The organism is Pseudoxanthomonas sp. SE1 (assembly GCF_029542205.1).
In the GTDB taxonomy this organism is placed as follows: Bacteria; Pseudomonadota; Gammaproteobacteria; order Xanthomonadales; family Xanthomonadaceae; genus Pseudoxanthomonas_A.
Genome location: NZ_CP113783.1, coordinates 1,676,558 through 1,903,664, shown reverse-complemented (window position 1 = coordinate 1,903,664; position 227,107 = coordinate 1,676,558). Strand labels below are relative to the sequence as shown.

216 protein-coding genes, 1 tRNA gene and 4 pseudogenes (2 of these 221 cut by a window edge) are annotated in these 227,107 nt (G+C 66.8%); 105 read left to right on the top strand and 116 right to left on the bottom strand.

Going from position 1 to position 227,107, the window contains the following annotated elements:
- The 4 genes from OY559_RS09035 to OY559_RS09020 all read right to left on the bottom strand — a co-directional run.
- Positions 1-494: the 5' portion of a Tle-like phospholipase domain-containing protein gene (locus OY559_RS09035; RefSeq protein ID WP_277729728.1), read on the bottom strand. 1,072 nt of this gene lie to the left of the window's left edge; only the first 494 of its 1,566 coding nucleotides appear in the window; the start codon lies at positions 492-494; the stop codon falls past the left edge of the window.
- The gene (locus OY559_RS09030; RefSeq protein WP_277729727.1) at positions 491-1,366 is read right to left on the bottom strand and encodes a hypothetical protein; all 876 of its coding nucleotides are present in this window, start codon (positions 1,364-1,366) and stop codon (positions 491-493) included. The genes OY559_RS09035 and OY559_RS09030 overlap by 4 nt, the downstream gene beginning before the upstream one ends.
- Positions 1,363-3,021, bottom strand: a complete 1,659-nt coding sequence (locus OY559_RS09025) for a type IV secretory system conjugative DNA transfer family protein (RefSeq protein ID WP_277729961.1) — start codon at positions 3,019-3,021, stop codon at positions 1,363-1,365. Before OY559_RS09025 ends, OY559_RS09030 begins: the two co-directional genes overlap by 4 nt.
- 360 nt (positions 3,022-3,381) lie before the next feature.
- A complete protein-coding gene (locus OY559_RS09020) occupies positions 3,382-3,765 on the bottom strand; it encodes a winged helix-turn-helix transcriptional regulator (RefSeq protein ID WP_277729726.1) in 384 nt (127 codons plus the stop codon).
- Between the two features lie 128 nt (positions 3,766-3,893).
- Between OY559_RS09020 and OY559_RS09015 the strand changes: the two genes are divergently transcribed.
- Positions 3,894-4,796 (top strand): SDR family oxidoreductase, encoded by a 903-nt coding sequence (locus tag OY559_RS09015; protein WP_277729725.1) that lies wholly within the window; start codon positions 3,894-3,896, stop codon positions 4,794-4,796.
- 61 nt (positions 4,797-4,857) lie between these two features.
- Here the strand turns inward: OY559_RS09015 and OY559_RS09010 are convergent, their stop codons facing one another.
- Both OY559_RS09010 and OY559_RS09005 read right to left on the bottom strand, forming a co-directional pair.
- A complete protein-coding gene (locus tag OY559_RS09010; protein ID WP_277729724.1) occupies positions 4,858-6,732 on the bottom strand; it encodes a DUF885 domain-containing protein in 1,875 nt (624 codons plus the stop codon).
- Positions 6,733-6,906: 174 nt separating this feature from the next.
- A complete protein-coding gene (locus OY559_RS09005; protein WP_277729723.1) occupies positions 6,907-8,055 on the bottom strand; it encodes an acyl-CoA dehydrogenase family protein in 1,149 nt (382 codons plus the stop codon).
- Between the two features lie 129 nt (positions 8,056-8,184).
- On the opposite strand from OY559_RS09005, the gene OY559_RS09000 reads away from it, so the two are divergent.
- From OY559_RS09000 to OY559_RS08985, 4 genes are all read left to right on the top strand, one after another.
- Positions 8,185-9,114 (top strand): metalloregulator ArsR/SmtB family transcription factor, encoded by a 930-nt coding sequence (locus tag OY559_RS09000; RefSeq protein WP_277729722.1) that lies wholly within the window; start codon positions 8,185-8,187, stop codon positions 9,112-9,114.
- Positions 9,111-10,196: a homocysteine S-methyltransferase family protein gene (locus tag OY559_RS08995; RefSeq protein ID WP_277729721.1), complete on the top strand. Its 1,086-nt coding sequence runs from the start codon at positions 9,111-9,113 to the stop codon at positions 10,194-10,196. The genes OY559_RS09000 and OY559_RS08995 overlap by 4 nt, the downstream gene beginning before the upstream one ends.
- A complete protein-coding gene (gene metH, locus OY559_RS08990) occupies positions 10,193-12,880 on the top strand; it encodes a methionine synthase (protein WP_277729720.1) in 2,688 nt (895 codons plus the stop codon). The genes OY559_RS08995 and metH overlap by 4 nt, the downstream gene beginning before the upstream one ends.
- 182 nt (positions 12,881-13,062) lie before the next feature.
- The gene (locus OY559_RS08985) at positions 13,063-14,247 is read left to right on the top strand and encodes an MFS transporter (RefSeq protein ID WP_277729719.1); all 1,185 of its coding nucleotides are present in this window, start codon (positions 13,063-13,065) and stop codon (positions 14,245-14,247) included.
- Positions 14,248-14,262: 15 nt separating this feature from the next.
- On the opposite strand, the gene OY559_RS08980 is transcribed toward OY559_RS08985, so the two are convergent.
- From OY559_RS08980 to OY559_RS08955, 6 genes are all read right to left on the bottom strand, one after another.
- Positions 14,263-14,997 (bottom strand): alpha/beta fold hydrolase, encoded by a 735-nt coding sequence (locus tag OY559_RS08980; RefSeq protein WP_277729718.1) that lies wholly within the window; start codon positions 14,995-14,997, stop codon positions 14,263-14,265.
- Complete coding sequence (locus tag OY559_RS08975) at positions 14,994-15,623, bottom strand: DUF2058 domain-containing protein (protein WP_277729717.1); 630 nt, start codon at positions 15,621-15,623, stop codon at positions 14,994-14,996. Before OY559_RS08975 ends, OY559_RS08980 begins: the two co-directional genes overlap by 4 nt.
- A 35-nt stretch (positions 15,624-15,658) precedes the next feature.
- Positions 15,659-15,895, bottom strand: a complete 237-nt coding sequence (locus OY559_RS08970; protein WP_277729716.1) for a SlyX family protein — start codon at positions 15,893-15,895, stop codon at positions 15,659-15,661.
- On the bottom strand, positions 15,885-17,237 hold the full coding sequence (locus tag OY559_RS08965) for a UDP-glucose dehydrogenase family protein (protein ID WP_277729715.1): 1,353 nt from the start codon (positions 17,235-17,237) through the stop codon (positions 15,885-15,887). The genes OY559_RS08970 and OY559_RS08965 overlap by 11 nt, the downstream gene beginning before the upstream one ends.
- Positions 17,238-17,280: 43 nt before the next feature.
- Complete coding sequence (locus tag OY559_RS08960) at positions 17,281-18,216, bottom strand: FKBP-type peptidyl-prolyl cis-trans isomerase (RefSeq protein ID WP_277729714.1); 936 nt, start codon at positions 18,214-18,216, stop codon at positions 17,281-17,283.
- A gap of 82 nt (positions 18,217-18,298) precedes the next feature.
- Entirely contained in the window at positions 18,299-18,829 is a 531-nt protein-coding gene (locus tag OY559_RS08955; RefSeq protein ID WP_277729960.1) for a glutathione peroxidase, read from the bottom strand.
- Between the two features lie 168 nt (positions 18,830-18,997).
- On the opposite strand from OY559_RS08955, the gene OY559_RS08950 reads away from it, so the two are divergent.
- The 9 genes from OY559_RS08950 to OY559_RS08910 all read left to right on the top strand — a co-directional run bounded on the left by OY559_RS08950 (position 18,998) and on the right by OY559_RS08910 (position 25,071).
- Complete coding sequence (locus OY559_RS08950; protein ID WP_277729713.1) at positions 18,998-19,258, top strand: hypothetical protein; 261 nt, start codon at positions 18,998-19,000, stop codon at positions 19,256-19,258.
- Positions 19,259-19,261: 3 nt separating this feature from the next.
- A complete protein-coding gene (locus OY559_RS08945; RefSeq protein ID WP_162108810.1) occupies positions 19,262-19,624 on the top strand; it encodes a GntR family transcriptional regulator in 363 nt (120 codons plus the stop codon).
- On the top strand, positions 19,624-20,499 hold the full coding sequence (locus OY559_RS08940) for an ABC transporter ATP-binding protein (RefSeq protein WP_277729712.1): 876 nt from the start codon (positions 19,624-19,626) through the stop codon (positions 20,497-20,499). Before OY559_RS08945 ends, OY559_RS08940 begins: the two co-directional genes overlap by 1 nt.
- Positions 20,496-21,494, top strand: coding sequence for an ABC transporter permease (locus tag OY559_RS08935; protein ID WP_277729711.1), 999 nt, complete (start codon positions 20,496-20,498; stop codon positions 21,492-21,494). Before OY559_RS08940 ends, OY559_RS08935 begins: the two co-directional genes overlap by 4 nt.
- 62 nt (positions 21,495-21,556) lie before the next feature.
- Positions 21,557-22,225, top strand: a complete 669-nt coding sequence (locus tag OY559_RS08930) for a YggN family protein (RefSeq protein WP_277729710.1) — start codon at positions 21,557-21,559, stop codon at positions 22,223-22,225.
- 92 nt (positions 22,226-22,317) lie between these two features.
- Positions 22,318-22,995, top strand: a complete 678-nt coding sequence (locus OY559_RS08925) for a hypothetical protein (protein ID WP_277729709.1) — start codon at positions 22,318-22,320, stop codon at positions 22,993-22,995.
- A gap of 74 nt (positions 22,996-23,069) precedes the next feature.
- Positions 23,070-23,906: a hypothetical protein gene (locus tag OY559_RS08920; RefSeq protein ID WP_277729708.1), complete on the top strand. Its 837-nt coding sequence runs from the start codon at positions 23,070-23,072 to the stop codon at positions 23,904-23,906.
- A 15-nt stretch (positions 23,907-23,921) separates the two neighbouring features.
- On the top strand, positions 23,922-24,578 hold the full coding sequence (locus OY559_RS08915) for a YggN family protein (protein WP_277729707.1): 657 nt from the start codon (positions 23,922-23,924) through the stop codon (positions 24,576-24,578).
- Positions 24,579-24,645: 67 nt separating this feature from the next.
- On the top strand, positions 24,646-25,071 hold the full coding sequence (locus tag OY559_RS08910) for a hypothetical protein (RefSeq protein ID WP_277729706.1): 426 nt from the start codon (positions 24,646-24,648) through the stop codon (positions 25,069-25,071).
- Between the two features lie 15 nt (positions 25,072-25,086).
- Here the strand turns inward: OY559_RS08910 and OY559_RS08905 are convergent, their stop codons facing one another.
- A complete protein-coding gene (locus OY559_RS08905) occupies positions 25,087-26,523 on the bottom strand; it encodes a class II fumarate hydratase (protein ID WP_277729705.1) in 1,437 nt (478 codons plus the stop codon).
- Positions 26,524-26,664: 141 nt separating this feature from the next.
- Here OY559_RS08905 and purB point away from each other — a divergent pair, with 141 nt between their 5' ends.
- The 13 genes and pseudogenes from purB to pilH all read left to right on the top strand — a co-directional run bounded on the left by purB (position 26,665) and on the right by pilH (position 41,431).
- On the top strand, positions 26,665-28,032 hold the full coding sequence (purB, locus tag OY559_RS08900) for an adenylosuccinate lyase (protein ID WP_277729704.1): 1,368 nt from the start codon (positions 26,665-26,667) through the stop codon (positions 28,030-28,032).
- Between the two features lie 22 nt (positions 28,033-28,054).
- Positions 28,055-28,453 carry a VOC family protein gene (locus OY559_RS08895; protein WP_277729703.1) on the top strand — a complete coding sequence of 133 codons (399 nt, stop codon included), beginning with the start codon at positions 28,055-28,057 and terminating at the stop codon, positions 28,451-28,453.
- A complete protein-coding gene (gene bla, locus OY559_RS08890; RefSeq protein ID WP_277729702.1) occupies positions 28,450-29,358 on the top strand; it encodes a subclass B3 metallo-beta-lactamase in 909 nt (302 codons plus the stop codon). Before OY559_RS08895 ends, bla begins: the two co-directional genes overlap by 4 nt.
- 85 nt (positions 29,359-29,443) lie before the next feature.
- Positions 29,444-30,688, top strand: a pseudogene (locus tag OY559_RS08885) (cupin domain-containing protein); the annotation flags it as partial.
- 2 nt (positions 30,689-30,690) lie between these two features.
- Positions 30,691-31,602 carry a GNAT family N-acetyltransferase gene (locus OY559_RS08880; RefSeq protein WP_277729701.1) on the top strand — a complete coding sequence of 304 codons (912 nt, stop codon included), beginning with the start codon at positions 30,691-30,693 and terminating at the stop codon, positions 31,600-31,602.
- Between the two features lie 187 nt (positions 31,603-31,789).
- Positions 31,790-34,618, top strand: coding sequence for a 2-oxoglutarate dehydrogenase E1 component (locus tag OY559_RS08875; protein WP_277729959.1), 2,829 nt, complete (start codon positions 31,790-31,792; stop codon positions 34,616-34,618).
- Between the two features lie 41 nt (positions 34,619-34,659).
- Complete coding sequence (sucB, locus tag OY559_RS08870) at positions 34,660-35,886, top strand: dihydrolipoyllysine-residue succinyltransferase (RefSeq protein WP_277729700.1); 1,227 nt, start codon at positions 34,660-34,662, stop codon at positions 35,884-35,886.
- 240 nt (positions 35,887-36,126) lie between these two features.
- A complete protein-coding gene (lpdA, locus tag OY559_RS08865; RefSeq protein ID WP_277729699.1) occupies positions 36,127-37,563 on the top strand; it encodes a dihydrolipoyl dehydrogenase in 1,437 nt (478 codons plus the stop codon).
- A gap of 74 nt (positions 37,564-37,637) precedes the next feature.
- The gene (locus OY559_RS08860) at positions 37,638-37,994 is read left to right on the top strand and encodes a hypothetical protein (protein WP_277729698.1); all 357 of its coding nucleotides are present in this window, start codon (positions 37,638-37,640) and stop codon (positions 37,992-37,994) included.
- A 3-nt stretch (positions 37,995-37,997) separates the two neighbouring features.
- A complete protein-coding gene (locus tag OY559_RS08855; protein WP_277729697.1) occupies positions 37,998-38,591 on the top strand; it encodes an LOG family protein in 594 nt (197 codons plus the stop codon).
- Between the two features lie 1,029 nt (positions 38,592-39,620).
- Positions 39,621-39,917, top strand: coding sequence for a GIY-YIG nuclease family protein (locus OY559_RS08850; RefSeq protein WP_277729696.1), 297 nt, complete (start codon positions 39,621-39,623; stop codon positions 39,915-39,917).
- A 21-nt stretch (positions 39,918-39,938) separates the two neighbouring features.
- Entirely contained in the window at positions 39,939-40,934 is a 996-nt protein-coding gene (locus OY559_RS08845; protein ID WP_277729694.1) for a YhdH/YhfP family quinone oxidoreductase, read from the top strand.
- A gap of 104 nt (positions 40,935-41,038) precedes the next feature.
- Positions 41,039-41,431, top strand: coding sequence for a twitching motility response regulator PilH (gene pilH, locus OY559_RS08840; RefSeq protein ID WP_093297747.1), 393 nt, complete (start codon positions 41,039-41,041; stop codon positions 41,429-41,431).
- Positions 41,432-41,493: 62 nt separating this feature from the next.
- On the opposite strand, the gene cfa is transcribed toward pilH, so the two are convergent.
- The 3 genes from cfa to OY559_RS08825 form a co-directional block, all read right to left on the bottom strand.
- Positions 41,494-42,612: a cyclopropane fatty acyl phospholipid synthase gene (cfa, locus tag OY559_RS08835; RefSeq protein ID WP_277729691.1), complete on the bottom strand. Its 1,119-nt coding sequence runs from the start codon at positions 42,610-42,612 to the stop codon at positions 41,494-41,496.
- Positions 42,613-42,619: 7 nt separating this feature from the next.
- The gene (locus OY559_RS08830) at positions 42,620-43,465 is read right to left on the bottom strand and encodes a DUF3298 and DUF4163 domain-containing protein (protein WP_277729689.1); all 846 of its coding nucleotides are present in this window, start codon (positions 43,463-43,465) and stop codon (positions 42,620-42,622) included.
- Between the two features lie 68 nt (positions 43,466-43,533).
- Positions 43,534-43,827 carry a GNAT family N-acetyltransferase gene (locus OY559_RS08825; protein WP_277729687.1) on the bottom strand — a complete coding sequence of 98 codons (294 nt, stop codon included), beginning with the start codon at positions 43,825-43,827 and terminating at the stop codon, positions 43,534-43,536.
- Positions 43,828-44,025: 198 nt separating this feature from the next.
- Here OY559_RS08825 and OY559_RS08820 point away from each other — a divergent pair, with 198 nt between their 5' ends.
- The gene (locus OY559_RS08820; RefSeq protein WP_277729685.1) at positions 44,026-44,229 is read left to right on the top strand and encodes a hypothetical protein; all 204 of its coding nucleotides are present in this window, start codon (positions 44,026-44,028) and stop codon (positions 44,227-44,229) included.
- A gap of 145 nt (positions 44,230-44,374) precedes the next feature.
- Here the strand turns inward: OY559_RS08820 and OY559_RS08815 are convergent, their stop codons facing one another.
- The 3 genes from OY559_RS08815 to OY559_RS08805 all read right to left on the bottom strand — a co-directional run bounded on the left by OY559_RS08815 (position 44,375) and on the right by OY559_RS08805 (position 47,424).
- Positions 44,375-45,133 carry a hypothetical protein gene (locus OY559_RS08815; RefSeq protein WP_277729683.1) on the bottom strand — a complete coding sequence of 253 codons (759 nt, stop codon included), beginning with the start codon at positions 45,131-45,133 and terminating at the stop codon, positions 44,375-44,377.
- 80 nt (positions 45,134-45,213) lie between these two features.
- Positions 45,214-45,831, bottom strand: coding sequence for a rhomboid family intramembrane serine protease (locus OY559_RS08810; protein ID WP_142125314.1), 618 nt, complete (start codon positions 45,829-45,831; stop codon positions 45,214-45,216).
- Between the two features lie 9 nt (positions 45,832-45,840).
- Entirely contained in the window at positions 45,841-47,424 is a 1,584-nt protein-coding gene (locus tag OY559_RS08805) for a POT-type proton-dependent oligopeptide transporter (protein WP_277729680.1), read from the bottom strand.
- A gap of 149 nt (positions 47,425-47,573) precedes the next feature.
- On the opposite strand from OY559_RS08805, the gene OY559_RS08800 reads away from it, so the two are divergent.
- The gene (locus OY559_RS08800; protein WP_277729677.1) at positions 47,574-49,334 is read left to right on the top strand and encodes a M14 family metallopeptidase; all 1,761 of its coding nucleotides are present in this window, start codon (positions 47,574-47,576) and stop codon (positions 49,332-49,334) included.
- 73 nt (positions 49,335-49,407) lie between these two features.
- Here the strand turns inward: OY559_RS08800 and OY559_RS08795 are convergent, their stop codons facing one another.
- The 3 genes from OY559_RS08795 to OY559_RS08785 all read right to left on the bottom strand — a co-directional run bounded on the left by OY559_RS08795 (position 49,408) and on the right by OY559_RS08785 (position 51,824).
- Entirely contained in the window at positions 49,408-50,160 is a 753-nt protein-coding gene (locus tag OY559_RS08795; protein WP_277729675.1) for a glutathione S-transferase family protein, read from the bottom strand.
- 50 nt (positions 50,161-50,210) lie between these two features.
- Positions 50,211-51,095 carry a ZIP family metal transporter gene (locus tag OY559_RS08790; RefSeq protein ID WP_277729673.1) on the bottom strand — a complete coding sequence of 295 codons (885 nt, stop codon included), beginning with the start codon at positions 51,093-51,095 and terminating at the stop codon, positions 50,211-50,213.
- Positions 51,096-51,239: 144 nt separating this feature from the next.
- Positions 51,240-51,824, bottom strand: coding sequence for a YdeI/OmpD-associated family protein (locus tag OY559_RS08785; RefSeq protein WP_343228778.1), 585 nt, complete (start codon positions 51,822-51,824; stop codon positions 51,240-51,242).
- A 170-nt stretch (positions 51,825-51,994) separates the two neighbouring features.
- Between OY559_RS08785 and OY559_RS08780 the strand changes: the two genes are divergently transcribed.
- The 4 genes from OY559_RS08780 to dbpA are packed head-to-tail and all read left to right on the top strand — an operon-like array spanning position 51,995 to position 55,185.
- The gene (locus OY559_RS08780; RefSeq protein ID WP_277729669.1) at positions 51,995-52,759 is read left to right on the top strand and encodes a YbaY family lipoprotein; all 765 of its coding nucleotides are present in this window, start codon (positions 51,995-51,997) and stop codon (positions 52,757-52,759) included.
- Positions 52,760-52,766: 7 nt separating this feature from the next.
- Entirely contained in the window at positions 52,767-53,336 is a 570-nt protein-coding gene (locus tag OY559_RS08775) for a guanyl-specific ribonuclease (protein WP_277729667.1), read from the top strand.
- Positions 53,333-53,767, top strand: a complete 435-nt coding sequence (locus OY559_RS08770; protein WP_277729665.1) for a barstar family protein — start codon at positions 53,333-53,335, stop codon at positions 53,765-53,767. Before OY559_RS08775 ends, OY559_RS08770 begins: the two co-directional genes overlap by 4 nt.
- A 41-nt stretch (positions 53,768-53,808) precedes the next feature.
- Positions 53,809-55,185, top strand: coding sequence for an ATP-dependent RNA helicase DbpA (dbpA, locus tag OY559_RS08765; RefSeq protein ID WP_277729663.1), 1,377 nt, complete (start codon positions 53,809-53,811; stop codon positions 55,183-55,185).
- Between the two features lie 363 nt (positions 55,186-55,548).
- On the opposite strand, the gene OY559_RS08760 is transcribed toward dbpA, so the two are convergent.
- The gene (locus OY559_RS08760; protein WP_055942770.1) at positions 55,549-55,758 is read right to left on the bottom strand and encodes a cold-shock protein; all 210 of its coding nucleotides are present in this window, start codon (positions 55,756-55,758) and stop codon (positions 55,549-55,551) included.
- A gap of 306 nt (positions 55,759-56,064) precedes the next feature.
- On the opposite strand from OY559_RS08760, the gene OY559_RS08755 reads away from it, so the two are divergent.
- The 3 genes from OY559_RS08755 (at position 56,065) to OY559_RS08745 (ending at position 59,497) form a co-directional block, all read left to right on the top strand.
- Positions 56,065-56,622 carry a YaeQ family protein gene (locus tag OY559_RS08755; RefSeq protein WP_277729660.1) on the top strand — a complete coding sequence of 186 codons (558 nt, stop codon included), beginning with the start codon at positions 56,065-56,067 and terminating at the stop codon, positions 56,620-56,622.
- Between the two features lie 4 nt (positions 56,623-56,626).
- Positions 56,627-57,808 carry a BaiN/RdsA family NAD(P)/FAD-dependent oxidoreductase gene (locus tag OY559_RS08750; RefSeq protein ID WP_277729659.1) on the top strand — a complete coding sequence of 394 codons (1,182 nt, stop codon included), beginning with the start codon at positions 56,627-56,629 and terminating at the stop codon, positions 57,806-57,808.
- 69 nt (positions 57,809-57,877) lie between these two features.
- Positions 57,878-59,497 (top strand): carboxylesterase/lipase family protein, encoded by a 1,620-nt coding sequence (locus OY559_RS08745; protein WP_277729657.1) that lies wholly within the window; start codon positions 57,878-57,880, stop codon positions 59,495-59,497.
- 106 nt (positions 59,498-59,603) lie between these two features.
- Here OY559_RS08745 and OY559_RS08740 read toward each other — a convergent pair whose 3' ends face one another.
- From OY559_RS08740 to OY559_RS08720, 5 genes are all read right to left on the bottom strand, one after another.
- Positions 59,604-60,587: an LLM class flavin-dependent oxidoreductase gene (locus OY559_RS08740; protein WP_277729656.1), complete on the bottom strand. Its 984-nt coding sequence runs from the start codon at positions 60,585-60,587 to the stop codon at positions 59,604-59,606.
- An 84-nt stretch (positions 60,588-60,671) separates the two neighbouring features.
- On the bottom strand, positions 60,672-61,343 hold the full coding sequence (locus tag OY559_RS08735) for a glutathione S-transferase (RefSeq protein WP_277729655.1): 672 nt from the start codon (positions 61,341-61,343) through the stop codon (positions 60,672-60,674).
- A gap of 192 nt (positions 61,344-61,535) precedes the next feature.
- Positions 61,536-63,095, bottom strand: coding sequence for a protein adenylyltransferase SelO (locus OY559_RS08730; RefSeq protein ID WP_277729654.1), 1,560 nt, complete (start codon positions 63,093-63,095; stop codon positions 61,536-61,538).
- A 5-nt stretch (positions 63,096-63,100) separates the two neighbouring features.
- The gene (locus OY559_RS08725) at positions 63,101-63,850 is read right to left on the bottom strand and encodes a sulfurtransferase (protein WP_277729653.1); all 750 of its coding nucleotides are present in this window, start codon (positions 63,848-63,850) and stop codon (positions 63,101-63,103) included.
- Between the two features lie 34 nt (positions 63,851-63,884).
- Positions 63,885-64,247, bottom strand: a complete 363-nt coding sequence (locus tag OY559_RS08720; protein WP_277729652.1) for a DUF6164 family protein — start codon at positions 64,245-64,247, stop codon at positions 63,885-63,887.
- Positions 64,248-64,334: 87 nt separating this feature from the next.
- On the opposite strand from OY559_RS08720, the gene OY559_RS08715 reads away from it, so the two are divergent.
- On the top strand, positions 64,335-64,769 hold the full coding sequence (locus tag OY559_RS08715; RefSeq protein WP_277729651.1) for an FKBP-type peptidyl-prolyl cis-trans isomerase: 435 nt from the start codon (positions 64,335-64,337) through the stop codon (positions 64,767-64,769).
- 145 nt (positions 64,770-64,914) lie between these two features.
- On the opposite strand, the gene OY559_RS08710 is transcribed toward OY559_RS08715, so the two are convergent.
- Entirely contained in the window at positions 64,915-66,513 is a 1,599-nt protein-coding gene (locus OY559_RS08710; RefSeq protein WP_277729649.1) for a serine hydrolase, read from the bottom strand.
- Between the two features lie 97 nt (positions 66,514-66,610).
- Between OY559_RS08710 and OY559_RS08705 the strand changes: the two genes are divergently transcribed.
- The gene (locus OY559_RS08705) at positions 66,611-67,873 is read left to right on the top strand and encodes a TIGR03862 family flavoprotein (protein WP_277729648.1); all 1,263 of its coding nucleotides are present in this window, start codon (positions 66,611-66,613) and stop codon (positions 67,871-67,873) included.
- 178 nt (positions 67,874-68,051) lie between these two features.
- On the opposite strand, the gene OY559_RS08700 is transcribed toward OY559_RS08705, so the two are convergent.
- The 3 genes from OY559_RS08700 to OY559_RS08690 are packed head-to-tail and all read right to left on the bottom strand — an operon-like array spanning position 68,052 to position 69,251.
- Positions 68,052-68,264 carry a hypothetical protein gene (locus OY559_RS08700; protein WP_277729647.1) on the bottom strand — a complete coding sequence of 71 codons (213 nt, stop codon included), beginning with the start codon at positions 68,262-68,264 and terminating at the stop codon, positions 68,052-68,054.
- Between the two features lie 3 nt (positions 68,265-68,267).
- A complete protein-coding gene (locus OY559_RS08695; RefSeq protein ID WP_142125294.1) occupies positions 68,268-68,612 on the bottom strand; it encodes a RidA family protein in 345 nt (114 codons plus the stop codon).
- A 48-nt stretch (positions 68,613-68,660) separates the two neighbouring features.
- Complete coding sequence (locus OY559_RS08690; protein ID WP_277729646.1) at positions 68,661-69,251, bottom strand: DUF998 domain-containing protein; 591 nt, start codon at positions 69,249-69,251, stop codon at positions 68,661-68,663.
- A gap of 232 nt (positions 69,252-69,483) precedes the next feature.
- Here OY559_RS08690 and OY559_RS08685 point away from each other — a divergent pair, with 232 nt between their 5' ends.
- Complete coding sequence (locus OY559_RS08685) at positions 69,484-70,572, top strand: diguanylate cyclase (RefSeq protein WP_277729645.1); 1,089 nt, start codon at positions 69,484-69,486, stop codon at positions 70,570-70,572.
- A 19-nt stretch (positions 70,573-70,591) separates the two neighbouring features.
- Here OY559_RS08685 and OY559_RS08680 read toward each other — a convergent pair whose 3' ends face one another.
- The 6 genes from OY559_RS08680 to OY559_RS08655 form a co-directional block, all read right to left on the bottom strand.
- Complete coding sequence (locus tag OY559_RS08680; protein ID WP_277729643.1) at positions 70,592-72,409, bottom strand: tetratricopeptide repeat-containing diguanylate cyclase; 1,818 nt, start codon at positions 72,407-72,409, stop codon at positions 70,592-70,594.
- 49 nt (positions 72,410-72,458) lie between these two features.
- Positions 72,459-72,734: a hypothetical protein gene (locus tag OY559_RS08675; RefSeq protein WP_277729641.1), complete on the bottom strand. Its 276-nt coding sequence runs from the start codon at positions 72,732-72,734 to the stop codon at positions 72,459-72,461.
- Between the two features lie 138 nt (positions 72,735-72,872).
- Entirely contained in the window at positions 72,873-73,655 is a 783-nt protein-coding gene (locus OY559_RS08670) for an SAM-dependent methyltransferase (RefSeq protein WP_277729638.1), read from the bottom strand.
- A gap of 26 nt (positions 73,656-73,681) precedes the next feature.
- On the bottom strand, positions 73,682-74,221 hold the full coding sequence (locus OY559_RS08665) for a GNAT family N-acetyltransferase (RefSeq protein WP_277729637.1): 540 nt from the start codon (positions 74,219-74,221) through the stop codon (positions 73,682-73,684).
- 81 nt (positions 74,222-74,302) lie between these two features.
- Positions 74,303-74,743: a thioredoxin TrxC gene (gene trxC, locus OY559_RS08660; RefSeq protein WP_277729636.1), complete on the bottom strand. Its 441-nt coding sequence runs from the start codon at positions 74,741-74,743 to the stop codon at positions 74,303-74,305.
- Between the two features lie 32 nt (positions 74,744-74,775).
- Positions 74,776-76,134 carry a M24 family metallopeptidase gene (locus OY559_RS08655; RefSeq protein WP_277729635.1) on the bottom strand — a complete coding sequence of 453 codons (1,359 nt, stop codon included), beginning with the start codon at positions 76,132-76,134 and terminating at the stop codon, positions 74,776-74,778.
- A 147-nt stretch (positions 76,135-76,281) separates the two neighbouring features.
- Here OY559_RS08655 and OY559_RS08650 point away from each other — a divergent pair, with 147 nt between their 5' ends.
- Entirely contained in the window at positions 76,282-77,355 is a 1,074-nt protein-coding gene (locus tag OY559_RS08650) for a tetratricopeptide repeat protein (protein WP_277729633.1), read from the top strand.
- A 55-nt stretch (positions 77,356-77,410) separates the two neighbouring features.
- On the opposite strand, the gene OY559_RS08645 is transcribed toward OY559_RS08650, so the two are convergent.
- The 7 genes from OY559_RS08645 to OY559_RS08615 form a co-directional block, all read right to left on the bottom strand.
- On the bottom strand, positions 77,411-77,848 hold the full coding sequence (locus OY559_RS08645; protein WP_277729631.1) for a hypothetical protein: 438 nt from the start codon (positions 77,846-77,848) through the stop codon (positions 77,411-77,413).
- Between the two features lie 179 nt (positions 77,849-78,027).
- On the bottom strand, positions 78,028-78,621 hold the full coding sequence (gene thpR / locus OY559_RS08640) for an RNA 2',3'-cyclic phosphodiesterase (protein WP_277729629.1): 594 nt from the start codon (positions 78,619-78,621) through the stop codon (positions 78,028-78,030).
- A gap of 120 nt (positions 78,622-78,741) precedes the next feature.
- Positions 78,742-80,865: a M13 family metallopeptidase gene (locus OY559_RS08635; RefSeq protein ID WP_277729626.1), complete on the bottom strand. Its 2,124-nt coding sequence runs from the start codon at positions 80,863-80,865 to the stop codon at positions 78,742-78,744.
- A gap of 201 nt (positions 80,866-81,066) precedes the next feature.
- Entirely contained in the window at positions 81,067-87,621 is a 6,555-nt protein-coding gene (locus tag OY559_RS08630) for a DUF4347 domain-containing protein (protein ID WP_277729624.1), read from the bottom strand.
- Entirely contained in the window at positions 87,618-88,475 is an 858-nt protein-coding gene (locus OY559_RS08625) for a sulfotransferase family protein (RefSeq protein WP_277729622.1), read from the bottom strand. Before OY559_RS08625 ends, OY559_RS08630 begins: the two co-directional genes overlap by 4 nt.
- A 560-nt stretch (positions 88,476-89,035) precedes the next feature.
- Complete coding sequence (locus OY559_RS08620) at positions 89,036-89,926, bottom strand: bifunctional helix-turn-helix transcriptional regulator/GNAT family N-acetyltransferase (protein WP_277729620.1); 891 nt, start codon at positions 89,924-89,926, stop codon at positions 89,036-89,038.
- 55 nt (positions 89,927-89,981) lie between these two features.
- Positions 89,982-90,530, bottom strand: coding sequence for a DUF6151 family protein (locus OY559_RS08615; RefSeq protein ID WP_277729958.1), 549 nt, complete (start codon positions 90,528-90,530; stop codon positions 89,982-89,984).
- A gap of 435 nt (positions 90,531-90,965) precedes the next feature.
- On the opposite strand from OY559_RS08615, the gene OY559_RS08610 reads away from it, so the two are divergent.
- Positions 90,966-91,259: a YkgJ family cysteine cluster protein gene (locus OY559_RS08610; RefSeq protein WP_277729618.1), complete on the top strand. Its 294-nt coding sequence runs from the start codon at positions 90,966-90,968 to the stop codon at positions 91,257-91,259.
- 24 nt (positions 91,260-91,283) lie between these two features.
- Here the strand turns inward: OY559_RS08610 and OY559_RS08605 are convergent, their stop codons facing one another.
- Complete coding sequence (locus tag OY559_RS08605) at positions 91,284-91,550, bottom strand: DksA/TraR family C4-type zinc finger protein (RefSeq protein WP_277729616.1); 267 nt, start codon at positions 91,548-91,550, stop codon at positions 91,284-91,286.
- A 95-nt stretch (positions 91,551-91,645) separates the two neighbouring features.
- The gene (locus OY559_RS08600) at positions 91,646-92,572 is read right to left on the bottom strand and encodes a M14 family metallopeptidase (protein ID WP_277729614.1); all 927 of its coding nucleotides are present in this window, start codon (positions 92,570-92,572) and stop codon (positions 91,646-91,648) included.
- 149 nt (positions 92,573-92,721) lie between these two features.
- Between OY559_RS08600 and OY559_RS08595 the strand changes: the two genes are divergently transcribed.
- Positions 92,722-93,564, top strand: coding sequence for a class I SAM-dependent methyltransferase (locus OY559_RS08595; RefSeq protein ID WP_277729613.1), 843 nt, complete (start codon positions 92,722-92,724; stop codon positions 93,562-93,564).
- Between the two features lie 81 nt (positions 93,565-93,645).
- On the top strand, positions 93,646-94,245 hold the full coding sequence (locus OY559_RS08590) for a DUF1579 domain-containing protein (protein ID WP_277729611.1): 600 nt from the start codon (positions 93,646-93,648) through the stop codon (positions 94,243-94,245).
- A gap of 15 nt (positions 94,246-94,260) precedes the next feature.
- On the opposite strand, the gene OY559_RS08585 is transcribed toward OY559_RS08590, so the two are convergent.
- A complete protein-coding gene (locus tag OY559_RS08585) occupies positions 94,261-95,238 on the bottom strand; it encodes an AraC family transcriptional regulator (protein ID WP_277729608.1) in 978 nt (325 codons plus the stop codon).
- Positions 95,239-95,240: 2 nt separating this feature from the next.
- Complete coding sequence (locus tag OY559_RS08580; RefSeq protein WP_277729607.1) at positions 95,241-95,786, bottom strand: OsmC family protein; 546 nt, start codon at positions 95,784-95,786, stop codon at positions 95,241-95,243.
- 229 nt (positions 95,787-96,015) lie between these two features.
- On the opposite strand from OY559_RS08580, the gene OY559_RS08575 reads away from it, so the two are divergent.
- The 3 genes from OY559_RS08575 (at position 96,016) to OY559_RS08565 (ending at position 99,638) form a co-directional block, all read left to right on the top strand.
- Positions 96,016-96,849: a class I SAM-dependent methyltransferase gene (locus tag OY559_RS08575; protein ID WP_277729606.1), complete on the top strand. Its 834-nt coding sequence runs from the start codon at positions 96,016-96,018 to the stop codon at positions 96,847-96,849.
- Positions 96,846-97,676, top strand: coding sequence for a class I SAM-dependent methyltransferase (locus tag OY559_RS08570; protein WP_277729604.1), 831 nt, complete (start codon positions 96,846-96,848; stop codon positions 97,674-97,676). Before OY559_RS08575 ends, OY559_RS08570 begins: the two co-directional genes overlap by 4 nt.
- Positions 97,677-97,808: 132 nt before the next feature.
- The gene (locus tag OY559_RS08565) at positions 97,809-99,638 is read left to right on the top strand and encodes an extracellular catalytic domain type 1 short-chain-length polyhydroxyalkanoate depolymerase (RefSeq protein WP_277729603.1); all 1,830 of its coding nucleotides are present in this window, start codon (positions 97,809-97,811) and stop codon (positions 99,636-99,638) included.
- A gap of 21 nt (positions 99,639-99,659) precedes the next feature.
- On the opposite strand, the gene OY559_RS08560 is transcribed toward OY559_RS08565, so the two are convergent.
- Positions 99,660-100,643, bottom strand: a complete 984-nt coding sequence (locus OY559_RS08560; protein WP_277729602.1) for an alpha/beta hydrolase — start codon at positions 100,641-100,643, stop codon at positions 99,660-99,662.
- Positions 100,644-101,126: 483 nt separating this feature from the next.
- Here OY559_RS08560 and OY559_RS08555 point away from each other — a divergent pair, with 483 nt between their 5' ends.
- The 3 genes and pseudogenes from OY559_RS08555 (at position 101,127) to OY559_RS08545 (ending at position 102,233) form a co-directional block, all read left to right on the top strand.
- Positions 101,127-101,438: a hypothetical protein gene (locus tag OY559_RS08555; RefSeq protein WP_277729601.1), complete on the top strand. Its 312-nt coding sequence runs from the start codon at positions 101,127-101,129 to the stop codon at positions 101,436-101,438.
- Positions 101,435-101,905: pseudogene (locus OY559_RS08550) on the top strand (YaiI/YqxD family protein). The gene OY559_RS08555 and the pseudogene OY559_RS08550 overlap by 4 nt, the downstream one beginning before the upstream one ends.
- Positions 101,906-101,921: 16 nt before the next feature.
- Positions 101,922-102,233 (top strand): DUF6122 family protein, encoded by a 312-nt coding sequence (locus OY559_RS08545; RefSeq protein WP_343228783.1) that lies wholly within the window; start codon positions 101,922-101,924, stop codon positions 102,231-102,233.
- A gap of 20 nt (positions 102,234-102,253) precedes the next feature.
- Here OY559_RS08545 and OY559_RS08540 read toward each other — a convergent pair whose 3' ends face one another.
- The 5 genes from OY559_RS08540 to OY559_RS08520 all read right to left on the bottom strand — a co-directional run bounded on the left by OY559_RS08540 (position 102,254) and on the right by OY559_RS08520 (position 105,912).
- Positions 102,254-102,676, bottom strand: a complete 423-nt coding sequence (locus tag OY559_RS08540) for a DUF1801 domain-containing protein (protein WP_277729599.1) — start codon at positions 102,674-102,676, stop codon at positions 102,254-102,256.
- A gap of 11 nt (positions 102,677-102,687) precedes the next feature.
- Positions 102,688-103,107, bottom strand: a complete 420-nt coding sequence (locus OY559_RS08535) for a DUF1801 domain-containing protein (RefSeq protein ID WP_277729598.1) — start codon at positions 103,105-103,107, stop codon at positions 102,688-102,690.
- A 118-nt stretch (positions 103,108-103,225) separates the two neighbouring features.
- Positions 103,226-104,224 (bottom strand): S66 peptidase family protein, encoded by a 999-nt coding sequence (locus tag OY559_RS08530; RefSeq protein ID WP_277729597.1) that lies wholly within the window; start codon positions 104,222-104,224, stop codon positions 103,226-103,228.
- Between the two features lie 159 nt (positions 104,225-104,383).
- Entirely contained in the window at positions 104,384-105,619 is a 1,236-nt protein-coding gene (locus tag OY559_RS08525) for a cation:proton antiporter (RefSeq protein WP_277729596.1), read from the bottom strand.
- Positions 105,620-105,729: 110 nt separating this feature from the next.
- Entirely contained in the window at positions 105,730-105,912 is a 183-nt protein-coding gene (locus tag OY559_RS08520) for a YgaP family membrane protein (RefSeq protein ID WP_277729595.1), read from the bottom strand.
- Between the two features lie 158 nt (positions 105,913-106,070).
- Between OY559_RS08520 and OY559_RS08515 the strand changes: the two genes are divergently transcribed.
- Together OY559_RS08515 and OY559_RS08510 are read left to right on the top strand one after the other, a co-directional pair.
- Positions 106,071-106,688: a dihydrofolate reductase family protein gene (locus OY559_RS08515; RefSeq protein ID WP_277729594.1), complete on the top strand. Its 618-nt coding sequence runs from the start codon at positions 106,071-106,073 to the stop codon at positions 106,686-106,688.
- Positions 106,689-106,776: 88 nt separating this feature from the next.
- Positions 106,777-107,256 carry a VOC family protein gene (locus OY559_RS08510; protein WP_277729593.1) on the top strand — a complete coding sequence of 160 codons (480 nt, stop codon included), beginning with the start codon at positions 106,777-106,779 and terminating at the stop codon, positions 107,254-107,256.
- Positions 107,257-107,259: 3 nt separating this feature from the next.
- Here OY559_RS08510 and OY559_RS08505 read toward each other — a convergent pair whose 3' ends face one another.
- The gene (locus OY559_RS08505; protein ID WP_277729592.1) at positions 107,260-107,790 is read right to left on the bottom strand and encodes a hypothetical protein; all 531 of its coding nucleotides are present in this window, start codon (positions 107,788-107,790) and stop codon (positions 107,260-107,262) included.
- 141 nt (positions 107,791-107,931) lie between these two features.
- On the opposite strand from OY559_RS08505, the gene OY559_RS08500 reads away from it, so the two are divergent.
- From OY559_RS08500 to OY559_RS08490, 3 genes are read left to right on the top strand one after another with little or no spacing between them, the layout of a single operon-like run.
- Positions 107,932-109,080, top strand: a complete 1,149-nt coding sequence (locus OY559_RS08500; protein ID WP_277729591.1) for an SPFH domain-containing protein — start codon at positions 107,932-107,934, stop codon at positions 109,078-109,080.
- Between the two features lie 18 nt (positions 109,081-109,098).
- Entirely contained in the window at positions 109,099-110,421 is a 1,323-nt protein-coding gene (locus OY559_RS08495) for a TFIIB-type zinc ribbon-containing protein (RefSeq protein ID WP_277729590.1), read from the top strand.
- Positions 110,418-110,678, top strand: a complete 261-nt coding sequence (locus tag OY559_RS08490; RefSeq protein ID WP_277729589.1) for a hypothetical protein — start codon at positions 110,418-110,420, stop codon at positions 110,676-110,678. The genes OY559_RS08495 and OY559_RS08490 overlap by 4 nt, the downstream gene beginning before the upstream one ends.
- A 224-nt stretch (positions 110,679-110,902) precedes the next feature.
- Here the strand turns inward: OY559_RS08490 and OY559_RS08485 are convergent, their stop codons facing one another.
- Together OY559_RS08485 and OY559_RS08480 are read right to left on the bottom strand one after the other, a co-directional pair.
- Complete coding sequence (locus OY559_RS08485; protein WP_277729957.1) at positions 110,903-113,185, bottom strand: putative bifunctional diguanylate cyclase/phosphodiesterase; 2,283 nt, start codon at positions 113,183-113,185, stop codon at positions 110,903-110,905.
- 277 nt (positions 113,186-113,462) lie between these two features.
- Positions 113,463-114,302: an amidohydrolase family protein gene (locus OY559_RS08480; RefSeq protein WP_277729588.1), complete on the bottom strand. Its 840-nt coding sequence runs from the start codon at positions 114,300-114,302 to the stop codon at positions 113,463-113,465.
- A gap of 180 nt (positions 114,303-114,482) precedes the next feature.
- Between OY559_RS08480 and OY559_RS08475 the strand changes: the two genes are divergently transcribed.
- Both OY559_RS08475 and OY559_RS08470 read left to right on the top strand, forming a co-directional pair.
- Positions 114,483-114,779 (top strand): autorepressor SdpR family transcription factor, encoded by a 297-nt coding sequence (locus tag OY559_RS08475; RefSeq protein WP_277729587.1) that lies wholly within the window; start codon positions 114,483-114,485, stop codon positions 114,777-114,779.
- Positions 114,776-115,156, top strand: a complete 381-nt coding sequence (locus OY559_RS08470) for a hypothetical protein (protein WP_277729586.1) — start codon at positions 114,776-114,778, stop codon at positions 115,154-115,156. The genes OY559_RS08475 and OY559_RS08470 overlap by 4 nt, the downstream gene beginning before the upstream one ends.
- Before the next feature lie 208 nt (positions 115,157-115,364).
- On the opposite strand, the gene OY559_RS08465 is transcribed toward OY559_RS08470, so the two are convergent.
- Together OY559_RS08465 and OY559_RS08460 are read right to left on the bottom strand one after the other, a co-directional pair.
- Positions 115,365-115,865: a hypothetical protein gene (locus OY559_RS08465; protein ID WP_277729585.1), complete on the bottom strand. Its 501-nt coding sequence runs from the start codon at positions 115,863-115,865 to the stop codon at positions 115,365-115,367.
- 103 nt (positions 115,866-115,968) lie between these two features.
- Positions 115,969-116,799 carry an NAD-dependent epimerase/dehydratase family protein gene (locus OY559_RS08460; protein WP_277729584.1) on the bottom strand — a complete coding sequence of 277 codons (831 nt, stop codon included), beginning with the start codon at positions 116,797-116,799 and terminating at the stop codon, positions 115,969-115,971.
- Positions 116,800-116,896: 97 nt separating this feature from the next.
- Between OY559_RS08460 and OY559_RS08455 the strand changes: the two genes are divergently transcribed.
- Positions 116,897-117,676, top strand: coding sequence for a helix-turn-helix domain-containing protein (locus OY559_RS08455; protein ID WP_277729583.1), 780 nt, complete (start codon positions 116,897-116,899; stop codon positions 117,674-117,676).
- A 119-nt stretch (positions 117,677-117,795) separates the two neighbouring features.
- Positions 117,796-118,989: a serine hydrolase domain-containing protein gene (locus tag OY559_RS08450; protein WP_277729582.1), complete on the top strand. Its 1,194-nt coding sequence runs from the start codon at positions 117,796-117,798 to the stop codon at positions 118,987-118,989.
- 479 nt (positions 118,990-119,468) lie between these two features.
- On the opposite strand, the gene OY559_RS08445 is transcribed toward OY559_RS08450, so the two are convergent.
- The 3 genes from OY559_RS08445 to OY559_RS08435 all read right to left on the bottom strand — a co-directional run bounded on the left by OY559_RS08445 (position 119,469) and on the right by OY559_RS08435 (position 123,824).
- The gene (locus OY559_RS08445) at positions 119,469-120,557 is read right to left on the bottom strand and encodes a carboxypeptidase-like regulatory domain-containing protein (RefSeq protein WP_277729581.1); all 1,089 of its coding nucleotides are present in this window, start codon (positions 120,555-120,557) and stop codon (positions 119,469-119,471) included.
- Between the two features lie 163 nt (positions 120,558-120,720).
- A complete protein-coding gene (locus OY559_RS08440) occupies positions 120,721-121,251 on the bottom strand; it encodes an REP-associated tyrosine transposase (RefSeq protein WP_277729580.1) in 531 nt (176 codons plus the stop codon).
- 323 nt (positions 121,252-121,574) lie between these two features.
- Positions 121,575-123,824 carry an NACHT domain-containing protein gene (locus OY559_RS08435; RefSeq protein WP_277729579.1) on the bottom strand — a complete coding sequence of 750 codons (2,250 nt, stop codon included), beginning with the start codon at positions 123,822-123,824 and terminating at the stop codon, positions 121,575-121,577.
- Between the two features lie 975 nt (positions 123,825-124,799).
- Between OY559_RS08435 and OY559_RS08430 the strand changes: the two genes are divergently transcribed.
- Both OY559_RS08430 and OY559_RS08425 read left to right on the top strand, forming a co-directional pair.
- Complete coding sequence (locus OY559_RS08430) at positions 124,800-125,156, top strand: cell envelope integrity TolA family protein (protein ID WP_277729578.1); 357 nt, start codon at positions 124,800-124,802, stop codon at positions 125,154-125,156.
- A gap of 236 nt (positions 125,157-125,392) precedes the next feature.
- Positions 125,393-125,680, top strand: coding sequence for a hypothetical protein (locus OY559_RS08425; protein WP_277729577.1), 288 nt, complete (start codon positions 125,393-125,395; stop codon positions 125,678-125,680).
- A gap of 190 nt (positions 125,681-125,870) precedes the next feature.
- Here the strand turns inward: OY559_RS08425 and OY559_RS08420 are convergent, their stop codons facing one another.
- The 7 genes from OY559_RS08420 to OY559_RS08390 all read right to left on the bottom strand — a co-directional run bounded on the left by OY559_RS08420 (position 125,871) and on the right by OY559_RS08390 (position 133,045).
- Entirely contained in the window at positions 125,871-126,230 is a 360-nt protein-coding gene (locus tag OY559_RS08420) for a helix-turn-helix domain-containing protein (RefSeq protein WP_277729576.1), read from the bottom strand.
- Positions 126,227-126,529 (bottom strand): type II toxin-antitoxin system HigB family toxin, encoded by a 303-nt coding sequence (locus tag OY559_RS08415; protein WP_277729575.1) that lies wholly within the window; start codon positions 126,527-126,529, stop codon positions 126,227-126,229. Before OY559_RS08415 ends, OY559_RS08420 begins: the two co-directional genes overlap by 4 nt.
- Positions 126,530-126,726: 197 nt before the next feature.
- Positions 126,727-127,017, bottom strand: coding sequence for a HigA family addiction module antitoxin (locus OY559_RS08410; RefSeq protein ID WP_093297534.1), 291 nt, complete (start codon positions 127,015-127,017; stop codon positions 126,727-126,729).
- Between the two features lie 23 nt (positions 127,018-127,040).
- Positions 127,041-127,322: a type II toxin-antitoxin system RelE/ParE family toxin gene (locus OY559_RS08405; protein ID WP_277729574.1), complete on the bottom strand. Its 282-nt coding sequence runs from the start codon at positions 127,320-127,322 to the stop codon at positions 127,041-127,043.
- A 384-nt stretch (positions 127,323-127,706) separates the two neighbouring features.
- Entirely contained in the window at positions 127,707-131,351 is a 3,645-nt protein-coding gene (locus OY559_RS08400) for a methylmalonyl-CoA mutase family protein (RefSeq protein ID WP_277729573.1), read from the bottom strand.
- 121 nt (positions 131,352-131,472) lie between these two features.
- Positions 131,473-132,351 carry an alpha/beta hydrolase gene (locus OY559_RS08395; protein ID WP_277729572.1) on the bottom strand — a complete coding sequence of 293 codons (879 nt, stop codon included), beginning with the start codon at positions 132,349-132,351 and terminating at the stop codon, positions 131,473-131,475.
- A gap of 70 nt (positions 132,352-132,421) precedes the next feature.
- Positions 132,422-133,045: a TetR/AcrR family transcriptional regulator gene (locus OY559_RS08390; RefSeq protein WP_277729571.1), complete on the bottom strand. Its 624-nt coding sequence runs from the start codon at positions 133,043-133,045 to the stop codon at positions 132,422-132,424.
- A gap of 219 nt (positions 133,046-133,264) precedes the next feature.
- Between OY559_RS08390 and OY559_RS08385 the strand changes: the two genes are divergently transcribed.
- Positions 133,265-134,365, top strand: coding sequence for a Glu/Leu/Phe/Val dehydrogenase dimerization domain-containing protein (locus OY559_RS08385; RefSeq protein ID WP_277729570.1), 1,101 nt, complete (start codon positions 133,265-133,267; stop codon positions 134,363-134,365).
- Positions 134,366-134,415: 50 nt separating this feature from the next.
- A complete protein-coding gene (locus tag OY559_RS08380; RefSeq protein ID WP_277729569.1) occupies positions 134,416-135,588 on the top strand; it encodes an isovaleryl-CoA dehydrogenase in 1,173 nt (390 codons plus the stop codon).
- 78 nt (positions 135,589-135,666) lie between these two features.
- Here the strand turns inward: OY559_RS08380 and OY559_RS08375 are convergent, their stop codons facing one another.
- The gene (locus tag OY559_RS08375; protein ID WP_277729568.1) at positions 135,667-136,455 is read right to left on the bottom strand and encodes a DUF2189 domain-containing protein; all 789 of its coding nucleotides are present in this window, start codon (positions 136,453-136,455) and stop codon (positions 135,667-135,669) included.
- Positions 136,456-136,583: 128 nt separating this feature from the next.
- Here OY559_RS08375 and OY559_RS08370 point away from each other — a divergent pair, with 128 nt between their 5' ends.
- The 8 genes from OY559_RS08370 (at position 136,584) to OY559_RS08335 (ending at position 144,812) form a co-directional block, all read left to right on the top strand.
- Complete coding sequence (locus OY559_RS08370; RefSeq protein WP_277729567.1) at positions 136,584-137,759, top strand: thiolase family protein; 1,176 nt, start codon at positions 136,584-136,586, stop codon at positions 137,757-137,759.
- Positions 137,760-137,927: 168 nt separating this feature from the next.
- Positions 137,928-138,272 carry a hypothetical protein gene (locus OY559_RS08365; protein WP_142125237.1) on the top strand — a complete coding sequence of 115 codons (345 nt, stop codon included), beginning with the start codon at positions 137,928-137,930 and terminating at the stop codon, positions 138,270-138,272.
- Positions 138,273-138,436: 164 nt separating this feature from the next.
- The gene (locus OY559_RS08360; protein ID WP_277729566.1) at positions 138,437-138,802 is read left to right on the top strand and encodes a hypothetical protein; all 366 of its coding nucleotides are present in this window, start codon (positions 138,437-138,439) and stop codon (positions 138,800-138,802) included.
- Positions 138,803-138,973: 171 nt separating this feature from the next.
- On the top strand, positions 138,974-140,581 hold the full coding sequence (locus tag OY559_RS08355; protein WP_277729565.1) for a carboxyl transferase domain-containing protein: 1,608 nt from the start codon (positions 138,974-138,976) through the stop codon (positions 140,579-140,581).
- A 189-nt stretch (positions 140,582-140,770) separates the two neighbouring features.
- Positions 140,771-141,313 carry a bactofilin family protein gene (locus OY559_RS08350; protein WP_277729564.1) on the top strand — a complete coding sequence of 181 codons (543 nt, stop codon included), beginning with the start codon at positions 140,771-140,773 and terminating at the stop codon, positions 141,311-141,313.
- Positions 141,310-141,675, top strand: a complete 366-nt coding sequence (locus tag OY559_RS08345) for a hypothetical protein (RefSeq protein ID WP_277729563.1) — start codon at positions 141,310-141,312, stop codon at positions 141,673-141,675. The genes OY559_RS08350 and OY559_RS08345 overlap by 4 nt, the downstream gene beginning before the upstream one ends.
- 66 nt (positions 141,676-141,741) lie before the next feature.
- Positions 141,742-143,436, top strand: a complete 1,695-nt coding sequence (locus OY559_RS08340) for a molecular chaperone HscC (RefSeq protein WP_277729562.1) — start codon at positions 141,742-141,744, stop codon at positions 143,434-143,436.
- Positions 143,433-144,812, top strand: a complete 1,380-nt coding sequence (locus tag OY559_RS08335; protein WP_277729561.1) for a hypothetical protein — start codon at positions 143,433-143,435, stop codon at positions 144,810-144,812. Before OY559_RS08340 ends, OY559_RS08335 begins: the two co-directional genes overlap by 4 nt.
- Positions 144,813-144,821: 9 nt before the next feature.
- Here OY559_RS08335 and OY559_RS08330 read toward each other — a convergent pair whose 3' ends face one another.
- From OY559_RS08330 to OY559_RS08320, 3 genes are read right to left on the bottom strand one after another with little or no spacing between them, the layout of a single operon-like run.
- Positions 144,822-145,070: a DUF6587 family protein gene (locus OY559_RS08330; protein WP_277729560.1), complete on the bottom strand. Its 249-nt coding sequence runs from the start codon at positions 145,068-145,070 to the stop codon at positions 144,822-144,824.
- A gap of 3 nt (positions 145,071-145,073) precedes the next feature.
- Positions 145,074-146,936, bottom strand: a complete 1,863-nt coding sequence (locus OY559_RS08325; protein ID WP_277729559.1) for a ferrous iron transporter B — start codon at positions 146,934-146,936, stop codon at positions 145,074-145,076.
- Entirely contained in the window at positions 146,933-147,178 is a 246-nt protein-coding gene (locus OY559_RS08320; protein WP_277729558.1) for a FeoA family protein, read from the bottom strand. Before OY559_RS08320 ends, OY559_RS08325 begins: the two co-directional genes overlap by 4 nt.
- Before the next feature lie 109 nt (positions 147,179-147,287).
- On the opposite strand from OY559_RS08320, the gene OY559_RS08315 reads away from it, so the two are divergent.
- The 8 genes from OY559_RS08315 to yeiP all read left to right on the top strand — a co-directional run bounded on the left by OY559_RS08315 (position 147,288) and on the right by yeiP (position 156,350).
- Entirely contained in the window at positions 147,288-148,091 is an 804-nt protein-coding gene (locus OY559_RS08315) for an enoyl-CoA hydratase-related protein (RefSeq protein ID WP_277729557.1), read from the top strand.
- A 60-nt stretch (positions 148,092-148,151) separates the two neighbouring features.
- Positions 148,152-148,721 carry an endonuclease domain-containing protein gene (locus OY559_RS08310; RefSeq protein WP_343228782.1) on the top strand — a complete coding sequence of 190 codons (570 nt, stop codon included), beginning with the start codon at positions 148,152-148,154 and terminating at the stop codon, positions 148,719-148,721.
- Entirely contained in the window at positions 148,603-150,576 is a 1,974-nt protein-coding gene (locus OY559_RS08305) for an acetyl/propionyl/methylcrotonyl-CoA carboxylase subunit alpha (RefSeq protein WP_277729956.1), read from the top strand. Before OY559_RS08310 ends, OY559_RS08305 begins: the two co-directional genes overlap by 119 nt.
- An 8-nt stretch (positions 150,577-150,584) precedes the next feature.
- Positions 150,585-151,199: a hypothetical protein gene (locus OY559_RS08300; RefSeq protein WP_277729555.1), complete on the top strand. Its 615-nt coding sequence runs from the start codon at positions 150,585-150,587 to the stop codon at positions 151,197-151,199.
- Positions 151,196-152,119 (top strand): hydroxymethylglutaryl-CoA lyase, encoded by a 924-nt coding sequence (locus tag OY559_RS08295; RefSeq protein WP_277729554.1) that lies wholly within the window; start codon positions 151,196-151,198, stop codon positions 152,117-152,119. The genes OY559_RS08300 and OY559_RS08295 overlap by 4 nt, the downstream gene beginning before the upstream one ends.
- Positions 152,116-154,674: a sensor domain-containing protein gene (locus OY559_RS08290; RefSeq protein ID WP_277729553.1), complete on the top strand. Its 2,559-nt coding sequence runs from the start codon at positions 152,116-152,118 to the stop codon at positions 154,672-154,674. Before OY559_RS08295 ends, OY559_RS08290 begins: the two co-directional genes overlap by 4 nt.
- 226 nt (positions 154,675-154,900) lie before the next feature.
- The gene (locus OY559_RS08285; RefSeq protein WP_277729552.1) at positions 154,901-155,671 is read left to right on the top strand and encodes an SDR family NAD(P)-dependent oxidoreductase; all 771 of its coding nucleotides are present in this window, start codon (positions 154,901-154,903) and stop codon (positions 155,669-155,671) included.
- 112 nt (positions 155,672-155,783) lie between these two features.
- Positions 155,784-156,350: an elongation factor P-like protein YeiP gene (gene yeiP / locus OY559_RS08280; RefSeq protein WP_142125222.1), complete on the top strand. Its 567-nt coding sequence runs from the start codon at positions 155,784-155,786 to the stop codon at positions 156,348-156,350.
- A gap of 9 nt (positions 156,351-156,359) precedes the next feature.
- On the opposite strand, the gene OY559_RS08275 is transcribed toward yeiP, so the two are convergent.
- From OY559_RS08275 to OY559_RS08265, 3 genes are all read right to left on the bottom strand, one after another.
- The gene (locus OY559_RS08275; RefSeq protein ID WP_277729551.1) at positions 156,360-158,183 is read right to left on the bottom strand and encodes a DUF7844 domain-containing protein; all 1,824 of its coding nucleotides are present in this window, start codon (positions 158,181-158,183) and stop codon (positions 156,360-156,362) included.
- On the bottom strand, positions 158,183-158,482 hold the full coding sequence (locus OY559_RS08270; RefSeq protein ID WP_277729550.1) for a DUF2388 domain-containing protein: 300 nt from the start codon (positions 158,480-158,482) through the stop codon (positions 158,183-158,185). Before OY559_RS08270 ends, OY559_RS08275 begins: the two co-directional genes overlap by 1 nt.
- Before the next feature lie 86 nt (positions 158,483-158,568).
- Positions 158,569-159,957 carry a D-2-hydroxyglutarate dehydrogenase gene (locus tag OY559_RS08265; protein WP_277729549.1) on the bottom strand — a complete coding sequence of 463 codons (1,389 nt, stop codon included), beginning with the start codon at positions 159,955-159,957 and terminating at the stop codon, positions 158,569-158,571.
- A gap of 192 nt (positions 159,958-160,149) precedes the next feature.
- Here OY559_RS08265 and serA point away from each other — a divergent pair, with 192 nt between their 5' ends.
- Positions 160,150-161,391 carry a phosphoglycerate dehydrogenase gene (serA, locus tag OY559_RS08260; RefSeq protein WP_277729548.1) on the top strand — a complete coding sequence of 414 codons (1,242 nt, stop codon included), beginning with the start codon at positions 160,150-160,152 and terminating at the stop codon, positions 161,389-161,391.
- Positions 161,392-161,421: 30 nt separating this feature from the next.
- On the opposite strand, the gene OY559_RS08255 is transcribed toward serA, so the two are convergent.
- On the bottom strand, positions 161,422-162,024 hold the full coding sequence (locus OY559_RS08255; protein WP_277729547.1) for an NUDIX hydrolase: 603 nt from the start codon (positions 162,022-162,024) through the stop codon (positions 161,422-161,424).
- Between the two features lie 133 nt (positions 162,025-162,157).
- On the opposite strand from OY559_RS08255, the gene OY559_RS08250 reads away from it, so the two are divergent.
- On the top strand, positions 162,158-163,648 hold the full coding sequence (locus OY559_RS08250) for an amino acid permease (protein WP_277729546.1): 1,491 nt from the start codon (positions 162,158-162,160) through the stop codon (positions 163,646-163,648).
- A 76-nt stretch (positions 163,649-163,724) separates the two neighbouring features.
- Positions 163,725-165,155: an amino acid permease gene (locus OY559_RS08245; protein ID WP_277729545.1), complete on the top strand. Its 1,431-nt coding sequence runs from the start codon at positions 163,725-163,727 to the stop codon at positions 165,153-165,155.
- A 77-nt stretch (positions 165,156-165,232) separates the two neighbouring features.
- Here the strand turns inward: OY559_RS08245 and OY559_RS08240 are convergent, their stop codons facing one another.
- Positions 165,233-165,604 (bottom strand): high-potential iron-sulfur protein, encoded by a 372-nt coding sequence (locus OY559_RS08240; protein ID WP_277729544.1) that lies wholly within the window; start codon positions 165,602-165,604, stop codon positions 165,233-165,235.
- A 74-nt stretch (positions 165,605-165,678) separates the two neighbouring features.
- Here OY559_RS08240 and OY559_RS08235 point away from each other — a divergent pair, with 74 nt between their 5' ends.
- From OY559_RS08235 to OY559_RS08220, 4 genes are all read left to right on the top strand, one after another.
- Positions 165,679-166,320 (top strand): methylthioribulose 1-phosphate dehydratase, encoded by a 642-nt coding sequence (locus tag OY559_RS08235; protein WP_277729543.1) that lies wholly within the window; start codon positions 165,679-165,681, stop codon positions 166,318-166,320.
- A gap of 98 nt (positions 166,321-166,418) precedes the next feature.
- Entirely contained in the window at positions 166,419-166,976 is a 558-nt protein-coding gene (locus OY559_RS08230) for a 1,2-dihydroxy-3-keto-5-methylthiopentene dioxygenase (protein ID WP_277729542.1), read from the top strand.
- A gap of 152 nt (positions 166,977-167,128) precedes the next feature.
- A complete protein-coding gene (gene mtnC / locus OY559_RS08225) occupies positions 167,129-167,833 on the top strand; it encodes an acireductone synthase (RefSeq protein WP_277729541.1) in 705 nt (234 codons plus the stop codon).
- The gene (locus OY559_RS08220) at positions 167,830-168,708 is read left to right on the top strand and encodes an aromatic amino acid exporter YddG (RefSeq protein ID WP_277729540.1); all 879 of its coding nucleotides are present in this window, start codon (positions 167,830-167,832) and stop codon (positions 168,706-168,708) included. The genes mtnC and OY559_RS08220 overlap by 4 nt, the downstream gene beginning before the upstream one ends.
- A 164-nt stretch (positions 168,709-168,872) precedes the next feature.
- Here the strand turns inward: OY559_RS08220 and OY559_RS08215 are convergent, their stop codons facing one another.
- The 11 genes and pseudogenes from OY559_RS08215 to OY559_RS08165 form a co-directional block, all read right to left on the bottom strand.
- The gene (locus OY559_RS08215) at positions 168,873-169,448 is read right to left on the bottom strand and encodes a YdeI/OmpD-associated family protein (protein WP_277729539.1); all 576 of its coding nucleotides are present in this window, start codon (positions 169,446-169,448) and stop codon (positions 168,873-168,875) included.
- Positions 169,449-169,450: 2 nt separating this feature from the next.
- Complete coding sequence (locus OY559_RS08210; protein ID WP_277729538.1) at positions 169,451-171,031, bottom strand: calcineurin-like phosphoesterase C-terminal domain-containing protein; 1,581 nt, start codon at positions 171,029-171,031, stop codon at positions 169,451-169,453.
- 141 nt (positions 171,032-171,172) lie between these two features.
- Positions 171,173-171,799, bottom strand: coding sequence for a bifunctional phosphoribosyl-AMP cyclohydrolase/phosphoribosyl-ATP diphosphatase HisIE (gene hisIE / locus OY559_RS08205; protein WP_277729537.1), 627 nt, complete (start codon positions 171,797-171,799; stop codon positions 171,173-171,175).
- Positions 171,789-172,565 carry an imidazole glycerol phosphate synthase subunit HisF gene (hisF, locus tag OY559_RS08200; RefSeq protein ID WP_277729536.1) on the bottom strand — a complete coding sequence of 259 codons (777 nt, stop codon included), beginning with the start codon at positions 172,563-172,565 and terminating at the stop codon, positions 171,789-171,791. The genes hisIE and hisF overlap by 11 nt, the downstream gene beginning before the upstream one ends.
- A complete protein-coding gene (gene hisA / locus OY559_RS08195; RefSeq protein WP_277729535.1) occupies positions 172,559-173,296 on the bottom strand; it encodes a 1-(5-phosphoribosyl)-5-[(5-phosphoribosylamino)methylideneamino]imidazole-4-carboxamide isomerase in 738 nt (245 codons plus the stop codon). Before hisA ends, hisF begins: the two co-directional genes overlap by 7 nt.
- Positions 173,293-173,895 carry an imidazole glycerol phosphate synthase subunit HisH gene (hisH, locus tag OY559_RS08190; protein WP_277729534.1) on the bottom strand — a complete coding sequence of 201 codons (603 nt, stop codon included), beginning with the start codon at positions 173,893-173,895 and terminating at the stop codon, positions 173,293-173,295. Before hisH ends, hisA begins: the two co-directional genes overlap by 4 nt.
- Positions 173,892-174,965, bottom strand: coding sequence for a bifunctional histidinol-phosphatase/imidazoleglycerol-phosphate dehydratase HisB (gene hisB, locus OY559_RS08185; RefSeq protein ID WP_277729533.1), 1,074 nt, complete (start codon positions 174,963-174,965; stop codon positions 173,892-173,894). Before hisB ends, hisH begins: the two co-directional genes overlap by 4 nt.
- 80 nt (positions 174,966-175,045) lie before the next feature.
- Positions 175,046-176,107, bottom strand: a pseudogene (gene hisC / locus OY559_RS08180) (histidinol-phosphate transaminase); the annotation flags it as partial.
- Entirely contained in the window at positions 176,104-177,417 is a 1,314-nt protein-coding gene (gene hisD / locus OY559_RS08175) for a histidinol dehydrogenase (RefSeq protein ID WP_277729531.1), read from the bottom strand. The gene hisD and the pseudogene hisC, both read right to left, overlap by 4 nt.
- Positions 177,414-178,328 (bottom strand): ATP phosphoribosyltransferase, encoded by a 915-nt coding sequence (gene hisG, locus OY559_RS08170; protein ID WP_277729530.1) that lies wholly within the window; start codon positions 178,326-178,328, stop codon positions 177,414-177,416. The genes hisD and hisG overlap by 4 nt, the downstream gene beginning before the upstream one ends.
- 8 nt (positions 178,329-178,336) lie before the next feature.
- Complete coding sequence (locus OY559_RS08165; RefSeq protein ID WP_277729529.1) at positions 178,337-178,663, bottom strand: YerC/YecD family TrpR-related protein; 327 nt, start codon at positions 178,661-178,663, stop codon at positions 178,337-178,339.
- Between the two features lie 239 nt (positions 178,664-178,902).
- Here OY559_RS08165 and OY559_RS08160 point away from each other — a divergent pair, with 239 nt between their 5' ends.
- Positions 178,903-180,726: a sensor domain-containing diguanylate cyclase gene (locus OY559_RS08160; RefSeq protein ID WP_277729528.1), complete on the top strand. Its 1,824-nt coding sequence runs from the start codon at positions 178,903-178,905 to the stop codon at positions 180,724-180,726.
- Positions 180,727-180,876: 150 nt separating this feature from the next.
- Here the strand turns inward: OY559_RS08160 and OY559_RS08155 are convergent, their stop codons facing one another.
- The gene (locus OY559_RS08155; RefSeq protein ID WP_277729527.1) at positions 180,877-182,766 is read right to left on the bottom strand and encodes an HAL/PAL/TAL family ammonia-lyase; all 1,890 of its coding nucleotides are present in this window, start codon (positions 182,764-182,766) and stop codon (positions 180,877-180,879) included.
- Between the two features lies 1 nt (position 182,767).
- Complete coding sequence (gene hisS, locus OY559_RS08150; RefSeq protein WP_277729526.1) at positions 182,768-184,150, bottom strand: histidine--tRNA ligase; 1,383 nt, start codon at positions 184,148-184,150, stop codon at positions 182,768-182,770.
- A gap of 117 nt (positions 184,151-184,267) precedes the next feature.
- Between hisS and OY559_RS08145 the strand changes: the two genes are divergently transcribed.
- From OY559_RS08145 to pgaD, 5 genes are all read left to right on the top strand, one after another.
- Positions 184,268-184,344: transfer RNA gene (locus OY559_RS08145), tRNA-Pro, on the top strand.
- 439 nt (positions 184,345-184,783) lie between these two features.
- Positions 184,784-186,862 carry a poly-beta-1,6 N-acetyl-D-glucosamine export porin PgaA gene (pgaA, locus tag OY559_RS08140; protein ID WP_277729525.1) on the top strand — a complete coding sequence of 693 codons (2,079 nt, stop codon included), beginning with the start codon at positions 184,784-184,786 and terminating at the stop codon, positions 186,860-186,862.
- A gap of 2 nt (positions 186,863-186,864) precedes the next feature.
- A complete protein-coding gene (gene pgaB / locus OY559_RS08135) occupies positions 186,865-188,769 on the top strand; it encodes a poly-beta-1,6-N-acetyl-D-glucosamine N-deacetylase PgaB (protein WP_277729524.1) in 1,905 nt (634 codons plus the stop codon).
- Positions 188,769-190,016 carry a poly-beta-1,6-N-acetyl-D-glucosamine synthase gene (pgaC, locus tag OY559_RS08130; protein WP_277729523.1) on the top strand — a complete coding sequence of 416 codons (1,248 nt, stop codon included), beginning with the start codon at positions 188,769-188,771 and terminating at the stop codon, positions 190,014-190,016. Before pgaB ends, pgaC begins: the two co-directional genes overlap by 1 nt.
- A complete protein-coding gene (pgaD, locus tag OY559_RS08125; RefSeq protein WP_142125195.1) occupies positions 190,013-190,468 on the top strand; it encodes a poly-beta-1,6-N-acetyl-D-glucosamine biosynthesis protein PgaD in 456 nt (151 codons plus the stop codon). The genes pgaC and pgaD overlap by 4 nt, the downstream gene beginning before the upstream one ends.
- A 9-nt stretch (positions 190,469-190,477) precedes the next feature.
- Here pgaD and OY559_RS08120 read toward each other — a convergent pair whose 3' ends face one another.
- From OY559_RS08120 to OY559_RS08070, 11 genes are all read right to left on the bottom strand, one after another.
- Positions 190,478-191,737 carry a glutamate-5-semialdehyde dehydrogenase gene (locus OY559_RS08120; RefSeq protein WP_277729522.1) on the bottom strand — a complete coding sequence of 420 codons (1,260 nt, stop codon included), beginning with the start codon at positions 191,735-191,737 and terminating at the stop codon, positions 190,478-190,480.
- A 147-nt stretch (positions 191,738-191,884) separates the two neighbouring features.
- Complete coding sequence (gene proB, locus OY559_RS08115) at positions 191,885-193,033, bottom strand: glutamate 5-kinase (protein ID WP_277729521.1); 1,149 nt, start codon at positions 193,031-193,033, stop codon at positions 191,885-191,887.
- Between the two features lie 9 nt (positions 193,034-193,042).
- A complete protein-coding gene (locus OY559_RS08110) occupies positions 193,043-193,300 on the bottom strand; it encodes a YciI family protein (RefSeq protein ID WP_277729520.1) in 258 nt (85 codons plus the stop codon).
- The gene (gene argH, locus OY559_RS08105) at positions 193,297-194,589 is read right to left on the bottom strand and encodes an argininosuccinate lyase (protein ID WP_277729519.1); all 1,293 of its coding nucleotides are present in this window, start codon (positions 194,587-194,589) and stop codon (positions 193,297-193,299) included. Before argH ends, OY559_RS08110 begins: the two co-directional genes overlap by 4 nt.
- A gap of 80 nt (positions 194,590-194,669) precedes the next feature.
- Positions 194,670-195,620: an N-acetyl-gamma-glutamyl-phosphate reductase gene (gene argC / locus OY559_RS08100; protein WP_277729518.1), complete on the bottom strand. Its 951-nt coding sequence runs from the start codon at positions 195,618-195,620 to the stop codon at positions 194,670-194,672.
- Positions 195,617-196,237, bottom strand: coding sequence for a GNAT family N-acetyltransferase (locus OY559_RS08095; RefSeq protein ID WP_277729517.1), 621 nt, complete (start codon positions 196,235-196,237; stop codon positions 195,617-195,619). Before OY559_RS08095 ends, argC begins: the two co-directional genes overlap by 4 nt.
- A gap of 1 nt (position 196,238) precedes the next feature.
- Positions 196,239-197,558, bottom strand: coding sequence for an acetylglutamate kinase (locus OY559_RS08090; protein WP_277729516.1), 1,320 nt, complete (start codon positions 197,556-197,558; stop codon positions 196,239-196,241).
- A gap of 76 nt (positions 197,559-197,634) precedes the next feature.
- The gene (locus OY559_RS08085) at positions 197,635-198,717 is read right to left on the bottom strand and encodes an acetylornithine deacetylase (protein WP_277729515.1); all 1,083 of its coding nucleotides are present in this window, start codon (positions 198,715-198,717) and stop codon (positions 197,635-197,637) included.
- Positions 198,718-198,866: 149 nt separating this feature from the next.
- Positions 198,867-200,069, bottom strand: a complete 1,203-nt coding sequence (locus tag OY559_RS08080; protein ID WP_277729514.1) for an argininosuccinate synthase — start codon at positions 200,067-200,069, stop codon at positions 198,867-198,869.
- Positions 200,070-200,214: 145 nt separating this feature from the next.
- The gene (locus tag OY559_RS08075) at positions 200,215-201,216 is read right to left on the bottom strand and encodes an N-acetylornithine carbamoyltransferase (protein WP_277729513.1); all 1,002 of its coding nucleotides are present in this window, start codon (positions 201,214-201,216) and stop codon (positions 200,215-200,217) included.
- Positions 201,217-201,489: 273 nt separating this feature from the next.
- Entirely contained in the window at positions 201,490-201,930 is a 441-nt protein-coding gene (locus OY559_RS08070; RefSeq protein WP_277729955.1) for a hypothetical protein, read from the bottom strand.
- 198 nt (positions 201,931-202,128) lie between these two features.
- Here OY559_RS08070 and cysS point away from each other — a divergent pair, with 198 nt between their 5' ends.
- The 3 genes from cysS to OY559_RS08055 all read left to right on the top strand — a co-directional run bounded on the left by cysS (position 202,129) and on the right by OY559_RS08055 (position 205,350).
- Positions 202,129-203,517: a cysteine--tRNA ligase gene (cysS, locus tag OY559_RS08065; RefSeq protein WP_277729512.1), complete on the top strand. Its 1,389-nt coding sequence runs from the start codon at positions 202,129-202,131 to the stop codon at positions 203,515-203,517.
- A 157-nt stretch (positions 203,518-203,674) separates the two neighbouring features.
- Entirely contained in the window at positions 203,675-204,112 is a 438-nt protein-coding gene (locus OY559_RS08060) for a SufE family protein (RefSeq protein ID WP_277729511.1), read from the top strand.
- Complete coding sequence (locus tag OY559_RS08055; RefSeq protein ID WP_277729510.1) at positions 204,109-205,350, top strand: MFS transporter; 1,242 nt, start codon at positions 204,109-204,111, stop codon at positions 205,348-205,350. The genes OY559_RS08060 and OY559_RS08055 overlap by 4 nt, the downstream gene beginning before the upstream one ends.
- A gap of 73 nt (positions 205,351-205,423) precedes the next feature.
- Here the strand turns inward: OY559_RS08055 and dksA are convergent.
- Positions 205,424-206,523, bottom strand: a pseudogene (gene dksA, locus OY559_RS08050) (RNA polymerase-binding protein DksA).
- Between the two features lie 95 nt (positions 206,524-206,618).
- On the opposite strand from dksA, the gene yidD reads away from it, so the two are divergent.
- Genes yidD through OY559_RS08035 form a run of 3 tightly spaced genes read left to right on the top strand, consistent with a single transcriptional unit; the run spans position 206,619 to position 209,073 of the window.
- Complete coding sequence (gene yidD / locus OY559_RS08045; RefSeq protein ID WP_277729509.1) at positions 206,619-206,876, top strand: membrane protein insertion efficiency factor YidD; 258 nt, start codon at positions 206,619-206,621, stop codon at positions 206,874-206,876.
- Complete coding sequence (locus tag OY559_RS08040; protein WP_277729508.1) at positions 206,876-208,222, top strand: dihydroorotase; 1,347 nt, start codon at positions 206,876-206,878, stop codon at positions 208,220-208,222. The genes yidD and OY559_RS08040 overlap by 1 nt, the downstream gene beginning before the upstream one ends.
- Before the next feature lie 44 nt (positions 208,223-208,266).
- Entirely contained in the window at positions 208,267-209,073 is an 807-nt protein-coding gene (locus tag OY559_RS08035) for a M23 family metallopeptidase (protein ID WP_277729954.1), read from the top strand.
- Positions 209,074-209,373: 300 nt separating this feature from the next.
- Here OY559_RS08035 and OY559_RS08030 read toward each other — a convergent pair whose 3' ends face one another.
- The 9 genes from OY559_RS08030 to efp all read right to left on the bottom strand — a co-directional run bounded on the left by OY559_RS08030 (position 209,374) and on the right by efp (position 217,610).
- Positions 209,374-210,288 (bottom strand): hypothetical protein, encoded by a 915-nt coding sequence (locus OY559_RS08030; protein WP_277729507.1) that lies wholly within the window; start codon positions 210,286-210,288, stop codon positions 209,374-209,376.
- Positions 210,289-211,959 (bottom strand): sensor domain-containing diguanylate cyclase, encoded by a 1,671-nt coding sequence (locus tag OY559_RS08025; RefSeq protein WP_277729506.1) that lies wholly within the window; start codon positions 211,957-211,959, stop codon positions 210,289-210,291.
- An 86-nt stretch (positions 211,960-212,045) separates the two neighbouring features.
- Positions 212,046-212,984, bottom strand: coding sequence for a GTP cyclohydrolase FolE2 (gene folE2, locus OY559_RS08020; protein ID WP_277729505.1), 939 nt, complete (start codon positions 212,982-212,984; stop codon positions 212,046-212,048).
- Between the two features lie 106 nt (positions 212,985-213,090).
- Entirely contained in the window at positions 213,091-213,798 is a 708-nt protein-coding gene (locus OY559_RS19745; RefSeq protein WP_343228775.1) for an isoprenoid biosynthesis enzyme family protein, read from the bottom strand.
- Between the two features lie 124 nt (positions 213,799-213,922).
- Positions 213,923-214,618 (bottom strand): phosphoglycolate phosphatase, encoded by a 696-nt coding sequence (locus OY559_RS08010; RefSeq protein ID WP_277729504.1) that lies wholly within the window; start codon positions 214,616-214,618, stop codon positions 213,923-213,925.
- A complete protein-coding gene (gene ubiG / locus OY559_RS08005; protein ID WP_277729503.1) occupies positions 214,615-215,334 on the bottom strand; it encodes a bifunctional 2-polyprenyl-6-hydroxyphenol methylase/3-demethylubiquinol 3-O-methyltransferase UbiG in 720 nt (239 codons plus the stop codon). Before ubiG ends, OY559_RS08010 begins: the two co-directional genes overlap by 4 nt.
- A gap of 149 nt (positions 215,335-215,483) precedes the next feature.
- Positions 215,484-216,824 carry a TRZ/ATZ family hydrolase gene (locus tag OY559_RS08000; RefSeq protein ID WP_277729502.1) on the bottom strand — a complete coding sequence of 447 codons (1,341 nt, stop codon included), beginning with the start codon at positions 216,822-216,824 and terminating at the stop codon, positions 215,484-215,486.
- Between the two features lie 10 nt (positions 216,825-216,834).
- On the bottom strand, positions 216,835-217,044 hold the full coding sequence (locus OY559_RS07995; protein WP_142125174.1) for a hypothetical protein: 210 nt from the start codon (positions 217,042-217,044) through the stop codon (positions 216,835-216,837).
- Entirely contained in the window at positions 217,044-217,610 is a 567-nt protein-coding gene (efp, locus tag OY559_RS07990) for an elongation factor P (protein WP_142125173.1), read from the bottom strand. Before efp ends, OY559_RS07995 begins: the two co-directional genes overlap by 1 nt.
- Positions 217,611-217,714: 104 nt before the next feature.
- Here efp and epmB point away from each other — a divergent pair, with 104 nt between their 5' ends.
- Together epmB and OY559_RS07980 are read left to right on the top strand one after the other, a co-directional pair.
- On the top strand, positions 217,715-218,734 hold the full coding sequence (gene epmB / locus OY559_RS07985) for an EF-P beta-lysylation protein EpmB (protein ID WP_277729501.1): 1,020 nt from the start codon (positions 217,715-217,717) through the stop codon (positions 218,732-218,734).
- 97 nt (positions 218,735-218,831) lie between these two features.
- Positions 218,832-220,907 (top strand): EAL domain-containing protein, encoded by a 2,076-nt coding sequence (locus OY559_RS07980; RefSeq protein ID WP_277729500.1) that lies wholly within the window; start codon positions 218,832-218,834, stop codon positions 220,905-220,907.
- Between the two features lie 154 nt (positions 220,908-221,061).
- On the opposite strand, the gene htpX is transcribed toward OY559_RS07980, so the two are convergent.
- Complete coding sequence (htpX, locus tag OY559_RS07975) at positions 221,062-221,943, bottom strand: protease HtpX (RefSeq protein WP_277729499.1); 882 nt, start codon at positions 221,941-221,943, stop codon at positions 221,062-221,064.
- 118 nt (positions 221,944-222,061) lie between these two features.
- Here htpX and gluQRS point away from each other — a divergent pair, with 118 nt between their 5' ends.
- From gluQRS to OY559_RS07945, 6 genes are all read left to right on the top strand, one after another.
- Positions 222,062-222,982, top strand: a complete 921-nt coding sequence (gluQRS, locus tag OY559_RS07970; RefSeq protein WP_277729498.1) for a tRNA glutamyl-Q(34) synthetase GluQRS — start codon at positions 222,062-222,064, stop codon at positions 222,980-222,982.
- 45 nt (positions 222,983-223,027) lie between these two features.
- A complete protein-coding gene (gene phbB / locus OY559_RS07965; protein WP_277729497.1) occupies positions 223,028-223,768 on the top strand; it encodes an acetoacetyl-CoA reductase in 741 nt (246 codons plus the stop codon).
- Positions 223,769-223,954: 186 nt separating this feature from the next.
- Positions 223,955-224,458, top strand: a complete 504-nt coding sequence (gene phaR, locus OY559_RS07960; RefSeq protein WP_142125167.1) for a polyhydroxyalkanoate synthesis repressor PhaR — start codon at positions 223,955-223,957, stop codon at positions 224,456-224,458.
- 75 nt (positions 224,459-224,533) lie between these two features.
- Entirely contained in the window at positions 224,534-225,274 is a 741-nt protein-coding gene (phbB, locus tag OY559_RS07955; protein WP_277729496.1) for an acetoacetyl-CoA reductase, read from the top strand.
- A gap of 68 nt (positions 225,275-225,342) precedes the next feature.
- Complete coding sequence (locus tag OY559_RS07950) at positions 225,343-225,513, top strand: hypothetical protein (RefSeq protein WP_277729495.1); 171 nt, start codon at positions 225,343-225,345, stop codon at positions 225,511-225,513.
- A 43-nt stretch (positions 225,514-225,556) separates the two neighbouring features.
- The gene (locus tag OY559_RS07945; RefSeq protein WP_277729494.1) at positions 225,557-225,772 is read left to right on the top strand and encodes a hypothetical protein; all 216 of its coding nucleotides are present in this window, start codon (positions 225,557-225,559) and stop codon (positions 225,770-225,772) included.
- A 3-nt stretch (positions 225,773-225,775) separates the two neighbouring features.
- On the opposite strand, the gene OY559_RS07940 is transcribed toward OY559_RS07945, so the two are convergent.
- Positions 225,776-226,219, bottom strand: a complete 444-nt coding sequence (locus tag OY559_RS07940) for a phage tail protein (protein WP_277729493.1) — start codon at positions 226,217-226,219, stop codon at positions 225,776-225,778.
- Between the two features lie 570 nt (positions 226,220-226,789).
- A protein-coding gene (locus OY559_RS07935; RefSeq protein ID WP_277729492.1) for a bleomycin resistance protein crosses the window boundary here: on the bottom strand, positions 226,790-227,107 show its 3' portion. Its footprint extends 42 nt past the window's final position; the window shows 318 of its 360 coding nt (coding positions 43-360); the start codon falls outside the window, past its right edge; the stop codon is at positions 226,790-226,792.

Below are 227,107 nucleotides of genomic sequence, written 5' to 3'. Positions count from 1 at the left end.
CCGCCCTTGTCGATGCGGTAGCCAAGACTCGCCGCGCCATAGGCGTTGAAGGTCTCGCCGCGCAGCCCGAAGTGGTGCGCGGTGATCTGAGCCAGCGTGCCGCCCAGCGAGTGGCCGGTGACGGTGACTTCGGGGGCATAGCCTGTCTCGCGACCGATGTCATTGTCTCTGTCGATTGCACGCTGGGTCAGCGCTAAGGCTTCCGCCACCTGTGGATTGACGCGCGAGAGCATCATGCTTCCATCTGTAAGCGCACCATCCTTGATGATCTCCTCCGTGCCCCGGTGGGCCACAATGATCTCGCCAGTATCCACGCGCTGGAAGATCATGCCTTGGTAGCCGTTCCTTGGGTTGCTTGCGTGTTCGAGGACGGCGTACTCGACTCCCTCATACTCGAACAGCGGCCGCTTGCCGGGTGGATACACGCCAACTTTATGCTCATTGCTATATGACTTGTCCGCCAAGCCGGCGTACTGCTGTGAAGTCATGCTCATGGCCGAACCTTTCGGGAGGTCAACTTGATGATAAACAGATCATCATCCGAAATACCTTGCGCGAACTTGGCTCTGTCCTCCTGCCCGAAAGAAGGAAAATTCTCCGTCTGACTACGTGGATAACGCCCTTTCCAGAAGTACCTCGTTTGTGACTCTTCCGCGTGTACTGCTTCGGCACGCAAGTATGGAAGAAATTCCGTTTCTTGCTTTCCTCCCGTAGCCTTGAGCGCCACCTGCGCCTGCATGAACTTCCAACGACAGACGCCTCGCCCGAAGTAGTCTTCGTCCAGGAGCAAATCAAAATATACCCGGCCCTCGTACTCGGTATCTGAAACCCTGGTCAGCGGGAATGATTCCATACTGGTCATGTCGGGATACACACCTGCGAACTTCAAGTAGCGACCACATTCCGGCGCATTCTCTACGTCGTACTGGGCGACACCCCTGACCACCGCAAACGGCCCCGGCGCCCCCTCGACCTTCATCGTGATGACGTAGGCCTGCTTCGGGTTCGGGTTCAACTTGCGCAGCGGCTTGTCCTCCCCCTCCTCGGCCGAGGTGGATGCGTCCTGTGCCGGCGCGCACGCCGCCAATGCCATGCTGGCCGCCACGGCCATGCACTTGAGATCCATCGTCTCGTTCTCCTGATGATCGGCACGCGCCGAAGGTGACACTGCCGAAATGGAACCTGGAAGGTTGGGCCTGCGCTTGGGAACGACCGGAAACCCTCCGGCCGGTAGCGGGCCCATTTCGGCCACAGTACGGGCATTGATGATGGCCAGATCGTGCAGCAGTTGCAGATCGTGGAGCTTGTCGCCCCTATTGGCGCATAGCTCCACACGCGAAACGGCGATACTGCCATCTCCATTCATGGTCCAACCTCGATCATACTTACGTCCACCTTCGGCAACAGCCGCCTGGTGAAATACTTGTCCTGGTAGTACCTGATCTTCTCGCACATCACCGGATACGGGATGCCCTCGTACAGGAAAACCTCCTTCTCCGGTCCCATCGCCTTCAGCTCCTGCGGCAACATCAGCGCGCGGCGCTCCAACGATTCCGTGAATGACACGCTCCCCTGCTGTCCGTGCGATTGCGAGCGGTTGCGACGGTGCACGGTGGTGTAGCCCAGCATTTCGGAATAGTCGTTGGCGTCCTGCTGTTCGCGGGGTGCGTAGATGATCTGCAGTGCGTGGTTGGTGATGATGGTCCGCGACACCTCCTTGCCGTACACCGCGTCCAGTTGCGACATGCTCTGGATGATCGGCAGCAGGCGCAGGTTGTAGCCCGCCATGTAGCTCACCGCACTGGCGATGATGTCCACCCTGCCGATGGCAGTGAACTCGTCCATCAGCAGCAGGCACTGATGCTTGAGCGCCGGGTTGGACTGCGGTAGTTCGCGGGTGTTCTCGTTGATCAACTGACTGAAGAACAGGTTCACCAGCACGCGGCTCTCGGCCAGCTTGTTGGGCTGGATGCCGATATAGATCGTCGTGCGCTTCTTCCGGACATCGGTGATCAGGAAGTCGTCACCACTGGTGGCCGCGTCGAGGACCGGATTGACGAACGCGTTCAACGGCTCTTTGAAGGTGCCCAGGATTGACGAGAACGTCTCATCGGCCTGCGAAAGCAGGTTGGCGAACGCAGTCCGGGCGTGCTCGCTAAGGAATGGCTTGGCCGAAAGCTCCTGCAGATATTGCTTCTGTTGCGAGCCATTCCCCGCCGAAAGGCGATGCACGCGCCCCAAGGTGGGAGCGGACAGCAATTCCGGAGGACACTTCCGACGGCGTTCTTCGTCGTGATTCTCGAACAGGTACAGCGTGAAAGCGAGGAAGGCGTTCCGCGCATGGCTGATCCAGAACTTGTCTTTTCCGTCTCCGTCCGGATACAGCATGGCGGCGATCGCCTGCAGGTCCGAGATGCGGAACGCAGGATCGGACGACACGTAGCTGAGCGGGTTCCAGCGATGCGTCCGCCGGTCTTCGGCGAAAGGGTTGAACAGATAGATCTCCTGACCCTGGCTAGCGCGCCAGCCGCTGGTCAGGTCGAAGTTCTCCTGCTTGATATCCAGGACCACCACCGATCCCTGATACTCCAGCAGATTGGGGATGACGACGCCAACGCCCTTTCCCGAGCGCGTCGGCGCGGCCAGGATGACGAACTGCTGGCCCGACAATCGGACCAGCTTTCCGCCCAGCCTGCCTACCACGATGCCTTCCGGTGCAGGTGCGAACATGCCCTGTCTGACGAGGTCGCCAGCGCGAGCGAAACGCGCGTCTCCGTGCAGCGCCGCTTTCGGCGACCTGATGAACAGCATCGCCATTGCCAGCCAGACGAGTATCGGTAGACCGAATCCCAACGCGCCGCCCGCCTTGATCTTCGTGGCGTAAGGCGCAACCTGGGGCTGGTCAAGCGCGCGCAGGTAGCCCAAGTAGGTGTCCCATCGAAGCGGGACGTCGAGGCCGAGCAACCACAAGGTCATATATCCGGCCAGATAGATGCCCCCGCCCAACGCCAGCAATCCCATTGCCGACAGAAAGATTCCTTTCTTCCGTCCCACGTTCCTTTCTCCTTGTCACATTCCATGCATCAGTACAGCTGTGTAAAGGCGTCTTCTGCACTCGACCGCCTGAGGATGAAACAAGCGGACTACCGCGTCCAGCCACGACGCGGCATTTTCTTACTAATGTCAGTTGATTTACTCCGATGACGCGGTGATGTCGCGATAGACAGGCACCTCCGGATCGAGCCGAAACGACGTTTGTTGAGCAGCATCTGTGATGCCTCGGGCGGCGCTCCAACCCCCGTGTTTTCTTCTCCGGCACGCTGCAGCGCCGGAATCGATAGTCCGACGCGGGCACGAGACCGTCCCTCTACTGCAACGGCGTCACTTGGGCGCGTTGGCGGCCGGCGCCACATACGCCCTGCGCGCCGCACGCACCTCATCGTGATGGTCCGAGGCCCACTGCGCCAGCATCTCCACCCGCTCGAAGAACGACAGCCCCAGCGACGTCAGTGCGTAATCCACGCGCGGCGGCACCGTCGGGAATACCTCGCGGCTGACCAACCCGTCCTGTTCCAGGTGCCGCAGCGTCTGGGCCAGCATGCGCGGCGAGATGTCGGCGATGCGCTTGCGAATCTCGGAAAAGCGCAGCGTCCCCGCCGACAGCTCGTGCAGGACCAGGACCGTCCAACGGTCGCCCAGCCGGTCCAGCACATCTCGGATAGGGCAATTCTCGACAAGGATCAGCGATTGGCGGTGCAGGGTCATGGTCGATGTCCGGTAGACGGTTACCGCGCGGTAACCCGGTTATTTCTGCCTCCCTGCTTGTGACCACGGGAGCCATTACTACCATAGCGTAACCAATATCCTTTCCGTTACCGCAACAGGAGCCTGCCATGAATGCCACCGCCCCCACCCTGCTGGTCACCGGCGCCTCCGGACAGCTCGGCGGCGCCGTCGTCCACCATCTGCTCGACACCCTGCAAGTTCCCGCCGAGCGCCTCATCGTGACCAGTCGCTCGCCCGAAGGACTGGCGGACTTTGCCGCACGTGGCGTCACCGTGCGTGCCGCCGATTTCGACCAGCCAGCCACGCTGTCCTCCGCCTTCGCCGGGGCCGACCGGCTGTTGCTGGTCAGTACGGACGCGCTGATGGAGCCGGGCAAGCGCCTCGCCCAACACCGCAACGCCGTGGAGGCGGCGATCGAAGCCGACGTAGGCCACGTCGTCTACACCTCGCTGCCGTCCGCTGAAACATCGCACGTGTCGTTCGCCCCCGACCACTGGGGCACCGAACAGGCGCTGGCTGCGTCGTCCCTCGCATGGACGGTTCTGCGCAATGCCTGGTACTTCGAGAACCTGGCCTATGCCTTGCCGGGTGCGCTGGCATCAGGCGAATGGGCGTCGGCGGCAGGCGAAGGTCGCATTGCCTATATCGCGCGCGACGATCTCGCGCGCGCAGCGGCCGTGGCATTGGCTTCCCCCGATAGGTCGAACCGAGTGCTCACGCTGACCGGCTCGCACGCGTATTCCGCGCGCGACATCGCCAGCCGTTTGTCTGCACTTGCCGACAAACCCTTGTCGGTCGTCGACATCACGCCGGAACAACGGCTCGAAGGCCTGAAAGCGCACGGCTTTCCGCCGGTGCTGGCCGAGGTGTTCGCATCCTTCGATGTCGCGACGGCCGCGGGCGACCTTGGTGCGGTCACCGATGACTACTTACAGCTGACCGGTCAGCCGCCGACGACACTGGACGCCTGGCTGTCGGCGAACATCGCACTGCTGACCCGGGCCCCCTGAGCCCACAACGAAGAACCCCGGCACAAGGCCGGGGTTCTTTGTCTCATCCCTTGTCCGGAGATCAGGCCTGCTTGGCTTTTTCCCTCGCGATCCACTGGTCGACGCGACGCTCCAGCAACGTCAGCGGAAGCGCACCACCGCCGAGCACAGTGTCGTGGAACCCCTTGATGTCGAACTTGTCGCCGAGTTCGGTTTCCGCCTTCCTGCGCAGGTCCTGGATCTTGATCATGCCGATCTTGTAGGCCGTGGCCTGCCCCGGCATGATCAGATAGCGCTTCACTTCCGATTCGATCGCCGCGCGCGGCACCGCACTGTTGGCGTCGAAATATTCCACCGCCTGCTGCTCGGTCCAGCCCTTGGCATGCAGGCCGGTGTCCACCACCAAGCGGATCGCGCGCCACATCTCTGAACTCAGGCGACCGAACTCGGAGTACGGGTCCTTGTAGGTGCCCGGCATCTCCTTCGCCAGCCATTCCGAATACAGGCCCCAGCCTTCGGCATACGCGGTGACGCCGTACTGCGTGCGGAACTTCGGCACGCCGGTCAGCTCCTGTGCGATGGCGATCTGCATGTGGTGGCCCGGCAGGCCCTCGTGGTACGCGATGACCTCGAGTTCCGGCTTCGGCATCGCGTTCATGTCGGACAGATGCGCGTAGTACACGCCCGGCCGCGAACCATCGGGCGTACCCGGGTAGTAGTGCTGCGCCGCGCCATCCTGCTCACGGAACGGCTCCACGCGCTTGACCACCAGGTCGGCCTTCGGCAGCAGGCCGAAGTATTCCGGCAACACCTTCTTGATGTTGTCGATGGCGGCGGTGGCGTCGTCGATGTAGGCCTGGCGGCCCGCATCGGTGTTGGGGTACTTGAACTGCGCATCGCTGTCGATGAAGGCGAAGAAGGCATCCAGGTCGCCCTTGAAGCCCACTTTGTCCTTCAGCGCCGACATCTCGCCCTTGATGCGCTCGACTTCCTTCAGGCCCAGCGCATGGATCTCCTCGGCCGTCATGCCGGTGGTGGTCATCTGCCGCAGCTGGTACTCGTAATACGCCTTGCCGTTCTTGTGCGTGCTGCCCACGCCGGTGGCATTGACCGCTGCCTTCGGCAGTTCTTCCTCGCTCCACGCGATCACGCCCTCGTACGCGGGCTTGAACTGCTCCAGCAGCGCCTTGCGCGCTTCATCCTTCAGCGCCGTGGCGCGGGCGGCGTCGATCTTGCCAGCCTTGACCAGCGCATCGGCCTTCGCCTGCGCGTCGGCCCAGATCGCGGAGTCCTTGCCGGCAGAGAATGGCGCACCGGTGATGACTTTCTTCGCCTGGTCGATCACGCCCTCGTAGGCGAACTTCGGCGGACGGATGTCCTGTCCGGCCGAGGCGCGCGCGCGATCGAGCAACTGTCCGAAGGCGCGCTGGGTCGCCTTCAGGCGGGCGATGTAGGCCGTGTAGTCCGCCTCTTCATCCACCTTGTGGAAACTGATCAGGAACGTCGGCCAGAAGCCCTGCGCACCGTTCATCTGGTCGAAGGCATAGCCGTCCTGCAGGAACGGCAGGCCATCGCGCGCGTTCTCGTACTGCAGCTTCCACAGGTCATACGAGAACTTGGTTTCGTCGTCGAGCTTGGCGTAGTCGAAGGTCTTCTCCATCTCCTCGACGCTGGCCTTGGCCCAGGCCACCTGGTCGCGCTGCGCCTGTTCGGACATGTCGTCCGCCTGATCGTACAGGTCCTTGCGGCCCTGGAAGGTCAGCTGGATAGGACTGAACTTCAACTGCTCCTCGTACTTGGTCTCGAACCAGGCATTCAGGCGCTGGCTCTCGGCGGCGATGTCGGCGGCGGACGCGGCGACGGCGGGAGTGCCGGCAGCGCCGGTATCCGGCGTGGCGGCACGGTCGCAGGCGGTCAGGGCAAGTGCGAGGGCACAGGCGATCAGGGTTTTGCGCATCGGGGTCTCCAGGAAGGATACGGAGGACAGACCCCCGCATTCGGACACTCTACCCAACCCGCCCCGCCCCGTCCCATGACCAAAGATGGGGGGCGCGATGTGGCCCCGCTCACGGATCTGCGGACAAAAAAACGCCGCCCTTGGGGCGGCGCTCGTTTTCCGGAGGCGCTGGATTCAGCGCAGGCCGGTCTCGTTGCGGGCGATGACCAGGCGCTGGATCTCGCTGGTGCCTTCGTAGATCTCGGTGATCTTGGCGTCGCGGAAGTAGCGCTCGATCGGCATTTCCTTGGAATAGCCCATGCCACCATGGATCTGCAGCGCCTGGTGGGTGATCCACATGGCGGCCTCGGACGCGGTCAGCTTGGCGATCGCCGCCTCGTTGCTGAAACGCTGGTCCTGGCCCTTGACCCATGCCGCACGCAGCGTCAGCAGCGTGGCCGCATCCAGCTTGCACTTCATGTCGGCGATCTTGGCCTGGGTCATCTGGAACGTGCCGATCGGCGCGCCGAAGGCCTTGCGTTCCTTCACGTAGGCGATGGTGGCCTCGTAGGCCGCACGGGCAATACCGATGGCCTGGGACGCGATGCCGATGCGACCGGCATCCAGCACGCCCATGGCGATCTTGAAGCCCTCGCCTTCCTTGCCCAGCACATCGTCCGCCGAAGCCACGTAGTCGGTGAACTCGATCTCGCAGGTGGCCGAAGCACGGATGCCGAGCTTGGGTTCGGTCTTGCCGCGATGGAAACCGGCCTTGGCGGTATCGATCAGGAAGGCGGTGATGCCGCGCGCGCCCTTGTCGGGTTCGCTCATCGCGAACAGCACGATGTACTTGGCCACGGGGCCGGAGGTGATCCAGCTCTTCTTGCCGTTGATCACGAAGCTGCCATCGGCCTGCTTCACGGCGCGGCAACGCATCGCGGTGGCGTCGGAGCCCGACTGCGGCTCGGTCAGTGCGAATGCGCCGATCTCGCGGCCTTCGGCGATGGCGCGTACGCAGGTCTGCTTCTGTTCTTCGGTACCGAACTTCAGGATGCCGTTGCAGAACAGCGAATTGTTGACCGACATGATGGTCGAATGGGCCGCATCACCGGCGGCGATCTCGATCATCGCCAGCACGTAGGCGATCGGGTCCATGCCCGCACCGCCGTATTCGGCCGGCACCTCGATGCCCATCAGGCCGTTCTCGCCCAGCAGGCGGATGTTGTCCAGCGGGAACTCGCCGGTCCTGTCGTGGTGCTCCGCGCTGGGCGCGATCTTTTCCTGGGCGATCCGGCGCGCGACGTCCTGGATCATCAACTGCTCTTCGGTGAATGCGAAATCCACGGGTGCCCCTCGGCATTACGTACTTGAATACCAATTGTAACCCGCGACCATCCGTGGGCGTATGCCGCGGGTTGACCTTGGCAACGCCCGGGGGGCAAAATATCTCTATATCGCGATAGGAAGATATTCATGGATCTGGAAGCCTGGTCGACCCGGCTGAAAGTCTTTGCCGACGCCACCCGTGTGCGCCTGCTGGCGCTGCTGTCGCGCGAGGAACTGACCGTCGCCGAGTTGTCGGCGATCACCCAACTGGCCCAGCCGCGCGTCTCCACCCACCTGGCAAAGCTGAAGGACGCCGGGCTGGTCCGCGACCGTCGCGCGGGCGTGTCGGCCTACTACCGCTTCGACGAAGACAACCTGGACACGGTGCAGTGCGAACTGTGGCGCAGCCTGCGCGACGGCAGCGACGATCCGCTGCTGCGCCAGGACGCCGAGCGCGTGGCCAGCGTGCTCGCCAACCGCGCTTCCGACCAGAACTGGGCCGACAGCGTGGCCGGCGACATGGAGCGCCATTACTCCCCCGGCCGTACCTGGGAGGCGCTTGCCCGCACCGCACTGCCCCTGCTGGAAACCGGCGACGTGCTCGACATCGCCTCGGGGGACGGCGTGCTGGCCGAACTGCTATCGCCGCATGCCAAGCGGTACGTCTGCATCGACACCAGCACGCGCGTGGTGGCTGCCGCCGGAGAACGCCTGCGTCGCTTCCCGAACGTGGAAGTGCGCGAGGGCGACATGCACGCACTGCCGTTCAAGGACGGCAGCTTCGACCTGGTCGTGCTGATGCACGCACTCACCTATTCCGCCAAGCCAGCCCAGGCGGTCGCCGAGGCGGCCCGCGTCCTGCGCCGCGGCGGTCGCCTGCTGCTGAGCAGCCTGGGCAAGCACGAACACAAGTCGGTCGTAGAGGCCTATGGCCACGTCAACCTGGGTTTCACCGAAAAGGAACTGCGCAGGTTCGCCGAGAAGGCGGGGCTGGACATCGCCAACGCCGAAACCGTCACCCGCGAGCGTCGCCCGCCCCATTTCGAAGTCCTGTCGCTGACCGCCGTGAAGTCATGAAGACCCTTCCCTGGTTGAACCCCACTCGCGCCGGCTTGCTGTCGAAGGCGCTGCAGGAACGCATCCTCATCATCGACGGCGCCATGGGCACCATGATCCAGCGCCATGGCCTGCAGGAAGCGGACTACCGCGGCGAGCGTTTCGCCGAGGGCTGCGACACGCAGCACGCGCATGAACATGGCGCCGGCTGCGGCCACGACCTCAAGGGCAACAACGACCTGCTGTTGCTGAGCAAACCCGATGTGATCGCCGGCGTGCACACGGCCTACCTCGAGGCAGGCGCCGACCTGATCGAAACCAACACCTTCAACGCCACCTCGATCAGCCAGGCCGACTACCACCTCGAACACCTGGTCTACGAACTGAACAAGGCGGGGGCGCACGTCGCCCGCCAATGCTGCGACGCCATCGAGGCGACCACGCCGGACAAACCCCGCTTCGTCATCGGCGTGCTGGGGCCGACCAGCCGCACCGCCTCGATCAGTCCCGACGTGAACGATCCCGGCTACCGCAACACCAGCTTCGATGAGCTGCGCGCAACCTACCGCGAAGCCATCGAAGGCCTGATCGATGGCGGCGCCGACACCCTGATGGTGGAAACCATCTTCGATACGCTCAATGCGAAAGCCGCCCTGTACGCCATCGAGGAAGTGTTCGACACGCGTGGCGGGCGCCTGCCGGTGATGATCTCGGGCACCATCACCGACGCCTCCGGCCGTACGCTGTCCGGACAGACTGCGGAAGCTTTCTACGCCTCGGTCGCGCATGGCCGTCCGCTCTCTGTCGGGCTCAACTGCGCACTGGGCGCGAAAGACCTGCGTGAACACGTCGAAACCCTGGCGACCGTCGCCGACGCGTATGTCAGCGCGCACCCCAACGCCGGCCTCCCCAATGCGTTCGGCGAGTACGACGAGACACCGGAGGAAATGGCGGCCACGTTGAAGGAGTTCGCACAGTCCGGCCTGCTCAATCTCGTCGGCGGCTGCTGTGGCACCACGCCGGCCCACATCCGGGCCATCGCCGACGCCGTCGCGGGCGTCGCGCCCCGTCGCCTGCCTGCCCAACTGGAGGCCGCCGCGTGAGCACCCTCGTCCGCCACACCCGCCTGTCCGGCCTTGAGCCGCTGGTCATCACCCCGGACCTGCTGTTCGTCAACGTGGGCGAGCGTACCAACGTCACCGGCAGCGCCCAGTTCCGCAAGCTCATCAAGGAAGAGCGCTACGAGGAAGCGGTCGAGGTCGCGCGCCAGCAGGTCGCCAGCGGCGCCCAGATCCTCGACGTCAACATGGACGAGGGCCTGATCGATTCCGAGAAGGCGATGGCACGCTTCCTCAACCTGATCATGTCCGAGCCGGACATCGCCCGCATTCCGGTGATGGTCGATTCGTCCAAGTGGAGCGTCATCGAAGCGGGCCTGAAGTGCCTCCAGGGCAAGAGCGTGGTCAATTCGATCTCGCTGAAGGAAGGCGAGGAAGCCTTTGTCGAGCATGCCCGCAAGGTGCTGCGCTACGGCGCCGCCGCCGTGGTGATGGCCTTCGACGAAACCGGCCAGGCCGACACCTGCGCGCGCAAGGTGGAAATCTGCACCCGCGCCTACCGGATCCTGACCGAAGAAGTCGGCTTCCCGCCTGAAGACATCATCTTCGACCCCAACATCTTCGCGGTCGCCACCGGCATCGAGGAACACGACAACTACGCCGTCGACTTCATCGAAGCCACCCGGATCATCAAGCAGACGCTGCCGCATTGCCATGTCTCGGGTGGCGTGTCGAACGTATCGTTCTCGTTCCGCGGCAACGAGCCCGTGCGTGCGGCGATCCACTCGGTGTTCCTGTACCACGCCATCCAGGCCGGCATGGACATGGGCATCGTCAATGCGGGCGGCCTGCCTGTGTACGACGACCTCGATGCCGAACTGCGCGAGCGCGTGGAGGACGTGATCCTCAACCGCCGCAAGGATTCGACCGAACGGCTGCTGGAGATCGCCGAGCGCTACAAAGGCAGGAAAGGCGAAGCGCCGGTCGAGAACCTGGCCTGGCGCGAGAAGCCGGTGCGGGAACGCCTGGCGCATGCGCTGGTGCACGGCATCGACGCCTTCGTCGACCAGGACACCGAGGAAGCGCGCGCGCAGGCGGCGCGCCCGCTGGACGTGATCGAAGGCCCGCTGATGGACGGCATGAACGTGGTCGGCGACCTGTTCGGCGCCGGCAAGATGTTCCTGCCGCAGGTGGTGAAGTCCGCCCGCGTGATGAAGAAGGCCGTCGCCTACCTGCTTCCGTACATTGAAGCCGAGAAGCTGCGCACGGGCGACGTGGGCAAGTCCAACGGCAAGATCGTCATGGCCACGGTGAAGGGCGACGTGCACGACATCGGCAAGAACATCGTCGGCGTGGTGCTGGCCTGCAACAACTTCGACGTGGTGGACCTGGGCGTGATGGTGCCCACGCAGAAGATACTGGACACCGCGAAGTCCGAGAACGCCGACCTGATCGGGTTGTCCGGCCTGATCACGCCGTCGCTGGAGGAAATGACCCACGTCGCGCGCGAGATGCAGCGGCAAGGCTTCTCCATGCCCCTGCTGATCGGGGGCGCGACCACCTCCCGCGCGCATACCGCGCTGAAGATCGATCCGCACTACGACGCGCCCACCGTGTGGGTGAAGGATGCTTCGCGTGCCGTAGGCGTGGCGCAATCGCTGATCTCGCGCGACATGCGCGCGGCGTTCGTGGCCGCCAACGATGCCGACTACGCGGAAATCCGCGAGCGCCACCGCAACCGTGGCGATGCGAAACGACTGGTCTCGCTGGAGAAGGCGCGAGGCCAGAAGTTCAACGGTGGTTGGGACGACTATTCACCGCCTGCGCCCAATCAGCCTGGCCTGCATGTCTTCGACGACTATCCGCTCACGGAACTGATCGAGTTCATCGACTGGACGCCTTTCTTCCAGGCGTGGGAGCTTGCCGGCAAGTATCCCGCGATCCTGACCGACGAGGTGGTTGGCGCGCAGGCGAGCGAGCTGTACAAGGATGCGCGGACAATGCTGGGGCGCATCGTTTCCGGGAAATGGTTGACGGCGAAAGCGGTATTCGGCCTGTGGCCGGCCAACAGCGTCGGCGATGACGTCGAACTCCAGCACGAAGGGCGCACCGAGCGCCTGTGTTTCCTGCGCCAGCAAGTGGACAAGCCTGTCGAGCGTCCGGACTTCTGCCTGGCGGACTTCATCGCTCCGAAGGATTCCGGCAGGCAGGACTGGATCGGCGCCTTTGCCGTCACCGCCGGCATCGGCATCGATGAACATGTCGCCCGCTTCGAGGCCGACCACGACGACTACAACGCCATCCTGCTGAAAGCCCTCGCCGACCGGCTTGCCGAAGCCCTCGCCGAGCGGCTGCACCAGCGCGTGCGCAAGGAGTTCTGGGGGTTCGCGTCCGACGAAGCACTGGGCAACGAGGCCTTGATCGCCGAGCAGTACCGCGGAATCCGTCCGGCACCGGGTTATCCCGCCTGCCCCGAACACAGCGAGAAAGCCACCCTGTTCCGCCTGCTGGACGCGCCTGGCAATGCCGGCATGTCCCTGACGGAGAGTTTCGCGATGCTGCCCACGGCGGCTGTGTCCGGGTACTACTTCAGCCACCCGCAGAGCCAGTACTTCGTGGTCGGACGCGTTTCCAAGGAGCAGGCGGCGGACTACGCGAAGCGCAAGGGCGTGGAACTGGCACAGGTGGAACGATGGCTGGCGTCCAACCTGGACTACGACCCGGAGTAAGCGCCATCGCGCGCAGCTGCAAGTTTGCAGCCGGTTGAGGGGCCAGGGCGAACGGAGCGCGATGCGCGCTCCGCTAGAATGTGCATCCCGCCCCTGCCTGCGTCCCTCATGCCACCCTCGCCCGCTGCCGAAGGCCGGACGTCACCCATCGCTGCTCAAGGTGCAGCGACATGAGGAATGCCATGCCGCAGACCGCGTATCCCGCGGTCCGCCTGTCGAGCTTCTACTTCTCGTACTACGCGGTACTGGGCGCATTCACGCCCTACTGGAGCCTGTACCTGGAATCGCGCGGCCTCAGCGTGGCCGCCATCAGTGTGCTGATGAGCCTGTGGTACGCCACACGCATCGTCTCCCCCAGCCTGTGGACCACGCTGGCCGCGCGCTCGTCGAATCCGATCCGCTGGCTCCACCTGGGCTGCGCGCTGGCATTGGGTTGCTTCGCCTTGTTCCTGCTGCCGCTGGAACACGCAGGCCTGTTCACGGTGATGCTGGGCTTCTGCTTCGCCTACAACGCCGTGATGCCGCAGTTCGAATCGATCACCATGTCGCATCTCGGCGCGCGCAGCGACCGCTATGGCCTGATCCGCGTCTGGGGCTCGATCGGTTTCATCCTGGTGGTGTCGCTGTTCGGCTGGCTGATCGATGCGCGCCGGCTGGGCGTGGGTGCATTGCCGTGGTTGATGTTGCCGGTGCTGGTGGCCGTCCTCACATCGGCCTTGTCGAACCGCTATGCGCGCGAGCCGGAGCACCACCCGGTCGATACGCAGGACGGCTTCCGCGCGCGATTGCGAAGGCCGGAGGTGATCGCCTTCTTCGCGGCAGCGTTCCTCACCCAGATCTCGTTCGGCCCGTTCTACACGTTCTTCTCGATCTACCTCTCCGAACACGGCTACACGACCGCGACACAAGGCGTGCTGTGGACGGTCGGCGTACTCGCCGAGATCGGCGTGTTCTTCCTGGCCAGCCGCATCTTCCGCCGCTGGGATGCCAGTCGCGTCCTCATGTTCGCGCTGCTCAGTGCATCGGTGCGTTGGCTGGTCACGGCCCTGTTCCCCGACAACACGCCGGTCATGGTGCTGGCGCAGCTGACGCATGCGCTCAACTTCGGCGCCTTCTTCGCAGCCGCCATGCAGTTGCTGGTGCGCTTCTTCCCGGGCCGCATGAATGGACACGGCCAGGGCGTGTTCTATGGCCTGTCGTCCGGCGTGGGCGGCGTGGTGGGCGCATTGCTGGCAGGCCAGCTGTGGCGCTTCGGGGGCGAGACCGCATTCCTTGCGTCGTCGGTGATCGCGTTGATCGCCGCATTCATCGTCTGGAACTGGCTGGTCCGGCCCGGAACGGCTCCATCGCAGTTGAGCGACGACTGATGGATCCACCTCGGCCTAAGAATCGTGGCGTGCACCCTCCAGGATGCTTGCCCTCTTCAGGAATCGCCCGATCTCGTCTGCCGCCGCCACCGGTGCCAACTGGAACAGGAACTGCGGTGCGTCGATGACGACCTGCTGCGCATTGCGTGCCAGACGAACGATCTCGTGACCCGCCCTTGCTGCTATCAGCCTGTCCCGGCCGGCCTGCAGATGGAGCAGCGGAAGATCCAGCGTGGCGAGTTGACCACGAACGTCCACGCGCAGCGCCGCCAGCGCCCGCTGGCGCAACACCTCGACCGGGATCGCCTCAAGCACGGCATCCAACTCCCTTCGCAATGCCGGTGGCAGGACTCCACCTGCCAGGACCCGCTCCAGCGCGAACATGGGCAATGACATGGCCGGCAATCGATGCAGCACTTCCGCGCAGGCACGGCTGAAAGGGAGCGGCGCACTGACGAAACTCGCCGCCAGCACCACGGCCCTGACATGGCGTGGATTGCGATGAGCGAGCATCACAGCCAGGGGACCAGCAAACGATTCGGCAATCAGCACCGTATCCGTGTGCCACCGCAACGCCGGCTCCAGTGCTTCGACCAGGGCCGCATAACCGCTGAAGCGCCCGCTGTCATAGGCGAGCACCTCGGTATCGTAAGCGCCACGGAATGCATCCAGCAAAGGCGTGTAGAGCCGACCGGTGCCGTCCAGCCCCGGAAGCAGGCAGAGACGGGGACGACGGTCAGCGGGCGTCACCACACCAGGTCGTCGGGTACCTGGTACTGCGGGTCGGCGTAAGGGTCCTGGTCGGCGGATGCGTCCGGATCGACTTTAAGCGCGACGGCGGGCGCGAAGATCGCTTCGGCTTCGGCGAGCACGGCGGCGGTAACTAGCAGGTAGCGGCCGTTCTGCTGCACCACCCCGAGTTCGCCCGCATTGAGCGCCTTCAGTTGCGCTGCGTTGACGTAGATGCGCTTGATCTTGCCGCCATACGGGAAGTGGCGCGCGATGTCGGCTTCCGCATCGTTGAGGCCCTTGTCCTGCAGGAACGCATCGAGCTTCGCCCTCGCCTCGCGGCGCAGGCGTGCTTCCTCCTGCTTCGCGCGCTCTGCTTCGATGCGCTCGTCCTTCTCGCGCTGGGCGCGGATGGCGTAGGCCTTGGCGAGGTCGATGTCTTCCTGGCTGCGCTTGGGCCTGGGCTTGCCTCCACCCTGCGGCGGACGCGGCTTGCCGCCGTGGCTCGGCTTCGGGTGGGCGGCACCCTTGCCGGCCGGCTTCTGTGCATCGCGTCGCTGATCGGGCCGGCGCTCGGGTTTGCGCTCGGGCTTCGGTGCGGGCTTGAAGCCCAGGCCCAGCAACTGGTCGCGGAGTGAATCGGTCATCGGTCTTTCGTGGGAACTGCTGTGTCCCAAGCGTATCAATAATGCGGCGGCGGTGGTTCGTTGGCAGGATCCTCGAACAGCGATGTACGCACCTTTCCGAGTTCCTCCACCATGTGTCGCAGCAGCAGCTCGGTGCGCTGGTTCTCCGCCCGCGCGTCCGCCAGTGCCTCGCTCAGTTCGTTGAGCGCATGCTCCTGGAACGCCAGGCGGGTCTCCATCTCCACCAGGCGGCGTTCAAGCGTGTCGCCCTGCAACGGCAGGTCAGTCTGCATGTAAGGACCTTCCACGTCCGATGCCGTAATACGCGATGCCCATGGCCTCCACCTCGCCCGGCTCGTACAGGTTGCGGCCGTCGAAAATCACCGCATCGCCCAGCGTATCGCGCAGGCGCGCGAAATCCGGGCTGCGGAACTGCTTCCACTCGGTCACGACCACCAGCGCATCCGCACCGTCGACGGCGGCGCGCGCATCATCGCAAAGCACCAGGTCGTCCCGTTCACCGAAGATCCTGGCGGCTTCCCCGCGGGCCTCCGGGTCGTAGGCGCGGACCTTTGCGCCCGCTTCCCACAACTCCGCGAGCAACCTGCAGCTGCTCGCTTCGCGCATGTCGTCGGTATTGGGCTTGAATGCCAGCCCCCACACCGCGAATGTCCTGCCACGGATGCCCTCGTCTTCGCCACGGTCATAGTGGCGCTGGATCAATTCGAACAGATGGGCCTTCTGGCGATGGTTCACCGCTTCCACGGCCTGCAGCAGTTCGGCCTGGTAACCATGCTGCTGCGCGGTGCGCGCCAACGCCTGCACGTCTTTCGGAAAGCAGGAGCCACCGTAGCCGGCGCCAGGGTAGATGAAATGCCAGCCGATACGCGGGTCGGAGCCGATGCCCTGCCGCACATGCTCCACGTCGGCGCCCACGCGTTCAGCGATGTTGGCGATCTCGTTCATGAAGCTGATCTTGGTCGCCAGCATCGCGTTGGCAGCGTATTTGGTCAGTTCGGCAGAGCGCACGTCCATGACGACGATGCGCTCGTGGTTGCGGTTGAACGGCGCGTAGAGGCGACGCAGTTTCTCCACCGCCTGCGGATTGGATGCGCCAATGATGATGCGGTCCGGACGCATGCAGTCATTGACGGCATCGCCTTCCTTGAGGAACTCGGGATTGGAGACGACGTCGAAGGCGATCTCGACGCCACGCGCCGCCAGTTCTGCATCGATCACCGCCCTCACCTTGTCCCCCGTGCCCACCGGCACCGTGGACTTGTTGACCACCGTGCACGGCTGCTGGAGGGTGCGACCGATGGTGCGGGCCACCGCCAGCACGTACTGCAGGTCTGCGCTGCCGTCCTCGCCGGGCGGCGTGCCCACGGCGATGAACACCACATCACCGTGCGCGATGGCCTCTTCGGCGTCCGTGGTGAATCGCAGACGCCCGGCGGCGTGGTTGGCCGTCACCATCGGTGACAGGCCGGGCTCATAGATCGGGACGATGCCGCGGTTGAGACCATCGACCTTCACAGGATCGATGTCCACACAGACCACGTCGTGCCCGACCTCGGCCAGGCATGTGCCTGTCACCAGCCCGACGTAACCGGTACCGAAGATCGCAACGCGCATGAAAACACTTCCTGGCCGGGAGAGCCGCGATTACACCAGCGACTTATTGCAGAACGCCCATCAATTCGACGTCAAAAGTCAGCGTCGCATCCGGGCCGATCTTGCCGCCGGGCGCACCATTCGGACCGTAGGCCAGGTTGGACGGGATCCAGAAGCGGTACTTGGCGCCTACGGGCATCAGGGCCACGCCTTCGGTCCAGCCCGCGATGACCTGGTTCAGGCCGAACTCGGCAGGCTCACCACGCGCGTACGAACTGTCGAAGACCTCGCCGTTGAGCAGCTTGCCTTCGTAGTTCACCCGCACGCGGCTGGTGGACATCGGCCGCTGCCCGTTGCCCTGGCGCAGCACCATGTACTGCAGCCCCGAGGGTGTGGTGACCACACCGGGCTTGCTCTTGTTGGCGGAGAGGAACTTGGCGCCCTCGTCGCGATTGCGCTGCGACGCACCGGCCTGTCGCTTGGTGATGTATGCCTGCATCTCGGCCTGCGCCTGCTCCACGCTCAGCAGAGGCGTGCCGCTCTTGCTGGTCAGCGTGCGCACGGCCTGGGCGAGCACGGCCGTGTCCAGCTCATCCTTGAACGGCATCAGCGAGGGGCCCACCACATAGGTGCCCAGGAACAGGCCGACCTTGGTCTTGTCGACCGCCGGCGGCGTGCTGCCCGGCGGCATGCCGGGGACCGGCTGGCCATCGGCCACCGCCAGGTTCACCCGCAGCAACTGGTCGGTGGCCTGCGCTTCCTGCTCGGAGATCAGCGCGGGCTTGCCGACGAACGTATTGACGATCGCGCGTTCGAACGCAGCCACATCGAGGAACGGCCCCACCGGCTGCAGCGAATTGCCCACGTCCACGCCGATCGCGTAGCTCACCTTGTCGCGCTCGGTGACCAGCGCGGTTTTTTCCTGTGCAGACACGCTGCCTCCCAGCATCGAAAACGAGATTGCCAACAACACGGCTGCGCCGCGGACCGACCGCTTCATCCTTTCTGCTCCTGGAACCTGCGCCACGATGGCGGCGCCAAACCCATATTGTGGCATGCCAGCCACCCGCGAAGGCACTGCATCAACGTGCGGCGCGCGGGGCCTTCAATTCGCGCTCGATCGCTTCCACCACGGCAGGATCTTCAGGCGAGACCTTGCTGGGGAAGTTCGCCACCACACGACCGTCGCGACTGATCAGGTATTTGTGGAAGTTCCAACCAGGCGCGGTACCCGTCGCCTGCGCCAGCGAGCGGTAAAGCGGCGTCGCTTTCTCGCCCGTCACCGCCACTTTCTCGAACATTGGAAACTTCACGCCATAGGTCAGCGTGCAGAACTCCTGGATCTCCTTCTCGCTGCCTGGTTCCTGGCCCCTGAAATCGTTGGAGGGAAAGCCGAGCACCGCGAATCCCTGTCCGGCGTAGCGCTGGTGCAGCGCCTCCAGCCCTTCGTACTGCGGTGTGTAGCCGCATTTGCTGGCCGTGTTCACCACCAGCAGTACCTGGCCCGCATACTTTTCCTTCAGGTTCACGGGCGCCTTTCCGGCCAGTGGGCGGTAGGCGACGTCCAGCAAACCGGCTGCCAGCACGGTCGCGGAGACGCTCACGAGCGCGATAAATTACAGTATTTTCAATGACTTGAGCTTCATGGCAACACCCCACTATTACGAACATGACAAGTATGCCTTCAGTTGGGTGACAAAACCCGGTCACCCCGTTGACGCCCTGTGTTTTGGTGTTATAGTTGAATACAACACCACTCACCCAACTCACGGGGGGATGCCATGAACCAGAAATTGACCCACGCCTTGCCCAGCCTCGCCGTCGGCGGCCTGCTGCTGGCGGTGGGCGCGTTGGCGGCCGTCACCGGCGCACGCACGGCCGAGGTGGATTCCGTCGCGCTGGTGGGTGCACTGGAATCCGAAGCCCTCGAGATCGCAGGCGATGACGGCAAGCCCGAAGCCCGGCAGCACAAGCGCCGCGCCCGGGCATCGCTGGCCATGCCCTATTTCTCCTTTGGCCAATCGCTGCGTCCGAGGAGCTGAGCCATGACATCCATCCAATGGAGCGACGGCGCTCCCATCTACCGCCAGCTGAAGGATCGCGTGATCGCGATGATGCTGGACGGCATCCTGAAGCCGGGCGATGCACTGCCCTCGGTCCGCCAGGTCGCCGCCGAGTACCAGCTGAACCCGATCACCGTCTCCCGCGCCTACCAGGAACTGGCTGACGAAGCCCTGGTGGAGAAGCGCCGCGGCCTGGGCATGTTCGTCACCGACGAAGCGTCCAAGAAGCTGCGCGGCAGCGAGCGCGAGCGGTTCCTGACCGAGGAATGGCCGGCCGTCGCCGAACGCATCGAGCGCCTGGGCCTGTCCATCGAAGATCTGCTGCAATCCAAGGGGAACAAGTGATGAATGCCGCAATCGCCAACGCCGTGGTGTCGGCCCACGGCCTGCGCAAGGCCTACAGGAACAAGCTTGCGCTGGACAACACCAGCTTCGAGATCGAAGCGGGCAAGATCATCGGCCTGATCGGTCCCAACGGGGCCGGCAAGACCACCGCGCTCAAGGCCATCCTGGGCCTGACGCCTTTCGAAGGTCAGCTGAAGGTGCTGGGCCTGGATCCACGCAAGGATCGCGACGAGTTGATGAAGGATGTCTGCTTCATTGCCGACGTGGCGGTGCTGCCGCGCTGGATGAAGGTCAAGGAAGCGATCGATTTCGTCGCCGGTGTCCACCCGCGTTTCGACCGGGCCAAGTGCGAACGCTTCATCGCCAATACCCAGTTGAAGCCCAACCTGCGCGTGCGCGAAATGTCCAAGGGCATGATCGTGCAGCTGCACCTGGCGCTGGTGATGGCCATTGACGCAAAGCTGCTGGTGCTGGACGAGCCCACGCTGGGCCTGGACATCCTGTACCGCAAGCAGTTCTACCAGCGCCTGCTGGAGGACTACTTCGACGAGCAGAAGACGATCATCGTCACCACCCACCAGGTGGAGGAGATCGAACACATCCTCACCGATGTCATGTTCATCCGCGACGGCAGGATCGTGCTGACGTCGCAGATGGAGGAGGTGGCCGAGCGCTACACCGAAGTACTGGTCAGCGGCGAGGCGGTCGACCAGGCCCGCGCCCTGAAACCCATCGACGAGCGCGCCCTGCCCTTCGGCAAGACCGTGCTGCTGTTCGACGGCGTCCCGAAAGGACATCTCGCCGCCCTTGGCGAAACCCGTACCCCTGGCCTGGCCGACCTGTTCGTCGCCATCATGAAAGGAACCTACGCATGAACGCCGTGACATCGACATTGGGTAAGTCCTCCAAGCCCGGCGCGTTCACGTGGTTGCTGAAGCGCGAGTTCTGGGAAAACCGTGGCGGCTTCTTCTGGGCCCCGGTGATCACGGGCGGCATCTTCGTAGTGTTGAACCTGATCCTGGCCGTCATTGGCAGCATCGCCGCACGCGGCCAGATGAACGGCGGCGGCTTCAGCGTCGAGGAGGCGCCGGAGAAGGCCCACCAGATCGTCGGTGGCATCGGCGACGGCATGCTGTTGGGCGGCGTGATCCTGGCCTGCGTGGTCCTGGCCTTCGTGGTCTTCTTCTACGCCTTGGGCACGCTGTACGACGACCGCCGCGACCGCAGCGTGCTGTTCTGGAAGTCCTTGCCGATCTCCGACACGCACATGGTGCTGTCCAAGCTGGCATGGGCACTGCTGCTGGCACCGTTGCTGGCGGTGGGCGTGGGCATCCTGATCGGCGTGGCGATGTGGCTGATCTCGGCGCTGACCATTTCGATCAACGGCCTGCCGGCTGGCGGCGCAGTGTTCACCCACTCGCATCCGCTGCGCATCATCGGCGGCGTGCTGGCTTCGTTGCCCGTCTACATGTTCTGGGCGCTGCCGGCGGTGGGCTGGCTGATGTTCTGCTCGGCCTGGTCGCGCAGCAAGCCATTCCTCTGGGCGGTGCTGGTGCCGGTGCTGGCGTGCGTCATCATCAGCATGACCGACATCCTGCCGGGCCTGGAGGTCCGCCACGATCTGATCTGGTACACCGTGGTCTATCGCGGGCTGGCGAGCGTGATCCCGGGCGCTTGGTTCCCCACCCTGCCGGGCGGCGCCGCCAATCCGCATGCCGACTTCAACTCGCCGGACGAACTGGCCAATGCCATCGACCTGACCCGCAGCTGGCACGCCTTCGCCACGGCCGACCTCTGGATCGGTGCGGTGATCGGTGTCGCGCTCATCATCGGTGCCATCTACCTGCGTCGCTGGCGCGAAAGCGAATAAGCCTCCCCGGGGCGGCGCCCCCGCCGCCGCCCGCTTTGATCCGACACGACAAGGGACATCCCATGCGCAAGAACGCTCTACTGGTCCGCAGCGCCTCCATCGCCGCCGTCCTGCTGCTGGCGGCCTGCCAACCGGCACAGGACAAGCAGGACAATGCACCCACGGGCATCGCCGCTGAAGCGATGGGCGAAGTGGCCAAGGGCCTGGGCGAAGCCAGCCAGGAAATGGAAAAGGCCCGCGAGGAAATAGCCACCGCGCGCGAACGCCTGGCTCGAGAGAATCTGTCGCTCAACCGCAACGAAAACGAATCCCTGCCCAAGGCCGAGATAACCCCGGCGGGCGACCTGTTGATCGAAGGCAAGGCGGTCGCGACCACGCCGGAACAGAAGGCGCTGGTGCTGGCCTATCGCGGCGAGTTGCTGGGCGTGGTCGGCGATGGCATGGCCATCGGCATGGAAGGTGCCCGCGTGGGCATCGATGCTGCGGCCTCGGCCTTGAAGGGCGTACTGGCCGGCCAGTCAGGCGACGAGATCGGCCAGCAGGTCGGCGAACAGGCCAAGGCGAAGATCAAGCCCATGGTGGCGCAGCTGTGCACACGCCTGCCGGGACTGCTCGACGCGCAGCAGGCGCTGGCTGCCGCACTGCCCGAGTTCAAGCCTTACGCGGGCATGGACCAGTCCGACGTGGATGACTGCGGCGATGCCAACGGTGACGGCAACTGGAGCTTCTGAGTTTCTGCCGTCGACCGCATCGCGCACAGCACGCAATCCCCGAGGGTTCCGCGAGTGACGCGCGCAGATCCCCCATACGAAGGAGACCCGACATGCATTCCACCCGCATCCACCGCGCTCTGATGCCCCTGCTGCTGGCGAGTCTGTTGCCGCTCGCCGCGCAGGCCGCGGACACGAAGGAAAGCAGCATCGACCGCGAGATCAGCGCCGACCTGGCGAGCGCGCGCGACGAAGTACGGACAGAACTGGCCGCTGCCCGCCGTGAGCTGGAAACCGGCAACCTGCAACTGGGCGACAACCTGCGCTTCGGAGCGTCGTCCGGCAAACGCCGCGCCGACAAGGCGCCGTCACTTCCGAAGGCAGAGATAACGCCTCTTGGCGACTTCCTTGTCGAAGGCAGGCCCGTCGCCATCGACGGCCGCCAGCGACAGGAACTGCTGCTTTATCGCGGCCAGGTCATCGACATCGCCAAGGCCGGCATCGACATCGGCGAGCGCAGCGCGCAGGCGGCGTTGGATGTGGTGGACCGGGGCATCTTCAGCCTGATGTTCGGCGCCATGACCGGCAGCCTGGAGCGCCGCGTGGAAAAGACCGTGAGGGAAACCATCGAACCGGGCGTGCGGCAGATCTGCCACAGCCTGCCGGCGTTGCTGGACAGCCAGCAGCGCCTGTCCGCCAGCCTGCCGCCATTCCGGCCCTATGCCACGCTGGAAGCGGACGATGTCGAGGATTGCGAGAAGGAAGTCCGCCGCGAGTTCGCCAGGCGATGAGCCCCATTGCGTTCGCCGGGTGAGCCGCCCCTCGGCGCCTGCCGCATGACTGACCTGATTCCGGAGACCCGCCGATGCGTACCGCCTCTATCGCTTCCCCTTTGCTCGCCCTGCTCTGCCTGTCCGCGCCCGCGCTGGCGTCGGACAGGTACTGCAAGCACGAAGCGCCACGCCAGCTCACGCTCGACATCGGCGACGCAAAGACCGTGGTGTTCGAGGTCGGTCCGCACGAGCTGACAGTGGAGTCGCGCGCCGGGGCACCTGCCGCGATGGATGGCAGGGCCTGCAGCAGTCACGCCGACCGCCTCGCTCGCCTGAAGATCGAACAGCGGCGTGCCGGCGACAAGCTGATCGTGCGGATGTACCAGGAAGGCAGCTTCAGCGGACTTTCGTTCGGCAGCAACTACGCCTACATGAACCTGACGGCGACCCTGCCCGACCACCTGCCCGTGCAGGTGAAGGTCGGCTCGGGCGAAGCCGAGGTCAGGGGCGCGCCGGTGTTCAGCGCCGATGTCGGCTCCGGCCATGCCGTGGGCCGCGATATCCGCGGACTCGCCGCCACCTCGGTGGGCTCGGGCGACGTCGATATCCAGGGTGCCGGCAGCCTGAAAGTGGTGTCGATCGGCTCGGGCGATGTGGAGGCGGACAAGGTGCGTGGCCCGACCCACGTCGGCAGCATCGGGTCGGGCGGCTTCAGCCTGTCGGGCGGCGGTGACGTCGAGATCGGCTCGATCGGCTCCGGCGGCGCGGATCTGCGCGACATCACCGGTGACGTGGTGGTCGGCTCGGTTGGCTCCGGTGGCGTGGAGGTGCGCAACGTCAGCGGCGGCCTGACTGTCCGCTCCGTCGGCAGTGGCGACGTTGACCACGAAGGCGTCAAGGGCGCGCTCGACATTCCCAAGCATCACTGACTTCCGAGGAACGACATGAACCGCATCATTCTGATCGCGCCGGCACTCTCCCTGCTGTTGCTGGCCGCATGTTCCCGGGACCCGCAGCCAGGCGACAGCGCCGAAGTATCCGGTGCCTTGTGGGGCCAGAACCTCAAGCTCAACGCCACCGGTCACCCGAAGGCGGAGATCTCGGCCAAGGGCGACTTCATCATCGACGGCAAGACGGTCGAGGTGACCGATGCCCAGCGCACGCTGCTCGTCGCCTACCACCGCGAGCTCGGCGGCATCGCCGATGCGGGCATCGCGACGGGCAAGGAAGGCGCCAAGCTGGCGGGCAAGGCCGTCGGTGCAGCAGTGAAAGGCATCTTCAGCGGCAATCCCGACCAGATCGATCAGCAGATCGACGCCGAGGCGAAGAAGGTGGAAGCAGAGGCGATGAAGATCTGCGACCGCCTTCCCGGCCTGTACAAGGCGCAGCAGGACCTCGTCGCGGCACTGCCCGCGTTCCAGCCCTACGCCGGCATGGAACTGGACGACGTCCAGGAATGCCGCGCCAGCCAGGACGACAGCCACCAGGCCGGCGAGGACGTCGGCCAGGCGAACGAGGACAACGACGCACGTGCGACCGGCAATGCGGCGGCAGAAGCCGATGCAGCCGCCGCACAGCCGGCCGATGCCCCATCGCCCTGATCATCCGCTTGCCGCGGCATCGCGCACGGCATCGCGTCTTCCTTTCTCCCCCTGTACGAGGTCTGCAATGAAACATGCCTGGGTGATGGCGCTGGGATTGGCGATGACGGTGTCCGACGCACAGGCGGCGGACACTCCGGACCCCGCCCGCGAACGCGCATTCCAGGACCACATCGCCTACGTTGCGACGTTCGCGATGCCGGTACTGATCGAGAAATGCGCCACCACCGATGCCACCTACCTGCAGCGTGCGGCGCCGGCGTATTTCCGCTACGTCAACACACACCAGGACCAGATCGAGCGCGGGCGCCTGCTGACACTGGCCGAATTCGAACCCGGCGACACGCTGACCGGCTACCGGGAGCGCACCCTGGCCCAGCGATTGGGCCGGCTGGACACGGGCACGCCCGAGCAGAAGCAACAGATGTGCGAAGGCGCGCTGGCGATGCTGTCGGGAATGAAGATCCCGGGCGAATGGCCGCCGCGCGACTGATCGGCGGCGACACCCTCAACCGCCGCCGCCTCCTAGCTTGCCGTGGATGCCGCCCCTGGCCAGGACGGCCGGGTCCAGCAGCGGCTTGAGGGTCTTTTCCGGCAGTCCGGTCACTTCACGCGCCACGTCCAGCACAGGCCGGTTCTGCTTGTAGGCCTGCTTGGCGATGGCGGCGCCCTTTTCGTAACCGATCACCGGGTTCAATGCCGTCACCAGGATCGGATTGCGGTCCAGCGCCTCCTGCACCCGATCAGCGCGCACCTTGAGCCCGGCAATGCAGTCATCGGCCAGCAGGCGCGACACGTTCGACAGCAGCTGGATGCCGTCGAGCAGGTTGTTCGCGATCAGCGGCAGGGTGACGTTGAGCTGGAAATTGCCGGTCTGTCCGGCAACCGTGATCGCGGTGTGGTAGCCCATCACCTGCGCGCACACCATCACCGTAGCTTCCGGTATCACGGGGTTGACCTTGCCCGGCATGATCGAACTGCCCGGCTGCAGTGCCGGCAGTTCCACTTCACCCAGGCCCGCGAGCGGGCCGGAGTTCATCCAGCGCAGGTCGTTGGCGATCTTGGTCAGCGCGACGGCCAGCACGCTGAGCTGGCCCGACAGCTCGACCGCATCATCCTGCGCGGCGAGCCCTTCGAACTTGTTCTCCGCGCTCTCGAAGCGCGTGCCGGTCATCGTGGACAACACCTTTGCGACGCGCGTACCGAAGCGCGGATCGGCATTGATGCCGGTCCCGATCGCCGTACCGCCCAGCGGCAGGCGACGCAGGCGCTTGAGCGCGTCCTCGATGCGCGCCTGCGCGGACGACAGCTGTGCCGACCACGCGGCGAATTCCTGGCCGAACGTCAGCGGCATCGCGTCCATCAAGTGGGTGCGGCCGGTCTTGACCACTTTCGTCAACGCCCTGCCACGCGCGTCGATGGTCTTGCGGAGGTGCTTGACGGCCGGCAGCAGGCCTTCCATCACCGCCAGTTGCGCCGCCACGCGCAGTGCGGTCGGGATGACGTCATTGGAGCTCTGGCCCAGGTTGACGTGGTCGTTCGGATGCACGGTCGCCTTGCCTGCGCGCGAGGCCAGCGTGGCGATCACCTCGTTGGCATTCATGTTGGACGAGGTGCCCGATCCGGTCTGGTAGACGTCGATCGGAAAGTGCGCGTCATGCGTGCCGGACGCTACTTCCGCGGCGGCGGCCTGCACGGCCTTGGCGATGCCCTTGGGCAGCAGGCCCAGACCGGCATTGACGTCGGCTGCGGCGCCCTTCACCAGCCCGAGCGCACGGATGAAGCCGCGCGGCATCGGCCGCCCGGAAATCGGGAAGTTCTGCACGGCTCGCTGGGTCTGCGCACCCCACAAGGCGTCAATGGGCACCTGCAACTCGCCCATGCTGTCGTGCTCGATGCGGGTACGTGCGGCGCGGGGCTTGCCCGCGGTCTTCTTGCTGGTCATCACCGTCTCCTGGAGGGATTCACGGCTTGCGCGACGGCAAGGAAGCCGGCGCCTGGCGGGGGCCACAGGATACGCCAGGCCGGATCGCCGCTTTCCCGGGGTAAAATGGAACGCTCCCTTTCAGCCCCCTTCCCCGCGCCCATGTCGGATTCGTCCCTGCTTGCCCTGTCCCCCCTTGATGGCCGCTACGCCGGCAAGGTCGATGCACTGCGTCCGATCTTCTCCGAATACGGCCTGATCCGCGCCCGCGTGAAGGTGGAAGTCGAGTGGCTGCTGGCCCTGGGCGCCGAGCCGGGTGTCATCGAACTGCCCGCCTTCTCCGCCGCCGCGACGGCGAAGCTGCGAGCGCTGGCCGACGGCTTCAGCGTGGCCCATGCCGCCCGCGTCAAGGAGATCGAGCGCACCACCAACCACGACGTGAAGGCGGTGGAGTACTTCATCAAGGAGCAGCTGAAGGACGACGCCGAACTCGCCCCGGCGCTGGAATTCGTCCACTTCGCCTGCACCAGCGAAGACATCAACAACCTGTCCTACGGCCTGATGCTGGAGCAGGCGCGTCGCGAGGTGCTGCTGCCGACGCTGGACGGCGTCACCGCCAGCCTGCGCACGCTGGCCCATGCGCAGGCCGCACAACCGATGCTGTCGCGCACGCACGGCCAGACGGCGTCCCCGACCACGCTGGGCAAGGAAATCGCCAATGTCGTCGCGCGCATCGAGCGCCAGCGCGCCCATCTTGCAGCCGTCGAACTGACCGGCAAGATCAACGGTGCGGTGGGCAACTACAACGCCCACGTGGCTAGCTACCCCGACGTCGACTGGCCAGCGTTCGCGCAACGTTTCGTCGAAGGCCTCGGCCTGGTGTTCAATCCGTACACCACCCAGATCGAACCGCACGACAACGTCGCCGAGATCGGCGATGCCGCGCGCCGTGCCAACACCATCCTGATCGACCTGGCGCGCGACATCTGGGGCTACATCTCGCTGGGCTATTTCAAGCAGCGCCTGAAGGAAGGCGAAGTCGGTTCGTCGACGATGCCGCACAAGGTCAACCCGATCGACTTCGAGAACGCCGAGGGCAATTTCGGGATCGCCAACGCCCTGTTCGAGCATTTCAGCGCCAAGCTGCCGATCAGCCGCTGGCAGCGCGACCTGACCGACTCCACCGTGTTGCGTGCGCTGGGCACGGCGTTCGGCCACACGCAGGTGGCACTGGATTCGCTGGCCAAGGGCCTGGGCAAGCTGGAAGTGAACCCGCAGCGCCTGGACGCCGACCTCGACGCCGCATGGGAAGTGTTGGCCGAGGCGGTGCAGACCGTGATGCGCCGCCACGGCCTGCCCAACCCGTACGAGCAGTTGAAGGCGCTCACGCGCGGCCAGGGCATCACCGCCGACTCGATGCGCGCCTTCGTCGAATCACTGGATCTGCCGGCCGAGGACAAGCAGCGCCTGCGCGACATGACGCCCGGCAGCTACACCGGCCTCGCCGAACGGCTTGCCCGGAATATCTGACCTCGGGGGCGAGGACGCGGCGATGCACGTACTGATCAACATCGACGTTCCCGACCTGCCTGCGGCGGAAGCGCTCTACACCCGCGCCTTCGGACTCAGCACCGGTCGCCGTTTCGGTGAAGGCGGCGTCGAACTGCTCGGCGCACAGGCACCGATCTACCTGCTGCACAACACGGCCGGTTCTCCGGCCGCAACGGCGGCGCAGCGCGACTACACCCGGCACTGGACGCCCGTGCACCTGGACGTGGTCGTCGAATCCCTTGAACCCGCCCTCGACCGCGCCGTGCAGGCAGGTCTAGTGCAGGAATCCCCCATCCGCGAAACGAACTGGGGCCGCATCGTCCGCCTGGCCGACTCCTTCGGCCACGGCTGGTGCCTGCTGCAGTTCGTCAACCGCGGCTACGACGAGATCGCCACATGATGCTCCGCTCCACCCTGCTCTGCGGTCTGCTTGCCCTCGCGCTTCCGGTCGCCGCGCTCGCCTCCGACACGCCTGCCGCCAAGGCCTGCGCCGATGACGCCGGCTGGAACGATCCGGCCACGCCGCTGCAGGTCTACGGCAACACCTGGTACGTCGGCACCTGCGGCATCACCGCCTTGCTGGTGACGTCCGATGACGGCCACATCCTGGTCGACGCCGGCACGCCGCAGGCCGGCCCACTGATTCTTGCCAACATCCGCGCACTCGGCTTCAAGCCGGAGGACGTACGCGCCATCGTGTTCTCGCACGAGCACAACGACCATGCCGGCAGCCTGGCCGAGCTGCAGCGCGCCACCGGCGCGCCCGTGTATGCCCGCGCACCCGCCGTGGGCACGTTGAAGCGCGGCATGCCGGACCGCCTGGACCCGCAGTTGGAAGTGGCGGAACCCATCGCCCCGGTCGAGCATGTCGTCACGCTTGCCGATGACGGCGTGGTGCGCGTCGGCCCGCTGGCCCTGCAAGCGGTCGCTTCGCCCGGTCACACGCCCGGCGGCACCAGTTGGACCTGGCGGTCCTGTGAAGGCGACGCCTGCCACCAGATGGTTTACGCCGACAGCCTGACCGCGATCTCCGACGACGTATACCGCTACAGCGACGACGCAGCGCACCCCGGTTACACGGCCGCGTTCCGCGGCACGCTGGCGCGGGTTGCCGCGCTGGACTGCGACATCCTGGTCACCCCGCATCCGTCCGCCAGCGCGCTGTGGACACGGATCGGGCCGAGGGCGAACGCGCCACGGATGGACCGCGGCGCCTGCCGTGCCTATGCGCAGAAGGCCTCCGAGCGCCTGGACAAGCGGCTTGCCGACGAAGCCGCGATGGCCCCGCCCCCATCACACCCTTGATCGGCATCAATGCCGCCGGTGCCCCCATCGGCGACGCTGACCTCCCCTTTTCCTGTACGACGCATCCCCGCGCGGATACCACCCGATGACCAAGAAGACTCCCGCCCGCGCCGCGTCGCTTCCGTTCGAAATCGAAGCCAGCCGCGCGCACCCGCTCGGCATGCCGGCCGAGCGCTTCCTGCGCGATTACTGGCACAAGCGGCCGCTGCTGATCCGCAACGCTTTCCCGGACTTCGAAACGCCCGTGCAACCGGAGGATCTTGCCGGGCTCGCGTGCGAGGAAGGCGTGCTCGCACGCCTGATCAGCCTGGACCGTGCCACCGGTACCTGGGACGTGCGCACCGGCCCGTTCCAGGAAGAAGACTTTCCCGGCCTGCCCCACCACGACTGGACCCTGCTGGTGCAGGACGTGGACAAGTGGGACGCCGATGTCCGCCAGCTGCTGGAGCAGTTCCGCTTCCTGCCGCGCTGGCGCGTGGACGACATCATGATCAGCTTCGCGGCCACCGGCGGCTCGGTCGGCGCGCACGTGGACCACTACGACGTGTTCCTGCTGCAGGCGCAGGGCGACAGGCGCTGGATGATCGATGCCAGCGTCGCGATGGGGAAGCCCGCGCCCGACCTCGGCTTCCAGGACGATGTGGCGATCAAGCTGCTTCGCCAGTTCGACCCCACCCATGAGTGGGTACTGGCGCCGGGCGACATGCTCTACCTGCCGCCGCTGGTTCCCCACCACGGCGTGGCGGAGAACGCCTGCCTGACGTTTTCTGTGGGAATGCGGGCGCCGTCGTCGGCAGAACTGATCGGCGACTACCTCGACACGCTGATCGCCGATGCCGACGACGCCGTGCGCTACCACGACGAAGACCTGACCGCGCCGCACGACCCGAACGAGATCGATGCCCGGGCGATGGAGCGCGTGGTCGAGGCGCTGAATGCCCTGCGCATGAACGACCCGGACCTCGTGGGCGACTGGTTCGGGCGCTTCATCACCACGTATCGCGCGTCCGGCGATGTCATGCCCGCGCCGGAAACGCCGTCGCGCATCGAGATGGAGTGGGACCTGCAGCAGGGCGCACGCCTGCTGCGTCATCCATTCTCGCGTTTCGCATGGCGCCGCCGCCGCCAGGGCGCCAGCCTGTTCTGCAATGGCCTGGACTACGCGCTGCCGGTGAAGGACGCCCAGCTACTGGCCGCGCTGGAAGGACTGGATGGCACCACTTACGGTGCGCTGAGCGACGCCGGCCGCGACGCGGTGATGGCGCTCGCTGCGCAGGGCCACTACCAGCTGGCATTCGACGACGATGATCCCGACCCGCAGGATGAAGACGCATGAAGGCCGCGCAGGATTACCACATCGAAGCCGTCGACTATGCCGCCACCTCTGCATCGTTGCACGAGGTGCGGGACGCGGTGTTCGTGCAGGAACAGCAGGTACCGCGCGATCTGGAACGCGATGCGCTGGACCCGCTCTGCCATCACGTGCTCGCGCGCGACAGCGCGGGGCACGCCATCGGTGCCGCACGCTTGACGCCCGACCATCGGATCGGCCGCATGGCCGTGCTGCCGGCGTGGCGCGGCCAGGGCGTTGGCGAGGCGATGCTGGTCGCCTTGCTGGACGAAGCTCTCCGCCGCCACTGGCCTGACGTGTCGCTGCACGCGCAGGTGAGTGCGGAAGGGTTCTACACCCGTCACGGTTTTCTGCCCGAAGGCGAGCGATTCCTCGAGGCCGGCATCGAGCACCAGGGTATGCGCCGGACGCTGTCCGGGCCGACCACCATCGCCCATCGCGCAGAGGCGGTGGCCATCACCACGGCCGTCATCGCACAGGCCCGACGGACGCTGGTGATCTGCAGTCGCGCGCTGGACCCGGGCTTGTGGGATGCACCCGCTGTCGTGGATGCGCTTCGCCGCTTCGCCACCCGTCAACCAGGTGCACACGTCCAGGTGCTGCTGCAGGATGCCGGCACACCCCAGCGCATGCTGGCCCCCCTGATCGGCCTTGGGCAGCGCCTTCCCAGCGTGTTCGCCTTCCGCGAAGTGCAGGACCCGGTGGACTTGCCGTACACCGCCGCCTTCGTTGCCAACGATGACCATGGCTACTATCACCGGCCATTGGGCCACCGCTTCGACGGCGAAGCAGGCTTGATGCATGCCGGGCGCGCCCGCCAGTTGCGGGAAGAGTTCACCCAGATGTGGGAGCGTGCGCGTCCGGTGACGGAGTACCGCGCGCTGGGCCTCTGATCGGGTACCGCCATCACGGTACCGGACGGCCTTCACCGGCCCGGGGCCTGCGCCTTTAGTCCAATCCGGTTACGCCCGCTTCCCGGCATGGGGGTATAATTTCCGGGTTTTCGTCCATGCGCGTGAGACATAGCGCGATATGGGCCGCAAGCGCCCCCTCGACTACCCACAGCACGCCATCGCCATCGTGGACAATCTCCTGAAGCAGTTCGCGCAATCCTCGCAGCTCAACGGGGGCAACGCCTCCTACGTCGAAGACCTGTACGAGCAATACCTCGTCGCCCCGGACAGCGTGGGGCCCAAATGGAAGGCTTACTTCGACGGATTCAAGGGCCACGAGGCGGGGGATGTCCCGCATTCGGTGGTAATCCAGCAGATCGCCGACGCCGCCCGCCAGGCCGCCAACAACGGCCATGTCGTGGCCGCCGGGGGCGACGAGCGCGAGCGCAACGTGGGCCGCCTGATCACGGCATACCGGTCGCGCGGCCACCTGGGGGCGCAGCTCGACCCGCTGGGCCTGACCCCGTCGGTCAACCCGCCGGACCTGGACCTGGCGTTCCACAACCTGTCCGAGCGCGACCTCGACAGCGAGTTCAGCACCGGCAACGTGGGCGGCAACACGCGCATGAAGCTGCGTGATCTGTTGGCCCGCCTGAAGGCGGCCTACACCGGCCCCATCGGGGTCGAATTCATGCATATCCCGGAAGTCGACCAGCGCCAGTGGCTGTACCAGCGCCTGGAGAGCGCCGGCGGTCAATTCGGTCTGTCCGCGGAGGCCAAGCGCCGCACGCTGGAACGCCTGACGGCGGCCGAGGGCCTGGAACGCTACCTGCACACCAAGTACGTGGGCCAGAAGCGCTTCTCGCTGGAAGGCGGCGACGCGCTCATCCCGCTCCTGGACACCATGATCCGCAGCGCGGGCGAAGGCGGGGTCAAGGACATCGTGGTCGGCATGGCCCACCGCGGCCGCCTCAACGTGCTGGTCAATACCCTGGGCAAGAGCCCGCGCAAGCTGTTCGACGAGTTCGAAGGCAAGTTCGAACACGACAACAGCCTGGCCCATGCCGGCGACGTGAAGTACCACATGGGCTTCTCTGCCGACATCGCCACGCCCGGCGGCCCCGTGCACCTTGCGCTGGCATTCAATCCGTCGCACCTGGAAATCGTCGACCCGGTCGTGGCCGGCAGCGTGCGTTCGCGCCAGGAGCGCCGTACCGACGCCGCGCGCCAGACCGTGCTGCCGATCATCATGCATGGCGACGCCGCGTTCGCCGGCCAGGGCGTGGTGATGGAGTTGTTCCAGATGTCGCAGGCGCGCGGCTTCGCCGTCGGCGGCACGCTCCATATCGTGATCAACAACCAGATCGGCTTCACCACCAGCAACAAGGAAGACGCCCGCTCCACGATGTACTGCACGGACGTGGCCAAGATGGTCGGCGCCCCCATATTCCACGTGAACGGCGACGATCCGGAAGCCGTGGTGTTCGTGGCGCAGATGGCGTACGACTTCCGCCAGCAGTTCAAGAAGGACGTGGTGATCGACCTGGTGTGCTACCGCCGCCATGGCCACAACGAAGCGGATGAACCCGCCGCGACGCAGCCGGTGATGTACCAGACCATCCGCAAGCACGCGACCACCCGCGAGATGTATGCCGCCAAGCTGGAAAGCGCGGGCATCATCCCGGCCGAGGGCGGCAAGGCGCTGGCGGACGAATACCGCAACAAGCTGGATTCGGGCGAATACACCACCGAACTCGCCAAGCAGAAAGGCGACGAACTCGCCATCGACTGGTCGAAGTACCTGTCGGGCAAGCTCAGCGACCCGGTGGACACCCGGGTCAAGCGCAAGTCGCTGGATTCGCTGGCGAAGATCATCACCACCATCCCGGCCGGCGTTGCACTGCATCCGCGCGTGGCGAAGATCTACGAAGACCGCGTGAAGATGGCCGCGGGCGACCAGCCGGCCGACTGGGGCTTCGCCGAGAACCTCGCCTACGCCACCCTGCTGGCCGAAGGCAACGGACTGCGCCTGGTCGGCCAGGACGCCGGTCGCGGCACGTTCTTCCACCGCCACGCGATCCTCCACGACCAGAAGACCGACAGCTACTACCTGCCGTTGCGCCAACTGGTGGAACAGCCCGAGCAGGCCACCATCATCGACTCGCTGCTCAGCGAGGAAGCGGTGATGGCGTTCGAGTACGGCTTCTCCACCACCGACCCCAACACGCTGTGCATCTGGGAAGCGCAGTTCGGCGACTTCGCCAATGGCGCGCAGGTGGTGATCGACCAGTTCATCGCCGCCGGCGAAGCCAAGTGGGGCCGCATCAGCGGCCTGACCCTGCTGCTGCCGCACGGCTACGAAGGCCAGGGCCCCGAACACAGCTCCGCGCGCCTTGAGCGCTTCCTGCAACTGTGCGCACTGGAAAACATGCTGGTCTGCGTGCCGACCACGCCGGCCCAGTGCTACCACATGCTGCGCCGGCAGATGCGCATGACCACGCGCAAGCCGCTGGTGGTGATGACGCCGAAGTCGCTGCTGCGCCACAAGCTGGCCGTGTCCACGCTGGACGAACTGGCCAATAGCGAATTCCAGCACCTGATCCCCGACGCCGCCGCCGACGCCAAGAAGGTCAAGCGCGTCGTCGCGTGCTCGGGCAAGGTCTACTACGACCTGCTGGAAGATGCGCAGAAGCGTGGCCAGGACGATGTCGCCATCCTGCGCGTCGAGCAGTTGTACCCGTTCCCGCGCGAACAGCTCGCCGCCGAACTCAAACGCTACGGCAAGGCCACCGAGTTCGTCTGGTGCCAGGAAGAGCCGCAGAACCAGGGCGCGTGGTACCAGATCAAGCATCACCTGCAGGCCTGCCTGTCCGACACGCAATCGCTGTACTACGCGGGCCGCCCGCGTTCGCCCTCGCCCGCTGCCGGCCATTTCGCCGAGCACGTCGAGGAGCAGCTGAAGCTGGTCGCCGATGCGCTGGTCAACAAGCTCGGCAACGACAACGTTGCCGAATAAGCCCCCATTCCCAGAACAACACCACCAGGACGTCCCATCCCATGGCCACTGAAGTCAAAGTTCCGGTTCTGCCCGAGTCCGTTTCCGATGCCACCATCGCCGCCTGGCACAAGAAGGTGGGCGACGCGGTCAAGCGCGACGAGAACCTGATGGACCTGGAAACCGACAAGGTCGTGCTGGAAGTGCCCTCGCCCGTCGATGGCGTGCTGAAGGAGATCAAGTTCAAGGAAGGCGACACGGTGACCAGCCAGCAGTTGCTGGCGATCATCGAGGAAGGCGCCGTGGCCGCCGCCGCGCCCGCCGCCGAGGAGAAGAAGCCCGCCGCCGGCGCGCAGGAAGTGCAGCCGAAGGCAGAGGCCGCCAAGACCGATGCGGCCGCGCCGTCCAGCACCAAGCCAGCCCCGGCTGCCGCCAGCACCGACGGCCTGCCGCCGGGCGCCCGCTTCACCGCCGTCAGCCAGGGCATCGACCCGGCCAACGTCGAAGGCACCGGCCGCAAGGGCGCCGTGACCAAGGAAGACCTGATCAACTACGCCAGCGGCAAGAACGCCGGCGTCAGCGGCGGCGCGCGTCCGGAAGAGCGCGTGCCGATGACCCGCATCCGCACGCGCATCGCCGAGCGCCTGATGCAGTCCAAGAACTCCATCGCCATGCTGACCTCGTTCAACGAGGTCAACCTGGCCAAGGTCATGGAGATGCGCAAGGAGCTGCAGGACGACTTCGTGAAGGCCAACGGCATCAAGCTCGGTTTCATGAGCTTCTTCGCCAAGGCCGCCGCCAACGCGCTGCAGCGCCACCCGGTCGTCAACGCTTCGGTCGATGGCAATGACATCATCTACCACGGCTACGCCGACATCTCCATCGCGGTCTCCACCGAAAAGGGCCTGGTGACGCCGGTGCTACGCAATGTCGAGCGCATGGGCTTCGGCGACATCGAAAAAGGCATCGCCGAATACGCCAAGAAGGCGCGCGACGGCAAGCTGGGCCTGGAAGACCTGCAGGGCGGCACGTTCACCATCACCAACGGCGGCACCTTCGGCTCGCTGATGTCCACGCCGATCGTCAACCCGCCGCAGAGCGCCATCCTCGGCATGCACGCCATCAAGGACCGCGCCATCGTCGAGAACGGCCAGGTCGTCGCCGCGCCGATGATGTACATCGCGCTGTCCTACGACCACCGCATCATCGACGGCAAGGACGCGGTGCTGTTCCTGGTGGACATCAAGAACCAGCTGGAAAACCCGCACCGCATGCTGCTGGGCATGTGATGCACTGAGCCCCTCTCCCATCGGGAGAGGGGTTGGGGGCGCCCCACCAGCAACGCGGGGCCTGTGACGATGAACGAGCCGCAGCGAGTTGTAGAGGCGACCTACCGGCTGTTCTTTTCCTTTACTCGCTGTGGCTCGCTCAACGTCGAATCTCCCGAATAAGCGACTGCGGCACACCCTCATCCGGCGCTTCGCGCCACCTTCTCCCGGCGGGAGAAGGGAAAAGCAAAGGACTTCCAAATGGCTGAACAATTCGACGTCGTCGTCATCGGTGCCGGTCCGGCCGGCTACCACGCCGCCATCCGCGCCGCGCAGCTGGGCATGAAGGTCGCGTGCATCGACGCCGCGCTGGGCAAGGACGGCAAGCCGGCGCTGGGCGGTACCTGCCTGCGCGTGGGCTGCGTGCCTTCCAAGGCGCTGCTGGATTCGTCGCGCCAGTTCTGGAACATGGGCCACCTGTTCGGCGACCACGGCATCAGCTTCAAGGACGCGAAGATCGACGTCGAAGCGATGGTCGGCCGCAAGGACAAGATCGTGAAGCAGTTCACCGGCGGCATCGCGATGCTGTTCAAGGCGAACAAGATCACCCCGTACTACGGCTTCGGCCAGCTGCAGCCCGGCAACGTGGTCAAGGTCAAGCAGCACGACGGCAGCGAAGTCGAGCTGAAGGGCACCAATGTCATCATCGCCGCCGGTTCGGATTCCATCGAATTGCCGTTCGCCAAGTTCGACAACAAGTACATCGTCGACAACGTCGGCGCGCTGGACTTCACCGAAGTGCCGAAGCGCCTGGCGGTGATCGGCGCGGGCGTCATCGGCCTGGAGCTGGGCAGCGTGTGGAAGCGCCTGGGCGCCGAGGTCGTGATCCTTGAAGCCCTGCCCGACTTCCTGGCCGCCGCCGACGCGGAAGTGGCCAGGACCGCCGCCAAGGAATTCAAGAAGCAGGGCCTGGACATCCGCCTGGGTGCCAAGGTCAGCAAGACCGAAGTCACCGGCAAGGGCAAGAAGAAGGAAGTCGTGGTCACCTACGCCGATGCCGAAGGCGAGAAGACCCTGACGGTCGACAAGCTGCTGGTCGCGGTGGGCCGCAAGGCGGCCAGCAAGGGCCTGCTGGCCGACGGTACCGGCGTGAAGCTCAACGAGCGCGGCCAGATCGAAGTGGACGACCACTGCCACACCGGTGTGGATGGCGTGTGGGCCGTCGGCGACTGCGTGCGCGGCCCGATGCTCGCGCACAAGGGCTTCGAGGAAGGCATCGCGGTGGCCGAACTGATCGCCGGCCTGCCGGGCCACGTCAACCTCGACACCGTGCCGTGGGTCATCTACACCGAGCCGGAAATCGCCTGGGTCGGCAAGACCGAGAAGCAGCTCAAGGACGAAGGCATCCCGTACAAGGCGGGCAGCTTCCCGTTCGCGGCGATCGCACGCGCCGTTGCCATGGGCGAGCCCGCGGGCTTCGTGAAGGTGCTCGCGCATGCCGAGACCGACCGCATCCTCGGCCTGCACCTGGTCGGCGTGGGCGTATCGGAGCTGGTGCACGAAGGCGTCATCACGATGGAGTTCAACGGCTCCGCCGACGACCTGGCCCGCATCTGCCACGCACACCCCACCCTGTCCGAAGCGATCCACGATGCGGCCATGGCGGTGGACAAGCGCGCGATCCACAAGGCCAACTGATTCAGGCCTCTTGCACGAACGGCCCGGTCTTCCGGGCCGTTCTGCTTCCGGGATCCCACCGCCGACGGAAAACCATGCTCTCCTTGCTGCTCCTGATTCCGCTGACGACATCGGCCGCCACCATGACATCACCCGACGGGCACGATGATCCGCACACAAGATGCGCGCTGGTGAACGTGGGCATGAACCTACGCGAAGCGCTGGCGATCATGCAACGCCCACCTGACAGCACGCTCAGTGGCCACAGCGCCGCCGGCCCTGCCGGCGATCCACCCGCGGGCAGCTTCGCGATCGACTTCTGGCAGACCACCGATGCGCAGGGCGTCCGCCGTACGTCCGCATTGCGTTACAGCGGCGGCACCATCGAAAGCGTGGACTGCGGCCGCGTCGACGCCGCGTCCGCCGTCCCCTCGCTCTTGAAGGAAGACTGACCCATGCGTTCCCTCTGCGTCTACTGCGGCTCCAACGCGGGCAACAAGCCCGCCTACACCGAACGCGCCATCGCCCTGGGCGACCGCATCGCGAAGGAAGGCATGCAACTCGTCTACGGCGGCGGCAACGTCGGTCTGATGGGCATCGTGGCCGATGCCGTGCTCGCTGCAGGCGGCGAAGTGGTCGGGGTGATTCCCGAGCAGTTGGTGGGCTGGGAAGTCGCGCACAAGGGCGTGACCCGGCTGGAAGTGGTCGCCAACATGCATGAACGCAAGAAGCGCATGTTCGATCTCTCGGACGGTTTCGTCGCCCTCCCCGGCGGCTTCGGCACGCTGGACGAGATGTTCGAGATGCTGACGTGGCGCCAGCTCGGCATCGGCGACAAGCCCTGCGCGTTCCTCGACGTGGAAGGCTTCTACACGCCGCTGATGGGCATGATCGATCGCATGGTGGAAGAGCGCTTCCTGCACCCTGAGCAGCGCAACGACCTCTGGCACGGCGACGATATCGATGCGATGGTCGCGTGGATGCGCGCCTACACCCCGGCACAGGCGGACAAGTGGATGGATGAGAAGCGGCGGAAATCGTTGCGCTGAGCTGCCTCTCCGTCATCCCCAGCGAAAGCCAGGACCCATCTCGCTCTTTCGGCGATTCCCGCGGCAGGCACGGCCAATGGATTCCAGCTTTCGCTGGAATGACGGCCTCGGGGAATCACGCTCCGGGACCCTCTCCGTCGTCCCAGCGTAAGCTGGGACCCACTTTGCTCTTGCGGCGATTCCCGCGGCGCGCACGGCCAATGGATTCCAGCGTTCGCTGGAATGACGGCCTCGGAGGAATCACGCTTCAGAACTCCTTCTCCGTCGTCCCAGCGAAAGCTGGGACCCATCTCGCTCTTTCGGCGATTCCCGCGGCACGCACGGCCAATGGATTCCAGCTTTCGCTGGAATGACGGCCTTGGGGAATCACGCTCCAGGACCCTCTCCGTCGTCCCAGCGAAAGCTGGGACCCATCTCGCTCTTTCGGCGATTCCCGCGGCACGCACAGCCAATGGATTCCAGCTTTCGCTGGAATGACGGCCTCGGGGAATCACGCTCCGGAACTCTCTCCGTCGTCCCAGCGAAAGCTGGGACCCATCTCGCTCTTGCGGCGATTCCCGCGGCGCGCACGGCCAATGGATTCCAGCTTTCGCTGGAATGACGGCCTTGGGGAATCACGCTCCGGGACCCTCTCCGTCGTCCCAGCGAAAGCTGGGACCCATCTCGCTCTTTCGGCGATTCCCGCGGCGCGCACGGCCAATGGATTCCATCCTTCGCTGGAATGACAGCCTCGGGGAATCACGCTCCGGGACCCTCTCCGTCGTCCCAGCGAAAGCTGGGACCCATCTCGCTCTTTCGGCGATTCCCGCAGCGCGCACGGCCCATGGATTCCAGCTTTCGCTGGAATGACGGCCTCGGAGGAATCACGCTTCAGAACTCCTTCCGTCGTCCCAGCGAAAGCTGGGACCCATCTCGCTCTTGCCGCGATTCCCGCGGCGCGCACGGCCAATGGATTCCAGCCTTCGCTGGAATGACGGGGTCGGTCTATAGTCCATCGACGAAACTCAGGACAAGCAAAGGAGAGCCTGCATGTCGAGGGAACGGATTCCCTGTGTCTACATTCTGGCCAGCGGACCACGAGGCACCCTCTACATCGGTGTAACGTCCGACCTTCCAGGCCGCATCTGGCAGCACAAGCACGATCAGGTCGACGGCTTCACCCGACGCTACGGCATCCATACTTTGGTCTGGTATGAAGTCCATGCGCGGATGGAATCTGCGATCCTGCGCGAGAAGGCACTGAAAGCTTGGAAGCGGGTGTGGAAAATCCGCCTTGTCGAGGATGCGAATCCGACGTGGCGCGATCTGTACCCCGACATCCTTTGACACGATAGAGGCGCAACGACGATGACGCTCCCCACCACCTTCACCGCATTCCGCGTCCACAACGATCACGCCGGCTATCGCAGCGGCATCGAGACCATCGCGCTGGAAGCCCTGAACCCCGGCCAAGTGGTCATCAAGACCGCGTACTCGTCGGTCAACTACAAGGACGCCCTCGCCGGCACGGGCGAAGGCAAGATCCTGCGCAAGTTTCCGCTGGTGGGCGGCATCGATGTGGCCGGGCACGTCGTGGCCTCCACCGATCCCGCCTTCCGGGAAGGCGATGCCGTGCTCGTCACTGGCTGCGGCCTCAGCGAGACGCGCGATGGCGGTTACGCCGAGTACGCCCGCCTGGAAGCGAAGTGGGTCATCCCCCTGCCCGCCGGCCTCAGCCTGCGCGAGAGCATGATCCTGGGCACCGCAGGGTTCACCGCCGCGTTGGCGCTCTTCCGCATGCGCGAGAACCGGCAGACCCCCGACCTCGGTCCGCTCGCCGTGACCGGCGCCACCGGCGGCGTGGGCTCCCTGGCAGTGGACATCTTCAGCAAGGCGGGCTTCGACGTGCACGCGATCAGCGGCAAGCCTGAGAACACGGACTACCTGAAAGCCATCGGTGCCCGCGAAGTGCTGGGGCGCGACGCGTTGGCGACCACGCGTCCGATGGAGACCGCGCGCTTCGGCGGCGGGCTGGACAATGTCGGTGGGCCGATGCTGGCCAGCCTGCTGGCCCAGACCGTGCCCTATGGCAACGTGGCCACCGCCGGACTGGCTGCCAGCGCCGACCTGCCCACCACTGTCATGCCCTTCATCATCCGCGGGGTGTCCCTCCTGGGCGTCGCCTCGGCGGGCACCGCGCGCGACATCCGGGACGCAGTCTGGCAGCATCTGGCGAGCGACTGGAAACCGGCCCACCTGGACGCCATCTGCACCCGCGAAACCACGCTGGACGGGCTGTCCGAGGTGTTCCGGACCATGCTGGCCGGCGGCTCCTTCGGTCGCACGCTCGTGCGAATGGGATGAACGGCAGTGGCGGCACGACAGGCGTCACCGGCTGGCCGTCCTGACCATTTGTCTTGTCCCGAACACGCTCTACAATCGACGGCGGGGACAACTTGGGGAACTCCATGGCAAAAATTCTGATCGTCGACGATTCACCGTCGCAACTGCTGGGCATCCAGCGCATCGTCGAGAAGCTGGGGCACGAATCCATCACCGCCGAGGATGGCGCCGCGGGCGTGGAAGTCGCCAAGCGCGAGCTCCCGGACATGGTCCTGATGGACGTGGTGATGCCCAACCTCAACGGATTCCAGGCCACGCGCACGCTCAGCCGCGAAGCCACGACCAAGCACATCCCGGTGATCCTGGTGACCACCAAGGACCAGGATACGGACCGCATGTGGGGCCTGCGCCAGGGCGCCAAGGCCTACCTGACCAAGCCGTTCTCGGAAGACGAACTGGCCGAGGTGATCGAGCGCATCTTCAACGCCCGCGAACTGCCCTCGCCGCCTTCCGCCTGACCGCCAGGCCACCCGATGACATGCGAAGAGCAGGCCTGGCCTGCTCTTTTCGTTCCAGCCCTTCATCTCGGCGCCACGTAGCCTCCGGGCACGCCGCGCGGCGACAGCACGACCTGCCAGAGCTGGGACCGGCGGCTCCGGAAGGTGGCCATCGACGCCGCGAGGTAGAACCGCCACATCCGCCGGAAACGCTCGTCATAGCGCGCGTCCAGTCCGTCCCATGCCGATTCCACGTTGTCGCGCCACGCCTGCAGCGTGCGGTCGTAGTCGGTTCCGAAGTTGTGCCAGTCCTCCAGCACGAAGCGCCCTTCGATGGCCTGCGTGATCTGCAGTGCGGAGGGCAGCATCGAATTGGGGAAGATGTAACGCGCGATCCAGGGATCGGTGCGGTTGACCGAGCGGATGCCGCCGATGGTATGCAGCAGGAACAGGCCTTCCTCGGGTACGCAACGCCGGGCCACATCGAAGTACCCGACGTAGTTCTTCACGCCGACATGTTCGAACATGCCCAGCGAGAACGCGGCGTCGAACGGCTCGTCCACTGCCCGGTAGTCCTGCAGTCGGATCTCGATCGGCAGCCCCGCGCAGAGCCGGGTGGCGTATTCCGCCTGCTCTCGGGAAATGGTGATGCCCACGCCGCTCACGCCGTAGCGCTCGGCCGCGAACTTCAGCGCCTCGCCCCAACCGCAGCCGATGTCGAGCACACGCATGCCCGGCTGCAGGCGGAGCTTGCGGCAGACGAGATCCAGCTTGGCTTCCTGGGCTGTATCCAGGTCCTTCGCCCCACGCCAGTAGCCGCAGCTGTAGACCAGTCGGCGGCCCAGCATCGCGCGGTACAGATCGTTGCCGAGGTCGTAGTGGCGTCGCGCCACTTCGCCGCTGCGGCGCGGCGACTGCAGGTTGGTCAGGCGGGCACGCAGCGCATCGAAGACCTCGCCTGCCCGGTGCACGCGTTCGTCCAACCGGGCTGACAACAGACGGAACAGCAGGCCATCCAGCGAGGCCGTGTCCCACCAGCCCTCCATGTAGCTTTCACCCAGGCCCAGCGAACCCTGCCCCAGCGCGCGCGCGTGGAAGCGCGCGTCGTGTACCTGCAGGTCCCAAGGCCGATCCCCTCCGATCAGCACATCCGCTTCGGCCAACAGGTCCGTGATCCTGCGCTGGAAGCGATGATGCGGCATCGTGGCATCAGCGGGCGAACAGCCCCACGTACTCCGGTGCGACATACGGAAGCAGCACGGCAGCCGGCACGTCGACCGCCTGGGTACCGTCCGCGTAAGGGCCCACCTGGTAGGGCGGGAAGACGAAGCGCAGTGCCGTGATACGGCCCGCGGCATCCAGCACGGGCACGAATTCGCTGAAATTGACGGCATCGGGCTCGGTGCCTTCGTCGATCATGCGCGCACTGCTCTTGATCAGCGCCGCCCGATCCGCCGGCGCCAGTTCGTCCTCATCGGCGCGGGTCACCACGGCGGTGTGGAGTTGCTCCCGCACGTAGTCGCTGATGGCACGCCAGCCTTCCGGGCCTGGCACCAATGCCGCGGCCGTCAGCCTTGCGTCCTGCTGCGGCAGCCATACGAAGCGTGCGATCAGCGGCTGACCGTGCGCACCCCCGGTATAGCGGCTGCCGTCCGCCGCTATTGCCACGATCTGCGGCGTATCCACGACCTGCTCGAACGCCAGCGACAATTCATACGGTGCGCTGGGCTTGTCGTTGCCGAAGGCCTCCACCGCTTCCATCAGTTCGGCGCGTTCCGCCGTCGCATAGTCCGACAGCGCCTTGGCCAGGGCCGGATAACGGTTGACCGAGGCCGGATAACTGATCCCCACGACATAACGGTCCGTACTTTCGATGACGTCCTTCAGCTCGACCGGCAGGGCCGGTGCGTCCACGGGCGTCGCGCTGGGCGGGACTGCCTCCCCCGGGGGTGTGGGCGGAGCGGCCGCGTCCCGCTTGCAGGCGGACAGGGCGAGGATCGCCATCAACAGCAGGCTGGTCTGGTGGAATGGGGGTCGGGAAATGCTGGGGGACACGTTCGGGCTCCTTCCGGGTGTGTGATGGCCGTCATTCTAGGCCGCGCGTTTGCCATCCTCCAGACACATCACGCCTCCACCAGATCGGCGTACTCCGGATGCCGCTGAACGTACGCCGCGGAGTACGAACACGCAGGGATGACACGCCACCCCTGCGACCGCGCGTGGTCCAGCGCAGCCTTCACCAGGGCAGCGGCCACACCACGGCCGCCGATGGCGTCGGGCACCCCGGTATGGTCGATCACCATGCGGCCGTCGCGCAGGGAATACAGCAGTTCGGCCTCCCATCCGTCCAGCCGGGTGGCAAAACGGCGCGCGGTCGGGTCGTGATGCAGGTCGAGGGCAGGCTGGTCACCGGTCATGGCGTCTCCGTGGCAGGGGGCTCAGGGGCATTGTGACCCAATGCCCGCCTGTGGCTGCGGCAGAACTGGACGCATCGCGTCACATTCACGCTTGTGAAGGATTTCAAGTCAGCATAAAACGTGACGAGTTTGGCAAAACACACATTGGCACGATTGCTGCGTGATACGGCTCAAACGACCCGTAATCCGGAGCCCGCCATGAGCCTGACCGAAGAACTGCCCGACGTCTCCAGCGCCAGCGATTTCACCCTGCTGGAAGGCCTGTACCAGCTCACCGTCACCGGCCATACCAAGGACTGGGAGTTCGAGCGCCTGAACAACGCGGTGTACGAGCGCCTGATGTCCACCTACTCCAGCAGCGACACCGCCGGCGTCCATGCCGTGCATTCGCTGATGGATTGACGCCCCACCCTTTCTACCGGGTGCTCCGGCGCGGCGCAGGGGTCCGCCTTCGGGTGTGACTGCCGCGCCGGAGTCCCGTCCCGGCTGCATCGCTTGGCGCTCACGGCGCGAATCTCCCTCCCGACTTTTCTCCATGCCGTGGCGGTCACTCGCCGCGATGGTCGCGCTTGCCCTGATTGCGCCGATCCTGTGTTCCCGCGCTGCCTTGGATGGCTTTCATCCGGCTTTCGGCGGCATGCAGTTCCAGCGCCTTGCCCGCAGCTTCGGAAGAGACGAATCCCGCGCCAGGCGCCGCGCCGTGATCATGGTGGTCGATCTGTTGCCACGGTGCGGATTGCCGATCCAGTTCGTGCTTCTGTTCCAGCAACGCACGTGCCGTTTCCAGCGCCTGCGTCGGCGTGATCCTGCGCGGCGCGCGCTTGCGGGCCGGCGTCTTGCGTGCACGCTTGCCCACGGTCCGTGACCCCGTCGAGCTGCCCGCCACCTTCTTCACGGGTCTTGCCGTGGACTTGCCCGCAACTTTCTTCGCCGTGCTCTTGCGCGCCGGACGGGCGCCGGCAACCTTGCCTGTCGTCTTTCTCGCTGCGGCTTTTTCTGTAGCGACCTTTTTGGCAGCGACCTTCCTGGTTGCGCCCCTCTTCGCCGCCGCCTTCTTTGCCGCGACCCGCTTTCTGGTCGTGCCCGCCTTCCCTGCACCGGCGCGCGACGTTGCCTGCTTCGTGGCCGAGGCGCCGGCCGTGGTCTTGCGCGCGGGCTTTGTCGTGCTCGCCGCTGCCTTCCTGACCACCTTCTTCGCCGTCTTCTTCGCCGTTGCTTTCTTCACGACCTTCCTGGCTGGCGCCTTCTTCGTGGCGGCCTTGCTCGCGGTCTTGCGGGCCACCTTGCGTGTCTTTGCGGTTGCCATGCGCTGCTCCACGTATGAGACGTGGCACCGGGATAACACGCAGGACCTTCAGCGCAGGTGAGCGCTGCCGCAATGACGGCTTAACCGAAGCTTGGCTGCGACAACGCTTCCAGGAAATGGCCCAGCACGCGAGGCTCCATCGCCGCGAGGAACAGCACGCCGTAAGCGGCACCCGCCAGATGCGCGCCGTGGTTGATGTTGTCGCCGCCACGCCGGTCCATCCAGATGCTGTACGCGATGTAGAGCACGGCGAACACGATGGCGGGCATGGGAATGAAGAACACGCCTATCCGCGCCCACGGGTCGATCAGAATGTAGGAGAACAGCACCGCCGACACGGCACCGGACGCGCCCAGGCTGCGGTAGTTGGGATCGTTCTGGTGCTTCAGGTAGGTCGGCAGGATCGACACCACCAACGCGGAGAAATAGAACGCGACGAAGGTCAGCCGGCTGCCGCTTATCTGGGTGATCACCTGTTCCATCAGGCGACCGAAGAAGAACAGCGTGAACATGTTGAACAGCAGGTGCCAGAAATCCGCGTGGATGAACCCGTAGGTGACCAGCCGGTCGTACTGGCGGTGCCGGTGGATCGCGGGTGGCCACAGGATGAGCCGCATCAGCAGTGACGGCGTGCGGAACGCGATGAAGCTGACCACGCAGGTCACTGCGATCAGCAGCAGGGTAATGGGTGCGCTCATCCCTCGTCCTTACGCCGCGGTGCGGTAGTTGTCCTGCATGGGATACGTACGCGCGTACAGCGCGAATGCCAATGCCGCCACGAAAGCGAAACCGGCGAAGAAGAACATCAGGAATGCGTTCTCGCTGAGTCCCGTACTCGCGATCTGCCCGATGACGACTTCGTTGCGGACGGCAGCGTTGGTCATCAGCACCCACAGGTTCCCGTACGACACGGACAGCAGCCAGAAGCTCATGATCACACCCTTCATCGAGCGCGGAGCCTGGCTATAGGCGAACTCGAGTCCTGTCGCCGAAACCAGCACTTCGCCGAACGTCAGCAACAGATAGGGAAGGATCTGCCACGCCAGGGAAACAGGATCTCCGCCATCGATCCACAGCTGGATCATGCCCGCCAGGATCCATGCCACGCCAGAGAAAACGATGCCGAATCCCATGCGCCGCAATGCCGTCGGCTCGTAGCCCAGCCTGCGCAGCAACGGGTACAGGACCAGATTGTTGAAGGGAATGAGCAGCATGACCATGATCGGATTCAAGGCCTGCATCTGGCCCGCGGTCACCACCAGCTTGCTGGGCCACCACCAGGCATCGTGAGGAATGCGCATGGTCTGGCCCTGCAAGACCCATGTGGACGCCTTTTGGTCGAACAACGACCAAAAAGGCGTTACCAGCGCAAACACTATGAGGATCCTGAGCACAACGCGCACGCCTTCGATGGCGGAATCCGGGTGCCTGCCCCGCGCGCGTTCAAGTTGCAGGGACGCACCTATGCCGACCAATGCGATCAGCAAACCCAACCCGATCAGTACCGCCTTGACGAAGCCGAGGGCAGGAACAAGGGCCAGCGACACGATGGCCAGCGCGACGCCGCTGCCGCCGAGCGCCGTGCCAAGACCCTTGCCCGAAGCCGGTCCGGTCAGTGCACTGCGGACGACATTCAGGAACGAATCCGGATCCGGAGGCGACGGCGGCACGTGCACGTATTTGTGCCGGCCGGCCCAGAAAATCACCGTCGCTATCATCATCAGGGCCCCGGGGATGCCGAACGCGACGCTGGGTCCGTAGCTCTTCAGGAAGACCGGCATCAGGAGCGATGCGAAGAACGAACCGAAGTTGATTGTCCAGTAGAACGCGTCGTAGACGACCTTGGCCTTGCCCTTGTTGCTCTGGTCGAACTGGTCACCGACGAATGCCGACACCAGCGGCTTGATGCCACCGGAACCCAGCGCGATAAGGAACAGGCCTGTGTAGAAGCCCGTGCGGTTCTCCTCGAAGACCGCAAGGCATGCATGTCCGACACAGTAGACAAGGGACAGCCACAGGACGGTGTTGTACTTGCCGAAAAACCGGTCGGACAGCCAGCCGCCCAGCAGCGGAAAGAAATAAACGCCGATCACGAAGGTATGGAAGATATCCTTCGCCGCACCCTCTCGGTCCATCTCTGGCAGATAAGCCAGCAGGATGCTGCTCACCAGGAACGGCACCAGGATGTTGCGCATCCCGTAGAAGCTGAACCGCTCGCACGCCTCGTTGCCGATGATGTAGGGAATCTGGCGGGGCATGCGGCCCTGGCTGGCTTCTGCGGTCGTGCTCATCCGATCTTCCGGTGAAAAAGTCCCGGAAGGTTACCGTATCCGCCCGCACAGGGTCGAACCACCGGTGCGCGGGGCACACGGGCAACGGGGACTGGGACTGACCGCGATTGCACGGCATCATTCGCCCCTGCCCTGTTCAGGATTTTTCCATGCTGCGCGCCCTCTCCGCCTCCGCCGTGTTGCTGCTGGCCCTCGCACCACTGACGCATGCCACGCCCGCCCTCACCACCGTGTCCGAGCGCTCGGGATTCGTTGAAACCGGACGCTACGACGAGGTCATCGCGCTGTGCGACGCGTTTGCGCGCCAGTACCCCAAGGCGGTGCGCTGCCACACCTTCGGCACCTCGCCGGAGGGACGCCCGATGAAAATGCTGGTGGCCTCGACCAGCGGCGCGCTGACGCCGGACCTGGCACGCAAGCGCGGACTCCCCGTCGTGCTGGTGCAGGGCGGCATCCATGCCGGCGAGATCGATGGCAAGGATGCAGGCTTCCTGGCGCTGCGCGAGGTGCTGGAAGGCAAGGCAGCGAGCGGCGCGCTGGACAAGCAGGTGTGGCTGTTCGTGCCCGTGTTCAACGTGGATGGCCACGAGCGCTTCGGCGCGTGGAACCGGCCCAACCAGCGCGGCCCGAAAGAGATGGGCTGGCGCACCACCGCGCAGAACTTCAACCTCAACCGCGACTACCTGAAAGCCGACACCCCTGAGATGCAGGCGATGCTGCAGCTGGTGCAGCGCTGGGACCCGCTGGTCACGGTGGATCTGCACGCGACCAACGGCGCGCAGTTCGAGCACGACATCTCCATCCAGGTCGAGCCCGTGCATGCCGGCGATGCGGGGCTGCGTCAGGCAGGCCTGGCCCTGAGGACGTCGGTGATCGGGGATCTGGCCACGCAGGGTTCTCTGCCCCTGCCCTACTACCCCTCCTTCGTCGTCAATGACGATCCGACGTCCGGCTTCGAAGACAGCGTGGCGCCGCCGCGCTTCTCGCATGGCTACTTCCTGCTCCGCAACCGCATCGCGATGCTGGTCGAAACGCATTCATGGAAGGAGTACCCGGTGAGGGTGAAGATCACCCGCAACACGGTGGTGTCGGTACTCGAACAGGTCGCGGCGCACGGTAGCGACTGGCTCGCAAGGGCACGGAATGCCGATGCCGTTGCCGCACGGCTCGCCGGAGAATCCGAGCCACTGACCTATGCGGCGGCACCCATCGCGCGCACCGTGGATTTTCGCGGATACGCGTACACGCGTACGCGCTCGGATGTCTCCGGCGCACTGATGACGCGCTATGACGAAACGACACCGCAGCTATGGAAGGTGCCGCTGAAGGATGACATTCGCCCTGCACTCGTCATCGATGTGCCCGGCGCTGGCTACCTGGTGCCGGCCGCGGAGGCGTCCTGGGTCGCCGATGTACTGAAGACGCATGGCGTGGAGTATCGCCTGCTCGGCAAGCCCTGGCAGGGTGAAGCCGGTGCGTTCCGCGCCACGAAAACCAGCTTCGGCAGTGGCCCGGTTGAAGCCCGCCAGCGCCTGACGGTGGAAGGCGAGTGGAGGCAGGAAGCGCGCAGCGTGCCGGCCGGCACGCTGTTCGTGCCCATCGCGCAGGCGAAGTCGCGCCTGGTCATGGCGCTGCTTGAACCACAGGCGCCGGATTCGCTGCTCGCCTGGGGCCGCTTCAACAATGCGTTCGAGCGCAAGGAATACATGGAAGACTACGTGGCCGAGAGCGTGGCGCGCGACATGTTGCGCGACCCCGCCGTGAAGGCCGAGTTCGAACGCCGTCTGCGTGAAGACAAAGCCTTCTCCGACGATCCCGCAGCACGGCTCGAATTCTTCTACCGCCGGCATCCGTCATGGGACGAACGCTATCGGCTGTATCCGGTGTTGCGCGTCGACACGAACCCCTGATGCCCTGGTGCGGTGGCAGGAGCGGGCCGTCGCCCCGTGCGCCGCTGCCGCAGAAGACGCTGACCGGGATCCGTCACCCCAGCCGCATCACGCCATAGCGCGGCGGCGCATTGCCGCAGGTCGTGTCGGTGAGCGGTGCGCCCATCTCCGCAAGCACTGCACGCTGCTCCGGCAGCGGCGTGCGCAGGGTCCGCTCTTCGTAGCCCGCCAAAGCCCGGAACGGCGGCAACGCCCAGGCGCGTGCGAGGAAGGCGGCGGTGCGCGGCCATCGCTGGGCATCGACCTGGTACTTCACGAACACCGCATTACGGAACAAGGCCGCGATGCTGATGTCGGCGATGGAAATATCGCCGAACAGCCAGCCGGCAGCGGGAAGCCGCGCTTCCAGGTAATCCAGCGCCACCGGCAGTTCCTCGTCCCGGGCCCTGCGTACCATCTCTTCGTCGGTGCCTTCGTTGAACAGGAACCGGCGCACGCCCTTCTGGAAGAACATGCGCCAGACGATCACATCGCCCAGATAGGAATCCGCGTATTCCTCCAGCCAGCGCGCCTGTGCCCGCTGCACGGGATCGGCCGGATACAGCGACGGCTGCGGAAACCTGTCCTGCAGGTACTCGCAGATCACCGTGGAATCATTGAGCACCAGATCGCCGTCGCGCAGTACAGGAATGCGACGCAAGGGACTGAGGCGGCTGAATTCCGCATCGCCCACGAACGGGGCGATCGGGTCGATCCGGTATGGAATGCCTTTCAGCTCCAGGCAGACCAGCACCTTGCGCACGTAGGGCGAGATGTAGTTTCCGATGATCGTCAGCGGTTCGGACATACCATTCTCCAGCAAGGACAATGGCAGGGTGGGCACGCCGCGCCTCGCGGTCAACCCAGTGCCGTGTCCAGCGCCATCATCAGACAGAAGCCCACCGCGAGCCCCAGCGATGCGATGCCGCCGTGGCCGTGCCGGTTCGACTCGGGGATCACGCTGTGACCCACAGCGATCAGCATGGCCCCCGCTGCAAACGCCAGTCCCCACGGCAGCAGCATCGACGAAACGCCCACCGCCCATGCGCTGGGAATCGCGGCAAGGGGTTCGGCCATGCCCGAAAGCGCGCCGAGGAAGACCGCCTTGCTCCGCGCCATCCCCGCCGTCGCCAGCACAAGGGCGACCACCAGGCCTTCCGGGATGTCCTGCAAGGCGATCCCGATCGCCAACCCGGCTGCACCGCTGAGTGCGCCACCGGCCGCCACACCCACCGCCATGCCTTCCGGGACGTTGTGCAGCACGATGGCCAGCACGAAGAGCATCACCCGCGAGGGCACGAGGCGACGCTGTGCGTCCAGCGGATCGTCGACCAGCCCGCGATCGAGAGCGAGCAGCGCCAATGCACCCAGCAGGATCCCGGTACTCACGAGGCCCGCCGCACCCCAGGGCGAGAAGCCCTGTGCTTCCGCCGCCGCCAATCCCGGCAGCACCAGCGAGAATGCCGTGGCCGCCAGCATCACGCCGGCCCCGAAGCCGAGCAACCCATCCGCCAACCGCTGCGGAATCGTCCGCATCACCAGGACCGGCAACGCGCCGATCGCCGTGGCGGCGGCGCACAATGCACCGCCGCGCAGTGCCAGCTCCATACCGCTTCGCTGTCCTGGCGGCGGTGCCTGCCAGATTACCCACAACGCCGCGATTACAAGCGCGGTGACGGCCGCCACGTAGGGCCAGTCCGCCGCGGTACGGGTGTAGGCAAACGGTCGCAGGACGCGATTCATGCCAGTGATCTCCGGCACGCGCACAGGGACGCGCGCAGTGCGATGACGATGGTTCGACGGCGTGCGCCCGATACTAACCGCTCCGCCGACTGCATCATCATCGCAATACTGAATCGCCCCGATGCGTGCGGCCTATGTCGGCGCTCAGCGCGGCTGGTATTTCCAGTGGCGCGCTTTGCCTTCCGCCATCCATGCGACCGCCTGCGCCAGCCGTCGCGCCCGTGTGTCCGTTCGCTTGGCCCCGACGATCCATTCGATGTACTCGCGCCGCGCGCTGGGGCTGAAGCCATCGAATGTCGCTTTCGCTTCCGGATTGCCGGACAGCGCATCCTGGAGGTCCGCCGGCGTAGTCGGCGCCGGACGCGGGCTGGCCTTTGCGCGCACAGCCGCCGTTGATGCCGCAGAGGCATCGATCAATGCCATCGCCTTGCGTACCAGCGCGACCAGCTCCTTTCCGGGCGGCAGGTCTTCCAGCGACACCAGCTTGCCCAGGCTCCCCATGCCGTCACGCGCCTTGCCCTCCGTGACCTGCGCGTGCTGCCAGAAGCCGAACGACGCATGCCGCTTGAATGCCGCCATGCTGCACAGGATGCGCCCACCGTACTGGAACGACGGCATGCTCCACTTGATGGCCTCTTCCACCTGCGGACACGCCTCGTGCACCACGTTCCGCAGGCGTTCGAGGATCGGGCGCGCGAACCCGGCCGCTCCCGCGATGTAGGCATCCACTCTCGGATCGTACGACGGCATCCCGGCGGCCTCCGTGTCGAAACGCGACTGTAGCGCAGCGATGCCAGGACCGCTGACGGAGACCGCATCACGACCATTTCCGCGTTGACGAACCATTACACCGGCCACCGCTAAGCTGGCGACCAGCCACGACCTCCCTGGAGCGCGCGATGTTCCGTCTGCCGTTGATCACCGCCTGCCTGCTGGCACTCGCAGCCTGCCAGTCGCCGCCCACTGGCAACGCAGCCCCGACCCAACCTGCTGCGGTGATCCAGGGGAGGGCCCTCTATCTCGAACGCATCGCGCCGCCGCCAGGCGCGACGCTCAGCGTGCAACTCGTGGACAACCAGCTGGCCGATACACCGGCCGCCGTGGTCGCGAGCGCCGACTTCCGCGACCTGAAGGGCCCGCCGTTCGCGTTCACCCTGCCCTATGACCCTGCCAAGCTGCGTCCGAATGGCATGTACGGCCTGCACGCCGGCCTTCGGGACGCGCAGGGCACGCTCTGGTTCGTCACCGATACGCGCGTGCCGGTGACGCCCGGCGCGTCTGCACCGGTTGAATTCCGCATGGTGCGGGCTGCTGAAGATCCGGCTCCTCCTGCAACGGGAACACCCTGGGAGCAGGCCAGGGCACGTGGCAGCGTCTTCCGTGGAATCGGCACCGAACCGGGCTGGTCCGTGGAAGTCGGTGCCGGCTCCACGCCGCGCCTGAGCGCCGACCTGGACTACGGCGAACGCAAGATCGATGTCGCACAGTCCCGGAAGACGGCAGAGGGTTATGTCGGCAGCACCGCCGATGGCCTGGCCGTGTCGCTGACGACGAAGAAGGAAGTCTGCAGCGATGGCATGAGCGACAACGAATACCCGGCCTCTGCGACCCTGACGGTGGGTGGCAAGGTCTACCGCGGCTGCGGCCGCTTCCTGACGGAATGATCCACGCATGAGTCGACGTTCCCGCGCCCGCCGACAGAGTCGGCAGCGTCTCCCCCTGTTCGCCTTCCTCGCGCTGCTGGTGCTGGGTGCGGGCGCCTGGTGGTGGTCCCAGCGCGACGAAGCGCCTGCCGCGCCGGCCATCGCGTCGCATGAAACCGCGGATCCCCGCCACACCAGCGCCGAACTTGCGCTGCCGCCGGTCGAACAGACACGCCCCGGCGAACTCGCGGGTGAAGTCCCCGACATCGCGCCACCCGTCGCGCCCGCGCGATCGGGCGGCAACGGGGTGCTGCCCGCCTTCCTGCCGCCGGAGGCCCGGCAGACACTGGAACTGATCGAGCGCGGTGGGCCGTTCCCGCATCGCCAGGACGGCAGCGTCTTCCAGAACCGCGAGGGCCGGCTGCCACGCCAGTCCCGCGGCTACTACCGCGAGTACACGGTCGACACGCCCGGCCTCGACCATCGCGGCGCACGCCGCATCGTCACCGGTGGCCAACCGCCGCGCGAGTACTACTACACCGACGACCACTACGAGAGCTTCCGCCGGTTCGAGATCGGCAACGGAACCCTGCCATGAGCGAATCCGGTTTCGATCCCGGCCTGGCCGATCCCACGCGCGCGGGCGTCTTCTTCGTCACCGAGGATGATCTCGATCCACTGGCAGCGGTCGGCCGCGATGCCGGGCTGCTGTCGCGCCGCATAGACCTGTCCGGCTGCGACAGCAAGGGCGCCCTGCTGTTGCGCATCGCCACGGTGCTGGACTTCCCCCAATCCTCCGGGCGCAACTGGGATGCGCTGTCCGACAGCCTGCGCGACCTGTCCTGGCTGGAGGCGCCCGGTTACGTCCTGCTCTTCGAACAGGCCCAGGAACTGCGCGAACGCACCGAGGCCGATTTCGACACCCTGCTCGATATCCTGGACGAAGTCTCGCAGTTCTGGACGTCCAACGAGGTCCCGTTCTGGTCGTTCATCGCGCTGCCGGAGGAAGATTTCCCCGACCTGCAATAGGTTTTCCCGGCGGCGACCGCGCCGATCTGCGAAAATGCCGCATGCTCGATTTCACTTCTCTTCCGCTGGCGCCCGGCCTGCAGCAGGGTGTCCAGGCCCTGGGTTACGCCCGGCCGACGCCCATCCAGGCCCGCAGCCTGCCCGCCATCCTCGATGGTCGCGATGTCATCGCGCAGGCACCCACCGGCAGCGGCAAGACCGCTGCCTTCGGCCTGGGCTTGTTGCACCGGCTGGATGTCGCCACGGGGCGCACGCAGGCATTGGTGCTGTGCCCGACCCGCGAACTCGCCGACCAGGTGGCGCAGCAGCTGCGCAAACTGGCCGTGGGCATTCCCAACCTCAAGGTCCTGACGCTGTGCGGCGGCATGCCGCTGGAACCGCAGCTGCGCTCGCTCGAAGCGCATGACCCGCACGTGGTCGTCGGCACGCCGGGCCGCATCCAGGAACTGCTGCGCAAGAAGGCGCTGCACCTGGGCGGCGTGCGCACGCTGGTGCTGGATGAAGCGGACCGTATGCTCGACATGGGCTTCGAGGAACCGATCCGCGAGATCACCGGCAAGACGCCGAAGGACCGCCAGAGCCTACTGTTCTCGGCCACCTTCACCGACGCCATCCGCGACATCGCCCGCAATACCTTGCGCGACCCGCTGGAAGTCACGGTGGACGCGCCGCAGGAACAGGCGGTCATCGAGCAACACTTCGTGCGCGTGGACCCGGAGCGCAAGCAGACCGCGCTGGCGGGCCTGCTGGCGCAACACGGCGTGGAGTCGTGCGTGGTGTTCTGCAACATGCGCAAGGACGTGGACGAAGTGGCTGGTTCGTTGCAGCACTTCGGCTTCTCCGCCCTCGCCCTGCACGGCGACATGGAGCAGCGCGACCGCGACGAGGTGCTGGTGCGCTTCGCCAACCGCAGCTGCAACGTGCTGGTCGCCAGCGACGTGGCGGCGCGCGGGCTGGACATCGAGGATCTGGCGCTGGTCGTCAACTACGACATGCCCAGCGACGCGGACACCTACGTGCACCGCATCGGCCGCACCGGCCGCGCGGGTCGCGATGGCCTGGCGATCAGCCTGTGCACGCCGCGCGAACTGCCGCGCGCCGCCGTGATCGAAGAACGTCTGGGCCCACCGCTGCTGTGGGACCGCAATGTCCCATCGGCGCCCAAGGCCAATACCGCGCCGCCCGCCGCGATGACCACGCTGCGCATCGACGCCGGCAAGACCGACAAACTGCGCCCCGGCGATGTACTCGGCGCGCTGACCGGCGACGCCGGACTGTCCGCTTCCGTGATCGGGAAGATCAACGTCTTCGCCACGCGGACCTACGTTGCGGTTGCACGCGACAAGGCCGGCGTGGCGTTGGCACGACTCAACGCCGGCAAGATCAAGGGCCGCAGCTTCCGCGTACGGAAGCTCTGAGTCCGTCGTCCGGGCGAAGGCTGGGATCCACTTTCTGTCGATTTCCCGGCTGGGCGGCGAGAACTGCCTTGCTGATGGCCAATGGATTCCAGCGTGCGCTGGAATGACGGCGTGAACTCGACTGACATGTCCGCTGCCGTCGTCCCAGCGAAAGCTGGGACCCATTTTGCTGTTGCTTTCACAGCTAAACGGCGAGAACTGTCTTGCTGATGGCCAATGGATTCCAGCCTGCGCTGGAATGACGGCAATGGTTGCAGATGCACCGCCCCCGGGCTCACGCCCCGCCATTCCGGCGGGCCCACAAACAAAAACGCCGGTGCTTGCGCACCGGCGTTTTCTTGAACCGTAGGGTTCAGCGCTGGATTACAGCGGCTGCACCTGGTCGGCCTGCATGCCCTTCTGGCCCTGCACGGCGACGAAGGAGACCGCCTGGCCTTCCTTCAGCGACTTGAAGCCATTGCCCTGGATCGAGCGGAAGTGCACGAACAGGTCGGGGCCGCTCTGCGGGGTGATGAAGCCGAAGCCCTTGGCGTCGTTGAACCACTTGACGGTACCGGTCTGACGATCAGACATCTTTACTAACTCCTGAAACATGGATGAAAGGACCACAACCCCGGGGAAACCGGGACGGGACTGGGTTTGCAGGCGTTGGTAAAGCGGGAAGATGTAGCAGATGTATCTACCGCATCAGGCTCACGATTCACGGTGACCCTGGCAAGCACAGTGCCGGCACTCTACCGGGGTTTCCGGAGAAAAGCGAATCCTTCCCGCCCACAAGCTGAACAGGGAGGTCCCGGCGGTTCCGTCGAACGCCTGCCGGCATCCGGAGCCACCCCTCCATGCGGCGTATCATGACGCCCCTTTGCCCGATCCCCCACCATGGCCCTCAAGTCCACCGTCGTCAAAGCCGAACTCCAGATCAGCGACATGGACCGCCATTACTACGGTGCCCACGGCCTGACCCTGGCCCAGCACCCATCGGAGACCGACGAGCGGCTGATGGTGCGCCTGCTCGCCTTCGCACTGCTGGCCGAGGACCGGCTGGAATTCGGCAAGGGCCTCAGCAACGAAGAAGAACCCGACCTCTGGCGCAAGGACTACACCGGCCTGATCGAGCAGTGGATCGACCTGGGCCAACCGGACGAATCCCGGATCCGCAAAGCATGCGGGCGTGCCCGGGAGGTCGTGGTGGTGAACTACGGCGGCCGCGCGGCCGATCTCTGGTGGGACAAGAATGCAGCGCTGCTGGCCCGCCACCGCAACCTGACCGTGCTCGACATCGCCCCGGAGGCGGTGGATGCGCTCACCGCGCTGATGGTGCGCAGCATGCGGTTCAACGTGATGATCCAGGACGGCGAAATGCAGTGGATGACCGACGATCGCGTGGTCAGCGTCATCCCCGCGATCCGCCAGACGGGGCTTGCGCGGGCTGCCTGATCGCATGGCGCCCACCCACGACGTCCTGGTGATCGGCGGCGGCGCAGCCGGTCTCATGACCGCACTCACGGCAGGTCAGCGTGGCCTGCGCGTGCTGGTCATCGAACATGCCAACAAGGTCGGCAAGAAGATCCTGATGTCGGGCGGCGGACGCTGCAACTTCACCAACACCGGCACCACGCCCGCCAACTTCCTGTCGGCCAATCCGCATTTCTGCAAGTCGGCGCTGGCGCGCTACACGCCGGGCGATTTCATCGAGCTGGTCCAGCGCCATCGCATTGCTTTCCACGAGAAGGAACTGGGGCAGTTGTTCTGCGATGTGTCGTCCAAACTCATCGTGAAGATGCTGGTGGACGAATGCGTCGCCGCAGGCGTACGCGTCGAGACGGGCTGCAGCGTGCAGCAGGTCCGCCACGACGGCGGCGTATTCCGCATCGATACGCCACTGGGCCGTTTCGCCGCACCATCGCTGGTGGTGGCCACCGGCGGCCTGTCGATCCCCAGCATGGGCGCCACCGGCTTCGGGTACGAACTGGCGAAGCAGTTCGGACACGCCGTGCTGCCCACGCGTGCCGGACTTGTCCCGTTGACGCTCAGCGGCAAGCACCAGGAGCGGCTGGCCGACCTGAGCGGTGTCGCGTTCCCGGTGGAAGCCCGATGCGGCAAGACGCGTTTCCGCAACTTCATGCTGCTGACCCACCGCGGTGTCAGCGGGCCCTCGATCCTGCAGATCTCGTCGTACTGGCAGCCGGGCGATGACCTGCGAATGGACCTGCTGCCGGACCGGGATGCGCTGGACTGGCTGCAGTCCCAGCAGAAGCAACGTCCGGACGCCGAACTCAAGACCGTGCTGTCCGACGCGCTGCCGCGTCGCTTTGCCCAGCGCCTGTGCGAGGTCTGGCTGCCCAACCGGTCGATGAAGCAATTCAACGCCCCCCAACTGAAGGAGGCGGCCGCGTTGCTGGCCGGCTGGCCGCTGGTCGCCAGCGGTACGGAAGGCTATCGCACCGCCGAAGTCACGCTGGGGGGCGTGGACACCGACGGCGTATCCAGCAGCACGATGATGTCGAAGCACGTGCCGGGCCTGTTCTTCGTCGGCGAAGTACTGGACGTCACCGGCTGGCTGGGTGGGTACAACTTCCAATGGGCCTGGGCTTCGGGCCACGCGGCGGGCATGGCGGTCTGACGCACTGCGGCGTTCCTGCCCCGACCACCTTTGCTAGCCTTTGGAAACCGGTGTCATCACAGGTATTCCATGCATCCGTTCCCTCCCGTTCCTTCCTCGCGCCGCGATTTCCTGCGACAGCTCGCCGCCACCTCCGCGATGGCGGGCCTGCTCGGCCCCGGACTGTTCACCGCGCAGGCGGGCTCCCGGTCTTCGCTTGCCACCACGCGTAGCGGACGCATCGCAGGCATCGTGGATCGCGACATCCACGTATTCCGCAGCGTGCCTTACGGCGGCGACACCGCCAACCGACGGTTCCAGCGCGCCGCGCGTGAAGCCGCCTGGAAGGGAACGCGCGATGCCACCCGCTACGGCGCATCCGCACCCCAGCGCGGCGATGCCGACGGACAGCCCGCCAGCGAGGACTGCCTGTTCCTCAATGTCTACACCCCTGCGCTGCGCGAGGGTGGCAAGCGCCCGATCCTGTTCTACATCCATGGTGGCGGCTACAACAACGGCTCCGGCTCCCACCCGCTGTACGACGGCGTGAACCTGTGTCGCCGCGGCGATGTCGTCGTGGTCACCGTCAATCACCGGCTCAACGCGTTCGGTTACCTCTATCTTGGCGAGAGCGGCGACGAACGCCTGCGCGACGCCGGCAACGTGGGCCAGCTCGACCTGATCGACGCCCTGCAGTGGGTTCGCGAGCATGCGCACGAGTTCGGCGGCGATGCGGACAACGTCACTGTATTCGGCCAGTCGGGCGGCGGAGCCAAGATCGCCACGCTGATGGCCATGCCGGAAGCCGATGGCCTGTTCCACAAAGCGATGACGATGAGCGGCCAGCAGGTCACCGCCGCCGGCCCGCGTGCAGCGGCACAGCGCAGCGCGCTGTTCCTGGCCGGACTGGGCCTCGGCCCACGCGATACCGATGCGCTGCTCGCGATGCCGATGGCGCGGCTGCTGGACGCCACGCGCGTGCGCGATCCGTCGCGGGTGGAGAACACGGCGCTCTACTTCGGCCCGGTGCTGGATACGCACAACCTCCCCCGGCACCCGTTCTACCCCGATGCGCCCGCGCAGTCGGCACGCATTCCGATGATCATCGGCAATACGCGCGACGAGACGCGCGCGTTCCTGGGCAACGACGAAGCGAACTTCGCGCTGACCTGGGACCAGTTGCCGCAGAAGCTGCGCGAGCAGCAGTACGTGGACCTGTCGCCGGAGGTGGTCATCGCCGGATACCGCCGCCTGTATCCGGACTACACGCCGTCCGAGGTGTTCTTCGCGGCCACCACCGCGGGCCGCTCCTGGCGCGGCGCCGTCATCGAAGCCGAGGAGCGTGCGAAGCAGGGATCGCCTGCGTGGGTCTACCAGTTGGACTGGCGCTCGCCAGCCGAAGGCGGACGCCTGCGCGCCTTCCACACGCTCGACATTCCGCTGGTGTTCGACAACGTGACGGCCGAGGGATCGAAGACCGGCGACGACGCACGCGCACGCACGATGGCCTCGCGCATGAGCAAGGCCTTGATCGCCCTCGCCCGCCATGGCGATCCCAACCACGCGGGCTTGCCCGAATGGGCGCCTTACACGCTGCCGCAGCGCCAGACGATGGTGTTCGACGACACATCCAGCGTGCAGGACGATCCGCGCGGCGGAGAGCGCCGGCTGTACGAGCGCGTGCCGTTCCTCCAGCGAGGCACCTCGTAGGGTGGGCCTTCGTCCACCACCGTGTCGCATCTGCTCGCGTGGAGGATGATCGGCGGCTCGACGCACGCCGCGTCCGACCCCGTGCGACGGTCGGCCAAGGCCCACCCTACGATTGCATGACCTCGGCCGCGATCTGGAACGAGCGCAAGCGCTTTTCGTGATCGAAAATGTTGGCCGTCAGCATCAGCTCGTCCGGGCGGTGCCGCTCGATGAAGTCCGCAATGCCCCTGCGCACGGTGTCGCGGCTGCCGATGACAGCACAGGCCAGCGCCTGCGCAACGCCTGCTTTTTCGTGCGGCTCCCAGAACGTTTCGATGTCGTCGATCGGTGGCGGCACCAGGCCGGCACGCCCGCGACGCAGGTTGACGAAGGCCTGCTGCTGGGTGGTGAACAGGTGTTTCGCCTCGGCATCGGTCTCGGCCGCCACCACGTTCAACGCGAGCATCGCGTGCGGCTTGGCCTGCCGCTTGGATGGGCGGAAGTCGCGGTGGTACACCAGCAGCGCCTGGTCCATGGCATCGGGTGCGAAGTGGGACGCGAACGCGTACGGCAAGCCGAGCGCGGCGGAGAGCTGCGCACCGAACAGGCTGGAGCCCAACAGCCACACCGGCACGTCGAGGCCCGCGCCCGGCACGGCGCGCACCGCCTGGCCCTCCTGTACCGGCTCGAAGTAGCGCAGCAGTTCCTGCACGTCCTGCGGGAACTGCTCGGCGCTGTCGAAATAGCGGCGCAGCGCACGCGCCGTTGCCTGGTCGGTACCCGGCGCACGGCCGAGACCGAGATCGATGCGCCCCGGATACAGCGACGCCAGCGTGCCGAACTGCTCGGCCACCTGCAGTGGCGAATGATTCGGCAACATGATGCCGCCGGCCCCCACGCGGATCGTCGAGGTCGCCCCTGCGACGTGACCGATCAGGACCGCCGTCGCGGCGCTGGCGATGCCCGGCATGTTGTGGTGCTCGGCAAGCCAGTAACGCGTGTAACCCCAGCGCTCGGCATGCTGCGCGAGGTCGCGCATGTGGACGAACGCCCGGGTGGTATCGCTGCCCTCGCAGACAGGCGCGAGGTCGAGGAGCGAGTAAGGGATCATGGGGACACCGGCAATGACGATGTCATCGTCATGGGGCCGCAGGCGATCCGGTTCCACTCTGCGGCATGGGATGCTGCATCCCGCCTAGCCCAGCAGGTCGAACGGCCCGCCCTGTTCCAGCGCACGCTGGTAGGCAGGCCTGGCGTGGATGCGCTGCAGGAATCCGGCGAGATTCGGACAGGCCTCCAATCCGGCGCGTACCGCCGCCGCTTCGACCGGAAAGCTCATCTGGATGTCGGCTGCGCTGAACTCGTCCCCGGCGAACCACGGCGCCTTGCCCAGTTCGCTTTCCATGTAGCCCAGATGGAGCTTCACCTGCGGTCCGACGAAGGTCCGCATCGCCTTGTCGGCGATGCCGCGCGCGATGGGTCGGGCGAAGAACGGCATCGGCGCCTTCTTCAGGCGGGAGAACACCAGGCTGAGCAGCATCGGCGGCATCGCCGAGCCTTCCGCGTAATGCAGCCAGTGGCGGTAGCGCAGGTGCTCCGCCGTGCCCGGCGACGGTGCGAACCGGCGCGCGGTGTCGTAACGCTCCACGAGGTATTCGAGGATCGCACCGGATTCGGCCAGCACGTGCTCACCGTCCACCACGACGGGCGACTTGCCCAGCGGATGCACTCTCTTCAGTTCCGGCGGCGCGAGCATGGTCTGCGGGTCGCGCTGGTAACGCACCACCGTGTAGTCCAGGCCCAGTTCTTCGATCAGCCAGAGCACGCGCTGGGAACGGGAGTTGTTGAGGTGGTGGACGGTGATCATGCCGGTGCTCCGTGGGGGTGGGCCATGCTACCGCGCCTCTCATCCCTGTAGGAGCGACGTCAGTCGCGACCGCACGGCCAACGCTTGCGGGAGCGGACACTCAACATCGGGGCCTCGCGCTTGGAGCTGAGTCACGCACGGCCGCTGCATCCGGTCGCGACTGACGTCGCTCCTACAAGGAAACGATGCGACTCAGGAACTGCACGACAGCATCGAACAACCCGCGCGATCGCGTGCCCAGTCGGGGCGACGCCCGGCATAGCGTTCGCGACCCGGCTGGTCGTCGTACGGCCGGCGCATCACGTCCAGCAGCGCATGCACGCCGGACAGGTCGCCCGCTTCAGCGGCATCGATGGCCTGCTGCGCCAGATAGTTGCGCAGCACGTAGCGGGGATTGGCCAGGCGCATGCGTTCATGGCGCGTAGCGGCGTCGAGCACGTCGTCCGCCCGGCGGCGTGCATGCGCGGCAAGCCAGTCGCGCAGCCCAGGTGCGATGGCCTCGCGCTTCCCCGCGTCATAGAAGGAGTCATCGAAAGCCGACAGCGAGGCGTCCGACGGATCCGCGTCGATCAGCGCACGGAAGAACAAAGTCATGTCGACCTCGCCGTCCTGCAGGAGGCGGAGAAGGACTTCCATCTGCATGACATCTTCCTCGTGGCACTCGGCCAACCCCAGCTTGCGCGCGATGTTGTCGCGATCGGCACGCGCGTAGGCGTCAGCGAAGCGCTGCAACCCCTCCTGCAGGGCCTCCACCCCGTCGAACAGCGGCGACAACGCCTGCGCGAAGCGGCTCAGGTTCCAGCCCGCCACCCGGGCCTGCCAGCCGAAGCGATAGCGACGACCCTGCGCGTCGGTCGTGTTCGGCGTCCAGTCCGGATCGTAGTTGTCGATCCAGCCGTAGGGGCCGTAGTCGATGGTCAGGCCGAGCACCGACATGTTGTCGGTATTCATGACCCCATGGACGAAACCCACGCGCATCCAGTGCGCCACCATCACCGCCGTGCGTTCGCAGACCTCGGCGAACCACGCCGCGTACAGCGACTCGCCTTCCCCCGACAGGTGCGGGAAATCGCGCCGGATCGTGAAGTCCACCAGTGCGCGCAGCAGGTCCGTGTCGCCGCGCGACGCCGGCAACTGGTAATGGCCGAAGCGCAGGAACGACGGCGCCACGCGGCACACGATCGCGCCCGGCTCGGGTTTCGGATGGCCGTCGTAGAACATGTCGCGCACGACCTGCTCGCCCGTGCCGACCAGGCTCAAGGCCCGCGTCGTCGGAACGCCGAGATGATGCATCGCCTCGCTGCACAGGAACTCGCGGATCGACGAGCGCAGCACCGCGCGGCCATCGGCGGTGCGCGAATACGGGGTCGGCCCGGCACCTTTCAGCTGCAGTTCCCAGCGTTCGCCCCGCGCATTGATCGCCTCGCCCAGCGTGATGGCGCGACCGTCGCCGAGTTGCCCGGCCCAGTTGCCGAACTGGTGGCCGCCATAGTTGCCGGCGTAAGGCTGCATGCCGGCCAGCAGCGTGTTGCCGCCGAACACCTGTGCGAATGCGGGAGACGCGACATCGGCGTCGTCGAGGCCGAGCAGCGCCGCGACTTCATGCGAATGCGCCAGCAACACCGGCGCGGCAACGGGCGTGGGGTCCACGGCCGACCACAGTGCGCCGCGGACTTCACGGCGTCGCGGGGATCGTTCCGGATCGCCCGGCAGTTCGTTGACGTAGCGGTTGTCGAAATGCAGCGCGTGCATGCCGCTCATGCGGCGTCGGCCGCGTCGTCCACCAGCGGCGTGAGATCCGGACGCAGCGCAACGCGCTCGTCGAACACGAAGCAGGCGCCGTCGTAACCGGCGCCACCGGCCTGTTCGAAGTATCCCAGGATGCCGTCGTCCAACTGCAGCACGTTGTCCATGCCATCGGCCTGCATCCACAGCGCGGCCTTCTCGCAGCGGATGCCGCCGGTGCAGAAGCTGACCACGGTGGCGTCCTTCAGCGCCTCGCGATGCCGCTCCAGTGCCGCCGGCAGGTCGGTGAACTTGTCGATCGGCAGCGTCAGCGCACCGGTGAAGGTGCCGTAGGCGATCTCCTGCTGGTTGCGGGTATCCAGCATCACCACGCGGCGGCCGGCATCGTCATGCCCCTGCTCCAGCCAGCGGGCGAGCGTACGGGGTTCGACGACGGGGGCCCGCACGTCTTCCGGCGTGGTGCCGGGGCGGCGGAAGCTGATGATCTCCTGCTTCACCTTGACCTTGAGGCGTGCGAACGGCACCTGCCGGCTGGTGCTGTACTTCACCCGCAGGCCGGCGAAGCGCGCGTCTGCGCGCAGCGGCGCGAGAAAGGATTCGATCGCATCCGCCCCACCGGCCAGGAACAGGTTCAGGCCCTCGCCCGCCACCAGCACCGAGCCCCGCAGCGAGAGCGCCTCGGCGCGCTCGCGCAGGGTCGACGCGAATGCCTCGGGAGCGTCGATGGGCGTGAAATGGTAGGCCGCGATGTTGGTGATCATGCGCTGATTTTACCGCCCGTTGGCGGCGCGCGCCTCAGAGCAGCATCCAGGGCAGCGCGAGGGTCAGCACGATGATCGCGACCATCGCCGCCAGCACCCCGACCACGTACAAGGGCCGCGCGCGCAACTGGCCCGCAAACGTCTCCGCACGCCCTTCGCGCTCCGCCGCCGTGCGGTCCTCACGTGCCTGCGTCCGCCGCCGGGCCTGGTAGTCCGCCATCAGGACCCTGGCGCGCGCGAGCTGGTCGATGTCTTCGATCCACAGCCCGCCAGCGGAAATCCCCCACGGGCTGGGCTGCGTCTCATAGAAGTCGATCGCGTTCGCCCGCAGCAGCTCGCGCACATCGTCGGCCTCGTCGCCGGGCACGTTGCGCAGATTCAGGAAAAGTTTCGCCATGCCGCCAGTGTAACCGCTGCAATCCGGGCCACCGGGCAGCAGGATGCGCTACCCTGCGCGCCTTTCGCCCTGTGGATGAAGCCCTCGATGCGTTCCCTGCTGCTCTCCGTTTCGCTGCTCGTGCTCGCTGCCTGCAACGCCCCCGTGCCGTCGCCCAGCGGCAACGTCGCCGAACTTGAGCGTATCGACACCCTCGCCGGCACCGGCGCCATCGCGACCAGCGGCAGTGATGCGACGGTCCACTACACCGGCTGGCTGTACGACGAGAACGCCCCGCAGCAGCGCGGCCTGAAGTTCGACAGCTCGGTGGATCGCGGCCAGCCCTTCACCTTCCTGCTCGGTGCCGGCCAGGTCATCCGGGGCTGGGACGAGGGCGTGGCCGGCATGAAGGTCGGCGGCAAGCGCACGCTGCGGATCCCCGCCGACCTCGGCTACGGCAGCAATGGCGCCGGTGGCGTGATTCCCCCCGGCGCATCGCTGGTGTTCGATGTCGAACTGCTGGACGTCAAGCCGCACAAGTGAGTACCGCTACGCCCCTGTAGGAGCGACGTGAGTCGCGACCGCGAGACATAAAGGCAAGCAGACCTTCCACGTCGCGCACGAATTCCCGCCCCAGGTGGTCAAGCCGTGCGGCCGCGACTCACGTCGCTCCTACAGAAAGCACGGACTACTCCACCGGCGCCAGCCGCAGGTCGTGGAAGTCGAAGCTGAAATCGGTCAGCGGCGAGATCGCCTCCATCCGCGCCTCGCGGATGCCGCCGTCCGGTTTCAGCGAGAACGTCAGGAAGGCGTCGGCGTTGAGCCAGCGCTCGCGCCAGCGCACCACGAAGGTGTCGTGCTGCCACGGCTGCAGGTCGCCGACCAGCTCGGGAGTTCGGCTGAAACGCAGCACCAGGCCCTCGCCTTCCTGCATTACCACGACATCCCCATACCACGGGTCGCGCAGCGTGCCGGCGTAGTTCGCCAACGGCAACGACGGCTTCGACGTGGCGTCGCGTGCGGCCTGCAGCTTCTGCCAATGCTCGTCGGCGTTGCCCTTCGCCTGCGCAACCTGCGCCTGGTAGGCGGCCAGCCAGTCGGTGCCGCTGTTCGCCAGGTACGCGTCCAGCACCTTCAGCGTGATCGCGTGGAAGGCGGCGCCGACCTCCTGGTTGGTGAGCACCACCACGCCCAGCTTCTGCTCCGGTACCAGCGTCACCCGCGAGACCATGCCGGGCCAGCCGCCGGTGTGCCAGACCAGCTTGCGGCCCTGGAAGTCGGACACCATCCAGCCTTCACCGTAGCCGAGGAAGTTCGGCTTCGCCGCCTTCAGTGCTTCCACCTTCGGCTCGGTGATCGGGATTGGCGTGACCAGCGACCACATCGCCTTCTGCCGCGCGGGCGTGAAGAGCGCATGTTCGCGTCCCTTCGCGTCCCGGTACGTGCCTCCGGCGAGCTGTGCGTTCATCCACTTCGCCATGTCGTCGACGCTGGAGTAGATGCCACCTGCGCCGGCGACATTGCGCCACGTCATCCGCGGCGCCGGCTGCAGCGTGGTGAAGTCCGCCATCGCATGCCCGGTGGCGACATTGTCGCCCGGCTTCAGCGCATCGCTGTTGTAGCGCGTCGCGCGCATGCCCAGCGGCTGGAAGAAGCGCGTGCGCAGGAACTGGTCGTACGACTGGCCACTGGCCTGCTCGATCACCAGCTGCGCCACGCCGTACAGGATGTTGTCGTAGGCATAGCGTTCGCGGAAGCTGCCGCTGAGCGGGACATCGCGCAGGCGTTCGGCCACTTCCCGGTTGCTGTAGGTGGTGGTGGGCCAGTACAGCAGGTCGCCCGCCCCCAGGCCCAGTCCGCTGCGATGGACCAGCAGGTCGCGGATGCGCATCTCGCGGGTGACGTAGGGGTCGGCCATGCGGAACCACGGCAGGTGGTCGATGACACGATCCTCCAGTTCCAGCTTGCCTTCGTCGGCCAGCATCGACAGCGATGCCGAGGTGAAGGCCTTGGTGTTGGAAGCGATGGCGAACATCGTGTGCGCATCGACCTTCGCCGGCTTGCCCATCTCGCGCTCGCCCCAGCCTTTCGCCAGCACGACCTCTCCGTCCTTGACCACCGCCACCGCGATGCCCGGGACATCGAACGCCCGGCGCACGGATTCGACATAGGTATCCAGGTCCTGCAACGCAGGCGGCGGCGTGGTCTCCTTCGCCACGGCGCCGGTGGCCACCAGGCCGAGCAGCCAGAGTGCGCGGCCTGCAGCCGCCATCAGGTTCGAACGCATCGCATGTCCCGTATCCGGAGTCACGCGCGACGATACCGCACGCGGCGCGCGCGATGCGCCTGCCGGAAGCGCCGTGTGGGCGCGGCATACTATGCGGATGCCTGCCCAGCGCTCCGATGACCCACCTTCCACGCCCTCCGTCGCCGTCATCGGTGGCGGGCCCGCCGGGCTCATGGCCGCCGAAACCCTGCGTGCGGCCGGCCTGCGGGTGGACCTGTACGACGCCAAGGGGTCGGTGGGGCGCAAGTTCCTGATCGCCGGCAAGGGCGGCATGAACCTGACCCACTCCGATCCGTTCGATGTCTTCGTCGCGCGCTACGGCGACAGACAGGAGGACGTGGCAGCCTGGTTGCGCGGCTTCGATGCGGACGCCCTGCGCGACTGGGCGCGCGGGCTGGGCGTGAAGACGTTCGTCGGCACCTCGGGCCGGGTGTTTCCGTCCGATCTCAAGGCGGCCCCGCTGCTGCGCGGCTGGGTGCGGAGGCTGCGCGAACAGGGCGTGTGTTTCCATGTGCATCATCGGTGGTCGGGATGGACCGACGACGGCGCCCTGCGCTTCGCGACGCCCGACGGCGAGGCCACCGTGTCCGCCGCCGCCACCGTCCTGGCGATGGGCGGCGGAAGCTGGCCGGAACTCGGTTCGGACGGCGCATGGGTGGATACGCTGCGGACGAAAGATGTCGCCATCGCGCCCCTGCAACCTTCCAACTGCGGCTTCGACATCGCGTGGAGCGAGCACCTTGCGACGCGGTTCGCTGGCGAGCCCCTCAAGCCGGTCATCGCGCACTGGCAGGACGCTGATGGCACTGCGCGCCAACGCCAGGGCGAGTGCGTGGTCACCGCCACCGGCATCGAGGGCAGCCTGGTCTATGCACTCTCGCCGATACTGCGCGACGCCATCGAACGCGATGGTCACGCCACGCTGGCGCTTGACCTGCTGCCCGGCCGCGACGAACAGGATCTTGCACGGCGACTGGCCAGATCGCGCGGCTCGCGCAGCCTGAGCGAACACCTGCGCCGCGAGGCCGGCGTGAGCGGCGTGCGCGCGGCGCTGCTCTACGAAGTCCTGGACAAGACGGCACTGGCCGAGCCCGCCAGGATCGCGCGCACGCTGAAGCGCTTTCCCTTCCGGCTGCTGCGCCCGCGGCCGATCGCCGAAGCCATCAGCAGTGCCGGCGGCGTGGCCCTGGAGGCACTGGACGACCATCTGATGCTGCGCGCCCTTCCGGGCGTGTTCGCCGCCGGCGAGATGCTCGACTGGGAAGCCCCCACCGGTGGCTATCTGCTGACGGCGTGCTTCGCCAGCGGCCGCCATGCCGCGCGCGGCGTGATCGACTGGCTGGCGCAGCGCAACGCCTGAGTGTGGTCGTCCGCAGGGGCTGCGGCGCGCACCCCGGGAAGTGCGTGCCGCAGCGGCTGCGGAACGTGCGCGCACGATACGCGAGGCATTGTTGATGTCCGGTTAGCGTTTCGAAGCAGTTTTATTACAGACGTTTACAGCCGGATGTGCATCCTCGTGCCCAAGCGCCGAAACGCACTCACTCCGCCTCGTCACGCGGCCCCTCCGTCGTCGCTCCTTCGCATTTCGCCTTCGCGGCCACGTACATGTTGTCCACCAGGTTCGGATAGCGGCGGCCGGCCGCGAACGCACGGGCCCTGGCTTCCTGCACCTGCTCGGGCGTGAGTTTCTGGCCTCCCTCGCGACGCTTCGGCGCCGGGCGCTGCCAGGGACCGGGTTTGCGCGCCGCCATCGTTCAGACCGCGGCGGTGACCACGATTTCGATCAGCCATCCGGCACGCGCGAGATGTGCCTGCACGGTCGCACGCGGGGGTGCGTTGCCTTCCGGTACCCAGCTGTCCCAGACGCGGTTCATGCCTTCGAAGTCCTGCAGGTCCTTCAGGAATATCTCGGCGCGCAGGATCTTCGATTTGTCCGTGCCCGCGCGCGCCAGCAGCGCATCGATCTCGCTGAGCACCTGTTGCGTCTGTCCGGCGATACCCTGCGTCGCGTCCTCCGCAATCTGTCCGGCGAGGTACACCACGCCGTTGTGGATGGCCATTTCGGACAAACGCGTGCCCACGTCGAACCGCTGGATCATGATGCTCTTCTCCCTGGTTGGAAGCCGCAGCTTAGCGCCGTGCCTGCGTCATCGCACCCGCGCCGCGCGCCAGAGCCATGTTCCGGCAAGCAGCATGGCGGTGACGATCAGTGCGATCAGCAGCTTCTGCACCCAGCCCTGTCCGGCAGGCGGCCACAGCGCATGCATCCACAGCAACCCCTGGCAGCCGAGAGACCATCCCGCCGCGAGGGGAAAGAAGGACCGCCAGGCCGGGTCAAGCCGGAACCGCCACGCCTGCAGCACCATGCCGCCGGTGAGGCACAGGAAGGCGGTGATCGCGCAGGTGTGGTGGAACCAGCGATGGAAATCAGGCGCGATGGACGGCAGCCACGAGTCCCCAATCGCCACGCCCGCCAGCGCGACCGCGCCGGTGCAGAGCAGCAGGAGCGGTGCCGCACTGCGCGCATGCACCGACAACTGCCGGTAGATGCCCATCGCCAACACCACGATGGCGATCGCCAGCGCGCAGTAGGCAATGCGCAGCAACAATCCGCCGGGGCCGAGCAGGTACTGGCTCATCGTGGCCTGCTGCCAGGCGAGATCAGCCCGGAGAAACTGCAGCGCGGTGCCCACCATCAGGAACAGCGACGCGCCAGCCATTGCGGCGAGGGCCGCCACGCGAGCGCGTGTGCGGTGATCCGGGGAAACGGGACTGCAGCGGGACTCAGGCATGAAGGCGCCCAGGGGAAACAGGCCCCCGATTATCCGACACCGCCTCAAGATTTCCCGGCCGGGGCCGCTGTCGTTGGCAGGGCTCCGTGACGTGCCCAGCGTCACGGTTTGACCTACACTCCGCCTGCCCCCGGCGCACCGGGAACGGCCGTCACGAGCAAGGGGACTCCACGCGCCAATGCCGTTCACCGCACCGCCTTCCGGCGCCGATCCGGCGCGCCAGAGCCAGCGATTGCCGCGCCGGATCTACCGGCTGCGCATGCTGGGGATGGGTCTGGCTGCGTTGCCGGTGGGGACTGTCCTGCTGGAGAACAATGCCGCCTGGGGCACGTGGGCATGGCTGGCCTTCACCGCCGTACTGTGGCCGCAACTCGCACTATGGCTGTCGTTGCGCCATCCCATGCCTTTTCGGGGCGAGATCCGCAACCTGCTGTTCGATTCCCTGCTGGCCGGCATGTGGGTGCCGCTGATGGCATTCAACCTGCTCCCCAGCGTGCTGCTGGTGACACTGGCCACGGTCGACAAGATCAGCACCGGCATCGATCGTCTCTGGTACTGGTCGCTGCCGCTGATGCTGGCCGGCGCGTTGGTGGCCGGGGCGGCGACAGGATTCGAACTGCGTCCCGCGACCAGCATGCCGGTGATGCTGGCGTGCCTGCCGATGCTGCTGATCCACTCCATCGCGGTCAGCCAGGCCAGCTATCACCTGGTCCGCAAGGTGAAGCGGCAGAACCGCCTGCTGGACGAACTGAGCCGGCGCGATACGTTGACGGGACTGGACAGCCGCCGGCACTGGCAGGAACAGGCGACGCTGTTGCTGGACCAGTGCGCCGTGACCGGAGAGCCCGCGACACTGATGATGATCGACATCGACCACTTCAAGGCGATCAACGACCGCCACGGACACGCGGTGGGTGATGACGTGCTGCGCGCGACCGCCGAGGTGATCCGCCACAGCATCCGCGGGCAGGACTGCGCGGGCCGGCTGGGTGGCGACGAGTTCGCTGTGCTACTGCGCGGAACCGACCTGATGGCGGCGGAGATCGTCGCCCAACGCATCCGGGCAGGCGTGGAGGCCTTGCGGGTGCAGTCCGCGCCGCACCTGCGACACACGGTGAGCCTGGGATTGGCGAACGCGGATGCCGCGACAGCCGGCTTGCGGGCCTGGCTGGAAGCGGCCGACCGGGCGCTCTACCGGGCGAAGAGCAGCGGGCGCAACCAGTTGGCCATCCACGAAGGGCCGCAGCCCGCCCTCGCCACACGCTGAGCAAGGCGACGCGGCAGCGTCAGGCGCCCAGGTGTTCCGTGCGGCCTTCGCGCTGCGGCAGTTCCAGCACGTTGCTGCCGGAGGCACGCACGTTCTCGTGTTCGTTCTCGTGCACGCAGACGCGGTTGCGGCCCAGGTGCTTGGCGCGGTACAGCTGTTTGTCGGCGTGCGACAGCAGCTTGGCCAGGCTGTAGCCGGACTGCACGCTGGAGGTCACGCCGAAACTGCCGGTGATGGCGAAGACATGCCCGGTCTCGCGGGTCTCGATCTGCGCCAGGCGCACGCGACAGTCTTCAGCCACGCGGGCAGCGGCGCGCAGGTCGCAACCGTACATGAGGATGGCGAATTCCTCGCCACCCAGGCGGCCGAGTACGTCGATGCGGCGGCAGAAGCCCTTGCTGGCTTCTGCCACTTCCTTGAGTGCCCAGTCGCCGGTGCCATGGCCGAAACGGTCGTTGATGTTCTTGAAGTGGTCGAGGTCGAACATGATCAGCGCGGCCTGTTCGCCATTGCGGGCGCACTCGGCCAGCGCGCGTTCGGCACGCAGGGTGAAGTGGTGGCGGTTGCAGATGCCGGTCAGCGCGTCGGTCTCGGCCATCTTCTTCAGCGACAGCTGCACGCGCTTGATCTTGAACGCCCAGTAGCCGATGGAGGCGACCAGCAGCACCAGCAGGATGACGATCAGCCGCGTGTTCTGCGCGGCCTGTTGGTCGACCGTACGCTGCAGCTGCAGGACCTGGTTTTCCTGGTCCAGCATGCTGATCTGCTGGGTCTTCTGGAGGATCTGCTGGCGGACGATCTGATAAGCGAGCTGGCGCGTTTTCACGTCGTTGAGGTATGCCTTGTCGGCGTCGGCGTACTGCCGGTAGCGCGACAATGCTGCCTTGGAATCACCACGCGACTCGGCGATTTCATAAAGTGTCTTGTATGCCACCACGAGCGGCAGCGATGTCATGCCCACCCCTCGCTCCACCGCTTCGTTGGCGTGCGCCTGCGCCGTGCCGATGTCGCCCAGCTTCAGGTACATGCTGGCCAGCATGGCGTGGTACTCACTGATGACCAGCGGGTAGCCCGTAGCCGTCACGGTAGGGAGGTAACGCTCGAGCAGTTCGATGGCTTGATCGACTTTGCCGTCCTCCACCCATTTCCGTGCAAGGTACGTACGCGTCAATCCACCAAGAATCGGCTCCTTCTGGTCTTCGCAGACCTTGATGGTACGAAAGATCATTTCCTCCGAGGGCGCCTTCTTGAGCCCTAGCGCCGCTTCGGCAACCAAGTTGCCGGCGGCGCACTGGTTGCGCCCCTCGGGCGCGTCTGCCAGGACCTGGTTGGCGTACTGCTCGCCGAGCATGTACTCCCCTACCTGGTTGTACAGCAGGCCCGCGACCAGAAGACCCCGGTGACGGACGTCCTTCTTCTCCACCTTGGTGGCGAGTGGGAGGATGTCATTGAGCGTCGTCAGCCCCTGCTCGAACTTCCGCGTCAACGCGTAGGTGTTGACCAGCAGCGAGCCTGTCCAGAACAGCATCTCCGGGTCGTCGGTTTCCTGCTGGATCTGGCGGAGCTCGCGTATCGCCGGCTCCGCCCTGCCCTTCATCAGGAAACCATGCGCCCTGAGCAGCCTCAGCTTGAGGCGTTGCTCGGGTGTGGCCTCCTCGACACGCTTTTCGAGGCGTTCCAACAGATCATAGAACTTGGCGGGCTGCGACGTCTTGATCGCCTCCGCCTGTTCGATCAGCGCATCGATGCCGGGAGAAACCTGTGCCTGGACCGGCGCGGCGAAAACGCACGCCAGCGCAGCTGCCAACCACAAGGTACGTCCTTTCCCGAGTCTCATGTCCTTCTCCTGATCAGCCGATGCAGCCGGAGCAAAACGCTCCCGGAGCCTACTCTTTTTCTCCGTGATCCTCGTCTCCATCCGTCTGCTCGTCGGCCTGGTCGGGCAATTCGTCTTCCTTGCCCTCGTCCGGAGCCAGGATCATGCAGAACATCGTCGGACGGGCGAGCAACAGCCCCGCAAGTGAAGCCGAATCACGGTCGAGCAGCGCAGTCTGTTGGGCCGACCCGACATCGAGCGCCCTCACCGCCGCCTCATAGTCCGATGCCGCACGCAGCGAATCGGACGCCCCCATGGATTCCAGAAAGCGGATTGCATTGGACACGCTGTTTCCCCAATTTTGATGAAATTCGACGCTTTCGCAGCCACTACCGGACCCGACAGGCCGGCAAAAGCTGCCCCCGACCGGGACAATACCCACTTTTCAATGGTCTTGCCATGACCATTCCGGCACCACCAGGCGTCACCGCGCCATGCGGCGCAGTTGCTCCAGCATGCGCTCGTTAGGGCGCAAGGGCATGGCAGGAGGTATCACCAACGTGGTCGCGGTCGACAGGGAGGCCGTAGGCAACCGATCGAGCGGCAGACGGTCAATGCGAGGGGGGGCAATGGGCAGGGTCGCTGCTTCATAGGCGACAACTTCATGATCCGGCGGGTAGTCGTCAAGCAGCAGATCCACCAGCAACTGCTTTGCTCCAGCGTCCGTGGACAGGCGCCCCGTGGTCAGGTCACCAGCCACGCCGATCTGCCAAAGGACCAAGTAGGCGGAAGGATCCACTCTGCGCCGATAGAACATGAACTGGCTGGCTTCAAAATGCTGACAACCGAAAGCGCCAGGATCGATGCCCAGATCCGCATAGAGGCAATCCTCAGCAGAAACAGCGGCTTCCATGACAGCCTCATAGCCTTCCGCACGCGCTTTCGCCAGCGCCTGGTGCGGCACCTGGGCGAAGACCCCGGGATGACCGTAGAAGGCCCCGCATACGCGGCGCCCCTGGCGGACCTCTGCCAGCATCAGGTCCACCATCTCGCGATAGGTCTCGCGACGCGGCTTCCCTTCGGCATAGAGCGGCTGCAGGCTCCTGACGTCCCGGTTCATGCCCTGGACCCAAAGCTCCACGATCGGATCCGACATGGCACTGAAGACCACATCGGCCTGTTCGATATGGCTCCGCGCTCGCGGCGCAAGGTGCGCTCCCAACGTCATTCCTACGCCCACGCATGCGAGCGTACCCATTCCTGTCATTGCTTCCTCCTGCCCCATCATGTCCCTTACAGCTGCGCCACCGAATGGCGCTCCTTCCACTCCCCGCGCGCCATCTCCCACCCCCGAAATCGCGCGCCCCCGGGAACATCCTCCATCTCCCGGAACCCCAGCCTGCGCATCACGCCAGCACCTGCTTCGTTCTCGCGCAGATGTCGGCTGAAGGTCCGTGTCCAACTCTCCCCCTGGAACACATGGCCGGAAAGGAACCCGATGACGTCCTGGGCAACCTTGCGACCCTGCCAAGCCTGTAGAACCATCACTCCGATTTCAGCGGCATGCGAATGGGGAATCAGCGCTAGAAGCCCGACTGCTTCCCGCGTCGGACCGCCGTGTTCGATCACCCAACAACAAGCCCGCCGAAGGTCACCATGCCGATTGGAACTAAGAAACGCGCCGAACGCGCGTGCTGCGTCCCCGGACGTCATTGGCTCGCCCACGAAGCGCATCAGCGCTTCGTTCGTGTAAATGGAAACGTACAACGCCCGGTCCTTCTCAAGCAGAGGCCGCAGGTGAAAGCGGCCTGTTTCAAGAATCGGCAGAGTCATGCCGCGACCACCGCACGATTCGTGATCATCGCTTGGCGCCCGCACAGAACACCGCACCGCGTTTACGCGTCTTTTGCAACATCATCCCACCACCCCTCGCGCCCACCTGACGATCGCCTCCGCCGACATCGCCCCGCTCTGCCGGGCGAGCTCGCGGCCGCCCTGCAGCAGCACCATCGTGGGGATGCTGCGGATACCGAAGCGGTTGCCCAGTCCCGGGCAGGCTTCCGTGTCCACCTTGGCCAACCGCATCGCGGGCTCCAGCACGCCCGCCGCCTGCTGGAAGTGCGGAGCCATCTGCAGGCAGGGCCCGCACCACGGCGCCCAGAAATCCACCAGCAACGGCAGCGTACTGCGCAGCGCGTGGCGGTCGAAGTCCGCCTCGCCCAGCGCCAGCGGCAGGCCGGTGAACAGGGGATGGTGGCAGCGCCCGCAGTTGGGTGCCTCGATCAGCCGCGCCGGCGGCACACGGTTCATCGCCGCGCAGTGCGGGCAGGCGATCAGGTGGGCATCGGCGCTCATGCGGGCATCCTAACGCCCGCGCGTCCGGCGCGTCACCGCACCAGGTGCCAGACCACCTGCCGCCCTGCCAGATAGACCACCCTCCGGCCATCGAACACGGCCATCTGCTCCAGCTTCACCTGCACGTTCTGCCCGCCCCACTCCGGGACGCGTGCCTTCACGTTGCCCTCGATGGCGTAGACCGTATCGGCATGCAGGGGCCAGTCGCCCTGCCCCGCCGTGGGGCCCTGGTTGTCCCACATGCCGATCGTCGGCCCGGGCGCGTGGCCCACGAACCCCACCGGATGCGAGTAGGTCGCCGCGCGCAGGCCCAGGCGCGCCACCTCGCGCTGCGTCGCCGCCTGGATCTCGTTGCCCGTGCGACCGCTGACGAACTGGCCCGTCAGCGCGTCCTGCCAGCGGTTGCCCTGTGCCAGCGCCGCACGCAACCCGGCAGGCACCCCGGCTTCCCCCGCACGCGCCACATAGGCCATTTCCTGCGTATCGGTGCAGAGCTTGAGGTAGCACAGCCCCACATCGGTATGCAGCACATCGCCGGGCTGGATCACGCCTTCTTCGCCGCAGAACGGCGCATCGTCGGCGCACGCCGTTCCGGCCCGCTGCAGGTTCACGTCCGGCATGAACCACGGCGCCAGCCCCAACGACTCGAAGCGCTCCCGGATGTACCAGGCCACATCGTCCGTGGTGGTGACGCCGGGCGTGATGACCCGACCCGAGAACGCTTCGGCGATCACGCCGCGTGCGAGCGACACGATATGCGGATACGCCGCGAGCTCTCCCGCCGTGCGGGTTTCCATCCAGCGGACGACCAGCGTCTCCGCCGGCACGAGCCTGGCGTGCAGCGCGGCCGGCAGCACCGACAGCAGGCGCTCGTGCAGCGCGTGCGTCAGGCCATCGGCGACCGCCCACTCGCCGGAGACGTTGATGCCGATCCTGCGCGGGTCGCGCGCGGTGATCAGCGCCCCCAGCGCCTCCCACTGCGCATTGAGGTCTCCGCCGGACCACGCCGTCTCGTAGGGTGCGCCGAACGGGTATCGGTTGATGGACAGCCGCTGCACGCTGCCGTCCGGCTGGCGATGGAACACCAGCATCGTGGTCCGGCGCGCCGCATGGGCCGGTTGCGGCACCAGCGTGAAGTACACCGGGTCCTCGGCGTACTCGCGCGCGATCACCACCCACATGTCGAGGTCGGCATCACGCATCAGCCGTGGCAGCAAGGTGTCGAGCCGCTCGCGGAGCATGCGGTTCTCGGGCTCCACGCGGTCCCGCGGCGACAGCACCGCGCCCACGTCGATCCCGTCCCGTCCCTGCTGCGGCACCGGTGCGGCGTGTCCGCAGGGCGCCGACGCCAGGCCGGCCAGCAACAGGAGCAGGGAATTGGCAACGCGCATGCGGGACGCCTCAGGCGAAAGGGCCCTGACGCTAGCCGTCCCACGATGATCGCGTCAACGCTGCCGGGACGGTTCATGTCGCACTGCGATGCGGGACTACACTCCGGGTACGCGGACGCGTCCCGATGCGGGGCCCGGAGGTGGGCAATGTGGACGAAATGGCTCGGCACCCTGCTGCTGGCGTCGTCGGCCCTGTCGGCGCTGGCCCAAGCCGCTCCACCTCCTGCTGCCGCCGACGTGCTGGCAGTGCCGGAACCGCTGAAGCGGCAGTTCCGCGAACAGGTCCTCGATCACACCCGCCTCCCGCACGCCCGGCTTGAGCGGATGGTCGACTTCCTCTTCAGTCCCCGCGGGCTGGGCATGAACTACCACCCCGACGCCAACCACACCGTGGCCGAAGCCTACGCCACGCGCCAGGCCAACTGCATGAGCTTCACCCTGCTGACGGTGGCGCTGGCGCGCGAGGCAGGGCTCGATGCCTACGCGCAGCAGGTCGACGAAACCCTGGCCTGGCGACAGGACCACAACACGCTTTACCGCACCCAGCACGTCAATGCCGGCGTACGCATTCGCGAGCGCCGCTTCACCGTCGACGTGGCGTGGAACGAGGTCATCACCCGCAAGCCGCCGGAACCGGTCCACGACGCCCGCCTCATCGCCCACTACTACAACAACCGTGCGGTGGCGTTGCTAGAAGACGGCGCGCAGGCCGATGCGCTGCGCCATGCGGAGATGGCCCTGACCCTGGACCCAGGTTACGCCACCAGTTGGAGCAACATCGGCGTCATCCACCTGCGCAGCGGCGATGCAGGGCGTGCCGAGCAGGCCTACCGGCGTGCGCTCGACCTCGACGCCGACAATCCCGGCGCCCTGTTCAACCTGGTCACGTTCTACCAGCGTGCGGGCGACGTGGAGGCCGCGCGCCCCCTGCAGAAGCGGCTGGATGCCGTGCAGGCCCGCGATCCGTTCCACCATTTCCTGCTGGCCGCCGGCTTCGAGCGCGACGGCGACCTGGCGCGCGCCACCACCCACTACCGCAAGGCCATCCAGTTGTACGACGGCGAACACCGCTTCCACTTCGGCCTCGCCCGCGTGTACTTCCTGCAGGGCGACCACCGGCGTGCGGGAAAGGCACTGGCGCGCGCCCGCGAACTCAGCGAGGGCGCTACCCGTGCGCTCTACCAGGCCAAGCTGGATACATTGCGCAGGCAGGGGCACTAGGCCCCGGTGCAGCGACGCGGGACCGCACCCGCAAGCGCGGACCCGCGCGGCGCGGCTACTTCAACTTCAATTCGCGGACCAGGTTGCTGCCCAGGATCTGGCGCATCCTGCCGCGATCGGCGTAGGCCGTGTTCGCCTGTGCCGTGCTCTGCCCGGTGACCTTGCCGGAGACGGCTTCCGAACGGTCGCGCAGGCCATCGAAGGCGGCCATGTTCGGATAGACCACGGTCAGATAGAGGTCCGGCTCGTCCGGCCGGCGCGCCTGGGTGGAATAGATCGCGTAGCCGAGGATGATCCCGGCCTCCTTCTGCGCTTCCATGACACGCTTGTACTGGCCCTGCAGGTGCTTCATGTAGTTGTCGAACTGGCCATCCATGATCTTCACCGCCGTGACCTCCATGACCGGGCCTTCGGTATAGCTGCGGTCCTGCGCGGACAGCGGGAAGGACAGCACGCACAGCAGCAGCGCCCACAGCAATGGCAAGCGTTTCATGTCGGGTTCCTCGTTCGATGGTCGCCGGATGATTCCGGGTGCCCAGCTGAACGCGGCACGACACCATCCTTCGGCCATGCGTTGGCCGGAATACGGGGCCAGACCGACGAACGCGCGTCGCAGCGACATGGGATTACATCCGCCCCCTCGACGTCCCGCTGCTCGGCCTCGCCGGAAGGCTAGCCTGCCAGGGACCACTCACCCAGGCGTTGGTAGTCCGCCTCGCCCTCGATGCTCTGCAGCAGGTGCACCTCCTGCGGATGCAGCACGACGGGTGGCACATCCACCGGTGCGGTGCGCGGCGGCACGTAAGCCAGCGTCAGGTGCGGCACGAAGCTGCGCCCGACGTGCTGCTTGAAGCCTGCGCGCAGCAGGCGCTGCTGCAGGTCGCGCCAGAAGGCGACCGTTGCGGGCGACGGGTGCAAGGCCGCCAGCGTCAGCGCGGGATTCTTCGGGTTGCCCAGGCACAGCAGATGGTCGAGGGTGATGCCGAGGGGTTCCGGCTGCCACGCCTGCATGGCGTTGCGCGCGGTGGCGATCATGTCCTCGCGCGGGCTATCGCTCTCGCCGAGGAAATGCAGGGTCAGGTGGTAGCGTTCCGGCCGCACCCAGCGCGCCTGCGGATACGTCGCCTTGAGATCCTCGGCACGGTGCCGCAGCGCCTCGCATTCGCCCGCAGAGGGCACCAGCGCAAAGAACAGTCGATGCAGCCGGCCCGGTTGCGGGCCGCCGAACAGGTCGCCTTGCGGAGTGGAAGCAGAACGGGATGACATGGCACGCGAGCGCGGAACAATCGCCTCATCATCGGCGCGCGCGTCGGACGATGCAACCCTGCAACGCCCTGCCAGGGAAGGCGGGAGCACGGGCTCCCGCCTTCCTGCGGCGTCATCGGATCACCAGATCCGCACGCGATCCTGGGGCGCGATGTACAGCGGGTCGCCCTGCTTGATGCCGAATGCGTCGTACCACGCATCGATGTTGCGCAGCGGGGCAAAGGCGCGGATATGGCCCGGCGAATGCGTGCCGTTGACCAGCTGCTGGCGCAGCGCGTCGTCGCGCCACAGCGTGCGCCACACCTGGCCCCAACCCATGAAGAAGCGCTGGTCGCCGGTGAAGCCGTCGATCACCGGCGCCGGCCTGCCTTCCAGCGAACGGTGGTAAGCCTCCAGCGCGATGGTCAGGCCGCCGAGGTCACCGATGTTCTCGCCCATCGCCACACGCCCGTTGATGTGCATGCCAGGCAGCTGCGGGAACGCATACGCCTCGTACTGTGCGCCCAGCTTGGCCGCCTGCACTTCGAACTTGGCCGCGTCGTCGGCCGTCCACCAGTCGCGCAGCAGACCCTTGCCGTCGGACTTGCGGCCCTGGTCGTCGAAGCCGTGGATGATCTCGTGGCCGATCACGCCACCGATGCCGCCGTAGTTCACCGCCGGATCGGCATCCGGATCGAAGAACGGCGGCTGCAGGATGGCGGCCGGGAACACGATCTCGTTCTTCACCGAGTTGTAGTACGCGTTCACCGTCTGCGGGGTCATGCCCCACTCGCCCTTGTCCACCGCCTTGCCGATGCGATTGCGGCGATAGTCCCACTCGAACTGCTGCGAACGCAGGGCATTGCCGAACAGGTCGCCGTTCTTCACCACCAGCGCGCTGTAGTCGCGGTACGTGTCGGGGTGGCCGATCTTCAGGCCGAAGCCGGCCAGCTTGGCGTGCGCTTCGGCCTTGGTGGCCGGACTCATCCAGGCCAGCGTGTCCAGGCGCGCGCCCATGGCCGCCTTCACGTTGGCGACCAGCGCGTCCATCTTGGCCTTGGCATCCGGCGGGAAGTACAGCTGCACATAGTCGCGGCCGATGGCCTCACCCATCGCGCTCTCGGAGAACGCGACACCACGCTTCCAGCGCTCGCGCTGCTGCGGCTGGCCGGACAGGAACTTGTCGCGGAACTCGTACTGCGCCACGGAAAAGTCCTTCGACAGCAACGGCGCGGCATTGTCGGTCGCGTGGAAGGCCTGCCAGGCCTGCAGCGTAGCCACGTCGGTGTCGGCGAAGATCGCGGCGATCTTGGGGATGGCGGAATCCTGGCGGATCACCGCGCGCCCCGCCCCGTCGACGCCGGCGGCCTTGAAGAAGTCCGCCCACGGGAACCCCGGGGACTTCGTGGCGAACTCGGCCATCGCCAGCGGGTTGTAGGTCTTGTCGCGGTTGCGGCTTTCGGCACGCGTCCAGTGCGCCTCGGCGATACGCGTTTCCAGTGCCAGGATCGCTTTCGCGTTGTCCTGCGGCGTGTCCCAGCCGGCCAGCTGCAGCATCTGCGCGATGTAGGCCTCGTAGTGCTCGCGCTGCGGCTTGAAGGTGTCGCGCAGGTACATCTCGCGGTCGCCCAGGCCCAGGCCGCCCTGGCTCAGGTAGAGCGTGTAGCGGTCCGGGTCCTTCTGGTCGTCGGTGACACTGAGGTTGAAGAAGCTGTCGTTGAAGCTGCCCCGGCGGCCCATCAGCCGTGCCAGCGCATCCTTGTCCTTCGCCACGCGGATGTCGGCCAGCACCGGCTGCAGGGGCTCGGCACCCAGGGCCTCGACGGTCTTCTCGTCCATGAAACCCTGGTACAGCGCGGCGATCTTCGCTGCGTCGCCGCCCGTGGCCGGGTCGCCCAGCGCATAGCCTTCCACCAGCACGCGCAGGCGGGCTTCGGACAGGTCGCGCAGGATGGCGAAGCCGCCGTAGCTGGAGCGGTCGGCCGGGATCTGGGTGGTGTCGGCCCAGGTACCGCTGACGTAGCGGAAGAAGTCCGCACCGGGCTGCGCCTCGCGGTCCATGCCGGCGGTGTCGATGCCCCACTCGCCGAAACGCCGGGCGGCGATGGTGGACCCGGTCGCGGCCGCGCCCGTGCTTCCGGACTCGGCGAACAGGGCCTGCAGCGTGCAGCCGTCATCCAGGCAGCCATCGTCTTCGTGCGCAGCCAGCGGCCCGGCGAGGAACAGAGCCAGCGAGGTCGCGGTGGTCAGCAGGGTCTTCTTCAAAAGCGTTCTCCGGAAACGGGACAGGTACGCGCATCGCGCGCGGGCGTGCCCGTGAGGATACCGACAGCGCCCGCCCCGGAGACCGTGCCAAAAGGTGGTGGCCAAGGCTGCGGGAGGCGTTCCGTCCATGCCCCGCAACACTGAAAAGACGAAGCCCGGCCAAGGCCGGGCTTCGCGTGATTGGCCTGCCGGAAAGCGGCGTCAGCGGGGCGCGGCGCCGCTGTTGGCGCACCGGCGTCCGCAACGACGGGCGGCATCGCCGGCCATCGTGCCGTCATCCGGCACGAACCCGCCGCTGGAGGGCTGCCCATACGACAGCCGCAGGCCGATGCTGCTGCCCTGCGTACTGTTGCTGGCCTGTTCGTGACCGAACAGCAACGACAGCAGCCACCCCTGTCGCAGCTTCACGTCCAGGCCCGCCGACAATGCCAGGGCATCGTCGTTGTAGCTCTGCATGTCCAGGCGATAGTCGGTGGGGTGCGGCCACACGACATAGTTCATCGCGGCCTCGCCCTTGTCCTCCAGCGCCTGGCGATACTCCAGGCTCCAGAACGGACGGTAGCGCCCGTCGTCACCACCGAAGCGGTAGCTGCCCTCCAGGCCCAGCGCGACGGTGCTGTTCTCCACCATCTGGCGCCGATAGGCCAGGTCGTAGATGTCCATCCCGTACTCGCGATAGGCCTCCAGCGTGGTGCGGCTGGCATCGAAGCGACCATAGGTGGTCAGCGCCATACGTTTGCCACGATGCTCGTAGCCGAAAGCCAAAGAACCGAACCATTGCTTGCCATCGCGCACCGCGGTGCCCATCGCCCCGGCATCGTCGCTCCAGCGGCGGATATCGAAGTCCAGGCGCCCGGTGGCCAGCATGCCGTCCACGAACACATGCTCGCCCGCGCGCCACAGGCCGTACAGCGCCAGCGAGCGCTGGTCGGCCTTCAGGCGCGACGCCGTGCCGTCCAGATCGCTGTCGTTGCGCGCCAGACTGCCCGCCACGCCGACCAGCACCTGTTCGCCGATGGCGCGGTCCGCACCCAGCGTGAGGCCATCGGTCTGGAAGTCGTATCCGCCTGCCCGGCCGCTCTTGCCGAACGTCGCCGTGCCCGATGCCCACGCCCCCCATCCCTGCGGCAGCGCCGGCAGGCTGCCGCCCGTGGCCTGGCCCACGGGCACCGAAAGCCCCTGGCGCTCCTCACTACCGGCATAGGCCAGCGTGACGTTGTTGCTGGAGCCGTTGGCACCGCTGCGCACCTGGCGCAGGCGGTCGCGGATGTTCGACTGCTGCGCGCTTGCGAAACGCACGCTCGCATCGACCTGTGCCTGCAACAGGCCGACCACGCCCGGGTCCCGGGTCGGATCCGGGCGCACTTCCACCTGCAGGCGCATCTCCACACTGGCCGCCGCGTAGTTGCCGGCGGCCGCCTGCGACGCGGTGATGACGGTCTCGCCTTCCGCATGCAGCGTCACGGTGCGCCCATTGATGCTGGCCACCTCCGGATCGCTGCTGGTGAAGGTGAAGGCACCGCTGCTGGGGCTCTGCGGGTTCACCAGGTCGAACGCAGGCTCGCCGAACACCTTGCGCAGTTCTTCCGGCCATTCAAGCGTCGGCACGGCGGCCGCGATATCCACGTCCAGTCGCACCTGCGGTGCCGCCTCGTGGTTCGCATCGCCTGCCTGGTCCGCTGTCAGGCTGCAACGCCCGGCCGCCAGCATGGTGACGGTCGCACCACTCACCTGGCAGACCTGCGCCGTGGCGCTCGCGAACACCACCGGGTTGCCGGACGCACCCCCCGTCGCGGCCACGGTGAACGTGCCATTGGGCGCGAACACCGGCGTGGCCGGATTCGCACTGAAGCCGGTGATGGCCTGCAGCGCCTGTGCCACGACCAGTTCGTACGCCTGCGCTCCCGTGAAGCCGTTGGCATCACGCGCCTCCACCGTGAAGGAGAAGCGCCCCGACGCGGTCGGCGTTCCCGACAGCACGCCCGCCGCACTCAACGCGACGCCCTGCGGCAGGCTGCCTGCCGTCACCGCGTAGGTGTACGGCGCGGTGCCGCCGGTTACCGTCAGGGTCTGGTCGAACGCACTGGCATGCGTCGCCTGCGGCAATGCGGGCAGCGCGAACGCGATCTGCGGCGCCACCACCTGCAGCGTGTACTGCTGCTGCGCCGTGAAGGGACCGGTGCCCGTGCTGCTGTCGGTCACCTCCACCGTCAACGTGAAGCTGCCCGCCACCGTCGGCGTGCCGGTGATGCGTCCGTCCGTGCCCAGGCTCAGCCCGCTCGGCAAAGCGCCGCCGACAAGCTGGAAGCGGTAAGGCGATGCACCGCCACTGGCGAGGAACGCATGCGTGTAGGCTGTGCCGCCCGCGCCGTTGCCGGGATTCGCGGCATCCAGCACCACCGTCGGCGCCGTCACGGTGATCGTCACCGTCGCGGCCGCGGTGGTCTGGTACGCATCGCTGGCTGTATAGGTGAAGCTGTCCGGGCCGGAATAACCCGGCGTCGGCTGGTAGGTGATCGTCGTACCACTGACAGTGGCGGTACCGTGCGCCGGCGGAGCTCCAACGGCCACCGACGTGGCGGTGCCCGTGATCGCAAGCGTCACCGGCGTGGCCGTCGCGCCATAGGGCAGCGACGTGCTGACCGGGCCCGCGACGAGCGCTGGGGCGGGCGTGACCGCATTCGATGCCGCCGAAGCCGACCCCGTGCCCGCACTGTTCGTCGCGGCCACGGTGAACGTGTAACTGGTTCCCGCGGACAGACCGGCGAAGCGGATGGGACTCGACGCGCCCACGACGGTCGCTCCACCAGGCTGTGCGGTAACCGTGTATCCGGTGATCGCCACGCCACCGTTGCTGATAGGCGCGGTGAACGCGATATCAACTTCTCCTGCAAGCGCCATCGTGGCCGTCCCGATGGTCGGCGCACCCGGCACCACCGGATTGACGGTGAACGTGCGACTGACCTGCGGGGCCGCCAGATAGCTGCCATTTCCCGCCTGGTCGGCATTGATCGTGCAGGTGCCCGCGGTAACGAACGTCAGCGCACCACCGGAGGTGATCGTGCAGACGCCCGTCGTGGACGAGGTGAATGTCGGCGTCAGGCCGGAGTCCGATGTCGCGGTTAGCGTCGGCGTAGTGCCGAAGTTCTGTGCACCGGGGTTGTTGAAGGTGATGGTCTGCGTCGCTGCCGGCGTGATGCTGTTCGACGCCGCCGACGCAGGACCCGTGCCCGCCACATTGTCCGCCGTCACCGTGAAGGTGTATGCGATGCCATTGGTCAGGCCCGTGACGACGATCGGCGACGACGCGCCATTGATCGGTGCCACATCGGCCGGGTTGACGGTCACGGTATAGCTGGTGATCGCCGATCCGCCGATGTTCAGCGGGGCGGTGAACGCGACACTCGCCTGGGTGTCGCCAGCGATCGCCGTGCCGATCGTCGGCGCAGCCGGCACCACGGGACTGACGGAGAACGACCGGCTGACCTGCGACGCGGGGAGGAAGCTGCCGTCGCCCGCCTGGTCGGCGTTGATGGTGCAGATGCCGGCTGCGATGAAGGTCAGCGTGCCGCCCGGGGTGATCGTGCAGACAGCGGTCGTGGCGGAGGTGAAAGACACCGTCAGTCCCGAACTCGAAGTCGCGCCAATCGTCGGCGAGGTGCCGAAGTTCTGCGCACCGGGATTGGCGAAGGTGATCGTCTGCGGCGATGCGGGCGTGATGCTGTTCGATGCCGCCGATGCACTGCCGGTGCCCGCGGAGTTCGTCGCCGTCACCGTGAACGTGTACGCCACGCCGTTGGTCAGCCCGGTGACCGTGATCGGCGAATTCGAGCCGGTGCCGGTTGCGCCGCCGGGATTCGCCGTGACCGTGTAACCGCCGGCGATGATGGCGGCACCGCCGATGGAGACCGGCCCGGTGAACGTGATCGTGGCCTCGGTATCTCCCGCCGTCGCGGTACCGATGGTCGGCGCCCCGGGCACCACGGCGTTGACCGTGAAGGTTTGGCTCACGGTGGTTGCCGCGCTCCATACAGCGTCGCCGGCCTGGTCGGCGTCGATGGTGCAGCTGCCCGCGGTGACGAACGTCAGCGCGCCGCCGGAGGTGATGGTGCATACGCCGGTGGTGGACGAACTGAACGTCGGCGCGAGACCGGATGTCGCAGTGGCGGCCAACGTCGGCGTGGTGCCGAAATTCTGTGCACCGGGATTGCCGAACGTGAGGGTCTGGTTGCCCTTGGGCGTGGCTGCGTTCGACGTGCCCGACGCCACGCTCGTTCCAATGGCGTTGGTGGCGGTGACCGTGAAGGTATACGCCGTGCCGTTGCTGAGTCCGGTCACGGTGGCCGTGCAGGCTGCCGGCCCCGCACAGGTGCCGAACGCGCCACCGGGACTGGCCGTCGCCGTGTACGTGGTGATGGCCGAACCGCCGTTGCTGCCCGGCGCGGTGAAGGTGACGCTGACCTGGCCATCGCCTGCCGTCGCCGTGCCGATGGTCGGTGCGCCCGGCGCGGTCGGAATGGCGACCGTATGGGTCGATCCACTGGTGAACGCCGCCGGCCCGCTGTTGCCGGCCGCGTCCGCGATGTCGGTGGACCCGTTGAGATTCACTTCCAGCGTTCCATCGCCGGCAATGCCGCTCACGGTGACGTCGATCGAGGTGCCGCTGCTGGTGGAGACAGCACTGATCGTGCCCGTGGCCGAGCCCGTCGTGACCAGCGCGAAGTCGTCGGTCGAGACGTTGCTGACCGCTTCGTTGAACGCGACCGTGAAGGTCACGCTGGTGGCGGTGGCCGCAGGAGAGCCGCTCACCGTGATGGCGGTGACCGCGGGCGGCGCAGTGTCGACAGCGGCATTGGTGGTATCGACTACCGTCGTGAGATTGCCTGCATTGTCGGTCGCCGTGAACGAGACATTGCGGCCCGTCGTCTGGAGCGCGCCACTGGGCAACGTGTACGTTGCCGTCCAGGTGCCGCCGCTGTTGGTCGCGCTCACTGCCGCGCCACCACCGAACTGGCTGAAGTTGACGGTAGCACCACTGATGGTGTCCGCATTGTTGTCGCCCGCGGGCGTGTTGTTCCAGGTGGCGGTGACCGTGTCACCGATCCTGTACACACCACCGGTGCCCGACGCACCGGAAATGGCGATGTTGCCGTCCGTCACCGTCGGTGCGATGTTGTCGACCGTGGCGTTGGTGGTATCGCCGATCGTCGTGCTGCCGCCCGTATTGGTCGCAGTGACACTGATGTTGCTGTTGATCGCATCGATGGCGCCCGACGTGATCGTATACGTGGCGGTCCAGGTGTTGCTGCTGTTGCTCGCAGCCACCGCCGCTCCGCCGCCGAACTGACTGAAATCCACGGTGACGCCAGTCATGATGCCACTGTTGTCGCCCGCAGCGGTGTTGTTCCAGGTAGCGGTGACGGTGTCGCCGATCTTGAAGGCCCCGCCGGTACCGGTCGCGCCGGAGATGCTGATGCGAGCATCCGTCACGATGGGGGCAGGTGGCGTGTCAATGGCTCCCTGGATGGTGAAGTTGCGGAACTCGAAGAAGGCGAGATTGTTGGGCGGGGACGCACATGTTCCCTGGCAGTCAACGTACAGCTTGAAGCCCTTCAGCTTCTGTCCCGCGAAAGCCGACAGCTCGCCACCGCTGAAACTGAAGCTCTCGCCTTGCATGGCGCTGCCGTTGACCGTGGACGAGGTGACGGTACCGCCGGATGCCAGCATGCCGACGACACGCATGTTGGTGAACTGTCCATCCAGGTACTCGCCGGCATTGAGGCCGGTAAGCTCGAAAGCCGTCGTGTTGGCGCCATCTGCCTGCACGTAGAAATAGTTGCCGGTCTGCGTACCGCCTGTCTGGATGTAAGCGATGCCACCCGCGTACAAGCTCACGTTGAGCACGGCATTGGTGCCGTCCCGTGCCGACGCGGTGAAATCCGTGTTGACCAGCGTGTTGCCGGCGTCCGTGAACATGGAGAACGTCTTCGTGCCGTTGCTGGCCACCAGCACGTCCGAGAAGTCGGCCAGCGCCTTGGCCGAGAACGCCAGCGCGGTGTCGAAGCTGCCGCGCTGTACCTCCAGTTCCCAGTCACCGCCCTGCTCCGCGTCACCGGTCAGGTTCGACGAGCCGGCCACATCCATGCCGGTTCCCTGGTGGATGATGTCCAGCAACGCTTCACCGGACGCGCCGGCAGCAAGATCGCAGCCATAGAGCAGCAGGTCGGCGCCATCGCGAACGGCGCCACGCAGCGCCTGCATCGCGGAAAGTTCGCCATGCATCGCCTCGGCGTCGATCCTGCTGCTGCCCAGCTGCAACATGCCTGCATTGGCGTGGGAGACCACGTGGATCGCGGCCAGGTCGCGGTAACCGCGCAGTGCCTCGACCAACTGCGGAAGGCCGGGGCGGGACGCATCGATTTCCACCGCAGCGACGCCTGGACGCAGCCCGCGATACAGCGTGGCCTTGTCCTGGACGGAACTGTCGATCACCACGAGCTCGGTGACGGCAGCGGTCTGCAGGACCGCCAACGAATCGGCAGTCACGTCGCGCGGGTGTTGTGTGCGTTGCTTGACAGACGGGGCACCGTTTCGCGCCAGGTCGACCACACTGGAGCCTGTGCGGTGGTCCATCCTCAGATAGCTGCGCGGCTGATAGCCACCGCGCATCAGATAACCGCCCGCAGAGGTGGCGGCAGCATGCGCGGAAAAGGGGAGCAGCAGCGTCGAAAGGCCGCCAAGCAGGGCGCGCTTCATGGTGTGTCCTTGGTGTTGTCCGTGGCCTGGCTGCCGTCGCGACGCGGCGCAACGATCCCCGCCGCCGTGCCGGCCTGGTCCTGCCAGAAATCCATGCCCTGATATTTCGCGAACAGATCCGGCGGCAGGATGCTCCGCCGGGCCCTGAATTCGACCTTCCGCCTGACCGTATGCAGGCCCTTGACGCCCAACCCCTGGTCGAACGCCTCTTCGGCGTAGTCCACGTTGTCGAAGTCGTGGGTGAACCGCGGTTCGCCGATGAAGTCGTACACCAGTTCCATCGTGCGGGCCGGATGGCGCGTGAGCAGTTCGTAGTCGACCAGCAGCAGTCGGTCGGAGAATTCGCCGTAGTAGGCTTCCTTCAACGCCGTCCATGCACCACCCACGGCGCCGCCGGCATTGATCAGCTGGTCGCAGCGGCTGTATACGGTCTGCCGCGTGGCCGGGTTGAACATGCGGCTGTAATCGAAGGGATTCTTCCGGTGGATGGACTCGAAGCTGTCCATGATCCAGGCAGGATTCCGAACGCAGCAGATCACCTTGAAGTCGTCCACCAACTCGACCAGCTGGTGCATGCGCGCGGTCCATGTGCGATTGGTATCGAACACCACGTCGGCCGCACTGTCGGCATAATAGGCATCGAGCAAGGCGCGGCATATGGCCCGCCGTTTGGCTTCATCAAAGAATGCCCAGGACTCGCCGCCCGCCCCCATCTGCTCCAGGGCGCCATTGATCAGCCCGGCCACCGGACTGCTCATGCCGGCTTGAAAACGCGGGTTCTGCCGCAGGATGCCGGCCAGCAATGTCGATCCGGAACGCGGCAGGCCCGAGATGAAGTGGAAGCGCCTGCTCACGCGACGACCTTCCCGCGAACCCGCGCCCTTGCCGGACGCTGCGCATTGCGCAAACACGCGCTTCGCAGAAGCGAAACGCGCATGGCGGCACATGCACGCGGCATGCCGACCGAAGTATCCAAGCAGATCCCCTGTTGTCGCACAGGCGCAGCGCCGTACAGGGCTGGCCCATGGTGTCTATGCCCGGACGCATTTCCGCAGGCACCACCCCAAGGTGCCCGCCGTCCAAACGGCTGGAAGCATGGTACCCGGGTAACTCACATTACTCCACAGCCCCCGGGGCGCCCATCAACTGAATGCGCGCGCTGCGCACAGATGCAAGTCCTGAGCCATTCGGCCCGCTTTCCCCTGCAAATCCACACGCTACTCATCGCAGCACGCGCACAGCGCACATCCGGCCGTCGGCCGGAGGAGACTTGCCATGACATTCCACCCCAAACCGCCGGCCACGACGCCCCCGGGGCGACACCCGCGCCTGCCAGGCCATCAACCCCGCCGCGAATCCGGTCGAGCAAACGCGTAGCGTCAGCTCATCCCTGCGCGAGCAGTGGGCCTCGCCTTCAGTCAGTGCGCAGGTGCTTCTCGAACCAGTGATGCGCGTAAGGGTTGTCGTTGTAGGCGGGGATCTCGATGTAGCCGTTGCGCTCATACAACGCCCGCGCTTCCACCAGGCTGCCGTTGGTGTCCAATCGCAACGTGCGCAGTCCCATCGCCACCGCGCGCGTCTCCAGCGCATCCAGCACCCGCTGTGCGATGCCCAGCCCGCGCGCGTCCGGCGCCACCCACATGCGCTTGATCTCGCCCATGCCGTCGGCGATCCGCTTCAGTCCTCCGCATGCGACCGCCTCACCCTCCAGACGCGCGACCACGAAGGCGCCACGGGGCGGCACCAGCTCGCCGGGATCGGCCGACACGCTGCGGGCGGCGTCGAATCCACCTTCGAAGCGCGCATCGAGTTCGTCCAGATAGGCCTGGATGCATGCCTGCGCCTCGCTGGAGGCCGGATCTTCCAGTGCGATCTCCGCCGCGGACGCACGCATGAGGCGCTCCACTTCATCCATCGCCTCGACCAGGCGTTCGCGCTGTCGCGCCGACAGGGGCGCCAGCAGGGAATCCGCCAACGCCCGGGAATCACGATCGAGCGCATCCACCTCGCGCCGCCCTTTCGCGGTCAGGACCACATGCCGCCTGCGTGCATCAACGGGCGATGCCTGCACCCGCACAAGCCCCTGCGCCTCGAGCGCACGCAACAACCGGCTCGCATAGCCGGAGTCCAACCCGAGGCGTGCGCGCAGGTCACGTACGTCCGCCCCCGCATGCCCTGCTTCGAACAGCAGGCGCGACTCGGCCAACGGGCGGCCGTGCCCGAGATAGTCATCAGTGAGCACCCCGATGCGGCGGGTGACCGTGCGGTTGAAGCGGCGGACCCGCTGGATCTGGCTCTCGTTCATTACCTGACTTTAGTCAGATATTTGTGCGGAGGCAACCGCGGTACGCACGATCGGCTCAGGCCGGCTCACGCCCCGCCTCGCCGCGCGGATCCTCGCCCAGCGGGTACGCGGTACGCAGGGGCTGGCCATTGGCACTGAAGAACAGACTCGGCGCTTGCCCGCGCAGCCTTGCCGCCACGATGCCCACGGCGATGCGGGCGCCGGCCCCGAGGAAAGCAAGCGGCGTGCGACGCACCTCGCCGACGGCACTGTCGGCATTCAGCACCACGCGGCCCGGCCGGCCGAATGCGGCATCGACGTCGGTATCCGGCACAAGGCATGCGGCCACCACGCCCACGTAGGCGACTTTCCCGTCGCGCGGCGTATTGGCCAGCGGCATACGGCAACACGCCGCGTACCAGCGCAGCAGCCCGCCTTCACGCAGGCAAAGGCCGGCGATGTGCTCCTCGCCTGTCGTGAAACGCACCGCCAACGGGTTCATCGCCACGATGTCGGTACCACCCTGCGCATCCGTCACGCCGGGTTGCCCGAGGTGACGCGCGTACGTCCGACAATCTCTGCAGTAGCAGGTTGCACGCGCATACGCCCGACAGGCATCCACCATGCCCTGCACCTGCCCGCAGCGGCAACGCAGTTCCAGCGCCATCAACGCACCTCGGCTTCAAGACATCTGCGGACAGGGATAACGCACGCGGTATGACTGCGGCGTCAAACCCGGCATGCTTGCCTGACGCGCAGGAAAACGGGCGCGGCACCACATGAAGCTCAGGTGACGTACCTCCGCATCCGCAGGCCGTCCCATGCGATGCATGCTGTAGCATGCGTGCCGCGAGCCCACCGCTTGCTTCGCGCGTTCCGCACGGCCCCCGGCCCTCCGCTTCGCTCCCTTTCCCACGCGACGCATTCCCCACGCGGGATGGTTGCCCACGGGAGCTCCCATGCCCTGCCCGCCACACCCTGGTCCTCTCGTTGTACATGCCATGCCTTTCCCCGCTGCAGCACGCGCTGCCTGCGGCCGGCTCCTGCAGGTCATGCCGTCATGACTTCGTGTTCGCGTTGCGACGCTGTCTGCTGCCGTCTGACCGTGGTCCTGCAACCGGAAGACCACATTCCCGCGCATCTCACCACCCATACTCCCGCCGGCCTGCACGTGATGGCGCGCGACGAGGAAGGCTGGTGCGTGGCACTGGATGGCGCCCGGATGAACTGCGGCATCTATCAGACCCGGCCGGACGTATGCCGGCGCTTTGTCATGAGCGGGCCCTACTGCCGCGCGGTGCGCACCGACTACACGGAAATGCGCAGGAAAGGCATTCCACTGACGGTGGAGTGATGCCCGGCGGGTGACGGCACCTTGCTAGCGCAGCTGGCTGTCCTTGCTGCCGCGCCGGTTGTACAGGCCGGCACCCTGCTCTTCCTGGTCGGCCGCCTCCTGGCATACCACGCACAGGCGCACGCCCGGCACCGCCTGCTGGCGGGCGGCCGGGATCGGCTTTTCGCATTCTTCGCAGTGGGTCAGGCTCGGACCCTTGGGCAGCGCGCGACGCGCGCGTTCGATGCCGTCCTTCACGGTCGCATCGATCTGTTCCTGCACGGCGCCATCGCCGGCCCATCCGGTTGCCATGGTCATGTCCTCGCTTCGTACCGCTGCCGGGACAGCTTACGCCCGGCAACCACAGCGGTTTTCACGAACAGGAATGGGGCCGCGACAGGCGGATTTCAATCTTGCGCCAGGGCGTACCCGATCGCCGCCACCACCGCCGCCACCTGCGCGTCGTTGCATTGCTGCGGCGTCACCTTCGGGCTGTCAGGATAGACCTCGGTGACGGTGGTGTAGCGTGCGTCGGTGATGCCGGTGCACAGGCCCAGCGACTTCACCGGATACTGGATGACACCTTCGGCCACCACCGGCGACCCGATGATCTCGCCACGCGCGTCGGCGGGGGCGATATGGGTGACGGCCGCCACCGCCGCGATCACGGCGCGCTGGAAACCGGGCTGTGGATTCGCACTGTCGTCCACCAGGTAGAAGCCGTCCGGAATCTCCCCGGGTTCGAACGGCTTTCCATCGCGCGCTGCAAGTGCAGGACGGAACTCGCTCTCGTCGCTGTCGGTGGTTTCGTGCAGGTCGATGTGCATCAGCACCCGATCCTTCACCGGCGCGACCAGCGCGATCAACGCGGCGGATTCCTGCGCTGGGCTGTCCGCACGGAACGAGCGGTTGGGGTCCAGCGCATCGGCATTCCAGCGGTGGATGCGTTCGTAGCCCCACGGGCTGACGCACGGCACCACCAGCAGGTTGGCCTTGCCGGCATAGTCGGCGGCACGCTCTTCGAGGAACTGCAGCGCGCCATGCACGCCACTGGTCTCGTAGCCATGCACGCCGCCGGTGACCAGCATCGTGGGCAACGCCTCGTTCCAGTCGCGGCTGAGTACCGCCAACAGCGGATAGACCTCGCCCGGACCGTAGTCCAGCATGCCGTACTGCTGTACATCGAAGCGTCCGCGCAGCCGATCGACCACCGCCACCACATCGTCCGCGTAACGGCGCTGCACGCGCTGCTGCGCGCGCCACTGGGCTTTCTCCGCCGCCGCCCAGGGCGTACCGGGTGTGCCGATGGGATGGAAGCGGGCGGGCGTGTTCATGGCGATGGCGAGGCCGGGAATCCGAGGGGTCGGCACTATACCAGCGGGAGCAACATGGCTTCCGCAGACATCCCGGGCTATCGCCGAAGGGTCGGCGGGGGCGAAAATCCCGCTCCTGCGGTCACGACGCGCTTCTGGACTCCCGCTCCATGCCCCACTACACAGGCCCCCTGCTCACCCGCGATACCGCTGCCGCCCTGCTGGCGGCACGCGACCGGGGCGACACCGCGTGGCATGGTTCGCTGGACCTGGGACGCACGTTGGCGGACGCGCGGCTGGAGGCCGGAACATGGCAGTGGCGCGATGCGGCGTACCCCTATCCAGACCGGCTGAAGGATCGCACGTTGTACTACTGGGACGGCGAGGATTTCTCGCCGATCTCGCGCTACGCCGGCTCGCTGATCAAGCTCGTGCCCACGGAATGGGGCGCGCCCACGTTCGAGATCGACGGCATCAAGATGCTGCCGACGTCGAAGGAATCGCCGCTGGATGACGCGCAACGCAAGGTCGCGCTGGTCGAGCCGCACGGCAAGGTGGTGCTGGATACCTGCGGCGGGCTGGGTTACTTCGCGGCGTGCTGCCTGGCCGCGGGCGCCGCACGCATCCTTTCGTTCGAGAAGAATGCGGACGTGCTCTGGCTGCGCACGCTCAATCCATGGTCGCCCGATCCGGACGCGCCCGGGCACGGCGGCCGCCTGCAACTGGCCCACGCCGACATCTCGCAGGCCATCACGCAGGTGGCGGATGCCTCCGTCGATGCCGTGCTGCACGACCCGCCGCGTTTCGGCATCGCCGGCGAACTGTATTCGCAGGCCTTCTACGACCAGCTTGCGCGCGTGCTGCGTCGCGGCGGCAAGCTGTTCCACTACACCGGCACGCCCAACAAGTTGACCAGCGGGCGCGATGTGCCCGGCGAGGTGGCAAAACGCCTGGACAAGGCCGGCTTCAAGGCGCAGCGGGCGCTGGACGGCGTGGTCGCCGTGCGCCGCTGACCGGCCCTCGCCTGGCCTTCACGCCGCCTGAGCGCTGTTGGGTGCACAACGTCGCCACCACCACGCCCGGGAGGGGCCACCATGCACCGTACCACCCTGTTGTCCGTCGCCGTTTCCGCCCTGCTGCTCGCAGGCCCCGCGCTCGCCCAGGACAAGCCACCGGCGATGACACCGGAGACGCAGGCCATGATGGAGGCGTATCAGAAGGCCGGCACGCCAGGCATGGAACACGGCAGGCTGGCCTCGATGGCGGGCACCTACGACCTCACCGTGAAGAGCTGGTACGCCCCCGGCGCACCGCCCAGCACCGATACCGGCACCGCGACACGCAAGATGATCCTCGGCAACCGCGTGATGCTGGAGGAAGTGACCTCGCAGATGATGGGCCAGCCCTTCAGCGGCCAGGGCCTGCATGGGTTCGACAACGTCACCGGCAAATACTGGGGCACGTGGAACGACAGCATGAGCACGGGCCTCATGGTCAGCGAGGGCACCTGCGATGCCCAACTGAGCTGCACCTACACCGGCACCCACCACGATCCGGTGACGAAGAAGCCCCAGAGCAGCCGCATGACAACGCGCTGGACCGACAAAAACACGGAAGTCTTCGAGATGTACGGCCCCGCCCCGGATGGCAAGGAAGCCAAGATGATGGAAATCACCTACAAGCGGCGGCCGTAGCCGCTCCGCCCCTCATCAAGCGTGCGCGGCCTGGCCGGCGTCGGCCAGGTTGCGTCTCCACGCGGCGGGTGGCAGTCCGTACTCGCGCCGGAACGCGCGACTGAAGGAGGTGTCGTTCTGGTAGCCCACCTCTTCGGCGACCCGCGACAGCGGCGCATTGCTGCGGCGTAGCAGGTTGGCCGCCATCAGCATCCGCCATTGCGTCAGGTACAGCATCGGCGACGTGCCGACCAGTTGCTGGAACCGCTCGGCCAGTACCGAACGTGAGGTGCCGGCGACACGCGCCAGGTCGGCGAGCGTCCACTCGCGGCAAGGCCGCTGGTGCAACGCGTTGAGGGCCTTGCCGACGACGCGGTCGCCAAGGCCCGCCAGCCAGCCCGCATGACCTTCATGCTGGTGCACGTAACGGCGTAGCACTTCGATGAACAGCAATTCCGCGAGCCGGGACAGCAGGCTCGCGCCGCCGGGTCTTGGCGTGCGCGTTTCAGCCAATGCATATCGCACGGACGATTCGAGCCATGCGCCGGCATCGGAATCGCGCAGGCTGATCCGCACGACGGGCGGCAGGCCGTCCAGCAGCAATCGCGCGAGCCGGGTATCGCACGCCAGGTAGCCGCAGACGATGCGTGTAGGCTCGCCGCCGCCACCATAGGCGAGGCGACGTGGCCGGCTCGAAAACAGTTTCCTGAGGTCGGCCGCGCCACGCGGCGGCGGCAGGCCGGGCGTCGAGGCCATGCGATGCGCCGCACCACCGGGGAACATCACCACGTCACCCTCGCGCACGCCAAGTGGCGGCATGCCTTCCATCTCCACCAGGCACTCGCCTTCGGTGACCAGATGGAAGATCACCACCTGCTCCGCGGTCGGGTCCAGCCAAGGCGCCGCCAGCGAGGCTTTCGGCGACTGGTAGCACCAGGGCGCACTGAAGCGGGCGTTGACGAAGAACGCACCGGACATCTGCACCACGCGCAGGATTTCGGACAGCGCGTCCATGTTCAGTCCGCCGGCCGGTCTGCGACCGACACCGCCACCCGGATCGGCGGCTGGCCGGACAGTGCACCCTGCATCGGCGAGCGGCGCAGGCCCTCGACGACGAGCGCGTTCAAGCGCACCGCGTCGACACCCGGCGCGTGCAGCACGACCTCCACCTGCATCGACGCCGGACCCGCGTCGACCGCCATGCCCTCCGCATCGCGCATGCCCAGCAACCCGCGCGCATCGGAGCGGCTGCCGACTTCCACTTCCAGCCGCTCCAGCACCACGCCCTGCTCGGCCGCGACCATCGCGATCGCCGTGGTGGCGCACGCGGCGATGCCGGCACGGAAGAACCAGCCCGGCGACGGCCGGTCGCCGGTGCCACCGAGTTCCACCGGCATGTCGGATTCGACCGTCGTCCCGGTGGCATGCGTGGCCACCACCCGCGTGTCGTCCTGCCAGCGCGCACGTGCGCTCACATCGTCATGCAGGCCCTTGTCGGGACGGCGGGTGAACACGCTGACGGCGCGCTGCATCGCATCGGCGATCTCTCGTGGATTGCTCATGGCCAGGGGAATTCCATCGAACGGTTGGGGCAGGCGGATTCTGAGCGCAACAACGCGTCCCGGGACGGTGCGCGGCCAGCCGCCGGACGATCGGCAAGGAATCGCGGAAGACGGGGAAACCGCGCTGCCGACGCCGGACGCGCGGCCAGTTCCGGCAGACGCCCCGTCAGGACGGAAGCCCGGTGCGACCGCCACGCTGCGCCCTCCCCAACCCAGGAGTTTCCCCCGAATGAATGCCGTTGCCGTTTCCCTCCCCACCCTGCCCGACCTGGACGCCCTCAAGCACCTCCAGCAGGCCGCCTGGTCCAGCGGCAACTACGCCGTCGTAGGGACTACGCTGCAGATCGTCGGCGAGCGTCTGGCCGAAGCGGTCGACCTGCGCTGGGACGAACGCGTGCTCGATGTCGCCGCCGGCAACGGCAATGCGACGCTGGCCGCAGCGCGCCGTGGAGGCCAGGTGGTGTCCACCGACTACGTGCCTGCACTGCTGGACCTGGGCCAGGCCCGTGCCGAGGCCGAGCAGTTGCAGGTCGCCTTCGCCGAAGCCGATGCCGAGGCCCTGCCCTTCGCGGATGCCAGTTTCGATGTGGTGCTGTCCACGTTCGGCGTGATGTTCACCCCGGACCATGCGCGTGCCGCTGGCGAACTGGCGCGCGTGTGCCGGCCCGGCGGCCGCATCGGCCTGGCCAACTGGACGCCGGAAGGCTTCATCGGCCAGATGTTCAAGGTGCTGGGGCGCCACATCGCGCCGCCTGCCGGTGTGCAATCGCCGTCGCTGTGGGGCACCGCCGCGCACGTGCAGTCGCTGTTCGGCGACACGGCCGGCGCCATCGGCGTCACCGCGCGCATGTTCAATTTCCGCTACCGTTCGGCCGCGCACATGATCGACGTGTTCCGCACCTGGTACGGCCCGGTGCAGAAGGCCTTCCAGGCCCTGCCGGCGGACAAGGCCGCCGAACTCGAACAGGACCTGCACGCGCTGATGGAGCGCATGGATCGCGGCAACGGCAACGGCCTGGTCATCCCCAGCGAATACCTCGAAATCGTGGTCGTGCGCCGGTGAAGGACCACGCGCGACTGCAGCGGCGTGTGCAGCGCTACGGCTGGGACCTCGCCGCATCCCGCTATGACGCTCTCTGGCAGGCGCAGCTATCGCAAGCGCACCGTCGGCTGCTGGCGCTCGCGCCGGCGGCCCAGGGCGAATCCGTGCTCGACGTGGCCTGCGGCACCGGCGTGATGGCGCTGGCAGCGGCGGAAGCCGTCGGCAGCAACGGCAGCGTGGTCGGCGTGGACATCGCCGAGCGGATGGTCGAGGAAGCCAACGCACAGGCGCGGGCGCGCGGCCTGCCCCATGCGCGCTTCGTGCGCATGGACGGTGAGACGCTGGACACCTCGGGCGTCGGTTTCGACGTGGCGTACTGCGCGCTCGGCCTGATGTACATGCCCGATCCCGACCAGGCCATGCGCGGCATGCACGGCGCGCTGCGCCCGGGCGGCCGCGTGGCTGTGGCGGTCTGGGGCCAGCGCGCACGCTGTGGCTGGTCGCCGGTGTTCCCCATCGTCGACGAGGAAGTCGCCAGCGATGTCTGTCCGCTGTTCTTCCAGCTCGGCCATGAAGGCATGCTCGCCGATCTGTGCGCGCGCGCCGGCTTCGTCGATGCCGAGGAACATCGCGTCGAGGCGGTGCTGGCCTACGCCAATGACGACGACGCCTGCGATGCCGCCTTCGTCGGCGGGCCGGTGGCGATGGCCTGGTCGCGCTTCGATGAGGCGACCCGCCGACGCGTCCGTACGCGCTACCTGCAGGCGATCCGGCCGTGGCGCGTCGGTCAGGGCTATCGCATGCCGGGCGAGTTCGTGGTGGCGACGGCACGGCGACGCACAGGCTGATGGCACGCAGGTCCTGTCGCGGGGCCTGCGTCACGCTTGCGCGATGCTGCGTTGCAGCTTTCCCCTTTGACCAATGCCCCCGCTCGGGTGCGTGTGGCCCACTGCCGGCACTTCACACCCGAGGTGCCGTCGATGTCGATCGCTGCGCTGCCGTGTCGTTCCGCTCCGCGTTCCCGTGCACACCGCACGGGCCTGGTGCTCTCCTCCCTGCTCCTGCTGCTGGCCAGCGGCCCTGCGCTGGCACTGACCGAAGTCACCGGCTTCGGCAGCAATCCCGGCAACCTCCGCATGCACAAGGTCGTTCCCGCCGGCCTGCCGGCGGATGCACCGCTGGTGGTCGCGCTGCACGGCTGTGCGCAGTCCGCTTCGAGCTACGACGCCGAGACCGGCTGGGAAATGCTGGCCAACCGTTTCGGCTTCGCGCTGTTGCTGCCCGAGCAGCAGACCGGCAACAACAGCAGCCGCTGCTTCACCTGGTTCGAGACCGCCGACACCACGCGCGGCCAGGGCGAACCGCTGTCGATCAAGCAGATGGTGGACCGCATGATCGCGGACCATGCGATCGATCCCGCCCGCGTCTACGTCACCGGCCTGTCGGCGGGTGGCGCGATGGCCTCGGTGATGTTGGCCACCTACCCCGACGTCTTCGCGGGCGGCGCAATTGTGGCGGGCCTGCCCTACCGCTGCGCGACGACCCAGACCGCGGCCTTCAGTTGCATGAATCCCGGCAGCGACCTCACGCCCGCGCAATGGGGCGCGAAAGTGCGCGCGGCGAGCAGCTGGAGCGGTCCCTGGCCGATCGTCTCGATATGGCATGGCGACGCCGACTACACCGTGCGCCCGGCCAACCTCACCGAGAGCCTGGAACAGTGGGCCGATGTGCATGGCATCGACACCGTGGCCGACGCCACCGACACCGTCAGCGGCTATCCGCACAAGGTCTACAAGGACGCGACCGGCACCGCGAAGGTGGAGACCTATACCATCACCGGCATGGGCCACGGCACACCTGTCGATCCCGGCACCGGCGAAACCCAGTGCGGCACGGCGGGCGCGTACATCCTCGACGTGAACATCTGCTCCAGCTACCACATCGCCCGCTTCTTCGGCCTGGACAACCTGGACGGCGTACCGCCGAGTGTCGCCCTGACCTCGCCTGCCAACGGCGCCACCGTCAGCGGCACGGTGACGCTGGCGGCCACGGCCAGCGACGACATCGGCGTGGCGCGCGTGGACTTCCTGCTGGACGGTGCCCTGCTCGGCAGCGATGCCAGCGCGCCCTACAGCCTGGCCTGGAACAGCAGCGGCACCAGTGACGGCGCGCACGTGTTGCAGGCGCGGGCACTGGACCTTGCCGGCAATACAGGCACCTCCACAGCGGTCAATGTCACCGTCAGCGGCGGGACCGGCGGCGGATCGCCGGTCACCGTGGTGTTCAACAACGAGGACGCGAACGATGGCTACGTGAAGGCCAGCGGCACCGGCGGCAGTGCGGCCGTGGGGGCGCTGGAGGCGTACTACGGCCTGGCGATCGGCCGCGGCACCGACGGCAACCACAATCGCGCGGTGCTGTCCTTCGATACGTCGTCGTTGCCGGACAACGCGGTGGTCACCTCCGCCACGCTGACGGTGGCCTACCGCAGCGCGAGCGGCGACCCGTGGAGCAATCCGGCGGGCAACACGCTGGTCGTCGATGTCCGCAGCGGCTGCCTCGGCGCGTGCACCATCGAAGCGGCGGACTGGGCCGCCGCCACGACCACGACCGGCAGCGCGCAGGTACCGGCCTTCAGCGGCGGCAACCAGACCAGCACCGTGTTCGACACCGCCGGGCGCGCGGCGATCAACCGCACCGGCCGCACGCAGCTGCGGCTGCGTTTCAACGCCAACCCGACGGCGACGCACTACCTGTGGATCGACAAGGGTGCCAGCGCGAAACTGTCGGTCACCTACACGCTGCCATGACGGCGCCTTCCTGCCGTCGCCTCATGGCGGCGGCAGGATCTTCCAGAACATCCCCGTGCCCAGCTTCACCGATTGCAGCGGCTTGCGCCGTGCGGCGGGCTGGTGGGCGCGGAACATCTCGCGGATGTCGCCCATCACCTTGTCCGATTCCATGAAGTAGGAGTGCGCCAGCATGCTCTGGTCCACACCGGACACATCGATGGTGTCCACGCCGCTCACCAGCACCACGCCCTCGCTGGTGTCGCCGGCACGGGGACCGCGATTGACCTGCCTGGACGCCTTCAGCGCCATGTCTTCGGACGAGGCGTACAGGGTCACGTAACCACTGGCCTGCCGCAGGGCGGGCGCAAGTTCCTCGCGGAACACCTTCGCATCGATGTCGGGCGCGGCCAGGATGATGCCGCGGAAACGGCCGCGCAGTTCCGGCCGCTTCGCCACCAGGTTGCGGATGGCCTGGGTGACGCCGCGCGTGCCCATGCTGTGGCCGATGACGTAGAGGTTCTGCGCGCCCGAGCGGTCGGCCATGTCGGCCAGGAAACCCTCGATCAACGGCACCGAGCGCGCGATGGATTGTTCGTCGGTGAAATAGCCCGCCAGCGCCGCCTGCGACGGCCAGCTGTAGAACACCGGCGCGCCATCGAAGCGCAGGTCGTAGGCCAACTGCGCCGTACGGCGCGCGGCGTCGCGGAAGCTGACGTTGTAGCCGTGCACGAACACGAACGCATTGCTGCCGCGTGACTCACCGACGCGCCCGTACAGCCTGGCGAAGAACGGTGCCTGCGCCAGCCGGTCGACCTCCTGCAGGATGATGTGCTGCTTGGGATCTTCCTTGAACTCCAGCAGGTACCAGCGCGGTGATTCCAGTTCCCCGGCGACATGCGCCTTCGGGATGCTGATGCGCGCGGTGCCGTACGTGAGCTGCCGCGCGACACCCGCGGTGAAGCGATCGCCTGGCGGCAGCGCGGCGAACGCGGTCGCCGGCATCCGGTTGGTGGCGTAGAACACGTCGACGTTGACGAAATCCGATTTCGGCGGCTGCGCGGCCTCGCGGGCACGGGCAGCGCGCTCGGCCGCCTGGCGCGCACTGTCGGCGGCGCGCTCCTGCTGCGCGCGGGCGGCAGCTTCAGCTGCGGCACGGCGGGCCGCCTCGATGCGCGCGGCTTCCGCGGCACTGTCCCGGAGGCGGAGGCGGAGGCGGAGGCGGAGGCGGAGGCGGAGGCGGAGGCGGAGGCGGAGGCGGAGGCGGTGGCGGTGGCGGTGGCGCAGGCACCGATGTCTGCTCCGGCGGAGGTGGCAACGACTCCTTGACACGTTTCGCACAGCCGGCCAGCACCAGTGCTGCCAGCATCAGGCAGAGAATCCGCCGCATCGATCACCCCATGGAAGGACGTCATGGGCGCCCCTTCCCCGGAGGCGCCCGACGCGGCGATGGTATAGCAGCGAAGGCGCCGCCCGCGAGCCGCGCGCGGCGGCATCGGCGAGCCCCGCGTGCAGGCGGGCCCGCATCCGCACCGTCGCAAGGCTCTCGCAAATGGCTGTTTTCATGCCGGTTTCCCGCAGGCGGCAGATGCGGGCTATCGTGTAGGCCTGTGGAACGCCCATCGGCACGCCACGCCCCATTCCCGTCCCCAGGTGACCTTGTCCATGGCAAAACCCAATTATTCGTTCGAAAAACGCCAGCGTGAGCTGGCCAAGAAGAAGAAGAAGGACGAAAAGGACGCGAAGAAGCGCGCCGAACGCGATGCGGCCCAGCCCGGCGCCGATCCTGAGCCGGGCGCGCCCGACACCGCAAAGGAATGACCGACGGCGCGGCTCCCGCTCCCCAGGTGTGGGTGGACGCCGACGCCTGCCCGGGGCCTGTCAAGGAGATCCTGTTCCGCGCGGCGGAACGCGCCCAGGTGGCGGTCACCCTGGTCGCCAACCAGTGGCTGCGCACGCCCCCCTCCCGTTTCATCCGCTCGCTGCAGGTATAGGGTGGCTTCGACGTGGCCGACGATGCCATCGTCGAGCGTGCCCGGGCCGGCGACCTGGTGATCACCCAGGACATCCCGCTGGCGGCGCGCGTGCTGGTCAACGGCGCACAGGCCATCGATCCGCGCGGCGAGCGCTTCACGCCGGACAACATCGCCGAACGGCTGTCGATGCGGAACTTCATGGACGAACTGCGCGGCGCCGGCGTGCAGACCGGCGGCCCGGCCGCCTTCAATGCGCGCGACCGCCAGGCCTTCGCCAACCAGCTCGACCGCTGGCTGGCCGCACGGCGCTGAATCCGCCATGCCCGATATCGAAGTCCGTCCCCTGCTCCACCTGCTGCTGCACGTCGTCGTGCCGGTGGCCACCGCGCGCATGTTCTGGCCGAAGGACTGGAAACGCGCGGCCCTGTGGATGCTGGCCGCCTGGGTGATCGATCTCGACCACTTGCTTGCCGACCCGGTCTACGCGCCCGGCCGCTGCAGCATCGGCTTCCACCCGCTGCATGCATGGCCGGCGATGCTGGTGTACGGCGCGCTGGTCATTCCCCGGAAGACGCGCTGGTTCGGCATCGGCCTGGCGATCCACATCGTGCTGGACGGCATCGACTGCCTGATGATGTGAAACGCGCGGTGCCTGGGCGTCTACAGCCTCTCGCCCGGCAGGCCGCTCGCCTGCTTCACCCAGTCGGCGAGCTGCGCTTCGTTGAAATCCCCGTCCTCGCGCAGGTGCACGTAGCGTGTGTCCTGCGACTTCGAGGCTTCCGGCGGTACCGGCTGCAGGGATTGGCCACGGAAGAAGGTGACCTTGAGGTAGCGGTCGAAGCAATGGAACGACAGGAACCACCCCTCGGCATCCGGCGCCCCATAGAAAGGCGAATTCCACTTCACCGCCCTGCGCACGCCCGGCACCTGTTGCCCGACCAGCGCATCCAGGCGTTCGGCGACGGCGCGCTTCCAGCCGGGAATCGCGGCGAGATAGGCCTGCACCGGCGCATCGCCATCGCCTTTCGGGATCTGCGGGTTGCCGCCGGACAGCAGCCGTGGCCTGGTGGTCTTGTCTGCCATGGGGAACCACCCTATTTGCGGGATTTCCTGCCCGTGTTGAAAGCGATCCCGGCACGGAACAGCGCCTTGAACGCAGGACCATCCAGCGTGTCGCGCTCGCGGATGTCGATGGCGCGACGCGTGCCGCCGTCGAGGCTGGCATTGAACAGGCCGTCCGGGTCCGCCAGCGACGCCCCATGCGCGAAGGTCAGCTTCACGTACGCCTTGTAGACCTCGCCGGTGCACACCAGGCCGTCGTGCGACCACGTCGGCACGCCGTGCGGATTGGTCGGCTTGACCCACTTCACCTCTTCCACGACATCGGGATCGGCCTGGTGGATCAGCGCACGCACGCGCGAGAGCATGTCGCCGCGCCAGTCGCGCAGTTCATCGATGCGGGCGTCGATACGGCGCGCGGCGTCGCCGGTGTCCTGCGGTGTGGCCTTCGTCATGCGCGAGTCTCCTGTCACCGGGACGCGATGCTCCCATGCACGCCGGGCACGCTCAAGTCGCGCCGCAGCGCCTTCGCCAGGCGTGCGCGATGCACGTACCGGACGGCGACCACGTCGCTCAACCCGGGAACACCGGCTCCAGCATCCGGAACGTCCCTGCGTCCGCATCCATCTCCACCCTGCCGCCGACGGGCACGATGAACTGCTGGCGGATGTGGCCGATCATCGCGCCGCGGTAGGCCGGGACCTTCAGCGGCTTGAAGTAGTCGTCGAAGATCTGCGGCAGCGTGAGCGAGCCGTAGCCGTTGCCGGGATCGCAGTCGGTGCATTCGCCGAAGATCACCCCGGCCACCTTGTCCAGGGCGCCCATCAGCCGTAGCGTGCTGAGCATGCGGTCGATGCGGTACGGCGCTTCGGACACGTCTTCCAGGAACAGGATCTTGCCGCTGAAATCCGGCAGGTACGGTGAGCCGGCCAGCGCCACCAGCACCGACAGGTTGCCGCCCACCAGTTCGCCCTGCGCCTTGCCGCCGGTGATGGTGACGGTGCGGTTCCTGCGCTGCACGAGCTCGTCGCCTTTCTCGGCCGTGTTCCTGTACTGCATCTGCTCGCGCTCGAAGAAGACGCGGCGGAACTGGTCGGCGTTGAAGGCATTCCAGCTGCCTGCGCCGATGGGGCCATGGAAGCTCACCAGCCCGGCCTGCGACAGCAACGCATTGTGCAGCGCGGTGATGTCCGAGTACCCCAGCAGTACCTTGGGATTGCGGCGGATCAGGCCGTAGTCCAGCAACGGCAGCAGGCGCGCGGCGCCGGAACCACCGCGCACGCAGATGATCGCCTTGACGTCCCTGTCGCCGAACATGGCGTTGAGATCGCCGGCGCGCTCGTCATCGCTGCCGGCCAGGTGCCCGCGCCGTGCCGCGAAGTGCGGTGCCACCTTCACCTTCAAGCCGAGCGCTTCCATCGCTTCCTGCGCCAGTTGCAGGTCGAGGGGGTCGTCGGTGGCGCCGGAGGGGCTGACCAGGGCGACGGTATCGCCAGGATTCAGCGCGGGCGGTAGCAGGCGCTTGCGCGACGCGGCGGCGAAGGCGCGATGACTGCCTGCGATGGGCAGCATCAACGCCGTGGCGGCAAGCGCTGCCGTTCCGAGAAAGTTTCGCCTGTGCATTCAACCGCCTGTCTGACCGGATCCGCAGGCAGGGTAGCAATCCGTACCGCAGCCAACAACGCAGGCGGGTGCGAACGGGCGCAGGCGCGCACGCGCTGGCCTGCGCACCTAGCGCCTGCCGCGCCTTCGCCGGTCGAGCCGCTCCATCACGTCCTGCGCGCTCAGGCCGTGCAGCAGGATCGACAGCACCACCACCAGGCAGACCACCGCCCACAAGGCCCCGGGATCAGGGAAGTCCGCGTGATGGGTGGCGAAGGCGAGGTAGTACAACGACCCGATGCCGCGCACACCGAACACCGCGATGGTCCAGCGCTCGCGCGAAGACAGCGACGTGCCCAGCAATCCCAGCCAGCCGGCCAGGGGCCGCACCAGCAGCACGAAGGCCAGCGCGAAGACCACCTCGCGCCATGACAGGCCGGCCAGGATGCCACTGGCCACCGCGCCGCCCAGCAACAGCAGCAACACCGCCATCAGCAGCTTTTCGCACTGATGGGCGAACAGATCCAGCGTGGCGTGATACGCGTGGTCGCGTTCCTGCTGGCGTATCACCAGCGCCGCCACGAACACCGCCAGGAACCCGTATGCATGGCAGAGTTCGGCCACGCCATAGACCAGCAGCGTGATGGCCAGTGCCGTGAGCCCATCGCTGCTGTTGGCCAGGGTGGGCCTGCGTTCGCTGCGGAAGATCAAATGCATCAGCGCGTAGCCGAGCACTGCGCCGATCGCCACGCCACCCAGCCCCCGCCACACCACGTCCAGCAGCAGCCAGCGTCCCCAGTCCATGGGCTCGCCCGCAGCGGCCAGGGCAAAGGCGACCGCCAGCCATACGAAGGGGAACGCCAGACCGTCGTTGAGGCCAGCCTCCGATGTCAGCGCAAACCGCACCGGATCCTCCCCGCCCTCACCCGGAGGGTGCACCTGCACGTCCGAGGCCAGCACCGGATCGGTGGGTGCCAGCACGGCACCGAGCAGCAACGCCGCCGCCGTGCCGTAGCCCAGCCACGCCTGGCCCAGCCACAGACCGGCCAGGATGGTCAGTGGCATGGTGATGCCGAGCAGTCGCCACGTGATCGCCCACCGCCGCCAGCCGAAGCGGGTGTCGATGCGCAGGCCCACGCCGGTCAGCGCGACCAGGACGGCCAGTTCGGTCAGGCGTTCGGCGATCGTCGGAAAACGCATCGGATCGGCCGGCGGCAGTGGCCAGGGCAACGCGTACAAACCCGCGCCGAGCAGCAGGTAGACGATGGGGAATGTCAGCGGATGCCGCTTCAGCAGATGCGGCAGCCACGCGGCACCCAGCAACGCCACGCCGACCAGGGCCAACGCAAGTACGTAGATATCCATCCGGGCCAGTATCGCCGCCCCGCCACGCAGCGACGTTGACGCGCGATTCACGGACCGGCACGCGACGCGACCTGGACGGGTTCACGTCCGCCGCGCATGACATGCGTGGTTCAGCGCCGGCAGGTGTTCACGCCGATCAACCGGTACAGCGGACAGAAATTGAACAGGCCGGTCGCCAGCGGCACCACGCCGATCCAGGCCCACACCGGTCCGCCGGTCGCGGCCCAGGCGATGAGCAGCGCACCCGCCACGATGCGGGCCCCTTTGTCGAAACCGCCTACGTTCGCTTTCATGTGCGTGACCTCGCTGAGGGTGGGGACAGCATGGCGGGCACGGCGGATCACCGCATTGATCGGGATCAATCACCGGCCCGGTGCGGGCTGTCGATTTCCCCCGCTCCCGTTCGTCGTGGAATGAGAGGCGGATACAGGCATCCGCGAGGAACACCGACATGCGCAAGCTCATCGTGGCCGTCATGACCAGTCTCGACGGGGTGATCCAGGCACCCGGTGGCCCGGACGAAGACCGCAGCGGCGGCTTCGCGCACGGCGGCTGGGTATGGCCCCATGCCGGCGATGGCGAAGCGATGGGCGGCGTATTCACGCGCCCGTTCGACCTGGTACTGGGGCGCCGTACCTACGACATCTTCGCCAACTACTGGCCGCAGGTGTCCCGCGATGCCCCGCACGGCCACATCGCCGATGCGTTCAACACCGCCACCAAGCATGTCGCCACCCATCATCCGGACACGCTCGCGTGGCGGAACAGCCGTGCCCTGGGCACGGATCCCGTCGCCGCCCTGCACGAACTCAAGCATGGCGAGGGTCCCGACCTGGTGACGCAGGGCAGCAGCGACCTGCTGCATCAACTGCTGGCCGCCGAGGTGGTGGACGAACTCCGGCTGCTGGTCTACCCGGTGTTGCTGGGCCACGGCAAGCGCCTGTTCGACGCCGGCACGCGCGCATCGGCGTTGCGGCTGGCGTCGTCCGTCACCACCCCGGCCGGCGTGCTGGTCACGCACTACCTGCGCGATGGCGAGGTGCGCACCGGCACGTTCGCGGAGCACTGAGCAACCGCCCCGCTCGCTTCACCCTGCTTTGCGAACAGCGCCGCGATGATCGCCCTGCCGCACTGCACCCACCCACAGGAGAACCAAGATGATTCCCAAGAACACCCTATGCCTCTGGTACGACACCGACGCGCTGGACGCCGCCACGTTCTACGCGAAGATCTTTCCCGACAGCGAAGTGAAAGCCGTCCACCATGCGCCGGCGGACTTCCCGTCCGGCAAGGAAGGCGACGTGCTCACGGTGGAGTTCACCGTCCTGGGCATTCCCTGCGTCGGCCTCAACGGTGGCAAGGCGTTCAAGCAGACCGAAGCGTTCTCGTTCCAGATCGCCACCGACGACCAGGAAGAAACCGACCGGCTGTGGAATGCCATCGTCGGCAACGGCGGCCAGGAAAGCGCCTGCGGCTGGTGCAAGGACAAGTGGGGCCTGAACTGGCAGATCACCCCGCGCATCCTGACCGAGGCCTTCACCAGCCCGGACAAGGGCATCGCCAAGCGGGCATTCGAAGCGATGATGGAAATGCGCAAGATCGACATCGCGAAGATCGAGGCCGCGATCCGAGGCTGACGCTCACAGCCCCAAGTGGTCGATCAACGCGCGCCGCACGCGCTCGGCATAGTCCTGCGACCCGTAGCAGCCGGCATCGAACACACCGCCGGCACCGGCGGCCGCGGCCAGGCCGGAGAACGTGGGCCGGGGCACGATGACGACCTGCCAGGGCGCGTCGTCATGGTCCGCATCCTCGCTCAGGCGGACTTCGACGGCGGCCACATTGGTGGTCGTCAGGCGGGTGGTGGTCTGTCGGCCCCAGGCACGCCGGTGGACCACGATGGTGTGCGGCGAGTACTGCCAGTGGTCGCCCCAGCCCGACAGCCCCGCACGGATGAACTGCAGCCCCACGTAGCCTGCGCCGCCCACGATGGCCGCGAAGAACGGGGTGGCCACGTTCAGCGGCCACAGTCCCCTGCCCAACTCCCAGAGCGGCATGACGACGGCGAAGACACCCGCAGCGACGCAGCCCGCGCGGATCGGCCACGGAAACTCGCGCCGGACCAGCGGCAGGTCGTCGTCGGGGAAGGTGGCGATGTCGTCGGTGGACACGCCCCGATGGTAGCCAGAAAACCAGGCCGCCGGATGACACGTCACACATGACCTCTGCGCCATGAAGCCTGCGTATCGCTCTTTATACTCGGTCACGGTTGGCGGGTGCCCTTACCCGTCCACGAATCACGGAGCGATGTCATGGGTCTTGTACAGGCGGTGGTGGGTGCGGTCGGCGGCGTGCTGGGCGACCAGTGGAAGGATTTCTACACGGTACCGCAGGGCCTGCCGGCGACGGCGGCGCTGTTCGCCGCGGTGCCCCAGGGCACCAATGCCGGACGCGGCTCCAACACCAGCGGTTCGACCAACATCATCACCAACGGCTCGAAGATCGTCGTGCCCGAGGGCTACGGCCTGCTGCTGATGCAGGACGGTGCGATCACCGCGTTCGTCGCCGAGCCGGGTGGCTACGAATGGCGTTCGGACGACATCAATTCCAAGTCGATCTTCGCCGGCGACGGCATCGTCTCGACCTTCATCACCCAGAGCTGGGAGCGCTTCAAGTTCGGCGGCCAGCCGGGCTCGCAGCAGGCGGCGTTCTTCGTCTCGCTGAAGGAGCTGCCGGACAACCGCTTCGGCACGCAGTCCGAGATCTACTGGGACGACGGCTTCCTCAACACCCAGGTCGGCGCGGTCACGCGCGGCTCGTACACGTTGAAGATCGTCGACCCCATCCTGTTCGTGAAGAACTTCGTGCCAGCGTCGTATCTGCAGCCGGGCAAGGTGTTCGACTTCACCGACCTCGACAACGCCGCCGCCACCCAGCTGTTCAACGAAGTGGTGGGTTCGCTGGCGCCGGCCTTCAGCCTGTACACGAACGATCCGTCCAAGGGCAACCGCATCACCAAGCTGCAGCAGGATTCGCTGGGCTTCGCGCAGAGCCTGTCGGCCGCCGTCGAACAGGGCTACCAGTGGAGTTCCAGCCGCGGCCTGGCCATCGTCAAGACCGCCATCGTCTCCATCGAGTACGACGCCAACACGCGTGAACTGCTGAAGACCGTGCAGCGCGCCGATGCGCTGTCCGGCTCACGCGGCAACTCCAACCTGCAGGCCAGCGTCGCACAGGGCATCCAGTCCGCTGGCGAGAACGGTGGCGCGGCCGGCCTGATGGGCATCGGCATGGCCTCGGGCATGATGGGCGTCGGCGGCTTGCAGCAGCCGGCCACCCCGGCCGCACCCGCGGTCGAGGATCCGGTGGCCCGATTGAAGAAGGCCAAGGAGATGCTCGACCTCGGCCTGATCACCCAGTCCGACTACGACGCACTGAAGGCGAAGGCGCTGGGCCTGTAACCGGAACACGCACTGCCCATGTCCACCCCGCATCGTCCGGCGCCCCCGCCGTTGCCGCCGGCTCCTCCTGCAGGCCCTGGTTCGCCGCAGGAGGTGCCGCCGTTGCCCGGGACGTTCCCGGTCGACCCCGCCACCCTGCCCGACGCCATCCGCGCGGAGATCGAGGCGCCCGATCCGGTCGCCATCGACACCGCGGCCGCCGAGCTCAAGGACGGCCTGAACCGCTGCCCGAAATGCGGTGCCACCGACATCCGCCACAAGCCGGGCAGCGACCTGCTGGTCTGCCTGTACTGCCGCAACGAATGGGTGGGTGCGCGGATCGAGGAGGAATTCGGCCTGGGCGTGGGCCTGGACCAGCTGCGTGGCACGGTGATCGCCAGCGGCGCGCGCGCCATCGACGCCGATGTCGCCAGCCTGATGACCTTCAAATGCACCGGCTGCGGTGCCGAGGTGATGGTCAACACCGAAAGCACGATGACGGCACGCTGCCACTGGTGCCGCCACGTGTTCGGCGTGAACGAACAGATCGCCAACGGTGCGGTGCCTGATGCGGTGCTGCCGTTCCACATCAGGAAGGACGATGCGGTCGCGCGCATCCGCCAGTTCGTGGGCAAGCGGCGCCTGTTCGCGCTGAAGGCGTTCAAGGAACAGTTCACCCCGGAGAACGTCGTCGGCGTGTACCTGCCGTACATGATCGTCGACGGCAACGCCAGCGCGGAGGTCGCCGGCAAGGGCGAGATCCTGACCCGCACCTACACGCGCGGCACCGACAAGAACAAGAAGACCTACTACGACGCCGATGTGTACCAGGTGGAGCGCCAGGTCGACTTCACCGTCGACGACCTGCCGCTGGAGTCGTCCGCCGAGCGTGGCAACTTCGATACCAAGGTCAACACGCAGAACATCATCAACACCATCCTGCCGTTCGACACCAAGAATGCGGTGAAGTGGAACGCGTCCTACCTGTCGGGCTTCACCTCGGAGAAGCGCGACACCGACGTGGAGCAGTTGCACCCGCGGCTGGAAGACCAGTTGCTGTCCATCGCGCGCGCGCAGGTCGAGGGTTCGGTACGCCGCTACGACCGCGGCGTGCGTTGGGAACAGGAACGCCTGGACGTGCACGGCACGCGCTGGGTGTCGATGTACCTGCCGGTGTGGCTGTACTCGTACCACCAGCCCGGGAGCAACGGCGGCATGCTGCACTACATCGCGGTCAACGGCCGCACCGGCGAGACGATGGGCAGCGTGCCGGTACAGCAGTGGAAACTGCTGCTGGCCGCGCTGACCGTGGGCACGTTCCTGGAGGGCATCGCCCTCTGGATCATCTGGGCAGGATCATGAGCGACGACAACGGCCTATGGCTGCTGGCGCTGGGCCCCACGGGCGCCGCCGCGCTGTACTGGGCCATCTACCGCTATTACCGCAACACCGACAAGTCGCACGCCTTCGAGCGCGAGACCGACATCGTGGCCAAGCCCGTGACCGGCTCGGACCGCAAGATCGACGAGGTCAAGGGCACCCAGCGCACCCGCATCAACGGCGACAACGTGCAGGCCTATCGCCAGCGGGTGGAGCGCATCCGCGGCGACGACGGCTGACCCCGCTCTGGCTTGCATCCTTCTTCCGGCATTGCGGATGGAAATAGGCCCGCGATACCCCCTTCTCCCCGTAACACGGGGAGAAGGTGCCGAAGGCGGATGAAGGGCGCTTTACCGCCCGCGCATGCGAGGCGCAAACGCGCCCTGGACCCGGCACCTGCTTCACTGTCCTATCACCCTGCGTGCCCTGCACTCACCCGGGCTACCCGAACAACGTCTTCGCCTCAGACCACCAGTGCCGGGCGCCGCTCGATTTCAGCAATCACACCGGGCAAGGCGACCGCATCCACCGGCGGAGAGAACCAGTACCCCTGCGCAGCGAAGCAGTGCATCTTGCGCAAGGCCGCTGCGGTACCGGCGTCCTCGACGCCTTCGGCCACCACGTGCATGCCGAGCTTGCGCGCCAGGCGGATCGTCGAGCCCACGATGGCTGCGCTGGCATCCTGCCGCAGCAGTTTGCCGATGAAACTCTTGTCCAGCTTCAGCTCCTGCACCGGCATTTCCTGCAGGTAAGCCAGCGAGCTGTGGCCGGTGCCGTAGTCGTCGATCGACAGGTGCACGCCCGACGCCGACAGCGCCCGCAGCGTATCCAGGCTTGCGCCCGGGTCCGACATCGCGGCGGACTCGGTGATCTCCAGCGCGAGCTGTCGCGGCGACACCTTCGCCCGCGCCAGCTGCCGCCCCACGTCGGCCGGCAGCGCCGCGTCCAGCAGGCTGCAGGTGGACAGGTTCACCGCGACCGTCAGCCCCATGCCGCGGCGTTGCCAAACCGCACACTGCTTCAGCGCCATGCCCAGCACATGCCGGGTCAGGTCCGGCATCAGGTCGGTGCGCTCCACCAGCGGAATGAACTCGCCCGGCGGTACCAGGCCGTTGACCGGATGCTGCCAGCGCAGCAGCGCTTCCACGCCGATCACGCGCATGTCGCGCAACCTGACCTTAGGCTGGTACTGCAAGCGCAGTTGCCCATCGGCCAGCGCATCGCGCAGGTCGTTGAGCAACAGCAGCGTGCGCGGATCCTCGCGCCTGAGGGCGGGGGTGAAGCGCACCACCTTGCCCGGCTGCTGCTGCGCGTGCCGCATCGCCAGGGTTGCCTTCTGCACCAGGCGCCAGGGATCGCTTCCATCCTGCGGCCCCAGCGCCAGCCCCATGCTCGCCGACGCCTTCAACGTACCGCCATCGATATGGACAGGCGTGTCCAGCGCATGCTGCATGCGCTGCGCACCCGCCAGCGCCTGCGCCTCTCCCGCGATCGACGGCATCACCACGCAGAACGCGTCCGCACCGAGATGGGCGATGGCGTCGCCTGCCGGCAGGCTCGCACGCCACCGTGCCGCCAGTTCGCTCAGCACCGCGTCACCGACGCGATGCCCGTAGGCTTCGTTCACCGCGCCGAAGCGGTCGATGTCGATGACCAGCACACCGACCTGCGTGCCGCTGTCGAGTGCGTCGCCGATGAGTTCCTGCAGCCGCCGCCGGTTGGGCAGCCCGGTCACCGGATCGGTCTCCGCAACCAGCGTCAGCGCATCGCGCTGGTGGTCCTCCCAGGCACGCAGCCCGCGCAGGCGCCACCACAGCAGCAGTGCGGCCACGCCGGTGACCAGCGTCGCGGCGATCGTCGCGGTGAGCGCATCCGGGCGCGACGGCGCCAGCAGGCTGACCGGCGTGGCCAGCAGCGCCAGCGCGACCAGCGACAGCCGGCCCGCCGTCCCGTGCACGCGCGCCGCATCGCGGATGGCGAGCAGCCGATGGCGCGACGGATGCAGCGCCGCCGCACCCCAGCTGACGTAGGCGAACAGCCACATCAGCAACAAGGGTTGTGCCGGCGTCTCCACCCCGAAACTCATCGCGTGGTACAGCGCATCGCCCGCCGTCCAGAACACCAGCCCCAGCACCAGCAGCGTGAGCGAGGGCGAACGGGTTTCCGGCGCGCTGGCGAGCCACGCGACCAGCGCCAGCAGCGCAAGGTCGGCCACCGGGTACAGCATGCGGAAGCGCTGCGGCGACGGAAACGCCGGGGCCAGTTCCAGCGTGGGCTGGACGAACAACCACCACCCCACCAACCCGGCGCACAGCAGGATCACCGCACCATCCAGCGCGCCCCGCCACGGAATGACGCCACTGCGCCGGTCACGGATGAAGCCCAGCAACCCCCAGGCGAACATGCCGGTCGCGAGCGTGTAGAACAGATCGGCGGCAGTCAGACCCGCGGCCGACGTACCGGCCGCATCCGCCCGCGACTGCACGAACGCCCCCGCTGCGAACAACGCATGCGCGAGAGCGAGCCCCCACCAGGGGCCCCAGCGCCGTCCATGCACCTGCGCAGCCCCGATGATCATGCCTGCGCTACTGCCCCACACCAGCATCCGGCCGAACCACGGCCATTCCAGCAGCCCCAGCACGATGCCGACGAGGATGAACACCCACCACGCATGTCCGAGGGTTCCCGACGCGAGGGGAAACCATGCGTGCAGGCGCGCGCGCATCGCGCGGCCGATGCCCTGCATGATCAACACGAGCACGTTCCGTCGGCGCGGGAACGCGTGGCGACGGCCGTCGCGGCCAAGTGATTCGGATCCATCCCTCGTTCCCTGAAGCGATTGTTCCCCGCGCGAAATCTAGCACGCGCACAGGCACAAACACGGCGCGTTCAAGTCACGCTTGCAGGTACGAATGTGAGACGAAACACGCGCATGCGAGACACGCGATTGCACTCGCGATTGCGTCGGGCTTCATGCGCCCGCCGCGACCCGCGATTCGTGGAGACCGCGGGCCATGGCCGCCCTATCTTCCGAACAGTCTTTGCGCGTTGCCGGTGCGGATCTTCACTTTCTCTTCTTCGCTCAGGTCGAGGCGGTCCAGCGCCTTCACGGTGGCGTCGAGGCCGATCTGCGGGTAGTCCGAGCCCAGCAGCACGTGGTCGAGGCCGACGTTGCGCAACGTCCACAGGAACTCTTCCTCCACCGGCGAATCGGCCACCACCAGCACGGTGGCGGAGATGTCGAAGTAGAGGTTCTCGAAGCCGAAACCGTCGGCAGTGCGCGCGAGGGCGAGGATGTTCCAGAAGCGGAAGTTCAGGCCGCCGATGTGCGCGAGGATGAACTTCGTCTTCGGCACGCGCACCACCAGGTTGAACAGCTTCTCGCTGTCGCCGGGCAGGATGTTGGCGTTGTCCATCAGCACGGTGACGCCGAGTTCGCCGGCCTTGCGCGCGAGGGTTTCCACGCGCGGATCGGACACGTCGAAGCCCTGCGTATGGGCGTGGATCTTCAGCACCTTCACGCCGGCCGCGGCGACGCGCGCGAGTTCGGCCAGCGCGTCGTCGCCGTCGTACGGGTGCACGGTGGCGATGGGCACCACGTCGGCATGCGCGGCGGCCAGGGCGATGACGCGGTCGTTGCCGGCGCGGATCTTCGCCAGGTCGCCCTGCCTTGCCTGGTGCGGGCCGCCGAACCACATCACGCCGATGCCGGAAAGTTCGAGGCCGGCGGCGCGGACGGTCTCGCGGTACTCGCGCAGCGAGGTTTCGCCATCGCGCAGGTGGACGTGCACGTCGAACACGGGTCCGGCGGCGGTGGCGGTACCGGTGAACAGGCACAACGACAGGATCAGCGCACGCAGCATGCGTCTTCTCACAGAACAGGAATATGCGCATGGTGCCATGTACGCGCAGGCGATGCCTTCTTGCACCGTCGTCGAACCGGCATCGATATCCGTCGGCGTCGGTGCGGAGTGAGGAGCCCTCCCGGGCGTTGCCGACAAGCGGCGCTTGACACATTTCGACGTTTAGCTAACTATCACACCATGAGCCAGGTCTTCCGCGCCCTTTCCGATCCCACCCGCCGCCAGGTGCTGCAGTTGCTGCGGCAGGGGCCGCTGAGTGCGGGCGAGCTGAGCGACCAGTTCGATGTGTCCAAGCCGACGATGTCGGCGCACTTCGCGGTGTTGAAAGAGGCCGACCTGGTGCATGCGGAAAAGGTCGGCAAGTCCGTGATCTACCACTTGAAGCTGTCGGTGCTGGAAGACGCACTGCTCGGCTTCGTCCACTCGTTCGGTGCGGGCAAGGCGGCGCCGAAATCCAAGAAGGAGTCTGCGCGATGAACAGAGAAGTGCTTACCAGTCTGGCGTGGGGCGTCGGCATCGTGGTGCTGGCGCTGTGCGCGACGTTCGCCCGCTCGCGGGGGTATATCGACAGCGAGATGGTCGATCGCATCGTGATGGGCGCCATCGGCTTGATGGTGGCATGGTTCGGCAACCAGATGCCGAAGCGGTTCGTGCCCAGTGCGCGGGCACGGCAGGCGCAACGGGTCGCCGGCTGGTCGATGGCGCTCAGCGGCCTGGTCTATGCGGGGTTCTGGGTGGCGGCGCCGAAGGACGTGGCGGTGATCGGCGGCTCGCTGGCCATCCTGGTGGGTATCGCGGTGACGGTGGCCTATTGCCTGTCGCTGCGGAACAAGACGCACGCCTCCGGGGCGTGACGCGACATCCGCTGGGACGTGCCCGCGCTTCCCTTCTCCCCGTGCCACGGGGAGAAGGTGCCGAAGGCGGATGAGGGGCGCTTTTGCCTTCCGCGCACGCGACACCTTGCGTAGCCCGGGCAAGGCCGCAGGCCGCACCCGGGGCGATGCATCAACCTTCACGACGTCCCGGATGCGCTTCGCTTACCCGGGCTACGGGATGGGCGCGTCAGTCACCTGCGCCCGACAGGCAGTCCTCCATCCACGGTTCCGCCAGCAGCGCGTCGCGCTGGTCGTCAGCTAGGCGCACGGCCTGGTAATAGGGGAAGCAGGAGCCGTCCGCACGCGTCAGGTCGGAAAGCTTGCCCTTACAGATCCGTAGCGGCTTGTCGATGCGCTGCCAGCCGTCCTCGCATTCGGTATCGGTCTGGACACTCTGACGACCACACACATGCGTGCGCCTCGCATCCGTGGGTGAGTCCGCGTGCGCGACGATCCTGCCTCTGTACTCTTTTCCGGTGGCGAAATGAAACCAGGTGCCGCAGATGCGACTGCCACGTTGTAGCAGCACGTAGCGGCTACATTCCTCCGGGGCTGTCGTGCCTGGACACGCCTCCCATTCCCCCGCGAAGGCGCCGCTTGCACCAGCGGAGGTGGGGGCCGCTTCGTTGCCCGCCTGCCCGGCGCGCATTCCCGTGCATGCCACCAGACCCAACAACGCCACCATCATCCATCTACGCATCCAGAATCCCTCCCGACGAGCGTTGCCCCATGCTACGGCGCGATCCGGTCACTCACAACACGATCGATAGCGAGAAGGTCGAGCCGCCTTGTCACGCTTGCCCTGCCCTCACCGCATCCGCCAGCCGCGGATACAGTGGCCGGAAGCCCAGGTCTTCACGCAAACGGCGACCGTCCATGACGGCGGCGAATGCTTTCGCGCGTTCGGGGTCGGTGCCGTCAGGTGGCGGCTGTCCCACCGAGGCGAACAGCGCCGCCAGGTCGGGGGCCTCGTCATCCACCACGTTGTAGATGCGATGCGCGGGCGATGCGCTGTCCAGCAACCGGACCACGGCCTGCGCCACGTCCGCGTGATGGCCGATGGACATGCGTTGTGTCGGCGGGAAGGTGCGCATGAACGGCACCACGTCCTGGATGTGCGGGTCGCCATCGCCGTAGACGAACGGCAGGCGCAGGATGCGCACGTCCAGACCGTCGATGGCCAGCAGCGTGCGTTCGGCGGCGAGCTTGCTCTGCGGGTAGGCATCCACGGGGGCGCACTCGTCGTCTTCCTGCGCCAGGGCACCGCCGTTGGGTCCATACACCAGGCCGGTACTCATGAACACGAAGCGCCCCACGCCAGCCTCGCGGGCGGCGTGCGCCAGGTGCTGCGTGCCGAGGTTGTTCACGGCGTGCGCTTCTTCCGGGGTGGCGCCGCGGAAGAACGCCGCGCAATGCACGACGGTATCCACGCCCCGCACCGCCGCCGGCAGCGCGTCCGGCTGCATCAGGTCGCCGGTGACCAGGTGGATGCCGTGGTCCGACAGGTCGGTCGCACGGGCGGGGTCGCGCACCAGGGCACGCACGGTGTGTCCGTGCTGCACAAGCCGCCTGGCGAGTCTGCTGCCTACTTTTCCGGTCGCGCCGGTCACGAGTATGTTCATGCGGCCACGGTAGCCGGCGCCCGCGCGATGGCATTGGAAAAAACGGCCATGCACCGGCGGGTTGCGGTGCGTCGGAACCGCCCACCACAATGACGGCATGCCTGCCGACCCTGCCCGCCACGCCGTGACGCCCACCCGTGGCGCATTGCCACCGATCCTTACGTTGGCGGTGAGTCATTACGCGACCGACCGGCAACGCGTAGCGGTGCCGCAGGTGGAGGCGCAAGTGGTGGTGCGTTTCGGGCCGTCGATTCCGGGCGGTGTCGATATCCATGCGATGGGCGCAAGGCGCCGGGTGCACCGGAAGCTGATCCGTGGCGGGCACCGCGCGGTGCTGGCGCGGTTGCAGCCAGGGACGTACGAGACGGTGCTGGGCGTGTCCGCGTCGGAGCTGATGGGGCGCACGGTGCCGATCGAGGATCTGTGGGGCCACGCGAGGGCGCAGCGTCTGCGGGCGCAACTCGCCGAAGCGCCCGACATGGACACGGCAGGTGGATTGCTGGAAGCGGCCGTCGCGAAGCGCATGGCGGGTGGCAAGGTGGCCGGCGCGATGCCGGCATTCCTGCCGATAGCCCTGGAGAAGCTGCAGGTGGCCAGCGTCGGCACGGTGGCGCGCGAGCTGGGCGTCAGCGAGCGTCATCTGCGACGGGTATTGCACGAGGTGCTGGGTGTCGGCCCCAAGACGTATGCGCGGCTGAAGCGGTTCGAGCAGGCGGTGCGCGCGGCGCAGTCGGGGGAAGACATCAACTGGTCGGCGATCGCGGCGGATGCGGGGTATTACGACCAGGCGCATCTGATCGCGGACTTCCAGGCGATGGCGGGGTGTACGCCGCGGCGTCTGCTGGCGGAGTTGCGGGAGACTTCCATCGCGTCGTAGGGCTGCGCACGGCCTCCGCCGCGAAGGCATCGCGGTACCGGGCGCGTGGACCCGCCTGCTTAAACCCCTTCTCCTCCCCCTGCATCAACCTCCTGGACACTCACGCCGGGAACCCTGCGATGCGTACCGAAGCCATCGTGCCGACACGCTTGCCCTGGCTGGGGCTGGTCCTGCTGCTGGCCAGTTGCACGCCGTCGTTGCGCTCGACAGTACAGGCCGATGGCCGCCTGAGGCCACCGACCCCTGCAGTCGAACACGACCTGCAGAGGATCCTCGACAAACACCGCATCACGACGGCCGGCCTGGGCATGCTCGTGGACGGCAAGCTCGTGTGGGCGCTCTACCACGGCGATGCCTCACAGGGTGTCCCCGCCAACGCGGCCACGCGCTTCAACGTTGCCTCCATCACCAAGACAGTGACGGCGGAAACCGCGTTGCGGCTCGCAGAAGCGGGTGAGCTGGACCTCGATGAATCCCTGGCTGCGTATTGGGTGGATCCGGATATCGCCGGCGACCCGCGACTGCCGTCGCTGACCGCACGCACGGTGCTCACGCACACCACGGGCTTTCCCAACTGGCGGTTCTTCCGCAGCGACGGGAAGCTCGCCTTCACGCGCACGCCCGGCGAGGCGTACGGCTATTCCGGTGAAGGGTTCGAATACCTCGCGCGTGCGATCTCCAACAAACTGCAGCGTCCGTTCCCGCAGGTGGTACGGGAACGGGTACTCGAACCGGCGGGGATGCAGCATGCGGTGATGGAAGTGCGGCGCGACGGGCTGCGCGACGTCGCCGTTCCTGTCGACGATGAGGGCGTGGCACACGGGGTGTGGTGCCGACCGAACGGGTGGTGTCGTGGGGAAGGCAGCTATTCCGCCGCCGACGACATGCTGATCACCGTGCCCGACTACGCGCGCTTTCTCGGCATGGTGGCCCGGCAGGAATCCCGCAATGCCGGCACGCCGTTCGCGCGGAGCCGGGTGCGGGTGGATACCGGCGATGATGCGGTCGTGCGCTGCGGAGACGGCGCAGGCGTCGATTGTCCGCGTGCGCAGGGATATGGGCTGGGGTTCCAGATCATCGAAGATGAGGCGACACGCATTGTTGGCCATGGCGGCAACGATTGGGCGGAAGTCACGCTGGGGTACATCCGGCTGCCGACGCGTGATGGGCTGGTCATTTTCCTCAACGCGCCGAACGCGCGTGGATTGGCGGCCATGCCGGACCTGGTGGAACGGCTGGACCCGGACTCGCCCTTCCCCAACCAGTACCGGCGATGGCTGGCGCACGATCTCGCGCAGAAGGCTACGCGCTGAGATCCTCTGGCGGTGCGGGGTTGGGACCGGCTGACTGACTGCGTGTGCGGCGGCTGTCGACGGCGGGATGAATGCCGCGTCCTGCATGGGCGTTAGAGGCTTTTCGGTGAAGCGTTGCGTGCTTTTCGCCCTCGCGTGGATCTCTTCCGGTGTCCCGACACCCTTTTCGGCTATCGCGAGGACCTAAATGAGAGAAGAGAGACCCGTAGAGAGTGTCGCGCCAGGCTTTTTCGGTATCGCGAGACCCTTTTTCGGTCTCGCGACACCCTTTTTGGTCGAACGTTGGACCTTAGTGAGAGACGAGAGACCCTTTTGGGTCAAACGTTGGACCTTGCTGTGAGAAGAAAGACCCTTTTCCGGTGTCGCGAGACCGTTAGTGAGAGAAGAGACCCGTCGAGGGTCACGCGGGCACGTAGGGCGGGCTCAAGCCCGCCTTACGCGTTTACGGCCCCCCTGCTGCCCGCCGCGTCTTCCGCCCACTAGCGGCACACGAAAAAGCACCCCAGCATCGACTTGTCCAGGCTCACCTGCAGGGTCTCGCCATCCTTCGTGATGTGTACGGTCTTGGAGAAGGTGACCGAGTTCCTGACGTCCTCCATCCAGACGGACAGGTGGTCGTTGGAGCCGATGTACTGGTTGCCGGCGTACACGTCGGTGCGGCCGGTCACTTCGGTGCGGGCGACGGTCTCGGTGTAGGAGAAGTCGACGATCAGCTGGTATTCGCCGGGCGGCATGTTGGTGAAACGGAAGCTGCCCTGGTCGTCCAGCACGGTGGTGACCATGAAGTGTTTGGCGATGTGTTCGGGAATGCGGTCCGGCATCTTCTGGCTCTGCTTGACCCTCTCGAACCACTGCTTGAACTCGTCGCTCATCCAGATCAGGCCGACGGCCTGGCTGCCCTTGGGCGGGTAGCGTTTCTTGGCCAGCACGGCGTTCTTGAAGAAGGCAGTGCCGGTGATGGTGGAGGTGCCGACCGGGCGGACTTCGGCGGTGGCCTCGGCTAGGCTCTTGCCGCCGGTGAAGGGCTTGCCGGCCAGGCAGTCGCGCATGGCGTCGCGCGCCTGGTCCAGGCCGTCGTAGGACAGGCGGAATACGTCCACGCCGTCCACGCGCACCTGCATGCCGGTTTCCTTGGGGCGCATGGAGGCCATGGTCTGCTTGAGGTCGCCGATGGGCACCATCAGGAAGCCGCCGCCTTTGGCGCCGCTGGCCGGCATCAGGGCGCCGCGCAGGGTCGCGGGCGGCAGGCCGTCCTGCTGCAGTTCGAGGGTGACCTCCTGTGCGGCCGGGGGCGTGGCGATGCGGGGGCCGTGCATCAGGATGGCGGCGGTGGGCGATGTGGCGGTGGGGCCGACGAGGGCCAGTTGGGACTGGTCTTTGGTGGCGGCGGTGAAGCGGGCCATGCAGCCTTTGCCGGACGCGCCGCCGGGTTGCTGCAGGAACCAGGCGCCGTCGGTGTTGCGGGTGATGAGGCGGCCTTCGTCGTCGGCGGCGCGTGCCGGGGCGGTGAAGCCGAAGGTGGCGGCCAGCAGGGTGAGCAGTGCGGGGGTCAGGCGGCGGGGCGTCATCACGGGCGTCCGATGTCCAGATGGGTGTGATTGTGACGATTCCGCGGGAGGTTCACGAGTGACGTTGATCCCGTGTTGAGGGGCGTTGGTCACTGCATCCTTCGCCGCGATCAGCCATGCAACCGTAGGGCGGGCTCAAGCCCGCCATCGCGCGCACTCGCCGTCACCGCTCCCCCACCCCATCCAAAGCAACGGGCCCAGACGCCCAATCGACCGGATACTCCCCCGCCGCTACCCATTGCCGGAAAGACGAATACGGCCACTCGCCCGCACGCGCCGCATGCCCATGCTTCACCGGATTGATATGCACGTAATCGACATGGCGACGCAGGTCGTCTTCATCGCGGATCAGGTGTTCCCAATAGCGCCGTTGCCAGATACCCCGCTCGCGGCGAGCGATACGTTGCGATGACCGACGTTCTTTGGCCGGCAATGCCCGGCTGAAGCCGGATTTGATCTGCGCCCAGCGGTTGGCGTTGTCGGCGTCACCCTCTGGCAGCCGCCACACGCAATGCAGGTGGTCCGGCAACACGACGATGGCCAGCACATGGAACGGTCGCGCCGCCCCCGCCACCCGGAACGCATCACGCAGCAGATCGACGTGCTCGACGAGCAAGCAGCGGCGACGCTTCAACAGGTTCACGGTGAAGAAATAGGTGCCGCCCGGCACCCAGACGCGGCGGTAATTCGACATGCTGGCAGCGTGCCGGAGCAATCACGCGATCACCGTCGTCGCAGACCCCACACCCATGTCGGAGAACTTCGACCCGCGCAAGCCTTAAGCCGGTGGGCCAGGGCCCACCCTACGCAATCCATCGCCGCTCGGCGCGCTCCGGTATCCAATCAAGCGTAGGGCTCAAGCCCGCCTTACGGGTTGAGGCCGTATAGGAGTGTCGTTGATCCCGTGTAGGGGGCGGTGGCAAACCGGGCCATCTATCCCTCCAACGGCAGGTCCGGCAAGTGGCTCAAGCCCACCCTACGGATTACGACCAAGCCATCCACAAATACGCAAGAAAACTAGTCAACAACCTCAGATAAGAACCTCTTGAAATCGCCCCCCGAGCGAGCAATCGCATCCTGCAACGCACTCATATGCCTAATAAGTCGATAACGCTGCTGATTACCAGATCCCCGATATGGAACCACTTCCAACACTTGTGCTCCCAACAGCTCAGGGAGAGCATCATCAAAGAATGTTGACGCCAATAGTCCGAGCTTCATGCGGAGAGTGTCTTCGTTGTGCTGCGTGCCACGCATAAATGCGCGAATGACCTTCTCGGTCGCTACTAGCTCGCGATCAGGCTCACGCACATCAAATATGTCAGCCTGTGAGTCACCTTGGACAACGAATCCAGAGGCCCTCAATCGATCGTCGATTGCTGCCGGATCAAAAATCGTCTCTTCACCATCCACAACACATGCAACCGAAGATTCTTCGATGAGGGCCTGAAGCTCCATCCCGTCAGAAAACTCCAGCCTCTCAAACTTACACTTCCTGAATACAACACCCTCAAACTTTGATCCGAACAGACCGGTAGGACCAAAATAGCAACCTTCGAACTCAACACGATGTAGACCTTTAGCTTGGAGCGCGGAAGGACCAAAACTGAGTCCACGAACCAGCAAAGGTTCGTCAAACTTCTCGAAACTGATAGCCCGAAGCAACAATCCCCCGGCATTCTCCAACACAAAAGACGTCGGGAGCTCACCACCACCAATAGCAAGCAGTACATCAACTAGTGCAGCCCTTGAACCACCTTCCCTCTCATGAACTAACAAAGCCTCATCAGCGGTCTCGTTCGATATCGCTGCAACTTTTAGAAATGAACGAATATCTTCGCGATGAACACTCGCAAGAACGTGGCCAAGCGCCACACCCAAGAAGAACTCTCTAAAGTCCTCATGATCGAATGCGAGCCCGCCCCTTGCGCCGGGCGTACGAATGAGAAGCGCATGATGCTTCACGCGTTCACGAATCTGCCGTGAAACAGTAGGAGATTTCCCCCGTTCATCACAGAAGAGATCAGCAACCACATCAACGATGTCCTCCCTGAGAACATCGGTAGTGGATATCCACATCTCTTTCGCGACTGCAGCAAGAAGAGCCAAATGCTCTTCAACGGTCAGCAGTGCTTGACCCTCTCGACCCTCTTTATCAAGCCACTTTTCGGCCGCTTCTCGCTCAACTATTGCGAGCACAAACTGATGAAAATAGTCCTGAGGTTTGTTGCCTATTTTTGACAGTAAATCACCAACATCGGAAAGACCACTCGAAACATCAAAAAGCCTACGCACCAAAACAGCTCGAGTCAGCAGCGGATGCGAAGCATCAAATCTCGCAGCAACTTGGTCATAGATCCTCCCCGCATCACGCCTACCTCGCTTCAAGCCATATTCTTCGAACTGCTCGCGTGTCCACCTCTGAAGTGAGAGCCTAGAGAACGCAACAGAATCCTCACTACCAATGGCATCAAACAAACGCGCTTGCGTCTTGAAACTTTGATATTCAAAGAAAGCTTTTCTGGCAGCAAGGAGGACTCGGCCCTCAGAGTTCAACTGATTCATAAGGTTACCAAGCGCAGACACTGCCTCTCCCGAAGAACCCTCGACAATCATTTCTTCGAAACCGTCGAACGCGGGGACGACCACACCCATGCGCACCAGCTCAATGAATCCATCAAAGAACCAATACTGAAATCTAAATCTATTCATCAGAGCGCTAATGACGAGCTCGTCAAATCTAAGAAATGCGCGTCCGCCAAGAGGAACAGGAAGCAGCAACCAATCCTTATCCTTCTTCTTGTAGTCCGTCGCCACCTTTCTTGCCAGCGCGCTAATGAGCGTAGTCTTCCCTTCGCCCGCATCTGACGTTAAGTAAGTAACCAGAGTCGTGCCGGGCATCTGAACCGAAAGCGCACGCTCACAACCGTCCAGCGCATCTACACTGACAACGTCCAAACCCGCTGGCGACTCCTCAAGACTCGGTAGCAGACGAGCGGACGGCGTAACGAAGTTTGGAGTCTCAGGAACATAGGAAAGAATTCGATCAGCGAGCTGCGGAAGCTTTGCCACTCGCCGAACGATCCAACTCTCAGCAGGCTGACATAAGCCGTCCTCATCTACGTAGAGAACACCATGTCGACGTTCCAAGCGCGCAGTCAAAACTTCATCCAGAAGCTGTACTACAAACTCCCCCTTATCGACATCGATACTTGACGGCGTCTCTGCGAAGCTCGAAATAATTCTCTTGAAGTCTGAGACTTGCACAGTCAACTCCAGTTTATGCGCTTATAGGGCGGTGATGGCAGAGCTTCGTAATACTTCGGGACTCTCGGTGAGGCACTGGTACTGATGTGCACGACTGACTTTGCGCTCCTAGATGCCATATATAACCCGGGCCAAACATCATCATCTCGACTTACAACCCCAAGAATAGATCCCTCGGCTTGAGAGCCATCAATGAGGTCGGCCACCATCATTGAATCCACAACCTTTTGTTCCTGCTTATGAAGGACACCATCGGGCTGAGCATAACAACCCTGAGCAGAACAAACCTCTGAGTCCAAGAATTTTTGCATTGCGATTAAGGGACAACTCTCGTTGTCGGAACAAGACAGCCAAGGTCTCTCTTCGCACTTCAAATTTCTTGGATACCCCTTCCTTCGAAAGGTGTTTGTAATGAGCGCTTTTGGAGCAGCAAGAATTGTTGTTGCAAGCTCCCCTCTAATTAGAATTGGAGCACTCGCATGGGGGCTTTGATAGCGAACTGGCGATATCGCCCTTAGCTCTGCTGACAATGCTTGTCCCAAGCGCGTAAGAGTCCCCCCTTCATACCATCCTCCATATAAGCGAACACGTACGGAGGAGGGAACCATTGAGGGGTCATCCATTAGAGACACAGTCTTACGGAGCAGGTGATCCAGTCCTTGGCGTCTTTCAGAATGATCAACATTGTCATAGTCAATGAAAACGAGCATTGCGCCTCAACTTTTATTGATTAGCTCCGTCAAAGCCTGCATAGATCAAGTCCCATGCAGCTCCCTCATCAAGCTCAATTCTCGAACAATAAACGACATCTAAAGCCTGTACCCCCTACTTCGTTCCAATCATATCGCGTGCCGATCCCCTACTATTCGATCAACCAACCTCATTAGCCCGAGCACTAGCGGCGCGCGTTTCACGCCTTGCTGCACCCTTGCCCCATGAAGTCTCCCATCCCCATCCCTGACGCCCGCCCCCCACATGAGTGACGCGCCAAGCCGCACGCGCGCGGCGTCGCTAAGCCCGCTAGACAGGGAAGACGTCTACATCAAACGGCACGAACGCAGGATCGCCTCCCTGGCGAGCCTGCTCGTGCACGTCCTGTTCGTCCTGGCCCTGCTGCACTCCTCCAAGATCACCCTGTCCCAGCCCGAGAGCAGCGGCTCTGGCGGCGCGCGCGTGAAGGTCGACTTCCTGGGCGACCCCACCGACGCCACCCCCAACCCGCCCGTCCCCCCGACCGGCACCCAGAACCCCAGCAGAACGCCCCAAACCCCTCAAGCCCCTCGTCACCACCCCGTCACCTCACCCCCCGGTGGACGCCACCCGCGTGACTGAAGCTGAGAACCCTGTCGCCCCTGACGAAACCCAACCCCAGCCCCCCCCGCCAGCCAACAAGCCATCGCCCCACCCCAGAACCGCCCCCCGTCCAGCCCACCTGCCTGGCGCCGCTCCGCCCTGCTGGGGGCCCCCCCGGGCATGCTCGCCCAGGAAACCGCCCCGAGAACTACGGCCCCACCCTCGGCACCGGCCAACGCCAGGGCAACCAGCAAGGCAACGCCGCCACCCCCAGCATGGAAGTGGACGGCCACCAGATCTACTACGACCTGCGCAACGAACTGAAAGTCGCCGACTGGCAGGCCCAGGGCATGAAGGAAGTCTCCTTCCCCCTGCCCGGCCGCCGCGAACTGATGGTCTGCGCCCTGGAGATCGTCGCCACCCGCGGCTCCGGCGGCTGCCGCCTCATGCAACCCAACGACCCCGACCTGGCCACCATCGGCGACGCCCGCGACGTGGTCAACGTGATGCGCATCTACCGCCGCGGCGAACTGATCTGGCGCGGACCGGGGGCGTACCGCTGACGGACCCGTAGGCTGGGTTGATAAACCCAGCATCGGATGTTTCCACGCACGCGATGCTGGGTTTATCAACCCAGCCTACGAAAGCCGGCTTCGTGATCCGCAAAGAAAAACCCCGCCGATGCGGGGTTTTTAGTAGTGCGACTTTCATGCGGCGACGGTGCACCCGTCGCAGGACGACGCCGTCCTGGTCTCATGCACCGATCAGGCTCTCCGCCGGAATACCGAGATTCCGGTGCAGGTTGCGGATCATCTCGAGGGTGAGCCCGCGCTTGCGGCTCAACACCTCGTAGACGCGGTTGGGCTGCCCGATGGAGGGCACCAGATCTTTCACGGTCAGGCCACCCTGCTCCATGCGGAAGCGGATTGCTTCGATGGGGTCCGGGGCCTCGATCGGAAAGTGCTTGGCTTCGTAGGATTCGACGAGCGTGGCCAGAATCTCGAAACGGTCCCCCTCTTCCGTGCCTGGCAAAGGCTCGTTGTCGAAATAGGCCGACAGCTCGCGCAACGCGGCCTTGTAGTCTTTATCGGTGCGGATGGGATGGATGTTCATGGATCCTCCACGGTGGCGGCATCAATCCGGTTGTACTCGGTGTGGGTGCCGATGAACTTGATGTAGATGGCCTGGAACCGATAAGCCACCGCGACAATGAGCCGGTAGTCGTTGCCCTTGATGTTGAACACCACGCGGTTGTGACCGACAAAGCTGGCACTGGCGTAACGATTGCGGATGTCCTGGGGCGTGCCCCAGACGGCGTGCCTGGCTTCGTCGTACCACGCCTTGAGGGGTTGTTCGGCGTCGGGGTGGCGCTCCCAGAAAACCCTCAAGGTGCCGACGGCGATGACCTTCATGGATTCAGGTTAGTCCCAAATTGGGACTAGTGCAAGCCACATAGCCCGGGTGAGCGCAGCGCCTGGGGGCATCGGGACGTGTCGGCACCCTGTGCTGCGCAGGGAGAGGGAGACTTCGGTTGTTCTGCGCAAAGAAAAAACCCCGCCGAGGCGGGGTTTCGTCCTGAACACTCAGGCGACGGCGTGCGCTGCACGACTCATGCCGCGATGCGCTCGATCCTGGACACCGCAGCGCCCAGCGAGCGGTGCGCCTCTTCCAGATCGTAGTCCGCCTGCAGACCCAGCCAGAAACGCTCGCTCGTACCCAGCGCTGCCGCCAGCCTGACCGCCGTGTCGGCCGTGACGCCGCGCTTTCCGAGCACGATCTCGTTGATACGGCGCGGCGGCACATCCGCGGCACGCGCCAGCGCATTCTGGCTGATGCCCATCGGCAACAGGAACTCCTCCAGCAGCACTTCACCGGGGTGGATATTGGGCAGGGTCTTCATGGAAGAACTCCTCTCATGACAGTTCAGTGGTAATCGACGATGTCCACGCCGTGCGCGTCGCCACCCTTCCAGCGGAAGCAGACGCGCCATTGATCGTTGATCCGGATGCTGTGCTGGCCCTTGCGGTCGCCCTTCAACACCTCCAACCGGTTCGCTGGCGGAATGCGCAGATCGTCCAGCGTGGCCGCGTTGTTCAGCATGCGAAGCTTGCGACGGGCAACGGCCTGCATATCGGCCGGCAGACGCCGCGAGGGCGTGCCGTTCCAGACTTTCTCGGCTTCCTTGTCGGCGAAGTCCCGGATCACGGGGCTACCATAACGCTGGCCGTCATAGGACGCAACCCGTCGTGCGCATCTACCGCCACGGCGAACTGATCTGGCGCGGGCCGGGGGCGTACCGGTAAGCGCGCAAGCCGCCGCTGCTCCCTTCTCCCTGCGCAGCGGGGAGAAGGTGCCCAACGGGCGGATGAGGGGCCGGGCGCGGTAACAAACCGGGCGCCGACACGTCCGTCTCTCCGCTCGCCCCTCACCCGCCTTCGGCACCCACCCCGGCCGGGCGAAGCACGCCCGGCGTTCTGATGACCTGCGCGGCATGCCGCGCAAGCAGATCATCCTTACCCCCGCTGCGCAGGGAGAGGGGAGCAAAAAACCCGCCTTCCGGCGGGTTTCCTTTTCCACGACCGCGGCGGCTTACATGTTCCGCCGGTACTCGCCGCCCACGTCATACAGCGCGTGACTGATCTGGCCCAGACTGTGCGTCTTCACCGCTTCCACCAGTGCCTCGAACACATTGCGGCGCTCGCGCGCAGCGCGCTGCAGGTAGGCCAGGCCGTGGCCGTCGTGCACTTCCGGCTCGGCGTGTTCTTCCAGCGCGGCGGCGTGGCTGTGGTCGGTCTCGCCTTCCGGCGCCAGCGCATTGCGGCTGGCCTGCCAGGCGCGGACGTTGGCGATCTGCTGGGCCTTCTCTTCTTCGGTCGAACGGATCAGCTCGATCTCGGTGGCGATCTCGCCGCCGTGCTCGCGCGGCAGGAAGGTGTTCACGCCCACCAGCGGCAGGCTGCCGTCGTGCTTCTTGTGCTCGTAGTACAGCGACTCTTCCTGGATCTTGCCGCGCTGGTACATGGTGTCCATGGCGCCGAGCACGCCACCGCGCTCGCTGATGGCCTCGAACTCCTTGTAGACCGCCTCTTCCACGATGTCCGTCAGCTCGTCCACGACGAAGCTGCCCTGCCACGGGTTCTCGTTGAAGTTCAGCCCCAGCTCCTTGTTGATGATCATCTGGATGGCGACCGCGCGGCGCACGCTCTCTTCCGTCGGCGTGGTGATCGCCTCGTCATAGGCATTCGTGTGCAGGCTGTTGCAGTTGTCGAACAGCGCATACAACGCCTGCAGCGTGGTGCGGATGTCGTTGAACTGGATCTCCTGCGCGTGCAGCGACCGGCCCGAGGTCTGGATGTGGTACTTCATCATCTGGCTGCGCTCGTTGGCGCCGTAACGCTCGCGCATGGCGCGCGCCCAGATGCGCCGCGCGACGCGGCCGATGACGGTGTACTCCGGGTCCATGCCGTTGCTGAAGAAGAACGACAGGTTGGGCGCGAAGTCGTCGATCTTCATGCCGCGCGCCAGGTAGTACTCCACGATGGTGAAGCCATTGGACAGCGTGAAAGCCAGCTGGCTGATCGGGTTCGCCCCGGCCTCGGCGATGTGGTAACCGCTGATGCTCACCGAGTAGAAGTTGCGCACGCCGTTGTCGACGAAGTACTGCTGGATGTCCCCCATCATGCGCAGGGCGAACTCGGTGCTGAAGATGCAGGTGTTCTGCGCCTGGTCTTCCTTCAGGATGTCGGCCTGCACGGTGCCGCGCACGGTGGCCAGCGTCTCGGCCTTGATGCGGGCATACGTTTCTTCGTCCACCAGCTGGTTGCCGGTGATGCCCAGCAGGCCCAGGCCCAGACCGTTGTTGGTCGGCGGCAGCTCGCCGTGGTACTGCGGCCGCGCGCGGCCCTCGAAGAACGCGTCGATCTTCTTCTGCGCCTCGGCCCAGCGCGCGTCGTCGGCCTTGAGGTACTTCTCCACCTGCTGGTCGATGGCGGTGTTCATGAACATCGCCAGGATCATCGGCGCCGGGCCATTGATGGTCATCGACACCGACGTGGTGGGCGCGCACAGGTCGAAGCCGGAGTACAGCTTCTTCATGTCGTCCAGCGTGGGGATGTTGACGCCGGAGTTGCCGATCTTGCCGTAGATGTCGGGGCGCGGCGCCGGGTCCTCGCCGTACAGCGTGACGCTGTCGAAGGCGGTGGACAGGCGCGCGGCCGGCTGGCCGACGCTGAGGTAATGGAAGCGGCGGTTGGTGCGCTCCGGCGTGCCCTCGCCGGCGAACATGCGGATGGGGTCCTCGCCGGTGCGACGGTACGGGTACACGCCGCCGGTGTACGGATAGCTGCCGGGGAGATTCTCCTTCTGCAGGAAGGTCAGCTGCTCGCCCCAGCTGCGGTACTTCGGCGGCGCGATCTTCGGGATCTGCTGATGGCTGAGCGAGGTGGTGTAGTTGTCGATGCGGATGGTCTTGCCGCGCACTTCGTATTCGTTGACCGGGTCGGTGACGGCCTTGTGGCGGGCGGGCCATTCGCGCAGCAGCTTCAGCGCCTCGGACGAGAGCGACTGGATGGCGTCGTTGTAGCGCTGGCGCAGCGTCAGCAGCGAGCGGTCGACATTGACCGCCCCTTCCCCCGCCTGCGGGGGAAGGCTGGGATGGGGGCCTGCCTCACCGCGCGCGCCCCCATCCGCCCTTCGGGCACCTTCCCCCGCAAGCGGAGGAAGGAGGCTGTCGGCCGAGTACAACTCCAACGCCTTCGGCAGCGCCGCATCGTCCAGGTCCTTCAACGCATTCCAGTAATGCTGCGCGCGGCTGGCGGTTTCGGCTTCGGTCTCGATGCGGCGGTTGATGCCGCGGCCCTGTTCGGCGATCTCGGCCAGGTAGCGCACGCGCGCGCCGGGGATCAGCACGGTGGCGCGCGGTTCCTTCAGCTCCGTGTCGATGGACGGCGTCCATTTCTCCGCCGGCAGCTGCAGCTTGTCGCGCAGCAGGCGGCACAGGTTGGCGAACATCCAGCTGACGCCGGGGTCGTTGAACTGGCTGGCGATGGTGGGATACACAGGCACGTCGGCGTCCGGGGTCTGGAACGCCACGCGGTTGCGCTTCCACTGCTTGCGCACGTCGCGCAGGGCGTCTTCGGCGCCGCGCTTGTCGTACTTGTTCAGCACGATCAGCTCGGCGAAGTCGATCATGTCGATCTTCTCCAGCTGGCTGGCCGCGCCGTAGTCGCTGGTCATCACGTACATGGGGAAGTCGACCAGGTCGACGATCTCCGAATCGCTCTGGCCGATGCCGGCGGTTTCCACGATGACCAGGTCGAAGCCGAGCGACTTGAGGAACGCGATGCAGTCCTTCAGCATGGCATTCGTCGCCACATGCTGGCGACGCGTGGCCATGGAGCGCATGTAGATGCGTTCGCTGCGCAGTGCGTTCATGCGAATGCGGTCGCCGAGCAGCGCGCCACCGGTGCGGCGACGGGTGGGATCGACCGAGATCACCGCGATGTGCATCTGCGGGAAGCAGGACAGGAAGCGGTTCATCAGTTCGTCGGTGACCGACGATTTGCCGGCGCCGCCGGTGCCGGTGATGCCGATGACCGGGGTGGCGCGGGCGGGGAACGGCGCATGCGGGCCCTTGGCCCATTGCGCGCGCAGCTTCTCCAGTTCGGATTCGGACAGCACGCCGTCCTCGATGGTGCTGAGCATGCGGCCGATGCCGGCTTCGTCGGTGAGCGCGGGCGCGACCGATGCGTTCCATTCGCGCTGGCCGTTGACCGGGTGGCGCGCGTCCTCGGCGCGCTTGACCACGTCCTGGATCATCTCCACCAGCCCCATCTTCATGCCGTCGTTGGGGTGGTAGATGCGCTCCACGCCGTAGGCCTGCAGTTCGGCGATCTCTTCCGGCGTGATGGTGCCGCCGCCGCCGCCGAACACGCGCACGTGGCCGGCGCCGCGTTCCTTCAGCATGTCGACCATGTACTTGAAGTACTCGACGTGGCCGCCCTGGTAGCTGGACAGCGCGATGCCGTCGGCGTCTTCCTGCAGCGCGGCGCGGACAACGTCCTCGACGCTGCGGTTATGGCCCAGGTGGACCACTTCCGCGCCCTCGCCCTGGATCAGCCGCCGCATGATGTTGATGGCGGCGTCGTGCCCGTCGAACAGGCTGGCGGCGGTCACGAAGCGCAGCGGCGTGGCATCGGCCTGGGCTGCGGGAAACTGGCTGGCGGGTGTGCTCACGCGTGCTCACTTACAGGTGCGGACAGACGCGGGATTGTAGCCGTTCGCGCGTCATGACCTCACCAATTGCACACCAGTGGACACGGCACGCACACCCTACGGTGGCGTGCGGTGACGCGTGTCAGCACAGCCCGAACGGCAGCTCCCGCGTGGAGACCACGCGCTGGCCGACGGTTTCGCCACGCAGGAAACGCAATGCGGCGTCGAGTGTTTCCGGCGCGATGGTCACGCGGTGGTGGCCGAGCCCGGTGGTGCTGAGCAGCGTGGCCTGCGGCCAGTAGCGCGCATAGCGTTCGCCTTCGCACCACGGCACGTCGGTGTCTTCCAGGTCGTGCACGATCAGGCCCGGACGCGCGATGCGCGGGGCCGTGGCGTGCGCGTGCAGTTCGCGCACGTCGTGGGCGGTCAGTTCCTGGTACTCGTCGAACAGGCGCCGGCTGAGGAACTGCGCCAGCCCCACCATGCCGCCGAAACGGCGCGCGGCATCGAAGGGATCGGCGGCGGGCGCCAGCAGGATCACGCGTTCGGCCTGCATGCCGCGCGCCATCGCGATCGCCGCCGCCGCGCCGCCGAGCGAATGCCCCACGACCGCCGCCAACGGTCCGATGTGTTCGGCCACCCGCGCCGCCGCCTCGGCGAACATCGGCAGGGTCGCGCGCCGGCCACTGCTGCGGCCATGCGCCGGCTGGTCGAACGCGACGACGGCATAACCGGCGCGGCGCAGCGGCTCCACCCACGGCAGGAAGCGCAGGCCGAAGCTGGACCAGCCATGCACCAGCAGCACGGTCGGTTCGCGCTGCGGGTCGCCCCAGGTGTAGGTGGCCAGGCGTTCGCGGCCGAAGGCCAGTTCGCCGATACGTGCACCGCCGGTCTCGCTCTGGCGGGCACGGGTGCGTGCACCGGGCATGGGTGTGCAGAACAACTGGAAGGCCCGGGCCAGCGTGCTGCGCGGGGCCAGCCAGCTGCCGACCGCGAAGCGCGCGCTCAGCAGCGACAGCATCCATGATTTACGAACGGTCGTGCTATTTCGTGGGGCAGAGACAGCAGCCATGACGGCACCTCGGGAAGAATCAGGCGGTGGGGGAAGACGGCGCGGGGGCGCCGTAGGACGCCAGCAGGCGGTCCAGGGAACGCCGGGCGAGCAGCGGGGCCTGCGCGGCGTCGTACAGACGGGCGTCGTGCAGGCCCTGCGCCACGGCGAACAGCTCGAATGCCAGCAGGAGCGGATCGGTCTTCGGCGACAGTTCGCCGGTGTCGATGCACATGCCGATCGCCTTGACCAGTTGCTGGCGCAGTTGCAGCAGCCAGTCGACGATGCGGTCGCGCAACAGGCCCGGGCGGGCGTCGTACTCGTGCGCAGCGGCCAGGATCACGCAGCCGTCGGGGTTGTCGCAGACCCAGCGGAACCAGTTCTCCATGATCGCGCGCAGGCGCGGCAGGCCGCGCGGCAGGCCCACCGCCGGCACGATCACGGCACGCGCATAGCGCTCGGCGGTCCACTCCAGCACGGTCAGCTGCAGGTCCTCGCGCGACCCGAAATGCGCGAACACGCCGCTCTTCGACATGCCGGCGGCGGTGGCGAGTTCGCCGATGGACAGGCCTTCCAGACCATGCCGGGCCGCGATGTCATAGGCCCGCGCGACGATCATCTCGCGGGTGGCATTGCCTTTGTGGGTGGCGGCCTGGGGTGTCATGGCAGTAGAAATAGCACGGTCGTTCGATTCTCACAATAGGCCGAAGGCGCCCTCCCTCGCCGCCCCCTTGTCATATCGCCCGTGGCCGATTGGATTAAACTGGCCGCCAGCGACGACCACGGCCGTGTTCCGGAAACGTCGCTTTTTTCTTTTCTGACAACCCGTTAGCCGCTGAAGGCAAGCCCGCGCCGGTCCCCACCCGCGCACCGGAGCCCACCCATGATTTTCGAAACCCTCGATACCTCTGGCCACGAACAGGTCGTCTTCTGCCACAACCCGGATGCCGGGCTGAAGGCCATCATCGCCATCCACAGCACCGTGCTGGGTCCGGCGCTGGGCGGTGTGCGCATGCGGCCCTACGCCGACAGCGCGCTGGCGCTGAACGACGCGCTGCGCCTGAGCCGCACGATGACGTACAAGAATGCACTGGCCGGCCTCAACGTGGGCGGCGGCAAGGCGGTGCTGATCGGCGACAGCAGCGTGGACAAGACCGAGGTGCTGTTCCGCAGCTTCGGCCGGTACGTGGACTCGCTGGGCGGCCGCTACATCACCGCCGAGGACGTGGGCACCGACGTCAATGACATGGAAAACGTCTACCGCGAGACCGAGTACGTGGTCGGCGTGCACCAGGTGCACGGCGGCTCCGGCGATCCGGCCCCGTTCACCGCCTACGGTGCGCTGCAGGGCCTGATGGCCACGCTGAACCGCAAGTTCGGCAACGAGGAGATCGGCAAGTACAGCTTCGCCGTGCAGGGCCTGGGCCACATCGGCATGGAGTACGTGAAGCTGCTGAAGGAACGCGGCGCCAAGCTGTTCGTCACCGACCTCAATCCGGCGTTGGTCGAACATGCGGTCGAAGAGTACGGCGCGGAAGCCGTGAAGCCGGACGAGATCTACGACCTGCCGGTGGACGTGTTCAGTCCGTGCGCGCTGGAGTACGCGATCAACGAAGAGACGCTGCCCCGCCTGAAGGCGAAGGTGATCTGCGGCACGGCGAACAACCAGATGTCGCACGTGACCGGCGTGGAAGCGGCCAAGCGCGGCATCCTGTACGCGCCCGATTACGCGGTGAACGCGGGCGGCGTGATGAACGTGTCGCTGGAGATCGACGGCTACAACCGCGAGCGCGCCATGCGGATGATGCGGACCATCTACCACACCGTCGGCAAGATCTTCGACCTGTCCGAGAAGGAAGGCATCGCGCCGCAGTATGCGGCCGACCGCATCGCCGAGGCCCGCATGACCGCCATCGGCAAGCTCAAGCTGCCGCTGGGCCGTACCGCACCGCGCTTCATGGGGCACCTGCGCGGCGAACATTGAGGTAAGTTGCAGATACAACCTGGATGGGCCGCAATAGGAGGGAGGACCGAATGCGACCGGATACCGTCAGCGGATTTCCGCTGGGCGAAGAATTGGATGCGCTGCGCGAGGCCGTGCAGCGGTTCGCGCAGACCGAGATCGCGCCGCGTGCGGCGCAGATCGACCACGACAACGCATTCCCGCAGGACCTGTGGCCCAAGCTGGGCGAACTGGGCCTGCTGGGCATCACCGTGGATCCGGAATTCGGCGGCAGCGGCATGGGCTACCTGGCCCATCTGGTGGCGATGGAGGAGATCTCGCGTGCGTCGGGCTCGGTGGGCCTGAGCTATGGCGCGCATTCCAACCTGTGCGTCTCCAACCTCTATCTCAACGGCAATGCCGCGCAGCGCGCGAAGTACCTGCCGAAGCTCAGCAGCGGCGAGTGGAAGGGCGCGCTGGCGATGAGCGAGCCGGGCGCGGGTTCGGACGTGGTCGGCTCGATGAGCTGCCGCGCCGAACTCCGTGACGGCGTCTGGGTGGCCAACGGCAACAAGATGTGGATCACCAACGGACCGGAAGCCGACGTGCTGCTGGTCTACATGCGCACCGCGGGCAAGGACGCGGGCAGCAAGTGCATGACCGCCTTCATCGTCGAGCGCGGCATGAAGGGGTTCTCCACCGCGCAGAAGCTGGACAAGCTGGGCATGCGCGGCAGCAACACCTGCGAACTGGTGTTCGAGAACTGCGAGATTCCCGCCGGGAACGTACTGGGCGAAGTGAACCAGGGCGTGCGCGTGCTGATGAGCGGCCTGAACACCGAGCGGCTGGTGCTGAGCGGTGGGCCGATCGGCCTGATGCAGGCGGCGCTCGACATCACCCTGCCCTACGTGCGCGAACGCAAGCAGTTCGATGCGGCCATCGGCACGTTCGGCCTGATGCAGGGCAAGCTTGCCGACATGTACACCGCACTGCAGTCCAGCCGCGCGTTCGCCTACCAGGTGGCGCGCGGATTCGACGAAGGCCAGGGGTCGCGTGCCGCAGCGGCAGGTTGCCTGCTGCACGCCTCGGAAGCCGCCGTGCAGGTCACGCTGGAAGCCATCCAGTCACTGGGCGGCAACGGCTACATCAACGAGTACCCGGCCGGCCGTCTGCTGCGCGACGCCAAGCTCTACGCCATCGGCGCCGGCACCAACGAGATCCGCCGCATGCTGATCGGGCGCGAGTTGTTCGACGGCCGGGGATGATCTGGAGGTCGTCGTAGGGCGGGCTCCCGCCCGCCGTCCCGTACGTACGTCCATCGCGAAGGCGGGCTCGAGCCCGCCCTACGCCGGGCCTGCCTCCTCCAGGACAGGCCACGAAGACGCATCCAGCGTCTCCCGATAGGCATGCCAACTGGCATACGCCAGCCACGGCATCAGCAGACCCAACCCCAACAGCGCCGTGGCGAAGCCAACCGCCGTCAGCGCCACCAGCAGCAGGCCCCACACCAGCATCACGCGCTTGTTGCGCATCACCGCATGCACGCTGGAAACGGCCGCCGTCACCATGTCCACGTCGCGGTCGGCGATCATCGGCAACGAGAAGGCGGTAACGGCGAAGGTGAGCGTGGCGAACACCGCACCGACAGCAGACCCCAGCGCAAGGAATTCCCAGAACGCGCTCGGGTCGCTGCCATCGAACGGGAAGAAGGCACTGACCATCATCCCGGCGCGCGACCACAGCAGGATGATCACGCCCTGCCCCAGCGCGAACACGCCCGCCTGGCCCAGCACGCGCCTGGCCAGAACGAAGGAATCCCGCAACAGAGGCGTGCGTCCTCGTTCCAGGCCACGGCTGACGCAGTAGAGGCCCACGCAGATCAGAGGCGCGACGAAGACGAACCCTGACAGCAGGGTCGCCAGCAGGGCGAACCGCCCCAACGAATACGCCAGCCAGGAAATACCGGCGCTCACCAGCACGATCACCCCGCCGAACAAGAGCGTCAAGGCGGGCGCGCGACACACGTCGCGCCAGCCCGCACGCAACCAGCGCCATGGCGCGCCTGGGTCCAGCACCTTGCAGGGGACGACGAACGCGCGAGGCGCCGGTTCGGTCGATGGCTTGTGTGACATGTCCTCCCCCCTTGCGCCAGAGAATACGCCGCGATCCGGCATCGCCCGACCCTGTACGAACGGCCGATTTGCCCGCTGTCGGTCCGGGGCAGGATAATCGGGGACTCACTCCACGCGGGAAGTCCTCCATGTCCGACATCGTCATCGCCGCCGCCAAGCGCACCGCCATCGGTTCGTTCCTTGGCCAGTTCAACGGCGTCCCCACCCCGACGCTGGGCGCGGCCGCCATCGCCGCCGCGCTGGAACAGTCCGGCATCCCGGCCGCCGACGTGTCCGAGATCATCATGGGCTGCGTGCTGCCGGCCAACCTGGGCCAGGCTCCCGCCCGCCAGGCGGCGCGCGCCGCCGGCATCCCCGATGCCGCAGGCGCTACCACCATCAACAAGGTCTGCGGTTCGGGCATGAAGGCGATCATGCTGGGCCACGACCTGATCAAGGCCGGTTCGGCCAGCGTCGTGGTCGCCGGTGGCATGGAGTCGATGAGCAATGCCCCGCACATGATCCCCAACTCGCGCACCGGCAACCGCTACGGCAACTTCCAGGCGGTCGACCACATGGCGTGGGACGGCCTGACCAATCCATACGATGGTCAAGCGATGGGCGTGTTCGCCGAGGCTACCGTCGCCAAGTTCGGTTTCACCCGCGAAGAACAGGATGCCTACTCGATCGAATCGGTGACCCGCGCCCAGGCCGCGCAGGCGTCGGGCGCGTTCAACGACGAGATCGTCCCGGTCAAGGTCGCCACCCGGAAGGGCGAGGTCGAAGTCAGCACCGACGAACAGCCGGGCAAGTCCGACACCGCCAAGATCCCGACGCTGAAGCCGGCGTTCAAGAAGGACGGCACGGTGACGGCTGCCAGTTCGTCGAGCATTTCCGACGGCGCCGCGGCCACGGTATTGCTCAGCGCCGACGAAGCCGTCAAGCGTGGCCTGCAGCCGCTGGCGCGGATCGTCGGCCATGCGACCTACTCGCAGGCGCCGGAGTGGTTCACCACCGCGCCCGTCTCGGCCATCGACAAGCTGCTCAAGCAGGTCGGCTGGACCGTGGACCAGGTGGATCTGTTCGAAGTCAACGAAGCCTTCGCCGTCGTGGCCATGGCGCCGATCAAGGAGCTGGGCATCCCGCACGCCAAGGTCAACGTCAACGGCGGTGCCTGCGCGCTGGGTCATCCGATCGGCGCGTCGGGTGCCCGCCTGGTGGTCACGCTGATCAACGCCCTGCGCACGCGCGGCGGCAAGCGCGGCATCGCCACCCTCTGCATCGGCGGCGGCGAGGCCACCGCGATCGCGATCGAACTCGTCTGATTTTGCGCAATCGGGGGGGCGAAGCGGCCGGTTTTCGCCCGCCCCATAAGGTTTAACAACGGATTGACAAAGATGACCGGCCAACCGCTTGACAGCCGTAATGGGCTTGTCATCATGTTGCAGGCGCGCAATTGCGCGTTGCCTAACTAACGACGAGGAAATTCAACGATGACCATGAACAAGGCTCTGATCGCGCTGGCTCTGGGTTTCGCCCTGGCTGCGTGCTCGAACCAGGAACAGGCTGCCGACGCCGCTGCCGACGCCGCTGCGACCGCGACCGAAGCCCAGGCTGCCGCTGACGCCGCCGCTGCCGCTGGCGAAGTGACCGCCGACGCCGCCCAGCAGTCGGCCGACGCCGCTGCCACCGCCGCCGACGCTGCCGCCACCGCCGCGACCGACGCTGCCGCCGCCACCACGACGGAAGCCGCTGACGCTGCTGCCGACGCCGCTGGCCAGGCTGCCGACACGGCCGAAGCCGCGACCGACGCTGCCAAGGAAGCCACCAAGCAGTAATCTGCTGGCGGTTGCCTGATTTAGCGTTAAACTGAGAAAGCCGCCAGTTCGCTGGCGGCTTTTTCTGTATCCGGGCCTGGCTTCCCGGTTCGCCCTCCACCGGTGGACGAACGGACTCGCCCTCCCGGCGCCACCTTCCACACCTACCGATTTGGGGATCCACAATGAAGATCAAGAGCACCGTCCTGCTGGTCGCCGCCGTCCTGGCCATGAGCGCCTGCACGAAGAGCGAGACCACCGACGCCGCTGCTGCCGACGCCGCCGCTGCTGCCGACCAGGCTGCCGCTGCTGCCGGTGACGCCGCTTCCGCTGCCGGCGACGCCGCTGCTGCCGCTGGCGACGCTGCGACGGCCGCCACCGCCGACGCCGCTGCCGCCGCGACCGCCGCTGCTTCGGACGCCGCTGCCGCCACCGAAGCCGCCGCTTCCGACGCCACCGCCGCCGCTGCTGGCGCCGTGTCCGACGCCGCCCAGGCGACGGCCGACAAGGCCGCGGAAGTGGCCGACAAGGCTGAAGAAGCCAAGCAGTAATCGACTCGCCTCAACGCGAATCGGACAAGGCCCGCGCAAGCGGGCCTTGTCGTTTTGCGGCACGCCACCGGCGAGCGGCGTCAAGAACGGCGCCAGGCCGTTTTTGCAGTGCGGTTTGGCGCGCAGGGGGGTTTATGGTCTGATGCCGCCTTTCCCGCTTCGTCGTGCCGCATGCCTGCCATCGCTTCGCAACTCGATCCGCGCTCGCCCGATTTCATCGCCAACCACGCCTATCACCGCGTACTGGTGCAGGAGCTCGACCGCCGCCTGGCGCATGCAGCCGAGGGGGGTGGGGAGAAGGCGCGCAGCAAGCACACCGAACGCGGCAAACTGCTGGCGCGGGATCGCATCACCGCCCTGCTCGACCCCGGCTCGCCCTTCCTCGAAATCGCGCCACTGGCCGCCGAGGAGATGTACGACAACGCGGCACCCGCCGCCGGCATGGTCTGCGGCATCGGCCGCGTGATGGGCAACGAAGTGGTGATCGTCGCCAACGATGCCACAGTCAAGGGCGGCACCTACTTCCCGATGACGGTGAAGAAGCACCTGCGCGCACAGGAGATCGCACGCGAGAACCGCCTGCCCTGCGTGTACCTGGTGGACTCCGGTGGCGCCTTCCTGCCGCTGCAGGACGAGGTGTTCCCCGACCGCGAGCACTTCGGCCGCATCTTCTACAACCAGGCGCGACTGAGCGCCGAGAACATCCCGCAGGTCGCGGTGGTGATGGGCAGCTGCACCGCCGGCGGCGCCTACGTGCCGGCGATGTGCGACGAATCGATCATCGTCAAGGAACAGGGCACCATCTTCCTGGGCGGTCCGCCGCTGGTGAAGGCGGCCACCGGTGAAGTGGTCGATGCCGAAGCCCTGGGCGGCGCCGATGTGCACACCAGCGTATCGGGCGTAGCCGATCATTTCGCGGAGGACGATCGCCACGCGCTGGAGATCGCGCGCAGCGTCATCGGCCACCTCAATCGCCGCAAGACCCTGCCCGTCGCGGTGCGCGACGCGCGCGAACCGCTGTATCCGGCCGAGGAGTTGTACGGCATCGTGCCCAAGGACACCCGCCGCCCGTTCGACATCCGCGAGGTCATCGCACGCATCACCGACGGCAGCGAGCTGGACGAGTTCAAGGCGCGCTACGGCAAGACCCTGGTCACCGGCTTCGCGCACCTGCACGGCTATCCCGTCGGCATCATCGCCAACAACGGCATCCTGTTCGGCGAAAGCGCGCTCAAGGGTGCGCACTTCATCGAGCTGTGCAACCAGCGCGGCATCCCGCTGGTGTTCCTGCAGAACATCACCGGCTTCATGGTCGGCCGCAAGTACGAGAACGCCGGCATCGCGAAGGACGGGGCGAAGATGGTCACGGCCGTCGCCTGCTCGTCCGTGCCGAAGTTCACCGTGGTCATCGGCGGCAGCTTCGGCGCCGGCAACTACGCCATGTGCGGCCGTGCCTACGGCGCGCGTTTCCTGTGGATGTGGCCGAATGCGCGGATCAGCGTGATGGGCGGCGAACAGGCGGCGAGCGTGCTGGCGACGGTGAAGCGCGACGGCATCGAGGCCGCGGGCAAGGCTTGGAGTCCGGACGAAGAGGATGCCTTCAAGGCGCCGATCCGCGAGCAGTACGAATCGCAGGGCAGCCCGTGGTACGCGACTGCGCGGCTGTGGGATGACGGCATCATCGACCCTGCCGATACGCGCCGGGTGCTTGGGCTGGGCATTTCGGCCTCGCTCAATGCGCCGATCGAGCCGGCGAAGTTCGGCGTGTTCCGGATGTAGCGCGGGGCGCGCACCTTGGCCGCCCCCCGCCCTCTTCATTGTTGTGAGCGCCGCGTGCACAAGCCCGACTCCAGGGTGAACCGTGTCCGCCCCGGATGCGCCACGCCATCAATCGGCTGTGCAGGTCACAGCGCGCGCATGGAGAGGCGGCGATAGTCCGGAGTCCCTGCCACCCGGAGCATCCCCTGCATGTCCATCTGGAAAGACCAAGGCCCCGCAAAGAAAGAGGCCGCCAACCTGCCGTCGGAACCCGCCACTCTCCCCGTGCGCGACACCGCCACGGCGGCGGATTTCTCACCCGCGGTCACCGCACCGCCGGGCACGCGTCCGGTTGAACGCAGCGCACCTCAGGAGGCACTGAAGGAATCGCTGATCGCCGCCGACCTGACCATCGAGGGCAAGATCGAGGGCACCGGCCACATCCGCATCGCAGGCCGTTTCAAGGGCGACGTCAACGTGCAGGGCGACCTCACCATCGAAACAGGCGCAAAGCTCAATGGTGGCGTGCGGGCCAAGAAGGTCACCATCGCGGGCGAGCTGGAAGGCAATATCGAGTCCGCAGCCCGCGTCGAACTGCTGGCATCGGGCGTACTGATCGGCGACGTGAAGTCGGGATCGCTCACGGTGGCTGCGGGATCCCGCATGCGCGGCCAGGCCGACTTCGGTTGGGACGAGCCCGCCAAGGGCGGCAAGGGCAAGGACAACGGCACGGAGCCCGGCGCCGCGGCATGAGCCAACCTCGCCCAGGCAGTGCCGGCGCCACCCGCACCTGCCCGCACTGCAAGGCGACCATCCTGGAGAGCGCGGCCGTCTGTCCGGGCTGCCGCCACCACCTGCGCTTCGAACCCGGCGCAGGTGCCCAGGCGGTACCCGCGCTGACGCCGCTGCGGATCGAGGGCACGCTGCAGCCACCGGCCGAGGGCGCGGCGTGGGAATACAGCGTGGTGCTGTCCATCCGCAACGACCGTGGGGAGGAAATCACCCGCCAGGTGGTCGGTGTCGGTGCGATGCAGCCGCACGAGCAGCGCAGCTTCGTGCTGTCGGTGGAACTCAATCCGGCGACGGGCAAAGCGGTTCGCAAGACGCGCCACTGAACCCCTCCCGGGAACGCGACCGCCCGGCTACACTCGACACCGACATGGACGCCAGCAGGGGGCTGGATGATCGTCGGCATCGATCTCGGGACCACGCACTCGCTGATTGGCTATCACGGGCCCGATGGCCCGGTCCTGATACCGAATGCACTGGGCGAGCTGCTCACGCCTTCCGTGATCAGCGTGGATGCGGACGACACGCTGATCGTGGGCCGGCCTGCGGTGGACCGGCTGATCACCCATCCGGAGCGCAGCGTGGCCAGCTTCAAGCGCTGGATGGGCACCAACCGCGTCACCCGCCTCGGCAAGCACGCACTGCGTCCGGAAGAACTGTCGGCCCTGGTCCTGCGCGCGCTTGTCGCCGATGCGGAAAGCCATTTCAGCACATCCGTCACCGAGGCCGTGATCAGCGTGCCGGCGTACTTCGGTGACGCGCAGCGCAAGGCCACACGTATCGCCGGCGAGCTGGCCGGCATCAAGGTCGAACGCCTCATCAACGAACCGACCGCCGCGGCCATGGCCTACGGCCTGCAGCAGCGCGACGGCGGCGGACGCTTCCTGGTCTTCGATCTGGGCGGCGGTACCTTCGATGTCTCGATCCTGGAAATGTTCGATGGCGTGATGGAGGTCCACGCCAGCGCCGGCGACAACTTCCTCGGCGGAGAGGATTTCCTGTCCGCGCTGCGCGATGCGTGCCTGCGCGAGCTCAAGGTCGAAGCGAAAAGCCTGACAGCCAGCGAAGACGCGCAGCTGAGGCGCCGGCTGGAGTCCGCCAAGCGCGAACTGTCGAACACGTCCGGCGGCTCCGTCGACGTCGAGATTCTGCTGGGCGGCGAGTCGCGGCGTTGGCAGATCGACGAGGCGGGGTTCTCGCGCCTGTGCGAGCCGCTGGTGCAGCGCATGCGCGCACCGCTCGAACGCGCCATGCGCGACGCCCGCCTGGCGCCGGGCCAGTTGGACGACATCGTCCTGGTCGGCGGCGCATCGCGGATGCCACTGACCGCGCGACTGGTCTCGCGCATGTTCGGTCGCCTGCCCTTGCGGCACATCAACCCGGACGAGGCGATCGCGCTGGGTGCCGCGGTGGCGGCGGGCATGAAGGCGCGCGACGAATCGCTGGAAGAGATCATCCTCACCGACGTGTGTCCCCACTCGCTCGGCGTGGACACCGCGCAGGACGACGGGCATGGGCAGGTCACCACCGGCTTGTTCTCCCCGATCATCCACCGCAACGCGACCGTGCCGGTCAGCCGGGTCGAACGCTACCAGCCGATGCGCGACCAGCAGACGCAGGTGGAGTTCAATATCTACCAGGGCGAGAGCCCGCGCGTGGAGAACAACGTCAGGCTGGGTACCATCTCGGTGAAGGTCCCGGCGCGCGCCGCGCACGAGAACCCCGTGGACATCCGCTTCACCTACGACGTCAACGGGCTGCTGCAGGTGGAAGCCACCATCGTGGCCACCGGCCAGACCCATGAGGTGGTCCTGCAGCAGAACCCCGGCGTGCTGACCCAGGACGAGATCCGCCAGCGCCTGGCCGCGCTGTCCGAACTGAAGGTGCATCCCCGCGACCAGCAAGAGAATCTCCTGGTGATCGCCCGCGCCGAGCGCCTGTACGAGGAACTGCTCTGGGCGCGCCGCGACCTGCAGGACGCGCTGGTGCGCTTCCGCACGGTGCTGGACGGCCAGGATCCCCTGCAGATCCGCGAACACCGCGCCGATTTCGCCCGGATGCTGGAGAGCATCGAGGCCCAGGGGTGAGCGAGTGGCCGTATGCCCTGCTGGACATCGATGAAGACGCTGACGAGCGCACCATCAAGCGCGCCTATGCACGCCTCTTGAAGACCACGCGGCCGGACGAGGATCCGGCAGGGTTCCAGCGCTTGCACGAGGCTTACCAGGAAGCGCTGGCACTGCAACGCGAGCAGGTGCTTGAGGTAGCCGCCGAAGATGCGCACATCACGCTCCCGTCGCTGGAGGTAACGGCGTCGGATGCCACATCACACGTGCCGCTGCACAGAGGACATCCCGGCGCGCGCCCGGACGAACCTGCCCCACCGCGTCTCGACGAAGCCGCGCTGCGCGAGGAGTTGATCGCCCATGCCGGGGGAGACCTGCCTTCGGCATTCCGCCACTACCTCGAACACCATCCGGCGCTGTACGGCCTGGACGTGAAACACCGCATCGGGCAGGCGATCTTCGAGAGCATCGCCTACGAGGAGATCCAGGTGCGACCGGGGACCATGGCCGTCCTCGCGGACTTCTTCGGCTTCACACCGCCCGAGTGGGTGGAACGACGCCAGCACGTGTTGCAGGCGGTGTCCACCGAGAACACCGACGCCTTCGACGAAGACCGGCCGCTGACGATCCGGCAGTTGAAGCGCGCCTTCGGATGGCCGCTCGCGCTGGCCCTTGCCTGCGTGCCTGGCTTTGCATTCCGCGCAGCGCGCCTGTCGCGACGACTGACCGCGGAATACGGCGGTGACGTGCCGGGCCTGGATGGTCGGCAGCAAGCCTTTTTCGAACGCCTCGCCGACCCTTTCCATGCTGGCCCCTGGCGCTGGGCGACCGTGGTACTCACCGCCGCGTTCGCGACCCTGGCCATCGCCGGTCTGTGCGCGGTGAGCGATCTCGCGCCCGAACGCCAGCAGCGCATGATGGGCCTGACCTTCGTCGCGGTCGCAGGCATGCTGTGCATCTGGCACGCGATGCGCGCGCTGTGGGCACTGCGTGAACGACCTGCGACGATGCATTCACCCGCGATCGCGCTGATGCCCGTCTGGCTGGCAGTGGCCGGCTTGCTGGTGGCCTGGTGGGTGACACAGCTGCCTCCGCTGGCGTTCCTGCTCGTGCTCCCGGCCGCGCTGCTGTACTTCCGCCAGTTCTTCGATGCGCTGCGTTTCGCCATCGGCACCAGTTGGCTCGTGCGTGCGTTGCCCATGGCCGACGACCTGCCATCGCCCTGGTTGCTTGCGTTGGCGGGTTCGGCCATCGGCATGACGATCTGCGACTGGGCCTACGCCAGGCGCCACCGGATCAGCATCGCCGCCGCTGTCGGCAATCGCTGGACGACGATCGCGTCGTTCGCAGTGTTCGTGGGACTGGGCATCGCGGGGTTGGCGATCCGTTACGGTTGAACCCTCGGATCAACCGCAGCCGTCGCAGCCTCCGCAATCACTGCCTGCGATCCGTCCATTCACCAGACTGCCGGCCGGCGCGATCCACCTCCCCAACGCGTGTTGCCAGCGCGCTCGCCCCCCATGCAACAAAGGCAGCGCCAGCGCGATACGCAGCTTGCGCAACGGGCCGGGGAACTGTTTCTTCACCACCACCCACGCACTGACCACCACCGCGACCGCGATGATGGCGTATTGCAGGGCGAGCGACGCGTCCATGGCTCAGCCCGCGCCCAGCGCCTTGGCGACCTGGTAAGTCACCAGCGAGGCGAGGTAGGCCAGCGCGAACAGGTAGAACGTGGCAAAGCCCATCTGCTTCCACGAGTTGGTCTCGCGCTTGATGGTGGCGAGCGTCGAGATGCACATCGGGGCGTAGATGAACCACACCAGCAGCGACAGTGCCGTGGCCAGCGACCAGCCGTCGCTGATGACCGGCGTCAACGCCTGGATGGCCGCGTCGTCGTCGGCCGCCGACAGCGCGTAGATCGTCGCCAGCGAGGCAACCGCCACTTCGCGTGCCGCCAGGCCCGGAATCAATGCGATGCAGATCTGCCAGTTGAAGCCCAGCGGCGCGAAGAACACCGCCATGGCATGACCGATGCGGCCGGCGAAGCTGTAGTCGATCGCCGGCCCCACCGCATCGGCAGGCGCCGCCGGGAAGTTCAGCAGGAACCACAGCAGGATGGTCAGCGCCAGGATGATGCCGCCGACGCGCTTGAGGAAGATCATGGCGCGTTCGTACAGGCCGATGAGCAGGTCGCGCGGGTGCGGAATGCGGTAGGAAGGCAGTTCCAGCAGCAGCGCGTGCTCGCCCTTGTCGCGGCGCCACTTCTTCATCACCCATGACACCAGCAACGCACTGAGGATGCCGGCGGCATACAGGCCGAACAGCACCAGGCCCTGCTGGTTGAAGATGCCCACCTTCTCGTCCGGCACGAATGCACCGATCAGCAGCGCGTACACCGGCAGGCGCGCCGAACACGTCATCAGGGGCGCGACCAGGATCGTCGCCAGCCGGTCGCGCGGGTCCTGGATGCTGCGCGTGGCCATGATGCCGGGGATGGCGCAGGCGAAACTCGACAGCAGCGGAATGAAGGAGCGGCCCGACAGACCGGCCGATGCCATCATGCGGTCCAGCAGGAACGCCGCGCGAGGCAGGTAGCCGCTCTCTTCCAGCGCCAGGATGAAGGCGAACAGGATCAGGATCTGCGGCAGGAACACGATCACGCCACCCAGGCCGCCGATGATGCCGTCGACCAGCAGGCTGTTGAGCGGCCCTTCGGGAAGCAGGCCGCCCGCCTGTCCGCCCAGCCAGCCCGTGCCCGCTTCGATCATGTCCATCATCGGCGTCGCCCAGGCATACACCGCCTGGAAAATCAGGAACATCACCACGATCAATGCCAGCAGTCCGAACACCGGATGCAGCAACCAGCGGTCCAGTGCGTCGTCGATCTTCGCCGTCCGCGTGGGCATGGCGACCGCGAGCGACAGCAGGCGACGTGTTTCGGCGTGCAGGTCGGCGCCTTCGGCCAGGTGCGTGCGGGGCTCGTGCGGCTGCGCGGCGACAGCATCGATGCGCTCGACCAGCGCACGCGCACCGCCATGCTTCACCGCGATGGTTTCGACCACCGGCACGCCGAGTTCGCGCTCCAGCGCCACCAGGTCGATGGCGATGCCGCGGCGCTGCGCGGCATCCATCATGTTGACCGCCAGGATCATCGGCTTGCCGAGTTCGCGCACTTCCAGCGCGAAGCGCAGGTGCAGGCGCAGGTTGGTGGCATCCACCACGCAGACCAGCACATCCGGTGCCGGTTCGCCGGGATAGAAGCCGCGGCAGACGTCGCGGGTGACGGCTTCGTCCAGGCTGGCGGCATGCAGGCTGTAGGCACCCGGCAAATCCAGCACCGCATAGCTGCGCCCCGACGCCGACGAATGCAGCCTGCCTTCCTTGCGTTCGACGGTGACGCCGGCGTAGTTGGCGACCTTCTGCCGGCTGCCGGTCAACTGGTTGAACAGCGCGGTCTTGCCGCAGTTCGGATTGCCGACCAGCGCCAGCCGCAACGTCGATGCCTGGGCTGCGCTCATGACGCGGCTCCGTTGCGCAGTCGCACGCGGGCTGCTTCGGAGCGGCGCAGCGCGAACCGCGTGAAGCCGACCTGCACCAGCAACGGCTCGGCGCCCATCGGACCCTTCGCGACCACTTCGACCTCCTCGCCGTTGACGAAGCCCAGTTCGCGCAGGCGGCGGGCGATGTTGTCCTGCGGCCCATGGTCTTCCACGGCGTCCACGATGGCGGGGGTACGCGAAGGCAGTTCTGTCAGGATCACGCCAGGCTCTCAAATGCGAACTATTCTCATTGTAGCATCGCCGCAGTGCAGGAAGGCCGCAACGCACCGTGCCGCTATCATTCAGCGACTTTTGCAGGGAACGGCAGGCATGGCGGCATCACCGCAGGAACATCCCCTCGTACTGGAACGCTCAGGCGCCGTGGCGCGCATCCGGCTGGACCGCCCGGCCCTCCACAACGCCTTCGACGCCGGCCTGATCGCCACGCTGACCACCACGCTCGAACAGGCCGGCGCTGAATCCGATATTCGCGCCGTGGTGCTGGAAGGCAGCGGCGCCTCGTTTTCCGCCGGCGCCGACCTGAACTGGATGCGCGGCATGGCCACCGCCAGCGAGGCGGCCAACCGCGAGGATGCCCTTGCCCTCGCCCGCCTGATGCGCACGCTGGACGAACTGCCCAAGCCGACCATTGCCCGCGTGCATGGGGCGGCCTTTGGCGGTGGCGTCGGCCTGGTGGCCTGCTGCGACATCGCCATCGGCGTGCCCGAAGCGAAGTTCGGCCTGACCGAAAGCAAGCTGGGCCTCTTGCCGGCGGTGATCTCGCCCTACGTCATCGCCGCCATCGGCGCGCGACAGGCGCGGCGATGGTTCGCCACGGCGGAGATCTTCGATGCATCCACCGCGCTGCAGATCGGATTGCTGCATCAGGTGGTGCCGGCGACGCAACTGGACGAGGCCGTGGAGCGACAGCTCGCGCTGCTGCTGAAGGCGGGGCCACACGCGGCGGCCGGCGCGAAGCACCTGGTCGCGCGCGTGGCCGCTTCGTCCGACCGCGACCGGATGGATGCCGACAACGCGGACCTGATCGCGAGGTTGCGCATTTCCAGCGAAGGCCAGGAAGGCCTGTCGGCCTTCCTCGACAAGCGCGCGCCGCGTTGGGTCGCCAAGGACTGATGACGTGCCGCACGACACGCGCCTTCAAGCCCTCCCCTTCAAGGGGAGGGTTGGGTGGGGATGGTGTCCAAGGAGGAAATCACCATGCAGGGACAGACGAACAGGAAGATCCTGCAGGGCAAACTGCAGCGCATCCTGCGCAACCAACCGACGGACGCCGAACATCGGCTCTGGCAGTACCTGCGGAAGCGCCAGTTGGACGGCTACCGATTCCGGCGGCAGCATCCCTTCGGCGACTACATTCTGGATTTCGCGTGTCTCGAACCGAAACTCGTGGTGGAACTGGATGGCAGCCAGCACGCGGACAACCATGCCTACGAAGCGATACGTACCCACTTTCTGGAGCGGGCCGGGTTCAAGGTGCTCAGATTCTGGAACAATGACGTATTCGAGAATATCGAGGGGGTCGTCGAAGTGATTCTTACAGCGCTGGCGGACAGGCAAGCAACACCATCCCACCCAACCCTCCCCTTGAAGGGGAGGGCTAGACGCGATGTTCTCCAAGATCCTGATCGCCAACCGCGGCGAGATCGCCTGCCGCGTCATCCGCACCTGCCGCCGGCTGGGCATCCGCACTGTCGCCGTGTACTCCGACGCCGACGCCGATGCCCAGCACGTGCGCCAGGCTGACGAGGCCGTGCTGATCGGTGGGCCGCGCCCGGCCGACAGCTACCTGCGTGGCGACGCCATCATCGAGGCCGCGACGAAGACGGGCGCCCAGGCCATCCATCCCGGCTATGGCTTCCTGTCCGAGAACGCCGACTTCGCCGACGCGGTCGCCGCCGCGGGCATGGTGTTCATCGGCCCCTCCGGCGCCTCCATGCGCAAGATGGGCAGCAAGGCCGGCGCGAAGGACCTGATGGACGCCGCCGGGGTACCGGTGGTGCCGGGTTACACGGGCGAGGACCAGTCGCCAAACACACTGTCACGCGAGGCCGCGCGCATCGGCTTCCCGCTGATGATCAAGGCCGCGCACGGCGGCGGCGGCAAGGGCATGCGCATCGTGCATGGGCTGGAGGATTTCATCGCACAGCTGGAAAGCTGCCAGCGCGAAGCCGCCAATGCCTTCGGCCGCGACCGCGTGCTGCTGGAACGCTACGTGCAGTCGCCGCGCCATATCGAGATCCAGGTGTTCGCCGACGCGCACGGCCACACGCTGCACCTCAACGAACGCGAATGCTCCGCGCAGCGCCGCTACCAGAAGGTGCTGGAGGAATCGCCCTCGCCCTTCCTGACGCCCGCGCTGCGCGCGGCGATGGGCGATGCCGCGGTGAAGGCGGCGCAGGCCATCGACTATGTCAATGCGGGCACGGTGGAGTTCATCGTCGACCCCGATGGACAGTTCTATTTCATGGAGATCAACACGCGCCTGCAGGTGGAGCACCCCGTCACCGAGTTCGTCACCGGGCAGGACCTGGTGGAGTGGCAGTTGCGCGTTGCCGCCGGCGAACCCCTGCCGCTCGCGCAGGACGCCATCGCGCAACACGGGCACGCCATCGAAGTGCGCCTGTATGCGGAGGATCCCGAAGCCGGATTCCTGCCGGGCTCGGGCCGCCTGGAAAAGCTGGTGCTGCCGGCGCCGTCGACGCAGGTCCGGCTCGATGCAGGCGTGATCGAAGGCGACACGGTGACCATCTTCTACGACCCGATGATCGCCAAGCTGATCGTCTGGGGCGCGGACCGCACCGAGGCGCTCGCCGGACTGCGGGCCGCCTTGGCCGAGTGCGAGATCGTCGGGCCGAAATCGAACATCGGCTTCCTGGAAAGGCTGGTCCGCCACCCCGCCGTCGTCGACGGCCGCATCGACACCGGCTATCTGGACCGGCACCTGGACGAATTCATGCCCGCCGCGGACCTGGATGTCTCGCAGCAGGTGGCGATTGCCGTCGCAGCGCTGCTCCAGCAGGAGGCGGATGCGCGCCAGCATGCGACCCATTCCCCCGACCCCGGTTCGCCCTGGGCCGTCGGCGACGGATGGCGGCTGGGACATGCCGGCGCGCGACCCTTGGCGTTCCAGCATCGCGATGAGACCTGGGACGCTTCGGGCCATGGGCATGCGGGGACTTACCGCATCCGCATGGGCGCCAGCACGTACCAGGTGGAAGGCGCCACGCTGACCGGCGACCTCCTCGGTTTGCGTATCCAAGGGGAGGCGCGGCGATTCCGCGTCCTGCGCCATGGCACGCGCCTGACGCTGCATGACGGGGAACGTCGGGCCACGGTGGAAACGGTGCCGGTCTACCGTCGCGTGGCGGCGGCGGGCGTCGAGACGGGCGGCAGGATCGTCGCACCCATGCCGGGACGCGTGGTGCTGGTCAAGGCGCAGCAAGGGGATACGGTCAAAGCCGGACAGGAGTTGCTCGTGATGGAGGCGATGAAGATGGAACTGGCGGTGAAGGCTCCGCGCGACGGCGTGGTGGCCGAGGTGCGCGCCAGTGCCGGCGACTTCATCGAAGCCGACACGTTGCTCGTGACGCTGGAGTGAGCCTTTCCATGGCGTCCCTGCGCACGACGATCACCCTGCTGTTGGCGACCCTCATGCTGGCCGGCTGCGTGATGTTCGAGCGGCCGCCCGCCCCGTTGAGCTGCGACCCCGCTCTGGTCGGTCGGTGGATTCCGCTTGCCGACAGCCCGCAGGACAAGGTGCCACTGGGCAAGGACGACTACGCCGAGGTGGACGCCCGTTGCCACGTGCGCCTGCGCGACAACAACCGCACCGACGAACCAGGCTTCGACGCACTGGGTTTCGAGATAGACGGAGAACGTTATCTGGCGCTCGGCTTCAAGGAGCTGGAGGGACTGTTCGCCACCGGGAAGACAGCGCCTCCCACCCCCAAGGGCATGCCGGCCAGTGCTGTCACGCTGCTGAAATACCGCATCCGCGACGATACCTTGCAGATCGCGATGCTCGACACGGTGGCCATCATGCAGCGGGTGCAACAGGGCACACTGAAGGCCCGCGAGACCGATGCCAGCACCTACCTGTTCGAAGGTCGTCCCGAACAGTTGCGCGACGTGTTGCGCGCCCACCCGGAACTGTTCGATGCCTTCGATGGCGGCAACAAGACCTTGCGCATGCGGCGCGCGGGCGATGGGGCGAAACCATGACCCCTTCCCTTCCCTTGCCCACGGCCGACGGCGATTTCGTCAGGATCGTGGAGGTCGGCCCGCGCGATGGCCTGCAGAACGAGAAGACGCTCGTCTCGACGGCAGACAAGGTGGAACTCATCGACCGCCTGTCCGCCACCGGCCTGCTGAATATCGAAGCCACCAGCTTCGTCAGCCCGCAATGGGTTCCCCAGCTGGCCGATGCAGCGGAGGTCTTCACTGCCATCCGGCGCAGGCCCGGGATCGCCTACCCCGTGCTGGTACCGAACGAGAAAGGCTATGACCGCGCACGTGCGGTCGGCGTGGAGGAAGTGGCGGTGTTCACCGCCGCGTCCGAGGCCTTCAACCGCAAGAACATCAATGCCTCCATCGATGAATCCATCGAACGTTTCCGCCCCGTCCTCGAGCGCGCGGCCGCCGATGGCGTGAAGGTGCGCGGTTACGTGTCCACCGTGCTGGGTTGCCCCTACCAGGGCGATGTACCCGTGGCGGACGTGGTGCGGGTAGCCAGGCGGCTGCACGCGATGGGGTGCTACGAGATATCGCTGGGCGACACCATCGGCGTGGGGACGCCGCGCAAGGCCGCCGGCATGCTGAAAGCCGTCGCGGCGGAACTGCCCGTGTCCGCGTTGGCCGTGCATTTCCATGACACCTACGGGCAGGCGCTGGCGAACATCCTCGCCTGCCTCGACGAAGGCGTGCGCGTGGTGGACGCCGCCGTCTCCGGCGCGGGTGGCTGCCCCTACGCCAAGGGCGCGAGCGGCAACGTGGCGAGCGAGGACGTGGTCTACCTGCTGCATGGCCAGGGCATGCGTACGGGGGTGGACCTGGAGGCGCTGGCCGACACGGGCCGGTGGCTGGCGGCACGCCTCGGTCGCGAGACCGGCAGCCGCGTCGGCAAGGCCCTGGCGGCCGGATGAGCACAGGCCCGGCCAGCGACGTCGACGTGGTGGCGCTGGCCGCCGCACTGGAACGTGCGGCCGCCGTCGAAGGCACCGACAGCGCCACCGCGGACCTGCTCCGGCAAGCCGGCGCGGCCTTGCTGGCCAAACAGCACGAGGCAGACACCGAGCGCTCCCGCTATCGCAACCTGTTCGACGCCGTGCCCGACCCGGTCAGCATCCTCGCCGAGGACGGCACCATCCTGGACCTCAACAAGGCCGGCATGCTGGCCTACAAGCGGCCGCGCGAAGAGATCGTCGGACGCAACATCAACGTGCTGAATCCCGATCTTCCACGCGACCACCTGGTGCCGGTCTGGGAAACCCTGAATCGGGGCGTGACCTATGTCATCGAGGTCACCAACATGCGCGGCGACGGCACCCGCTTCCCGGTGGAAGTGCATTCGGCCAACATCAGTTTCGACGGGCGCAAGAGCATCGTCGCGGTGGCACGCGACATCAGCAGCCGGCGATTGGCCGAGATGCGCTACCGCGAGCTCATGGAGACGCTGGACAAGGGCATCGTGGTGCACGACCGCGAGATGCAGGTGCAGTACTGCAATGGCGCCGCGATGCGCATCTTCGGAATCCGCGAGGACCAGCGCGTCGACCAGGAACTCGCGCTGGAACGCTGGCACGTCGTCGACGAGCACGGCCGCGAGATGGCTCGCCATGAGTTGCCCGCGCAACGCGCCCTGGACAGCGGCCAGATGGTCGAAAGCGTCCTGCTGGGCCTGTATCACCGCCAGAAGAAGCAGCTGCTCTGGCTGACCGCCACCTCGGTGCCGCAGTTCGCGCCCGGCGCGAGCGTGCCGGCCCAGGTGACCACGCTCTTCAGCGACGTGACGGAGCTCAAGCGCGACAGTGCGCTGTTCGACCGCGCGCAATCGCTCGCCCATATCGGCGGCTGGGAATGGGACATCGGCCGCGACCGGATGTACCTGACCGACGAAGCACAGCGCATCCTGGGGGCCGCGCGCGCGCTGGTCACGCTCGACGACATGCTGTCGTGCCTGCGCGAAGCGGATCGTCGGCGCCTGCGTGGCGCGCTGGACCTGATCACCGCCGGCGGCAAGGGCTTCGACCTGGAGCTCCAGGGCACGCAGGCCGATGGCCACCCGTTCTGGATCCGGGTGATCGGTGATGCCGAACCGGGCGATCCGGGCGCATCGCGCGTCACCGGCACCATGCAGGACATATCGCAGGACAAGCAGGCCGAGGAAATGCTGCGCATCCAGGCGCGCACCGATCCGCTGACCGGGCTGATGAACCGTGATGCCGTGCTGACCGAACTCGGCGCGCGGCTGGCCGATCCGGAGCGCGCGCGCGCCGCCGTGCTCTACATCGACCTCGACCGTTTCAAGATGGTCAACGATGTGCTGGGCCACAACGCCGGCGACGAGTTGCTGGTGCAGGCCTCGGACCGCATCCGCGGCGCGGTGGGCACCGACGGCATGATCGCCCGCTTCGGCGGCGACGAATTCCTGGTGATCTGCGATGCCGGCGAGAACCCGCACCTGCCGGAACAACTGGCGCACGCCGTGCTCGGCGCGTTCGCGGACGCCTTCCGCTTCGGCAAGGACGAGTTCGCCATCACCGCCAGCATCGGACTGGCCATCGCACCCGGCGACGGCCTGCGCCCGCAACAGCTGATCCAGAACGCCGACATCGCGATGTACGACAGCAAGCACCGCGCGCGCAACGGTTGGCAGAGCTTCACCCAGGAACTGGCGCAGCGGCAGCAGGACCGGCTGCAGATCGAGACCCAGCTGCGCCGTGCGGTGGACAACGAGGAATTCCGGCTGGTCTACCAACCGCAGGTCGACCTGCGCAACGGCCGCATCATCGCCGGCGAAGCGCTGATCCGCTGGCAGAACCACCAGTTGGGCGAACTGCGCCCGGACGTGTTCATCAGCCACGCGGAAACGACCGGCGACATCGTGCGCATCGGCAGTTGGGTATTGCGCGAAGCGTGCCGGCAGGTGGCCGCCTGGCGCGACCAGGGACTGGGCATCGTGCGCGTGGCGGTGAATGTGTCGTACCGGCAGTTCGCCGGTGACGACCTGGCCGATCGCGTGCGGGCGATCCTGACCGAGTTCGACCTGCCCGGCGCAGCGCTGGAGCTGGAGTTCACCGAGCGCGTCCTGATCGAGGATGCCCCGGCCACGCTGCGCACCTTCGCCGACCTGCGCCAGCTGGGCGTGGTGCTGACGATCGACGATTTCGGCGAAGGCTACAGTGCGCTCAACTATCTGCGCCGCCTCCCCATCCACGGCCTGAAGCTGAGCCCCCTGTTCACCGAAGGCGTACCCAGCAACCGGTCCGACGTGGCGGTCTGCCAGGCGGTCTCCGCCATCGCGCGCAGCCTGGGGCTGGGACTGGTCGCCGAGGGCGTGGAATCGGAAGCGCAGCGCCAGTTCCTGCTCAACCTCGGTGTCCCCGTCGGCCAGGGCTTCCTGTTCGCCCCCGGCCTGTCGCCGGACGAATTCGCCCGCCGGCTGGCCGACGCGCCGCTGGAGCGGGTGCACGCCTGAGAGACGGCAATCCTTGTAGGAGCGACGTGAGTCGCGACCGGGAGCCAAGGCGGGCAATGCCCTTTGGCGAGGCGCGAACCATGGCGATTCATTGCGGACCTGCGAAGGAGGACGTCTGGAGCAGACGGCTCCCGGTCGCGACTCACGTCGCTCCTACAGGAAGCCCAGGACTCCCAGACACCCGCCATCGCGTAAAATGCCGCCTTTTCCGCAGCAGGTTCGCCGCATGCAGCTTTCCGACACCCGCGCCGTCATCACCGGCGGCGTTTCCGGCCTGGGCTTGGCCGTCGCCCGCCACCTCGTCACCCACGGCGGCAAGGCCGCGCTGTTCGATGTCAATGACGACAAGGGCGCGGCAGCGGTCGCCGAACTGGGCGAGGCCAACGTCCGCTACTTCCGCACCGACGTCACCGATGAGGCAGGCGTGGCGGCGAACATGACGGCGGCGAAGGATTTCCTCGGCGGCCTGAATGCGGCGATCAACTGCGCCGGCATCCTCGGCGCCGGCCGCGTGCTCGGCAAGGAAGCCCCCATGCCGCTGTCCACCTTCCAGACCACCGTGCTGGTCAACCTGGTCGGCAGCTTCAACGTGGCCAAGGCTGCCGCCGACCTGATGCAGCACAACGCACCGAACGCCGACGGCGAACGCGGCGTGATCGTCAACACGGCCAGCGTGGCGGCGTACGAAGGCCAGATCGGCCAGGCGGCGTACTCGGCTTCGAAGGGCGGCGTGGTCGGCATGACGTTGCCGATGGCACGCGAACTGTCGCGCTTCGGCATCCGCGTGATGACCGTGGCGCCCGGCATCTTCTGGACCCCGATGGTCGATGGCATGCCCGAAGCCGTGCAACAGTCGCTCAGCGCCTCGATCCCCTTCCCTTCCCGCCTCGGCAAGCCCGAAGAGTTCGCCGACCTGGTCGCCTACATCCTCGGCAACACCTATCTCAACGGCGAGACGATCCGCCTCGATGGCGCCGTGCGTCTGGCGCCGAAATGACACCTGTAGGAGCGGGCCATGCCCGCGATGCTGTTCGCCCCGATGCAAGAAGAGCATCGCGGGCATGGCCCGCTCCTACAACCCTCCTTTCATCTTATCCACGGTCATCTCCATGAAAGCTTTCGACATCAAGAAAGGCAACGTCGTCGAACACAACGGCGGCGTGTACCAGATCCGCGACATCGAACGCAGCTCGCCGCAGGGCCGCGGCGGCAACGTGCGCTTCCGCTTCATCATGTACAGCGTGCCGGGCGGCAACAAACTGGATGCCAGCTTCGACGCCGACGACAACCTGCCGGAGGTCGAACTGCTGCGCCGTCAGGCGACGTTCTCGTACATGGATGGCGATGCGTTCGTCTTCCTCGACGACGAGGACTACACGCCCTACACGCTGGACGCCAACGTCATCGGCGATGATGCCGGCTACATCACCGAAGGTCTGACCGGCTGCTACGTGCAGGTGATCGACGAACTGCCGGTCGCGCTGCAGCTGCCGCAGCACGTCACGCTGGAGGTGGTGGAGACGCCGCCGGAACTGAAGGGCGGCACGGCGACCAAGCGCCCGAAGCCAGCCAAGCTCAACACCGGCATCGAGATCATGGTGCCGGAGTACATCACCAACGGCGAGCGCATCCTCGTCAACACGACGACGGGCGAGTTCGGCGGTCGCGCCGACTGAGGCCCCGGGTCACGACACGCCTGCCGCATGCAGTGTGCGCAGGCGCGCGCCGATCGTGTCCAGGTTCGCTTCGATGCCCTGCAGGACCTTGCGCTGGTCGGCAGGCAGCCAGCGTTCAAGTTCGCTGCGAAGTACGCCATCCTGCTCCCGCAAGCGTGCCACGCGGGTTCTTGCTTCCTCCGCGATGCGCGCGCGCTCATCCGCCTGCGGAAGCCCGTAGCCATCCGGCAGCAGTTCCGAGGGGCGACTGGCGAAGCCGGTGTCGCCCAGCCACGTGCGCAACGCCTGCAGCGCCTGCGCGATGTCGGCGGGCGCATCGCGGCCCAGGTAGCGTCGCTTCAGTTCGTCGCGCAGCAGCAGTTGCTGGCGACGGAGCGCTGCGTTTTCCAGCACCAGCAGCGCCGCGCTCGCACGCAAGTCGGCCCGTGGCAGCCAGGTGGCGCGTTCCGCAGGCGACAGCGCCAGCCAGGCGTGCACGTCCTGCTGCGGCAGCGCGAGCGCCTCGCGCGCCACGGCGAACAGGGCGTCGTAATGCGCGCTCATCGGCTCGAAGTAGTAACCGAGTCGTCGCGCCTGTCCTGCGCCGTCCAGCACGCGGGTATCGGCGATGCCGCGACGCTCCAGCTTCTTCAGCAGTCCCGTGGGTGTGATGCTGGCGAGCGGCTCCCGGGCCAGTCGTGGCACGCTGTCGTGCAGCAGCTTCCAGGTCTCCACTGCGCAGTTGTTGCTGATGAAGTAATAGCGTCCGTCATAGCTCCAGTGAAGCTGCGCGGCCCGCTCGACCAGGGACGCGATTTCACCCTGATCGAGCTGCAGCGGAATGGACTGCAGGCCGCGCAGTTCCACCCGGGTGTACTCCTCGATCACCTGGTCAAGCGGCAGCAGGAACAGGCGCGACGGGTACGATCCGGTCAGGCCGCGCCACCCGGAGATCTGCACATCGCCCACGAACGCGCGGAACGACAGCACACGGTGATGAGCCAGGTCGAGGCGGCAGTCGGGCCCCGGTGCACGACCGGGCGCGCAGATCACCAACCGCAGCATGCTGTGGCCCCAGCGACTCATCGCCTGCGTGTTGCCTTCCGCAAGCAGATAGTCGACTGCGTAGATGCGCGACGGATCCAGCGCGAGCAGCGAGGCCTCGCCGGCTTCGGCATCCACATCCAGGAACGGCAATCCGGGCGCGCACGCCTCGGTTGTCACCGGCATGCGGAAGTGCATCGCGAAGTGACGATGCAGTGCCGGGCGCCGGCAGCCGTAGGCGGGATCGAACACGAAATGCTCGAGATTCACCGCCACGAATTCGGACGGACGCTCCAACTCGTACGGATCAGGCACCCGGGCGACGAAATCGTTGCGCGAACGGCGCCCCGCGATGGAGAACACGCTGCGCTGCCATCCCGCGAGATCGCGCAGGCGCGGATCGCCGGACAGGATGTCGCGCTGCGCCCGGTCATAGCTGTGGGCCAGTTCGTGCACCAGCGCATGACGGACGGCGCGCAACGAGGCGTCGTCCGCCGACATGCCATCGCGCGCCTGCCATGCCTGCAGCAGGCGGCGCGGCAACAGGATGCGATCACCGACCCGTCGACCGGCGACATGCACGGGAAGATCGTCGCGCCATTGCAGGACGAGATCGGACGGCAGCCCGTCACGCCATACCTGCGGCAGGCGCGGCAGGACATCGTTTACCAGCGCCTGTGTCGCGACGAGGTCATCGGGGCCGAGACGCGTGGGGTCGATGTCGAGCGCGACCGCCGTTGCGACGGGTCCAAGCCACGCCCATGCGAGCAGCGCGACGATGCGCCGGCCGCGGGGCCGACGCGGTGGCATCAGCGGGCCAGGATGGCCTGCGCCAGTTGCATGTCGCTGGCCTTGCGTGCGGCTTCATCCTTCTCGCGCAGGTGGCGCAGCGCGGCTTCCAGTTGGGCGCCACGGATGCGGCCGTTGCTGGCGACAAAACTCGCGGCGTCCTCGCGCGCCTGCACGACGATCTTGTCGTCGCCGGACGAGCTGTCGGACGAGGCGGACGAGCCCGCCGAGGAAGCACCGGCCGAACTGCCGGCGAAGCTGCCGGCCAGCGCCGGGACGGAGAACGCCAGCAAGACGCCAGCCAGGAGGATTCGGTACATGGACACTTCCAGGGAATGAACGGATACCGCGCGCATCGCGGCGCGCCAAGACTACCTGCAATCAGCGATTGCTGGATGAATCCGCGTCACGTGTCGAACAGCTTGCCCGGGTTCATCAGGCCGTTCGGATCCAGCACGCGCTTGATGCCGCGCATGACTGCGATCTCGTCCGCGCTGCGCGTGCTTTCCAGATAGCCCTTCTTCACCAGGCCGATGCCGTGTTCGGCGGAAATGCTGCCCTGGTGGCGGCGCAGCGATTCGGCCAGCAGCTTGGTGACCTGCTCGCACTGGGTGACGAACTCCGCGTTCCCCATGCCGTCGGGCTTCAGCACGTTGATATGCAGGTTGCCGTCGCCGATATGGCCGAACCACACCACCTCGAAGTGCGGGTACGCCTCCCCCAGCAACGCCTGCGTCTTGGCAAGGAACGCCGGCATGGCGGAGATGCGTACCGATACGTCGTTCTTGTACGGCACATGGCGCGCCAGCGCCTCGGTGATGCCTTCTCGCAAACGCCACAGCTGCGCGGCCTGGGCATCGGACTGGCTGATCACGCCATCGCTGACCCAGCCCTGCTCCATGCAGGCTTCGAAGGCGGCCATCGCCGCGGCTTCCCTCACCTCGTCACCGATCGCGAACTCGGTGACAACGTAATACGGATGCACCTCATCGAACGGCTTCTGCGCGCCATGCGCAAGCACGTGATGCAGCGCGCGATCGGTGAAGAATTCGAAGGCTTCCAGTTGCAGCCGCTCGCGGAATGCGGCGAACACCTGCATCAGCACCTCGAACGAGGGCAGCGCCAGCAGCATGACGTTGGTCGGCGGCGGCGGATCGGTCAGGCGCACGGTGGCTTCGACCACGACCCCCAAGGTGCCCTCGGAACCGATGAACAGGTGGCGCAGGTCGTAGCCGCTGGAATTCTTGATCAGCGCCTTGTTGAGCTCGAGCACGTCGCCGGCGCCGGTGACGACCTTCAGGCCGGCGATCCATTCACGCGTATTGCCGTAGCGGATCACGCGGATGCCGCCCGCGTTGGTCGCGATGGTGCCGCCGATGGCGCACGAGCCCCGCGAGGCGAAATCCACCGGGTACACCAATCCATGCTCGCGCGCGGCGTTGTGCACGGCCTCCAGTGGCATGCCGGCCTGCACCGTCAGCGTGCGGTCGACGGCATTGAAGTCCAGTGCCTGGTTCATGCGCTCCAGGCTGAGCACGAGTTCGCCGTTCGCAGCCACCGCGCCACCGGACAGGCCGGTACGTCCGCCCGAAGGCACGACGGCCACACGCTGCGCGTTGGCCCAACGCACGACGGCCTGCACGTCCTCGACCGTGGCGGGCAACGCAATCGCCAACGGTGCCGGCGTCCAGCGTCGGGTCCAGTCGCGGCCATAGTGTTCGAGGTCGGCGGGATCGGTCTTCAGGCGCAGCGCCGGAACGGCGTGCAGCAGGGCTTCCAGGCGCGGATCGGTCATTGCGGGGACAGGACTTCAGGGGGCGCCCAGCGTGCCAGCGATGCCCTGCGGCGTCCAGCCGATCGCGCGCTTCGTTTCAGCGGCAACCAAGCCGGAAAACAGCAACCCAGCTTTCCGTTCCGCACCGCACCATCCCAACGCTCCATCTGGCATAGTGACGCCCCCTCCCCCTCCGCTGCGACCTTTCCGGCAATGTCGATCAAGAAGACCTCGTACCCGAAGCAGGACATCCGCGTGCTGTTGCTGGAAGGGGTCAGCCAGACGGCGGTCGAGACATTCCGGGCCGCGGGCTATACACAGATCGAGTACCACGAGAAGTCGCTGCCGGAAGACGAACTGAAGCGCCGCATCGCCGAGGCGCACATCGTCGGCATCCGTTCGCGCAGCCACCTGACCGATGATGTGCTGGCCCAGGCACGCCGGCTGATCGCCGTCGGCTGCTTCTGCATCGGCACCAATCAGGTAGACCTGGACGCGGCGGAACTGGCCGGCATCCCGGTGTTCAACGCCCCGTACTCCAACACCCGCAGCGTGGCGGAACTGGTGGTTGCCCAGGCCATCCTGCTGATGCGCGGCATCCCGCAGAAGAACGCCGAATGCCACCGCGGTGGCTGGAGCAAATCCGCCGCCGGCAGTCACGAGGTGCGCGGCAAGACGCTGGGCATCATCGGTTACGGACATATCGGCACCCAGGTGGGCGTGCTGGCCGAGTCGCTGGGCATGCAGGTGCTCTTCCACGACATCGAGACCAAGCTGTCGCTGGGCAATGCGCGCGCCGCCGTCAGCCTGGACGACCTGCTGGAACTCAGCGACGTGGTCACGCTGCACGTGCCGGAGACGGCCGCGACGAAAGACATGTTCGGCGCGGCGCAGATCGCCCGGATGAAGCCAGGCGCACACCTGATCAACGCCTCGCGCGGCACGGTGGTGGACATCGATGCGCTGGCCGAAGCGCTGAAATCCGGCAAGGTCGGCGGTGCGGCGGTGGACGTGTTCCCGGTTGAGCCCAAAGGCAACGCCGACGCATTCGAGTCGCCGTTGCGCGGGCTGGACAACGTGATCCTGACCCCGCACGTGGGCGGCAGCACGCTGGAGGCGCAGGACAACATCGGCGTGGAAGTGGCGGCCAAGCTGGTGCGCTACAGCGACAACGGCAGCACGCTGTCGGCGGTGAACTTCCCCGAAGTCACCCTGCCCGGCCACGAAGGCAGCCGTCGCATCCTGCACATCCATCGCAACGTGCCGGGCGTGCTGTCGCAGATCAACGACATCTTCCGCGACCGCGGCATCAACATCGACGGCCAGTTCCTGCGTACCGACCCCAAGGTCGGCTACGTGGTCATCGACGTCACCGCCGATGAGGAACAGACGGCCAGCCTGCGCGATGCGATGGCAGCGATCCCGGGCACGTTGCGGGTGCGCGTCCTGTATTGATATCCGCAGTGCGGTGGGCCAGGGCCCACCCTACGCCGTGTTGCACGCCAACCATTTGCGGGCCATGCGGCTGAGGGACTCGTCGGCCTCATCGGCGATGGGTGCGATCTCGCGCCATGCCAGGTCCAGCGACTCCTCGCCGACCACGTAGTCCTCGCTGCCGTTGGCACGCACCACGTAGCGTATGTCGTAGTGCCAATGGCCCGGCACGTCCTTGCGTTCGGGTATCCAGTGACGGTCCAGGTCGAAGATGCTGCCGTCCACGGACAGGTCGGACAGGCCGGACTCCTCCTCGGCTTCCTTCAGCGCCACGCGCGCCATGTCTTCGTCGCCGTCGGCATGGCCGCCCAGTTGCAGCCATCGGCCGAGCTTGCGGTGATGGGTCAGCAGCGTGCGTCGGCCATCGGCGCTGACCAGCCAGGCGCCACCGGTGAAGTGCCCTTCCAGCCGCTCGCGGACCAGCGGGTTGGCCGGATCGTCCAGCAGTTCGAGAAACTGCACGACCAACGCCTGTTCGTCGGGCCAGCGACGGCCATAGTCGGCCAGGTGTGTGCGGAGGGCGGTGTAAGCAGCTGACACGGCGTGGTTTTTCCTTGCGGGCGGGTCGGTGGCATCGTGATTATCGCCCGACATGCTGCAACCGCGCTTGTGATCCCCCGCCTGCTTTGGCAAGGTACGGCCTTCCGTGGGGCGCCTTCCCCATGACAGTTGCCACCGCCCGGCGGGTCTTTCCGCCGGCATCCAGTCTTGCAAGGGGACGCTGCGAATGCTCAAAGCTCTGTTCAGGGTCAAGCCGGTCGCACCGGCAGGACATATCGATGCCGGTGAACCTTTCGAAGGCAGCCTGGACGGCGAAAGCAGTCTGAAGCGAACCCTGACCGCCAAGCACCTCGTGCTGCTGGGTGTGGGCGCCGTCATCGGTGCGGGCATCTTCGTACTGACCGGCCAGGCCGCCGCCAACCACGCCGGCCCCGCCATCATGCTGAGCTTCGTGATCGCGGGCTTCGCTTGCGCCATGGCCGGTCTCTGCTACGCCGAGTTCGCCTCGATGATGCCGGTCTCCGGTAGTGCGTACTCGTACTCCTACGCCACCCTGGGCGAGGCCGTGGCCTGGTTCATCGGCTGGTGCCTGGTGCTGGAATACCTGTTCGCATCGTCCACCGTCGCGGTGGGCTGGTCCGGCTACCTGGTGAGCTTCCTCACCGGCACGCTGGGCGTGCCCTTCCCCGAGCAGCTGGCGACCGCGCCGATCACGTGGGCCAATGGCGGATTCGTCGCCACCTCGGGCATCATCAACCTGCCTGCGGTGCTGATCGTCGCTGCGGTCAGCGGCCTGTGCTATGTCGGCATCACCCAGTCGGCCTTCGTCAACTCGATCATCGTCGCGATCAAGGTGGTCGTGATCGCGGCCTTCCTCGGCTTTGGCATCCAGTACGTCGATCCGGCGAACTGGACGCCCTTCATTCCCGAGAACACCGGCCCCGGCCAGTTCGGCATGGACGGCGTGTTCCGCGCGGCGACCATCGTGTTCTTCGCTTACATCGGCTTCGACGCGGTCTCCACCGCCGCAGGCGAAGCCAAGAACCCGCAACGCGACATGCCCAAGGGCATCCTCGGCTCGCTGGCCATCTGCACCGTCATCTACATCGCCGTCTGCGCAGTGCTGACCGGCATGACCCACTACACCCTGCTGGGCACCGCCAAGCCGGTGGCCACGGCACTGGAAGAGGTCCTCAAGGCCGACCCCGGGGCCAGCGTGGGCTGGCTGAAGACCGCAGTGGAAATCGGCGCCATCGCAGGCCTGTCGTCGGTGATCCTGGTCATGCTGATGGCACAGCCGCGCATCTTCTATTCGATGGCCAGGGACGGACTGCTGCCCCGCCTGTTCGGCAAGGTGCACCCGAAGTTCCATACGCCCTACGTCGGCACGATCATCGTTGGCGTGCTGGCCTGCCTGCTGGCCGGCTTCATGCCGCTCAGCGTGCTCGGCGAACTGGTGTCGATGGGGACGCTGCTGGCCTTCGCCACGGTGTGCCTCGGCGTGCTGGTGCTGCGCTTCACCCGCCCCGACATCAACCGGCCATTCCGCGTGCCGATGTTCTGGCTGATCTGCCCGCTGGGCGTGCTCGCCTGCCTGTTCCTGTTCCTGCAGTCGTTCATGGAGCACTGGCAGATCTTCGTGGCCTGGACCGTGCTGGGCCAGCTGATCTACTTCGCCTACGGCTTCAGGAACAGCAAACTCAGGCAGAAGGCCTGATCCCCTTCAAGGCCGGCGGACGCACCGCCGGCCTTTTTGGTTGACCTCACCGAAACCCGTTCCAGGAACACGCACGATGCTCCGACAGCTCCTCGCCACCAAGCACCCCCATGCCGCCCATGAAGAGGCCGAAGGGCTCAGCCTGCGCCGGACGCTCGGCCCCTGGGGCCTGACCGCGCTCGGCATCGGTGCGGTGATCGGTGGTGGCATCTTCGTCATCACCGGACAGGCGGCGGCCAACCACGCCGGCCCGGCGATCATGCTGTCGTTCGTGCTGGCGGCGATCTGCTGCACGTTCTGTGCGCTGGCGTACGCGGAATTCGCCGCGATGGTGCCGGTGTCCGGCAGCGCCTACACCTACACGTACGCCACGCTGGGTGAACTCACCGCGTGGTTCATCGGCTGGATGCTGGTGCTGGAGTACGGCGTGTCAGCGTCGGCGGTCGCGGTCAGCTGGACCGGTTATTTCCTCAGCCTGCTCGAACACTTCGACATCTTCCTGCCCAAGGCGCTGGTCAGCGCACCACTGGATGCGCAGCTTCGCCCGACCGGCGCCATCGCCAACGTCCCCGCGGCCGTCATCGTGCTGCTGCTGACCTGGCTGTGCTACGTCGGCATCCGCAAGTCGTCGGCCATGAACATGGCGATGGTGGTGCTGAAGACCGGCCTGATCGTGCTGGTCATCATCGCCGGCTGGCAGTATGTCGACCCTTCCAACTGGCAGCCCTTCATTCCCGCCAACGAAGGCCCGGGCAAGTTCGGCTGGGATGGCGTTCTGCGCGGCGCGGCGATGGTGTTCTTCGCCTACATCGGCTTCGAAGCGGTCTCGGTGGCGGCGCAGGAATCGCATCGCCCGCAGAAGGATCTTCCGGTCGGCATGCTGGCCTCGCTGGCCATCTGCACCGTGCTGTACATCGCCATGGCGGCGGTGATGACCGGCCTGGTGCCGTACACGGCCCTGGGCACGGCCGAGCCGGTCGTGACTGCGGTAGCCGCCCATCCCGAACTGGGCTGGCTGCGGGTCACTGTGGAGATCGGCGCCCTGATCGGCCTGTCGTCCGTGGTGCTGGTGATGATCATCGGCCAACCGCGCATCTTCATGATCATGGCCCGCGACGGCCTGCTGCCGCCGGTGTTCACCAAGATCCATCCGGAATACCGCACGCCGCACATCAACACCGTGATCACCGGCATCGGCATCGCGCTGCTGGCGGCGCTGTTCCCGCTCGACGTGCTGGGCGAACTGACCTCGATGGGCACGCTGATCGCGTTCGCCTCGGTCTGCGTCGGCGTGCTGGTGCTGCGCCGTACCCAGCCCGACCTGCCGCGCCCCTTCCGCATTCCGATGGCCTGGCTGATCTGCACGCTGGGCGTGCTGAGCTGCCTCGCGCTGCTGTCGGCGATGACCGCCCACAACTGGATGCTGATGGCGGTCTGGACAGCGGTGGGTTTCCTCATCTATTTCCTGTACGGATATCGCCACAGCCGCCTGCGCGGCCAGCGCTGAGCCTACCCGCATCGGTGGCAGCATTGAGAAAGCGCGGCCCTGCCGCGCTTTTTTTTCCACACCGGATGCACACGGACTCAGGCTTTCTTAGCCCAGGCGCTGCACCAGCCCTTTGCGGCCACCGAGTTCTTCGGGAACAGCGTGCACGGACCATAGGCCTGCGTGGCCGGCGCCTTGAAGAAGTTGCAGTTGGCGCAGTGGTCGCCCGCCTTGTGTTTGGGATGCTTCACCGTCGCCGCATTCTCGCTGTAGGCCAGCGCCTTGGCGGTGGGGTTATTGGCATCCAGCTTGGGCAGGACGGCAGGCGCGGCGGCCTCGGCACGCATGGCATGCCAGGCCAGTGGCGCCACGGCGGCGGCGGACAGGGTGGTGGTCAGGAAACGGCGGCGGGAGGCATCGTGGCTCATCTGGCTGGGCACCTGCGGGAAGAAGCCTGCAGTCTTGGACATCGGACCGACCCGCGCATTGAGCAGGATCAATCCCCATGCCGGACCGGCAAGGCGGTTCCGCTAGAATGCGCGGCATGAACGCCCTGCCCTACGACGCCGACCTGCTGCGCGACCGCGCGCAGTCCATCATCTCCAACGTGCGCGAGCTGTCGCAGCTGGGCTGGACCCCGGCCACCAGCAGCAACTTCTCGCAGCGCCTGGACGAACGGCATGCCGCCATCACCGTCTCCGGCCGCGACAAGGGTCGGCTGGTGGAGGCTGACATCATGGTGGTGGACTTCGACGGCAAGGCCGTCGGCAGCGACCATCGCCCGTCGGCCGAGACCCTGCTGCACACGCAGTTGTACCGCCGCTATCCCGAGATCGGCTGCGTGCTGCACACGCATTCGCTGGTGCAGACGGTGGCGTCGCGGCTGTTCGCCGGCGCCGGGCACGTCCGCCTGGAAGGCTTCGAACTGCTGAAGGCCTTCCACGGCAACAGCACGCACGAGATGGCCATCGACGTGCCAGTGTTCGCCAACACCCAGGACATGCCCACGCTGGCCGCCCAGGTGGACGCGTTGCTCGACAACCAGCCGCTGTGGGGCTACCTGATCGACGGACACGGCCTGTACGCCTGGGGCCGCACGATGGCCGAGGCGCGCCGCCACCTGGAGGCGTTCGAGTTCCTGTTCGCGGCCGAACTCGAACTGCGCAAACTCGGCTGCCGGCGCTGACAACCGCGGGTTATCGCAGCGTTCCGCTTCCGCAACAGGCCACGCGGATGGGGTCTGGTACCCTACCGACTCCCTCCGTCGCCTCACGCCATACCGCCATGAGCCGCCTGCGCATCTTCCGCGAATCCGACCCGGCCACGCCGGAGTTCGCCAGCTACGACCCCGACTTCATCGCCGCCGAACTGAAGAAGCTCGGCGTGACCTTCGAGCGCTGGAAAGCGACCAAGGCGATCGCCCCGGGCGCCTCGCCGGAAGAGGTGATGGACGCCTACCGCGCCGACATCGACCGGCTGGTCGCCGAGCGCGGCTTCAAGACGGTCGACGTGGTCAGCATCGCGCCGGACAACCCGCAGCGCGAGGCGATGCGCGCCAAGTTCCTGGACGAGCACTACCACAAGGAAGACGAGGTGCGCTTCTTCGTCGCCGGCTCGGGCCTGTTCACGCTGCACGTGGGCGACAAGGTCTATGAGATCGAATGCGTGCAGGACGACCTGATCGGCGTGCCCGACAGTACGCTGCACTGGTTCGACATGGGGCCGGAACCGAGTTTCGTCGCGATCCGCTTCTTCACCGAGCCGGACGGCTGGGTGGGCCACTTCACCGGCACCACGCTGGCGCAGCAGTTCCCGCGCTATGAAGGCCTTACCGAACCCTGAAGCCCCTCTCCCCTCGGGAGAGGGGTTGGGGTGAGGGTCCGACGACACGACGGCGATGAACTGTCGTGCAAAGGATCAGCGCCAGTCGCTTTCCCTGCCCTCGACACTCGCAGCGGAGCAAGCTCCGCTCTACCGCGAACCAGAAGAACCCCATGCCCGTTTCCACCATCCTCACCGACATCGAAGGCACCACCAGCAGCATCTCGTTCGTGAAGGACGTGCTGTTCCCGTACGCGCGCCGCGCCCTGCCCGGCTTCGTGCGCGAGCATGGCGACGACCCGGAGGTGCGCCGCTGGCTGGATGTCGTGGCCACCGAGCACGGCAGCATCTGCAGCGATGACGTCATCGTGGAGACGCTGCAGGGCTGGATCGACCAGGATCGCAAGCACACAGCGCTGAAGGCGCTCCAGGGCCTGATCTGGGAGGCCGGCTACCGCGATGCGGATTTCACCGCACACATCTATCCCGATGCCGCACCCGCGTTGCGCACGTGGCACGCGCAGGGTTACCCGCTCTACGTCTATTCATCCGGTTCGGTGCCGGCGCAGAAGCTGTTCTTCGGCCACAGCGATGCGGGCGACCTGTCGCCGATGTTCTCGGGCTGGTTCGATACCGAAGTCGGCGGCAAGCGCGAGGCGGCCAGTTACCGGGCCATCGCCGGGCGCATCGGCGTGCCTCCCGGGGACATCCTGTTCCTGTCCGACGTGGTGGAGGAACTGGATGCCGCGCGCGATGCCGGCCTGCAGACGTGCCTGATCGACCGGCGGGACGACTACCCCGCGCCGCGCGAAGGTGATGCGGCACGTGGTCACGTGCGCGTCGACTCCTTCGCTGACATCGAGCTGCCCACCGCGTGAGCAACGCCGCTTCGCAGCGCCGTGCCACCCTGGCGGGGCTGGTCGCGATCCTGCTGTGGGCGTCGCTGGCGTTGTTGACGACGGCGACGGGCAACCTGCCGCCTTTCCAGGTGCTCGCCGTCGGCTTCGGCATCGCCGCCGTGCTGGGCCTCCTGCGCGCAGGCCTGCGCGGCAGCGCAGGTTGGCGCGAACTGCGCCAGCCGCTGTCCGCGTTCGCGCTGTCCACGCTCGCCCTGTTCGGCTATCACGCGCTCTACTTCATCGCGCTGAAGCGCGCACCGGCCGTGGAAGCCAATCTGCTCAACTACCTGTGGCCGCTGCTGATCGTGGTGTTCGCAGGCCTGTTCGGCGGTGTCTCCGTGCGCCGCGCCCAGTGGCTTGGCACCGGCCTCGGCCTGGTCGCGGCGGTACTGCTGGTGACCCGCGGGCGCAGCCTGCAGATCGAGCCATCGCATGTCCCCGGCTATGTTGCCGCGCTGGGCGCGGCGCTGATCTGGTCGCTGTATTCGGTACTCAACCGACGCCACGCCGAAGTGCCCAGCGCAGCGATCACCCTCGCCTGCGCAGGCGTCGCGGTGCTGGGCGCCGTCGCGCACCTGGTGGGCGAGGAGACGGTGATTCCCACGACAGGTCAGTGGACCGTCCTTGTGCTCATGGGCATCGGCCCGGTGGGCGCCGCGTTCTGGCTGTGGGACCACGGCACCAAGCGCGGCGATATCGCCCTGCTGGGCAGCCTGTCCTATCTGGCGCCGTTGTTGTCGACCCTGCTGCTGGTGGCGTCGGGGCGCGCGCAGGCGCATTGGATACAGGCCGTCGCGATCGCCTTGCTCATGATCGGTGCGTGGCTAAGCGTGCGCGCGAGCCGCGCGCGTTGATGAGAGCGATTCGCGTTTCCGCATGTCGGGACGCGTTTCCCTAGACTGCGCGCACGTCGCAAGCCAGCCAACGCCAGCCAGCCACGCATGCCTCGCCCGCCAGCCTCCGCTCGCCCGCCAGGACATGGAACGCCTCCCATCGGGAGGCGTTTTCGTTCATGGCATCAGGCGTGGATCTTCTCACCACGCGCCAGCATGGCGACCAGTTTCTCCACCCGCGCCCGCTTCGTTTCGAGCTTCGCTGCGGTCTGCACGCGCCAACAGACGGCATAGCGGTTGGTCCTGTCGAGTGCTTCGAAAAAGGCCTTGGCCTTGCGATTCTTCGCCAGCGCCTGGGCGAGTTCGGCCGGCACGTCCATCGATCTGGCGCCGTCGTAGGCCGCATCCCAGCGACCATCCGCCTTGGCCGCCTCGACTTCGCGCATGCCCGCCGGTCGCATCCGCCCTGCCGCTACCAGTACCTCGATCTTGGCGACGTTGATCCTGGACCACGTGCTGCGCGAACGACGCGGCGTGAAACGCTGCAGGAAGCACTGCGCGTCGAAGCCCTTCTTCTGCCCGTCGATCCAGCCATGGCACAGCGCCACGTCGAGCGCTTCCGCATAGCTCACCGACGCGATGCCCGAGTCCTTCTTCGCGATCCTGAGCCACACGCCCTCGGAGGTGGCGTGGCGCTCCAGCCAGCGCTCCCACGCGGCGGCGTCCACGAAGTGCTCGATGGGAAGGTCCGTCGCGGCCATGATCAGGGCTCTCCCTTCTGCAGGCGATACGACGTGCGGGCCGATTGTTCGCCACGCCAGCGGTCGAAGGCGCGCACCTCGACCGCATGCTCGCCTTCGGCCAGGTCGGTGGGCAGCGCGCCGCGCCACAGGTGCTGGGAGGCTTCGGCTTCCGGCGAGCGGTCATACCCACGCAAGGCATCGGCCGTGTCGTCGCGCATGTTCTCCAGCAGCAGGCGCGGATCGGGGTGTTCTACGCGCTTCATCGGCTTCCACTCGCCGCCATCGACGCGGTACTCCACACGGGTCTCCGCATCGCCCATGTAGACATTGGCGAACACGCCCCACGCCGGATACGCGCCCTTGCGCAGCACGCGCGGCGCATGCAGGCCGATGCCGCTGTCGTCCGCTCCGCGCGCCGGATGCCACGACAGCGCGTACTCGCCGCCCGCGCGCACGCGCAACCGCGCGTAGCCGTTGGGCGTACCATCGGCCATCGTCGTGTCCGGAATCCCCTCCGCGTCCTTCACGCCCGACCAGTAGGCGCCGCAGGCTGCGCCGACGTTGTACTCATGCAGCGGCCGAAGGCCGTGCCAACCGGTGGAAACGTCGTGGTACCAATGCCGCTGGGTGTGGGTGTGCCCACTGAGCAGCAGCACGTGCGGGAAGTCCTCCAGCATCGCGAACAGGCGCTCTCGGTCTTCCGGGCGGAAGCCGCGTGCGCCCGGCTCGTAGAGCGGGATGTGCACGCCGATCACCAGCAGCCGGTCCTTGCGCACCGTGGGCAGGTACGCCTGCAGGAAGGCGAACTGGTCTTCGCGCAGTCCGCCGAAGTACGAAGGCGTGCTGCCTGGCCGGTAGATCACGTCGTCCAGCCCGATGAACGTCGCGGCCTCTTCTTCCCACGCGAAGGTGTCCGGTCCAAGATGATGGCGGAACGTGCGCAGCGAATCCTCGTCGCCGGCGGCATCGAAGTCGAGGTCGTGGTTGCCCGGAATGAACAGCCATGGCACCTGCAGGCTCATGGTCGTGCGCAGGATCTCGGGGTACAGCGACAGGTCGTCGTTGGTCACGTCGCCCAACGTCAAGCCCAGCGTGGCACCATGCTTCCCGACCAGGGGTTGCACGATGTCGCGCCAGTAATAGTCCACGTCCTTCACGGAAGAAGTCTGGCTGTCGGCGAACAGCAGCACATCGAGTGCATCCTTCGCCTCCTTCACCCGCGGACGAAGCCCGAAATGCGTGCAGTCCGGTTGCCGCTGCGGGATGCCGCCGTATTTCAGCGTGGGTCCGGCGTGGTACTGCAGGTTGCGCCAGCGGGATGGCAAGCCGTCCGGCCGCACCGCCAGATCGTAGCCGGCCGGTTTGATGATGAAGAGCGTGCGCCCGTCCACGTAGTCCAGGCGGTATTCGCCCTGCACATCCGTGACCGCGATGTCGACACCGTTGGACACCTTGACGCCCGGCAGGCCCGGTTCCCCGGCATCGCGGGTGCCGTTTCCGTTGCGGTCCTCGTACACCTGTCCCCAGCTGCAGGGCGGCGGCAGCGCATGGGCGGGGACCGTCAGCAGTGCCAGGACGAGGGCGATCAACGAAGCGCGCATGGCGACTCCAGCCGGAAAGACCGGAGGATTATGGCGCAGGGCCGGTGCACTTGTAGGAGCGCCCTCGGGCGCGATGCTTTTTCGTCAGCAGCAGCGAAGAGCATCGCGCCCGAGGGCGCTCCTACAGTCGGCGGGGATGCGTCATCGGGAGGCGTGCCGTTCCCGCAGCACACCGACGGCATCGGCCAGCGACAGGCCGCGTGCGCGCAGCAGGACGGTCAGGTGGTAAAGCAGGTCGGCGCTCTCGCCGAGCAGTGCGGTTTCGTCCTGCGCCACGGCCGCCAACGCGGTTTCCACGCCCTCCTCGCCCACCTTCTGCGCGATGCGGCGTACGCCAGCCTCGAACAGGCGCGTGGTGTAGCTGTCCGCCGGCCGTTCACGCTCGCGTTGCGCAATGAGGGCATCCAGTTCCGACAGGAATGCGGCCGGTGCCGACGGGAAGCAGCTGGCGCGCTGCAGGTGGCAGGTGGGCCCCTGCGGGTGCGCGAGGACCAGCAGCGTGTCGTCATCGCAGTCGGTTTCGACAGCCACCAGTTCCAGCACATGGCCGGAGCTTTCGCCCTTGGTCCACAGACGCTGCCTGCTGCGACTGAAGAAGGTCACGCGCCCGCTGGCGAGCGTGGTCTGCAGTGCTTCGTGGTTCATGTAGCCCAGCATCAGCACGCGCAGCGTCGCGGCGTCCTGCACGATGACGGGCAGCAACCCGTCGCCCTTGTCCCAGTCCAGGCCGGCGGGATCGAAGGTCGGTTGCCGCTTGTCAGTCGCCACGTCTCACCTCGATGCCTTGTTGCGCCAGTGCCCGCTTCAATGCCGGAATGCGGATGTGGCCGCTGTGGAAGACGCTGGCGGCCAGTGCGCCGTCCACATCCGCCTGCCGGAACACATCGGTGAAATGCTCCACCTCGCCCGCGCCACCCGAGGCAACGAGCGGCACTTCGCAGACCCTGCGAACCGCCTGCAACTGCGCCAGGTCGTAGCCCCGCCGCACGCCGTCCTGGTCCATGCAGTTCAACACGATCTCGCCGGCGCCCAGGCGCTGCGCCTGCACGACCCAGTCCAGCGTGCGCAAGCCGGCACCCTGCATCTTCGTGGGATCGCCGGTATAGCGGCGCACGCGCCATTCGCCGTCCGCTTCAAGGATGGAATCCACGCCGACCACCACGCATTGCACGCCGAACGCCCGCGCCAGTTCGCCGATCAGTTCCGGGCGCTCCAACGCTGGCGTGTTCACCGACACCTTGTCGGCGCCGCTGTACAGCACGCGACGCGCGGTCTCCACGTCCCGGATGCCACCGGCCACGCAGAACGGAATGTCCAGCAGCCGTGACACGCGCTCGATCCAAGCGTAGTCCACCGAACGTCCTTCCGGGCTGGCGCTGATGTCGTAGAACACCAGCTCGTCGGCACCTTCGTCTCGGTAGCGCAGCGCCAGTTCCGCGATGTCGCCCATGTCGACGTGGTCGCGAAACTTCACGCCCTTGACCACCCGGCCCTCGCGCACGTCCAGGCAGGGAATGATGCGCCGGCTCAGCATGCCAGCGCCTCCGGCAGGGCGAAGCGGCCCTCAAGCAACGCACGCCCGAGCACGATGCCTGCGCAACCCGTTTCGCGAGCCCCGATGACATCCGCCACCGCGCTCACCCCGCCCGACGCCTGCACGGCCAACCCGGGCAAGGTGGTGCGCAGGTGGGCATACAGGTCGAGGTTGGGCCCGCTCAGCATGCCGTCGCGGGCGATGTCGGTGCACAGCAGGTGGCGCAGACCTGCGTCCGCGTAACGCAACGCGAAGTCGTCCAGCGTCCCGGATGCCGTCTCCGTCCAGCCATGCACCGGCAGGCGCCACGTGCCGTCGTCGTCGCGTCGCGTATCCAGCGCCACGGTGATGCGCTCGCTGCCGAACTCGGCCAGCCACGCCACGACGGCATCCGGGTCGCGGACCGACAACGAACCGATGACGACACGTTCCGCCCCTGCATCGAGGATACGCGCCACGTCGTTGCGCCCGCGCACACCGCCGCCCGTCTGGACCTTCAACGGGGTCGTGCGCGCGATTTCGCCCAGCAACGGCGCAAGCGTGTAGCCGCCTGCGCGCGCCGCGTCCAGGTCGACCAGGTGCAGCCATTGCGCACCCTGCGCGGCGTAGCGCATGGCCACCTCCAGTGGCGTGCCTTCATAGCGCGTTTCGCGCGCATAGTCGCCCTGCGCCAGCCGCACGACGCGGCCATCGCGCACGTCGATGGCGGGATACACGGTGAAACCTGTCATTGCAGTCCGTACTCGATGAAGTTCTTCAGCAACCGGGCGCCGACGGCACCCGAGCGCTCGGGATGGAACTGGGCGCCGGCCACATTCCCCCGCTGCACCACCGCGGCGAACGCGTGGCCATGCTCGCTGCTGCACAGGCAGTCGTCGTCGACGGGCGCTGCGTAGCTGTGGACGAAGTAGGCGTGGTCGCCTTCGGCAATGCCCTCGATCAGCGAGCTGTCCCGGCAGCGTTGCAGGGTATTCCACCCCATGTGCGGTACGCGGACGCCCGCTGCGGCCGGCAGTTTGCGCACGCGGCCGGGCAGCAGGCCCAGGCAGGGTGTGTCGTCTTCCTCGGAATGCGCGAACAGCAGTTGCACGCCCACACAGACGCCCAGCAGGGGCCTGTCCAGCGTGCGCAGCACGTCGACCAGGTGAAGTTCCTGCAGCCGCGTCATGCACACGGCGGCGGCGCCCACGCCGGGCAGGATCACCCGGTCTGCGGCGCGGATCGTCGCCGCATCGCCAGTCAGTTCCGCTTCCACGCCGAGCCGCTGCAGGGCGTATCGCACCGAGCCGATATTGGAGCCACCGGCATCGACCAGGACCACGTTCGTCACAGCGCCCCCTTGGTCGACGGCAGTTCGGCACCCTCGCGCTTCACCGCCTGGCGCAACGCGCGCGCCAGCGCCTTGAAGCTGGCTTCGACCTTGTGGTGGTCGTTGTCGCCTTCCACCTTCAGGTTGAGGTTCAGGCCCGATGCGTCGCAGAGTGAACGGAAGAAGTGCGGAACCAGTTCGGTCGGCAGGTCGCCCACGCGTTCGCGCCGGAACTCGCCGTTGAAGACGAAGTACGGCCGTCCGCTGAAATCCAGCGCGGCGCTGGCCAGCGTCTCGTCCATCGGCAGGGTGAAGCCGTAGCGACCGATGCCGCGCTTGTCGCCCAGTGCTTCCTTCAGCGCCTGGCCCAGCGCAAGGCCGGTGTCCTCGACGGTGTGGTGCTCGTCGATGTGCAGGTCGCCGTCCGCGCGCACGTCCAGCGCGAAGCCACCGTGCTTGCCGATCTGCTCCAGCATGTGGTCGAAGAACGGCAGGCCGGTCTTCGCGACCGGCTCGGCGACGCGGTCGAGGTCCACCTCGACGCGGATCTTCGTTTCCTTCGTGTTGCGCTGGACCACCGCACGCCGCGGCGCGTCCGCCAGTTCGTGTGCGATGCCGGCCCAGTCCCATTCGCCCCCGAACTGCGCGGTCTTCAGCTGGAAGCCGCGGATCTTCAGGTTCTCGGCGAACTGGATGTCGGTCGGGCGATCGCCCACCATGCCGGACCGCGCCCAGTCGATGCTGCGGTCCTGCAGATAGGGGACCATCAAACCGATGCCCGGCTTGCGCGTCGGCTTGTTCTCGTGCGGCCAGCTTTCGTCGATCAGTACCTCGCGGAACCGGATGCCCTGGCTTTCGAACACCTGCATCATCAATGCCTGCGGACCGTCGAAACTCGCGCGCGGATACTGCTCGCTGCCCAACCCGTCCTGGTTGCTGACGATGACGAACTGGTAGCCGGCATCGCGCAACTTCAGCAGTGCCGGGATGACACCGGCGACGAAGCGCACCTTTTCGTACGCATCGATCTGGAAATCCTCGGGCTCCTCGATCAGGGTGCCGTCGCGGTCGATGAAAAGGATGGGCGTCATGGCAAGGCTTCCGTAGGAGGGGCTTCAGCCCCGGCAACGGTCGCCGCAACGGTCGGGGCTGAAGCCCCTGCAGCGTCCTCGTTCAGGGCCGCGATGACGCGATCGTTCTGGTCGGGCGAGCCGATGGTGATGCGCAGTGCATCGCCGAGTTGCGGTGCGGCGCGCTGGTCGCGGACCACCACGCCGGCGGCGAGCAATGCACGGAATGCACCTTCGGTATCGTCGAAGCGGGCCAGCAGGTAATTGCCTTGCGAGGGGTAGACACGTCGTACCCCCGACACCCGCGCCAGTGCGTACAGCAGGCGCTCACGCTCGCGACGCACCGTGGCCACCCGCTCATGCGTCTGCGCGAGCGCGGCGTCGGACAGGCCTTCCAGCGCCAGGTCGGCGCACGGCGTCGGCACCGGATACGGTGCCTGGCAGCGCTGCAGCACGGCGACCAGCTCCGCATCGGCGATCACCACGCCGATGCGCGCCGCAGCCAGTGCATGCGCCTTCGACAGCGTGCGCAGTACGGCGACGTTGGCGTGTGCGTCCAGCAGCGTGGTCGCAGAGGCTTCATCCGCGAACTCGCCATAGGCTTCATCCACGACCACCAATGCCCGGCCTTCCAGCGCGCGGGCAAGTGCGGCGATGTCGTCGAGCGGGATGGCCGATCCCGCCGGATTGGACGGCGAACACAGGAAGACGATCTTGGCGCCGTTCACCAGCGCCGCCTCGCGGATGGCATCGAGGTCGGCGAAGAATCCGGCCTCGCCATCGACCAGGGGCACCTCGATGATGCGCGCACCCTGCAGTCGCGCGCAGACCGCGTACATACCGAACACCGGCGGCGTCACCACGATGGCATCCTGCCCCGGCACGCACAGCGCGCGCACCAGCAAGTCGATGGCCTCGTCGCTGCCCCGCCCGACCAGCACCTGTTCCGATGCCGCACCGTAGAGCTGCGCCAGTCGCGAACGCAGTGCCGGTGGCTGCGGGTCGGGATATCGGCGGCTGCGACCGGCCCCGTCCGCCGGGTTGGCCCAGGCGGATTCGTTGGCGTTCAACCACACGTCGCCCCGCAGCGATTCGCTGCGCGCGGATCTGTAACCGGCGAAATCGCGCAAGTCGGGGCGCACCAGCGACATCACGCCGTTCATGCCGCCGCCTTGCGCATGCGCAGCGCGACCGCGTTGGCGTGCGCGTCCAGTCCCTCGGCGCGCGCCAGCGTCAGCGCGCAGTCACCGATGGCGGCGATGCCGGCGCGGCTGGCCGACTGCACGCTGACGAAGTTCTGGAAGCTGGCGACGCTGACGCCGCTGTACGCGCGCGCCGCGCCACTCGTGGGCAAGACGTGGTTGGTGCCACTGCAGTAATCACCCAACGCTTCCGGCGTGTAGTCGCCAAGGAACACCGAACCGGCGGCCTCCACCTTGTCCAGCCATGCGCGCGGCTCTCGCAGGGCGACGATCAGGTGTTCCGGTGCGTAGCGATTGCTGATGGCGAATGCATCGTCCAGCGTGGCGACTTTGATCAGGCGCGACGCCGACAATGCCTGTCGTGCGATGTCGATCCGGTCGAGTGCGGCAAGCTGCGTGGCCAGTTCGCTCTGCACCCGCTCGATCAACCCCTCGTCATCGGTCAGCAGCAGCACCTGCGAGTCCGGACCATGCTCGGCCTGCGACAGCAGGTCGGCGGCGACGAAGGCCGCATCCGCGCCGGCATCGGCGATCACCAGCACTTCCGACGGGCCGGCCGGCATGTCGATGGCGGCGGTGCCGGACTGCGCGACCTGCTGCTTGGCTTCGGTCACGTAGCTGTTGCCGGGTCCGAACAGCTTGTCGCACTTCGGCACGCTGTCCGTGCCGAATGCCATCGCGGCGATCGCCTGTGCGCCCCCCAGCTTGAATACGCGGCGCACACCGGTCAGCTGCGCGGCCACCAGCACGGCGGGATCGGCGGTGCCGTCCTTGCGTGGCGGCGTGCACAGCACGACTTCCCGGCAGCCGGCCAGGCGCGACGGCACACCCAGCATCAGCGCGGTCGACGGCAGCGGCGCGCTGCCGGCCGGCACGTACAGGCCGACGCGCGGGATTGGCCGGATCATCCGTTCGCAGACTACGCCGGGGGCGGTTTCCACGGTGTACGGTTGCGCCATGCCGGCGTAGTGGAAGGCTTCGATACGGTCGGCAGCTTCCTGCATCGCTTGGCGCAGGTCAGCGGACACGGCAGTGTGAGCGGCAGCGAATTCTTCTTCGCCGACTTCGAACGTTGCCAGTTCCACCCCGTCGAAGCGCGTGGTGATCTCGCGCAGCGCCACGTCGCCGCGCGCCTGCACGTCGGCCAGCAGGCCGGCCACCGCATCGCGCGTGCGTTGGGCGACCGTCTGCACGGGCCGCGCCAGCAGTGCGGCGCGCACGGCTTCGTCCAACACAGTCCAGTCGTATACGGGCGCGGGCGAAGCGCTCATGCCAGCGACCTCTCGACCGACAGCACCATCAGGCCTTGCGCGCCGGCGCGCTGCAGTTCTTCCAGCCGCTGCCAGGTCACCGCGCCGTGGCACATCGCCTGCAGCGATACCGGCCCGTCTTCGCCACCCGGCAGCGTGACCAGACCCTCACTGTCGGTCAGCAGGCGCGACAGTGCCGGCACCGTATCGCGTTCGGCGCGGAACATCAGCAGCTTGCTGTCCTTGAGTTTCATCACGCCGTCGAGCCGGCGCAGCAGCATGTCGGCGAGCTCCGCGCGGGCGTCGTCGAACTCGCGCGCCGGGCCGGCCAGTACCGCTTCGCTGTCCAGCAGCGTTTCCACCGGCTTCAGCTGGTTGGCGGCGAGCGTGGCGCCACTGGAGACGAGATCGCAGATCAGATCCGCCGTGCCCAGCTTGGGGGCGATCTCGACGGAGCCGGACAGCTCGACCACAGCCGCGTCGATGCCCCGCGCCTGCAGCCATTGCCGCAGGACGGACGGGTAACTGGTGGCGATGCGCAGACCCTGCAGCTGCTGCGGGCCTTCCCACTCCCAGCTTTCGGGAATGGCCAGCATCAGCCGGCAGCTGCCGAAGCCCAGCGGACGCAGTTCGCGGTAGGCCTGCGGCAGACCGATCAGGGCACGCTCGCCGGCCTGTTCGTCCAGTTCGTTGCGGCCGACGATGCCGAAATCGCAGACGCCATCGGCGATCAGGCCGGGGATGTCGTCGTCGCGCACCAGCAGCAGGTCGACCGGCAGGGATTCGCCGTAGCAGAACAACTTGTCGCGGCTCTCGCGCCAGCTCAGGCCGCAGGCGGCCAGCAGCGTGCGGGCCGGCTCGGCCAGCCGCCCGCTCTTCTGGATGGCGATGCGCAGACGCTCGCGCGTCGCGGGGGTCAGGGAGGGACTCATGGGGGAACTCAGTGGGAGGCGGAAGCCGTCGCGGCCTGCTGGCGCTGGACGGCGGTGGCATAACCGCCGGCGCCGCGTTCCAGCGTGCGGGCGACACGGCCGATGGTGGTCACGCTGACCTGGGTGAGATCGTGGATTTCCCGGTAGGGAACGCCCTTCAACAGCAGCGGCACCACGCGCCAACGGTCCGCCATGGCTTCAAGTTCCGCTGGCGTGCACAGGTCTTCCAGGAAGGCGCGCACGTCACCCGCGTCCGACAGCGCGGCCAAGGCTTCGGCGAGGGCCTGGAGAGGGCCGTTGTCGGCGATTTCGTCCTGGGGGGAGCGGCGCTTCATGGGCGAACACAGTGCACTAATGTATTAACGTGCTATTACATTAATCCAAGACGGTAACAACCGTCAACCCGTGCGCTGGCTGGAATGGGGGCGATTTCCCGTTACTTCCGGCAGGTGGTTGCCAGGGGACCGACGATGGGCTGGAGCGGGCAAGGACGATGAGTACACTGCCAAGGACGCCGGGCCGCCGGCCCGGCGCGACCGCCGACCGGCGGACGGGCCACCCGGGGGGGACCGGCATGCAGGAGCGGAAGGACATCATGTTGGGGCGGTGGCTGGTGCAGTTCGTGCTGCTGCTGGCGCTCTGGCCGTTGGGCACGGCGTCGGCGACGCAGGCGCGCATCACGCGCGATGCCAGCTACCTGCCACTGGCACCGCAGACCACGTATCTGCATGACGCCGGGGGCGAGGCGACAGTGGACGACGCCAGGCGGCTGCTGGCCGACGGACGCTTCGCCCCACTGCCGGAGGGCGATGCGTCGTTCGGCTTCCAGACCGGGGCTTTCTGGTTCCGGGTGAGCGTCGTCAACGAGAACCCGCGCGAGCAGCGCTGGCTGCTGGTGCAGCAATACGCGCTGAGCGACCGGATCGACATCTATGCGCACTACCCCGACGGCCGCACGGTCCACCACGCCGGTGGCGACACGTTCCCGTTCGAACAGCGCAGCATCCGCTACCGGCATCCGAACTTCTGGCTGGACCTGCCCACCGACCAGCCGGTGGACCTGCTGGTGCGGGTGCAGAGCCAGAGTTCGATGCAGGTGCCGCTGTTCCTGTACACGCCCGCGGCCTTCGCCGAGCTCTCCCGCGACGGCCAGCTCGGCATCGGCATCTACTACGGCATCCTGCTGGCGCTGTTCTTCTACAACCTGGTGCTGTGGCTGGTGCTGCGCGATGGCAGCTACTTCTGGTACCTCTTCCACATCACCGCCTTCGGGCTGGTGCTGTTCACGCTCAACGGGCTGGGCTTCGAATACTTCTGGCCGCATTCCACCTGGCTGGCCGACAAATCGGTCCCGCTGTCGGTCTGCCTGGCGCAGATCGGCATGCAGCAGTTCTCGCGGACCTTCCTCGACCTCAATACCCGATGGCGGCCGGGCGACCGCATCAGCAAGGCGATCATCGCGTTCTTCGTGCTGCTGGGCATCGCCGCAACGCAGCTGCCCTACCACGTGGCCACGCCGATCGCCTCGGCGGCCGTGTTTCCGAGCATCGTGTGGATTGCCGTCGTCACGCTGGTGGTGGTGCGCAGCGGCTACCGGCCCGCGAAAGTGTTCCTGCTGGCATGGGCGATGTTCCTGCTCGGCACGGGCATCTTCGTGGCGCTCGCGTTCGGCCTGCTGCCGAAGCGATTCATCACCGAGTACGGGGTGCAGATCGGCTCGGCGCTGGAGATGCTGCTGCTGTCGGTCGCGCTGGGCTACCGCTACGCTGCACTCCGCAACGAGAACGAGCGCATCGTCCGGGACGCGAAGAACTCGCTGGAGGAACAGGTGGTATCACGTACCGCCGAACTCCGTCAGACGATGTCCGAACTCGAGACCGCCCACCATCGCCTGCGCGAATCCAGCCGGCTCGATGGCCTGACCGACCTCTACAACCGCACGCACTTCCGCGAAGCCTTCGAGCACCTGCTGTTGCAGTCGCGCAATTCGCAGCGGCCGATCTCGCTGCTGATGATCGACCTGGACCACTTCAAGCGCATCAACGACACCTACGGCCACCTGGTCGGCGACGACTGCCTGCGCTGTACGTCGAACACGCTGGCCGAGACGCTGCGCCCGCACGGCGCACTGCTGGCGCGCTTCGGCGGCGAGGAGTTCATCGCCGCCCTGCCCGGCATGGGCCTGGGCGAGGCCAGCGTGATGGCCGAAGAGCTGCGCCAGGCTCTGCGCGCGCAGCCGTGCCGCAGCGGCGCGCTGGAGATCGCGGTGTCCGCCAGCATCGGCGTGCACTGCGTCGACCTGGAAGCGCGCGACAGCCTGGAATCCGCGCTGCAGGTGGCGGACCAGGCGCTGTACACCGCGAAGGCCGAAGGGCGGGACTGCGTGCGGACGTTGTGAGGCGACAGGGCTACTGTAGGAGCGACGTGAGTCGCGACCGCGCGCCCTGAGCGCACGGAACTCCCGTAAAACCGTCGAACCAGACCGCCGCACCATCATTGGTTGTCCGGCGTGCGGTCGCGACTGACGTCGCTCCTACAGTGCAGCTGCTCAACGATTGCGCACCGCCGCCAGTATCTCCCCCGACTCCACCAGCCGCACCGCGGTGGCGACTTCGCCATCGAGCGCGCGGTCGCGGTCGAGGAAGGGAATCTTCGCGCGGATCGCCGCATGCGCCGCCGCAACTGCGTGGCCGGGATGGAAGGCCTCGCTGGCCGCCAGCGCGGCACGCAGGGCATCGACTTCGGCCAGGAAGGTATCGCGTTCTTCGGCGCCCGGCTGCGGACCGCCTGACACCTTCATCGCCAGCCCTTCGGCGTCGGTACGGTCGGACAGCGCACGCGCGGCATTGATCATGTCGCGACGCAGGTCGAGTGCCTGAGCGGCGGTGTACAGCTCCAATGCCAGCACCTTGCCCAGGTCCTGCACCATCGCCAGTACGTGCCGTGCCTCGTTGGCGCCCATCGACACATGGTCTTCCGCATTCGCACTGGTCGGCACCGAGAACACGCTGGCCGGATGTGCGCGGCTGGCGAGGTCGTTGACGATCGCCGCCGCCGAGTACTGCACGATCATGTGGCCCGACTCGGTGCCATCCTCGTTGCCGATCAGGAACGCAGGCAGGCCGTCATTGGTGGATGGATCCACCAGCTTGTTGAGCCGCCGCTCGGAGATCGAGGCCAGCGTCGGAATCGCTGCCTTCACATAGCTCATCGCCAACGCCAGCGGCATGCCGTGGAAGTGGCCGGCGGAGATCACCTGCTCTTCCACGTGCTCGGCCTGCTTGTCCGGGAACACCAGCGGATTGTCGGTGACCGCGTTGAGTTCGATCTCCAGCACGCGCTTGGCCTGTTCCACCGCATCGCGCACCGCGCCGTGCACCTGCGGAATGCAGCGCAGCGAGTAGCTGTCCTGCGGCTGGTGCTTCTTGCCGCCACGGAACGGCATGAAGCGGTCATAGAACTTCTCCCGACCGTGGCGCTGGTCCGTCGGCACCCAGTCCCAGCCGATGTCGAAGCGGAGCGCCTGCGCCTCGGGCGTATCCCAACTGCGTGGCAGCCACGGGCGGAACTTCGGCACCAGGTGGTACGGAATGTCGGCCAGCGTCGAGCCATCGAGCAGGTCGCGCAGCCGCCCGGCCACATGCACCTGGCCAGGATGCGGCCGCAGCGCGTGGACCTCTTCGGCGAACGCGCCGAGGCGGCCCGCGAACGCATCGATCGTCATGGCCGCGGCCAGATCGGCGGTGTCCAGCAGGTTGTCCAGGCGATAGGTCGCCAGGACGCCCATCGCCAGCATCTGCGCGGTGCCGTTGTTCAGCGCCAGCCCTTCCTTGTACGACAGCGAGACCGGCGACAGCCCCGCGCGCTTCAGCGCGTCCGCACCGGACATGCGCTCACCTTCATGGAAGGCTTCGCCCCCGCCCAGCAGCACGATGGCCAGGTGCGACAGTGGCGCGAGGTCGCCCGAGGCGCCCACGGATCCCAGCGACGGCACCACCGGCACGATGCCGGCGTTGAGCATCGCCGCCAGCGCCTGCAGCGTTTCCACGCGGATGCCGGAGTGGCCCTTCAACAGCGTGTTGATGCGGATGCCCAGCATGGCGCGGACGATCTCCGGCGCCATCGGCTCGCCCACGCAGACCGCATGGGTGACGATCAGGTTGTACTGCAGTTCTTCATGCAGCGAACGTCCCGACTTCGTGGCGCCCGGCAACTCGTCGCGCAATGGATGCGCGCCCAGCAACTTGTCGGCATTGCTGCCGAAGCCGGTGGACACGCCGTAGATCGGCTCTTCGCGGCGGACCTGTTCGGCGAGGAAGTCGGCCGCGCGGGCGACGTCTTTCAGCGCCCCCTTGTCCAGCTCGACACTGGCACCGAACGCGATCTCGACCAGCCGGTCGCGGGTGAGGGATTTTCCATCCAGCAGGATCGGCTTCATGTCAGCGTCCCGCCAATGCGCGTGCCTGTTCCAGCTCCACCTTCAGGCTGCTGGCCAGTTCTTCGCGCTTCACCTCGAACTGCTGCTCGCGCAACAGGTCCTTCACCGTCACCACACCGCGCGTCAGCTCGTCCTCGCCCGCCAGCACAACGAAGCGGATGCCCGCGCGCGAGGCGTACTGGAACTGCTTGGCCAGCTTGCGGCTCTCCATCTGCACTTCGGTGTTGATGCCGGCCGCGCGCAGGCGCCGCGCGATGTCCAGCGAACCGGCCAGCTGGCCGTCGTCCATCAGCGCAACCATGGCCTGCACGCTGCTCTCGTCGCTGCCGGCGATCAGGCCGGCCTCGCGCAGCTGCCAGAACAGGCGGGTCAGGCCGATCGAGATGCCCACGCCCGGCAGTTTCGACTTGGTGTAGTGGCTGGCCAGGTCTTCGTAGCGGCCGCCGGAGCAGATCGAGCCGATCTGCGGGTAGCCGTCCAGCTGGGTCTCGTAGACGGTGCCGGTGTAGTAGTCCAGGCCGCGGGCGATGGAGAAATTCAGGCAGTACGCGTCCTCGGGCACGCCCAGCGCCTTGACCAGTTCCAGCACCTCGCGCAGTTCGGCGATGCCCTGGTTGAAGGTGTCGCTGCCCTGCCCCAGCGCGTCCAGCCGCGCCAGCGTGTCGGCGTGGCCGGTGCTGCGCACGGCGACGAAGTCCAGGATGCGGTCCACGCCCTCGGCCGCCATGCCAAAGCCCTCGCCGGTCAGCGTCTCGCGCACGTAGTCGGCGCCGCGCTTGTCGAGCTTGTCGACCTCGCGCAGCACCAGCGCCTGCTGTTCGCTGTCGGTGACGCCCTGCGCCTCGAAGAAGCCGCGCATCAGCTTGCGGTTGTTCAGCTGGATGGTGAAGTCGCCGATGCCCAGTTCGCTGAAGACGGCGTGGATCACCGCCAGGATCTCGGCGTCGAAGCGCACGCTCAGCGCGTCCTTGCCGATCACGTCGATGTCGCACTGGTAGAACTCGCGGAAGCGGCCGCGCTGCTGGCGTTCGCCGCGGTAGACGCGCTGGATCTGGTAGCGGCGGAACGGGAAGGTCAGTTCGTGTTCGTGTTCGGCCACGTAGCGGGCCAGGGGCACGGTCAGGTCGAAGCGCAGGGCCAGTTCGGGCAGGCCCTCGCCTTCTTTCGCCAATGCGCCGGTGGACTGGACGAAATAGACCTGCCGTTCGGTTTCGCCGCCGGACTTGGTCAGCAGGGTCTCGGACAGTTCGAACACCGGGGTTTCGACGGGCAGGAAGCCGAAGCGCTCGTAGTTGCGACGGATGGTGTCCAGCATGCGCTGGAAGGCGATCTGCTCGCGCGGGAGCAGTTCCATCACTCCGGGCGGGGTACGGGGCTTGATCAAGCGAAAAACTCCAACGGACGGCAACAGCGCATTCTAAGTGGGAAGGCCGCATGCCGTAACGGAAACACCGCGCCCTATTGCCGCACGCGCGACGACTGCCTACAATGCGCGGCTCAACGGGGTGTAGCTCAGTCTGGTAGAGCGCTACGTTCGGGACGTAGAGGTCGCAGGTTCGAATCCTGTCTCCCCGACCAAAACACGAAGCCCGGGAAACGAAAGTTTCCCGGGCTTTTTGTTGACTCCCGGTTGCCCACCCCTGTTGCCTGCCCGACATCGCTCCTTAGCCGGGCCGCAGCAGCGCGCACCCTCTGCCCCACCCCATGGGCGGGCTGTGGCTCTCCGCACCACGAGCCCGCACAAAATCGTGCTGTACGTCACAAAACAATGACGCTGGACGTCACTCTTTGACCTCTCTCGAACGCGCCCCTGAGGACGGGTGCCGGCCTCACGTCAAACATATTCAGGACACTCCGGCGTTCCAGCACCTTATTGGAGCGAACCGGGACCGTAATATTCATGTTAATTTACTAAATCTGAACGAAATTGTGATCCAACTGTCCTGAAACCGAACAATTGAGAGAACTGGCAGAATTTTTGCTTTAACCCGCGCAACGGACTACGCAACCGCGCCGCGTGACGGGCCCCCACTTGAATCTCCGGTTCTTCCCCCTCCCCCTCGCCCTGGCGTGCGCCACGGGCTTGTCCCTGCATCCCGTTGCGCTTCAGGCCGCGCCTGCGGAAACGCGGACGCTATCGCGCCAAGCCCAGTTGGACGACGCCACGCGGCTGCGTGACCAGCGCCAATGGCTCGCGGCCCTCGCGATCTATGAGCGTCTGTTGTCCGCAACCCCCTCGGATGAGGAGGCCTACCGGCTGCGCACGTTGACGCTGGCGGATCTCGGCAACGCCGAACGCGCATGGCAGCTTTATCGCGCTCGCCCGGCCATCTTCAGCGGGGCCGAAGCCGAGCGCATCGAGAACGACCGCTTGGCCCGCACGATCGTCTGGGGAGGCCTCTACGCACAGGACACGGCATCCCGGCTGGATGAAATGAAGCAGGCCGAACGCCTGATGACGGAGCACCTTGCCAGCCTGACTCCGGCGCAGCGCGCCGAAGCCACGCGTCCACGCCTGGACACGCTGGTGATCCTCAATACGCTGGAAAAGCATGATGAAGTCGTGGCGGCATACCGGGCGCTTCTTGCAGACGGCGTGGAAGTGCCACCCTACGCTCTGGCCAAGGTCGGCGATTCGCTGCTGGCCACGCGCCGACCGGAGGAAGCCGCCGCGGCGCTCGAGACGTCGCTGGCGGCGATGCCTGGCGAGTTCGATATCCAACTGCTGCTGGCGTATGCCTATCTGGAATCGGAACAGCACGCGCGCGCACTGGCGATGCTGGATGCCCTGGCCAAGTCCAACGAACCCTGGCCACGTGCCGCAGGCGCGCGCCTCGGCCACCAGAACTGGCATCGCTTCGAGGCCGACACCAACCACGCGATGGTGACCGCGTACGGCAACCGCCTGCAGGAAGCCCAGGTGGCGCTCGAAGCGCTCGCATCCGTGGCGCCCAACAACGCAGGGCTGCAATCACGCCTCGGCAATGTCTTCGGCATGCGCGGCTGGAGCGAGCGCGCCCTGCAGCGCCAGCGCATGGCGATGACGCTGGATCCGCGCAGCATCGAAGCCCGTATCGGCGCCACCGAATCCCTGCTCGCACTCGACCGCGTGGACGATGCCCGCCTGCTCCACGACGCGCTGCTCGAACAGTTTCCAGGCAACACCCACGTGCAGCGCCTGGATCGCTACTGGGATGCGCACCTGGGTTGGCGCGGCCGTGTATGGGCCACTGCGGGACGCAGTGACGCCGAAGGCACGACGACCGCATCGCCGTTGGGAAATCGCGACGGCGAGTACGGGGCCTACGTAGAGAGCCCGATGCTGGCTGATCGTTGGCGCGCGACCGCGCAGGTCAGCGATGCCTGGGCCGATTTCCAGGGCGAACGCGTGCATGCCCGCTACGCCGGCATGGGCCTGCTCTACGCACACGACCGGCTGTCGCTGGAAGCACAAGCGTTGCGCCCTGACGACCGGTTCCTCGACGACACCGCCGTCGGAGTCCGTGCCGGGTGGCGTTTCAGCGACACCGTGTCGGCCAGCGCCGCCATCTTCCACGCAGATCCAGAAGCTTCACTGCAGGCGCGCCGCAGCGGGATCGGGGCCGACAGCTGGCAGGCCGGACTGGTGTGGTCGCCTTCGGAACAGGGGCAACTGGGTGCGCGCTACAAGCGCTGGGACTACGACGACGGCAACCGACGCCAGGAGCTGGGGGTGTATGGCCAGCACAGGTGGATCACGCGGCCGCACCTGTTGGTCGACGTGATCGGCGACGCGTATGCATCGCGGGGCAGTCACGACGACGCTCCCTACTTCAATCCTTCCGAGGATCGCGCACTCAACACCGGCGTCCGCATCGATCACGTCGCGTGGCGCCGTTACGAACGCCACCTGCGTCAGCGCCTGGAGATCACCGCCGGCAGCTACTGGCAGGAAGGCCATGGCAGTGCATGGGTACCGCGCGCCAGCTACCGGCACGAATGGAAGCTGGGCATGGGCCACGTGCTGGATTACGGCATCGCCTGGTCGCGCCCCGTCTACGACGGCCAGCGCGAGCAGCGCGTGGCGCTGGACATCGAATACAGGTGGGGAGAATAGGCATGGCAAGCATCATCGACAACCTGGTCCTGCGGGCGTGCCTGTCGCTGTTCGTGCTGTTCCCCTTCACGGCCTTCGCAGGCGATGCCGCACCCGCCACGCGCACCCTGCAGGTGGCCGGCGAACGCTTGCTGGTGCTCAGCTACCACGACATCCGCGACGATGTCGCCCGAAAAGGCGACCCGGATGGCTACGCGGTCAGCACGCAGAACTTCGCCGCGCACCTGGATTGGCTTTCGGGCCAGGGCTACCACCCGGTCAGCCTGGGTGACGTACTGGCAGCCTCGCGTGGCGAGCGCGCACTGCCCGACAAGGCCGTGCTGCTGACCTTCGACGATGGACTGCGCAGCGTGTACACGCATGCATTCCCGCTGCTGCGTGCCTACGGCTACCCGGCCCTGGTCGCGGTGGTGACGGACTGGGTGGACCTGCCGGCGGGCCGGCAGGTGGACTACGGCCCCCGCATGTTCACGCACGACGATTTCCTGACCTGGGCACAACTGCGCGAAATGCAGGCGACCGGGCTGGTCGAGGTCGCATCGCACAGCCATCACCTGCACCACGGCGTGCAGTCGAATCCGCAGGGCAACATGACCCCGGCGGCGATTACCCGCCGCTACGACGCGACGGCCCACCGTTACGAGAGCGAAAGCGAGTATTGCGCACGCATCCGTGCCGACCTGCAGGCGAGCGCCGACGCGCTGCAGCGCGAACTGGGCGTGCGTCCGCGCGCCATCGTCTGGCCATATGCGGCCTACAACAGTGTCAGCAACGGTATCGCCGAAACGCTGGGCATGTCGGTGTCCTTCGACCTTGAGGGCCGCGAACAGAAGGTCGGCCGCGACCTGCATGGGCTGGCACGCCTGCTGCTGAGCGACAACCCGAGCATCGGCGACCTGGCCTACGAGCTGCGCCATGACGAGGATGTCGCCGGCGTCCGCGCCATGCAGGTCGACCTGGACTATGTCTACGACGCTGATCCCGCACAGCTCGATCGCAACCTCGACGCGCTGCTGGAGCGGGTCAAGCGGATCGGCCCCACCCATGTATTCCTGCAGGCGTTCGCCGATCCCGACGGCAATGGTTCGGCGGATGCGCTGTACTTCCCCAACCGCCATCTTCCGGTGCGCGCGGACCTGTTCAACCGGGTAGCCTGGCAACTGCGCACGCGGGCAGGCGTGAAAGTGCTGGCGTGGCTGCCGGTACTCGGCTTCGAGCCGCCGGATGCGACACAGCGCCGGGCGCTGGCACTGCCGGAGCGCGCGGGCGACATCTTCCGGCTGGACCCCTCCAATCCCCATGCCCGCGCACTGATCACCGACATCTACGAAGACCTGGCCATCGCCAGCTACTTCGAGGGCCTGCTGTTCCACGACGACGCCTACCTGCGCGACGACGAACTTCCCCGTCTCGGCAGCGCCGAGGCACGCTCGCACCTGCTCGTCGATGTCACCCATGAACTGAAGCGCTCCGCCGAGCGCTGGCGACCTAAGCTGCTGACGGTCCGCAACCTTTACGCACGCACCGTGCTGGAGCCGAAGAGCCAGCAGTGGTTCGGCCAGCGCCTGGACACCTTCCTCACAGCCTACGACTACACCGCGCTGATGGCGATGCCGTGGATGGAAGGTGAACATCGTCGCCCTGCCGCGTGGATGCGCGAGCTGACCGACGCCGTGCGCGCGCACGACCCGACGTTCAACAAGACCCTGTTCGAGCTGCAGACGCGCGACTGGCGCGCCGGCACGCCGATTCCCGGCGACACCCTGCAGGCTCTCGTGCGCCAGTTGCAGGCCGACGGCGTGCGGCACCTGGGCTGGTACCCGGACGACTTCATCCGCGACCAGCCGCGCCTCCCCGATGTGCGTGGCAGCCTTTCCGCGCGCAGCTTTCCCTACGAGGAACGGTGATGGCTCCGCTGCTCGACGCGCTGTTCCAGTTCGCGTTCCTCTATCCCATCGTGATGTCCTTCTTCTGGATGTCCGGCGGGTTGTATTACTACTTCCGCCGTGAACGGCATGCGCGCCCGCGCAACGATCCGCCGCCGATGACCGTGATGCCGTTCGCCACCCTGCTGATCCCCTGCCACAACGAGGGCGACAACGTCGACGACACCATCGGCGCAGCGCTCGCGCAGCAGTACCCCGACTTCGAGGTCATCGCCATCAACGACGGCAGCCGCGATGACACGGGCGAGCGCCTGAACGCGCTGGCCGCCGTGCACCCGCGTCTCCGGGTGATCCATCTGGACCGCAACCTCGGCAAGGCGAACGCACTGCGCATGGGCGCGCTGGCGGCACGCAGCGAATACCTGGTCTGCATTGACGGCGACGCGTTGCTGGACGAATACGCCACCCACTGGATCATCTGGCACCTGACGTCCGGACCGCGCGTCGGTGCGGTGACCGGCAATCCACGCATCCGCAACCGGTCCACCCTGCTGGGGCGCCTGCAGGTGGGCGAGTTCTCTTCGATCATCGGCATGATCAAGCGTGCGCAACGGGTCTACGGGCGCATCTTCACCGTGTCGGGCGTGATCAGCGGCTTCCGTCGCACCGCACTGCACCGTATCGGTTACTGGGCCGACGACATGGTGACGGAGGACATCGACATCAGCTGGCGCCTGCAACTCGATCACTGGGACATCCGTTACGAACCCAACGCACTGTGCTTCATCCTGATGCCGGAAACGTTGAAAGGACTCTGGCGCCAGCGCCTGCGGTGGGCACAGGGCGGGGTTGAAGTACTGCTCCGCCACAGCGTGGGCATGTTCAGCTGGCGCAAGCGGCGCATGTGGGCCGTGCTGCTCGAGTACCTGCTGAGCGTGGTCTGGGCGTACACCATGCTGCTCATCATGCTGCTATGGGCACTGGGGAAATTCGTCTCACTGCCGCCTTCGCTGTACGTGCACACCCTGCTGCCTTCGTGGCACGGGGTGATCCTGGCGTTGATCTGCATGCTGCAGTTCGCCAGCAGCATCGTCATCGACCGTCGCTACGAGACCGCGGTGGGACGCAACTACTTCTGGATGATCTGGTACCCGATGGCGTACTGGATGCTGAGTCTGTTCACCACCGTAGTGGCTGTGCCGAGAACGCTGATGCGTCGTCGGCGCGGTCGCGCCACGTGGGTGAGCCCTGATAGGGGAATACGATGAAGTTCGATTCGCGCCTGATCCGCAAACCGATGAAGCAGCCAAGACTGCAACGCGCAGCCTGGGGCTTCGTCACGCTGGGGTTCTGGATGGTATACGTCTACCTGTGGACACCGCTGGCGACGCTGCTGCTTTGGCTGCTCGGCTTCCGCACGGCGTTCTTCGAGCTTTACGTGCGCGAACACGCCATCGAGCCATTCCTGCTCTTCTCCCTGCCGCTACTGGCGGTGGCTTGCGCGCTGATGCTGATCGCGTGGGCAGAGTACAACCGGCTGCGCTTCAGCCGGGTGGACCGCCGCAGCCAGCCGCGCAGCGCTACCCTGCCCGACGTGGCACAGGCTCTCGGCGCGCCGCCGGCCGTCGCGCGGGCGCTGGTGCAGGGCAAGATCACCGTGCTGCACATGGGCGAGGATGCCTGTCCGCACGGCTTCACTGCGATCGCCGATCCAGGCTGATCGACAGCGTCAGAGCAGGTCCGGGTGCCGCACCTGCCCCTCGCCGCGCACCACGAACCGCTCGATGGTGAGCGCTTCCAGGCCCATGGGGCCGTACGAATGCAGGCGCGTGGTGGAGATGCCGATCTCCGCGCCCAGCCCCAGCTCGCCGCCATCGGAGAACCGCGACGAGGCATTGACCATCACCACGGCGGACCGCAAGGCGTTGAGGAACGTCTCCGCATGCACGGGATCGCGGGTGACGATGACCTCGGTATGGTCGGACGTGTAGCGACGGATATGGGCGATGGCGGCGTCCAGGTCGTCCACCACGCCGATCGCGATCACCAGGTCGAGGAATTCGGCGGCGAAGTCCTCTTCGGTCGCCGGCGGCGCATCCGGCACCCATGCCCGCCCGCGTTCGTCCACCCTCGCCTCCACGCCGCGCGCGCGCAGTGCGGCGACGGCACGCGGCAGGAATGTCGGCGCGATATCGCGATGGACCAGCAACGTCTCCAGCGAATTGCAGGCCGACGGCCGCGACACCTTGCCGTCCAGCAGCAGGGCCAGCGCCAGCTCCTCGTCGGCGCCGGCATCCACGTACTGGTGGCAGACGCCCTTGTAGTGCTTGATCACCGGCACGCGCGCGTGTTCGGCGACGAAGCGGATGAGTCCCTCGCCCCCGCGCGGGATCACCAGGTCGACGATGTCGTTCAACTGGATCAGTTCCAGAATGGTGTCGCGGCGTAGGTCTTCGACGAGGGTCAGCACGGCCTCGGGCAATCCGGCCTCGCGCAGGGCCCGCTTCAGCGACGCCGCGATAGCAGAGTTGGAATGGATCGCTTCCGAGCCGCCGCGCAGGACGACGGCGTTGCCGGCCTTCAGGCACAGGGCTGCCGCGTCGGCGGTGACGTTGGGGCGCGCTTCGTAGATCATCGCGATCACGCCCAGCGGCACGCGCACGCGTTCGACATGGATGCCATTGGGCCGGTCGTAGGCGCGGGTGACCTGCCCCACCGGGTCCGGCAGCTCCGCCACCTCGCGCACGGCGGCCGCGATGCCCTGCAGGCGCGCAGTGTCCAGCCGCAGGCGATCCAGCATGGCGCTGCCGATGCCTTTTGCCGCGGCAGCCTCCAGGTCGCGCGCGTTGGCCGCCAGGATCGCGCCTTCGTCGGCCAACAGCGCATCGGCCATCGCACGCAACAGGGTGTTCTTCGCCGCTGTCGGCAGACCCGCGATGGCGGTAGCCGCGTCGCGGCATTGCAGCGCCAGCGTCTTGATGTCGGTCATGCGACCTCCTTGCTCACGATCGATCATGAGATCCCTGTCCTTGTAGGAGCGCCCTCGGGCGCGATGCTTTTCGATCTGGAATTCCGAGCAGGAGCATCGCGCCCGAGGGCGCTCCTACAAAGGCGTGCGGTGCGGGACGACGAGGCATCACAACAGCACCAGATCATCGCGATGGACGACATTCTCGCCATAGGTATAACCGAGGATGCCTTCGATCTCGCGCGAGTGGCGCCGCGCGATGCGGCGGATGTCGATCGCCGAGTACTGGCTGACGCCACGCGCGATGCGTTGGTCGCCCGTCTCGTCGCGCAGCACCAGCTCGACCATGTCGCCACGGCGGAAGTCGCCCTCCGCTGTGGTCACGCCGCCCGGCAGCAGCGAGGCGCCCTTCTGGCCCATCGCATTCGCCGCGCCGGCATCGACCACGATGGCCCCGGCTTCCACCGGCACGTTGCGCAGCCAGTACTTGCGCGCTGCGAGGCGGTTCTGCGCGGGGCGGAAGCGCGTGCCGAGCAACGCGCCGCGCGACAGCGCGGATAGCGTCGAGGCCTGCGTGCCATTGAACAGGAACGTCTCGATGCCGGCCGCCGCCGCCTTGGCCGCCGCCTCCAGCTTGGTATGCATGCCGCCGGTACCGACGCCGCTGCCGGTGCCGCCCGCCATGGCGAAGAACGCCGGCGTCAGCGCTTCCACGTCGAGGATCGGTTGCGCGTCGGTCTGAGTGCGTGGATTCGCGGTGTAGAAACCGTCGATGTCGGTGGCGATGAACAACGCGTCGGCGTCGATCAGCGCCGCGACAACCGCAGCGAGATTGTCGTTGTCGCCGAGCTTCAGTTCGTCGACGGAGACGGTGTCGTTCTCGTTGATCACCGGCAACGCACCCAGCGCCAGCAGTTCCTGCAGCGTGGCACGCGCGTTGAGGTAGCGACGGCGGTTTCGCAGGTCGTCATGGGTCAGCAGCACCTGCGCCACGGGCCGATCAAAGAAGCGCTGCCACAGCGCGATCAGCTGCGCCTGCCCGAGCGCCGCCAGTGCCTGGCGCTCGGCCATGGCTACGCCCGCCTGCGGCTTGCGATGCAGCAGGCCGCGCCCCGCCGCCACCGCACCGGACGACACGATGACCACTTCGCGCCCCGCGGCGATGCTGGACGACACGAACTGCGCCAGGTTCAGCGCATGGCGTGGACTGAGCCCCTCGCCTTCCGCCGCCAGCAGGCTGCTGCCCACCTTGAGCACGGCGCGACGCCAGGCCGGCAACGGTTGTTCGGTGAACAGCGGCGGCGTGGCGTGGGTCATGGTGTCAGCTCAGCGGGTGTTCCATTCGTACACGGTGAGATCGGACGTGCCGGTCAGCGCCAGGGGATCGCGCGCGGCGATCGCCTTCGCTTCCTCCAGCGAGACGACGTTCACGAGCACGTAGGCGCCGCCCGTCCTGTCGCTGAAGCCACCGGTCATCTCCAGTTGCCCGGCGGCGCGCAGTTCGTCGAGGAACGCGAGATGCGGCGCGATGACGGCATCGTCGAACGAAGGACGGCGCATGGCCATGACGAGGTAGCGCGTCATAGCGCATCCCAGCGGGCGAGCAGTTCGTCCAGACGCAGGTCGGCGGCAGCACCGGGCGACACGCGCGCGGCGAGGCTGCCTTCCGGTGTACGTCCCTGCCCTGCACTGTCGGCCGATGCCGCGGCGGCTTTGTAAGCCTCGCGGAACGGCACGCCGGCGACCGCCGCTTCGACGGCGACGTCGGTGGCGTACATGCCGGAATCGATCGCGGCACGCAGTTTGTCTTCACGCCATTCCAGGTTGGCCAGCAACGCCGGCAGCAGTTCCAGTGCCGGCAATCCGCGGCCGAAGCCGTGGAAGATCGCGCCCTTGCTGGCCTGCAGGTCGCGGTGGTAGCCCGAGGGCAGCGACAGCAGCTGTTCGATCTCGGTACGCGCGGCGGCGACGCTGGCGTGGGTCGCGCGCATCAACTCGATGACGTCGGGATTGCGCTTGTTCGGCATGATGGAACTGCCGGTGGTGTACTGCGCCGGCAGCGCCACGAAGCCGAACTCGGCGCTGGTGAACAGCGACAGGTCCCAGGCGATGCGGCGCAGGTCCAGCGTGGCCCCGCCCAGGGCCTCCAGCGCAGCCAGCTCGAACTTGCCGCGCGAGAGCTGCGCGTAGATCGGACTGACCTGCATGCGCGCGAAGCCGAGCGCGGCCGTGGTGTGCTCGCGGTCGAGCTTGAGGTTGACACCGTAGCCGGCGGCCGTGCCGAGCGGATTGGCGTCGACCAGCTTCAGCGTGTCGCGCGCGCGCGTGGTGTTGTCGATGAAGGCTTCCGCCCAGCCCGCCCACCACATCCCGGCCGACGACACGACGGCGCGCTGGATATGGGTGTAGCCGGGCAGCGGCAGGTCGCGTTCGACCTGCGCACGGTCGAGCGCGACCTTGGCGATTTCACGCGACAGCACTGCCACGCGGGCCAGTTTTTCCTTCAACCAGAGGCGCGTGGCGACCAGGATCTGGTCGTTGCGGCTGCGGCCGGTGTGGATCTTGCGACCGGCATCGCCGAGGCGCTCGGTCAACCGCGCCTCGATGGCGGAGTGGCCATCCTCGAAACGCTCGTCGAGCACGAACTCGCCGCGACGGAAATCCTCGGCAAGGGTCGCCAGTTCACGCTTCAGGCCGGCCAGTTCGTCGCCCGACAGGATGCCGATGCGCTGCAGGCCTTCGGCATGCGCCGCACTGGCGCGGATGTCATGCAGGAAGAACTCGCGGTCCAGCACCACGTCGTCGCCGGCCAGGAAACGCTGGATCTCCGCGTCCACCGCCACGCCGGGCTTCTGCCACAACAGGTTCGTCATCGATATCTCCATGAAACTGTAGGAGCGCCCTAGGGCGCGATGCTTTTTCGTCCATCCCATGGTCGCGCCCCAGGGCGCTCCTACAAGGGCACGCCTTCGAGTTCGTCGAAGCCGAAGGCGAGGTTGAGATTCTGCATCGCCTGCGTCGCCGCGCCCTTGAGCAGGTTGTCCAGCGTCGCGACCACGACCAGGCGCTTGCCGCCGGGGGCCAGGGTGAAGCCACCGATCTCGACGCCGTGTTTGCCTGCAATGCGGCTGACCCACGGCGCGTCGTCCAGGACGCGGACCAGCGGCTCATGCGCATAACGTTCGCGATAGAGCGCGCGGATGTCGTCCACCTTGGTCGCCTGCTGCAGCCACAGGTTCACCGTCATGGTGATGCCGCGGAAATGCGGCGCAACGTGCGGCATGAACTCCACGGGCACGCCGAGCTGGCGGCTGACTTCGCGCTCGTGCATATGGTCGGTCAGCGCGTACGGCATCAGGTTGTCGCGCAGCAGGTCGGTGTTGTTCTTGTCCGACGGCGTGGTGCCAGCGCCGGAGTAACCGGACACGCCGAAGCACTGCGGCGGACCGGCCAGACGACCGAGGAGTGGCGCAACAGCCAGTTGCATGGCGGTGGCGTAGCAGCCGGGATTGCTGATGCGCTTCTGGCCGGCGCACTTCTGCCGAGTGAGCTCCGGCAGGCCGTAGTACCAGCGCTCGTCGAAGCGGAAATCCGCCGACAGGTCGACCACGACGGTGTCGGGCGCCTGTGCGTCGATGGCGGCAACCAGTTCGGCCGCCTTGCCGTTGGGCAGCGCCAGGATCACGGCATCGGCACCCTTCGCACCGACCTGTTCGTGACTCAGGCTCTCGTAGCGCAGCTCGCCGGCGAACCCTTCGATATGATCGCTGACCTTCTGCCCGTCGAGCTCGCGCGAGGACACGAACACCAGCTCGAAGTGCGGATGGCGGGCAATCAGGCGGATCAACTCGGCGCCGGTGTGGCCGCGGGCGCCGACGATGCCGACGGTCTTGGTGGTGCTCATGGGGAATCCTGTTCGTGCCGGGCCAGCTTGGCCAGCAGGTTGCGTTTCACCGCCAGCCATTCGCCGTCGATGATCGAGAAGACGACGGTATCGCGCGGCGAGCCGTCGGTGTGGCGCTTGTGGTTGCGGAGCACTCCGTCCTGCTTGGCGCCCAGCCGGGCGATGGCCGCGCGCGAGCGATGGTTGAACCAGCTGGTCTCGAACACCACGCTGATGCACCCCAATGTTTCGAATGCATGGGTGAGCAGGAGCAGCTTGGTTTCCGTGTTGACGCCGGTGCGCTGAACATCGGGCGCGTACCAGGTGTAGCCGATACTGAGCTTGGGCACGTCCGCTTCCAGCCCGTAGAAGCGGGTGCTCCCGACGATGCGGCCATCCGCGCCCCGCACCACGAACGGCAGCACGCGGCCATCGGCCTGCGCCGCCAGCACGGACTCGACGTAGTGTTCGACGTCCGCCGCCTTCGGCACCTGCGTGAACCACAGTGCAGACAGCGCGTCGCCGGCCAGCGCGGCACGCAGGCCGTCGACGTGGTCGCGCGACATCGGTTCAAGCCGCACATGGCGCCCCGTGAGGGCGGGAACCTGCTGCCACGCGGTGGGAAGTGCGGTGGCCATGTCAGTCCTTCAGCGTCGGCAGGCGCGTACGGCAATGCGCCACGCAGCGCTCGATGTCGCCGAAATCCTCGATGCCGTACCAGAACACCTTCCACTTCTCCTGCTTGTAGCAGCCATCGGATTCGGCGTAATAGAAGATATTGACCGCATTGTTGTGGCGCGAGCGCCAGAACAGCTGCGGATTCTCCTCGCGCATCACGTGCCAGACAGCCCGGCCCAGCCCCTCGCCCTGCGCGTCATCGAGCACGGCGAACTTGTCCAGGTAGGCGAAGCCCTCCTCCTGCGTCAGGATCAACGCCGTGCGGTAGTTCTCGCTGACATACACGCGGTACGGCGCGGTGCGCTCGAAGTAATCGGGCAGCAAGGTGCGGCCGAAGCTCGATTCGATCAGCGTGCGCAGGCGCGGCAGGTCGACGCCCTCCCACGAGCCCTCGAAGCGCAACACGCGTTCGCCGCGCCGGACCAGCGTGCCGGAGCCCTTGTGGGTGAACAGCTCCTTGGCCAGTTCCGCCGGCTTGGTGATGGAAACCGACGAGGTCAGCGGCAGGCGGTCCAGCAGGTCCTTGATCTGCTCGATCTTCACCCGCATGCCGCCGTTGATCCAGGGCTGCGCCATCAGTTCGTCGTACTCGGTGGACAGGTTGATCGAATCGATCACCCGCCCCTCCGCATCCAGCAGGCCGCCGGTACCGGTCAGGAAGATGATCTTGTACGGCTGCAGCACCTGCACCAGCTCGTTGGCGGCGAAGTCGGCGTTGATGTTGAGGATCTGCCCACCGACGGTTTCGCCCATGCTGGCGATCACGGGGATGGAACCCGCCTTCAGGCTGGCCTCGATGGGCGCCTGGTTGATGCGGGTGACGTCACCGACCAGGCCATAGGTGGCCTGGTCCTTGTATTCGGCCTCGAACACACCGGAGACAATCGACGTGGCACGCGCACCGACCTGCTGCAACGCTTCCACCAGCGCCAGGTTCTGCTGCAGGAATACCTTGCGCACGATGGCCAGCACTTCGGGCGTGGTCACACGCAGGCCATTGACGGTCTGCTTGGTAATGCCCGCGGCAGTCATCTCTTCATCCAGCTGCGGCCCCGCACCGTGCACGACGATGGGCGTCAACCCGACTTCCTGCAGGAACGTCAGCGATGACGTCAGCGCTTCCAGATCGTCGCGCAGCACCGCGCCGCCGACCTTGACCACGGCGAAGCGCTTGGCGTCCAGCTGCGAGAAGCGCTTGACGTACTGCGAGATCTCCTTCGCACTGGCCATGCTGGACAGCAGCCGGATGATGGTCTGGCGGGTTTGCTTGTTCGATTCCATGTCTCTTGCTTTCGTAGGGTGGGCCTTGGCCCACCGTCGTTGACGATCTATGGCGGGCCTGGGCCCGCCCTACGCGTTATTGGAGGATCCTGACGATGCTGTCGGCATACCGCTGCAACTGCTCCAGCGAGACCCATTCGTCGGCGGTGTGCGCCTGCGCGATGTCGCCAGGACCGTAGACGAACGCGGTGAGACCTGCCGCCGAGAACAGCGAGGCTTCGGTCCAGAAATCCACCGCATTGCCGATCGGCAGACCCAGATCGTCGGCCAGGTCGCGCGCGGCCAGCCGGCGCTCCTCCGCCCGCGCGACATCGCCCGATGGCAACGACGGGCCGCGGAAGGTTTCCTCGTACTCGGCCAGCGCCTCGGCACTGGCGAAGCTGCGGAAGGTGGCATGCAACTCGTCCATGTCCTGCGACGGCAGCGGCCGGAAGCCGAACCGGACCTCTGCGCTGGGCGCGATCATGTTCGCCTTGATGCCGCCTTCGACCCGGCCGATGTTGAAGCGCAGGCCGGTCAGTCCGCCGAAACGCAGGTGATGCTGGGCCTGCACGAAATCCAGCGCGCTCGTGCCCCAGCGCATGGCGTTGTGGAGCGCGCTCAGCGACAGCGCGTTCTCGGCAGAAGCGTGGCCTGCCTGTCCCTTGAAGGCCATGCGCACGGCGCTGATGCCACGGTGCGCGAGCACGGCTTCGCAGCGGGTCGGTTCGGCGATGATCGCCTCGCCGAACCCGTGGTCGCGCGCCAGGAACGCGGCGATGCAGCGGGCATCGTTCGCTTCCTCATCGGTGGTGAACAGGAACGCGGCATCGCCCTGCGTCACCTGCGCTGCGGCGACCAGCGCCGCTGCTGCACCCTTGATGTCGCAGGCACCCAGACCGATGGCGCGGTCGCCTTCGATGCGCAACACATGCGGACTGGCGCTCCATGCCGGCGACGATGGCACCGTGTCCAGGTGAACGTTGAACACCCGCTTCGGCTGTCCGCGCACGGCGAAGAACGACACCGCGCCAGCGCCGTGGTCGGTCACTTCGATGGTGAAGTCCGCCAGTTGCGTGCGCAGATAGTCGAATATGCCGTCGGTGCCGATGTCGCGCGGCGGGTTGCGGGTGTCGAAGGACACCAGCTTGTCGAGGTGTTGGAGAACGGATGGCAGCATGGTGTGTCTTGTCCGTGGTCGATCAACGTTCCAGTCGTCATCCCGGCGCATGCCGGGATCCATTTTGCTCTTGCTTCTGGAACGTCCGAAGCAGAATCAAACTGGATTCCAGCTTGCGCTGGAATGACGGCAGGGCATTTCCTGAAGACTCAGCGGTTGATCTCGGCCCACAGCGTCGAGCTCATGCCGAACAGCTTGATGAAGCCTTCGGCTTCTTCGACGCCCCAGTCCGCCGACTGCGCGTAGGTCGCGCCCTTGGCATTGAGGATGTGCGGGGACTTCACCGCCACCGCATCGACGCGGCCGCCACGGGTTTCCAGTACCACCTCGCCGTTGACGGTGGCCTGCGAGGACTGCAGGAACGCTTCCAGGTCAGCCTTCAGCGGGTCGTGGTAGAAGCCTTCGTACACCAGTTCGACCCACTTGCGCGCGATCTCGGGCTTGAAGCGGTTCTGCTGCTTGGTCAGCACGGTCTCTTCCAGCGCGCGGTGCGCGGCCAGCAGCGAGATCAGACCCGGGGCTTCGTACACGATGCGCCCCTTCAGGCCGATCACGGTGTCGCCGGTGTACACGCCACGGCCCACGCCGTAAGGCGCGAACAGCGCGTTCAACTTCGCCAGCAGCGCGGCACCGGCGACGGGCTGTCCGTCCAGGCTGACCGCCTCGCCGTTCTTGAAGCCGACCGTCACCCGCAGCGGCTCCACCGGCCATTCGGCGCGCGGCGCGCACCAGCCACGGGCGCCCTCGCCGGGGGCGGACCACGTGTCGATCTCGCCGCCGGACATCGTCAGGCCCAGCAGGTTCTCGTTGATGGTGTAGCTCTTCTGCTTGGCGCGCACGCCGAAGCCGCGCTCTTCCAGATAGGCCTGTTCGTAGGCGCGGGTCTGGGTGTGTTCCTTCTGGATCTCACGGATCGGCGCCACGATGCGGTAATCGCCGCTGGCCTTCACGGCGAGGTCGAAGCGCACCTGGTCGTTGCCCATGCCGGTGCAGCCGTGCGCGATCGCGTTCGTGCCCAGTTCGGCGGCCCGCTTCAGCGCGGCGTCGACGATCAGGTAGCGGTCGGACACCAGCAGCGGGTATTGCCCCTGGTAACCCTCACCCGCCCACACGAACGGCTTGACGAAGCCCTCCCAGATCGCCGGGCCGCCATCGACGGTGACGTGGCTGGCCACGCCCAGGTCGGCGGCGCGCTGTTCGATGTAGGCGCGCTCTTCTGCATCCACACCGCCGGTGTCGGCGAACACGGTGTGCACGTTCCAGCCGCGCTCCTTCAGGTAGGGCACGCAGAAGCTGGTGTCGAGGCCGCCGGAAAAGGCGAGGACGATGTCTTTGGAGTCGGAAGCAGTCATTTCTTGGTTCTCTGGAGGTGTGCCCCCTCCCCCGCATCGCGGGGGAGGGTCGGAGTGGGGGCGATGGGATGAGGCCGAACTTTCCGGAGGCGGCTCGCCCCCATCCCAGCCTTCCCCCGCAAGCGGGGGAAGGAGCAGATTCGGGCTACTTCACCAACGCGGCCATGATCGCCTTCTGCACATGCAGGCGATTTTCGGCTTCATTGATCGCGATGCACTGCGGCGAGTCCATCACGCCGTCGGTGGCCTTCACGTTGCGGCGCAACGGAAGGCAGTGGCTGAAGACACCGTTGTTGGTCAGCGCCATCTTCCGCTCGTCGACGATGAAGTGCTTGTACTGGTCGCGGATGGGCTTCTCGGGCTCCCAGTTGCCGAAGAAGGGCAGCGCGCCCCAGCTCTTGGCGTAGACCACGTCGGCACCGGCATAGGCGCTGTCCGTGTCGTGACTGATGGTCAGCGAACCGCCGCTTTCAGCCACGTTCTGCTCGGCCCAGCCCATGTAGCGTTCGTCCAGGATGTAGTCCGACGTCGGGCACAGCAGGGTGACGTCCATACCCATGCGCGTGGCGATGGTCAGCGCGGAATTGGCGACCGCGGTGTTCAGCGGCTTGGGATGGTACGTCCAGGTGAGCACGTATTTCTTGCCGCGCAGGTCGGACGTGCCGAAGTGCTCCTGCAACGCCAGCGCGTGGGCCAGTTCCTGGCAGGGATGGGTGATCGTCTCCATGTTGATCACCGGCACCGGCGAGTACTTGGCGAACGACTTCAGCACGATGTCCTCGCGGTCATAGGCCCAGTCGACGAACTTCGGGAAGGCCCGCACGCCGATCAGGTCCACGTAGCGGCCCAGCACCTTGGCCACCTCGGCGATGTGTTCCTCGGTGTCTCCGTCCATCACCGTGCCCAGGTTGAACTCGATGGGCCACGCGTCCTTGCCCGGCTGCAGCACCACGGCATGGCCACCCAGCTGGAACGCGCCCAGCTCGAAGCTGGTGCGGGTACGCATCGAAGGATTGAAGAACACCAGCGCGATGGACTTGCCCTTCAGCGCATCGCCCAGCTTGTGCTGCTTGTACAACGCGGCCTGTGTCAGCAAGGCGTCCAGTTCGGTGCGGCTCCAGTCCTGCGTGTTCAAGAAGTGCTTCATTACGGCATCCTGGTTTCGGGAATGTGGCATTGCGGGTATCGGAAACGAAAAAACCCAGCCTCTGGCTGGGTTTCCGGTGAACAGGCGACGACGTCCGGGGTACCCAGCTAGATGCAGGATTCCGGTCGACGCGCACGCGACGTCATGCTCGAGGCCTGGCGGGCCGCGCTGTCAGCATGGGCGTGTGCATTCATCTTCATGGGCGCGAATGCTCGCATGTGCTGCGGCGCAGCGCAAGGACGGATTCGGTTGCGTGTGCAACCGTGCCGGAAATCAGGGACCGCTTGCCGTGGGCTGGGCGGGTGCCACGTACGGCGCGACAGAGATACGGATGCGCAGGCGGTTGCCCGGATCCTCCGCCAGGCGCGAACGGTACTTCACGCCCTTGTAGATGTAGTCCACGTCGTAGGCGATGGGCCGCTGGAACTCCCGCTCGACGGGCACCATGCGGCAGTTGACCTTCACCGTCGGGACCGGGGGCGCTACCGGTGGCTCTGCGGCCTCGTCACTGCCGAACCACCCGCGCACCGAACTGACCACCCTCGACCAGCGACTGTCTTCCTCGGCCGGTTGTTCGGGTTTCGGCGCCGGCACTTCGTCGCACCGCTGTTCGGTGCGGCTGGCCCGCAGCGTCTGGTAGACCGGCTCCACACTCAGCACCTGCGCATAGTCCAGGCGGACATTCTCTGCCGGGATCACCCGCTCCTGCGCCATGGCGGACGCGGCGAACAGCAGGCAGGGCAGGAAAAGGGCGGAGCGGAGGCGGTGCATGTGGCCTGAAAGTGGTATCCCGGTGTCACAGTGTAGGGACCGCGCCTTGAGTGGGGCTGAACATCGACGCCGTGAAACCGCTCCGACCCCCGGTCCCGGCGCAGAAGGTAGAATCCACCGGCTCTCCCCTGCCCCGCCTCCATGACCTTGCGCCTGCACAACAACCTCACCCGCCGGGTCGAGGAATTCGAACCACTCGGCCCCGTCCCCACGATGTACGTGTGCGGACCCACCGTCTACAACTACGTCCATATCGGCAATGCCCGCGGGCCGGTGGTGTTCGGCGTGCTGGCCGCGCTGCTGCGCCGGCGCTACGGCGCGCTGCGCTACGCGCGCAACATCACCGACGTGGACGACAAGATCAACGCAGCGGCGAAGGAGCTTGGCGTGGCGATTTCGGCCATCACCGACCGCTACGCCGATGCCTACCGGCAGGACATGGCCGGGCTGGGCGTGACCGGTGAATTCAGTCCGGACATCGAGCCGGCCGCCACGGCGCACATACCCCACATCATCGCGATGATCGAGCAACTGATCGCGGGTGGCCACGCCTACGCCGCGGAAGGCCACGTGCTCTTCTCGGTCGGCAGCTTCCCGGAATACGGCAAGCTGTCGCGGCGCGACCCGGAAGAGATGCTGGCCGGGGCGCGCGTGGAAGTGGCGCCATACAAGCGCGATCCTGGCGATTTCGTGCTGTGGAAGCCCTCCACGCCGGACCTGCCGGGCTGGGAGTCGCCCTGGGGCGTCGGCCGCCCCGGCTGGCATATCGAGTGCTCGGCGATGGCCGCCGCGCACCTCGGCGAGACCATCGACATCCACGCCGGTGGCGTGGACCTGCAGTTCCCGCATCACGAGAACGAAGTGGCGCAGAGCGAGTGCGCGCACAAGCACGCCGACGGGTCGCACAAGACGTTCGCGCGTTTCTGGCTGCACAACGGCATGCTCAATTTCGGCGGCGCCAAGATGAGCAAGTCGCTGGGCAACATCGAGAAGGTCCACGACCTGTTGCAACAGCACCCGCCGGAAGCGCTGCGCTACGCACTGCTTTCCGCGCACTACCGCCAGCCGCTGGACTGGTCGGAAGCGCTGGTCGAACAGTCGAAGAACACGCTGGACCGGCTGTACGGCACGCTGCGCGACCTGGGCGAGATCAAGGTCGTGCCGCTCACGCCGCAGGTCATCGAGGAGGCGCTCAGCGATGATCTGAACACGCCACAGGCGCTGGCCGAAGTCGCCCGCATCGCCGCAGATGCCCGCAAGGCGACGACGCCAGAGGGTCGGCAGCGTCTGAAAGCCGAGCTGCTAGGCGCAGGCCTCGTGCTCGGCCTGCTCCAGCAGGACCCCGCCGAATGGTTCGGCCGCGGCACCTCGTCCGATGACGACGCGCGCATCCAGGCGCTGATCGACGAGCGCGCCGCCGCGAAGAAGTCCCGCGACTTCGCGCGCTCCGATGCCATCCGCGACCAGCTGGCGGCCGAAGGCATCCTGCTGGAAGACACGCCGCAGGGCGTACGCTGGAAGCGTGCGTGAACCGCTCCTCCCTTCTCCCGCCGGGAGAAGGTGGCGCGAAGCGCCGGATGAGGGTCCGGCGACATCGGGACGTCGGCACCATAAAGACTCCGCCGTACCCTCACCCCAACCCCTCTCCCGAGGGGAGAGGGGCTTCTGAACCAGGCTTGCTCATCCCATGACCGACACGATCTTCCCGCTCGAACCCACCGCCGCCGATGCGCAGGCCGCCATCAAGGACGAATTCGCCTTCTTCAGCGACTGGTCCGAGCGCTACCAGTACCTGATCGACCTGGGCCGCAAGCTGCCCGCGTTCCCGGATGAGTGGAAGCGGGAAGAACACCGCCTGCTCGGCTGCCAGTCGATGGTGTGGATCGTGCCCGAGGGCGACGCGGCGAAACTCGATTTCCATGCCGTCAGTGATTCGGCCATCGTGTCGGGACTTATCTTCCTGGCCCTGCGCGTCTACGCCGGGCGGCCTGCCGCGGAAATCCTGGCGACCTCGCCCGACTACATCGCCGACATCGGCCTGGCCAAGCATCTCTCGCCCACGCGCAGCAACGGCCTGGCGTCGTTGCTGGCCTTCATCCGCGAGACGGCCGCCAACGCGAAGTGAGCGAAGCCGGTTCCCGCTCCGCCTTCTCGCTGCTGCGCAACCGCGGCTACTCCGCGGTACTGGCCTACCGCATCTGCGCACTGTTGTCGTACCAGATCGTCGCGGTCACGGTCGGCTGGCATATCTACGAACTGACCCGCGATCCGTTCTCGCTCGGCCTGGTCGGGCTGGCCGAAGTACTGCCGTTCTTCTGCGTGGCGCCGTTCGCGGGTTATCTGGTCGACCACCTGCCGCGACGACGGATCGGCATGGTCGCCTGCGGCGCACTGGCGACCACGGCAGTGATCCTGGTGGCCGTGTCTGCGGGTTGGCTGCCCTTCCAGGGGACATGGCCCATCTACGCGGCCATCGCACTGACCGGCATGGCGCGCTCGTTCCTCAGTCCGGTCTACAACGCCCTGTTCGCCAAAGTGCTGCCACGCGAGGACTTCGTGCGCGCCGCAGGGCTGGGCAGCGTGATCTTCCAGGCCGCGCTGGTCACCGGCCCCGCGCTGGGCGGGCTGCTGGTCGGCTTTGGCGGCAAGACGCTGTCGTACGCGATGGCGGTGGTGTTCGCACTGATGGCCGGCATCGTGCTGGCGCGGCTGCGCGTGGAAGAGCCGGGGCCGCCGGCGGTCAGCCTGCCGGTCTTCGCGAGCATCGCGCAGGGCGGGCGTTTCGTGCTGGGCAACCAGATCATGCTGGGTGCGATGGCGCTGGACATGTTCTCGGTGCTGCTGGGCGGTGTGGTGGCCATGCTGCCGGCTTTCATCCACGACATCCTCCATTACGGGCCGGAAGGCCTGGGCATCCTGCGTGCGATGCCGGCGGCGGGCTCGGTCTGCGTGGGCCTGTGGCTGGCGCGCCATCCGCTGCAGAAGCACGCCGGGCGCGTCCTGCTGTTCGCTGTCGCGGGTTTTGGGCTGAGCGTCATCGCCTTCGGCCTGTCGCGCAGCTTCTGGCTGTCGGCGGGGATCCTGCTGTTCTACGGCATGTGCGATGGCGTTTCGGTGGTGGTCCGCTCGACCATCCTGCAACTGTCCACGCCGGACGAAATGCGCGGACGGGTGTCGTCGATCAACGGCATCTTCGTCAGTTCGTCGAACGAACTGGGTGCGTTCTACGCCGGTACGATGGCAAGACTGCTGGGGCTGGTGCCTGCCGTGATCGTGGGCGGTTTCGCGATCCTCTCCGTCGCCGGGTTCACCGCGTGGAAGGCGCCGCGGCTGCGGCGGCTGGACCTGCGCGAGCTGCAGTAGCCGGCGACATCTTCTGCCGGGCACAAAAAAACCCCGCCGAAGCGGGGTTTTCCGTATGCGGATGACGCCGGGCTCAGTCGCCCTGCTGCTTCTGCATGTGTTCCCAGCGCTCCTGGGCATCGATGGTGCGCTCGGCAGTCAGGCGAGCCTCCAGGCGATCCAGGCCGATTTCTTCGCCGGTATCGACGCAGTAGCCGTAGTCGCCACCCTCCAGCCGCTTCAGCGTGCTGTCGATCTTGCCGATCAGCTTGCGGTAGCGGTCGCGGGTACGCAGTTCCAGCGAGTTTTCGGTCTCGCGCGTCGCGCGCTCGGCCTCATCGCCGATGTCGCGGACTTCATCCTTGAGGTTCTCGATGGTCTGCTTGGATTCCTCGACCAGGTCGGCACGCCACTGCAACAGCCGCTGGCGGAAGTACTCCAGCTGCAACGTGCTCATGTATTCCTCGTCAGGCGAGGGCTTGTAGCCGGTCGGCACGATCGGGCGACCGGTGGCTTCATCGGTCTTGTAGGGCACTTCTTTCACCTTGCCGCGCACGACCGGCGCCGCAGGCCGGGCGGCCACGGCCACCGCGACCTTGCCCACGGGGCGGGCAACAGCGGGACGTGGACTCACAGGGGCTTCGACGGAGGTAGAGGCTTTGGCGTTCTTGGTAGTCGGTTTCGGGGCTGGCACAGGCTTCGGGGGGGACGGAACCTGGCGGCGGGCGCCGGGGCCGGGGCAGCCGCCTGGGGGGGAACCGGCACGGGAGTCTGGTCGCAGCCGCGGGGGGCGGACTTTGCCGGAGCCGGCTTTGCGGCGGGCTTCGGTGCGGGTTTGGGAGCGGGCTTCGCGGCCTTGGCCGGCGCCTTCACCGGGGCCGCCTTGGCGACGGGCGCCTTGGTGGCCGGTGCGGGCGCAGGCTTCCTGGCAACTGCGGGCTTGGTTGCCTTGGCAACCGCTTTCTTGACCGGTGCCGCCTTCTTGGCCACCGGCTTGGCAGCCGGTTTCTTCGCCGGCGCCGCCTTCTTGGCCACGGGTTTCTTGGCAGCAGGCTTGGGCACCGCCTTCTTGGCCACCGGCTTGGGGGCCGGCTTCTTGGCGACAGCCTTCTTCACGACAGGCTTCTTGGCGACGGTCTGAGCGGGTTTCTTGGCGGCCTTGGCGGCCTTCTTCGCAGGTTTCTTTGCAGCCACGAACAGCGCTTCCTTGTTCTTCCCGAGCATCGGGAAAGCGCGCTTTTATAGCCTACCCGGGAGGCAGCGGCAACCCGACGCGGTATCATCGGGCCATGCTCGCCCGCCTGCTCATCCTGCTGCTGAAGGGCTACAAGCGCTTCATCAGTCCGCTGCTGGGGCCTCGCTGCCGCTTCGTGCCCTCCTGTTCGGAGTACGCCATGGAGGCCATCGGCCGCTTCGGCCCGCTGAAGGGCGGCTGGCTGGCGGTGCGCCGGATAGGCCGCTGCCACCCGCTCCACCCCGGCGGCCACGACCCGGTTCCTCCCCGGGACGGCGCCGACCTCCCCCACTCCTGCACAGGAAACCACTGATGCCCGCCACCGTCATCGTCAACGCCCGCATGGTCAACGAGGGCCGCGTCACCGAGGGTGACCTGCGCTTCGAGAATGGCCGCATCGCGCGAATCGCCGCCGAGATCGTGCCCCAGGGCGGCGATACCGTCATCGATGCCGCCGGCCGCTGGTTGTTGCCGGGGATGATCGACGACCAGGTGCATTTCCGCGAACCCGGCATGCCGCACAAGGGCGACATGGCCACCGAATCCGCCGCGGCGGTGGCTGGCGGCCTGACCACGTTCATGGACATGCCCAACACCAGTCCGCCGACGCTGGACGCCGCTGCGCTGGAGGACAAGTACCAGCGCGCCAAGGGCCGCGCCTGGGGCAATTACGGCTTCTACATGGGCGCCAGCAACGACAATCTGGAGGCGATCCGTACCCTGGACCCGAAGACCGCGCCGGGCATCAAGGTGTTCATGGGCGCCTCCACCGGCAACATGCTGGTCGACAACCCGGACACGCTGGACGCGATCTTCCGCGAGGCGCCCACGCCGATCATCACCCACTGCGAAGACACCCCGACCATCGACGCTAACCTGGCCGCATTCCAGGCCAGGTACGGCGATGCCCTGTCGGCCGAGCACCACCCCGACATCCGCAGTCGCGAAGCCTGCATCAAGTCCACCCGCCTGGCCATGTCGCTGGCGCGCAAGCACGGCACCCGCCTGCACGTGCTGCACATCTCCACCGCCGACGAACTGGCGCTGTTCACGCCCGGCCCCCTGGTGCACGCGGATGGCGCGCGCAAGCGCATCACGGCGGAGACCTGCATCCACTTCCTGCGCTTCGACCGCGCGGACTACGCGACGCTGGGCAACCTGATCAAGTGCAACCCCGCCATCAAGGATGCCAGCGACCGCGAAGCGCTGATCAAGGCGCTGGTGGACGACGTGATCGATGTGCTGGCCACCGACCATGCGCCGCACACGCTCGAAGAAAAGGAAAAGCCCTACGTGCAGGCGCCTTCCGGCCTGCCGCTGGTGCAATACGCGCTGGTCGCCGCCTTGGAACTGGTGCATGAAGGCCGCATGGACGTGACCCGCGTGGTGCAGAAGTTCGCGCATGCGCCCGCGCAGTTGTTCGACGTCAAGGAACGCGGCTATCTGCGCGAGGGTTACTTCGCCGATCTGGTGCTGATCGACGACGAGCCGTTCACCGTGAAGCGTGAGGACGTATTGTCCAAGGTCGGCTGGTCGCCTTTCGAAGGCCGCACGTTCCGGTCCCGCGTCGGCGCCACGTGGGTCAATGGCCGCATGGTCTGGAACGGCGAGCAACTGGTCGGCACGCCGGTCGGCCAGCGCCTGGAGTTCGCACGTTGAAGCTGGCGGTCGCGGCGCTGTTCGCCGCTGTCTGTGCCGGGTGGATTCCCCTGGTTGCCGCGCAGGATGTGGCACCCGCCGCACCCGTTTCGCAGGAAGAACGCGTGGTGTTCCCGGCCAGCGTGTCGCAGGGTGCGCTGGTGTTCGGCAAAGTCCCGCCGGGCAGCCAGGTACGGTATCGCGACCGCCTGCTGCGCACGACGGGCTACGGCACCGTGGTGCTTGGCGTGGGCCGCGATGAAACCGGTCCGCTGCAGGTCTCGGTCACCACGCCCTCCGGCCGCAGCGAATCCGTCAGCATCCCCGTGGCTCCACGTGACTGGCCGGTGGAGAACGTCAATGGCGTGCCACCCAGGACGGTCAATCCGCCGCCGGAGATCGCCGCACGCATCCAGCGCGAGCAGGCACGGGTGACCGCAGCACGCGTACGCGACGACGAACGCGCCGACTTCGCCCTGCCCTTCCAGTGGCCGGTACAGGGCCGCATCAGTGGCCGCTTCGGCAATGCCCGCGTCTACAACGGCCAGCCCGGTGCGGGGCATTCCGGCATGGATATCGCCGCGCCGAACGGCACGCCCGTGAAGGCACCTGCCGGTGGCGTGGTGACCTTCGCCGCCCCCGACCTCTACCTGACCGGCGGCACGCTGTTGCTGGACCACGGCCATGGCGTCAGTTCCAACTTCCTGCACCTGTCGCGCATCGACGTGAAGGTGGGGGATCGCGTGGAACCGGGCCAAGTGATCGGCGCCGTCGGTGCGACCGGGCGCGCGACGGGGCCGCATCTGCATTGGGGGATGAACTGGTTCGATGTGCGCATCGACCCGCTGCTGGTCCTCGAACGCGGAAAGTAGGCGCGGCCGTTCACCACCCGGGCGCGTTGCGACGCGCCACGACGCGCAGTCACCTTCGGTTTCACGGGGCGCGGTTCGATGTGCGCATCGACCCGCTGCTCGTCCTCGAACGCGGAAAGTAGGCGCGGCCGTTCACCACCCGGGCGCGTTGCGACGCGCCACGACGCGCAGTCGCCTTCGGTTTCACGGGGCGCGGTTCGATGTGCGCATCGACCCGCTGCTCGTCCTCGAACGCGGAACGTAAGCGCGAACGTTCAGGGCCCGGGGCCTTTCGTCCCCCTGCAAGCCTGCTCCCGCCAGCTAGAGCCGACCCAGGAAACGGCTGGCAGGACTGTCCGCCAGATCGCGCGGGCGGACCAGCTTGGGATTTGACCGGCCGACATCGGGCCAGGCGGCCTCGAGCAGCGCGTCCGACGCCTTGAACGCGTCCGCGCCGGCATGCGTCAAGCCCAGTTGCGAACGCAGGGCGGCGATGGACGCATCCAGCGCAGGATCGTCCAGTTCCAGTGCATCGACCGTATCCCAGACCGGCAACGTCCCGACGACCGCCTCGGCGCCGACCGCATTCTGCTCCAGCGTCTTGTGTTTGGGCTTGAGCATCTCGCGCACTTCTTCCTGCAGCTTCACGTAGTCGACATCGGGAAACGGCAGGTCGCTGGGTTCGCCCGGCACGATGGGTCGTGCGAGACGGCCGGCCGGCACCGCGTCGCAGTCGGCGAAGGCGCGGTAGGCGAACTCGCTGCACAACATCCTGCCGGAATCGGCACGGATCGCGTGCTCGGTAGCCTCGCGGATGAGCCAGCGCAACCAGACCGGGAGGTGCCGGGGCTTGCCCCGCAGCGCGACCAGCAACCCGATCGCCACCAGATCGTCCTGCGCGAACGTCGTGCCGATCAGCGAGCGCGCGTGGCGGAGCACCGCCGCGCGATCATCCGCACCCAGCGGCGTACCGTCGTCGGCCAAGGACCGGTAGGCGTCCACGAAGACCACCGGACCATCTGGCGACAGCCGGGCGGCCAGTGGACTTTCCTGCACGGCCGGACGGATGCCCTCGATCAGCAGGCCGTTGTCGGATACCAGCGATACATGGCTGTACTGGCTGTCGCCGAACCACGCGATCAGCTTGGACAACTGGCTCTTGCCCAACATCAGCAACAGATCGCCGATCTGCAGTTGCTCCACGGGAAAGCGTACGGCGGCGGCTTCCTGGTTCATTCATGCATCTCCGGGTTGTGGGGAAAGGTCGCCCGTCACGCGGTCGCGGCCCGCGGACTTGCTGGAGTACAGCGCCGTGTCCACGCGCTCCAGCAGGCGTTCAAAGGTTTCGCCGGCGCCCAGCTGCGCCACGCCCAGGCTGAGACTGGTGTCGATCGCGCGGCCATCGATGGTCAATGGCCGGTTGTTCACTGCTTCGCGCAGGTGTTCGGCCACGGTCAGCGCGTCATCGAGCGCGGTGCCGGGCAGGATCACCAGCATTTCGTCGCCACCGTAGCGCCCGAGGAAATCGTGCTTGCGCAGTTTTCCCCGGGTACGGGTGGCGACCAGCCGCAGACTCTGGTCGCCTACCGGGTGACCGTGCTCGTCGTTGATCCGCTTGAAGTGGTCGATGTCGAAGAACACCACCGACAATGGCGTGCCACGGGCGTGGGCGAGTTCCACTTCGCGCTGCAGCTGGTCGATGATCGCGGTGCGCGACAGCACGCCCGTCAGCATGTCCAGCGCAGCCATGCGGCTGGCGCGGTCGCGGTCGCGGCGCAGTTGCTGCATCTTGTCCGCCAGGCCGACCGTCAGCACCAATCCGGCCAGCGCGAAGCCGAGCGGGAATGCATGTATCAGCCAGGCCGGCCCCACCCACCAGCCGAGCAGTTCGCCCACGCGCGCCGCGGTGAGCGAGATCATCGGGAGCCACGACAGCAACAGGAAGAACGCCGGACGCTCGTTGCGCAACGCGCCACGGATGCAGGCCAGCAGCACGCAGGCTGTCGCGACCAGCAAGATGAGGTTGCCCGCACGGGGAACCAGCAGGCTGGTACTCGCCAGGGAAGCGAGCATCAGGCCGCCCAGCAGCACGTTGCATGCGCGCAGCACGCGGGCGAGCACCGGGCCGCGATGCGCCAGATCCAGATAGAACGCGAGGAAGGTATTGCTGGCGATCACCGACAGCATGCCGGCGATGCGCGACATCCGGGGATCCGCACCCAACGCATGGCCGAAGACCTCGATGCTGCGCAGTTCGCCGCCCGCGAGCGCGAGGAACAACGCCTGCGAGAGCAGGGTCAGCGCCAGGAATCCGTAGCTGCGCTCCCCCAGCCCGATGCAGAACCCCAATGCCAGCACCGAGAGCACGCACATCGCACCCAGGACCATCGCCCGCCAAGCCACGTGTTCCAGGTCCTGCCGATGGACGTCGCGCAAGGGCTGGATCGACAGCGGCATCGGCGTGCCGCCCACCGAGATCACCCGCAGGTAGAGGGGCTGGCCGGCCCGGACGCCTTCCGGCAACGGGAACGCCAGTGCGCGCGCCGAGAACGCGAGGTCGGCGTCCGCGCCAAACAGCGCGCGCACGACCGGCGTTCCTTCACGGGTCCAAAGTTCCATCCGGTTCTGGTACGGCGCGCGCACCACCAGGTGCGGTTGCAGGCCTGCATCCACGTCCACGGGGCTGACGACACGCCACCAACGGGGCGATGTCTGGGATTCGAAGATCACGCCATCGCGGTCGGCCACGACAAACTGCGCATCCACTTTGCCGGACACGACATCGCGCGCCGGCGGATCGGCGTCGAGCCGGGCCAGCGAAAGCGTTTGCGCGGTGGCGGGCATCGCCCACCCGATCAGGCAGAACCAGAGCAACCAGTCTCTGGCCAGGCGCCGTGGATTCCCCATATCCATTCCGCCGAGCGGTCAGCGCCCGAGCTTAGCGCGGATCGGGTCACAAATGTGAAGTGACGCAACCTCGCCGACTGGCGGCCTCAGTCGTTGCTGCCGCTCACGCGGGCCACCGCGTCATGCGGGTGCAGGCTCTCGTAATGGGCCACGGTGGCGTCGTAGCGGGCGATGCGGGCGTCACCCGACAGGACCGACGCCACGCGGCGCGCGGCGTCTTCGCAGAACATGAGGTTCTCGGCATTGAGGCGGGCGAAGGCCTGCTCGTCCACGCGCTTGACCGCGGTCTGCACCGGGGTGCCGAGCGCGGCTTCGATGGCGTCGACCAGGGCGACAAGCGGCAATTCGTCGAACTGCGGGCGCAATTCCACCCGCACGCTGGCCCGGCTGCGCTGCGCGTGCGGCGTGGCGGCCAGGCCGCGCTCGGAGGCCAGCCAGTCGTGCACCACGTTGACCGACAGCGGATGCGCGGCAGCGAAATCTCCCGCGAAACGCTCCGCGTTGGCCTGCCGCGACAGTGCCGCCGAGGCCGGACAGGTGCTGGAATACTCGACCGCGAACGACAGCGCCAGCACCAGATGACCGTCCGCCAACGTGGCTTCGATTTCGACCGGATAGCGCTTCCAGCCGGCATAGTCGCTTTCCAGCGCCTTGCGTTGCAGGAGGGCTTCGTAACGGATCTTCAGGCGGGCGCTGGTTGCCAGACCGGACTGCGAGGCCACGCTGTCCTGCAGCAGGTGCCGCAGGCCCGCGGGCGTGATCGCTTCGCGCGCCAGTCCGTCCTGCAGTTGCAGGTACAGGCGCGACATGTGGATGCCGCGCGCATCCGCGTTTGCCAGGTTCACCGACAGGTCGATGCTGGCGGCCACCTGCAGTTGCCCGCCCTGCCCGTCGGCGATGCGCACCGGCAGCGCGATGTTCTCCATGCCCACCCAGTCCAGGGGGCGCGCCAGCGGCACGCGCTGGTGGGCGACATCGGGGAGGTCGGCGCGGGGCGCCAGGGGAAGCGAGGGAGCCATGGTCATGCACGGGGGAGTGGATGCCGCGCATTGTACGCCCTGCCCCGAATCCCCAGATGAAACAGTCCGTTACGGCCGTTTCCCGCCGCTATCGCAACGATATGCGTGCTCTTCAGTCACCGCGCGCGGCGCGCCAGCCTGTGAACAGGAGCGAGGCGCGCGATGGCAGCGCGCCGGGTTCGCTCCGCTGTGCAAGCCGGCGCAGGCGTCCATGCGCAAAGGCCGACACCAGGCGGCGTTCGCGCGCACCCTCGCGCAGCGTCCATTGTCCCAGCAGGCAGTCCGCCCACGCACGCGCCGCATGCGCGTCGTTTCCGCCCTGCCTGAGCTCCATGGGAATACCCGCCGCGCCGGCCTCCGCCAATCGCATCGCGAGCGCCTGCGCGACGATGCTGCGTGAAGCGGGCGCGCGGCCCAGCACCCCGGCTTCCACGGCCGCGACCGCATCGCCGTAGCGCGACAGCGCGGCAAGCCCCGCATTCCGGTCCACCGGCTGCGCGCGTGCCTCCGCCAACGTGGGCAGCGCCTCCGCGAGCCTTGCCCAGTCGGCGCGCACGGGTTCGAGGCGCCGGCCGAGCGGATGGCGCGAGCGCTGTCCTGCCCAGCCACGCAGTTCCTCGCCCCACCACGCCAGCTTGGCATCCGCCGGCAGCGGCTCGCCGGCGATGTTCAGGGCGTCCTCGAACTCCTGCAGCAGCGCGAACCATGCCACCGCGATATCGCGTCGCGCAGGCGCGACGAACACCTCGGCCACCGACCATTCGGGCCAACGTGCACGCCATTTGTCGAGAAAGCTGTCGAGGGCGGCGGAGTCGGACATGCAGAAAACTCTTGTAGGAGCGACGTAAGTCGCGACCGTGATGCTGGGCGCTCGGGAAAGAACACAACACTGCAGGAGAACCTGCCGATGGAACGAGAGGACGCCGCCGCCATGCGGTCGCGACTTACGTCGCTCCTGCAACAAGCTGCGCCGATGGCCAGACTGAAGGTTCAACAAGGGCTGCGGGTAGCTGGACCATCACGTCCGCCAGCCACAGCGCGGGCTCTTCGTGCGCCTGCCGGTACCCCCACAACGCCGCGATGGACGGCATGCCGGCGGCACGCGCCGACTGGATGTCGCGCTCGTCGTCGCCCACGTACACGCAGTCGGCGATGGCGATGCCGATGCGCTCGGAGGCCACCTGCAGCGGCAAAGGGTGCGGCTTCTTCTCGGCCAGCGTGTCGCCCCCGATCAATACGGCGCAGCGGCTCTCCCAACCCAGTTGCGGCAGGATGTCGCGCGCCAGGTATTCGGGTTTGTTGGTCACGATGCCCCACACGCTGCCGGCCTGCTCCAGCGCTTCAAGCATGTCGGCGACACCATCGAAGAGGAGGCTGTGGCGGCCGAGTTCTTGCTGGTAGATCGCCAGGAATTCCGGCACCAGCGCTTCGCGGGATCCCTGCTCCATCTCCGGAAACGCGGCCGCCAGCATCGCGCGCGCGCCCTTGGAGACGTGGGGCCGCAGGACATCGAGCGTCATCGCGCCGACACCGCGCGACGCGCGCATCCGGTTCGCCGTGGCCAGCATGTCCGGCGCGCTGTCCAGCAGCGTGCCGTCCAGGTCGAACAGCGCGGCGCGCGGGAACCCCCGCGCCGTCACGGCTTCACCGCACTGGCGAGGTAGTTCACGTCGGTGCGCGAGGTCAGCCGCGCGCGCTGCCGCCATGGTTCGTACGCCAGGCCGGTGACGTCCTGCAACTGGAAGCCGGCATCGCGCAGCCATCCGGCCAGTTCGGACGGCCTGATGAATTCCTTGTAGTGATGCGTGCCCTTCGGCAGCAGGCGCGCGATGTACTCGGCGCCGACGATGGCCAGCGCGAAGGCGGCCGGCGTGCGGTTCAGCGTGGACAGGAAGAGCTGTCCGCCCGGCTTCAGCAGCGCGTGGCAGGCACGGATGATGGCCGCCGGATCGGGCACGTGCTCCAGCATCTCCATGCAGGTGACCACGTCGAAGCTGCCAGGGCGCTCCTCGGCCAGCGACTCGACCGAACGCAGCTGATAGTCCACCTGCACGCCCGATTCCAGCTTGTGCAGACGCCCCACCTTCACCAGTTCGGGCGCGAGGTCGATCGCGGTGATATGCGCGCCCTCGCGCGCCAGCGCTTCGCTCAGCAGTCCTCCGCCACAGCCGACATCCAGTGCGGTGGCGCCCGCGAGCCGCACGCGATCACGCACGTACTGCAGGCGCACCGGATTGAGCGCATGCAACGCCTTTTGCGGGCCATCCGGATCCCACCAGCGATTGGCGAGCGCGCCGAACTTGTCGAGTTCGGCCTGGCTGAAGTTGTCGTCGCGGGGCGAAGTCGTGGTCGTCATGCCGCCATTGTAGATCGGGCCGACCCCGCGAGGCGCCGATTCCGTCGTCCCAGCGAACGCTGGGACCCATCTTGCTCTTGCTTGGAGCCGCACTGGAAACAGCAAACGCAACGTCCACATGGATCCCAGCGTTCGCTGGGATGACGTTGTCAAGACAGCCGGATGCCGGCGATCCGCTCGCGCCACTGCCGCGCATTGGCGATGACGCCGTCGATGTCCATCTCGACCAGCACACGCTGCCGCAGCTTCGCCTTGCCGGCGATCCACACATCGCTGACCTGCTGCCGGCCGGTGGCGTAGATCAGCTGGGACACCACGTGGTGCAGCGGCTGCGTCTCCAACGCGGACAGATCCACGCAGACCAGGTCGGCCTCCTTGCCCGGCTCGATCGAGCCGATGCGGTCGTCGAAGCCGATCGCCTTCGCGCCGCCCAGCGTGGCCGCGCGCAAGGCGCTGAACGCATCCAGCGCGGCGGCATCCTGCGCCACCGCCTTGGCCAGCAGCGCCGCAGTGCGCGTCTCGCTGAACATGTCCAGGTCGTTGTTGCTGGCGCAGCCGTCGGTGCCGACCGCCAAAGTCACGCCTGCACGCTCCAGCGCGCACGCCGGGCAGAAACCGGACGCGAGCTTGAGGTTGGATTCCGGGCAATGCACGACGCTGACGCCACGTTCGGCACAGAGGTGGATCTCCGCCTCGGTGAGCTGGGTCATGTGGATGGCGATCAGGCGGTCGTTGACCAGCCCCAGCCGGTCCAGCCGCGCGATCGGGCGCTGTCCGTGCTTCTCCAGCGACTGTTCCACTTCCTGTGCGGTTTCATGCAGGTGCAGGTGCACGGGCACGTCGAGCTGGTCCGACAGCATGCGCACGCGTTCGAAATTGGCGTCGTTCACCGTGTACGGCGCATGCGGGGCGAACGCGGTCGCGATCAGCGCGTCGTCCCGCCATTGGTCGTGCACTTCGCCGGCCTTCTCGAAGTACTCGTCGTCCGACGCCGCCCAGGCCGTCGGGAAATCGATCACCGGCAGTCCCACGCGTGCGCGGAAGCCGTGGCGCTTGTACGTCGCGGCCTGCACGTCGGGGAAGAAGTAGTTCTCGTTGACGCAGGTGGTGCCGCCGCGGAGCATCTCGGCGATCGCCAGGGTGATGCCGTCGGCCACGAAATCCGGCCCGATCACCGCGCCCTCGATGGGCCAGATGTGCTGCTGCAGCCAGACCTTCAGCGGCAGGTCGTCGGCAACGCCACGCAACAGCGTCATGGGGTTGTGGGTGTGCGCGTTGACCATGCCCGGGATCAGCGCGGCATCAGGGCGCGATACCGTCTCGCGCGGGACGAAGCGCGTGCGCGCCTCGTGCACCGGCAGAATCGCGACGATGCGGCCGGCGGTGACGGCGACCGCATGGTCCTCCAACACCACCCCGTGCGGGACGACCGGCACCACGAAACCGGCTTCGATCAACAGGTCGCAGGTGTCGGGGATGCGGTCGCTCATGGGCCTCGGCTCAGAATCCCAGCGTATAGGTCAGGCCGATGGCGCCGGCGCCGAACAGCAGCCAGCACAGCAGCATCAGCGCCAACGCGCGCCCGTAGTTCAGCCGCGGCACGCTGGGGAACAGCCGCGGCAGGGTCACATTCCAGCAGAGCATCACGCCCAGCGCGGCGATCAGAACGCCGACGGCCCAGACGCCCAGGTAAAGCGCCAGCTGTTCCATCACTTCACGCGGCTGACGTATTCACCGGTGCGGGTATCGACCTTGATGATCTCATCCTGCCCGACGAACAGCGGCACACGCACGACGGCGCCCGTTTCCAGCGTGGCCGGCTTGCCGCCGGTACCGGCGGTATCTCCCTTCACGCCCGGGTCGGTCTCGGTGATCTGCAGTTCGACGAAATTCGGCGGGGTCACCTGGATCGGGTTGCCGTTCCACAGCGTGACCACGCAGTCCTCCTCACCCTTCAGCCACTTCTCGGCGCCGCCCATGCCGGCCTTGTCGGCCTGCACCTGCTCGAAGGTCTCCTGCTGCATGAAGTGCCAGTACTCGCCGTCGGAATACAGGTACTGCATGTCGGTGTCCACCACGTCCGCCGCCTCGACCGAGTCGGTGCTCTTCATAGTGATTTCCTGCACGCGGCCGCTCTTGATCAGGCGGTACTTCACGCGGGTGAACGCCTGGCCCTTGCCCGGCTTGACGTATTCCGTGTCGCTGATGATCGCCGGCTCGTTGTTGATCAGGATCTTCATCCCGTTCTTGACGTCGTTCATGCCGTAACTGGCCATGCTGCTGCTCCTGGAGGTAAGGCGTACCCGCCGCGCAAGGCGGCCGGCCGGATAGAATGTCGGGAACCCGCCGGACCCGGCGGGTGCTTGTTTTCAGACCCGACATGATAACCGCAGCCCCCGAACCCCGACAGCCCGCCCCGCTGGCCGCGCCGCGCTGGCAGCAGGCCTGGCGCGATGCCGTGCGTGACCCGCGCGACCTGTTGGCACTGCTGGGACTGGGGGCGCTGGCGGACCGGGTGTCCGACGAAGCGGCGGCCCAGTTCCCGCTGCGCGTGCCGCGTGGCTTCGTGGCCCGCATGCGCCATGGCGACCCGCACGACCCGCTGCTGCGTCAGGTGTTGCCGCTGGATGACGAAATGCATCCGGCCGCCGGCTATGGACTGGATGCCGTCGGTGACGGCGCGGCCAGGACGGGGCCCGGCGTGATCCAGAAATACCGCGGGCGGGCGCTGCTGGTGGCGACGGGCAGTTGCGCGATCAATTGCCGGTATTGCTTCCGCCGCCATTTTCCTTATTCGGACGAGACCGCGGCACGCGACGGGTGGCGGGAAGCCGTGGACTTGATCCGCGCCGATATGGACGTGGAGGAAGTGCTGCTGTCCGGTGGCGACCCGTTGTCGCTGTCGAACGCCAAGCTGGCCGAGCTCACCGACGCACTGGCGGGGATTCCCCACCTGCGCCGCCTGCGCATCCACAGCCGCCTGCCGGTGGTGCTGCCCGAACGCATCGACGATGGCCTGCTGGCCTGGCTGTCCGGCCTGCCCTGGCCGGTGACCCTGGTCATCCATGCCAACCATGCCAACGAGTTCGACGACGCCGTCGACGCGGCACTCGGGCGCCTGCGCGGTGCCGGCGTGCACCTGCTGAACCAGGCGGTGCTGCTGCGTGGCGTGAATGACGATGTCGAGGCGCTGGCGAAGCTCAGCGAGCGCGGCTTCGCGGCGGGCGTGCTGCCCTACTACCTGCACCAGTTGGACCGGGTGGCCGGCGCGGCGCATTTCGAGGTCGACGACGACCGTGCGAAGACGCTGCATGCGGCGCTGGCCGCGCGCCTCTCCGGCTATCTGGTGCCGCGGCTGGTGCGGGAAGTCCCCGGCGACACCGGCAAACGCCCGCTCTAGCCCGTCGCCTGCCGTCCATGCGCACATCTGCGACGGTTGCATTGGACTCCCCCCTCCCGTTCATGTATTAAACGCGCTCCCCTCGCGGACGCGTTGCATGCAGATCGGCAAAGACACCACGCTACGACTGACTTTGGTGGATGACAGCGGGGAAGATGCCGAAGCCGTCGTCTCCGCCCTGCGCAACGGCGGCATCGCCGTGCGCCCGCTGCGACCACTGGACGCAGCCGAGCTGGAACAGATGGTGGCCACCCAGCCGATGGACCTGCTGCTCGCGTCCCGTTCGGCCAGGAGCATCCCCCTGGCGACGGTGCTGGCGCAGGTGGATGGCAGCGGCAAGGACATTCCCGTCATCGTGCTGGCCGACGCCCTGAGCGAAGCCGACCTGCTGGCCGACCAGGCCGCCGGCGCGCGGGCCACGGCGTTGCGTGGCCGGTTCGACCATGTGCTCACCGTCCTGCGCCGCGAATGGGCCGACCTGGACGCGCGCCGCTCGCAGCGCCGGCTCGAAGGCCAGATGCGCGAGACCGAGCGCCGTTGCGACGCCTTGATCTCGTCCTCGCGCGACCCGATCGCCTACATCCACGAAGGGATGCACATCCGGGCCAATGACGCCTACCTGGAGATGTTCGGCTTCGAGTCCTTCGAGGATGTCGAAGGCCTGTCGCTGCTGGACCTGGTGGCCCCGCAGTACGTCAACGACTTCAAGGCCCTGCTGAAGAAGCTCAGCAAGGGCGAACCGCCGCCGGCCCGCTTCGAACTGGAGGCGCGCAGCATCGATGGCGACAGCTTCCCGGCCACGCTGGAGTTCGCCACCGCCACCTACGAGAGCGAACCCTGCGTGCAGGTGGTGTTCCGTCGGCGCGAGGAGTTCGACCCGGAACTCGCGCGCGAAGTCGAAGACCTGCGCCAGCGCGACATGGTCACCGGCCTGATGAACCGCCCCACCTTCCTGCGCGAGCTGGAGAACGCCGTGACCCAGGTGGCCCGCGGCGAGGACCAGTACGCCCTGCTGCTGGTCGAACCGGACCACTACCAGCGCCTGCTGCAGGACATCGGCATCGACTCGGCCGACGACCTCGCGGCCGCGCTCGCGGCGCGCCTGGCGGAAAAGCTCGACGACCAGTGCACCGCCGCACGCTTCGGCGAGCGCACTTTCGCCGTGCTGCTGCGGGGCAACCACGCCCACTCGGCCGCGTTGGCCGACAAGCTGCGTGCTTCGTATGCCTCGCACGTGTTCAACGTGGGCGAGCGTTCGGCCTCGGTCACCGCCAGCATCGGCGGCGTGCAGATCGGCGAAAAGATCGCCAGCATCGGCCAGGTGCTCACGCGCGCCACCGACTGCCTGCAGGCGGCCACCAACCTGGGCGGCAACCGCTTCGAGATCTTCGACCCCGGCGCTGTGGACCGTGCCGAGGAAGAGCGCGTGCAGAACTGGATCAAGCGCCTGCAGGAAGCCCTGCAGGACGGCAGCTTCCGCCTGCACTACCAGCCCGTGGTCAGCCTGCAGGGCGAGCCCGGCGAGGTCTACGAGGCCCTGCTGCGCATGGAATCCAATGGCGAAACCGTGCTCCCGCAGTCCTTCATCGGGATCGCCGAGGACAACGGCCTGCTCGATGCCATCGACCGCTGGGTGGTGAACCGTGCCATCGAAGTGCTGGCCGAACGCAAGCGTGCCGGCCACGATACCCGCCTGGTGGTGAAGGTCAGCCCGGCCTCCTTCGCCGACAACCGCCTGCTCGACCTCATCGCCCGGGAACTGGCCGCACATGACGTGCCCGGCGACCGGCTGTGGCTGCAGACGCCCGAGGCCAAGGTCTTCACCCACCTGCGCCAGGCACAGGCGTTCCAGTCGGCGGCGGCCAAGCTGGGCTGCCAGGTGGGTCTGGAGCATTTCGGCGCGGGCCTGGATTCGTTCCAGTTGCTGTCGCACTTCCAGCCGACCTTCCTCAAGATCGACCGCGTCTTCAGCGAAGACCTGGGCAAGAACACCGAGCACCAGCAGAAGATCCGCGAGATCGCCGAGCGCGCCCAAGCGCTGGGCATCCTGACGGTGGCGGAACACGTGCAGGACGCGGCGACGATGTCCTTCCTGTTCACCGCCAACCTGGACTACGTGGAAGGCAACTTCCTCGCGGCGCCCGGCCCGGCGATGAATTACGACTTCAACTGACCGGTCGTTTGCCTTTGTAGGAGCGGGCCATGCCCGCGATGCTTTTCTTCGACGGCCGCAAAAGCATCGCGGGCATGGCCCGCTCCTACAACGAATCGCAAACGAAAAACCCGCCGGAAGGCGGGTTTCTCGTTCAAGGTCACGCCCTGGTCGCTCAGGCCATCGTGCCCTGCTGCGCGCGCAGGGCGGCGATGCGCTGCTCCAGCGGCGGGTGGCTGAGGAACAGCTTCTTCATCCCCTGGCCGATGCCGCCGGCGATGCCGAACGCCTCCACCTGCGCCGGCAACGTGCTCGGACTGTGCTGCCGACCCAGGCGTTCCAGCGCGGCGATCATCTTCTGCCGGCCGGCCAGCGTGGCACCGCCATGGTCGGCGCGGAACTCGCGGCGGCGCGAGAACCACATCGCGATCATCGTCGCGAACAGGCCGAACACCACTTCCAGCACCATCACGATGATGTAGTAGCCGAAGCCGCGTCCGCCGCCCTCGCGGTTGCCCGACAGGAAGCCGTCGACGATGCCGCCGACGACGCGCGCCAGCACGATGACGAAGGTGTTCAGCACGCCCTGCAGCAGCGCCATGGTCACCATGTCGCCGTTGGCGACGTGGGCCACTTCGTGGCCCAGCACCGCCTCGGCCTCGTCCTGGTTCATCTGGCGCAACAGGCCGGTGGAGACCGCCACCAGCGCATTGTTGCGGTTGGCGCCGGTGGCGAACGCGTTGATCTCCGGGGCGTCGTAGATGGCGACCTCCGGCATGCCGATGCCGGCCGCCTGCGCCTGCCGCTGCACGGTGGCCACCAGCCAGCGTTCGGTATCGTTGCGCGGCTGTTCGATGACCTGCGCGCCGGTCGCGCGCTTGGCCATCCACTTGGAGGTGAGCAGCGAGATCAGCGAACCACCGAAACCGAAGATCGCGGCGAATACCAGCAGTCCCCCCATCTGGCTGGAGTTGACGCCCAGGAGGGACATGACAACGCTGGCCAGCGCCAGCACGGCCAGATTGGTGGCAAGAAACAATGCAACACGCGTAAACACGACGGAGTCTCCGGTTGAACTGGCACGCGGGTGCCCGTGGACGCAGAATTGCGGTTGCGACGTGTCGAATTCAAGCAACTGGCTGACCGCACGGTTCAGCTTTCCCTCCTTCCGACGAATGACAGCGAACGATCCCCCTCCTCATTACCGTGGCCGCTTCGCGCCCTCGCCCACCGGCCGCCTGCATTTCGGGTCGCTGGTCGCCGCGCTAGGCAGCTGGCTGCTGGCACGGCACCACGCCGGAACGTGGCTGGTGCGGGTGGAGGATCTCGATCCGCCGCGCGAAGTGCCGGGCGCTGCGCAACGGCAGCTCGACACGCTGGCGGCGTTCGGCCTGGTGCCGGATGCACCCGTCGTGTGGCAGAGCGCGCGCCAGGATCTTTACGCCACCGCGCTGACGCGATTGCTGGACGATGGCAGCGCGTTCGAGTGCCGCTGCAGCCGCAGCGACCTGGCGGCGGCAGGCGGCATCCACCGCGCATGCGTCGCCAGCGATCCCGTGCGTGCGCCCGCCATCCGGCTGCGCGTGCCCGACGGGACACGCGTGGCATTCGAGGACGGCCTGCAGGGCGCGGTCGAACAACAGGTCGACCGCGAGGTGGGCGACGTCGTCCTGCGCCGCGCCGACGGCTTCTGGGCCTACCAGCTGGCGGTGGTCGTGGATGATGCCGACCAGGGCATCACGGACGTCGTGCGCGGCGCGGACCTGCTGGATTCCACGCCGCGCCAGATCCTGCTGCAACGCGCACTGGGCCTGCCCACCCCGCGTTACCTGCACCTGCCGCTGATCGTCGATGCGCAGGGACAGAAGCTGTCCAAGTCGATGGCGTCGTTGCCGATCGACGATGACGCCCCGATGCCCGCACTGCTGGCCGCCTGGCAGGCGCTGGGCCAGCCGGTGGAGAGGCTGGCGGGCATCGGCAGCGTCTCGGCGGCGGTGCAGGCCGCCGCCCGCGGATTCCGCCCGGATCGCCTGCCAAAAGTGACATGCATGACGTTCGCTGCATCGCACAACAAGCCTGTCGCGGGCGCTGTCTAGAATCGGACGGCCGTCGGCTTGCGGCGGTACAAGGAGATTCCCCACATGACATCGCGCGTCGTCCTGGTCACCGGCGGCACCGGAGGTATCGGTACCGCCATCTGCAAGAAGCTGGCCGACATGGGCCACAAGGTCGCCACCAATTACCGCAACGAAGAAAAAGCCCTCGCCTGGCAGGCGCAGATGAAGGCCGACGGCTACGAGATGACGCTGGTGAAGGGTGACGTGACCTCGCCCGACGAAGCGCAGGCGATGGTGAAGGAGGTCGAGCAGAAGCTGGGCCCGGTCGAAGTGCTGATCAACAACGCCGGCATCACCCGCGACGGCACGTTCCACAAGATGTCCGCCTCGCAGTGGGGCGACGTCATCAACACCAACCTCAACTCGGTGTTCAACGTCACCCGCCCGGTGATCGAGGGCATGCGCGACCGCAAGTGGGGCCGCATCATCCAGATCAGTTCGATCAACGGCCTGAAGGGCCAGTATGGCCAGGCCAACTACGCCGCCGCCAAGGCCGGCATGCACGGCTTCACCATCTCGCTGGCGCGCGAAAACGCCAAGCTCGGCATCACCGTCAACACGGTGTCGCCCGGCTATGTGGCCACCGACATGGTGATGGCGGTGCCGGAGGAAGTCCGCGCCAAGATCGCCGCCGACATTCCCACCGGCCGCCTCGGCAAGCCCGAGGAAATCGCCTACGCCGTGGCGTTCCTGGTGGACGAGCAGGCCAGCTGGATCACCGGCTCCAACCTGGACATCAACGGCGGCCACCACATGGGCTGGTGATGCCGGCGCAGCGTCCTCCGCGACACTTCCCGCCCGCGATGGCGACGCCCCCGCGAGGGGCGTCGCCCGTTCCGATGTCGCGCAGCAACTTCCCTGGCTGAACAGGGCTTCCCTGCCTTGTGGCCTGTTGCAAGGGCTGTTGCGCTGCGTCATGCTGCCGCAATACGCGTTTAGAGCGAAGACTCAATGGCTGCGATCCGCATCATCAAGAAGTACCCCAACCGTCGTCTATACGACACCGAGATCTCCAGCTACATCACCATCGAGGACGTGCGCCAGCTGATCGTCGATGGCGAGGACTTCGAAGTCCGCGACGCCAAGAGCGGCGACGACCTGACCCGCACCGTGCTGCTGCAGATCATCAGCGAGCAGGAACAGGACGGCGAGCCGGTGCTGTCCACCCAGCTGCTCAGCCAGATCATCCGGTTCTACGGCGATTCGCTGCAGGGCTTCATGGGCAACTACTTGGAGCGCAGCATGCAGTTGTTCATGGAGCAGCAGCAGCAGTTCCGCAGCCAGATGGGCAGCATGCTGGGCCAGACGCCGTGGACCATGATGAACCAGCTGACCGAGCGCAACATGGAGTTGTGGCAGGAGTTCCAGCGCAACCTCAGCGGCGGCATGGGCCGCCCGACGACGGTCAAGCCGAAGGATCCGCCGCGCGAAACGCCGAAGACGCGCGCGCGCTGAACCACCTCGTAGTGAAACCCGGCCCGCGCCCCGTTGCGCGGGCCTTTTTTTGACTTCGCGACACAGGGATTCCGCATGACGCAACGCATCGCCGTGGTAACCGGCGGCCTGGGGGGACTGGGGCTGGCGATCTGCCAGGCACTGGCGCGCACCGGCCGCCGAGTGGTCGCCGCCGACCTGCCCGCCTCCGCCGGACAGCTCGACCGTTTCCACGCGCAGACCGCCGGGCTGGATGTCGAAACCGCCACCGTCGACGTGGCCGACTTCGACGCCTGCGCCGCCCTCGTGCGCGATGTCGAAGCCCGCCACGGCGCGCTCGACATCCTGGTCAACAACGCCGGCATCACCCGCGATGCCACCCTGCGCAAGATGGACAAGGCGCAATGGGATGCCGTGATCGGCGTGAACCTGGACAGCGTGTTCAACCTCTGCCGCCATGCCGTGGACGGCATGCAGGCGCGCGGGTTCGGCCGCATCGTCAACATCAGCTCGGTGAGCGGACAGACCGGCAACTTCGGCCAGGTGAACTACGCGGCGGCGAAGGCCGGCCTGCACGGCTTCTCGATGTCGCTGGCGCGCGAAGTGGCGCGCAAGGGCGTCACCGTCAACAGCGTGTCGCCCGGTTACGTGGAAACACCGATGACCCGGGCGATGCCCGATGACGTCCGCGACCGCACCGTCGCCGCCGTGCCGGTCGGCCGCATCGGCCAGCCGGACGACATCGCCCGCGCGGTCGCCTTTCTCACCGCCGACGACGCCGGCTACATCACCGGCGCCAACCTGCCCGTCAACGGCGGCCTCTTCATGAGCTTCTGAACAGGAAGCCGCGTCCCCCTCGTCCCGCTCCCTGCGAATCAACACGCACCTTCGACAAGGAATCCCGCATGAAACTGACCCCTCCCACCTTCGGCGTCTGGCTGATCGCCCTGCTGCTGGGCACCGGCGGCATCGCCGCGAAGTTCGGCTATGTGCCGGTGCTCGCCCCGCATGCGTTCTGGCTGGTGGTGGCCGGGTTCGTGCTGCTGGTGCTCTCCACGTTGTTTGCCAGGCTCTGAGCAATCGGGTCATGCTCCCGGCGTCACCCGTCGGGAGCTGTCCGTGGAATCGATCGCATGGTGGCTGGGGGAGGCGTGGGCAAAGCCACGCCTGCTGGTTCCGCTCCTGCTCGGCATCGGTGCCGGCGTTGCCCTGTACTTCCTGACCGGCAAGCAGCCTTCGTCCGCCGCGATGGCTCTGGGCTGCGCGCTGCTCGGCCTGGTGATCGGCTTCGTGCTGGAATACCTGCGCGAGCCCCCACGCGATACGACAGACTGACCGCTACTCCATCTCGAAGCGGTCGAACGCGATCTCCAGCGTCTCGAACAGCGTCTCCGCCACCGCCGCATCCATCGGCAAGGTGCGATAGGCCGCCGGCCGCGCACGCAGGAAGCGCCAGCGCAGCACCGCGTTGCCCTGCTCGTCCAGCAGCGTCACGCTGATATCGCGCCGCGCGTCGCCGCCGTTGCGCGCCTCGTTCCACCACTGGTACCACGACAGCGAACCGGTCACGCCACGGCGCAGCACCAGATCGTCGTAGTGCGTCAGCGTGGACAGCTTCATCGATTCGCTGGTCTTGTCGTTCCCGCTGCGGTACTCGTTGAGCTGCAGCCGCGCATCGGGGAACACCACGACGGCCACGCCACCGCCGGGACCGTCGTCACCGGTACCGAGGTCGACGAGGAAGTTCATTCCGGGATACGGGCGATCACGTACGTTGGGCATGGCAGGGATGCCCTTCGTGAGGGGAATGCCGGCCACCGGACAGGAACCGGCGCCGCTCACCTTGGGCAACGCGTGGACGTGCCGCCAGCGGTCAGCGGCGGACGGCCGTGGGCCGCGCGCAAGGCCCGGCGCCCGGAAGATCACCGCTCCAGGCCCGCCCTCGGGGCCCTCCATGCCGAAGGCGCGCATCGCCCGCTGCCGCGCAAGGCCAGGAGGCTTGCGCGCACCCGCGCGAACGTGACGCATGAGCCCGAAACCTTCATCCGCGATACCCGGAGGCTTGCGCGCCAGGCGTCGGGGCTCGGCGCCGCAAGCCTCGGAAGGCCGAGGGCAAGGCTGAATGTGAGACCAGCGGAGCGAACGACCCGGCGCGCGACCCGGACCGTCTTGCGCGCGGGCCTCGACGCCTCGCGGCGGCGAGCGGAAACGCGATTTCACAAGGCATGGAGACTTGCGCGCGAAGCACCTGTGGCGTGCGCACGAACGTGGCGCGTTCAAGCGTGACATCGGGAAGCCCGCGCGCAAGCCTTCGGAGCTCGCACGCGGTCTTCGCGCGCTGGCGCTCCGGGCTCAGGCGCCTTCGACCCCGCGCGCCTGCCCGATCCACAACCGGTTGCCGTCCGGATCGTCGATGCGGAACTCGCGCATGCCGTAGAACGTAGTGTCCAGGTCGGGGACGTCCAGACCATTCGCGCGTGCCTGCGCATGGAAGGCGTCGATGTTGTCGGGGTAGAGATAGAGCACCGCGTTGCGCGGCGTATCCGGGTTCACGTTGATCGACTGGTCCAGCATCACCCGGCAGTCGCCCCAGCGCAGCTTCGCCCAGCCCCAGTCGTCGCGGCGATCCTCGACGGTGAAGCCGAGCTGTTCGTAGAACGCGATCGCCCG

Excerpts from the sequence above, each read along its gene's own strand:
- OY559_RS09030 (WP_277729727.1), bottom strand. The coding sequence starts at position 1,366 with ATGAATGGAGATGGCAGTATCGCCGTTTCGCGTGTGGAGCTATGCGCC.
- OY559_RS09025 (WP_277729961.1), bottom strand. The coding sequence starts at position 3,021 with ATGGGATTGCTGGCGTTGGGCGGGGGCATCTATCTGGCCGGATATATG.
- OY559_RS09020 (WP_277729726.1), bottom strand. The coding sequence starts at position 3,765 with ATGACCCTGCACCGCCAATCGCTGATCCTTGTCGAGAATTGCCCTATC.
- OY559_RS09015 (WP_277729725.1), top strand. The coding sequence starts at position 3,894 with ATGAATGCCACCGCCCCCACCCTGCTGGTCACCGGCGCCTCCGGACAG.
- OY559_RS09010 (WP_277729724.1), bottom strand. The coding sequence starts at position 6,732 with ATGCGCAAAACCCTGATCGCCTGTGCCCTCGCACTTGCCCTGACCGCC.
- OY559_RS09000 (WP_277729722.1), top strand. The coding sequence starts at position 8,185 with ATGGATCTGGAAGCCTGGTCGACCCGGCTGAAAGTCTTTGCCGACGCC.
- OY559_RS08995 (WP_277729721.1), top strand. The coding sequence starts at position 9,111 with ATGAAGACCCTTCCCTGGTTGAACCCCACTCGCGCCGGCTTGCTGTCG.
- OY559_RS08985 (WP_277729719.1), top strand. The coding sequence starts at position 13,063 with ATGCCGCAGACCGCGTATCCCGCGGTCCGCCTGTCGAGCTTCTACTTC.
- OY559_RS08975 (WP_277729717.1), bottom strand. The coding sequence starts at position 15,623 with ATGACCGATTCACTCCGCGACCAGTTGCTGGGCCTGGGCTTCAAGCCC.
- OY559_RS08970 (WP_277729716.1), bottom strand. The coding sequence starts at position 15,895 with ATGCAGACTGACCTGCCGTTGCAGGGCGACACGCTTGAACGCCGCCTG.
- OY559_RS08965 (WP_277729715.1), bottom strand. The coding sequence starts at position 17,237 with ATGCGCGTTGCGATCTTCGGTACCGGTTACGTCGGGCTGGTGACAGGC.
- OY559_RS08960 (WP_277729714.1), bottom strand. The coding sequence starts at position 18,216 with ATGAAGCGGTCGGTCCGCGGCGCAGCCGTGTTGTTGGCAATCTCGTTT.
- OY559_RS08950 (WP_277729713.1), top strand. The coding sequence starts at position 18,998 with ATGAACCAGAAATTGACCCACGCCTTGCCCAGCCTCGCCGTCGGCGGC.
- OY559_RS08945 (WP_162108810.1), top strand. The coding sequence starts at position 19,262 with ATGACATCCATCCAATGGAGCGACGGCGCTCCCATCTACCGCCAGCTG.
- OY559_RS08940 (WP_277729712.1), top strand. The coding sequence starts at position 19,624 with ATGAATGCCGCAATCGCCAACGCCGTGGTGTCGGCCCACGGCCTGCGC.
- OY559_RS08935 (WP_277729711.1), top strand. The coding sequence starts at position 20,496 with ATGAACGCCGTGACATCGACATTGGGTAAGTCCTCCAAGCCCGGCGCG.
- OY559_RS08930 (WP_277729710.1), top strand. The coding sequence starts at position 21,557 with ATGCGCAAGAACGCTCTACTGGTCCGCAGCGCCTCCATCGCCGCCGTC.
- OY559_RS08925 (WP_277729709.1), top strand. The coding sequence starts at position 22,318 with ATGCATTCCACCCGCATCCACCGCGCTCTGATGCCCCTGCTGCTGGCG.
- OY559_RS08920 (WP_277729708.1), top strand. The coding sequence starts at position 23,070 with ATGCGTACCGCCTCTATCGCTTCCCCTTTGCTCGCCCTGCTCTGCCTG.
- OY559_RS08915 (WP_277729707.1), top strand. The coding sequence starts at position 23,922 with ATGAACCGCATCATTCTGATCGCGCCGGCACTCTCCCTGCTGTTGCTG.
- OY559_RS08910 (WP_277729706.1), top strand. The coding sequence starts at position 24,646 with ATGAAACATGCCTGGGTGATGGCGCTGGGATTGGCGATGACGGTGTCC.
- OY559_RS08905 (WP_277729705.1), bottom strand. The coding sequence starts at position 26,523 with ATGACCAGCAAGAAGACCGCGGGCAAGCCCCGCGCCGCACGTACCCGC.
- purB (WP_277729704.1), top strand. The coding sequence starts at position 26,665 with ATGTCGGATTCGTCCCTGCTTGCCCTGTCCCCCCTTGATGGCCGCTAC.
- OY559_RS08895 (WP_277729703.1), top strand. The coding sequence starts at position 28,055 with ATGCACGTACTGATCAACATCGACGTTCCCGACCTGCCTGCGGCGGAA.
- bla (WP_277729702.1), top strand. The coding sequence starts at position 28,450 with ATGATGCTCCGCTCCACCCTGCTCTGCGGTCTGCTTGCCCTCGCGCTT.
- OY559_RS08880 (WP_277729701.1), top strand. The coding sequence starts at position 30,691 with ATGAAGGCCGCGCAGGATTACCACATCGAAGCCGTCGACTATGCCGCC.
- sucB (WP_277729700.1), top strand. The coding sequence starts at position 34,660 with ATGGCCACTGAAGTCAAAGTTCCGGTTCTGCCCGAGTCCGTTTCCGAT.
- lpdA (WP_277729699.1), top strand. The coding sequence starts at position 36,127 with ATGGCTGAACAATTCGACGTCGTCGTCATCGGTGCCGGTCCGGCCGGC.
- OY559_RS08860 (WP_277729698.1), top strand. The coding sequence starts at position 37,638 with ATGCTCTCCTTGCTGCTCCTGATTCCGCTGACGACATCGGCCGCCACC.
- OY559_RS08855 (WP_277729697.1), top strand. The coding sequence starts at position 37,998 with ATGCGTTCCCTCTGCGTCTACTGCGGCTCCAACGCGGGCAACAAGCCC.
- OY559_RS08850 (WP_277729696.1), top strand. The coding sequence starts at position 39,621 with ATGTCGAGGGAACGGATTCCCTGTGTCTACATTCTGGCCAGCGGACCA.
- OY559_RS08845 (WP_277729694.1), top strand. The coding sequence starts at position 39,939 with ATGACGCTCCCCACCACCTTCACCGCATTCCGCGTCCACAACGATCAC.
- pilH (WP_093297747.1), top strand. The coding sequence starts at position 41,039 with ATGGCAAAAATTCTGATCGTCGACGATTCACCGTCGCAACTGCTGGGC.
- cfa (WP_277729691.1), bottom strand. The coding sequence starts at position 42,612 with ATGCCGCATCATCGCTTCCAGCGCAGGATCACGGACCTGTTGGCCGAA.
- OY559_RS08825 (WP_277729687.1), bottom strand. The coding sequence starts at position 43,827 with ATGACCGGTGACCAGCCTGCCCTCGACCTGCATCACGACCCGACCGCG.
- OY559_RS08820 (WP_277729685.1), top strand. The coding sequence starts at position 44,026 with ATGAGCCTGACCGAAGAACTGCCCGACGTCTCCAGCGCCAGCGATTTC.
- OY559_RS08815 (WP_277729683.1), bottom strand. The coding sequence starts at position 45,133 with ATGGCAACCGCAAAGACACGCAAGGTGGCCCGCAAGACCGCGAGCAAG.
- OY559_RS08810 (WP_142125314.1), bottom strand. The coding sequence starts at position 45,831 with ATGAGCGCACCCATTACCCTGCTGCTGATCGCAGTGACCTGCGTGGTC.
- OY559_RS08805 (WP_277729680.1), bottom strand. The coding sequence starts at position 47,424 with ATGAGCACGACCGCAGAAGCCAGCCAGGGCCGCATGCCCCGCCAGATT.
- OY559_RS08800 (WP_277729677.1), top strand. The coding sequence starts at position 47,574 with ATGCTGCGCGCCCTCTCCGCCTCCGCCGTGTTGCTGCTGGCCCTCGCA.
- OY559_RS08795 (WP_277729675.1), bottom strand. The coding sequence starts at position 50,160 with ATGTCCGAACCGCTGACGATCATCGGAAACTACATCTCGCCCTACGTG.
- OY559_RS08790 (WP_277729673.1), bottom strand. The coding sequence starts at position 51,095 with ATGAATCGCGTCCTGCGACCGTTTGCCTACACCCGTACCGCGGCGGAC.
- OY559_RS08780 (WP_277729669.1), top strand. The coding sequence starts at position 51,995 with ATGTTCCGTCTGCCGTTGATCACCGCCTGCCTGCTGGCACTCGCAGCC.
- OY559_RS08775 (WP_277729667.1), top strand. The coding sequence starts at position 52,767 with ATGAGTCGACGTTCCCGCGCCCGCCGACAGAGTCGGCAGCGTCTCCCC.
- OY559_RS08770 (WP_277729665.1), top strand. The coding sequence starts at position 53,333 with ATGAGCGAATCCGGTTTCGATCCCGGCCTGGCCGATCCCACGCGCGCG.
- dbpA (WP_277729663.1), top strand. The coding sequence starts at position 53,809 with ATGCTCGATTTCACTTCTCTTCCGCTGGCGCCCGGCCTGCAGCAGGGT.
- OY559_RS08760 (WP_055942770.1), bottom strand. The coding sequence starts at position 55,758 with ATGTCTGATCGTCAGACCGGTACCGTCAAGTGGTTCAACGACGCCAAG.
- OY559_RS08755 (WP_277729660.1), top strand. The coding sequence starts at position 56,065 with ATGGCCCTCAAGTCCACCGTCGTCAAAGCCGAACTCCAGATCAGCGAC.
- OY559_RS08750 (WP_277729659.1), top strand. The coding sequence starts at position 56,627 with ATGGCGCCCACCCACGACGTCCTGGTGATCGGCGGCGGCGCAGCCGGT.
- OY559_RS08745 (WP_277729657.1), top strand. The coding sequence starts at position 57,878 with ATGCATCCGTTCCCTCCCGTTCCTTCCTCGCGCCGCGATTTCCTGCGA.
- OY559_RS08740 (WP_277729656.1), bottom strand. The coding sequence starts at position 60,587 with ATGATCCCTTACTCGCTCCTCGACCTCGCGCCTGTCTGCGAGGGCAGC.
- OY559_RS08735 (WP_277729655.1), bottom strand. The coding sequence starts at position 61,343 with ATGATCACCGTCCACCACCTCAACAACTCCCGTTCCCAGCGCGTGCTC.
- OY559_RS08730 (WP_277729654.1), bottom strand. The coding sequence starts at position 63,095 with ATGCACGCGCTGCATTTCGACAACCGCTACGTCAACGAACTGCCGGGC.
- OY559_RS08725 (WP_277729653.1), bottom strand. The coding sequence starts at position 63,850 with ATGATCACCAACATCGCGGCCTACCATTTCACGCCCATCGACGCTCCC.
- OY559_RS08720 (WP_277729652.1), bottom strand. The coding sequence starts at position 64,247 with ATGGCGAAACTTTTCCTGAATCTGCGCAACGTGCCCGGCGACGAGGCC.
- OY559_RS08715 (WP_277729651.1), top strand. The coding sequence starts at position 64,335 with ATGCGTTCCCTGCTGCTCTCCGTTTCGCTGCTCGTGCTCGCTGCCTGC.
- OY559_RS08710 (WP_277729649.1), bottom strand. The coding sequence starts at position 66,513 with ATGCGTTCGAACCTGATGGCGGCTGCAGGCCGCGCACTCTGGCTGCTC.
- OY559_RS08705 (WP_277729648.1), top strand. The coding sequence starts at position 66,611 with ATGCCTGCCCAGCGCTCCGATGACCCACCTTCCACGCCCTCCGTCGCC.
- OY559_RS08700 (WP_277729647.1), bottom strand. The coding sequence starts at position 68,264 with ATGGCGGCGCGCAAACCCGGTCCCTGGCAGCGCCCGGCGCCGAAGCGT.
- OY559_RS08695 (WP_142125294.1), bottom strand. The coding sequence starts at position 68,612 with ATGATCCAGCGGTTCGACGTGGGCACGCGTTTGTCCGAAATGGCCATC.
- OY559_RS08685 (WP_277729645.1), top strand. The coding sequence starts at position 69,484 with ATGCCGTTCACCGCACCGCCTTCCGGCGCCGATCCGGCGCGCCAGAGC.
- OY559_RS08680 (WP_277729643.1), bottom strand. The coding sequence starts at position 72,409 with ATGAGACTCGGGAAAGGACGTACCTTGTGGTTGGCAGCTGCGCTGGCG.
- OY559_RS08670 (WP_277729638.1), bottom strand. The coding sequence starts at position 73,655 with ATGACAGGAATGGGTACGCTCGCATGCGTGGGCGTAGGAATGACGTTG.
- OY559_RS08665 (WP_277729637.1), bottom strand. The coding sequence starts at position 74,221 with ATGACTCTGCCGATTCTTGAAACAGGCCGCTTTCACCTGCGGCCTCTG.
- trxC (WP_277729636.1), bottom strand. The coding sequence starts at position 74,743 with ATGAGCGCCGATGCCCACCTGATCGCCTGCCCGCACTGCGCGGCGATG.
- OY559_RS08655 (WP_277729635.1), bottom strand. The coding sequence starts at position 76,134 with ATGCGCGTTGCCAATTCCCTGCTCCTGTTGCTGGCCGGCCTGGCGTCG.
- OY559_RS08650 (WP_277729633.1), top strand. The coding sequence starts at position 76,282 with ATGTGGACGAAATGGCTCGGCACCCTGCTGCTGGCGTCGTCGGCCCTG.
- OY559_RS08645 (WP_277729631.1), bottom strand. The coding sequence starts at position 77,848 with ATGAAACGCTTGCCATTGCTGTGGGCGCTGCTGCTGTGCGTGCTGTCC.
- thpR (WP_277729629.1), bottom strand. The coding sequence starts at position 78,621 with ATGTCATCCCGTTCTGCTTCCACTCCGCAAGGCGACCTGTTCGGCGGC.
- OY559_RS08630 (WP_277729624.1), bottom strand. The coding sequence starts at position 87,621 with ATGAAGCGCGCCCTGCTTGGCGGCCTTTCGACGCTGCTGCTCCCCTTT.
- OY559_RS08620 (WP_277729620.1), bottom strand. The coding sequence starts at position 89,926 with ATGAACGAGAGCCAGATCCAGCGGGTCCGCCGCTTCAACCGCACGGTC.
- OY559_RS08615 (WP_277729958.1), bottom strand. The coding sequence starts at position 90,530 with ATGGTGGATGCCTGTCGGGCGTATGCGCGTGCAACCTGCTACTGCAGA.
- OY559_RS08610 (WP_277729618.1), top strand. The coding sequence starts at position 90,966 with ATGACTTCGTGTTCGCGTTGCGACGCTGTCTGCTGCCGTCTGACCGTG.
- OY559_RS08605 (WP_277729616.1), bottom strand. The coding sequence starts at position 91,550 with ATGGCAACCGGATGGGCCGGCGATGGCGCCGTGCAGGAACAGATCGAT.
- OY559_RS08600 (WP_277729614.1), bottom strand. The coding sequence starts at position 92,572 with ATGAACACGCCCGCCCGCTTCCATCCCATCGGCACACCCGGTACGCCC.
- OY559_RS08595 (WP_277729613.1), top strand. The coding sequence starts at position 92,722 with ATGCCCCACTACACAGGCCCCCTGCTCACCCGCGATACCGCTGCCGCC.
- OY559_RS08590 (WP_277729611.1), top strand. The coding sequence starts at position 93,646 with ATGCACCGTACCACCCTGTTGTCCGTCGCCGTTTCCGCCCTGCTGCTC.
- OY559_RS08585 (WP_277729608.1), bottom strand. The coding sequence starts at position 95,238 with ATGGACGCGCTGTCCGAAATCCTGCGCGTGGTGCAGATGTCCGGTGCG.
- OY559_RS08580 (WP_277729607.1), bottom strand. The coding sequence starts at position 95,786 with ATGAGCAATCCACGAGAGATCGCCGATGCGATGCAGCGCGCCGTCAGC.
- OY559_RS08575 (WP_277729606.1), top strand. The coding sequence starts at position 96,016 with ATGAATGCCGTTGCCGTTTCCCTCCCCACCCTGCCCGACCTGGACGCC.
- OY559_RS08565 (WP_277729603.1), top strand. The coding sequence starts at position 97,809 with ATGTCGATCGCTGCGCTGCCGTGTCGTTCCGCTCCGCGTTCCCGTGCA.
- OY559_RS08540 (WP_277729599.1), bottom strand. The coding sequence starts at position 102,676 with ATGGCAGACAAGACCACCAGGCCACGGCTGCTGTCCGGCGGCAACCCG.
- OY559_RS08535 (WP_277729598.1), bottom strand. The coding sequence starts at position 103,107 with ATGACGAAGGCCACACCGCAGGACACCGGCGACGCCGCGCGCCGTATC.
- OY559_RS08530 (WP_277729597.1), bottom strand. The coding sequence starts at position 104,224 with ATGCTGCCCATCGCAGGCAGTCATCGCGCCTTCGCCGCCGCGTCGCGC.
- OY559_RS08525 (WP_277729596.1), bottom strand. The coding sequence starts at position 105,619 with ATGGATATCTACGTACTTGCGTTGGCCCTGGTCGGCGTGGCGTTGCTG.
- OY559_RS08520 (WP_277729595.1), bottom strand. The coding sequence starts at position 105,912 with ATGAAAGCGAACGTAGGCGGTTTCGACAAAGGGGCCCGCATCGTGGCG.
- OY559_RS08515 (WP_277729594.1), top strand. The coding sequence starts at position 106,071 with ATGCGCAAGCTCATCGTGGCCGTCATGACCAGTCTCGACGGGGTGATC.
- OY559_RS08510 (WP_277729593.1), top strand. The coding sequence starts at position 106,777 with ATGATTCCCAAGAACACCCTATGCCTCTGGTACGACACCGACGCGCTG.
- OY559_RS08500 (WP_277729591.1), top strand. The coding sequence starts at position 107,932 with ATGGGTCTTGTACAGGCGGTGGTGGGTGCGGTCGGCGGCGTGCTGGGC.
- OY559_RS08495 (WP_277729590.1), top strand. The coding sequence starts at position 109,099 with ATGTCCACCCCGCATCGTCCGGCGCCCCCGCCGTTGCCGCCGGCTCCT.
- OY559_RS08490 (WP_277729589.1), top strand. The coding sequence starts at position 110,418 with ATGAGCGACGACAACGGCCTATGGCTGCTGGCGCTGGGCCCCACGGGC.
- OY559_RS08485 (WP_277729957.1), bottom strand. The coding sequence starts at position 113,185 with ATGCAGGGCATCGGCCGCGCGATGCGCGCGCGCCTGCACGCATGGTTT.
- OY559_RS08480 (WP_277729588.1), bottom strand. The coding sequence starts at position 114,302 with ATGCTGCGTGCGCTGATCCTGTCGTTGTGCCTGTTCACCGGTACCGCC.
- OY559_RS08475 (WP_277729587.1), top strand. The coding sequence starts at position 114,483 with ATGAGCCAGGTCTTCCGCGCCCTTTCCGATCCCACCCGCCGCCAGGTG.
- OY559_RS08470 (WP_277729586.1), top strand. The coding sequence starts at position 114,776 with ATGAACAGAGAAGTGCTTACCAGTCTGGCGTGGGGCGTCGGCATCGTG.
- OY559_RS08465 (WP_277729585.1), bottom strand. The coding sequence starts at position 115,865 with ATGATGGTGGCGTTGTTGGGTCTGGTGGCATGCACGGGAATGCGCGCC.
- OY559_RS08460 (WP_277729584.1), bottom strand. The coding sequence starts at position 116,799 with ATGAACATACTCGTGACCGGCGCGACCGGAAAAGTAGGCAGCAGACTC.
- OY559_RS08455 (WP_277729583.1), top strand. The coding sequence starts at position 116,897 with ATGCCTGCCGACCCTGCCCGCCACGCCGTGACGCCCACCCGTGGCGCA.
- OY559_RS08450 (WP_277729582.1), top strand. The coding sequence starts at position 117,796 with ATGCGTACCGAAGCCATCGTGCCGACACGCTTGCCCTGGCTGGGGCTG.
- OY559_RS08445 (WP_277729581.1), bottom strand. The coding sequence starts at position 120,557 with ATGACGCCCCGCCGCCTGACCCCCGCACTGCTCACCCTGCTGGCCGCC.
- OY559_RS08440 (WP_277729580.1), bottom strand. The coding sequence starts at position 121,251 with ATGTCGAATTACCGCCGCGTCTGGGTGCCGGGCGGCACCTATTTCTTC.
- OY559_RS08430 (WP_277729578.1), top strand. The coding sequence starts at position 124,800 with ATGAGTGACGCGCCAAGCCGCACGCGCGCGGCGTCGCTAAGCCCGCTA.
- OY559_RS08425 (WP_277729577.1), top strand. The coding sequence starts at position 125,393 with ATGGAAGTGGACGGCCACCAGATCTACTACGACCTGCGCAACGAACTG.
- OY559_RS08420 (WP_277729576.1), bottom strand. The coding sequence starts at position 126,230 with ATGAACATCCATCCCATCCGCACCGATAAAGACTACAAGGCCGCGTTG.
- OY559_RS08415 (WP_277729575.1), bottom strand. The coding sequence starts at position 126,529 with ATGAAGGTCATCGCCGTCGGCACCTTGAGGGTTTTCTGGGAGCGCCAC.
- OY559_RS08410 (WP_093297534.1), bottom strand. The coding sequence starts at position 127,017 with ATGAAGACCCTGCCCAATATCCACCCCGGTGAAGTGCTGCTGGAGGAG.
- OY559_RS08395 (WP_277729572.1), bottom strand. The coding sequence starts at position 132,351 with ATGCTGTCGCTGCTGAGCGCGCGCTTCGCGGTCGGCAGCTGGCTGGCC.
- OY559_RS08390 (WP_277729571.1), bottom strand. The coding sequence starts at position 133,045 with ATGACACCCCAGGCCGCCACCCACAAAGGCAATGCCACCCGCGAGATG.
- OY559_RS08385 (WP_277729570.1), top strand. The coding sequence starts at position 133,265 with ATGATTTTCGAAACCCTCGATACCTCTGGCCACGAACAGGTCGTCTTC.
- OY559_RS08380 (WP_277729569.1), top strand. The coding sequence starts at position 134,416 with ATGCGACCGGATACCGTCAGCGGATTTCCGCTGGGCGAAGAATTGGAT.
- OY559_RS08375 (WP_277729568.1), bottom strand. The coding sequence starts at position 136,455 with ATGTCACACAAGCCATCGACCGAACCGGCGCCTCGCGCGTTCGTCGTC.
- OY559_RS08370 (WP_277729567.1), top strand. The coding sequence starts at position 136,584 with ATGTCCGACATCGTCATCGCCGCCGCCAAGCGCACCGCCATCGGTTCG.
- OY559_RS08365 (WP_142125237.1), top strand. The coding sequence starts at position 137,928 with ATGACCATGAACAAGGCTCTGATCGCGCTGGCTCTGGGTTTCGCCCTG.
- OY559_RS08360 (WP_277729566.1), top strand. The coding sequence starts at position 138,437 with ATGAAGATCAAGAGCACCGTCCTGCTGGTCGCCGCCGTCCTGGCCATG.
- OY559_RS08355 (WP_277729565.1), top strand. The coding sequence starts at position 138,974 with ATGCCTGCCATCGCTTCGCAACTCGATCCGCGCTCGCCCGATTTCATC.
- OY559_RS08350 (WP_277729564.1), top strand. The coding sequence starts at position 140,771 with ATGTCCATCTGGAAAGACCAAGGCCCCGCAAAGAAAGAGGCCGCCAAC.
- OY559_RS08345 (WP_277729563.1), top strand. The coding sequence starts at position 141,310 with ATGAGCCAACCTCGCCCAGGCAGTGCCGGCGCCACCCGCACCTGCCCG.
- OY559_RS08340 (WP_277729562.1), top strand. The coding sequence starts at position 141,742 with ATGATCGTCGGCATCGATCTCGGGACCACGCACTCGCTGATTGGCTAT.
- OY559_RS08330 (WP_277729560.1), bottom strand. The coding sequence starts at position 145,070 with ATGGACGCGTCGCTCGCCCTGCAATACGCCATCATCGCGGTCGCGGTG.
- OY559_RS08325 (WP_277729559.1), bottom strand. The coding sequence starts at position 146,936 with ATGAGCGCAGCCCAGGCATCGACGTTGCGGCTGGCGCTGGTCGGCAAT.
- OY559_RS08315 (WP_277729557.1), top strand. The coding sequence starts at position 147,288 with ATGGCGGCATCACCGCAGGAACATCCCCTCGTACTGGAACGCTCAGGC.
- OY559_RS08310 (WP_343228782.1), top strand. The coding sequence starts at position 148,152 with ATGGTGTCCAAGGAGGAAATCACCATGCAGGGACAGACGAACAGGAAG.
- OY559_RS08300 (WP_277729555.1), top strand. The coding sequence starts at position 150,585 with ATGGCGTCCCTGCGCACGACGATCACCCTGCTGTTGGCGACCCTCATG.
- OY559_RS08295 (WP_277729554.1), top strand. The coding sequence starts at position 151,196 with ATGACCCCTTCCCTTCCCTTGCCCACGGCCGACGGCGATTTCGTCAGG.
- OY559_RS08290 (WP_277729553.1), top strand. The coding sequence starts at position 152,116 with ATGAGCACAGGCCCGGCCAGCGACGTCGACGTGGTGGCGCTGGCCGCC.
- OY559_RS08285 (WP_277729552.1), top strand. The coding sequence starts at position 154,901 with ATGCAGCTTTCCGACACCCGCGCCGTCATCACCGGCGGCGTTTCCGGC.
- yeiP (WP_142125222.1), top strand. The coding sequence starts at position 155,784 with ATGAAAGCTTTCGACATCAAGAAAGGCAACGTCGTCGAACACAACGGC.
- OY559_RS08275 (WP_277729551.1), bottom strand. The coding sequence starts at position 158,183 with ATGCCACCGCGTCGGCCCCGCGGCCGGCGCATCGTCGCGCTGCTCGCA.
- OY559_RS08270 (WP_277729550.1), bottom strand. The coding sequence starts at position 158,482 with ATGTACCGAATCCTCCTGGCTGGCGTCTTGCTGGCGTTCTCCGTCCCG.
- OY559_RS08265 (WP_277729549.1), bottom strand. The coding sequence starts at position 159,957 with ATGACCGATCCGCGCCTGGAAGCCCTGCTGCACGCCGTTCCGGCGCTG.
- serA (WP_277729548.1), top strand. The coding sequence starts at position 160,150 with ATGTCGATCAAGAAGACCTCGTACCCGAAGCAGGACATCCGCGTGCTG.
- OY559_RS08255 (WP_277729547.1), bottom strand. The coding sequence starts at position 162,024 with ATGTCGGGCGATAATCACGATGCCACCGACCCGCCCGCAAGGAAAAAC.
- OY559_RS08250 (WP_277729546.1), top strand. The coding sequence starts at position 162,158 with ATGCTCAAAGCTCTGTTCAGGGTCAAGCCGGTCGCACCGGCAGGACAT.
- OY559_RS08245 (WP_277729545.1), top strand. The coding sequence starts at position 163,725 with ATGCTCCGACAGCTCCTCGCCACCAAGCACCCCCATGCCGCCCATGAA.
- OY559_RS08240 (WP_277729544.1), bottom strand. The coding sequence starts at position 165,604 with ATGTCCAAGACTGCAGGCTTCTTCCCGCAGGTGCCCAGCCAGATGAGC.
- OY559_RS08235 (WP_277729543.1), top strand. The coding sequence starts at position 165,679 with ATGAACGCCCTGCCCTACGACGCCGACCTGCTGCGCGACCGCGCGCAG.
- OY559_RS08230 (WP_277729542.1), top strand. The coding sequence starts at position 166,419 with ATGAGCCGCCTGCGCATCTTCCGCGAATCCGACCCGGCCACGCCGGAG.
- mtnC (WP_277729541.1), top strand. The coding sequence starts at position 167,129 with ATGCCCGTTTCCACCATCCTCACCGACATCGAAGGCACCACCAGCAGC.
- OY559_RS08215 (WP_277729539.1), bottom strand. The coding sequence starts at position 169,448 with ATGGCCGCGACGGACCTTCCCATCGAGCACTTCGTGGACGCCGCCGCG.
- OY559_RS08210 (WP_277729538.1), bottom strand. The coding sequence starts at position 171,031 with ATGCGCGCTTCGTTGATCGCCCTCGTCCTGGCACTGCTGACGGTCCCC.
- hisF (WP_277729536.1), bottom strand. The coding sequence starts at position 172,565 with ATGCTGAGCCGGCGCATCATTCCCTGCCTGGACGTGCGCGAGGGCCGG.
- hisA (WP_277729535.1), bottom strand. The coding sequence starts at position 173,296 with ATGACAGGTTTCACCGTGTATCCCGCCATCGACGTGCGCGATGGCCGC.
- hisB (WP_277729533.1), bottom strand. The coding sequence starts at position 174,965 with ATGACGCCCATCCTTTTCATCGACCGCGACGGCACCCTGATCGAGGAG.
- hisD (WP_277729531.1), bottom strand. The coding sequence starts at position 177,417 with ATGAGCGCTTCGCCCGCGCCCGTATACGACTGGACTGTGTTGGACGAA.
- hisG (WP_277729530.1), bottom strand. The coding sequence starts at position 178,328 with ATGAGTCCCTCCCTGACCCCCGCGACGCGCGAGCGTCTGCGCATCGCC.
- OY559_RS08165 (WP_277729529.1), bottom strand. The coding sequence starts at position 178,663 with ATGAAGCGCCGCTCCCCCCAGGACGAAATCGCCGACAACGGCCCTCTC.
- OY559_RS08160 (WP_277729528.1), top strand. The coding sequence starts at position 178,903 with ATGCAGGAGCGGAAGGACATCATGTTGGGGCGGTGGCTGGTGCAGTTC.
- OY559_RS08155 (WP_277729527.1), bottom strand. The coding sequence starts at position 182,766 with ATGAAGCCGATCCTGCTGGATGGAAAATCCCTCACCCGCGACCGGCTG.
- pgaB (WP_277729524.1), top strand. The coding sequence starts at position 186,865 with ATGGCAAGCATCATCGACAACCTGGTCCTGCGGGCGTGCCTGTCGCTG.
- pgaC (WP_277729523.1), top strand. The coding sequence starts at position 188,769 with ATGGCTCCGCTGCTCGACGCGCTGTTCCAGTTCGCGTTCCTCTATCCC.
- pgaD (WP_142125195.1), top strand. The coding sequence starts at position 190,013 with ATGAAGTTCGATTCGCGCCTGATCCGCAAACCGATGAAGCAGCCAAGA.
- OY559_RS08120 (WP_277729522.1), bottom strand. The coding sequence starts at position 191,737 with ATGACCGACATCAAGACGCTGGCGCTGCAATGCCGCGACGCGGCTACC.
- proB (WP_277729521.1), bottom strand. The coding sequence starts at position 193,033 with ATGACCCACGCCACGCCGCCGCTGTTCACCGAACAACCGTTGCCGGCC.
- OY559_RS08110 (WP_277729520.1), bottom strand. The coding sequence starts at position 193,300 with ATGACGCGCTACCTCGTCATGGCCATGCGCCGTCCTTCGTTCGACGAT.
- argH (WP_277729519.1), bottom strand. The coding sequence starts at position 194,589 with ATGACGAACCTGTTGTGGCAGAAGCCCGGCGTGGCGGTGGACGCGGAG.
- argC (WP_277729518.1), bottom strand. The coding sequence starts at position 195,620 with ATGAGCACCACCAAGACCGTCGGCATCGTCGGCGCCCGCGGCCACACC.
- OY559_RS08095 (WP_277729517.1), bottom strand. The coding sequence starts at position 196,237 with ATGGCCACCGCACTTCCCACCGCGTGGCAGCAGGTTCCCGCCCTCACG.
- OY559_RS08090 (WP_277729516.1), bottom strand. The coding sequence starts at position 197,558 with ATGGAATCGAACAAGCAAACCCGCCAGACCATCATCCGGCTGCTGTCC.
- OY559_RS08085 (WP_277729515.1), bottom strand. The coding sequence starts at position 198,717 with ATGCTGCCATCCGTTCTCCAACACCTCGACAAGCTGGTGTCCTTCGAC.
- OY559_RS08080 (WP_277729514.1), bottom strand. The coding sequence starts at position 200,069 with ATGACTGCTTCCGACTCCAAAGACATCGTCCTCGCCTTTTCCGGCGGC.
- OY559_RS08075 (WP_277729513.1), bottom strand. The coding sequence starts at position 201,216 with ATGAAGCACTTCTTGAACACGCAGGACTGGAGCCGCACCGAACTGGAC.
- OY559_RS08070 (WP_277729955.1), bottom strand. The coding sequence starts at position 201,930 with ATGGCGCAGGAGCGGGTGATCCCGGCAGAGAATGTCCGCCTGGACTAT.
- cysS (WP_277729512.1), top strand. The coding sequence starts at position 202,129 with ATGACCTTGCGCCTGCACAACAACCTCACCCGCCGGGTCGAGGAATTC.
- OY559_RS08060 (WP_277729511.1), top strand. The coding sequence starts at position 203,675 with ATGACCGACACGATCTTCCCGCTCGAACCCACCGCCGCCGATGCGCAG.
- yidD (WP_277729509.1), top strand. The coding sequence starts at position 206,619 with ATGCTCGCCCGCCTGCTCATCCTGCTGCTGAAGGGCTACAAGCGCTTC.
- OY559_RS08040 (WP_277729508.1), top strand. The coding sequence starts at position 206,876 with ATGCCCGCCACCGTCATCGTCAACGCCCGCATGGTCAACGAGGGCCGC.
- OY559_RS08030 (WP_277729507.1), bottom strand. The coding sequence starts at position 210,288 with ATGAACCAGGAAGCCGCCGCCGTACGCTTTCCCGTGGAGCAACTGCAG.
- OY559_RS08025 (WP_277729506.1), bottom strand. The coding sequence starts at position 211,959 with ATGGGGAATCCACGGCGCCTGGCCAGAGACTGGTTGCTCTGGTTCTGC.
- folE2 (WP_277729505.1), bottom strand. The coding sequence starts at position 212,984 with ATGACCATGGCTCCCTCGCTTCCCCTGGCGCCCCGCGCCGACCTCCCC.
- OY559_RS19745 (WP_343228775.1), bottom strand. The coding sequence starts at position 213,798 with ATGTCCGACTCCGCCGCCCTCGACAGCTTTCTCGACAAATGGCGTGCA.
- ubiG (WP_277729503.1), bottom strand. The coding sequence starts at position 215,334 with ATGACGACCACGACTTCGCCCCGCGACGACAACTTCAGCCAGGCCGAA.
- OY559_RS08000 (WP_277729502.1), bottom strand. The coding sequence starts at position 216,824 with ATGAGCGACCGCATCCCCGACACCTGCGACCTGTTGATCGAAGCCGGT.
- OY559_RS07995 (WP_142125174.1), bottom strand. The coding sequence starts at position 217,044 with ATGGAACAGCTGGCGCTTTACCTGGGCGTCTGGGCCGTCGGCGTTCTG.
- efp (WP_142125173.1), bottom strand. The coding sequence starts at position 217,610 with ATGGCCAGTTACGGCATGAACGACGTCAAGAACGGGATGAAGATCCTG.
- epmB (WP_277729501.1), top strand. The coding sequence starts at position 217,715 with ATGATAACCGCAGCCCCCGAACCCCGACAGCCCGCCCCGCTGGCCGCG.
- OY559_RS07980 (WP_277729500.1), top strand. The coding sequence starts at position 218,832 with ATGCAGATCGGCAAAGACACCACGCTACGACTGACTTTGGTGGATGAC.
- gluQRS (WP_277729498.1), top strand. The coding sequence starts at position 222,062 with ATGACAGCGAACGATCCCCCTCCTCATTACCGTGGCCGCTTCGCGCCC.
- phbB (WP_277729497.1), top strand. The coding sequence starts at position 223,028 with ATGACATCGCGCGTCGTCCTGGTCACCGGCGGCACCGGAGGTATCGGT.
- phaR (WP_142125167.1), top strand. The coding sequence starts at position 223,955 with ATGGCTGCGATCCGCATCATCAAGAAGTACCCCAACCGTCGTCTATAC.
- phbB (WP_277729496.1), top strand. The coding sequence starts at position 224,534 with ATGACGCAACGCATCGCCGTGGTAACCGGCGGCCTGGGGGGACTGGGG.
- OY559_RS07950 (WP_277729495.1), top strand. The coding sequence starts at position 225,343 with ATGAAACTGACCCCTCCCACCTTCGGCGTCTGGCTGATCGCCCTGCTG.
- OY559_RS07940 (WP_277729493.1), bottom strand. The coding sequence starts at position 226,219 with ATGCCCAACGTACGTGATCGCCCGTATCCCGGAATGAACTTCCTCGTC.